Consider the following 230,686-nt stretch of genomic DNA (forward strand, 5'->3'; position numbering starts at 1 on the left):
GAGCTAACTTGTACTAATGACCCGTGAGGCTTAACCATACAACCCAGATGGGTTTTACTGATACGACTTAGTATTAGGATGGGACGCTTAAATAGTGTAACGAGATTCAAACTCAGATAAAGCAATCAGCTTTCCGAATTATTATTTAATGCATCAAGAATAGTGCGTTAGATAAACAAAATTTGTCTGGAAACCATAGAGCTGTGGCACCACCTGATCCCATTCCGAACTCAGAAGTGAAACACAGTATCGCCGATGGTAGTTTGGGGTCTCCCCATGCGAGAGTAGGTCATTTCCAGGCGCCTAATTGACTCGAAAGAGTAGCTTCATTATGAAGCGAGTCTCCTAACCATGACACGTTAGCGACTTAAAAAGCATTTAGCATCGTGCGTAAGCAATTTGCTAAAGGAGCGGTAGTTCAGTTGGTTAGAATACCGGCCTGTCACGCCGGGGGTCGCGGGTTCGAGTCCCGTCCGCTCCGCCAATTACATAGAAGCCTCGTCTATTGACGAGGCTTTTTTGTATCTGAAGCTTACCCATTTTCCCCGAACAGATATCAACAGCCACAAGCGCTGCATTAATTTAGTTGGTCCAACAACGTTCCCGGTATTGCTTTGCATTCATCCAATCTATTTGGACGGTTGACTCTCAATCAATAGAAAGTGACCAGTCACGCCAGATGACTAGTTCATTCTTTATTATAAGCAGCGTCCGCACTGCCACCTTAAGATGAAGGCCTTTGCTGCAATGCAAAGGCCTTTTTCGTATGTGAAAATCAACCGCGACATTTCTGTTTCATTAAGCGGCAATAGGCCTTGTAATTTGTCCGACATTATTTTGTATTGTCTTTCATTTTTGATAATACTTTAATACATTGAATCAATATCAAAATAATCAATGTAGCTATTTTTGAGATATTACTGTTGTGTTGTTGTAATTCATTAAGTCTTTTATTGGCTAATTTTGGATAAATGCGATCTATTGTCTTGCCATTCACATATTGCTCCCCTAACTTAAGTGCCAATAGCATGGGATTAGGAATAATGATGAAGTTAGAAATGATTTGTACTGGCGAAGAGGTACTCTCTGGCCAAATAGTCGATACCAATGCTGCTTGGGTTGCGAATACTTTGATGGAGTTAGGTATCGAGATGCAACATCGAGTGACGGTTGGCGATCGGATGGATGACCTTGTTGCTGCATTCCAAGAACGCAGTAAGCATGCAGATATCATTATTGTTAATGGTGGATTGGGGCCTACCAGTGATGATATGTCTGCGTTAGCCATGGCGAAAGCTAAAGGTGAAGACCTTGTCGAAAATGTGCAATGGCGTGAACATTTGGAAGATTGGTTTACGCGTAATAATCGTGTAATGGCCAAGAGTAATTTAAAGCAGGCTTGGTTACCAGCTTCTGCTGTGATGGTAGATAATCCTGTTGGGACAGCATGTGGCTTTAGAGTGAAGCTGAATAACGCATGGTTATTCTTTACTCCAGGCGTGCCGTTTGAATTAAAGCACATGATCACTGAACAGTTTATTCCGTTTATTACTCAAGAGTTCGGTGTACAACAAAAATCGGCTTTAGAAAAATTACTTACAATTGGTCACGGTGAGTCATCATTAGCAGATACATTGTCAGACATCACTTTGCCACAAGGCATTGAGCTAGGTTATCGCTCATCTATGCCACACATTGAAATTAAGATTTTTGCTCGTGGTGAAAAAGCTATCCGTCAGCTACCTGATGTAACAAAGCAGGTTAAAGCTTTATTAGGTTGTGCGGTTGTTGCTGAAAATCGGCCAACATTAGCAGCAGAGATCCATCATCGATTATACCAATCTGGTTTTAGTCTTAGTGTGGCAGAGTCTTGCACAGGTGGCATGATCACCAGTCAATTGATCGACTTTGCAGGGAGTTCATCGTACTTGCATCATGGTTTAGTGACCTACAGTAATGAATCTAAAGTGAAAGTGCTGGGCGTTAATCCACAGATCTTAGATGATCATGGTGCAGTGTCTATTGCTACTGTTGAGGCGATGGCGCAAGGCGTACGAGGTATTCTTGATAGTGATTATGCTTTAGCTACTAGTGGTATTGCTGGCCCTGACGGAGGCTCAGATGATAAGCCCGTTGGAACAGTCGCTATAGCATTAGCAACTAAACATGGCGTATACAGTCAAATGGTCAAGTTACCAAAGCGCTCACGTCAGCTTGTGAGAAGTATGAGTACGGCAATTGCTTACGATATGCTTCGTCGTGCACTACTTGAAGAAGCCGTTATTGTTGATTACCCGTCCATACCTAGATTCGCCAAGTAAGTGTATTTCTCGCTTGCTTACCATTGGTGTAAGCAAGCTAGATTTAATGACTAGGCTGTAATGTCATCAGCCAATTGACTGTTTTTCGCTTTTTGATAAAAGTAAGCAACCGTTAATAAAATAACGCCAATCAAAATAAAGGCGACGATTTTTTGAATTAATTCAAATGACGCCATATCAACAACAATCACTTTGATACATGCCAAAGCAAATAGTAATGCTGCTAGCCTGACTAGGCTTGCTTGTTGAGGCCGTAAGCTTATAAACATCACCACACTAGCATGCACAACTAACAGCACTGCACTCATTGGTGCAGCAATAATTAGGTCGAATTGATAGCTCCACAGTAAATAACTTATCACCAATAAAGCATGCCAAGCCCACTTAAGCGTGACATAAGAGATAATTTTTCTGTGTGCTCTAATACCTAATCTTGCTGTTAACAAATAACGACCTAATAAAATCAGCACTCCAAGCTCTGCTAAATTGGTCAGAACATTATCAATATTAAGGGTGAGTTGTGTTTCGCTGTGAAATAGGATGGGTAAAATGGCACAAGCAAAAATAGCAAAATACGCCAAGCTATAACTTGGTGCTAAGGCCTGCTTAAAATGTTGACCTATGCGTGTGTTTCTTTCGGTAATAACACTAAAATATCCACAGATGATTAACGCTGTTATTGCCCATGATGGATGGATTAGGTTAGTGAGAGTTTGACTTATTACGGCTATGACTAAGGCAATATAATATGGAGCAATGTGCCATTGTAGCGTAGTAATTTGCTGCCACTTTTTTGGTAATTGTACATAGCGTACACTAATTAATCCGAGTAATAGCAATCCTATTGTCAATGCAGCAAGTCCTTGCCACAATTCTGCTAGGCACATTGCTGCTGTAACCATGGTTGCTAATACCGTGAGTATTTGCGACTCATAGCGAAGACTCTTGTGATTAATAAAGTAAGCTAAACCTAGACTCATCATACTGCTTAACCATAATGAGATAGCAATGTAGTCAGGATAGCTGCGTATGACTTTGGGCAATAATAGTAATGGTAGCGCGAGATAACATGCTAACTGAACATAGTAAGCAACGTGGATTAACTTGGCATTGGCATAATATTTTTTGTACCAATAATACGCCAATAGTAATCCGATAAAGAGTTCAAAACGGGCTAATTTAGCGTTCATTGCTTGGTCGGCAAAGCTAAGACTATCAGCGTCTATCATGCCAAAAATAACTAACCCTAATAACGGTAGTTGCAATAACCAGGCTAATACTTCGCTAAAACGTAGGGTGTGTTTAGCACTCATGTACAGTAGTAAAAAGCTGATTAATGGTAATGTATTAAGCCAATATTGCTCGGTGATAAAGAAGCTAATGAGTAACAAGGTTACTGTATAGAGCACTCCAAGTAACTCGCGGATAAACCGTACTACTAGGTGTTCAAATTGCATTAAATCAGCTTGATGGCGGCTCAGAAGCTTTTGCGCTACAAAAGTCATCGCACAGGTTAGTGCCATCGATATAATCAATAATGCTTGATATCCTAATAGGCCATCATTGTCATAGCGTGACAGGGCTAGCACATCAAAGACGTAAGCAAAGCTGCTTATTATGCCTAGTACGAGTAAGACATAGGCTTCTGCTCTAATAGGGCTAAACAACTGTTTACAGCCAATCCACAGTAACAATAATCCCTCTAATAACAGCACTAAACCCATCAGTTCGACGCTGAGTAAAAACAGTGCGGCAAAACCAGCAAAGCTTCCGGCAAAAGCCAAGGCTAGGGCACTAATATCTTTATCGCGTTTAATTACCCAATATAGCAACCCACACAGCAATGCATTAAGTGCAAATAGCTCACCAGCAAAAATGCTCCACTCCGTTAGGGTGTAGAGAGTAAAAACCATAAGTGCGATTGGAACCGCTAGCAGCCTTGGTGTTAATGCAGACTTGATGACAAATAATAAGCTGGCAATACTGTAGAGGTAGAACAGCCCATTGATCATTAATACTGCTAGGCCGGTTTGCCAATCAATGACAGACAGCGGCAATTGAATAAATAAGCTGAGTATTTGTATGCAAGCTATATGGAGTAAGGCGGTAATTTCGATGAGTATTGGCCAAGCTAATTTGTGGCTTTGTACCATCGAGCAAATACCGATAAGCATTAAATAAGGCAGGTACAATAGCGGCGTTTGTCCACCATCAAGTAGCATCAATGGCGCGAGTGATCCGCCAAGTAAAGCGACAATCGCGACAACTTTGGTGTCGAGTTTAAACGATAAGCTATAACCCAATATCGTATTAAGCAATAACAAGCCAAAGCAGGCAATATCAGGAATAAGATTAAAGTACGGTCCAAGGAAATATAGGCACAAATAATTAAGAATAAGCCCAAGGCCAACTAGGCCTGAGCCGAAGTCTTGCATTCCTGGGCGTTTTTGCCGAATAAATACTCCACCAACAATAATACTATTTGCTACGCCTAAACCTAATAACGCTTTACCCAGTTCTGAAAACCAGTTGTTAATTGAAAACTGCAGTAAATAACCAAAACCTAATGTCAGGGTAATAATGCCTGCAACCGTCATCAAAAATACAGGCCCTAACCCTTTACTTTGATAATGCTGATAGAATTCTTTTGCTTGTGCGGTTAACCCAGAAATGGGAGCAAATGCTGACGCACTGAACTCACCGATAGCGTCAGCTAATTGAGTAACCATCGCACTTAGGGCACTTTGTCTAGCGGGTGACTTTGTGACTACCGAAGTTTGTTGTTCTGATAGAGATGATGTTAACGCTGAATGACTTATATCTAATGGTTGGCGCTCCCAAGCAGAAGACGAGTATTGAGGTTTATCGGCTACGATACTGCCGCTCGAATCGTTTTCTCGACTCTCATGCACTGGGGCATGTAAGTTTTCAGCAGGCAAGGCTATCGGTTGTTCATTATTATTTTGCGCTTGTACCTGTTGGGCCAAAGCATCAAGTTGTTGACTGAACTGAGCCAATTGTCTATTTACATCGGCCTGTTGAGCGCCTTGCTGTGAAGTAAACTCCGCCAGTTGTGCTTTTAGTTTTGCTACGTCATCCATTAACGGCATCATTTATCCCATGATTATTATGCACTCCAATATTGCCAAGTTATTGTACGTGGTTCTGATTGATTAGGAAATGCTCAGTTTTCTGATACTTGAGATACTCAAGTGTTGATAGCGATATAGATTACGATACGTTTAAAGCAACAAAAAAGCACCTCGGAAGGTGCTTTTTATTACAACTATTATAGCCTTAAAACTTAACCACCAGTTTGCCCTGTTGTACGGCAATTTCTTTGGTCATTTTAGCCATTAACGCTTGATTACTGTCGCGAGTATCTAAGGTATACACTGGCTGGTTTTCAAGGTAATTACGTAAAAATCCCATCAATTGTGGTGTTGCCTGGCTGATGTAACGCTCAATATCGGCGGGTTCGGACTCAACCTTGACTAAGTTTAACTGTTGAAGATAGACACTCTTGGTATTACTGTCATACCAAGGCACTGCTTCGAACGTAGTTTTAAGCTTAGCGTGAATAGGTAGTAACGGGTTATTCACGGTAATCACAGTCGCTGCTGTGACAGCCATGGTATTTGGCTTAGCGCCTAACACGACCTGCATATCATTTAGCTTAAGTGATACACCAATTAACTTGTTGCCCTGTTTTACTTCAAAATGCATGTCTTTATTAAGGTACTGCTCTATTTCAGACTCGGTGATGCTGTACTGACTGGCACAGCCAGTCAGTAACAATAACAATCCAAGTCCAAGGGTTTTAACCAAGGTTATCATCCAGTGTTTCTCATTCCTGCTGCAACGCCGGCAATGGTCAGCATAAGTGCTAGCTGAACATCTGCAGACGGTTCAACTTCTCTACGTGTACGGGCTAATAGCTCGGTTTGTAAGAAGTTAAGTGGATCTATGTAAGGGTTGCGCAGTTTAACAGACTCACGGCTCCAAGGCGTATGTGACATTAACTCTGTCGCTTGGGTTAATGATAATACAGCTTCAATACCCAATTGCAGACGTTGTCGTAACTTCTCGCCTAAATGATGTAACTCTGGCTTCACTAAACATAGCTCGTAGTACTTGGCTAAGTTAGGTTCTGCTTTGGTGTAGACCATTTCGAGCATTGAAATACGGGTTTCAAAGAAAGGCCATTGCTCTTCCATTTCTCGTAATAATTCTAACTCGCCGCGATCTGCCGCATCTTGTAGTGCTTCACCCGCACCAAGCCAAGCTGGTAGCATTAAGCGGTTTTGTGACCAAGCAAAAATCCACGGAATAGCACGTAAGCTTTCAATACCACCATCAACTTTACGTTTAGCTGGGCGACTACCAAGTGGTAATTTACCGAGCTCAACTTCAGGTGTAGCGGATCTAAAATACTCAACAAAGTCAGGTTCTTCACGTACGATGCCGCGATAATGCAGTACTGATTCTTCTGCAATACGTTGCATGCAATCACGCCACGATTTTTTAGGCTCTGGTGGCGGTAATAGTGTTGCCTCTAATACCGCTGAGGTATATAGCGCTAAACTCTGTACCGCTAATTTTGGTAAGCCAAACTTAAAGCGGATCATTTCACCTTGTTCTGTAACACGGATACGACCATCTACCGAACCTGGTGGTTGCGATAAAATAGCTTTATGAGCAGGTCCGCCCCCACGACCGATAGAACCGCCACGACCATGGAACAACATTAATTTAACGTCAGCTTTTTTACACACAGCAACTAACTGTTCTTGTGCGCGATACTGCGCCCAGGCAGCTGCCATTACGCCGGCATCTTTGGCTGAGTCAGAATAACCAATCATCACTTCTTGCATGCCTTTAGTGTAACCACGATACCAATCAATATTCAGTAGCGAAGTCATACAGTCAGCGGCACCCTCTAAGTCAGCGAGGGTTTCGAATAATGGCACTACGCGCATTGGATTAGTGCAACCGGCTTCTTTTAGCAGTAATAATACGGTTAATACGTCAGATGGCTTGCTGGCCATTGATATCACATAAGAGCCCAGTGCATTAACAGGCTGCTGGGCGACTAAGTTGCAGGTTCTGACAACTTCAGCGACATCATCCGTCGGTTTCCAATTTGTTGGGATCAGTGGACGTTTGCTGGTTAACTCGTGCAGTAAAAACGCTTGTTTTTCATTTTCGTCCCAATGGTTGTAATCACCCATGCCCAAATAACGAGTCAGTTCAGCAATCACGTCACTATGGCGGGTAGCATCTTGACGAATATCTAGGCGTAACATGTGAATACCAAAACACGCTAAACGACGTAATATGTCGAGTAACAAGCCATTAGCAATCAGCTTCATACCGCAATCGGTCAAACTCTTATAAAGCAGTTCAAGCGGTTCAAGCAAATCTGATTTATGCCAAATTAGCTCGCTGGTATCAACGTCAGGTTTTTTACCTTCAAGACGTGCATTAAGGTAATCGATGGTGTCACGTAATTGGCAGCGTAATTTGCGTAACACATCGCGGTACGGTTCTTTACTGTTATCTGTTAACGCTGACAATTCAGCATTCGCTTGTTCCATCGACAATTCGCCAAGCAAGCTCACAATATCTTTTAAGTACAATCTTGCTGCGGCATGACGATTGCGATCGAGTACTTCTTGGGTGACGAGAGACGTTACAAACGGATTTCCGTCGCGGTCTCCGCCCATCCAGCTTGAAAATCTCACCGGAGAGACATCAATAGGTAATTGCTGGCCGGTCTTTTGCTCAACTTGATCATTGAGTTGACGCAGAAAGTCAGGAATAGCTTGCCACAAAGACGTTTCGATAGTGCTTAACCCCCAACGTGCTTCATCTACAGGAGTTGGGCGTTCGTTACGAATTTCGTTGGTGTGCCAAATTTGGGCAATAAGCTGACGCAGACGCAGAGTGCTTTGTTGGCGTTCGCGATCAGTCAGTTGGCTGTTTTCTTGTTCCGTTAAGCAATCAACTACAGCCGCATATTTTTGAATTAGCGTGCGGCGTGAAATCTCGGTTGGATGCGCTGTTAATACTAAATCGATGTCTAAGTTTTTTAAGCTCTTAATTACATCTTTTTTATCTAAATCAGTATCAAGCATGCGTCCAAGTAGTTGCTCTACTGGATCGGGCACACACACGAGTTCGTCGCAATTACGGCTAATGGTGTGAAATTGTTCTGCGATATTGGCTAAGTTTAAAAATTGGTTGAAGGCTTTGGCGAAAGGGACCAGTTCTTCGTCTGGTAAAGCGGTTAATAATGCCAACATTTGCTCACGAGAGGCTTCGTCACCCTGGCGAGATTTTTTTGCTAAAATTCGAATTTGTTCTACTTTTTCTAAAAATGCATCGCCTAAATGGTTTTGCATTGTTTCGCCTAATATCTGGCCTAAATGCCCCACATTTGATCGAAGTGACGCATACATATCTGCCGTTTGCTCTGTCATACTTACTCCCGAAAAAAAGAACGATTTTGCCAATAACTCTTACATCACAATACCCAGCGTATCAAAATCGGTCAATACGCAGGCACTGTATTTTGTAATTTTATTTCGTAAAAAAGTTACATTTTGATTTAACTTTCACCGATTATTGATGTTTACTTAATGCAGGCATGAAAAATCATTTTTTTGATCAATTCTACCGTTGGCGTTAAGTATTCTAAGCCAATAAATTCATCTGGTTGGTGGGCCTGGTTAATACTGCCCGGCCCAAGTACTAAAGTTTGGCAACCTAGTTTGTTGATATAAGGTGCTTCAGTCGAATAGTTGACAACTTCTGCTTCGTTGCCAGACAATTCTGCAACGAGTTTGGTCCATGGATTATCTGCTTTTCCTGCAAACGATTCTGCGCCTGGGTACAAAGTACTGACACTTATGCTGCCAGGATACTCTTTACTGATGTCAGATAAGTAGTTCAATACCATTAATTCCAGATCCGCTAACTCCATTCCCGGTAAAGGGCGAATATCTAAGTGTAAATCACAACAACCACAAATACGGTTAGCGGCATCACCGCCATGAATATGGCCAAAGTTCATGGTTGGGTAGGGTACAGTAAACGCATCTTCGCGATAGTTCTCGCTTAAGTGCTGCTTTAGCTTCATTAGCTGGCTAATGACTTTATGCATAACTTCAATAGCATTAAGGCCGCGAGCAGGATCAGATGAATGACCACTTCGACCAATTACGCGGATCCCTTGGGCTAAATGCCCCTTATGCATATAGACAGGTTTTAAGCTGGTGGGTTCACCAATAACCGCATAATCAGGTGCGATAACTTTTGAGTCGGCAAATGCTTTAGCGCCGCTCATGGTGGTTTCTTCATCTGCACTAGCAAAAATAGTCAGCGGACGTTTGAATTGATCAAGTGGCATGTCTTTTAATGCTTCGAGTACCAACGCAAAAAAGCCTTTCATGTCGCAAGTGCCTAAGCCGTACCAACGATTGTCTTTTTCAACCATCTCAAATGGACTTTGGCTCCAACGGCCTTCGTCAAAGGGCACAGTATCTGTATGGCCCGCAAGTAAAAGCCCACCACTGCCGCTGCCGATTCTGGCAATCAAGTTCTGTTTATTACGCGAGTCTTCTACCGTGGGGGTTTCGCATTCAAAACCCAGCTCACTGAACCAATTTTGCAACAAGTTGATAACTGCATGATTACTCATATCGTGTTCTGCTTCGAGTGCACTGACTGATGGCGCTGCAATCAGCTGTGTAAAACAACTTTTTAGATCTGGTAGTGTGCTCATGGGTTATCCTAAAAAATAATATGTAAAATACTTATTCACATATATTGCATAATTAATATTGTGTGATAGTCTAGCAAACAGCATTAACCGACACCATAAATAGAACGATAGAAATGAAAATAAACATGTGCTTTCTTACTGCTAAAACCACTATATCAATAATCAACGCGAACTTCCTGCGACGATAGTTCAAAATTAGGCGGCCCCCGTCTAAATAGGCTATGCTGACACTTTCTCTCATTATTTAACAAGAAAACAAACTTATGAAAAGCATCGCAATTATTGGCGCCAGTGGTTATACCGGTGCACAAATTACTTCGTTAATTAACGCAGACAGCAACTTCAGCGTTCAAGGGTTGTATGTGTCGGAAAACAGTTTAGATAAAGGCCGTAAATTAGCCGACCTTTACCCTACATATAGTCACATGGCTTATACGCTTTCGCCGTTATCAGATGACGCTAAAAAGAAAATTGTTGCCGAAGCCGATGCCGTGGTTTTAGCGACTGAGCATTCAGTTAGCCTAGAGCTTGCCGCATGGTTTTACCAGCAAGGTTTAGCGGTATTTGACTTAAGCGGTGCATATCGTTTTGCCGATGTGGCGCAATATCCAAAATGGTACGGTTTTGAACATACTCACCCTGATGTATTAGCTCAGGCGGTGTATGGCTTAGCAGAGTGGAACAGCGAACAAATTAAACAAACAAGAATGATTGCTGTACCAGGTTGTTATCCTACGGCATCACTTACTGCACTAAAACCGCTTAAACCATTCTTAACTGAAATGTATCCAGTCATTAATGCCGTGAGTGGTGTAACAGGTGCAGGTCGTAAAGCACAGTTACATACCAGTTTCTGCGAAGTTAGCCTTACGCCATACGGTGTATTGGGTCACAGACATCAGCCTGAGATTGCGACACATTTAGGTCAGGAAGTTATTTTTACGCCGCATTTAGGCAACTTTAAGCGTGGTATTTTGGCAACCATTACCGTGCAACTAAAACCAGGCACTACAGAAGCCGATGTCGCTAAAGCGTATAGCGTGTACGACAACGCGCCAATAGTGACAGTAAAGCACAATCAATTCCCTAAAGTTGATGATGTGGTTAACACCCCCAATTGTCATTTAGGTTGGAAGTATGATGCCAACAGCGGTTATTTAGTGGTCGCCAGTGCGATAGACAATTTAATGAAAGGTGCTGCTAGCCAAGGTCTACAGTGCATTAAAATCCATTTCGGTGTGTAATTAACTCGCATTAGTGAAGGAATAAAAATAATGGCTACAAAATCAGTATTAGTCTTAAAAGTCGGTGGTGCGTTGCTTCAATGCGAAATGGGCATGGCGCGTTTAATGGCGGCAGCGGCCGAAATGCTTGCTGCGGGTCAACAAGTCATATTAGTCCATGGCGGTGGTTGTTTGGTTGATGAGCAATTAACCGCTAATGGTAAAGAAACGGTTAAATTAGACGGTTTACGTGTTACGCCAGAAGATCAAATTCCTATTATTGTTGGCGCGCTAGCAGGTACCTCAAACAAAATTTTACAAGCAGCTGCAGCGAAAGCTGGCATTGTTAGCGTAGGCATGAGCTTAGGCGACGGCAATGTTGTTACTGCAAAAATCAAAGATGAGCGTTTAGGACTTGTGGGCGAAGTTGAGCCAAAAGACGCGACCTACTTAAACTTTATTTTAAGCCAAGGTTGGATGCCAATTTGTAGCTCGATTGCCATTTCTAGCCAAGGCGACATGTTAAACGTCAACGCAGATCAAGCCGCAACAGCCTTAGCAAAATTAGTTAACGGTACGTTGGTGTTATTGTCAGACGTATCGGGTGTGTTAGATGGTAAAGGTCAGTTAATACAGAGTTTAAACAAAAGTGAAATTGAACATCTTGTTGCCCAAGGGGTGATTGAGAAAGGCATGAAAGTCAAAGTAGAAGCCGCATTGGAAGTTGCTCAATGGATGGGTAAACCCGTGCAAGTTGCTTCATGGCGCGATGCCGAACAGTTAAAAACCTTAGTCAAAGGTGGGTCCGTCGGGACTCAAATACAACCTTAATGGAGTAGTAGTATATGCAGCACCTATTGTCGATAAAAGAGTTAACTCAATCTCAGCTTTTAGCCATCATTGATCTGGCTAAAAAAATTAAGAATAATCCCGCTGAGTACCGTCGCGCCTTAGATGGTAAAAGCGTTGTGATGCTGTTTGAAAAGCCATCACTGCGCACCCGAGTCAGCTTTGACATTGGCATTAATAAATTAGGTGGTCACTGCTTATACTTAGATCAACAAAATGGTGCGTTGGGACAACGCGAAACGGTAGCTGATTTTGCGACAAACATTTCATGCTGGGCCGATGCTATTGTGGCAAGAACATACTCGCACACCACCATAGAACAATTAGCTCAACATGGCAGCGTGCCGGTGATTAATGCTTTGTCTGACTTGTACCATCCATGCCAAGCGCTAGCGGACTTTTTAACACTATCAGAGCAATTTGATGACGTCAGCCAAGCAAAACTGGCTTATGTTGGCGATGGTAATAACGTCACCCACTCACTGATTTATGGTGCAGCGATTTTAGGCATGACCATGACAGTGATTTGCCCTGAAGGGGCATTCCCTGATGCACTCATCGTGACAGAAGCTCAGGCGTTAGCAAAGCAAAATGGTGGCAAGTTAACTCTAAGTGCAGACATTAATGCCATTGAAGGCCATGATGCTATTTACACCGACACTTGGATTTCTATGGGTGATGAAACACCGCTTGCTGACATTAAAGCCCGTTTTGCACCATATCAAGTTAATAGTGAGCTAATGGCTCAAGCTGGTGCTAAATTCTTTATGCATTGCTTGCCAGCACATCGTGGTGTGGAAGTGACAGATGAAGTGATGGATGGCGAAGGTTCATTGATTTTACATCAAGCAGAAAACCGCATGCATGCGCAAAATGCAGTATTAGTGACCTTATTAAGTTAGTCACCTTATTTAAGTTATTCAAAAGATTAAGTCAATAGTGCCTCTGGCGTTATTTAAATTGAAAATATACGTAATCGATTTTAGGAAATAAACATGTCTAATGCAGTGAAAAAAAACGGTGTTAAAAAAGTGGTATTGGCATATTCAGGTGGTTTAGACACCTCGGCTATTATCCCGTGGTTAAAAGAAACTTATGACGACTGTGAAATCATCGCATTTTGTGCCGACGTCGGCCAAGGTGAAGAAGAGCTCGTTGGCTTAACAGAAAAAGCCTTAGCGTCAGGTGCTTCTGAGTGCCATATCGTCGATCTAAAAGAAGAGTTTGTTGCTGATTATATTTACCCAACTATTGCAACGGGTGCTATTTACGAAGGTACATACTTGTTAGGTACGTCAATGGCGCGTCCTATTATTGCTAAAGCGCAAGTAGAAGTCGCCCGTAAAGTCGGCGCTGATGCGGTATGTCATGGTTGTACCGGTAAAGGTAACGACCAAGTTCGTTTTGAAGGTTGTTTTGCTGCATTAGCACCAGACTTAAAAGTGATTGCGCCTTGGCGTGAGTGGGAAATGCGTAGCCGTGAAGACTTATTGGCTTACCTTGCAGAGCGTGATATCAAAACCAGTGCTTCAGCGACCAAAATTTATAGCCGTGATGCCAACGCATGGCACATTTCGCACGAAGGTGGTGAGTTAGAAGATCCATGGAACGAGCCATCAAAAGGCGTGTGGACATTAACAGTAGCACCAGAAGATGCACCAAATGAGCCTGAATATGTCTCGTTAGCGGTTAAGCATGGTCGTGTGACTCATGTAAATGACGAAGCATTATCGCCATATGCTGCACTCATGAAGCTAAACGACATTGCTGGCAAGCACGGTGTAGGTCGTATCGATATTACCGAAAACCGTTTAGTGGGCATGAAGTCTCGTGGTTGTTATGAAACACCAGGCGGCACCGTAATGTTTGCTGGTCTGCGTGCCATTGAAGAATTAGTTTTAGACAAAACTAGCCGTACGTGGCGCGAGCAAATTGCTGGGCAAATGTCGCACCTAGTGTACGACGGTCGTTGGTTTACCCCTTTATGTAAATCACTTATCGCAGCGTCAGAATCATTAGCAGAATCGGTTAATGGTGATGTAGTGATTAAGCTGTATAAAGGCCAAGCGACAGCCGTTAAAAAACGTTCGCCAAACAGCTTGTATTCAGAAGCTTTCGCAACGTTTGGCGAAGATGACGTATACGATCAAAAACACGCTGAAGGCTTTATCCGTTTATATTCTTTAGCGAGCCGTATTCGCGCGCTAAACACTAAATAGATTTTACGCCAACGATATAAAGGCGCTGCAAAGCGCCTTTCTTGTAATGACTTTTGGCAAACAGAGAGTCATTACAAGAAACAGAATATGACTTACAGCTATATTATTAAACACCCAGTTCTTAAAACAGTTTTCAAAACAGAGGATACCGACATGGCGTTATGGGGCGGAAGATTTCAGGGCGAAACCAGTGCACTTTTCAAGTTATTTAATGACTCACTGCCAGTGGATTACCGCTTATTTGAACAAGACGTTGTCGGCTCTATTGCATGGGCAGATGCCATTGCTAGCGTCGGTATTATTACTGCAAAAGAATGTATCGATTTAAAAGCAGCGTTAAATGAGCTGCTGGTGGAAGTGGGTAATGATCCACAAGCGATTATCAGCAACGGCGCCGAAGATATACACAGCTTTGTTGAACAAAAGCTGATTGCCAAAGTGGGCGATTTAGGCAAAAAACTCCACACGGGCCGTTCGCGTAACGACCAAGTCGCCACAGATTTAAAGCTGTGGTGCAAAAAAGAAGGTGCAGCATTACTCGCACGTTTAGGTACATTGCATGCAGAGTTAATTGCATTAGCCGAGCGTGAAGTCGATGCGGTTATGCCGGGTTACACCCATTTACAACGTGCACAGCCGGTTACTTTTGGTCACTGGGCGCTGGCTTATGTTGAAATGTATGAGCGTGATATTAGCCGCCTACAAGATGCATTAAGCCGTGCCGATTCATGTCCATTAGGTTCTGGCGCACTAGCCGGTACCGCTTATCCGATTGATCGCCACGCGTTAGCGTCAGCGTTAAACTTTGCTCGCCCAACCTTAAACAGCTTAGACAGTGTGTCTGATCGCGATCACGTGGTTGAATTATGCAGCGCTGCGTCAATCAGCATGATGCATTTAAGCCGTATGGCCGAAGATTTAATCTTCTTCAACTCTGGTGAAGCTAATTTTATCTCATTAGCCGATGAAGTCACTTCTGGCTCATCACTGATGCCACAAAAGAAAAACCCCGATGCGTTAGAGCTTATTCGTGGTAAAACCGGCCGTGTTTATGGCAGCTTAATGGGTATTTTAACGACCATGAAAGCCTTGCCATTGGCGTACAACAAAGACATGCAGGAAGACAAAGAAGGCTTATTCGACGTAGTCGACAGTTGGGCTATTTGCCTAGACATGGCAGCATTAGTATTGTCGGGCTTAAAAGTGAATCGTCCACAAGCTTTGGTCGCGGCGCAACAAGGTTATGCTAACGCAACCGAACTTGCTGATTATCTTGTGGCTAAAGGCATGCCGTTCCGTGAAGCTCATCATGTAGTGGGCGAGGTGGTGGTATTTGCCATTGGTGAGCAAAAGCCGATTGAAGACTTAAGCGTGGCTGAGCTACAGAAATTTGCCAACGTGATTAGCGATGATGTGTATCCAAACCTTACGATTGAAGCGTGTTTAGAAAAACGTGATGTATTAGGTGGCACCGCTATCAATCAAGTGCAAGCAGCCATAGCAGCTAAAAAAGCATAGCTATAAAAGTATAACGATAAGTACTTATTTCGATAGCATCGAGGTAGATATTAGTAACCAAGCCCTGTTGATATTCATCGGCGGGGCTTGTTTGTTTTCGCCACCATAAACCATAAACCATAAACCATAGCTAGAACACACTATAGAGCAGTCATTTATTTAACCATGCTGCGTATGCAGAGGTTGTGGTCGTTTGTATCGCTCTTATGTATTCAATTTAGGATCAATGCACATCAGTCTGTCACCACTCTAGTTATCGATTTTACTCATCGATTTTACTCATCGATATCACTCATCGATATTACTCATAAGATAGCCATGCCAATACACGATTAATTTTTTTTACAAGTTTGAGTAATTACTTAAAACATCTGTGTCAAATACCATAACGTCCCATTTGAGTTGTTATTGCCTACCGTTAAATACCGGAATACTAGTCGGTTTAAATTGTTATCTGTTAATTCAAACACTCGGTCTATTTTGACAATAAATAGGCCGAATTTTTGTGGTTGCATTGTTTTGATTCTGCTCTATGTTGATGTTGGAGTTGTAATAAAAAATCCAATATGAGTAACAAAATGATAAAATTCTGTTAACAGTGCTGTTGGCGCTGCAGCAGATAAAATAAGAGGACAACCCAATGACAAAATCGATACTTTTACTGTTGGCAGGCTTATTAACTGGCGCAGCTCAAGCAGCCGTTGGTAGCTACCCAGTAGTGTTAGTGCATGGCTTTCAACCGGATAATTTACAAAGTAAGCCGACAGGTACACAGGTAACTGACAATGGTTCAGAGTACTGGGCGCAATATTGGCGTGATCGCGCTGATGTACGCATTGATTGGCCATCGCAAGAGCGTATTGCCAATAAAATAACCAGTCAATATGTGTGGCCTAAATTGCAACAGTTGTCGCGTGAGGGGACATGTGCCAGCGGTTGTGTATTTGTGACCCATTCTACTGGCGATTTAGTGATGCGCTATATTATTGATAACCAAGCGCTATGGTTGCAAAACGCAGGTTTAAAGCCGCTTAATATTGTCGCCACATTTGACTTTTCTGGCGCGGGTGGTGGGGTTGAATTGGCTGATTTGGCGGTTAATGTCGCCAGTGGTTCAGGTTTGATAGATGCAACATTAAAACTAGCTGTCTCGTTATGGTTAGGAGAACTGCCATCGTCATCCAATATTGGGGTATTGAATGATTTACGCGTAAATACTGCACGCCAATTGGCAGCGTTTCCCGAAAGCCGAGTGCCACGTTTACGTTTTGCTGGGGCAGGCTCTGACTTTCTCGGTGTGACAGGGGCATTTTTACCCGGCGAAGATGATGGCGTTGTTGCCAGCCATTCTAGTTGTGGTGCCGCGGCCGTTGGCAGTTACAACAGTTGTTCGCGCAGTGTAGCATTTGATGGCAAGCTCACCTCGACTAATGGCCCGAGCGGATTTATGCCTTATCACTATCCAATGTTGATGAGTGAAGGTTATAGCCATGGTGACACTATTTTAAATAGCGCTAAAGATGAAGTAACTTCTGCTAATAGTCGTACCAATTATCTCAATGGCGATAACTTACAATTCAGCACCTATGATGAAAAACGTGGCTGGTGGATATTTAGTTCACGTTATAGAGTGGTTAATCATTCGAATAAAACCAGCATGTCAGCACTTGTGTATCAGGCTGCTAACTAAGCGTATATGAAATATAAAAAAATCATTATAACAATATCCCTACTCGCTACGGCAGTAGGGTTTTGGGTTTACACTTCTGAGTCGGCACTTGAGCCACCTCAGAGTGCGGCCGTTATCGAGCAAGATGATACAGCGCCAACCAAACCGAAAGTAGTAAAACACATGCAAACTAAAACGATGACCGTGGTTGAAAAGCTTCCACAGCCGATCAGTGATAGTTTTCAGCTTATGGCAGAGGCTTATGCTAGCGAACTTGAGTTGCCATCTTACTCAATGCCTTTATCGGTTGATGATACGCACTTACTTAACCCCAATGCTTACATTCCTCAGCCGGTGCAGCTCCAAGATGGAGCCAGTGCCAGCATAGTGTTGCCTAAGTATCGTTTTAGTTTTCCTGAACCAGTGGTTATTAATCTCGACGTTAATGGCTTGCTTGTTGCTGGGGCAAGTGCAGCATTACACAGCGAGCTTATAAGTGGATCGGAGCCATTCATTAGCGGAACCATGCTAGGTGCCGATGGAAAATGGGCGATACAACTGAATGCTGAAGAGGATTGGAATGGTCCAATGGAGGTCAGTGTTACCTTTAGCGCTAAGGGCAAAAAACAAACGTTAAAAACAGGCATAGAATATAGTCATCCTACGGCAACCATAACCGGAGTGGAGGATATCCGCGCTGAAGGCAGTGATATGTTGATACCAGTTAAATTGGATGTTGAGCAAGCGGGTTATTATCGTTTACGGGCCAATCTATATACAGCAGATAAGCAGCCGATTGCCTTGCTAACGGGTTCAGACAAGCTGACTGAAGGCTCTGTGGTGCTGGATCTTAAAGCCTATAAAGGGGTGTTAGCGCAATATAAAGGCCCTTATGTTCTGAGTACATTTGTATTGGAGCTCCGTCCAGCAGTACCCGGCGAGTTAACTCAGTATGGCCACAGTGAAGAGCCTGCCTATGAGCTAGGCGACTTTGCTGTTGAGTCGTTATCTGATGAACCATGGCAACCCGATGAACAAGAAATGCAGCGACTTGAGTTTTTGCAAAAAATGGCCGGAGACTAGGCTTTAGTTGTTGTAACTTACATGAGTTAAAAGCCCGCGTTAGTCAATAACGCGAGCTTTTTTTGTGCATAACTAACATCAAAGTTTCCATGCTTATAGCAATAATTAGTGTAAAAAATCAGGTCAGTCTCTTCGTTATTTGAATCGTTTCAATGTGTTTTTGTTAATCAGTTCTATACTAAAAATGGGTTCATTGTTTATTTAAGCAAAGACACTTTGATGATAATAAATTGAAATTGGGAGCAGATATGTTTTTAGATTATTTTGCGTTAGGGATTATATTTTTTGTCGTGATATTTATTTTTTACGGCATTATTGCGATTCATGATATTCCTTACGAGATTGCGAAAAAACGTAATCATCCACAGCAAGATGCATTGCATATTGCGGGTTGGGTAAGCTTATTTACCTTGCATGCTATTTGGCCATTTTTATGGATTTGGGCCACGTTATATCGAGAAGATAGAGGCTGGGGATTTAGTGATTCGAGAAAGCGAGAATTGATACTCGAGGGTGAAGTTAAAGAGCTAATGAATCATGTCACAGCGTTAACGGATCGTTTGTCGCTATTAGAGCAACGTTCTGCTGTCACGACTCCTCCCGTTTCTGATGAACACTCACAAGAGGCCTAAGCATGGACTTACTACTGATACTGACTTATACCGCATTTTGTATCGCAGTTTTTAAAGTATTTAAAATTCCGTTAACTAAATGGACTGTACCGACAGCTATTCTTGGCGGAATTGTATTAATTGGTACTTTATTAATTTTAATGAATTATAACCATCCCTATTCGAGGTTTGCTCGCGAGTATTTTGTCACTATTCCGATTGTGCCCGCAGTTAAAGGATTGGTTATCGAAGTCAATGTTAAGCCAAATACACCAGTAAAAGAAGGTGAGGTGTTATTTAAAATTGACCCTACACCTTACCTTTCAATGGTTAAGCAAAAACAAGCGGCGCTAAAAGAAGCAGAACTGCAAGTACCACAACTTGAAGCTGCTTTTCAAATAGCGGCAGCTAAAGTTGAACAAGCAACAGCAGATAAAGATCGTACAGAATCAGTCTATCGACGCTATGAAGACGGTCGCAAAAAAGCGGGGCGTAATTCACCGTTTACTGAGCTTGAGCTCGACAATCGTCGCCAATTATACATAGCTTCATCAGCGCAACTAGATGCCGCTTTAGCTGAAGGGCTGCGGACTCGTTTGGCATATGAGTCGAATATTGATGGCGTCAATACCAAAGTAGCAGGCCTACAAGCTGAACTCGCTAAGGCTGAATATGACTTACAGCAAACAGTCGTCAGAGCGCCTGCGGATGGTGTAGTGACTCAATTAGCGCTACGAAAAGGCGCTATGGCGGTGCCTTTACCTTTGCGCCCAGCACTGACGTTTATTCCAGATGAGACGAGATATTTTGCTGGCGCTTTTTGGCAAAACTCATTATTACGTCTTAAAGAAGGTGATGAAGCCGAAGTGATAATTGATGCCATGCCTGGACAAGTGTTTAAAGGCAAAGTTGCCAAAATACTCCCAGCTATGGCAGAAGGTGAAATTCAATTTAGCGGAAATTTACAGTCATCGAATAAGTTGTTTCAACGCGGTCGAGTATTGGTGTTGATTGAGCTAGAAGATGACGCAATAAGACAATCATTGCCAGCAGGTGTCGCAGGGCAAGTGGCTATTTATACCGATCATTTTAGCCATGTTGCGGTAATGAGAAAGGTATTATTAAGAATGCAGGGCTGGTTAAATTACTTGTTTACAGAAGGACATTAACCTCGATTTTATGAGCGCCAGGGTTTAAACGTTTTTCTCAATAATGGTGGCAATATGAAACCAAGTTATACAGTCTGTGCTTGCTGTACTTGGTTTCTGCCGCCGCGTTTGGCGCAATACATAGCCATATCTGCTCGGCTAAAAAGGTCTTGTATTACCTTGTCTCCGGCGGTTAATGAACTTACGCCAATAGATACGGTAACCTTAATGTTGCTATTTGCTTGAGTGGTATGAAATGAGTGTTTGGCAATATGTTCTCGAATACGCTCAGCAATGATCATTGCACCTTCACCGTCGGTCATCGGTAAGATGATGGTAAACTCCTCACCACCGATTCTGGACAATGAATCTGATTGGCGCAGTAAATCACTGCATATTTGGGCAAACTGTTGAAGTATGCTATCTCCGCCCTCATGACCAAAATTGTCATTAATCACTTTAAAGTAATCGATATCGATAACCAACAAGGATAACTGTTGGTTAAATCTGATCGCTCTGGCACATTCTTGTTTTGCTAATTGGTTATATGAGCGACGATTATGCACCCCAGTTAGTTGATCTGTATTCACTAAACTTTCGATTTGTTGATGTGCTTGTTCTAGTGATGTTTGTGCCTGTTTTAGGTTGGTGATATCTGCGCCCATAATAATGGTGTAACCACTGTCTAAGTTAATCCTGGTCATTTTAAACCAACGCCCATCAGACAGATCTGTTTCATACTGGTTTAGAGCCTTTTCTGAATGCAGTTTATGCAGATTTTCCAGCCATTGTTCAAAATCATCAGTATTGATAATAACGCCTTGCTTAGTTTCCCAAGCGTGGCGTAATAAATCGCCTGATTTTTTGCCAATAGCATCTTCTGTGGTAGTGCCAAAGATGCTGGCGAAGTGCTGATTACAGTAGATAACTTCTTTATCTTGGTTGAGTACACCGAAACAATTTGGAGTGAGTTTTAATGCATCCAAGAGGATGGGCTCTAAATTGACAGGTGGACTTTGCGGCATAGGATACTCAACAATGTGACGATACTTGGGCATAATTATAAAGGAAAAACGTTACTTTTTGGTAACAAGCTAACCGGTGCTATGACTCTGCTGCTGGATGGACAAAGCTTGTCCACTGTTTTTATTGACATTTTGTAAATCGAGTAGGGGGAAATAAAATTATTTATCCCTCAGCCTAAAGAATGATAACGATGAGGTACAGCAAGCATAAAAAAGCCCAGTCATTATCGCTAAGACTGGGCTGTTAAAGCAGATAAATTACGCGTTAGTTAACGCGTTTTTCACGTCGCTAGGCTTCATCGGAATTTTACGTAAACGTACACCGACTGCATTGTAGATTGCATTGGCAATCGCTGGAGCAACAGGGGTTACTGCCGGTTCACCTAATCCAGATGGTGGCATTTTGCTCGGGATAAACTCGATTTTAACTTCTGGAGTTTGGCCTAAGCGCAGCGGGGTATAGGTATCGAAGTTTGAGTCTTTATACTGACCATTAAGCAGTTCAGTACCTTCATACAAGGCCATCGATAATCCCCACAATGCCGCGCCCTGACACTGAGCTTCAGCACCATTAGGGTCAACAATAATACCGGCATCGATGGCAATATAAAGCTTTTGCACATTGACAATACCGTTGCTTTTGTCGACATGAACTTGTACTGCACACGATACCCATGTTGGCATGTCACGTTCTTGACCAAAGGTTGATGCAATGCCAAGCGCTGTGTCTTTGGCTTGCGGAGTGCCCCAGCCAATCATCTCAGCAGCTTTTTTCAATACTGCGGCTTGGCGAGCCGCGCCACCTTCAGCAACGGGTGTGCTACCAGCATTTCGGCCTTCGGCAATGAGCATGTCTAGGCGGAACTGCAATGGATCTTTACCCGCGTGATGGGCAGCTTCATCCATAAAGCTTTCAACTGCCCAGCTTGTCCAGCCCGGTCCAACAGAACGTAACCAACCTGGTCTGAAGGTCGCAATGGCCAGATCATTCGATACCGCGCGTACTTTTTGAGCACCAACAGTGTACCAATGGTCTGCTCCGGCAATCGAGAACGGATCATACGGTTCGCCATTGGTGCCTTTAGGCATAAAGCCTGGCGCTAATACTTGAGTTGGCCAACCTGCTGTGGCGTGATGTTCCATTGCGGTAACCGCTTTTTTATCATCAAATGCCATTTTGAGTTGTTGAACTGATGCAGAACGCGCGCTATCAAATAACATGTCTTGTGGACGTATCATCACCATTTTAACCGGTTTACCGCCTAATGCTTTAGAGGTCAACGCCGCAGGAATGGTGTAATCGCCGTTAAGTCTGCGGCCAAAGCCACCGCCTAACATGTAGCTACGAATAACAATGTTCGCTTCTTCTTCGCCTAATGCTGTGGCTAATACGGGTAGAGTAAGTGATTGCCACTGACAACCTGAATGCACTTCCCATATACCGTCTTGGTTTTTAAATACCAAGGCATTAAGCGGTTCCATTTGCGCATGGAGTACTGTGCTGGTGATATATTCTTCTGCAATGGTACTTTTCGCGCTCGCAAATACAGGCCCAGTGTCAGAATTGCCTGTGTCTAAAATACTGCCTTTGGTTTGGTCGCCAAGTAATTGCTTACCATGAGCAATAATGTCTGCTTCAGACACGTTGGCCGTTTTACCTGCATCCCATGTCACCTTTACCAGCTTCGAGGCTTTTTGGGCCGCATTAAAGCTGCTGGCGATAACCATTAACCAACCTGGTACACTGCCACTGGCATCTTCTAGTACGATAGTTTGCTGATAACCCTTTACTGCTTTTGCTGCAGAGTCATCAAACTTAACTACTTTAGAGCCATAACGAGTAGGGGGTAAAATAGGGTTGGCGTACACCATGCCATCAACTTTCGCATCGATACCAAATATGGTTTTACCGTTGGTCTTGTTGGCGATATCAAGAGAGGTCACCTGTTGGCCAACCAGTTTAAGATCGGCATTAGGCTTCAGCGGCAAGGTTTTCAGTTCTTCTTCAGTAAACTGACGCGTTAGGCCCATGGTGACTAATTCACCGTAAGACAGCTCGCCTTTACTTGAGATAACTTTACCGTTACTGGCTTTACAGTCTTTAGCTGCAATACCCCATTTTTTAGCTGCAGCTTCAATTAACGCTGTACGACCCGCAGCACCGGCTTGACGGTAAACCGGCCAACTTTGTGATATAGACCAACTGCCGCCGGTAACCATGTAACCCCAGCGTGGATCACTGTCGACATGGATAATTTCAATATCATCCCATGAGGCTTCCAGTTCATCAGCAAGAATACGAGCAATAGCGGTACCGACATGTTGGCCCATTTCTGAGCGCATAATGTTGACTTTAATTTTGCCAGCAGTATCGATTGAGTACCATAAAGACGGTTCGTAGATGTCACCTTCGCTTGGGAGTACTTTACCGTCAGGGCTAGCAGGATCCATTGCCGCCATCAAATGGCGAGGAAAACCAAAGCTGACACCTACCGCTGTCATGGCAATTAAAAAACCGCGGCGGGTTATACCCACCGATCCACGTTTAGGCAGTCTGCTCATCGTTGCTCTCCTTGATTGCGTTTGCTGCTTCATGAATGGCGCTGCGAATACGAACGTAGGTCATACAACGACATAAATTTCCGCCCATCACAGCGTCAATGTCTTTGTCTGAAGGCTCAGGAATGTCTTTTAGTAGTGCTGCAGCTTGCATAATTTGGCCCGACTGGCAGTAACCACACTGTGGTACCTGCAGTTTTTGCCAAGAAATTTGCAATGGATGATCACCCTTTTCAGAAAGCCCCTCAATCGTAGTGATTTCGGCTCCTTCAACTGACGATATAGGGGTTATACATGAACGTGTGGCTCGGCCGCCAACATGGACGGTACAGGCACCGCAGGTACCAATACCACAACCAAATTTGGTGCCTGTCATGTCCAGTTCATCACGAATAACCCACAGTAGAGGAGTATCACTCTCTACATCGGCAGTCATCGGTTTGCCGTTTAAAATAAATTTTGCCATTGTCACTTCTCCAGTGAAGTTAGTGCTCAAATCGGGGTTGATTACGGATCTCGCCCACTTGTTGTTGTAATTTAGGCCAGGTGTTTTCCCCAGCTGTTTGGCGCAAATAAGCTGCAATTGCGCTAATGTCTTCATCGCTAAGTGCATCACGGAAGCCTGGCATTACAACGCCGCTAATCCCTTGATCGCTGCGCACGCCATCCAGTATTACGTTAATCAGGTTAGTTGGATCATTAAGATGTGTTGCCGAGCCGATAGTAATTAATGGGCGGCCTTTAACTAATTGGTCGCTGTTGTAGTGGCATGCTTGGCAAGCTGCCGCATATAAACGTGCACCTTCATCAATCCGCAGATCCGGTTGTTGATGTTGTGCCGTTATTGCTGCTTGTAACGTGCTACTTGAGTCTGGATCGTCGGTGTTATTGGTACGGGCAATTTCAGCAAAGTAGCCACTAATGGCTTCTATGTCGCTGTCTGGAAGAGCTGATAAGCCCTTGTGCATAACCGGCGCCATTGGACCTACCGCGCTACCATGGTAAGGCGAGTTACCCGTAGTTAGGTATTCGTAAAAGTCTTGTGCACGCCATGGGATAGGCGAAGTGCTAGTAGAGGTTAACGATGGTGCTATCCAACCATCAATGGCGGCACCTTGGTACATTTGTGCGTACTTTTCGCCGCCCAATGCATTACGTGGAGTATGACATGCACCACAGTGAGCAATACCTTCCACTAAGTAAGCACCGCGATTCCATTCGGCAGATTGTTGGCTGTTGACCTCAAAAGATTGGGTATCAGCAAACAGCAGTTTCCAACCCGCTTGAAACCAGCGGATGTTGAGCGGGAACGGAATACCGTTGTCTTTTTTTGCTTGGTTAACTGCCGGAACAGACGTCATGATGTAAGCATAAATCGCGTTAATGTCATCGTCGGTCATTTTATTGAAGTGTTCATAAGGGAACGCAGGCAATAAATGATGTCCATCGCGGCTCACACCCGTGCGCATGGCGCGAGCAAAAGCAGCTTGAGACCAGCTACCAATACCGGTTTCGACATCTGGAGTGATGTTGCTTGAATAAATGGTGCCAAAGTCAGTATGCATTTCATAGTTACCAGCATAAGGAGTGCCACCTGGCGGTGTATGACAAGTACTGCAATAGCCTGCAGAAGCAAGCATTTTACCTTGTTCGATAACGTGTGGAGAATAATCTGTTTGAGTTGATTCGACGGGATCAATTGCAGGGTGCCAAGCATATATACTGAATATAGCTAGTCCAACAATAGCTGCGCCACATACGCTGTAAACGATGCGCTTTAGCATATTACATTGCCTTATTTTAAATAAAAAATGAGATAGAGAATGGAATATTTCATCTGACATTCCCTGTTCGACTTTGTATTATTATTGTGATTGGTCAAATATTAATCCTAAGCAAGGGATGGCCCTTTGTCCAGCATTGATATTGACGGATCTTTTACTGTATTAGAATAAAATAATACAGCACTGTGCAGACGAGTAACATGAGGATTGTTAAATAAATAGCTTTAGTTAATCCACTGTTAATCCAGAGTTTTCAAGGTTGCTACTATGTTGCGTTAATCTTAGTGATCTATGATTAAAATGAGCGCCAATGCCAGATTCATAAAGTGTTGGATACATTAATGAAAAAGTGGTTATTAGCCATTAAGGCTTATGTCGATGTTTATCGACTATTTGCTCATCGGTGATCAGCTTATTTCATCGCCAAACAGCTATTTAATATTGTGGTTGTTTGCCTCGACGATTGTTTTCCCTCGATATGATTGTTGACCATGATAATTTCCATAACCATGATTAAGCCACCATATATCGTTACAGCGCTGTTAGAGCACATTCAAACTGCTATTTCTAAAGGCTTGAGCACAATCAACTTGTATTTGGCAAAGATATTCTGGATAATTAATGCAAATCATTATCATTTGCGTTAAATGGCCGGAGATCGAAATAGATGGAACTTGTCAGTGTAGCTTCTTTATGGCTTGGTTGCTTGTTTGCCTATTTGGCATCTGACAAACAGCAGCTTGTTAGTTTACCTTTCCCTAAATTACTGGCTTGGTGCTTATGCGGTTTAGCGGTGTTATTTGCAGTGTGGGGGTTTAGCCATACTTACAGTGTATTCGTCGCCAGTTTAGTGGTGCTGATTTGCATGATGACCATGTGGATACTACTGGTGCTGGTGGCCTCGCACTATAAAGGTCGTAGCATCTGGGTCAGTTCGCTAGGCTTTGCGTTGTTTGTCAGTATCCTCCTTGTTGGGGTTCAATAACCATGTGGCCTAAATCTATTGCTGCATTTTTATGGGGGTTATTACTGGCAATCAGTTTAATGCTCATTGTTTTTCGAATATTACCGGCTGCTGTAGATGTAAAACTATTCGTTGGGCTAATGCTGGGTTTTTGTGTGTGGGTTGGGGTGATGACATTTTGTTATAGCCGCAATAGCGCAAAAGCGGCGAGTGTCGTGTGCGCCAAATGGCTTGTGGCCAGTAGTCTTATCAATACGTTGTTATTTTATTCGCAAAACTAACTATTTTTTTCCAAACCTAAGTCATGAATAACTCAATGAAATCTGATTCTCCGGTACAGCACAAAGTCATTAAAAATCTCATCGAAGCCCACAGTTGGCTTGGGTTAATTATTTCACCTTTACTGTTTTTGGTATTTTGGGCTGGCGCGGTGACCTTGTTTCACGATGAAATCGCCCAGTGGGCCATTACGCCTCATCATCCAGTCGATAATACCCAAGCAGATATTCCTTTAGCGAAACTGGTACAGCAAAAGTTTGCTGAATACCCAGTAGATCAAGCTGGCCGTTTTCGAATAAATATGCCGACTGAGCTAGTACCTTATTATATTTTTTACTTCGATGTGTTTGGAGATGCTCCGCAATCGGACCGCCAGTCGATGGCGATATTGGTCGATCCTAAAAGCGGCGAAACCGTTGCGGGCAAAGATGACTTTTACTTATCGCAATTTATGTACCGTCTGCATTACAACCTCGATCTACCCGGTGGCAGTTATCTTATTGGTGTCGTGACGCTGATTTTTCTATTTGCACTCGTGTCTGGCATTTTTATCCATGCGCGTAAATTACTGAAACATTTCTTTTTGTACCGCGTCGATAAACAACGCCGGGATAAATTACTCGATCTCCATACCGTAGTAGGGGTGATGACACTGCCTTTTACCTTGATGTATGCCCTAAGCGGCTTGATCCTTAACTTGGCCATAGTGTTTCAGCTGGCTTTTGTGGTGTTTATTTATCAGGGCGATCGACAAGCATTGTTTAACGATGCCGGTTTTAACCGTAGCAGCGAACCGCGAAGTGAAACGTCACTGGATATGAGCAATGCGTTTACTTTAATTGAACACACTACACAGCAATCGAATTTTGAGTTACGTAATATTATTTTCCACCATTACGGTGCTGAAAATGCCTTAGTACAAGTGCGTGGTACCGATACGGTTAATTTTGCTCAACGAGATGAAGTGACCTATCGGGTGCAGGATGGCACTGTGATGGATAAGGTTAATGCCGATAACTACAATGTGTTCCGCCAAGGTAGAGATGTACTAGTGACATTGCATTTTAGTAACTTTGCCGGCTTAGACATCCGTATTTTGTACTTTATTTTGGCGATGGCTATTAGTGCGATGATTGTTACCGGCAATATGTTATGGATAAATAAGCGCAGTGCTCAGCGCCAGTCTTCACCGCGCAGTATTGCTATCGTAACCGCGATGACGATTGGTGGCTGTGGTGGCATTATTGTGGCGACAGCAGTTGGATTTTTGTGTGAACGACTATTACCTGCAACCTTATCTGGACGAGGTGAATGGTTAGTGGGGTGTTTTGTAACGTCACTATTGCTCGTTATGTTGTGCAGTATAAAAGTGACCGATATTAAGCGTCATCTCAGCCAGCTACTTTTGCTCACCAGTAGTATATTAGCCATTACAATTTTGGCAGATTGGTTGTTGTTTTCTGAGCAAATAATAGCGTTATGGCAAAGCGGTTATCATGGTGTCATCGGGATCCAAGTTGGCATGATGCTGGTAACGGCAGTGTGTTTATGGACTGTCAGTAAGTTAGGCGTATTACCTCGGTCGCAACCAGCCATGGCAAAAAACGTGACTCCTGCTAATGGATAATGGAATGGGTATAAAGTTGAAGCTATTAAGCCTGTGAAGGAACACTATCACAGGCTTAATTATCAACTAACCTCATCTAGGGTAAATCAAAAATCAGTGCAGTTGCTTGAGTGTCCGATGGATTAACCAAGGTCACCGTGGTCATGTCGGTGAGTTTAGCGCCATCACCTATTTTTAGCTGTTGATCTTCAATATTGAGCTCGCCAGCGACTTGATGAACATACACTTTACGGTCAGTCGCAATCTGATAGGTTATTTCAGATTTAGGCGCCAAAATCAGTTGTGACAATGTTGCATTTTGCTTGATTTGCAAGGTTCCGTTTTCACCCGTTGGCGTAGCAATCGTGGTTAGTCCTACTGCTTGACCAAAGTTTTTTTGTTGATATCCAGGTGTATTACCTAAAGCATTTGGCTGGATCCAAATTTGTAAAAACTTCAGTGGCTCTGTGGCGGATGCGTTGTACTCACTGTGAGTAATACCACTGCCAGCAGACATTAATTGGAACTCACCTGCAGGCAATACTTCAACATTGCCTTCACTGTCTTTATGGGCGATAGAGCCTTCAAGTACGTAGCTGATAATTTCCATGTCACGGTGGCCGTGAGTGGCAAATCCGGCACCAGGAGTGACACTGTCGTCATTGATCACTCGCAGTGCTGAAAAGCCCATGTGTTGTGGATCATAGTAGCTGCCAAATGAAAAACTGTGTTTGCTGTCTAACCAACCAAAGTTGGCTATTCCGCGCTCGCTTGCATGACGTAAGGTAATCATAATGTTACTCCTATCGTTTAAATGAATAAGTGATCAGTACGGAAAATTAAGACAGTTTGCTTACAATGGCTTTATCTAGCGCGACTTTGCCTGAACCTGATAGTGCAAGTGACACACTGGCAGCCAATAGTGCTAACGCAAATTCATAACCGTTGTTTGCCATAAATAAACCGTTGCTAATATGCACGCTAGCAATGGCGATAATCATGGTGAATGCTAATACAACCGCTGCTGGACGAGTCAATAAACCCAATAAGATGAACAGTCCGCCAACCAATTCAGCGCTACCGGCTAAGAAAGCCATTAACACGCCGGGCTCAATCCCAATCGATGCCATCCACTGTCCTGTACCTTCAAGGCCATAACCGCCAAACCAACCAAACAGTTTTTGGCCGCCGTGAGCCATAAAAATAATCCCAACAGGTAAGCGTAATGCCAAAGTGCTAAAACCTGCAGTAGAGTTTGTGATGCGTTTAACGAGTGCTTTCATGGTCTATATCCTCAATAAATTTAAACATTAATTGTTTCTAGTGAGCCTCTCTCACTGGTTGATAAGAAGTATATTGAGACTTGATTGAATAAAAAATCGGAATAAACTGACGTAAAGGTTCAAATTATTTGAATATGGAGAGTTGATGCAAAATCCGATTACTATTGACGCATTACGTGCCCTAGATGCGATTGAACGTAAGGGCAGCTTTGCTGCTGCAGCGGCATCGTTATATCGAGTACCGTCAGCGCTGACTTACACCATCAAAAAACTTGAAGATGATATGGGCACGGCGTTATTTGACCGCACAAAGCAAAAAGCACAACTGACGCCAGCAGGTAAAATTGTGTTAGAGCAAGGGCGGCAGATTTTGTTAGCAACCAATCGGTTGGTTGATTCTGTGCAGCAATTAGAGTCTGGTTGGGAAACTGAAATTCGGCTATCACGCGACACGGTCATCCCCCAGGGGACGTTGTTTCAATTAATTGAACAATTTAATCAGCTAGAACACTCGGTCGACATTAGTGTCGATGTTGAAGCCGTAGGTGGTGGTTGGGATGCATTGCACAGCCGACGCGCCGATATTGTGATTGGTGCGTCTGGTGAGTTACCAAGAGGTGTATTTCAAACCCATAAAATAGGCGAAATTGAATTTGTATTTGCGGTTGCGCCATATCATCCATTGGCGTTTGTTGATGGCGTATTAGAAGCCGACAAACTAACTGACTATGCTTCGGTGGTGGTCGCCGATACATCACAACTTTTACCTACTCGCAGTAGTGGCCTTTTTAAAAGCAAACAAGTGATTAAAGTTAACACCATGGAAACCAAGATAGCAGCACAGTTACAAGGACTAGGTATTGGTTTTGTACCCAGACACATGGTGCAATGCTACTTTGATAGTGGTGAGTTGATTGAAAAAATGTGTTCAATTCCAAGACCGAATCAAAGTTTGTACATTGCTTGGCATAAAGACCATCAAGGCCGTGCATTTGACTGGTTTGTGGAGCATTTACCTAAAGCCGACTGGAGTTTGTAACATCTGGCTGTGAGCATAATGTTAACGACTAATTTCAAGTCGCAGGTACGACCTCAAATTAGCGTTAATCTATTGAATCGACATAAGCGTGATATTGAGTATCGATGTTTATGTCGTTGCTTAACTATCCCCTTAACTACTCGCTTGAATACTCATTTGAGCATTCTTGCTAGCGTTAGTTTTCTTGTCTAATAATGATCTAGCGGCGGGTCGATTAGTACCCATACTGCAGTCGGATAAATTTACTCACATAGAGCGTGAACAAGTGAATGCGGTGTTTTACACATTGTCTATCGTTGCGCGACGTATTTCTGCATTTATTGAGTTTATTCAACCGAGATTAACCTTGTAACTAAGGGCGCGATTTGATCTTTTGACCGACATTTGCAATTTGAACAAAACAGATTTGTCTCGTTGGCTGTTTATTTCTGTTTCTAGTTGGCGCACAGTGTTAGTTCAGATACCGTTTTTAGGAAGACAATATGACCACTATTCCGTTGTTGGGTACAGGTACCTTCAGACTGAAAGATCAACAGGCATTTGATTCAGTGTTAATGGCGTTACAGCAAGGCTCTCGTCACATCGATACCGCTCAGATTTACGCCAATGAAAAACAAGTTGGCGATGCAATTAAGGCATCGGGTATCGCAAGAGCAGATATTTTTCTCACCACTAAGGTGTGGACGGATCGTTTTGCCCACGACAAACTTATTCAAAGCGTGCATGACAGCTTGGCTTTATTGCAAACCGATTATGTGGATTTGTTACTGATACATTGGCCGTTACGCGATGATTCAGTACCTATGCGAGAGTATTTACTGGCATTAAAAGAGGTGCAAGATGCTGGTTTAGCGAAACACATTGGCGTGTCTAATTTCACTATGGCCCAGGTTACACAAGCGATTGAGATTTTAGGTACCGACGCAATATTCACTAATCAGGTTGAAGTACATCCATATTTGCAAAATAACCGACTGGTCGAATTTTGTCAGCAGCACAATATTATGGTGACTGGTTATATGCCATTTGCCTATGGTGCGGTATTAACCGACGACACTATTGTCGCGATTGCGAAGAAACACCAAATGACACCCGCCCAAGCGGTATTAGTGTGGATGCGCCAAAAAGGTTATGTCACTATTCCATCGTCAACTAAGCTGGTAAATGTTCAAGCTAATATTGCCTCATTAGCGTTATCGCTCCCGTCTGTAGACATGGCCGCAATTGATAAGTTAGACCGAAATCATCGTGTGGCGGCGCCTGACTTTAGCCCCGATTGGGATCAATAATTTATCAGCGAATGTGCCAATAGCTTAAGTGCCCACGCAGTTTGCACTCACCATTAGATTATTTATATATCAAGTATCCACGCCGACATGAGTGTTCATATTGGCGTTTTTTATTTTCAGGGTTATTGGCCACTTGACATAGGTGTAAGACATAGGTTTACAGTCGTTGCATATACTCAATAGATTTATTTATGTAGATCTTATTATTTAATACAGTCGTTACCCCAAGGAGTGATTATGCAAGTAAGTGAACTCGCAACGTTATTGGGTGTTACCACAGACACAATTCGTTTTTACACCCGAATCGGCCTGCTCGCACCAACAAAATCGCCTAGCAATGGTTATAAATACTATCGTGACAAAGAAGTGTCGCGGATGCGATTTATTATGAGTGCCAGAAACTTAGGTTTTTCGGTAGATGAAATTAAAGTGATTTTTTCCAAAACCGATCACGGTGAAAGTGCTTGTACCATGGTGAAGCAGCTTATTAGCCAAAAATTGGCCGAAACGGAATTACTGTTCAATGAAACGTTAAAGTTGCGTAATAAGCTGACACAAGCAGTCAACGAGTGGGAAAATCTGCCAGCGTTGGCGCCCACAGGTAACATGGTTTGCCACCTGATTGAGGGGTTTGGTCCAAATCATGAAACCTCTTGCCAGGCTAGCGATAAGGAGTCTTTGTAATGAATACCCAAACAACAACACAATTATTGATAGAGGGTGCAGGTTGTGCCAGCTGTGTTGGCAAAATTGAGAAAGCACTTAAAACAGTCGCGCAAGTAGAGCAGGCTGAAATGAACTTTGCCGATCGCAGTGTGATGGTCACCGGAGAGGTTGAAGTCGCTAGTTTGCTTGAGGCCGTTGAAAAAGCCGGTTATCACGCTATTTTGATTAACGATCAAGGTGGTGCAGATGCTATTGATGAGAAAGAACAGGCAGATGCAATATATTATAAAAGCCTAATAAAACACACTATTGTCGCATTGGCAGTGGGTATCCCACTGATGATTTATGGTTTGTTTATTGGTGACATGACCGTTACTAACCCAATACAACAGCTGGTTTGGGGAGCAATTGGTGTACTGACCTTAGGGATAATGTTCTTCTCCGGCAAGCATTTTTATACTGGCGCATGGAAATCATTTACTCATCATAGTGCCAATATGGACACCTTAATTGCGCTCGGAACAGGCACTGCGTGGGTTTACTCTATGGTGGTGGTATTTGCACCAGATTTATTGCCAGAAATGGCGCGCCATGTCTATTTTGAAGCAACCGCGATGATCATTGGTTTAATCAATCTTGGACTCGCGTTAGAGGTCAAGGCGCGCGGTAAAACCTCGGCAGCGATTAAGCGCTTAATTGGTTTACAAGCTAAAACGGCTAGAGTGATCCGCAATGGTAAAGCGGTCGATATCGATATTGCCTTGGTGCAATTAAACGATAAAGTCAGTGTTCGACCAGGTGAAAAAATTCCCGTAGATGGTGTGGTCGTTGAGGGGAGTAGTTTTATTGATGAATCGATGTTGACGGGTGAACCTATTCCGGTTGAAAAAAGCGTTAATGATGATGTGGTCGCAGGTACATTAAACAAACTGGGATCACTTACTTTTACCGCCACACGTGTCGGTAAAGATACCGCTTTGGCGCACATTATTACTATGGTTAAGCGGGCGCAGAACTCCAAACCGCCAATTGGTCGAATGGCAGATGTTATTTCGAGCTATTTTGTTCCTGCAATGATGATTATTGCCATTATCAGCGCCATGGTATGGCTTAATTTTGGGCCTGAACCCTCAGTGGGATACGCCATAGTGTCGGCGATGACAATTTTAATCATCGCTTGTCCGTGTGCGTTAGGGTTAGCAACACCCATGTCGGTGATGGTAGGTGTAGGTAAAGCCGCTGAATCTGGCGTGCTTATTCGTAATGGTGAAGCTCTGCAAACGGCATCGACTATTACCACCATGATTTTAGATAAAACCGGCACGATTACCGAAGGCGCACCAAAAATCACCGATATCATCGTGGTCAATGGTCGCGAACAAGAACAAGTATTGCAACTGGCGGCAAGTATTGAGCAACATTCCGAGCATCCACTTGCGCAAGCTGTTGTTCAAGCCGCAGCGGATAAGGGATTAGCGTTATTTAATGTTGAACAGTTCACAGCAATAGCGGGCTTTGGCGTTCAAGCCCAATATCAATCGACTCAGTTATTATTTGGTAATGAAAAATTAATGCGCGAAAAAGGCATAGTCTTAAGCGATTATCAACAGCAAGCACAAGCGTTGGCAGCAGACGCCAAAACGCCAATGTATTTTGCTATCGACGGTGAACTCGCAGCAGTGATTGCCGTGGCTGACCCGATTAAAGCAGACTCTGTTGCCGCCATAGCAAGGCTTAAAAGCAGTGGCATTAAGGTCATTATGCTTACCGGAGATAACCACGCGACAGCCGCAGCTGTGGCTGCCAAAGTGGGTGTCGATGACTTTTTTGCCGACGTATTACCGCAAGATAAAGCCAATAAAGTGGCCGAATTACAAGCATTAGGTGAGGTGGTTGGCATGACTGGTGATGGCATTAATGATGCACCTGCGTTGGCGCTAGCCAATGTTGGCTTTGCTATTGGCACCGGAACCGACGTCGCGATTGAAAGTGCCGACATAACGCTAATGCGAGGATCTCTACACGGTTTGGCAGATGCCATCGCGGTGAGTAAGGCGACTTTAGGCAATATTAGACAAAACCTAGTCGGCGCGTTTATTTACAATATGGCGGGTATACCGCTTGCTGCTGGGGTGTTATTTCCGGTGTTTGGCGTATTACTTAACCCTGTGGTTGCTGGTGCTGCGATGGCATTTTCATCATTAACTGTGGTGAGCAACGCCAATCGTTTGCGCTTTTTTAGCCCTCAACAACACTAGGAGTGAATGATGCTATTAATTAATTTATTTTGTGTGGCATTAATTGCCATTATCGTTTGGTGGTTTTGGTTGTATAAACCCAAAGCGACCACTCATCAAGCAAGTAACGCTATTGTGGTTAAAGACGGGGTTTACTCCCCAGCAAGGATAACTGTGCCGGCCAATACCGCGACGCAATTAACCTTTTTACGCCAAGACAAAGCAGGGTGTTCGGCCAGTTTGTTATTTCCAGACTTAGACATTAGCGAAGAGCTACCACTGGATAAATCTGTGGTAATTTCGCTGCCAGCATTAGCCAAAGGTGAGTATCCGTTTCATTGCCAAATGCAGATGTATAAAGGGGTATTACTGGTTGAGTAAACCTAGATAGTAGCCATGCTAAGCAGGTATCACTCTCACCTTGATGCTTGTCGCTAGGCACATAAACTTTCAAAAAAGCCACACAATTACGTAAGTTAACATCTGTTTATTCAAGATGCTTACTTGCGTAATTGGTGATATTCTGAGGATTCATTTACAACTGATTTTTCGATGACATCATGATACGACGTTTAATGGATTACTTTCGCTTAGTGTTGTTTATTTGTGGTGTCTTGATTGGTATTCAAGTCCCTGCTTTTGTCGAACAATACGGCCAACGACTCGAAGCTCATCAGCTTGAAGCTAAACTCAGTTTGGCAGAATTTCAACGTGATGCAGACCGTTTTTTTGCTGGAGACATCAGTAAACTTATCCTTCACTATCAACAAAATAACGATCCGGTGTTTAGTGCCGGTGGTGAAAGTATTGAGTCAATATACCAACGTTATACATCACTCACCGAAGCGTTGAGTCGTTTTCATCAACACAGTTATAGTCCTTATCAGCAAATAGCATTAGCCCCACAAAAAGACATTCAAGCTGAGGTCTGGCAGGCTTATAGCCATGTGATTTTATTGAAACCAGAGGCGATTGCCATTGGGTTGCTGCTAGGGTTATTGATCTCGATATTGTGTGAATCAGTATTATTTATTTTGTATTTGGGTTGTCGCAGGGTATTTTCCCCAAGGTAACCTTTCTGTTTAACAAGGGTTAATAGCCTCTAATAATCAAGGAAATATTATGATCGCTACAGGACAATCTTTACCAAAAGCTACCTTAAGCCAACTGACAAAAGACGGCATGGTTAATCACGATGTTACTGAGCTTTTCGCCGGTAAAAAAGTGGTATTGTTTGCTGTACCAGGTGCATTTACACCAACCTGTTCAGAAGCTCATTTGCCAGGTTTTGTTGTACTTGCAGACGAGTTTAAAGCTAAAGGTGTTGACCTTATTGCTTGTGTTGCAGTTAATGATGCATTCGTAATGAAAGCATGGGGCGAAGCCCAAAATGCTTCTGAATTAATGATGCTAGCCGACGGTGATGCAAGCTTCGCAAAAGCGTTAGGCTTAGAAATGGATACCGCCGGTTTTGGTGGCGTTCGTTCACAGCGTTATGCGATGGTGATCGACAATGGCGTGGTGACTTTACTGAATGTTGAGGAAGGTAAGTCATTTGAAGTCAGCACTGCTGAAGCGGTAATGGCTGCACTGTAATCTATAATATGTCTCAGTAGTAGAGACTTAACAGTACAGTAAAATGGGCGCCAATATGGCGCCCATTTTTATGATTAAAACAGCGATACCGCAAATTTGTCAGTATTGATTATCCGCGGATGCCTAAGTGTTGTTCAATATTATCGACACTGTTACTGACCTCAAGCGCAATCGTTTCACTTTGTTCAAACGCATCTTTAGCATGCAGCATTAGGCTATCCATCGCGATGACAAATTCATCAAGATGCCCCACCTGTTGCTTAGCATGTTCACTCCCTTGGCTCGCACTGCTCGCCATCTCTTGAGCTTGCTGTTGTACTTGCAACGCAACATCTAACAAACTCTGGGCTCGACCTTTCTGCTGTGCAGATGCTTCGCTGATGTCGTTTACGCTGTGGCTAAGTGCTGTGTTAGAGCGGGTTAGTTGCTCGAAAATAGCCATTATGTCTTTTAATGATTGTTGAGTCCGTTGCGATAAACTGCGCACTTCATCGGCCACCACCGCAAAACCACGACCTTGCTCACCTGCACGAGCGGCTTCAATGGCGGCATTTAAGGCCAATAAGTTAGTTTGGTCGGCGATATTACTAATAACATCCACAATTTTAGCCGCGTCGTTAACTGATGTACTGAGTTGGGTTAGTGAGTGGTTACATTGATTGACCTTGGTTAACGTATGATCGGTCGCATCTAACACCGCTTGGGCTTCTTTTTGGCTTGCTTGCATATCATGCATGGTTTGTTCTGCACTGGCAGTTACTAAACTAGACGACCGGTTTACTTCATTTGCAAGAGTAATTAAATCAGCGGTTTGTGATTGCGTTTGTTGTACCACATGTTGCGTTTGTTGCGTGCTAGTTGATAAGAAACCAATTTTGGCGACTAGCTCACTCAATGAGTTAGACACCTGTGCCATATTACTTTTTTGTTGTTCGTCATCTTGTTCAAATCGCTGTAAAAGGCGATTAAAGTGTGCCGCAATTTGGCCTGTTTCGCATTGGCTGGTCACGGGTAATGGTTCACGTTGATTCGATTCGCTTAACATTGAAAAAGCATGATTTAAACGTTTAAGTGGGCTAACGACTCGACGTTGTTGTAATACTAAATAACCAATAGAAAACAATGCTATCAATGTCACCATGGTGTATAGCAGCCACTGTAAACGGATTTTAAGTTGTTCATCGGTTACGGCTTGCGTGTCGGCTAGTGTCACCAGTTGTTGTTCCACTAGACTGGTGGCGTTTATTAGCGCTGCTTGTACCTGTTGATTATCGCTGAGCATTTGCTTGGTATTACTCACTTCTTTGCTATAGCGTTGGGTCAAACTGAGTAATTCTGCCCGTGGGGTTTCACCGGTTTCAATACGTTCCGGTTCGTCATCACCTAAGGCGAATTCATCCACTTCTTCGGTGCGATAAATACCCAGCAAAGATAGCTTCTCCAAATCGTCATGCCATGTATTGAGGGCCTTTATTGAAAAATTAAGACTATTACTGACTCCGGTATCTTGATCAATCAATAAGGCCTGAGTCTGCTGTGATAATTGATAAACTAAGCTGGGTAACTTAAGGCTAAGCGTAAGATATTGCTGCGCGGTATTTGAGTCATTTGGAGCTGATTTGGCATAGCGATGTAAACTACCGCTGTAATCGAGCATTTCTGATTCAGCAAAAGCCAGTAGTTGGCGTGGGTTACCGGCCAGTTTTCCTGCTGCACGGTATTTAGTGTCTAAGTCGCCAATTAATTGAGTCATTAAGGTGGTCAGTGAAGCACTATCAAGCTGTGGGTGAGCAGAATGTAACTGGGTAATATTGACGGTTATGCGGGTTATATCACTACGGGCTTGTTCGAGATAATTGCTTTGCCCTGTTTGTAAGTAGCTATCAATATTCCGGCGAACATCATATTGAAAGGTATGTTGAATATGTTGTAAATCGAGGTTTAATTTTTCACTCGTTTGTCGTTGTTGGTTACTCCATAACACAGTGGCAGCGAGTAATGCCGCAAGCACTAATAATAAGGCGGATGCACTAAGGGATAGGGTTGATATCTTCATAGGTAAATGAGTTCACATAAATGCCAATATGTGTATTTTATGGCACTAATGTTACAGTCTTTCGTGACTTCACTTTATCTATGAGTTGAGTCATGTGGGTGGTGAAATATGGCCGTTGTTAGTTGTAGAGGTTTTTGTCGATTAACGGCAGCCACACTTGCGCTTTTAAGCCACCTTGAGGGCGATTAGACAGTTTAACTTTGCCGTGATGACGGTCGATAATGCGTTTAATAATCGCCAGTCCTAGGCCTGAACCAACACTGCCACGTGCGGTATCGCCTTGAGTAAAGGGTTGAAAGAGCTGTTCAACTTGGTCTTCATTAATACCAGGGCCATTGTCTTCTACACTAAAGCACAAGTATTGACCTTGATTATATGAGCTGATTTTTATCCACCCGTTACCATAGCGGAATGCGTTTTCGACTAAGTTACTTAATACGCGTTTTATCGCCACACTATTGATGGCTATTTCGGGACAGTCAGCCAGAGATAACTCAATGGTGCCTTCGCGGTGTGACTCTTGTTGGCTGATTTCTTGGATCAAACGATTAATTTGGTCGGGTTCACGTATGCCTTCTTGGTCGTTACGAATATAAGCAATAAATTGATTAATAATCGCATCCATGTCTTCAATATCAGTGACAATGCCTTCTTTCAAATATTGGTCGTCTTCTACCATCATTTCTGACGCTAAGCGTATGCGAGTCAATGGCGTGCGTAGATCATGTGAAATCCCTGCCATTAGCAAGGCGCGGTCTTGCTCAAGCTGCTTCATGCTATTGGCCATTTGGTTAAAGGCATGAGTAACTTCAACAATTTCGGTTGAACCAATCAATGGTAACGTCGGAGGGAAATCGCCTTTAGACACGGTTACTGCCGCTTTTTGTAAGCGTTTAAGCGGACGATTTTGTCTGCGGGCAAACAGCCAGCCACCGGCGACACTGAGCCCGCCAATCACCAGTAAATATAATGTTAGTGGAGACAGGTCTGATTCATTAATACCTGTGAGCGGCACTTTAATCCATAAAGAAGGGGCTTGTGGCGGTTTAATCCACACATCGAGCTTTTCACCTTGCGAAAAACGCACTTCAGCTTCGCCGCCAAGATAAACCGACATTTGTTCTGACAAGAAACTGTAATAAGTGGCTTGGCCGAGTCCGGCTTCTTGCGCTTGTTTTTGGTTATAAACGGTCATGCCATCGTCACGCACTTTGGCGTTTAAGGCATCCACCATGGTGAGATGTTCACGACCAACATCAACCCCATCAACAAATAGTATATTGATTTGGCGGGCAATCAGTTGGTTAATTTGCTCATAACTGGGCTTGATAAAGTAAACGGCGACAGACCAATATGACACTAATTGATTGATCAACAGTAAGCTGCCAATCAACAATACGGTTTGACTAAAAGCGCTTCTGGGCAAGAAGCGTTGCCACCATTTTAACTTGAGTTTCATGGATTACTTACGCGTGGTGCCGTCGGGTACAAATACATAACCTAAACCCCAAACCGTTTGAATATAACGTGGGTTAGCGGCATCTTTTTCAATTAAACGGCGTAGACGTGACACCTGAACATCGATTGAACGCTCAAGGGCAGAGTAGTCACGGCCACGGGCCAGGTTCATTAATTTGTCACGTGATAGTGGCTCTCGAGGATGGTTTACCAGCACTTTAAGTACGGCAAATTCACCACTGGTCAGGGCAATACTTTCATCGCCATGAAACATTTCACGAGTGGCTAAATTTAGCGAAAACTCGCCAAACTCAATCATTTCTTCTTGCTGAGCTGGTGCGCCTGGTACTTCAACAATTTGACGACGCATAACCGCTTTAATACGTGCTAATAATTCACGTGGATTAAACGGTTTAGGTAAATAGTCATCAGCGCCTAGCTCTAGGCCAATAATACGATCAACTTCATCGCCTTTAGCGGTTAGCATCACAATCGGGATAGGGTTCTCTTGCTGACGTAAACGGCGACAAATCGACAAACCATCTTCACCGGGTAGCATGAGGTCGAGCACCAGTAGATGAAAGTTTTCGCGCTCTAGTAATCTATCCATTTGTTCAGCATTGGCAGCGCTGCGAACTTGGAAGCCTTGCTCAATTAAGTAACGTTCTAATAACGAACGTAATCTCATGTCGTCATCGACAACGAGAATCTTAGAGGTTTCTTGGCCCATGACATATCCTTTTAACGCTAAATTGATACCAGCAATGACTCAGTATGAAGTGTAATCGCTTGAATTTGAATAGCTGATTGTGGCAGAAATTGTAACTAAATAGCTGTAAATGTTTGTTTATCGCTTAAATAGCAACAAATGGTCAGTTAAATTACCAGTATCTACGCTAAACGATAATGCCAATTGCTGTTTGCTAGGCTGATAAACCATGCTGGGACTAGTACTGGGTAAGTTAGATGTGTGTTGGAGATGGCTATTAAAAACGGGCTCAAAGGTTAGCTGATTTTGGTGTAATTCAAACCGTCCCCATTGTAAGTGAGTGACGTGCTCATTGGCTTGTGGGTCTTGGTGTAGGTTAATGTTCACCATGGCGTAATAGCCATTGTCGAGCAGTACCAAGCTACTCAGCGCTGGGGTAGACAATTGATGCCATACACCATAGACCGATTGGTTTGGGGTGAAGCCATACTGATGTTGCTCATCCGCAATGCTATCGGCATTGGTATCTATGGTTAAGGCGAGTTGTAACGACTGTGATGTCAGCGTCATGTTTAATTGCGGATACTCGAATTGATATGCGGCTAATCCTTGTTGGGCATTATTGCTGTAGCTAGGGATAAAGTTAGCAGTTGTTGATTGCAGATCCAAGCGTCCCCATTCTGCAACGCTATTTTGTGGCGCGCTTAAGTTAAGTTCTAGGTGTAAGTAGCTGCGATTATGATTTAACTGCAACAAGGTAATACGTTCAGGTGTGTTGATTACCCAATCACCAAATACGTTGTTTTTTGCTTCTTGGATCGTCGGTTTCTCGCTAGCTTGCAGTGGGTTTGCCAACAGTAAACAGCCGGTCAGCAGGAAGGGAATGAGGCTTATTGAGCTAAGCGACGGGATGTCGGGTTTGTTGCCTGTTAACACGGTAAACATAAGATCCCTTTATGTTTGATGATGCGGTTAAAAACGAAAAATAGAATTGCATGCGGTAATTTTAATCAGTCTTAAACCTTAGTCTTTAATGCGGATTTATCAAATAAAAAAGCCCGCAGCATAATGCCACGGGCTTGAAGCCTTGATTGAGTTTAGCCTTTTATTGAACTTAGCCTTTTACTGAGCTTAGTCACTTATGGCACCAATGTAAGTAAAGGCGCTTAGGTTACTACTTGAAAGTCCAATGCCATGGTCACGCTTAATGCGGTAATGGTAATAATGGAAAATCCAAATACTTGTCTAGCCCAAGACTGCAAATTGATGCCGCGACGATAACCTTTTAACGCCATCGCTAGCCACCATAAACTGGTGGCAAAGGTCACGGCCATAAAGGCAATACCTGTGTAACCCGCCAGCGGTAATAGTGCGCTAACCAATGCAAAAACAGCAATGTACAACACGATATGCAACTTAGCTTTAGCCATGCCTTGGGCAACCGGTAATACCGGAATATTAGCAGCGGCGTAGTCGTCAAAGCGAAAAATCGCAATCGCATAAGAGTGGGGCATTTGCCATAGGCTAAACATCAGCAGCAAAATAATTGCGCCCATGTCCATTTGCCCGGTGACCGCACAATAGCCAACGACCGGTGGCACGGCACCCGAAAAACTGCCTACTAGGGTGCCGTAAACCGAGTTGCGTTTCATGTACAGGCTGTACACCCCGACATAAACCACATAGCCAATGGCGGCAAATAACACCGCTAAGCTATTAGTGAATATCGCCAGCATGGTAAAGCCTACAACACCCAAACCAATACCAAAGCTCAATACCGCTTGTACTGATATTTCACCGGTAACGGTAACTCGGTTTCGAGTACGCTTCATCTTGGCGTCGATGTCGCGATCAATGCAGTTATTGATTGCGCAACCCGACGCTACCACCAAAGATAAACCTATCATGGTGGCAAACATCAAGGTCATATCAACATTGCCTTGAGCCGCGAGTAAAAAGCCGCCTGCGACAGAAATTAAATTGCCCATGATGATGCCTGGTTTGGTTACCTGAACATATCCTCGTAAGCGTGAGGTTAATTGTGCTGACATAGATTGACCTTGATTATTCATGCTAGCTGTCGGTTACATCATCAATTCATTGGCTGCGTAGATAATCCACACAGACAAACCCACAACCATGACAATAATCAAGGCCGTGAATAAGAACGAGAATGTATTGATTCTGCCTTCTTTAGAAAAATCTAAATGGAGGAAGTATTTCAAGTGCACCACGATTTGCACGATAGCCGCAGCGACGACAATCCATAAGGTGGTGTCATGATCAAAGCTGTGAGTCATTACCGACCAAAATGGAATACCGGTTAAGATCACTGATAATACAAAGCCGACTAAATATGACTTAACGCTAGCGCCAAAGTCGCCCTCGGCATGACTTGAATGTGCATTGCTCATCACAAGACTCCTAACAAATAAACAACGGTAAACACACACACCCACACGATGTCTAAGAAATGCCAAAACAAACTTAAGCAACTCAAGCGGGTGATGCTGCGATTATTTAAACCGCACTTGACGACTTCGACCATCATGATCAGCATCCAAATTAAGCCCGCGGTAACATGCAAGCCATGCATGCCAACTAAGGCAAAAAATGCTGATAAAAAGGCGCTGCGATCTGGGCCATTGCCATGTTCAATTAAGTGATGAAATTCGTACACTTCCATCGCGATAAACACACAACCCAACGCAAAGGTGATTAATAACCAGCCTAAAGTTGCAGCTTTCTTTTGGTGTCTTGCGCAAATCATGGCAAAGCCATAAGTAATACTACTGACCAACAAGGCGGCGGTTTCGATAAGCACGAAATCTAATTCGAAAATATCTTTACCCGACACACCACCGTCGGTGTTCATAAACAACACCGCATAAGTCGCAAACACAGAGGCGAACAAAATACAGTCGGTCATTAGATAAATCCAAAAACCGAACAAGGTGTTACCGCTAGTGTCATGATGATCATCATGGTGATCTGCAGCGTGAGCCACGTGTAAATCTGCTTGAATAGCAATACTCATTATCGGCCCCTTGCTACGTTATCTAAGTGTGCATTTTCAATACGTGCGACTTCATCTGGCTGCACGTAATAGTCAACGTCATTGTCGTAAGCGCGCAGTAAAAACAACACAAACGTACCGGCAAAACCGACAATGGCTAACCACCAAATATGCCAAATAGCAGCAAAGCCCATGGCCGTAATACACGCGGCCATAGCAATACCGCTGGCAGTATTTTTAGGCATGTGGATCGGCTGGTATGTTTCACGACGTTGATAGGCAGTGCCTTTTTCTTTCATGTCGGTGAACGCATCAATGTCAGTTACAGGATCTAACTGAGCAAAGTTATAAAACTGTGGGGGTGAAGATGTTGACCATTCAAGCGTGTGGCCATTCCATGGATCGCCTGTGGTATCCAGGTTTTGCTCACGGTCACGGAAGCTCACATACAATTGGACAAACTGTAAAATAATACCCACAAGAATGATAAATGCGCCGACTACGGCAAAGTAAAGCCAGAAGTTCCACGCTGGGTTGTCGGTGTGGTTAATACGACGTGTCATGCCCATAAAACCAAGCACGTACAACGGCATAAAGGCCACATAGAAGCCAATTTGCCAGCACCAAAATGATGCCTTACCTAAGCGTTCATTGAGTGTGAAACCCATCGCTTTAGGGAACCAGTAAGCAAAACCAGCCATGTAACCAAATACCGCACCACCAATAATGGTGTTATGGAAATGGGCGATTAAAAACAAGCTGTTATGCAGTACGTAATCGGCACCAGGTAATGCTAACAATACCCCGGTCATGCCGCCGATGGTGAAGGTCACCATAAAGCCTAAAGACCACAATACTGGCACGGTAAAACGTAAACGGCCGCGATAAATGGTAAATAGCCAGTTAAACAGTTTTACCCCGGTCGGCACCGCAATCACCATGGTCATTACGCCGAAGAAGGCGTTAACGTTAGCGCTTGAACCCATGGTAAAGAAATGGTGTAACCACACAATAAAACCAAGCACCGAAATCGCACCGGTTGCCCACACCATTGAGGTGTAACCAAATAAACGCTTTGAGGTAAAGGTTGAAAACACTTCAGAGAAAATACCGAAAGCCGGTAATACCAAAATGTATACTTCAGGATGACCCCAAGCCCAAAACAGGTTGATGTACATCATGGCGTTACCGCCACCATCATTGGTAAAGAAGTGGAAATCTAAATAACGGTCTAAGGTCAACATGCCTAAAACAGCGGTTAAAATTGGGAATGATGCAACGATTAACACGTTAGCCCAAGTACAGGCCCAAGTGAAAATAGGCATTTGCATTAGCTTCATGCCAGGTGCACGCATTTTTAACACGGTGGCGATAAAGTTCACCCCAGTTAAGGTTGTCCCGATACCGGATATCTGCAAGGCCCAGATATAATAATCAACCCCCACCCCCGGACTGTATGCCAGCTCAGACAATGGCGGATAAGCTACCCAACCGGTTTTAGCAAACTCACCGAGTCCTAGCGATATGTTAATTAACACCGCGCCAGAGGTGGTTAGCCAAAAACTTAAGTTGTTTAAGAATGGGAATGCGACATCGCGAGCACCAATCTGTAATGGCACGACCAAGTTCATCAGACCAATCATAAATGGCATTGCCATAAAGATAATCATGATCACGCCGTGGGCTGTGAAGATTTGGTCGTAATGTTCTGGTGGTAAATAGCCCGCAGCGCCGTTAGTGGCAAGTGCTTGCTGAGTTCGCATCATAATCGCGTCAGAAAAACCACGGACCAGCATTACCATCGCTAATACGATATACATAATACCGAGTTTTTTGTGGTCAACCGAGGTTAACCAGTCGTGCCAAAGCACGCCCCATTTTTGATGTTTAGTAATTAAGGCCGCAATGATGACACCAATAATGGCGACAGCCGCTAGGGTCACCATAATAATGGGTTCATGATACGGAATAGACTCGAGTGTTAATTTTCCAAGAAATGACATGATTACTCCGCCTCCCCAGAAGCAGTCGAAGAGTGCTCTGTGGTTGAGTGTGTAGGGGATGAAAGTCCAGAATGTTGTTCAGCGTCCATGTCTTTCATATGCTGCATATCTTTCATATGTTCGGTATGTTCCATACCAGACATTGATTTCATGTTGCCCATGTCATGCATACCTTCCATGCCTTCCATACTGTCCATTGGTTTCATATTCGAGTCAGGGTGCATGTATTGCATAACAATGTGGTTAAACATGCCTTTTTGCACTGACCCATAATATTGAACAGGATTATTTTCGCTCTTTTGAGCTAGTTGCTCATATTGCTCAACATCCAAGGTATTCCCTTGTTGTTTTATTTTGGCAACCCACGCATCAAAATCGCCGGCTGTTGCAGTCGCAATGGCATTAAACTTCATGCCCGCAAAACCAGCGCCACTGTAGTTAGCTGAAATACCTTTAAAAGTACCAGGCTCGTTTGCGATAAGGTGTAACTTGGTCGCCATGCCAGCCATTGAGTAGATTTGACTGCCTAACTGCGGAATGAAAAATGAATTCATTGCCGTGTCTGAAGTGATTTTGAAGTTAACCGGCACGTTCGCAGGGAAGGCCAATTCGTTAACCGAAGCAATACCATATTCTGGATAAATAAATAACCATTTCCAATCCAGTGACACCACTTCAACTTTTACCGGTTTAGCATCATGAACAAGCGGTTTATAGGGGTCTAAGTCATGGGTCGAATTCCAAGTGATAACACCAAGAATGATCACGATAACAATTGGTACAACCCACACCACAATTTCAATAGCGGTTGAGTGCGCCCATTTAGGTGCATAAATTTCTTCATCGCGGCCATCACGGTATTTCCAGGCAAAATACAAGGTCATGAAAATCACCGGAATAACCACAATCAGCATCAGTAATGTCGCCACAATAATGAGATGCTTCTCATCTATACCGATTTGACCCTTGGGATCCAGCACGCCGCCTTCACAGCCTGCGAGCATAAATGCTAATGCAGCTAGCGCTGGTTTACTTAAATTTCGAATTAACAAAGGAAGATTCCTCTCACCTTAAAAGCTTACTACGCTACCAATTGGGGGATCGGCAGTTGCAGAATAATCATCGAATGCAAATAACTGCACCAAAGGACTCGCTCAAATCAATTAACAGTGATTTTGGCGTACGTCTTAAGGCAATATAGATTTTGCGAATGATGTATTTAAATTAAAATATTTAAGCTTGTAGAGGAGGGGCGCGGCAACCATGTGCCGTGTATTCAAGGGATTTAGGGGCAACAACAGATAAGGCACTTAGCGCGTAGCTAAGAGCAAGAAGATTACAAAATGTAGAATTGAGATTGAATAAACGCCAAAATTGCTCGATCACCAATGGGTTTAATATTAGTAGGCCCAGAAAGCTAGCGCCCATAACTTCAGCTAGTAAAGTGTCAACAACGGCAATAAATTCACTGATATCGACGACATGCCCCATCGACATAGATAATGAATCAGCTAAGGGTTGCAGCAACAGTAACCCGAAACACAACGTTAAATGTGCTTTACTCAATTTAGACAGCCTTGCGATGCGATTAAGCGGCTTAGCTAGGTATCGGCAAAGAGTTAGATTCAAGAAACGATTCCAAACGAGCTCAAAGGAGTGGGTAGTTGAATCAATAGATCCAGCTGACGATTTTCATTGGCAGGAGAATAACAAGAAGGCGCTATTGATTGAAAGTAAATCAGAGTAGTAAAACAGCGGAATTATTAAATAAACTTGAATTCGAACAATATCTATACTGTTTATTTACATGTTTAACTGTTTTGTTACTTGTCGATAGCTCAAAAATCACAAATCTGTGATCCATACACCTAATATAGATGGGTGGATGTCATCAGATACAAGCGCCTTAATTCAACAATCCTAACATCTATAGATACGCCCTTGAGGGGTTGTGAGGATCATATTTTTTTCGATCTAAAATATTTTCTGGCTTCTGTATTGTTACCAATCGATATCGCAATAAATGCTTGGGGGACAGCAGATTATCTATTAAGGTTATTAGCGGCTGTCACCGCCAGTTCAGCAACGTCAAATAGACAAGCAATAATCGTCTTATGACTCGAGTATAAAGATCTTCTATCCATTGATGTTCCGTTGCGGATAATGCTGCTAAGTGACTAATGATGCAGCTTTAGTACAACAAGTCTTCATCAATAAATAACTCTATAATCCATTTAAAAATCTGTATTCCATTCACTATAAAGGCGGTTTTTTAAATCATTTAAACAATGAAATATCTAGATCTTTCTCAATAACTGACTGAACTGCTACACTCATTTTGATTATGTTAAGGTAAGATTAATTTTTATGCAGCGTCCACCACTACGTCAAGCCAAAACCATCGATAACGTTTTTAATAGTGCTTATTGGCATCTTGGCCAGCAAGACTTTACCATTAACGAAATTCGCACCAAGCTTGAGCGTAAAACCGACAATCAACAATGGATTGATACCGTACTCGCCAGACTCATCGAGGGCGGTTATTTAAAAAGTGATTTTGACTTTGCGGTACGTTACTGCGAGTTAGCTTTTAGTAACGAAATCGGTATTGGTGCCATAAGACGTAAGTTACAGCTGCGCGGCGTAAGTGCTACAGAGATTGATACCGCGATTGAGCAAGTGATGCACGAGCAAACAGTGGACCTTTTTGAGTTAGCCACATCGCGATTGCTGAGTCGGTTTGAAAATTTCTATGGTACCAACATAGAAAAAGTCTATTCCCAGATGACCACAAAAGGTTTCTCTCGGGCTGAAATTGATCACGCATTAGCACAACATCCACAACGTGAAACCCTGCGCAGTAAATTAGCCCTCAAAGCCGACAAAGCCGATTTAACCACTGAAATAATCAAACTGTTTAATAAAGGCAAAGGTAAAACCCTTATCTTGCAGGAATTAAAGCAGCGACTGATTGATGTAAGCGACTTTGAAGAAACCTTGTACCAACTAACGCTAACAGAAGACGTCGATTTTTATCAAAGCTGCAAAAATGAACTGGCTAAGAAACGCTATAACTTAGCGGACTATAAAGAAAAGTCGAAAGCGTATGCCTATTTATCCCGTAAAGGATTTGGCAGTGATGAAATAAAAGAGGCAATGACGCTAGATGACGAGTCATAACGTTTACCGCCGATATCACTGAGACAACGGATATCGGCAGACTTCTTACGACTCACTACTCACGATTTTTCATTCACCATTGCACTTTTACCGACTTGAGTGATGGCTAACATCTAACATCTAACAGCTAACATCTTCAATCTCAAATTTATGTTATTCACCCAACTATTGTCAGTTTGGTGGCTGTTATTCATTAGGTTTTGCCAGATGCAACGGGTCGAGTATCGCTTGGAGTTTATCTTCGTCTAAATCGGTTTCTTCAAGCGCAATGGCTAATACTGATTTATGTTCTTTATCTGCTCGTTTAGCAATTTTTGCGGCCATATCGTACCCCACTACTGAATTAAGTGCGGTAGCTAGAATGGGGTTTTTCTCTAATGCCTGGGTCAAATGTTCTGCATTGGGCTTAAATTCGGCAAACACTTTATCGGTCATGGCTTGGCAGGCATGGGTTAATAAATCAATACTGGACAGTAGTTTGTCGGCAATCAGTGGCAGCATCACATTCAACTGAAAATTACCCGATTGTGCCGCGATGGTGATGGTTGCTTCATTGCCGATGACTTCAGCGGCAATCATGGCTACGGCTTCTGGGATAACGGGGTTAACCTTACCGGGCATTATCGATGAGCCCGGTTGCAGCGCCGTTAAGCTAATTTCTTGTAGTCCTGCAACAGGGCCAGAGTTCATCCAGCGTAAATCATTGGCGATTTTCAATAACGTAACCGCTAACCCTTTGAGCGCCGAAGCCATGGCTAAGGTGTGATCTTGGCTACTCATATACAACGCAGGGATTGGCGCCGCCTGCCAAGGGATCTGATCTTGCTGTTGTAAATCATCACATGCAAGTTTGGCAAAATTGGGGTCACAATTAACGCCAGTGCCCACCGCAGTGCCGCCCAATGGCAAATGATGCAGGCTCAGCGCTACTTGCTGTACCCTAGCTTGAGCACCGTTTAGCTGTTGTTGCCAGCATTGCAGTTCTTGGCCAAGTGTAATCGGCATGGCGTCCATTAAATGGGTGCGACCAGTTTTGACTGTATTTGAATACTCATCGGCCAAAAACGTTAATCTGTCACTTAAGCCCTGAATGGCCGGATATAATAAGCCCTTTAATTGCCTAACCGTACTAATATGAATACAGGCGGGCACCACATCGTTACTGCTTTGACCCATATTAATATGATCATTAGGATGAACTTTTGCCTGTAAAATGTCGCTAGCGAGGCTGGCAATCACCTCATTAACATTCATATTAGAACTGGTGCCAGAGCCTGTTTGGAACAAATCAATTGGAAAGTGCTGCGAAAAATCAAGCTTCTTACTGGCGATAATCGCTTGTTGAATTGCTTTGGCCATAGCGTTATCTAACAAGCCGAGTTGGCTATTAGCCTGTGCTGCAGCTGATTTTATGTCGAGTAGGGCGAGTATTGCTAGCGACGGAAAGCGTCGCTCAGAAAACTGAAAGTTATCTCGTGCACGTTGAGTTTGCGCCTGGTAATAAACATCATCTGGCACCTGAACTTTCCCCATGCTGTCATATTCTATACGTATCTTACTCATAAGGTTTTCGACTCGATTTTTGATTGGGATATGTTAGTGTGTTCACTAAGCTTAGCAGGAAGTGCCAGTAAACGTTTATAGGGAGATCAGTAATGAACGATTCTATGCAATTATTGAAACAGATTGAAAGTAATGACAAAACTTTCCGGTATTACAGCTTTGATCGACTAGCAGAACACTACGATTTATCCCGCTTACCCTTTGCGGCAAAAATATTATTAGAAAATCTACTGCGTTATGAAAATTCGGAATTTGTCCAGCCGAAGGATATTGAAATTTTGGCCCGCTGGGATCTGGATAACTGGTCTGAAACCGAAATTGCCTTTGTCCCTTCTCGAGTCATTCTACAAGATTTTACCGGTGTACCTTCAGTCGTCGATTTAGCCGCTATGCGTGATGCAATCGTGACATTGGGCGGCAATGCCGACGCTATTAATCCACTGAACCCGGTGGAGCTGGTTATTGACCACTCAGTGATGGTCGATGTATTTGCCGAAACAGGGGCGTTGCAAAAAAATACTGCCATTGAAATTCAACGAAACCGCGAACGATATCAGTTTTTGCGTTGGGGTCAGCAAGCCTTCGACAACTTTAAAGTGGTACCGCCCGGGCGCGGTATCGTGCACCAAATCAATCTGGAATATCTGGCGAGAGTGGTCTTTGTCAAAGAAGATGAAGATAACCTATTGTATCCAGACACCTTAGTCGGAACCGATTCTCATACCACCATGATCAACGGTTTGGGGGTATTAGGTTGGGGCGTCGGCGGCATTGAGGCTGAGGCCGCGATGTTAGGCCAACCCGTGACGATGTTGTTACCCGAAATTGTCGGATTTGAATTTATCGGTAAATTGCCTCCAGGGGTTACCGCTACCGATCTGGTGTTAACCGTGACCGAACAACTGCGCTCATTTGGCGTGGTAGGTAAGTTTGTTGAATTTTTTGGTGCCGGTGTCGATCAATTAACCTTGGCCGATAGGGCGACCATTGCCAATATGGCGCCAGAATACGGTGCTACTTGTGGCATTTTCCCGATTGACCAACAAACACTAGATTACCTAAAGCTTACTGGTCGTGATCCAGAGCATATCGCGCTGATCAAGGCATATCTTAAACAGATGGGTATGTGGGCCAGTGCATCCGACAACAAAGCCTGTTATCACGCCAGCTTACAACTGGATTTAGGCAGTATTGTGCCTTCTATCGCTGGCCCCAAAAGGCCACAGGACAGAATTGCACTTGAGCAAGCTGGAGTCAGTTTCCGTCAGTGGTTGGATAGTCAGATCCCTGTTAGCCACATCGACGCCGAAGGTAAAGACGAGCTGGCAAGCGAGGGTGGCCCATCAGTGCAAGTTTCCGTCGTTGATGGTAGTACCGGTGTTGCTTGCCGTTATCGAGATAAAGACTTTGTGCTGGAAGCTGGCGCGGTAGTGATAGCGGCGATAACCAGCTGTACTAATACCTCTAATCCATCGGTGTTAATCGCCGCCGGACTATTGGCCAGAAACGCTCGTGAAAAAGGCTTACAGGTTAAACCGTGGGTGAAAACCAGCTTTGCACCTGGCTCACAGGTAGTGACGGATTATTTAATAAAATCAGGTCTTAATGTCGATTTAGATGCACTAGGCTTTCAGTTGGTTGGCTACGGCTGTACCACTTGTATTGGTAATTCCGGCCCATTGCCTCAACCCGTCAGCGAAGCGATACAACAGGGCAGGTTAAAGGTGTGTTCGGTGTTGTCGGGCAACCGTAACTTTGATGGACGTATCCATCCAGAAGTGCAAGCCAATTACTTAGCATCGCCGCCATTAGTGGTGGCATATGCATTGGCCGGTAATATGAAAGCCGATATGGTCACTGAGCCATTGGGTGAAGATGCTGATGGTAATGCGGTGTATTTAAAAGATATCTGGCCAGACAATCAGGAAATCCAGCAGGTCATGGCCAGCGCGGTGCAAAGTGAGATGTTTGTTTCCCGTTATGCCGATGTATACAGCGGCGACGCAGACTGGCAAGGGCTTGAGGTGGTACAGAGCCAAAAATATAACTGGCCCGATTCCACCTATGTTAAACAGCCGCCATTTTTTGATGGGATCAGTGCCGAAATACCGAAAATTATGGCTATCGACAATGCCCGTTGTTTACTTAAGTTAGGTGATTCGGTCACTACCGACCATATTTCACCTGCGGGATCTATTGCCCCAGACAGCCCTGCCGGAGACTATTTACAGCAAGCTGGAGTCGCCATTAAGGACTTTAACTCTTACGGTTCACGCCGTGGCAACCATGAAGTAATGATGCGCGGCACCTTTGCCAATGTAAGGCTAAGAAACCTGCTGGCACCGGGAACCGAAGGCTGTTGGACACGTTCAATGCCTAACGGTGAGTCGATGACAGTATTTGATGCCGCTATGCAGTATCAGCAACAAGGTACGCCTTGTATTGTGCTGGCAGGTAAAGAATATGGCACCGGTAGCTCACGAGACTGGGCGGCCAAAGGGCCTGCATTGTTGGGGGTAAAAGCGGTTATCGCGCAAAGTTATGAGCGTATTCACCGTTCTAATTTGGTTGGAATGGGTATCTTGCCACTGCAGTTTATGCCTGATGACAGTGCAGAATCGCTAAACCTCACAGGTGAAGAGCAATTTAGTATTCCTGCGGTAAGCGCCGAGCAGAAAACCGTGAATGTATCAGTGACCGACAAAGCGGGTAAGCAACATTCGTTTGAAGCTAAAATCCGCATTGATACCCCTAATGAGTTTAGTTATTACCGACATGGCGGCATCTTGCATTATGTATTACGTAATTTAGCGAGGTAATTTAGTTAAGTCTTCTCGCTCAGTCGCTTGGTTTTAACCTAAGGTTATGACCTGCTTTAAATAACCCGTAAATAGGTTCAAGTTTAACGACTTGAGCCTATTTTTTTGAGTGAAAAAATGAGCTGCTACGACGGGAAGATAAGTTGTTTGCTTATGTTGATTTAGGGATTATGTTGATTTAGGGATTATGTGGCGCAAGCTTTGTAAACTCATTTATGCCCACTACGAACAAAAGAGGTTACTACTTCCCATTTTTTTAGATTAATTTTCAATACATTAATCTGTGAGGGTAAAGCCTTTCGTGCCTATGTATTAGTCACTGAAGACGACATCATCACGACCTCTGTTTTTTGCGAGATAAAGTGCTTCATCTGCGCGTTGTAGCCATGTGTCTGCCGTTGTACCTGGAACCCAGAGTGCGACACCAAATGACACGGTTATTTCTTCGCCATCTGGATTTTTCAATTCTTTTTTAATCGCCGTTCTCAGGCTGTCAAAATACGCTGGTTGTTGATTACTGCTCTCGGGAATTAATAGCACAAACTCCTCCCCGCCAAAGCGATAAAGCCGATCATATTTACCAATGTGCGAAGTGGTAATCGTCACAAAATTTTTAAGGATTTGGTCGCCCACAGCATGACCGAATTTATCATTAACCCTCTTAAAGTAATCTAAATCTAGGATGGCTAGCCACTGCCTAATACTGTGGCTATCGGCGTTGGATAACACCTCATTCATATCTGAACTCATGGCGCGGCGATTAAATGCACCTGTGAGTGGGTCTATCGTATTGAGATCTTCCAGCAAGCGAAATTGCTTGGCACTGTGGCTGGCATAAACGAAAACACACAATGACAACATCAAGTTTGTCACAATGAAGGAGTCCTCTGATATGGTGGCAAAAATGTTAGATAGTTTTACTACAGCAACGCCGGCGACAGCATTAATACCAAGGGCTTCAATTGGCTTTACCAGAACAAAAGTGCTGGCGAAAACAGGGTAAATCCACAAAAAACTATCTATTCCGTTAGCAATAACAATAACGACAACACCGACATTAATAAATATTGCTATCACCGCGCTTACGATGCGGATTTTTTTTACATAATGTGCATAAGTAACTAGCGCTATGATGCCTAATATCAGCGTAATATCAATAATTGCAGCCGTAAAGTTACCAGCAAGATAACGTATCACCACAAAAGGAGAAATCCCCAATACAGCCACGGCGCTGAGTAGCAACAATAGTGACAGTTGATATTTTTCCTGCAGCTGATTGATCATAATGCACTCGCAATAAGTTTAATTATTATGTTGTTCAAACTGAGACATTAACAAGTTGAAACCCCTGTTTTGCTTGTTAAAAATCACCAGTATCTTTGGCTTAGAATACTACACCTTTCACGATTTAGTTTTGGTTATATTTCGTGCAAATATTGTCTAGTCATCATTTCGTTTAAAATCATTATCGTCATCTCTATTAAGGGTTATCTTTATCCTTACGCTTCGATTATGCTCGCTTGTTAACATCAGTTTTCGTGCTGAAGCTCAGTGAATTTGTCCTGTTGACTCACTGGCAATAACGCTAACGTTGACTTATTTTAGATTTTAAACGCTAAGGTATTGTAGTCCATCTTTAAGTTAACATAACGTACTGACTTGGAAGTCAATTTACAAAGGGAATTTACACAAGGAAGTTACAAAAGGAATTTACATAAGGAATTTGGTTGTGTTTGACATTATTGCCGTTTATTCAGGATTAATCGCGACAATTTGAATCGTTATTGGCGTAACTTCAATTGGCAATAAACTCAGCAAAGACACAAAACAGTTGGCTACGCTGTAAATTGGTATAGCTTACTGTCAATGGTCTATTAGTAAAGCGTTTTACCAACAGCTACGAGGAAGTAACATGGAAGTAAATGTATTTAAAAGAAGCAGTACTACTGACCCCATCATTAGTGCGACAGCCTATAATTTTGCTATCGGTTTAACCCTTTGTTGGGGTTTTGCTATGAACTGGTTGATGGTCACAAATATCGATCCTCAATCGATAGCGGATGTTAATCCTTGGATTTTCTTTATTGGGTACTTTGCTTCATGCTTTTTTGGTCTGTATCTGTTTAATAAGTCTAGTAATCCACTGGTGAGTTTTATTGGTTACAATTTTGTCGTTATTCCCTTTGGTTTAATTATTAACTTGGTGGTGAGTGGCTACGATGCCTCCATTGTATCTGAAGCGATTCGGATTACTGGCTTAGTGACCATTGGCATGATGTGCTTAGGGTCTATGTTTCCTGCTTTTTTTAAAAAAATATCTGGTGCACTCAGTATCGCCCTGCTGCTTGTTATTGTTGTGGAGTTGATTGAGATATTTGTTTTTGGGATCCACCATGGGATTCTTGATTGGATAGTGGTGCTGATTTTCTGTGGCTATATTGGGTATGACTGGGGGCGGGCTAATCAGATACCCAAAACACTCGATAATGCGATTGATAGCGCAGCTGCGTTGTACATGGACATCATCAACTTGTTCCTTCGTATCTTAAGAATACTTGGGCGTAAATAAGTTCAGTGCGTGATTGTGAAGTAAATAGGGAGAATGTTGTGTATAGGGTTATTGTAGAAAAATAAAGCGTATTATCTTCATTATTAATCTATAAATGCATGATGTCGGACTAAAATAATCAATTTGTAAGTCGCAGTAGGCGTCTGTTGTCCTCCCTTTTGTGGTGTGATTAGACGTGATTGAGCTCTACATGCTATGGATGAGAAGACATCTACAGCAGACTTTTGGACTCCTGTAAGATTACCGTTAATTCACAATGGCTAAAAATATTATGGAACATAAACGATACTTTCTCATTCTGTCAGTCATCTTTGGTATTGAATTCCTAGTCATTTCTATATCGCCTTATGATCGAGCCGATTGGGCGCTTGAAAATGTACTCGTTGTCTTATCTGCCATGTTCATTTTTTTTACGTATAAGAAATGCCCATTATCGCGACTCTCTTATAGTTTGATATTTGCCTTTATGAGCTTGCATGAAATAGGTTCATATTATACTTATTCCAATGTTCCCTATGATGCATTTTTAACGTCGTATTTTAACTTTAGCCTTAATGAATATATGGGCTGGACCAGGAACAATTTTGATAGATTGATTCATTTGGCATACGGTCTTTTATTGGCATATCCAGTTAGAGATTTGTATTGTCGGATTGCTGGTTTGAAAGGCTTTTGGAGTTATTTAACGCCTTTAAATCTTATTATGGCAACATCGATGCTATATGAATTGATTGAGTGGGGCGCCGCTGAAGCATTTGGTGGCGAGCTAGGAATGGCATATTTAGGCACACAGGGAGATGTTTGGGATGCACATAAAGATATGGCCCTGGCAAGTCTTGGCGGTTTTATAGCGATGGCGATAACTCTTTTTATCCATTCACGTATTCAGAAAGACTTTCGAGAACAATGGATATTAAGTTTAACAGTAAAAAATAAAGAATATTAAGCAGGAAATTAAAGCCCTAGTGTGCAACTTTACTAGCAATAGACATGCTCACCTAAGATGGGTACTGATTAGAGTCCAGCCTATGTTCACATGGTTGTTAATCACAGAGCTAAAAACTGCAGGCTATGTTGTTACTCTCAATATGAGCCCACAATTTTTAAACCATATACCCAAGACAGATCAAAATATACAATCCTGCATTTTGGGACCATTTGGTTATTATTAACGGTAAACCATACCGCCATCGATCAGTGGCGCCTGACCTGTCATGTAATCAGAGTCTGGACCCGCTAAATATGAAACAAAGTTGGCGACATCTACAGGTGTTTGCGCACGACCAAGGGCAATGCCTTTCACGTATTTATTATAGGTTTCACCTATTGGGGCCCCAGTAATTTCAGAAAAACGTTTATCAATCTCGACCCACATATCGGTTCCGACCACACCAGGGCAATAAGCATTGACTGTAATACCTGCGCTAGCATATTCCTGTGCTGCAGCCTGAGTTAACGCACGCACTGCAAATTTAGTCGCCGAATATGCGCCCAGTAAAGCAAACCCGTTATGGCCCGCAATGGAAGAGGCACTGATAATTTTGCCTTTTTGCTTGCGTTCGATGAATTTCTTTGCCGCGGCTTGAATACCCCAAAGGGTTCCGTCTACGTTGATCTTTTGGATTTTATCCATTTCTTCTTGAGTAATATCTGCTATGGCTTGAACTTGCGCAATACCTGCGTTATTCACCATAATATCGAATCCACCTAAGGCTTTTTCTACATGGTCTATAGCGGCATAAACTTGTTTTCGGTCGCTAATGTCAGCTTTAAAAGTAGTTGATTTTCGACCTAGGGCTTCGACCTCAAGAGATACTGCGAGCATTTTTTCTTCGTTTAGATCAACGATGGCAACATCTGCTCCATCTTTTGCTAAACGAAGTGCAATGGCACGTCCTATGCCCTGAGCTGCGCCAGTGACTAGCGCTACTTTTCCTTGTAATGACATATCTGACTCCTTTTTGATAATAGATAAGGAAGACCTTTTTATAGCCTTCCAGATAACGATTGAATGATCAGTTTACAAGGACGTAGAGCAATAAAATTAGATGTAGATCAATTCGAGTCAGCATAATGGTTGAAAATTAAACATGTTTAATCTCTAAGAATGACCTTTCAATATTAGTGAGGAGCATTTAGATATCATGCTTTTAGTTTAAAAATACTACACTAATCAATGGTCAACATCATCAGGATGTGTAACCGCCTCCTTCGGTCAATACCTTTAATATCTAATTAGCATGTTAGATAAAAATTGAATCACCCTTCGAACATCAATGCTGTTTATCTACTCCGCTCTCATTAGGTTGTTGAAATTTTATCCTGTATGGCCAGTCTTAATCTGTTAAATGACAATGTTGTCATATAGGTTGCGAGTGCGATGCGTCAGGTGAGATACTTTTAAGTGTTTCCCAAGGATAAAACTCAATGAACGTATTGCTTGTCGAAGATGAACAAAAAATTGCAGATTTTATCTGTGAAGGTTTGCGCGCCAAAAATTTCGATGTCACTCATTGTGCCGATGGTAATCAAGGTTATCAGGCGGCAAGCAACAATACTTATGATGTGATTATTCTCGACATTATGCTTCCGGGCAGAGATGGCTTGGATATTCTTCGTTCGCTGCGTCAACAAGGTGTCGATACGCCCATTATTTTGCTTACAGCACGTAATGAATTGGGTGACCGCGTTCAAGGGTTAGACATGGGCGCAGATGATTACTTAGCTAAACCATTTTATGTTGAAGAGTTGCATGCTCGCATTCAAGCCTTATTACGTCGGCATGGCGGCACACAACAGCATGTTGTCGAAGTAGGTGCATTGCAACTTGATTGTATTAATCGCAGCCTTAATTGTCAGGGACAATCGGTCGAACTTACTAGTCGAGAATTTAGCCTGCTTGAACATTTAATGCGTTCACCCAACCAAGTGTTAACCCGGGGGCAGTTGTTGGAGCATGTTTGGGGATACGACTTTGATCCTTGTACCAATGTTGTCGATGTGTGCATTAAACGTATCCGCAGTAAGATGGCTTCTTTAGAGAAGGCCGGAAAAATGGTCGGCGCCATTGAGTCTGTCCGCGGCACAGGCTATCGCCTGAGCATTCGATAAGGTGTTAATATGCATTTTCGTACTCGTATTTTTGCCATATCAATTTTAACGGTAACCGCTGTGCTTACGTTGGTTATCAGCCTAAGTTGGTCGCGTATTATGACTGTAGAATTGACTCACCTCGATTCTCGCCTTTGTATGGAAGCAAAACGTTTAATACGCAAACGTACTTTGCATGATGTCAATAATTCTGCAATGAATATAAGAGATTCAAACGATACACCCATTTCGGGTGATCGGTTAATGACTGATTTAACAGACAAGTTACGAATCAATTCACCTAGTCAATTAATGCTGTCTGTCGGTTCTGCTGAGCAAGGCTTTTTAACCGCGCCAGACGGTGTAGACGTACAAGGCGTGATAAGTCGCTTAAATTGGCTACGCGCTGAGTCACTCATATTACCCCACAACAATAAAGCCGACGCGGTTTGTCAGCTGGCCTTTTTTGAACATCAGCAAAACCGATGGCGAGCGAGCTTATTTCAAACCTCAAACCAACAAAGTTTTATCGCTGTGGATATTGCAGCCACCACAAATCAGTTAACGAATACCTTGCTGACCGCGTTGGGTGTGGTTATTCCTTTTTCATTACTGCTCAGTATTCTAGGCGCATGGATTATCTCGACCAATACCATTAAACCAATAAACAGATTACATAAAGCCATGGATAAGGTGACCCAAAAAGATCTTAGCCATCGCTTGCCTGAGCATAAAGAAGACAAAGAATTCAAAATGTTGATTGATGCATACAATATGATGCTCGATCGCCTAGAGGACAGTTTTCAACAAGTTTCTCGTTTTACGGCTGATGCCGCTCATGAGCTAAAAACACCACTTACAGTGCTAAGAGGTAAGCTTGAACAAGCTGTGTTGTCTGAAAACCCATCGCTATTGGATCTCAATGCCATTCTTGATGAAGTAGGGCATTTGTCGGCTATTACCCGTAAATTGTTGCTGCTATCACAGGCGGATTCTGGCTCTATGGCGTTGCATTTTGAACCGATAAATATCACTGAATTGGTCGATGAGTTGATTGCCGATATGACCTTGCTGTCAGATGAACTGGAGCTTGATTGTGTTATTGAAAAAGGTTTAATCACACAAGGCGATATTGTGTTGCTGAAGCAGCTGTTAAATAATCTGCTCGTAAACGTAATGCGTTATAGCCTTCATCACAAAGGTGTCACTATCCACGCTCGCCAAAACGAGTCTGCTATAGAAGTGGTTATTAGCAATTTTTGTCTGCCGATATCTCACGAGGTCAGGGCCAAACTGTTTGATCGTTTTTACCGCGGAGAGCCTGCTCATACCCAAGGCATATCCGGCAGTGGTTTAGGGTTAAGTTTAGCCAGAGAAATCGCTCGCGCGCATGGTGGCGATCTTACGCTTGAACCCAGTGATATTGAGGTTGTGACGATGCGGCTGTTGTTACCCATCGTTAAATGACAACATTGTCATCCATCAGCGAAGCCTAATCGATACACTTAAGTTAACTCATTAATCGTTAACTTAAGTGTATTGGAGATTAGGCCATGAATACCCACATTATTGGCGCCATTTTATCTTTAACGTTGCTCAGTGCAACCGCCGTTAATGCCAAGCCGTCAATTGAACTCACCAGTCCTGCATTTTCCGATAAGGGGACATTGCCAGTTGAATTTACCTGTGAGGGAGAAGGCATTTCACCACCATTAAGTTGGCGCGGAGTACCAGACGGAACCCAATCATTGGTGATGATAATGGACCACATGCCTAATCCTCATTTCACAAACAATGTCACAGGCAACGAAAAGAACGCATCAAAGGCTGACTCGACTGACAATAACAAAGGCACTCCACCTCAAGGTGACACTAAGGCACCTAAACTAAACCAGCCTGAAGAACTCAAGTGGTATTGGACTGTGTACAATATTCCGGCGCAAGCTTCTGGTATTGGTTCTGGCAGTAAAGAAAATCAATCTGTTGGTTCATTTGGCGGTAATACTGTGAATGATCGTAACGAGTATGCACCGCCATGCTCTAAAGGACCTGGCCAAAAAATGTATACTTTTCATTTGTATGCGCTATCCAAATTTTTAGATATCGATTCGTCTGCCACTGTATCTGCCCCAGTATCTGCCCCAGTGTCAGCCCCTGTGTCTGCAATATCGCTTCGACAAAGCATGCAAGGCTTCGTACTGGACTCAGACTCTTTGACTGTGAGTTTTGAGCGACACTGTCAAACGCCGCAACGGGCTCATTCACCACAAGCTCATCCGCAAGAAGCTCATCCGGAACAAGCACAGCCACATAATGACAGCATGGATCCGCTGTCAACATTGCCATTGTGTAAACCCACTTTGAATACGACTTCTGCTGTTATTGATAGTAAGTAAACGCAAATCCGTTATTACAAGATTGTTAGCGCAGATCAGTCACTAAAAAGACATTAAGAGATCCACATGAAAAAGAACATTAAAAACACCTTGCTGCTTCTTACTCTTGGCGCAATCGTTGCCGTTGTAGGATACAAGTACACTCAAGCACAACAAGATCAACCTATCTTTACCTCCGATGTGGTTAAACGCGGCAACATCGAAAAAGTAGTACTGACCAATGGCGTGCTTTATCCGTCTAAATTAGTCAGTGTCGGTGCTCAAGTATCGGGGTTAATCGAAACAATGGACGTGAACGTTGGCCAAAATATAAAACAGGGCGACTTGATTGCTCAAATCGATAACTTAACTCAACAAAATGCTCTTAAAGAAGCCCAAGCATCACTGCAAAGTATTGATGCGCAATATCGGGCAAAGCAGGCTCAAATAAAAGTCGCACAGTCTGAATATGCTCGTAATAAAAAGATGCTGGTTAATGGCGCTGCCTCGGTATCAGATTTTGACTCGGCAGAATCGATATTGGCGGTTTATCTGGCTGAGCTTGATGAACTCAGTGCTGAAAAAGACAAAGCAATCATCAGTGTCGATAACGCTAAGCTCAATTTAGGTTACACAACTATTCGTTCACCTATTGATGGCACCGTGATTTACGTGTCGGTCGAAGAGGGGCAAACCGTTAATAACAATCAAGGCACCCCCAGTATTATTGAGCTAGCGCAATTAGACGTAATGACGATTAAAGCGCAAGTATCTGAAGCTGACATTATCAATGTGAGTGCTGGGCAAGACGTGTATTTCAGTATTTTGGGCGCGACAGCGAAAAAGTACCGTGGTGTATTACGCACCATTGAACCAGGGCCAACTTTGCTTAGCGGCGACGACAGCTCATTGATGATTGGCGATGATGAAGCGATTTACTACAACGCTCTGTTTGATGTTGAAAACCCTGACAACCTATTGCGCTTTGGCATGACAGCGCAGGTATCGATTATTTTAGCCAATGCGCAAGATACCTTGCTGGTCCCATCACAGGTATTGGTCACCAAATTAGGTTCGAGTACTTCGTATCAAGTGCCAGTGATCATAAACAACCACATTGAATACCGCGATGTTGAAGTGGGCATTAACAATAAAATCTACGCTCAAATCCTCTCTGGGCTTAACGAAGGTGATCAAATCATGCTTAGTCAATCTTCAGCTAAAGACAGCGCAGTTTCGATGACCGGTTTAGCTACAGGCAATAAGCTTGGACAACGTACACCAGGTCTTGGCAAAGAGATGAGGTTATAACCCATGGCTGACGTTCTGTTAAATATTAAAGGTGTTAGTCGTTCTTTTACCGCCGGAGAGCAGGAGCTGACGGTACTTAACAACATTAACCTGCAAATCTGTCGTGGTGAATTGATTGCCATTATCGGCGCGTCTGGTTCCGGTAAATCTACATTAATGAACATCCTTGGCTGTCTGGATAAACCCAATACAGGCAGTTATTTCATTAATGGTCAGGACACATCCAGTATGGATGACAATGAATTGGCCGCCCTGCGACGTGAATATTTTGGGTTTATCTTTCAGCGCTATCATCTTTTGGGAGATTTAACTGCGCTTGGTAATGTGGAAGTACCGGCATTGTATGCCAATGAGGGGCCGCAAACCCGACACGAAAAAGCTAAAAAATTACTGACTCGTCTGGGGTTGAGCGATCGTTTAGATCATAAACCAAGTCAGCTAAGTGGCGGCCAACAACAACGTGTCAGTGTGGCCAGAGCTTTAATCAATGGTGGCGATATTATTCTGGCCGATGAACCCACCGGTGCTTTAGATAGCAGTAGCGGCGAAGAAATGATGAAACTCATTCAAGAACTGCATCGCGACGGCCACACGATTATTTTGGTGACACACGACCCACATATTGCCGAATTTGCCGATCGCGTCATCGAGCTAAAAGACGGCGAAATCATTGCCGATACCCAAAAACGTATCCCAGCAGAAACGAGCTCGTTAATCGCAGACAGACAATCTTCCCAAGCAAGTATGAAGATAAATTGGTCGCGATACCTTGAAGCGTTAAAAATGGCGTTAATTGCCATGTCCAATCATCGTTTGCGTACGTTTCTGACGATGCTCGGCATTATTATTGGCATTGCTTCAGTGGTGTCCGTGGTTGCGTTAGGTGCCGGTTCGCAGCAATCTATTTTGGATAATATTGCCTCAATGGGCACCAATACCATTGAAATAAAACCAGGCACAGGGCGAGGAGATCGCCGCTCTGAACGGGTTAAGTCGCTCACGGCAGACGATGCCAATGCGCTTAAAATATTGCCCTATGTGGACAGCGTTACCCCAACCGTTAGGACCAATGTTGCCATACGTTATGCAAGTGAAACCGTCACAGGCTCAGTTCAAGGCGTGGGTACTGAGTATTTTCGGGTGCGCGGTTATGCGTTGGCCAAAGGACAATATTTTGCCGATGACAGTATCGACGCGTTAGAACAGGTTGCCGTCATTGATGCCAATACTGAGCAAACGCTTTTTTCTGATGGCAGTGCATTAGGTAGCGTCATTTTTCTCGGCCGCCTTCCTGTTCGTGTTATTGGCGTAACAAAGCCAATTGAAAGTGTGTCCGACAACAGTGATGAACTGAATGTTTGGTTGCCGTATACCACGGTGTCAGGACGTATTCTTAGACAAAATTATGTTAATGATATTACCGTAAGGATAGATGCCAATGTATCAAGCGATGTGGCAGAGCAAGGCATTATTAGCTTATTGACTATGCGCCACGGCAAAGTTGATTTTTTCACTATTAATACAGATACGATACGCAAAAGTATTGAAAAAACATCTGAAACCATGACGTTACTGATATCAGCTATCGCGTTTATCTCTTTGTTAGTTGGCGGGATTGGGGTAATGAATATCATGCTGGTATCGGTAACAGAGCGAACGCGCGAAATAGGCATTCGTATGGCCGTTGGTGCCAGGCAAACCGATATTATGCGTCAGTTTTTGATTGAAGCTGTATTGGTATGTTTTTGTGGTGGCGCATTGGGGATTGGACTTGCTTATCTTATCGGTATGATATTTACCTACACAGGCAGCAGTTTTCAGATGATCTATTCGAGTACGTCAATAGTGGCAGCTTTTGCCTGCTCGACCTTAATCGGTATTGTGTTTGGTTATCTGCCAGCCCGGAATGCGGCTAAATTGAATCCGGTTGATGCACTTGCTAGAGATTAACACCTGCCAAGTAAATATGGCCCCCTAAATTATCGGCTTTGATGAACAAGCGAAGTAATTGTACCGCGCACAGTTTGAAGCAGTATGGCAAATGTTAAGTTAATTTTGGATCACCCGAAAACACTTACAAAGTCAGCTTGGGTGCACGGCGGTTCTGCATACTTGGGGGCAAATTTTAACCTCGCTATTCACTTACACTGCTTAATCCCAGAATGTAGTGAATGAGTGAAACTGGCCATCAGTTTGTAGGTGATTCAAATAAATTTGATGTAGCGATTGGGAGTTTCAAGAAGGAATAGCCGTTGATTTCCTCTTGGTCTGGTGTGGGCGAAGCGCCACGACATTAGTGGCCGAAGGCCATATCTTAAATACACTTTCGCCCATAAACGGGTGAGCAAACCTTCAAGAATTGATAATGTTTTATTGGGGGAAACTACAATATGATTATGCCGGTTTAAACTGGTTAGATGGAATGTCATCTGTGGTGATCAACCGTTATAGGATGTGACGTTCCACTTTGTATCGAGAACAACCACCTTACCTAATAGTTGTTCGATGTACTCCGAAGTGTGGGCTATCTTCCGTAATTTTGGCAATACATTGTTTGCGTATATTTCATGAGCTGCTGGTGATTCCCAATGCGTTACCACCAAGTAACAGTCATGGTGTTCAACATGGCGCCAAACGTGACCGCCTAGCAATCCAGGTTGCGTTGACAGTTGAGGGTTCCAGAGCAGCTGTTGATCTCGATTAAACCTATCAATGTCCAGTACTCTTGAGCAGTAAGCGATTCTTAATACTCCAGCACCTGAAAAATCAATCTCTGAGCCAGGTATAGTTGAAATCAGTTCGAAGTAATTAACTGAACAATGACGGTAAGTGGATTGTTGTTTATTATTTAAATAAATCTCATCGTGGGTTGTTCTCATGAATTCACTCACGTGAAACTGTGATTCCCAAAAACCTAAAATAATGGCTGTGCTTGACGATGCTTCCCATCCACCTGCTTGCCCTACAAAACCGTTACACGTCGACAGCTGACTCCAAGCACTCTGACTTTGTGAAAAAGCCTCCTGTTTACCGTCATCAACCTCGCACATAATCAATTTTGCTATCGTCAAAATGGTTCCTAATATTGATGGTTCATGGGTCAACATGGTCTTTCAAAGCTGAATCTATCAGGGAGCAATATCTTTGTGGTGTTGGAGTCACCATGCCCAGTGCTAGCAGCAAAGCTTAACTGTTCAATACTTCTTTTTAACGGAACAAAACCATAGCAATTAACGCCTTTGATTCCGTTTTCCTTGGATAAGTTATTTCTGCTCTAGTTTGTAACTAATCTTATTGATGTACCAGGTTTTATCGCCTTGAGGTGTGCTCACTACCGCTTCATCGTCGACTTGTTTTTTGAGTAACGCGCGGGCCATGGGCGAGTCGATGGAGATGTAGTCTTTACGTTCGTCGTAAATTTCTTCTGGGCCGACAATTTTAAAGGTTTTAATGTCACCAGCGTCGTTTTCAATTTCAACCGTGGCACCAAAAAACACTTTGCCTTCTTGCTCTGGTGCGTAATAGACAATTTTGAGTTCGGGCAGCAGCTTGCGTAAATAACGTACTCGGCGGTCAATTTGCCTTAATAAACGTTTATTAAAAGTATAATCAGCATTCTCGGAGCGATCACCCAAACCTGCCGCCCAAGTGACAATCTTAGTGACTTCAGGACGTTGTTCTTTCCACAAGTAGTCGTGCTCAATTCTGAGCTTATTGTAGCCTTCTAAAGTGATTAACTTAGTTTTCACGCGGTTTACTCTTAATGTGGTCGAAGAACGGTGAGGTTTTATATAAGCCGTAATATTATCATCTGTGTTTTAGCACTTCATGCCCGATGATGCATTCTTTTTATCGATTATCTATAAAGACATCATAAAGCCTTTCGTACTAGCAGCGAACTGGTGGTCTTTATGGTATCTTTGGCATAATTTTATTTTAAACCATGTCGAATTCGATTGATTATGCATAATATTGCCCAGATTATCGCTCAAGAACTTAATGTCCGTGAACAACAGGTCACAGCGACCATTGCGCTATTAGATGATGGCGCCACCGTGCCGTTTATTGCGCGCTATCGTAAAGAAGCTACCGGTGGTTTAGATGACACTCAGTTGCGTAACTTGTTTTCTCGTTTAGGTTATTTACGTGAGTTACACGACCGCCGCCAAGTGGTGTTGTCGAGCATTGATGCGCAAGGCAAGTTAACCCCAGCGTTAACTCAAGCGATTAATGACGCCGACAGTAAAACCCGTCTTGAAGATTTATATCTGCCATTCAAACCAAAGCGTCGTACCAAGGGCCAAATAGCCATCGAAGCGGGTATTGAGCCGCTTGTAGATGCAGTATTAGCCAATCGTCAATTAGATATAGAAAGCAAAGCAACAGAGTTTATTAATCCTGATGCAGGTTTTACCGACACTAAAGCAGTGCTTGATGGTGCGCGTTACATTTTAATGGAGCGCTTTGCTGAAGATGCAGAGTTACTGCGTAAAGTGCGCCAGCATTTATTACAGCAAGCTGTGCTTGAAAGCCGCATGGTAAAAGGCAAAGAGAAAGAAGGCGCTAAATTCCGCGACTATTTCGAGCATAATGAGCTGATGAGTAAAATCCCATCTCACCGTGCTTTAGCCATGTTGCGCGGCCGTAACGAAGGCATGTTAAGCCTGTCGATGAACGCCGATCCCGATACTCAAGCGACAGAAGGCAGTTATTGTGAAGTGATTATTAGCGATCACTTTAAGTTAGAACTGACTAACTCTAGCGTTGATGAATGGTTGAAAACGGTAGTGACCTCGACTTGGCGCATTAAAGTTGCTTTGCAAATGGAAACCGAGTTTATCGCTAAGATGCGTGAAAGCGCGGAAGAAGAAGCCATTAGAGTGTTTGCCCGTAACTTGGGCGATTTATTAATGGCGGCTCCTGCTGGTGCTAAAGCGACAATGGGACTCGATCCTGGTATCCGTACTGGCGTGAAAGTCGCGATTGTTGATAACACCGGTAAGCTGGTGGCCCACACCACTATTTTCCCGCATGCGCCACAAAACTTATGGGACAAATCGATTCGTACCCTAAGTAATTTAGTGACCATGCATAAAGTTGAAATTATTGCGATTGGTAACGGTACTGGCTCGCGTGAGACAGACAAGCTAACTGGCGAGTTAATCGCTGCCGTAAAAGAAACGCATCCGACGCTGACCAAAGTGATTGTGAGTGAAGCGGGCGCATCGGTATATTCGGCCTCTGAGTTTGCCGCTAATGAGTTTCCTAATCTTGATGTGTCAATTCGTGGCGCGGTATCAATTGCGCGTCGTTTACAAGATCCGCTAGCAGAGCTAGTAAAAATTGAACCCAAAGCGATTGGCGTAGGACAGTATCAGCATGATGTAAGCCAGAGCCAGTTATCGCAGTCGCTCGATGCCGTCGTCGAAGACTGTGTTAATGCCGTAGGTGTTGACTTAAATATGGCATCGGCGCCGTTATTAGCTCAAGTTGCTGGTTTAACCAAAACCTTAGCTAAAAACGTGGTTGATTTTCGTGACGCGAATGGTCAATTTACCAATCGTAAGCAGCTATTGAGTGTGGCTCGTTTAGGGCCTAAAGCTTATGAGCAAGCTGCGGGGTTTTTACGCATCCGTAATGGTGATAATCCATTGGATTCGTCATCTGTTCACCCAGAAGCGTACAGCCTAGTTGAGTCGATTGCTGGTGCTAAGCAATTGCCATTAACTGAACTGATTGGTAATAGCGATTTGTTAAAACAGATTAATGCTGCCGATTTTGTTACCGACGCATTTGGCGTACCGACCATTAATGATATTTTAGCCGAACTAGACAAGCCCGGACGCGACCCTCGTGGTGAGTTTAAAACGGCTACTTTTAAAGACGGTATAGAAGAATTGAAGCACCTTAAAGTCGAGATGATTTTAGAAGGTGTAGTCACCAACGTGACCAACTTTGGTGCCTTTGTTGATGTGGGTGTGCATCAAGATGGTTTAGTGCATATTTCATCGTTAACCGACAAGTTTGTTAGTGACCCTCATACAGTGGTTAAAGCCGGTGATGTGGTTAAAGTGAAAGTGATGGAAGTGGATATTGAGCGTCGTCGTATTGCGTTAAGCATGCGTCTTGATGAAAAAATTGATACCGAAAAAGCAACCAGACAGTCGCAAGGTAAGCCACAAAATAGTTACCAGAAAAAGCCTGCTGCGGGTAAATCGTCAACCAATACCAAGAGTTCTGGTCATAATAAACCAGCCAGTAAACCGGTTAAAGCACCACAAAATGCGGCTATGGGTAATGCGTTTGCTGATGCCTTTGCCAAGATAAAGAAATAACCCATTATACCGCGTGGTAAAACGCACTTAGCTAATATATTGATTCTAAAGCCTTTGCACTGATGTGTGAGGGCTTTTTTTTAGCTAATTTTTATATTTTGAAACTGAATAAAGCCCCGCAGCAATAATTCAGTTTTTATTCAGTAGATCTTAAGTGTTTTGGTTGAATATCAGCGCCAGTCGAGTTTATTGCGAGTGGCAAAATTGAAATTACTAACGAAAACATTATCCAGTATCACCCCAAAGAGCATAAGTTACGAGGCGATGACCTGCATTATCGCTGTCTATTTTGGCTTGGTATTAAATTTTCCGATAATCCGTAAAATCTATCAATTATCAGCAGACGGTCATGTGCTGTTTTCTTTGTCACCTGCGTTGTTATTAAGCAGTTTCTTTATGCTTATTTTTAGCTTATTTGCTTTTAAATTTGTTTTTAAACCCGTGATGATTGTGTTGTTACTGACATCATCTGCGGCCATGTATGCCATGTTGCAGTACAACGTGATGTTTGATTACGGCATGATTGAAAATATTTTTGAAACCAATTCTGGCGAAGCGTTTTCTTACATCAATTCACATTCAATTGGTTATGTGTTGGTGCTCGGGGTATTGCCTTCTATTTTGTTATACCGCACCAAATTATCGAGTGGTCCGTCACTGGCCAAAATAGTGCTTCGTCGCGCTGGCTTTACAATAATCAGTATGGCGTTAGTCGGGTTGATGGTGCTGTTTTTTTACAAAGACTATGCGTCAGTGGGGCGCAATAATAATTATCTGAATAAGATGATTATTCCTGCACATATTTATAATACGGTTAAATACCTAAACAACCGTTACTTTACTGAAAAATTAACCTTTGACCCTATTGGTCAAGATGCACAGTTAATCCCTAGCACGAATGGCAAACCGACCCTTATGGTGCTTGTTGTCGGTGAAACTGCCCGTGCAGAAAATATGGCGTATAACGGTTATCAACGTCATACCAACCCGTACACAGAAAACCTAGGCATGATTGCCTTACAAAATGTGTCGTCGTGTGGCACGGCTACAGCGCATTCATTACCGTGTATGTTCTCAAACCTCACTCATGATAATTACAATCGTGAAGTTGCCGATGCTCGAAATGACGTACTTGATGTGATTAACGCCGCTGGTGTTAACGTGACATGGTTTGAAAACGATGGCGGTGATAAAGACGTTGGGGCCCGCGTTAATAAGATTGATATTTCGCCGAGCGAGCCAAATCCATTATGTGATGGCTTAAGTTGTTATGACGAGATTTTAGTTGAAAAACTCAGCCAAAAATTACAACAAGACAGTGAAGCCAGTGCACTGTCGGGTAAAGGCTTAGATAATCAATTTATCGCTTTGCATACTATTGGCAGTCACGGACCAACATATTGGCAGCGTTACCCAGCCGATAAAGCGTTATTTACGCCAGCTTGTAGCCGCAGCGATATTGAAAACTGTAGCGACCAAGAGATTGTTAATGTTTACGACAATACTATTGCCTATACCGATTTTGTGTTGGCAGAAACGATTAATGTACTTAAGCAGTATCAAGACAAATATAACGTCGCGCTGGTGTATTTATCTGACCATGGTGAGTCGTTGGGTGAAAGTGGTATGTATTTACACGGTACGCCTTACAGCATTGCGCCGAGCCAACAAACTCATGTGCCTTGGTTTATGTGGTTACCACAAGACTACACACAAGCTAAAGAAATTGATCGTGAATGTGTTGCCGAGCATGCATTAAGTGGCTCGTACTCACATGACAACTTGTTCCATACATTGTTAGGGCTATACGGTGTTAGCAGTTCGGTACGTGATCCTAAGCTAGATATCACCACCGATTGTAAAATGAACTAGGGATATATCGATGACAATTTCAGTTTCATCATCTACGTCTGATGATAATGTTACAAAGAGTGCGACAAAGAACGCGACAGTAAAGCAACCCAAAATTGTGGTGAAACGCCATGGCATTATGCGCTTGCTGTATACCTGTAAACATACCTTTAATGGTTTAAAGTGGATGTGCCGTAATGAAGCGGCATTTCAGCAAGAGTTAATGCTGTTTATTCCATTAACTGTATTTGCTTGTATGGCAAATATTAGTGCGCCGCAATCTGCCATGTTAGTGCTGGCGTTACTATTTGTATTGTTTGCTGAACTGGTTAACACTGCTGTAGAAGTGGTGGTTGACCGTATTGGCCTGGAGTTTAATGAGTTATCTGGGCTCGCCAAAGATATTGCTTCTGCATTTGTGTTTCTCAGCATGCTGATGGCAGCGATTGTTTGGTGGGTTGTTTTATGGGCATAATTGACTCGTAAACGGTTAATCTGCCCGCAACGTGTCGGCTGTTAACTTATCGCTATGGATAGCATAGAAATAAGTTTGCTAATGGTAGTTTGTTATCCCGAGTTTAGGTTACTTTTTCCGTTTGGACTGCATCACTCGTAATATGGATATAGGCGCAATTATGATAAAGGACACTCAATGAAAGTGTTGTTAATTGAAGACTCTGAAGCGCTGCGTCGCGGCATTAGAGTTGGTTTGGATCATTTAGGTTATACCGTTGATGAAACCGGTGATGGTTCTGAGGGCTTAAGTATGGCGCTCACTAATTCTTATGATTTCATTATTTTGGATCTCATGCTGCCTAATGTAGATGGTCTGAGTTTACTTAAGAGTATTCGTAAATTAGGTAATCAATCTAAGGTCATTATTTTATCGGCTAAATCACAAGCTGAAGATCGTGTTACTGGCTTATTGGCGGGTGCCGATGATTATCTGTGTAAACCATTTTCGTTTGACGAATTACAAGCCCGACTCGTGACTCTTGGTCGCCGTGGTGAACTCAATCAACAAGTTAAAACTATTTGTATTGCTAATTTTGTTTTAGACACAAGTAATAAATCACTTCATGCAGATGGCCATTATATCGATCTGACTAAAAACGAATTTAAAATTGTTGAATATTTATTTAGTAACCCTAAGCAAGTACTTAATCCTGAACAAATCAGTGAAGCAGTCGTGGGTTCATTTAATCATTTATCAAAAAACACCATCGAGGCTCATTTATCGTCCGTGCGTAAAAAAGCTAAAGCCGTAGGGGTGACGCTACCGATAAAAAACAAACGTGGTTTTGGCTATTTTGTGGGTGAAAATTAATGAGATCGTTAACCACCAATTTAGTCAATACCATGACCTATGTGGTATCAACCATGTTGATTTTGGTGTTTTTGGCGATTGATATCAGTATCGATAATTGGGTCGATGTTGAGTTTGATAGCGCGTTAACAGACAAGTCTAACTACCTAAAGACCTTAGTTAAAGTGACTCCAGAAGGCACCGAATTTGATTTTGCTGGCGAGTTTATGCCTGAATTTGGCATCTCGACTAAAGCAAGCTTTTTTCAATTGTGGCAAGGCTCAAGCGTGTTTGAACGTTCTGAGTCGTTGCGTAATTTCGAGGGTGTAGATTTACTTAAAAAAGACATTCCACTCAACAGTGCTTTTTTTGCAGATGTAGTGTTACCAGATGGTCGAAACGGCAGGGCGATGGTGTCGTATTTTGAGCCGCAAGTGCCTAAAACTAATCGGTCAATGATGGATACAGTCGAACCCATGTGGTTAACCATAGCCATTACCACTGAAGATTTGTCGCAAATTTTGGTGATCATCGACTCTAGTTTAGCCATTGGCTTACTACTGGTGATTGTGTTAATCCGTTGGGCCGTAGTGAAGGTTATTCATCGTGGTTTGACCCCGTTGAACGAATTAAACGTGTCGCTAAAAAGCGTCGATGTCACTAAAAAATACATCCCACTGTCTAATGAGTCTGAACGTTATCTCGAAATTGAACCAATTCGTAATGAACTGAATAAATTTGTCAAAATTAGCCAACAATACTTACAAACAGAAAAGCGCATTACTGCCGATATCGCTCATGAACTGAAAACACCCATCAGTGAGTTGATTAGTTTGAGTGAAATTTATATTCGTTATCCGGATGATCAGCGTATTGGCGTGAGCTATAAACAAGATGTACTCAGCATTAGTTTACGGATGAAAACCATAGTCAATAATTTACTACTATTGCAACAAGCCACATCTGAAAATATTAATCTACATCGCCAGCATATCAATATCAAAACCTTGATGGGCCAGGTTATTGATGAGTTGGCATTTAAGTACTCGACTATTCATTCTCGTTTGAATATTGAAAATAGTGTTTTGGATCAAAGCTGCCTTGTCGATGAGTTTTCTTTGCACCTTATCTTGACCAATTTATTTGATAATGCACTGTACTACAGTCCGCCAAAGTCATCGATTAAAATAAGGTTAGTTTCTGATAATAAAGGATTAAGTTTTAGTGTTGAAAATCAATTAGTGACCAGTATTAATGCGAATGATTTAGAGCGACTTACGCTACCGTTATTCCAGGCTGAACAATCGCGATCAAATAGCGAAAGGCATGGATTAGGATTGGCCATCGTTGAAAATATTGCCAAAGTGAATGGATTTAAGTTTAGTTTTGAATTGGTTTCGGAAGACAAAATTATGTTTACTGTGTTGATTCCGAGTGACCATGCGGCGATGGTGTAAGTCGATGCAAAAAACCTTTTTAAAAAACAGAATTTAACCGACTGTAAATAAGATGTTAATATATGTTATTACGCCCTGAACTTAATATCTTCGCTAAGGTCTTAGGCTCAGATGGTTTTTGTTACTGTGTCTTCTCGTAGCCCGTTTACGATGATGATATTGAAAATATAACAAAAAATCTTGTTTAAAATCGTTGAGTAAACAAGGTTTTCAGTAACACGATAAGCTTAAGTTGCCCTTAAGATACACATACTAGTCTATTACCCAGTAATTATGTTATTACATTTGGGCTAGCTTGTTGCGGACTTAATTGCATATGAAGCCTAAAAATAATAATAATTTTGGAGCAATAAATGGCTGTCAATTTCTTTGGTCTTGGTAGTAGTTCAAGTGAACTCAGTACACAAAAGACCTCGCATAATTTATTTCAAGCAATTGTTATATTTAGTGTTATCTCTCTGCTTATTATGAGTTTGAGCCGTATTGGCATGTCTTTATGGCAAGCTGAGCGGGTATCCGATGCCCAAGGTTGGGGCTACATTTTATTGCAAGGTTTACGGGTAGATTTTGCCTCTTTATGTTGGTTGTGGGGTATTGCAGCGCTCGGAACCGTAGTGTTTGCCGGTGAGCATTTAGTCGGCCGTGTTTGGCTGACGATATTACGCGTATGGCTCACACTAGGTTTATGGGTGGTGGTTTTTCTTGAGGCGTCATCGCCGTCATTTATTGCTGAATATGGTTTTAGACCTAACCGTTTATATGTTGAATATCTGGTTTATCCAAAAGAAGTGTTATCGATGTTATGGGCAGGGCGTAAAGGCGAGCTTATTTTATCGGCGCTAATCACCGTGGGTACCTTATGGGGTGGCTGGTGGTTAAGTGGCAAATTAACGCAATATATTCGTTTTCCTAAATGGTATTGGCGTCCAGTGCTTGCGGTTATCGTCATTGCTATTTCGGTGCTTGGTGCGCGTTCATCGTTGGGGCATCGACCTCTTAATCCTTCATTGGTGGCATTTTCTGACGATCCTTTAGTTAATTCTTTGGTGTTAAATTCCTCTTTCTCACTCCTTTTTGCTATTTCGCAAATGAATAACGAAGAAGATGCATCGAAAGTGTATGGCAAGTTAGCGGACGCAAAAGTGATCGATATTGTGCGTCGTGAAAGCGGTCGGCCACTGAGTGCATTTACCTCATCAACCATACCGACGTTGTCATTTAATCAAGCCAGCTATACCGGTAAACCAAAGAACCTTGTGATCATTTTACAAGAAAGCTTAGGTGCGCGTTTTGTGGGAAGTTTAGGTGGTTTACCGTTAACGCCTAATATTGACGAACTCTCTAAACAAGGGTGGTTTTTTGAAAATTTATACGCAACTGGTACGCGTTCGGTAAGAGGTATTGAAGCGGTAACAACCGGTTTTACGCCAACGCCAGCACGCGCCGTGGTGAAACTAGGGAAGAGTCAAACAGGCTTTTTTACCATTGCTGATTTATTGAAGCAACATGGCTATACCACGCAGTTTATTTATGGTGGTGAAAGCCATTTTGATAATATGCGCAGCTTCTTTTTAGGCAATGGTTTTACCGATATAGTTGATCAAGGTGACTATAAAGACCCCGCGTTTGTGGCGTCTTGGGGGGTGTCTGATGAGGATTTATTGTTTAGAGCGGATGAAGAGTTTTCGCGGATGCACAAAGAGGGTAAGCCGTTCTTTAGTCTAGTGTTTAGTTCAAGTAATCATGATCCGTATGAGTTCCCAGATGACCGTATTGAGTTGTACGAACAGCCGCAATATACCATGCATAACGCGGTGAAATATGCCGATTATGCCGTGGGTGAGTTTTTCAAAAAAGCTAAAAAATCAGATTACTGGAAAGATACCTTATTCCTCGTTGTGGCCGATCATGACAGTCGAGTGGGTGGCGCAGCACTAATACCTGTGTCACGTTTTCGTATTCCTGGGCTTATATTAGGTGATGGGATTGATGCGAAGCGCGATCCACGTGTTGTTAGCCAAATTGATATGTCGCCGACGTTAATTTCGTTGCTGGGTATTTCGGATAGCTATCCAATGCTAGGCCGTGATTTAACCACAATGCCAGACTCTTGGCCGGGTCGAGCAATGATGCAATATGATAAAAACTTTGGTTTATTGGAGGGGAATAAAATGACTATTTTACAACCTGAATTACCACCGGAAAGTGTTACCTATAATTTTGTGACTGAAAAATTGACTCCGACCACATTGAATGAATCGCAAGCAGAAGCCGCGTTAGGTTGGGCATTGTGGGGGAGTTTAGCGTACAACAAAATGTTGTATCGTTCGGCTAATTCAGAGGCAAAACCGACACTGTCTGATATGGCTACCAAAGAAGTATCACGCTAATATTTGTAGTTGAGACTCATTATTTGGGGCGGATTGCTGTTGATAAAATTGACCAATCCGTTGACCGAATTGTTGGTAGGTCGCTTTGGATATGCCAGTGTCTAGCGCTTGGCGTTGACGGGGCTCTGGTGTTGTTTTAGCATTTGTCGATTGTGTTTTTAGTTGAATATCTTTACGTTGCAGCGCTGGGGTTTGGCTAGCCATGATTCTAATGACTTGAGGCCGAATGACTGGCGAGGCAATTGCTTTAGACTCTACCGCTTGTTGTGTGACACTTTGCTGTTGTCGTTTAGCTTGCTCTTGCTGCTGTTTTTTCTCCGCGACAATGTAAGGCGTAGCGCGTTCATTTTGTTGGTTTAATGACCGTTCAGCATGCTCTTTTGTCGGTTCTTGTGGCGGGATAATCGGCGGTTTTTGTTGATTGTCCACTCGTGCAAGATCCGTCGCAACATTCGAAGTTGCTAACGGTACTTGTGGATAATGAGTGGTAATTATCATGTTGACCTTGTCAATACGATGCCTTGACTAAATTATAGACAATATTTGGCCAAGGCTAAAGTGCTATTAAGGTATTTTTAGCGGTATTTTGTGAGCCAGAGTAATAAATGGTTTAAAAATGCATCGGGATGCGAAATAAACGGTGCATGGGATGCTTTGTGGACCAGCACATCTTCAATGTTGTCACTGCTTGGTAATGACGAGATAATCTTTCTCGGCACCAAACTATCTAACTTTCCCCAAATTCGTAACCATGGCTGCTGTATTTGAGTGATCGTGGCACGTAAATCTACTTGCGCTAACATATCCAATCCTTGTGATAAGCCTTGTTGTGTCGGCAATGGTTTGCTTAACACTAAGCTTTTTATTTGTTGGATATCAGATTTTGGATTATCACTTCCCATGGCTTGAATTGCCAGGAACCGTTCAACAGTGCGAGACAAATCGCGACTTAATTGACTTGAAAATTGTGCCAATACATCAGGTTGAATACCTGCCCAAGATAGGGTTGAGTCGTCTTTTTCGTGAGCCATAACACTTTCGCGGGCCATAAAGCATGGTGATGAGGCAATAGTGACTAATGCAGCCACTGACTCTGGGTAATCGATGGCAATTTGGCTAGCGATTAACCCTCCCAACGACCAACCAATCCAAATTGCCTGTTGTGGAAGTTGCTCTGCAAGTGCTTGTGACCATTGCGTTATGTCTCCGTCGATATTGGGACTTAACCCAAAACCCGGCAAATCAACATAATGCACTCTATACTGGTGCAATGCGTTTTTTAATGGACTAAAGACTTGGTTATTCACACCCCAACCGTGTAATAGCACGATGTCTTGGCCTTGTGAGCCTACGGTATCAATATGCAATGCAGGAAAACTCACGGTTAACACCTCTTTTGAGTCTATTTAATGGAATGAATAGCCAATGCCGCCAATCAATAATTCAATCGATATCAGCCATATCTTACGTTTATGCGTCAAGCGCCTTCAGCGTGCCAGGGTCATTTTACTAGGCAGTTTACCCAACCGTTGCTTGCTGTGCCAGCAAAGGATAGATCAAACGGGTTATCAGCAATTGTTCCCTAATCAAGTGCTCACAGGTGTTTGCCAAGTGTGTCTAGCGGCAAGTTTGTATCAGCACGAAGTGTGCTTAGGTTGTGGGCGCGAAATAGCGTTGCTGCAGGCTTATTGTGGTAAATGCCTTAAACACACCCCTAATTGGGTGGTAGCCCCTTGTAGTTATCATCAAGGGCTGGGACCTGTTATTGCTGCTATTAAATATCAACAGCAATGTGCACCGCTTAACGCGATAACTCAGCAACTAGCCTGTCGAATCGCATTGTTAATTAAGCATGGCATTATTAGGCGACCACAAGTGTTAATCCCCGTTCCGTTACATCCCAATCGTTTACGTCAGCGAGGTTTTAATCAAGCTTGGCTCATTGCTAAAGAGTTAAGCCTATTAACGAATATTCCTCTAGATGACCGTTGTTTAATTCGGATTGTTGATACGTTGCCACAAACGGGACTTGCGGGTAAGCAGAGGCGTAAAAACTGCCATGGTGCATTTGCACTACAACCAAGTATGACGTATCAGCGTGTTGCGTTGATTGATGATGTTGTTACTACTGGAACAACCGTAGATGAAATTGCAGGTTTATTTAGTCTACAGTTTGTCCATGTGCAAACCTGGTGCCTTGCGCGTGCTGAAGCGCCGGGATTGTTAGATTAAATCTTTTTAAGCGTAGATTAATCTAGGTTGAGGTTAGATTAATTCGATTTGAGTAATAACAAGATTTTTTGTAAATAAAAACAATTAATTAATATGTCTTGTAACGCTTGGTATATGGGGCATTGCAGTTTTTTTAGGGTAAAAAAAAGTTGAACTGGATCATTTTTTCGAGATCAAATCCCACTGACACTACAAAGCCAATGCAACACAGAGTATCATAGGTCTAATTCTTACTAATTTACTCAGGTATTCCCTGACGGAGCAGGTTTTTATGATCACCATTACCGATACAGCTCAGGCCCATTTCGTCAAACTATTGGCCGACCAGCCGGAAGGTACGCACATTCGTGTGTTTGTTATCAGCCCAGGTACTGCACAAGCAGAGTGTGGTGTGTCTTATTGTCCACCTGATGCCGCTGAAGCTGATGATGTAGAACTTCCATTTAATGGCTTTAGTGCTATGGTCGATGAAAAGAGTGCACCATTTTTAGATGATGCCAGCATTGACTTTGTAACCGACCAGCTTGGTTCGCAACTAACATTAAAAGCACCTAACGCAAAAATGCGCAAAGTGTCTGGAGATGCGCCATTAGTTGAACGTATTGAATATATTATTCAGTCAGAGATTAATCCACAACTTGCTAGCCACGGCGGTAACATCATGCTGGTAGAAATTACCGAAGCTGGTGTTGCAGTATTGCAGTTTGGCGGTGGGTGTAACGGTTGCTCGCAAGTTGATATCACCTTAAAAGATGGTATTGAGAAGCAATTGTTAGATATGTTCCCAACGGAATTGACTGGTGTTCGTGACGTGACAGAGCATGAGCATGGCGAGCATTCTTACGCCTAATCGCGTGATGAATTACTGCTACTAACAAAGCTAATAAACAAAAACGCGACCTCATTATGAGGTCGCGTTTTTTGTTGGTATCGATTAGGTTTTCGCCATCTAGTGGCTTTAGTCGTCTCGAGTGAGTACTTCAAGTAATTCAATATCAAAAAATAAATCTGAGTGTGCTGGAATACGCTCACCAATCTGGCGTTCTCCATAAGCTAAATGAGCCGGAACTGATAGTTGTCGCTTGCCGCCGACATTCATACCAATAATACCCTGATCCCAGCCTTTAATGACTCTGCCGGTGCCAATGACACACTGAAACGCATCTGAAGCGTCAAACTGACTTCCGTCGGCTAATCGACCGCTATAACGAGTGGTAATTAGCGCGCCTTTAACTGCGGTTTTACCGTTGCCAACTTCAATGTCGGTAATAATCAATTCTTGAGTCATAGTATTCTCGTATGTGACGACTTGGGCTATTTGAGGTTATTTTACCCCAAGATTGGTCGCTAAGAAGTGTTCTATTGCAATGAATGTTGTAAGACGATGTTCATTATTACTTAAGTAATGATCGCCATTTTCCAGTTCGATATACTTTACGGGTTTATGTAAATCCTTAAGCGCATCATACATTTCTTCACTGTGTTGCACTCGCACCACGCGATCTTTAGTGCCGTGGATTAATAATACCGGCACGTTAATATTGGCTACTTTGCTAATAGGTGAGCGCTGATACAAATCGTCGTAATCATCACCAATTTGTTTTTTAACAATTTTGCTATTGTCGTACCGACGCGATGATTTAACTAAATATTCAAGGTCAGTTACGCCCGCGACACTAATGGCACATTGATACAGATAGGGGGTGATAGCTACGCCCATTAATGCGGCATAACCACCGTAACTGGCACCGACAATACACACGCGTTTAGGATCGCTAATACCTTGTTCGATAAGCCAGTGAGTACCATCCTCAATGTCGGTTTGCATTTCTAGGCCCCAGTTTTTAAGACCCGAACTCATGAAATTGAAGCCATAGCCTGACGATCCTCGAAAATTCATTTGTAGCACAGCATAGCCACGATTAGCTAAAAACTGCGCCCAATAATCAAACGTGGTTGAGTCGTAGCTAATAGGTCCACCATGGGGGAAAATTATGGTCGGTAAGTTTTTGGCGTCAGTGTCTTTTGGAGTAGTGAGAAAGGCTTCAATGGCTAAACCATCACGAGCATTATAATGGACTGTTTGTGGCTGAGATAACACTTCTGGTGGTAATTGGCTGTAACGGTAAGCGATAGGGTAAAGTGCTTTTTGATCTCTATTTCCAAAGTAATACGCACCAGATTCAATAGGGCCAGTAGCATAAACGATGTAACGACGTTCATCATCACTGAACTGAGTGATCACATTATGTGACTCTGGTAATGCAGTTGTAAGACCATTGTTCAACTTGATATAATCTTGGTCCCAGAACAGATATTCACCTTCAATGTCGGTGCTTAAACCAATGACCTTTTGTTTTAGCGCGGAATACACTAGCCAGCCTTCAACATCGTAATTTTCATTGTGAGAAACGAGTTCTTTAGTCAATGTCGGGTCAGTTAAATTGACTTTAAAGATGGCTTTAAAACCTTGATGATAGGCGCTGATATATAAGATATTAGGGTCATGGTCAAAACCGATAGGCCAAATTACGTCTTCTGCTAAAGCCTCGAACTCCCATAACTTACGGAGATCTTCACCCGCTCCTTTTTGCTCGTAAATACGGTAGGTAGTGTCATCGCGATAAATGCCAATACGCACTTTGTGCTGCCTATCGGTTAACCAGTTTCCAATGTGCATACGTGCTGGTTGTAAAGTCTTGATACCGCCTGTTTTTAAACTGACTTTAACGACGCTTTCATATTGTGGTTTAGAACCTAAACCTTGAATTTGCATGAGGATATGATCTGGATCGTTGTCAAGATAATCAATAACCGATGCTTGTAATTGCGGTAAATCGACAAAACGCGATAGAGAACGATTAGAAAACACACTTGAGGTTTTATTGTCGCTCAGTGAGTATTTTATTAACCGTGTTTCGGTTGTGGGAACACCTCGACGGATGGCGGGATATTTAGACTCGATTAAGATGACATCATTATTTGCCCACGTTAACGATAAAATGACAAATTTATGATTGTCAGTTTGTAATGGATAAATATCTTTATTGGTTTGAATATCGCGAATAGTGAGTACTTGGCCTTCAAGCTCATTAGTACTGACTCGTACGAGCGACGCAATTTTTTACCGTCTGGAGATAAGCTAACAAAGCGGACATCTGGGATGCTGGCAAAGGCTTCTATAGGCAGAGGTTTGGCAAATGAGCTAAGCGAAAATAGACATAAACTAATAACAACAAGCCATAAAATCCGTTTCATTAAAGGTCCATGTAATGCGATATAAAAATGTTATTTGGATGTTACATTTTTATATCAAGGTCTTCAATATATTATACGGCCGCCAGTTGATATCTGAGTTTGTAGTAATAGTGCCAGCCAAGAGTCACGCTTCGGCATAGCATGAATATTGACATCGCAGCCCAAAGGCTGTGGTTGCCCCAATCTTGCAATAGGTACCAACTCGGAAAGTAAACGCCAAAGGTCGCAATTATCATGCTGTTTCGCATAATATTCCCGTGCGCTGCACCAATATACACACCATCAAACAGGTAACAGCCAAATGCCAAGATAGGCATAAAAATGAGCCAGATTAAGTAGTTGTTTGCAGCGTTTTGTACCGCTTCAATATTGGTTAATAGCTGAATTATCCATGGTCCTGCCGACCAAAAAAGCAGGCTAAATAACACCGCAACCATTGCCGACCAGCTAAATGCCAATACGACACTGTCATGCAGTAATGTTGGATTTTTTTGACCAAATGCGCGGCCCACTTCGGCTTCAGCATAATAAGCTATACCATCCAACGCATAAGATATCAGCATGAGTAAATTAAGCAGCACTGCGTTAGCGGCAATCGTATTGTCGCCCAAACCGGCACCATAAAAGGTCATAAAACTAAAGGCGGCTTGCAAGCACAAACTGCGGATAAAAATATCACGGTTTAAGGTGAGTAAACGAGCATATCCGCGCCATGATAAATGGGCGATAACTTGGCTTAAATTAAGCCCTCCAGTATGTACTAGCTGGCGTTTGACCATAATCAATGCCACTGAAAAAGCACTGATATCAGCTATAACCGATGCCAATGCAGCGCCTTGGACATTCCATTTAAAGATGATGACAAATACAATATCGAGAATAATATTAGCGCTGTTAGCGATAATTAATTGCCACATGGCTGCTTTCGGCGCTTGGCGTCCGAGTAACCAGCCTAATAACACTAAGTTGACGAGAGCAAAAGGCAGTGACCAGATTCGAATTTCGACGTATTGGCGGCAGTAGAACATCACTTGTTCGCTGGCATCGCTGAGGCTTAATGCTAAATCAAGTATGGGAGAGTGTAATATTACACAAGCTACTCCCAAGGTTAATGCTAGGCTGCAACCTTGTATCAGTAATTGTTGTTGAGTTGAGGTATCATTAGCACCGTAGGCTTGTGCGACTAACCCGGTGGTGGACATGCGTAAAAAGCCGAGTAACCAAATCATTAAGGTGATAATGGTACTGCCTAGTGCTACGCCACCAAGATAGTAAGCTTGTCCAAGATGACCAATCACCGCAGTATCAACTAATCCTAATAGCGGAATGGTGATATTCGACAGTATCATTGGTGTCGCTAAAGCCAATAATTGACGATTTTTTTGGCGGTTTAATAGTAATGCGCTAACTGACATAGGTATGGATAATCATGGTTAAAAAAATAGCTTTATTGTTGGTGTTGTTCAGCTTGAGTGTATTGAATTTTGATGCCAATGCGGTGGTCATTTTACAATATCACCACGTGTCGGAAAATACCCCCAAAAGCACGAGTGTCACGCCAAGTCAGTTTGCTGAACAGATGCAGTACTTGGCTGATAATGATTTTACCGTGATTTCATTAGCTGAAGCTGTTGATTCAATAAAGCATAACACGCCAATAGCCGATAGACGTATTGTGATTACTTTCGATGACGGTTATGACAGCATTATCAACAATGCTGCGCCCATTCTAGCCTCACATCAATTTCCGTACACTGTGTTTATTTCTGTTGCCCCCATCGATGCCGGTTTCAAGGGCATGATGAGTTGGAAAGACATTACTGCCTTATCCGAGCAAGGCGTGACGATTGCCAACCACAGCTGGGGACACGAACATTTAATTCGTCGTCAAGGCAAAGAAACCCAAGCCCAATGGCAAGCCCGTGTCGAAGATAATATCTTATCGACAGAAGCTGAAATATTAAAACGTACTGGCCAAAGTGTAAAAATGTTTGCCTACCCGTATGGTGAATACACTAACAAATTAGAAGCAATTTTGGCGAAACAGGGCTTTGTTGGCTTTGGTCAGCAATCTGGTGCCGCAGGGGAATATGCTTCACTAACGGCATTACCGCGCTTTCCGGTTGCCAATGCTTATGCTGATTTAGCGAGTTTAACGGTTAAGTTTTCCAGTTTACCAATGCCGGTGATTAAGCAGAACATCAGCGATCCATTATTGGTATCAGGTAAGTGGCGACCTAAATTGGAGTTAACTCTTGATACGCAGGATATTTACCCACATCAAGTGATGTGTTTTATTCAAGGCCAAGGACCGAAGAAACCTATTTGGTTAAGTGAAAATCGCTTATCGATTCAAGCATCATCAGATTTAGCTCCAGGGCGTTCACGTTATAACTGTACAGCACCCAGCAAAACTAAAACGGGCTATTATTGGTTCTCACAAGCGTGGATCCGCCCGCAAGATAATGGTCAGTGGCTCGAAGAATAACGACAGTACCGTGAATCACTAACGCCAAGATTGAACGATTTGGCTAAAGTCAGCAATGAGCTCAGCATTAAGAATTTGTGCGAGCTGCCCAGGTTGTGGTTTGGGTTTAAATACTGCTATTTTTTCCCCTCTTGGCGAAACCAACACATACGATGCGCTATGGTCTACTTGGTAATCACTGTCCTCTCCCACCATGGCATACACAAAGCCTAAGTCACGACTAAACGGAAATAAGTCGGTGTGTTCTGCGCTGACCGCTTTAAAGTCTTTATTGAAAAAATTTATGTAATCTAATCGTTTAGCTTGAGTGTCACGTTTAGGGTCTGCTGACACAAACACCACTTGTACATTGCTGGCTATTTTTTGCAGTTGTGGATATGCCGCTGCGAGTTTATTCAGAGTGGTAGGGCATACATCCGGGCAAGCTGTGTAACCAAGAAAGAACAAACTCCATTTACCTTGTAACGTTTGGTTAGTAAACGCATTGCCGTATTGGTCTGCTAATGTAAATGGTGCTAATGGGCGCTGCTGCTCAAATACATAACTGGTCGCCAATGGCATAGGCTCTGTTTGCGTCTGTTGATAAACGACACCACCCACTAGGGCTAATAACATTAGCCCTACCGCGATCATTATTTTCAATATATTTTCCTTTCTAATTTAAGCGTTTACCCAAAAGTAATGGTCAACTAATAATACTATAAACAACACCATTAAATGATAAATTGAGAATTTAAAGACTTGCATAGACAGCTCTGGATAGTCATGAAACTTTAACTGCCACGCTTTATAGATAAAACCACAACTCAATAACGTTGAACCCACCAAATATATTGGACCACACATGCCGACTAAAACGGGTAGCAGGCAGGCAATGGCTAATAAAATGGTGTAAAGCAAAATACAGGTTTTGGTAAATTCTACCCCATGTGTCACCGGTAACATTGGAATATCGACCTTGGCATATTCTTTACGGCGATGAATGGCTAATGCCCAAAAATGCGGTGGAGTCCAAGTGAAGATAATAATAACCAGTAACAAGGCGTAGCCATGCAGTTCATTGGTTATTGCGGTCCAGCCTAATAATGGAGGCATAGCGCCGGCTAATCCACCAATGACAATATTTTGTGAGGTCGCCCGTTTAAGATAGGCGGTATACACCAAGGCATAACCAATTAAACTGGCAAAGGTTAACCAAGCTGTGAGGGGATTAACTAAGGTATATAACACCACAAAGCCGAGTGATCCGAGCGACACCGCAAAGGTTGCCGCTTTAATGCTGGAGATTTTTCCTTTAGGCAGCGGACGATTATAAGTTCGAGCCATCAAACCATCGATTTTACGATCAATTAAGTGATTAAACGCCGCCGCAGAGCCTGCCATCATCGCAATGCCTGCCATTCCCGCAACCAAAGGTTGTAACGGTACAATGCCAGGCACAGATAAACACATGCCGACCAACACTGTAAGCAGCATAAGTGCTACGACTTTGGGTTTGGTCATTTCAAAATAGGCGCGCCATTGTAGAGTTATCTTAGGTTGAACCTGACTAATAGTAAGAGGTTTTGTCATGGTTGATCCTCACTTATGCTTTACGCAACAGGGCGTAATTAATAAAGACTAAGGTAAGCAGCAATAAGGCTGCGCCTCCATTGTGTGATACTGCGATGCCTAAAGGTAAATTCATCACCACATTACTAATACCCAGTCCGACTTGAGCGATGACCAGTAACACTAATAAGTAACCACTGTTACGCATTATATGTGATTGTGCATAGCGTAATTTGAGTGCAAGTACGATTAGCGTTATGGCGGTTACCACTGCCCAAATTCGATGGCTGACATGAATGGTCATGCGGGTGGAATAGTCTAAAACGCCAAATTCAAAACTGGGATGATCGCCTTGGAATGGTGAAAAAGCATCGGCTAAACGTAAATTATCGACCCAATTACCTTCACATATGGGCAGGGTGGTACAGGCAAGCGCGGCGTAATTTGATGAGGTCCAGCCACCGAGTATAATTTGAATGACTAATACACCAAAACTGACTAGTGCTAACGGAATGAGCTTACGCGCATAGGTATCACCTCCGGGGATCCTTAATGGTTTAAGCCGCAGATATAACAGCAGTAACAAGGCGAATAAACTAAAACCGCCTATAAGGTGCGCCATTACTACAACAGGCATTAATTTCATGGTGACAGTCCACATTCCCAATGCGGCTTGAAACACAATGAGTACCGCAATAAAAACGGGCAGTTTTTTGGGTGCTTGCGGCTGTTTAAGGCACATAATTAGAATGGCTAAAACCATTAACCCTAAAGTACCTGCGATATAGCGATGGATCATTTCAAGCCAGGCTTTTTCTGGCTCAATTTGAGCATCAGGAAATCGACTTTCAATATTGGCTAAATCATGGCTTGCACTCGGCACCGCTAAATGGCCGTAACAGCCTGGCCAGTCAGGACAACCTAATCCAGCATCAGACAGACGTGTATAGGCGCCCATTAAAATAACGGCCAAGGTAAACACTAAAGTGAATTTGATTAATCGCTGTATTGCCATTAGCCAACCCTCGACAACTTAAGCATTTTGCGTAAATCAGCAATCATGGCTTTGCCCTGAGCAATATTGGCGTCGTGACCTATTACGTTGTCATATTGCATGACTAAGCTACCGAGAGGGTCGACAATAATAAGCTGTTGATTGGTCAGTAGTGCAGCAAGTGCGTCATTGGCGTTTGCTTGGTCAAATGAGATATTTAATTGCTTGAGAATTTTGGTGTCACTGTGGCTGTTTACTACAATGATTGGGGTCACACGATCCCTATCTTTGCCCAGGGCAATATAGCTTTGGTGTAAAATGTACAGCCGTTCTTGGCATTGCTCATTGCAGGTTTCGGGTAGAAAAAACAGTACTTGCCATGCATGAGGTTTAGGGTTTTCCATGGCTAAGTTGGTGTAGTTTATGTCGGGAGCGATCAGCGCCCCTTTGTTGGTTGCTGCTCCGTTATACAGCTCTAGGCTTAACACTAATTTGGCTAAGGCAACCGGTAAAATAAATACCAGCAGTAAGACCAGTAGTGCTTTATTGCTTTTTTTCGGTAGGGAGTTCATTCCATCTCCTCTTTATCATTTGATATTATTGTTAAGTTAATTATGAACGACGGTGCTTAGCGTCGAAATTGTCGAAATGCTATCCAACTCATTAGTCCTAAAAATACTGCTGCCATGGTGAACCATTGCAAGGCATACCCTTGATGTTTTTGTGCCGACAATGGAATGGGTATCCAAGGTTGAGGCAGGTGATAATTTGGAACATTGTCGGGTTGCAGCACCACAGGCGTCAGCGTATGGCCAAGCATGTCAGTGAGTGCGGGTATATTGATATTTTGAAAACGTACTGGAGCATGAGTATCGGTTAATTGCTCTGCATCGAGTCGGTCACTTAATGGGTTGGGTTGTTTTTGATAAACTCGGCCAACCAGCGTGTAGTAATTTGTTTTTAACGGGGTTAGTTCAGGTAAAATTCGGCGGTCCTTGTTTGCAGGTACAAAGCCTAACTCGACCAATATCCAAGGTTGTTCAGGGGTTATTTCAAAAATTTGATACGCTAAATATCCCACCTGGCCTTGATACACTTGATTGTCTAATAACAGCATCATGTTGTTAATTGGTTTAGCTGATATCGATAGACGGTAACCCGTGAGTAATTTCGTCTCCGGCTGAGAGCTTGTTGATGCTGCTGACAATTCAACTATTGCCAACATTTCCTCATAAGTGACAGCTTGTTGCTGTTGACGCTGAAGTAGTGTGCTTTGCCACTCTTGTTTAAAGGTTGCTCGTGATAACTGCCATAATCCTAACTTGACCAACAAGCTAAACACGACCAAAGTAATGATTACGAATAATACGCGAGACACCCCCACGCTTTTAAAAGGATTGCCTGTGACAACACCTTTCATCGTTAAGTTAGTTTTAGTCTCGTTGCTTGTATTCATATTATTTAACTTAGGTAGGGCCTTATTTATTATGGTTAAGGGCGAGCATCAACAATCAATGAGTCGTTTTCTCGGCCGGCGCGTATTGTTTTCTGTTGTCGTTATAATGGTATTGCTGGTGGCTTTGGGGCTTGGTTACATTCAACCTAACCCCAGACCTTATTAGTCGTTAATACGTGGTTTTATAGTACGTATACGAAAATGAATAAACATAACCACACCACATCAACGAAGTGCCAATACCAACTCCCAGCTTGAAAAGCGAAATGCTTGTCGGGGCTAAAGTGGCCCTTTACAATTCTGAGTAATAAAATAATCAAGAACAGGGTGCCAATCGTTACGTGCATGCCGTGAAAACCGGTTAACAAAAAGAAGGTGTTGCCGTAGACACCAGAAGAGAGCGTAAGTCCCATCTCTTGGTAGGCATGGCTATATTCTTCAACCTGTAAACTGAGAAACGCAATACCCAGAATTACCGTCAACGCTAACCAGATTATCAAAGGTTTACGATTGGCTTTTTCGAGATTGGTATGAGCAAAGTGCAAGGTAACCGACGAGGTTAGCAGTATAATAGTGTTAATTAACGGCAAACCCGTCCATGGCATGGCTTCTGTTGCAGTGCCATCAGGTGTTTTAACCAATGGCCACATAGCTTCAAATGCAGGCCACAACACTTCATGGGTCATGGCATTGTTAGATGCGCCACCAAGCCAAGGTACTGAAATCATTCGGGCATAAAATAGCGCGCCGAAAAATGCCCCAAAAAACATAATCTCTGAAAAAATAAACCAACTCATTCCCTGCCTAAATGAACGATCCATTTGCGGTGAATACAGTCCAGCCATGGATTCATCAATAACGGTCTTAAACCAGCCAAAAATCATAAAGATAATCACGGCCAAGCCGGTTATTAAAATATAACCGCCAGAGGTTTTTTCAGTGGTTAATTGTTGTACATAATTACCTGCGCCAAACGCAATTAAAAATAAACCGATAGCACCGATTATTGGCCAAGCACTTTGGGTTGGCACATAATAAGTTTGATACTTTGTTGTCATTTTGCTGCTCCTTGCTCTATGACGATCGCCTGTCTATCGGTGATGTCATAAAGGGTATAAGAGAGAGTCAATGTGTTAATGGACGCTGGTAAATCAGGGTCCACGTAAAAAATCAGTGGTAGTTCTGCTGTTGCTGCTGCAGCCAAAGGTTGTTGATTAAAGCAAAAACATTCCGTTTTATTGAAGTATGCCGCCCCTTGCCCTGGCGACACCGAAGGTATTGCTTGGCCTACCGTGTCACGTGTCGATAGGTTTTTAACCAAAAATTGTGCGTGAGTGAGCTCCCCAGGATGTACGCTTATTTGGTTAACTTTAGGGCTAAATTCCCATGGCATACCTGATTGAACTTGAGTCACAAATTCAATGGTTACGGTCCGGTTTTTATCAACCACCACCGCTTCATAACTACTGGCGCTATTTTGGGGTTTGCCATTAATCCCCAATGTATCGCAGAGCACGTCATAAAGCGGTACCAGCGCAAAACCAAACCCAAACATACCAATTGACCCGGCAATCAGGATGATTAATAGCTTACGATTTGATTTTGTTGGCTGTGTCATCTCATTTAATCTCCGGTGGAGTGGTAAACGAGTGATATGGCGCAGGGCTGGCAATCGACCATTCCAAGCCTTCGGCTGCTTCCCAAGGATTATCTCCAGCGGGTTTGCCACCCTTGATACATTTGAGAACTACAACAAGGAAAATTAGCTGAGATAAACCAAATGCAAAGCCACCAATCGACACAATTTGATTCACATCGGCAAACTGTACCGCGTAGTCGGGGACCCGGCGCGGCATACCCGCTAAGCCTAGAAAGTGCATTGGGAAAAACAACACGTTGACGGATATTACCGAACACCAAAAGTGCCACTTACCTAAAGTTTCGTTATACATATGGCCGGTCCATTTAGGCAGCCAATAGTAAGCCGCCGCCATAATGGAGAATATCGCCCCAGTCACCAGTACATAATGGAAGTGAGCCACGACAAAGTAAGTGTCGTGGTATTGGAAATCAGCAGGGGTAATTGCCAACATCAAGCCCGAAAAGCCACCAATGGTAAACAGGATGATAAATGCCACTGCAAACAGCATTGGAGTTTCAAATGTCATTGAACCGCGCCACATAGTGGCGACCCAATTAAACACTTTCACCCCGGTTGGAATGGCAATCAACATGGTGCAATACATGAAAAATAATTCGGCAAAAACGGGCATACCCGTGGTAAACATGTGATGTGCCCATACCAAAAATGACAGAATGGCAATACTGGCAGTGGCGTAAACCATCGAGGAGTAACCAAACAGCTTTTTACGGCTAAAGGTTGGTACTATCGCGGAGATAATACCGAAGGACGGTAAAATCATGATGTAAACTTCAGGATGACCAAAGAACCAGAAAATATGCTGGAACATCACCGGATCGCCACCACCTGCAGCATCAAAAAAGCTAGTACCAAAAAACTTATCGGTTAATACCATGGTGACCGCACCTGCGAGCACCGGCATTACCGCAATCAGTAAAAATGCGGTAATGAGCCAAGTCCACACAAACAAAGGTAACTTCATCCAGGTCATGCCAGGAGCTCGCAAGTTTACAATGGTTACAATGACGTTAATTGCGCCCATTATCGAACTTATTCCCATTATGTGAATGGAGAAAACAAATAGGGCGGTACTGTCAGGACTATAGGTGGTTGAGAGCGGAGCATAGAATGTCCAGCCAAAGTTAGGGCCGCCGCCTTCCATAAAGAGTGAACCTAATAAAATGGTAAAGGCGAAGGGTAAAATCCAAAAACTCCAGTTGTTCATTCGCGGTAGTGCCATATCTGGGGCACCAATCATCATTGGAATTAACCAGTTTGCTAACCCGGTAAAAGCGGGCATCACCGCCCCAAACACCATGATGAGGCCATGAACTGTGGTCATCTGATTAAAAAAGTTAGGTTCTACTAGCTGTAATCCAGGCTGAAATAATTCAGCTCGAATCACCATTGCCATCGCACCGCCAGTAAGAAACATAATGAAACTAAACCATAAATACAGCGAGCCGATATCTTTATGGTTAGTGGTGAGTAGCCAGCGCATTAGCCCCTTCGGAGCGCCGTGATGATGATCATCATGAGCGGTAGCCAGTGTATCGTGCGTTGTTGTGCTCATTGTTTTCCCCTACTGTCCATGGCTAGCGACATCGGCAGGTTGCACCGCTTCGCCAGAATTATTGCCCCACGCATTGCGCTCATAAGTAATCACAGCCGCCATCTTTTGCGGGCTAAGTTGACTACTAAATGCCTGCATTGCGGTACCTGGTTTTCCGTGCATAACGATATCGATATGTCCGCTAACCGGTCCAGTAACAACAGGGCTGCCAATAAGTGAAGGGAAAGCGCCTGGTAAACCAGCGCCAGTGGCTTGGTGACATGCAGCACATGTCGTAGCATAAACCTGCTCACCTTCAGCAATTAATTGCTCCAAGGTTAACGTGGGCAGATCCTCTGGTACAACAGCTTCTGCTACGGCTTCGACAGCTTGATTGGCTTTGTCGGTAACCGCATCGGTAATGTCAGTTGTCTTGGCTGCAATAGTACTTGCTGCATCGGTTACTGCTTTACTTGGTTCGGTGCTTGCCTCGTTACTGCCTAAAAAGTTGCCTATATCAGCAGCTTGAACTACATCACCGCTATTATTGCCCCACGCATTACGCTCAAAGGTAATTACTGCGGCAATTTCTAGGGCGCTAAGTTGCTTTGCAAAGGCTTGCATTGCAGTACCTGGTTTACCGTTTAAGACGATATTCAGATGATCGTTAACAGGGCCTTTTATGATAGGGCTGCCAATTAATGATGGGAATACACCAGGAAGACCCGCACCATTGGGTTGATGACAAGCAGCGCACCTAGCAATATAGATTTGCTCACCTTGTGAGGTTAGCTCCTCAATAGACAAGGTTTGAGACATTGACGCCTCAGCAGCTGCGGCCGCATTGCTTGCTAGTTGTTTTTGTTCCACTAACCAATTATCAAAATCTGCTTCCGATAATGCTTGCACCACAATCGGCATGAAACCATGGTCTTTACCGCATAGCTCGGCACATTGGCCGCGATAAATACCGGGTTTATCTATGCGGGTCCAGGCTTCGTTGATAAAGCCTGGATTGGCATCTTTTTTAACGGCAAACGCGGGCACCCACCATGAATGGATAACATCATCTGATGTCATCAAGAAGCGCACTTTTTGGTTAATAGGCAGTACTAATGGCTTATCGACTTCAAGGAGGTAATGCTCGCCTTTGGCCTCACTGCCATCAATTTGTGCTCTGGGAGTGGATAATGTGCTGTAAAATTCGATGTCTTTATCAAAATAGCTGTAATGCCACTTCCACTGCGACCCGGTAATTTTTATGGTGAGATCAGCATCACTGGGATCTTCCATAGCAATCAAGGTTTTGGTGGCTGGAATAGCCATGCCGATTAAGATGATGAAAGGGATGACGGTCCAAGCAATTTCCACTTTGGTACTTTCGTGAAAATTGGCCGCGACAGCGCCTTTTGATTTGCGGTGATAAATCATTGAGTAAATCATGATCCCAAACACCACTAACCCAATTGCACAACAGATGTAAAGAATCGTCATGTGGAGGTCATAAACCTTGCCACTGATATCTGTCACGCCTTGAGTCATGTTGAGGGGCATTTCTGATGCCCCAAGCGGAAGTGCTACAAACACCACCAGTAAACAATACAACCATTGCTTCACAAGACTACTCCTCTGCTAATTGCAAATAGCAACTACAAAGAAGAGTCACACAGTAATTCTCTGCTCTATGCAAACTCTTCGGTTCCCGAAAAAAGTTTGATGACCTCAAAGTACTTTGGTGGCTGTAAACATACGGTCTACGGTTTTATTGTTAGCTGTGCACCACGCTTGTACCTACTACTGAACTTATCAATTTTGATTTGGCTCATTTGTCTGAAAGTAATCTTGATTACTGCCATTCACGTCCAATTAAAGATAAAAAATGTTTCATCCTTGTTAACCACATTACTTGTAGATTAAACATTGATCAAGATCACTTTGTTGGCTAATAGGCTGAAAAAAGATGAAAAAAAACCCTGAATTCAATACAGGGCTTGGTAATGAAGGGTTCGTGCTTAGTGAAATGAGCAAAAATTACTTGTTCCATTTGTTAAAGTAGGGCTAACAAGTTGATGTTTGTGAGGTAAGTGAGCATTCACATCTTCAATTACCACCCCTAATGCACGTGCACTTTTGGCGACAATTTCTAAACGGCGACTATCGCGAGCATCAAGTGAGCTTGTCCAAGTTACTACTGCGCTCGATGTACCGCTAGTGAGCGCTTTCTCCATGGCCCATAATGTTTCGACTTCATCTTTGGTGTGCACCAGTAAAATGCGATCCATTCTTACACCAGCACTTGCCAGCATATGTTTATAGCCAATATGGGGCGGGCTAATTAATACAATCCATCTGCCTTGCTGGCTCAATATTGCCAACTGGCTGCACAATTGGCTCAGTTCAGCTTCACCTTGGGTGACAGTTTGTAATGTTTGAATGGTTTGGGTGCCATGCAGTTCTGTTTCAGTTAAATCTACCCATAAGCCCGGGTGGCGTGGCGCGATGCCCATTAGTTTGTTCATAACCAATCTCCATTACGGATAACGCCAACGGCAAGCCCTTCGATGGTTAGGCTTTGGCAACTTAAATCTACTTTTATCGGATTGTAATCTTCATTTTCGGCATGCAGATAAATCACATTACCTTTTTGTTCAAATCGTTTTACGGTGACGTCATCATCAACACGTGCCACAACAACCTGGCCATTACGTGCTTGCTGCATTTTATGTACAGCGAGTAAGTCACCTTCTAAAATGCCAATGTTTTTCATGCTGTCACCACGCACTCGCAATAAAAAATCTGCGGCGGGCTTAAACATGTTTGGATCGACTTGATAGTATTGTTCTACATGCTCTTGGGCCAAAATAGGTTCACCAGCAGCAACCTGTCCAATGAGTGGCAGACCGGTTTCAACCTGTTCTTCATGAGGTAAACGAATGCCTCTTGAGGTACCAGGCATGATCTCGATAAAGCCTTTTTTGGCTAATGCTTTTAAATGCTCTTCGGCGGCATTAGCACTTTTAAAGCCAAGACGATTCGCAATTTCAGCACGAGTGGGTGGCATACCTGTTTCGGCGATATTGTTTTTAATTAAGTCTAAAATTTCTGCTTGGCGCGGCGTTAACGGTCTCATGATGATTCCTGTCTTTTTATACAGTGACTGTCATTATATACAGTGTTTGTGTTCGCGCAAGTATTAACCAACTATTTTTTGTATTTTGTTGATTAAGTATCACTCAACAATATGTTTTAATTAACTATTACTAATGTTCTGTCTTATGTTATTTCTGATAGTGAGAGCTTAAACGTAAAGATAGATCGGTCTGATAGTGTAAGCAGGGTGGTTTCTGGTATCCTATACGACAATATTACAGTGGCTTATGTTGCGAAAATAACCATGTCAAAACCAGATTCAATATTTTTACGAGCATTAAGGTGGATTCAAAAGTGGATGGTACAGACCATTGTGGTCCCTCACGATCCTTTTGATGACCTCAATATAGATCCAACTAAACCTTTGGTTTATTTAATGAAAACGGAATCTATTAGCGATATTGCCGCGTTGAGCGAAATCACCGAGGGCTTTGGTCTGCCCAGTCCTTATGAGCCATTACAGCTTGATGGCTTAACCGTGCCTCGTGTGGTCTGTTTAGAGGGCCGCAAACCACTATTTGGTAAACGTGAAAGTGGTGACAAATTCCTTAATTATTTTACCAGTTTATTGTCACTTCATAGCGAGAGCCCTGAATTAGATATACAGTTGGTTCCTGTTTGCCTTTATTGGGGACGTACCCCAGGTAAAGAAGAAGACAGCATGAAAGCTGCTGTATTTGAACGTGAAAACCCTACGTGGTTACGTAAATGGTTAATGATTTTATTTTTAGGACGCCATAATTTCGTCCAGTTTTCTAATGCATTATCGCTTCGTCATATGGCCGATGAACATGGTACTGATAAAAGAATTGCTCACAAATTAACCCGAGTCGCCCGTGTGCATTTCCGCCGTCAACGCAAAGTGATGACGGGGCCACAATTACCGAATCGACAAGCGTTGTTTGCCTCTTTATTAAAATCAGAATCTATCAAAAAAGCCATTGAAGAAGAGTCTGCAAATAAGAAAGTAACAGTCGAGAAAGCGCGTGAAACCGCCATTGAATACCTTGATGAAATTGCCGCCGACTATTCTGATAGTTTGGTGCGTATTGCCGAACGTTTCCTGACTTGGTTATGGAACAAATTATACAGTGGCATCAATATCAAAGGTGCCGAGCAAGTAAGACAGTTACATCATGATGGTCATGAAATTGTTTACGTTCCTTGCCATCGTAGCCATATGGATTACTTGCTACTGTCGTATATTTTGTATTATCAGGGCATGGTTCCGCCGCACATTGCTGCCGGTATTAACCTTAATTTTTGGCCAGCAGGGCCGATGTTCCGCCGTGGTGGGGCATTCTTTATCCGTCGTAGTTTTAATGGTAATAAACTTTATACCGCAGTATTTCGTGAATATTTAGATCAGTTATTTGCTAAGGGTTATGCGGTCGAGTATTTCACTGAAGGAGGTCGTTCGCGTACAGGACGTTTGCTAGCGCCTAAAACCGGTATGTTGGCTATGACAATTAACAGTGTGCTACGTGGGATAGAGCGCCCAGTAACCTTAGTACCCGTGTATTTAGGTTATGACCATGTGATGGAAGTGGCGACGTACCACAAAGAATTAAGCGGTAAGAAAAAGAAAAAAGAATCTGTATGGCAGGTATTTGGTGCTATTCGTAAGTTAGGCAATTTTGGCCAAGGTTATGTGAATTTTGGTGAGCCGATTAATTTACAACAGTTCTTAAATCAGCAGGCGCCAGAGTGGCGTGATGAGCTAGCTAAAGATCCTGACCAGAAACCATCTTGGTTTACGCCCTCAGTTAATTTGTTAGCTAACCGCGTAATGACTAATATCAATGGAGCGGCCGCAGCCAGTTCAGTAACATTGACTAGTTTAGTGTTATTAGCGTCAGAGCAAAATGCGTTAGAAAGAAGCCAGTTAGAACGTCAGCTTGATTTGTATTTAGCCTTACTTAAAACAGTGCCTTATACCGATTACACCTCTGTGGCCGAAGGTAATGGCAAGTCAATTATTGATCACTGTCTGTCGTTAAATAAGTTTGTTAGTACCAAAGACCTTATTGGTGAAATTATTTCAGTTGATGAAAAAATTGCCATCACCATGAGTTATTACCGTAATAATATTATTCATTTGATGGCGTTGCCGTCATTAATTGCCAGTTGTTTAGTGCATTATGACGTGTGCGATCGCCAGCGAATTCATGGCATTGTAATGGACTTTTATCCATTACTTAAAGCTGAGCTATTTATGAGCATTGATGATGTGCCTCAACATGTGGATAGCATTTTAGATTTCATGGTTGAACAAGGTTTACTGACCGGTAGCGATCAGTTTGAGATAACGCCTCGTCATATTACCCAAGTGTTACTGCTTGCTGAAACTATCAGTGAAACGTTGCAACGTTATGCGATTATCTTCAATTTACTCGCAATAAAACCTGATCTTGAGCGCTCAGAACTGGAACGCGATAGCCATTTGTTAGCCCAACGATTAGGCGCGCTGCATGGCATTACCGCACCAGAATTTTATGACAAAAAATTATATAATACCCTGAGTGTGAAACTGAAAGAATTGGGTTATTTATGCAGCGACGAACATCGTGCTGAAGTGATCAGAATTCGTGATAACGCTAATAAATTACTCAGCTCTTTAGTAAGACAAACCATTGTTGATAGTGTGGAAGCGGAGCACGGACAATAATGGCTAATCATATGAATGCTGCCAAGCATCGTACCAGCGGTAAATCTGTATTGGGTGGGGCGATGATTATTGCCGGAACCACTGTGGGTGCGGGCATGTTTTCGTTACCCGTTGTTGGTGCTGGAATGTGGTTTGGCTATTCTATCGCGATGTTGCTCGGCGTTTGGTTTTGCATGCTAATGTCGGGTTTATTGTTATTAGAAGCCAATTTGCATTTTGAACCAGGCGACAGTTTTGACACCTTAACTCGGGTGACTCTTGGGCAGTTCTGGCGGGTGATTAACGGCGTTTCGATTGCGTTTGTGTTATATATTTTAACCTATGCTTATATCAGTGGTGGTGGTTCGATTGTGAATCACAGTCTGTCTGCATTGGGCGTGAGCCTACCCCAGAGTGTGGCCGGATTGGTGTTTGCGGTAGTCTTGGCTTTGGTGGTATTTATTAGTACTAAAGCGGTCGACCGTATCACCACAATCATGCTTGGTGGCATGGTGATTACTTTCTTTTTGGCTATCGGTAACTTACTAATCGACATTGATACCATAAAGCTAGTATCGCCTGATGGTGAATCGCGTTACCTGCCTTATTTACTTGCCGCTATCCCTTTTGGATTGGCCAGTTTTGGTTATCACGGTAATGTGCCAAGTTTAGTCAAATATTATGGTAAAGATGCCAAAACCATCGTTAAGGCGATTATTACCGGAACCACTATCGCATTGGTGATTTATATATGTTGGTTAGTGGCAACGATGGGTAATATTCAACGAAGCCAGTTTGCCGATATTATTGCTCAAGGTGGCAATATAGGTGTGTTAGTGGGTGCGTTGTCTGGGGTTATTGCCAGCCAATGGCTGGATAACATGTTAACCCTATTTGCTAATCTTGCCGTCGCCTCATCATTTTTAGGTGTGACACTAGGCTTGTTCGATTACCTTGCTGATTTATTTGGGTTTGACGACTCGCGATCAGGACGAATTAAAACGGCAACGGTCACGTTTGTGCCACCAACAATCCTTGGTTTGTTATTTCCGAATGGATTTATTTTAGCGATTGGTTTTGCTGCGCTAGCTGCCACTATTTGGGCTGTTATTGTACCAGCGTTATTAGCCTATAAAGTAAGACAACAATATCCTGACTCAAAGGGATTTAAAGTCCCTGGTGGAACCCCGTTAATTGCTATTGTGGTGTTGTTTGGAGTTATCACTGCCACATGTCATTTGCTGGCCATGGCCGATATATTGCCGGTGTTTAAATAGACGCACAAATTCCGGTGAAACAACTTTTAGCCAAAAAGCCTTCGTTTGAAGGCTTTTTGCTTTTCTGCTGATATCGACTTAACTTATGAGACAAGTTTCATGTTGGCTATATCAAGGCAACTATTTTATAAAGGATTAGGATAATGAAGGTACAACAGTATCAACAAGGACAGCCTTGCTGGATTGAATTAGCAACTCATGATTGGGCGGCAGGTAAAGCATTTTATCAGGCGCTATTTGGCTGGGGAGCAGATGATATGCCTATGCCAGAAGGGCATTATACTATGCTGCAAATCGATGGTGATGACATTGCGGCAATGTACCCAATGCCAGCAGAAATGGAAGCCTTACCGACTCATTGGACAATTTATTTTGCGGTCGATGATGTTGATGCTACCTCTAAGGCTGTGACTCAAGCTGGAGGTGAGATTATTGCAGGGCCTCATTCTGTCGGAGATGCTGGCCGAATGGCGCTATGCACAGATCCAGAAGGCTGTCGTTTTGCATTGTGGCAAGGTCAAGACCATATTGGCATTAAGCGATCACAAGAATCAAATACCCTGTGTTGGGTTGAGCTTGCTTGTCGTGATACCGCTGCGGCGAAACAGTTTTATAGCCGAGTATTAGGTTATCAAACTCAGCTTAATGATGTAGCTGATTTTGAATACACCGAATGGTATGTGGGGGAACAAGCCATTGGTGGATTGATGGCAATGACTGCAGAATGGGGCGATACTCCTGCTCATTGGATGAGCTATTTTGCCGTTGATGACTGTGATTTATCAGTGACTAAAGCACAAACCTTGGGGGCTTCAGTTTGTGTGCCTGCAACTGATATTCCTAACGTAGGTCGTTTTTCTGTACTCAATGATCCACAAGGTGGGGTTTTTTCCATTATTGCGTTATTTACTGCAGAATAAATAGATTTGAAAATTATGTTTTTACATAATGAATGTTGATTATTTCTATTCGCAGTGTTGCTGATTGAAGCTAGAGTATCGTTTAATGTAGAGTGCCGATTTAACATAGAGTGGCGATTGAACCTTGATTATTAAGTAATGTCATAGTGAGTTGTTAGTAAAATGTTATTATCAGTTGTTGGTAAGAGTTATTGTAAGAGTTATTGGTAAGAGTTAGTGTATTTAACCAAGGATGAGTGAATGACACCGGAAAACACCCAAATCACATTAGCCAGTATTCATCGCAGTATGTTGTTAGTGGCACTGATCGATTTTCCTGGCACGATATTATTTGGTCTTGGGCTCTACGGTATCCTTGTAGGGTTTGACCAAGATTTCTTGCCTATGTTAGCCAACCCTTTGATCATTATTATTATGTTGATTATCGGTGCGATTATTATGCTATGGGGGATTATCCGCATGATGCTGCTTGCGCGTCAAAAACAAGGAATATTACAACAATGAAAAAACGGATAATCCAATTAAGCTTGTTATCTAGCTTAGTGATACTCACGGGATGCCGTGGTACCGATATCATCAATATTGGTAATAGTGGCAATGCAGATGACAATAAAAATGACACAGATTACATGATACTGAATGTCCCTAGGGCTATTTTAGCCAGCGATCCATGCAAATATGGGCATCCTGACGATATTGCGGCTTGCCGTAAAAAGAAACAAGATGAAGCCGACCAACTTAATGAGTCACTTAAGCGTAAATAACGCTGTGATTAGCACATAAAAAATCCCAAACGATTAATCGTTTGGGATTTTTTATTTATAGAGATAAAAAGTAAATAAATTTAAGTGAATTATTGCTTGGGCAACTTGCGGCCGTATATGAGTAAGTAAATTGCTGGGATAACAAATAGCGACAGTAGCGGCGCCGTGACCATACCGCCGACCATAGGTGCAGCAATTTTTTGCATCACTTCATTACCCGTACCGCTGCCCCACATGATCGGCAGTAAACCAAAAAAGATGGTTGCGACGGTCATGGCTTTAGGGCGAATTCGCATCACTGCACCTTCCACTAATGCAGCCGTTAAATCCGCTTTACTGTGGTAGTTGTCGGCTTCTTTATAGGCCTTAATACTATTATTAAGGTACACCTGCATCACCACGCCAAACTCTGCGGCAACCCCAGCTAAGGCAATCATGCCGACAGATACGGCAACTGAAAAATTAAAGTCCAGCCCATAAAGTAGCCATGCACTACCCACCAATGAGAAAGGTAAACTTAACATGATCACCGATGCTTGTATTACTGAATTGAAAGTCATCATCAGCAACATAAAAATCACCGCGATCATTAATGGGATCACCATTTTCATTTTGGCGTCTACGCGTTGCATATACTCGTATTGTCCAGCAAAACTATAGTTGTAGCGTGGAGGAAGGGTAATTTGTTGCTTAAGCGCCTTTTCTGCTGCAACGATATATTCACCGATAGAAATGTCTTTCAGATCGACAAACACCCACGAGATAAGGCGACCATTTTCACTGGCTAGCATGGGGGCACCATCGGTGATTTTCAGTTCGGCTAAATAACTTAACGGTAAGTACTTACCCGTTTTAGTCAGTACCGGTAAATTTCTGAGCTTCTCGATGTTGTCACGTAACTCTCGCGGGTAACGGATATTGATTGGATAGCGTTCTTGACCTTGTATTGATTCACCAACGGTCATGCCGCCAATGGCAATTTTTACCACATCTTGGATATCTTTTAAGGTCATGCCATAACGTGCAGCATTTTTAAGGTCTGGTGTGATATCAATATAGCGGCCGCCGCTACTGCGCTGTGAAAATGCCGACTCAGTTCCCGGTAATTGGTTTACTACCGCTTCTATTTCTGCACCAATACGTTGTAGTTCTTCAACATTTGCGCCCGATATTTTTATGCCGACAGGGGTTCTCACGCCGGTAGATAGCATATCGATACGGGTTTTAATCGGTTGCACCCAAGCATTGGTCATCCCTGGTATACGCACGGTTTTTTGCAGTTCAGCAATAATGCTCTCTAAGGTTACGCCTTCACGCCATTCGCCAGGCGGTTTGAGCATTATGGTGGTTTCTAGCATTGTTAGCGGCGCAGGGTCTGTTGCTGTCATGGCCCGGCCCACTTTGCCAAATACTCGTTTCACTTCGGGTACTGTTTTTATCAGTCGGTCAGTTTGTTGCAATATTTCTGCTGCTTTGCCTGCACTTACACTGGGTAGCGTGGTGGGCATATAAAGTAGGTCACCTTCTTCTAAGGTGGGCATAAACTCTGAGCCCATTTGGCTTAATGGGTAGTAAGCACTGAATAGCACAATGATGGCTAATCCGATGGTGATTTTAGGAAAATGCAGTACCCATTTTAACAATGGTTGGTATATGGCAATTAATACTCGGCTAATGGGGTTCTTACGCTCATCAGGGATTTTTCCGCGGACAAAATAACCCATTAACACCGGAATTAAGGTGATTGCTAAAATGGCAGATGCCGCCATAGCAAAGGTTTTGGTAAAGGCTAGCGGGTGGAATAAACGCCCTTCTTGCGCTTCAAGGGCAAATACCGGCGTAAAGCTTAAAGTGATAATCAACAAGCTGAAAAATAATGCAGGGCCGACCTCGATAGAGGCTTCTCTGACGAGTTGCCAATGGTCTTCTCCCTCAGGAGCTTTACCGTGTTTTTGGCGATAATGTTCCAAATGTTTATGGGTATTTTCGACCATCACAATTGACGCATCAACCACCGCTCCTATGGCAATGGCAATGCCGCCTAAGCTCATAATATTGGCATTGACACCAATGATATTCATGGCGATAAAGCTGACTAAAATCGAAATAGGTAAGGTAATTATCGCGACTAACGTTGAGCGGGCATGCAGTAAAAATAGTAGGCAAATAAGTCCGACAACCAGCATTTCTTCTAGCACTTTATGCTTAAGGTTATCGACTGAGCGTAAGATTAAATCAGAGCGATCATAAGTGGTGACTAATTCGACCCCATCAGGTAATCCATTACTGATCTCTTTGAGTTTTTGCTTAACATTATTAATGGTTTCAAGAGCATTTTCACCATAGCGCATCACCACAATACCGCCGACAACTTCGCCTTTACCATCGAGTTCGGCAATACCACGACGCGCCGCTGGGCCGGTTCGTAGTTGGGCAACGTCTTTCATTAATACCGGCGTACCAGTTTCCGATAAAATGCCCAGTGGGATTTCAGCAAAGTCGGCAATGGTTTGGCGATAACCACTTGAAGTGATCATGTATTCTGCTTCGGCCATTTCAATCACCGAGCCGCCTGTCGAGCTATTGGAATTATCTAAGGCGTTTTTAATGGTCATTAAGTCGATTTTATACAGTGCTAGCTTATGTGGGTCGACGACCACTTGATATGTTTGTTCCATACCGCCAACGGTGGCAACTTCTGATACTCCGGCAACACTTTGTAATTCTAGTTTTAAAAACCAATCTTGTAATGAACGCAGTTGGGCTAAATCATACTGTCCATTGCGATCGACTAAGGCATATTGGAAAATCCAACCCACTCCCGATGCATCTGGGCCAATACTGGGTGTGACACCCGCTGGCAGTTGGTCTTGTGTTTGCGATAAATATTCAAGCACCCGTGAACGCGCCCAATAGATATCGGTGCCATCTTCAAAAATGACATACACAAACGAGTCACCAAACATTGAAAAGCCACGTACTGTTTTGGCTCCTGGCACGGCCAGCATGGCCGATGACAATGGATAGGTAATTTGGTCTTCAACTAATTGCGGTGCCTGGCCTGGGTAAGAGGTTTTTACAATAACTTGTACGTCTGATAAATCAGGTAGCGCGTCCAGTGGGGTCATGCGCATGGCTTGATAACCCACTAACGCGATAACGGCCGTGAGTATCAACACCATAACGCGTTGCTTTATTGAAGCACTGATAATTTTTGCTAACATTGTCGTGCTCCTTAGTGCTGGTGAGCATTGGTAGTGGTTGATTCTTTGGTCGTTGGAGCATTACTTAAACGCTGTAAACTGCCTTGAATACTGGCTTCTGAATCTAATAAGAACTGACCTGAAATAACCACTTTTTCATGTTCATTCAAGCCCTCTAAAATTTCGGCTCTGCCGTCTGCCATCATACCAATTTTGACTGGCACGGAAGCAAAGCTGGTATCACTGCGTTGCACCACCACGCGGTTTTCACGTCCGGTAAGGATCAGTGCTTCAGTTGGTACCGTGAGCACATTATTCTTAGGCAGGCCAAATAAGGTCACATCCACTAAACTGCCAGGCCTGAGTTTGTCGTTATGATTGTTAAGCTTGATCCGCACCCGCATCGCTCGGGTGACAGGGTCTAATTCTGGGTAGATATAGTCAATTGTCGAGTCAATATCAAACAGCCCTTGTGCTGCCGCGCTAACACTGACTTTACGGCCTTGTTGTAGCCAGCTTTGTTCATTTTCAAATACATCAGCAATGACCCATACACTGTCTAAATTAACGATTTCAAACAAGGTATCTCCAGGCTGAATATACATGCCATCACGCACGGTTAGCTTACTGATAAAGCCATCTTGTGGGGCATAAAAAGGCACTTTAAAAATGGTTTCACCGGTTTTTTCTAAACGATCAATTATCGAGGTATCGACGCCAAGCAACTCTAAGCGTTTACGTGCTTTAAGTAATAAACTGCTACCTCGTTTTTTATCTTGCAAAAGGTAGTCTTGAGCTTGGGAATAGTCGTCTTGGGCATTGACGAGTTCGGGCGAGTAAAGCTCATATAAAAGTTGGCCCTTTTTTATCTGTTGTCCCACGTTATGTACCGTGAGCGTTTCGATCCATCCGGTTGCGCGTGTATGCACATGGCCAATCGCATTTTCATTATATTGCACTGTGCCTATGGTATTCACTTGGCGCGACAAACTGGTTTTTTCAACTACATGGCTTCGCATACCCAAAGCTTGTTGCATCCCGCCAGAAACACCGACAACAATTTCTTGGCTTGCATCGGTAACGGTGACTTTCTCTAGGTTCATCCCGCAAATAGGGCAGGTACCAGGAGCATCGGACACTACATGTGGATGCATTGGACAGACATATTTTACATTGGTGCTATCGCTCTGATTTGCTGTCGGCACTAATGTAGGTTTAGGTTGGCTAAACACCTTATCTGCTTGGCTTTGTTTTACAGGAGTCGCACTTTGCATGTTTGCCATTGGATCTTGAGTGCCGTCAACGGTGGACTCTTCTTCCTCCTCTTTGACGACAAGAAACATATTACAGATGGGACAGGTTCCCTCTTTATCACTGATCACTTCAGGGTGCATCGGGCAAGTATAGGTTTTACTGGCTTGTGACTGATGCTGGGCATGATCGTGCTCTGCGCCATAAGCGACAGGTGATGTGAAAGCCGCGGGGATCATTACCCCAACAAACGCGCCTAATAGCACACTAGAAAGTGGGAATTTTTTCATAACAACCTCGATATTCATCATGACAATACTGACGATTGCCATGATGATAAACGCTAAAAACAATAATGTTGAATGTGCTCAACACACAAGAATGATCAATTAAACTTGTCTGCTAGGCTTGGTTCTTTTTGAATAGCGCCATGCATGTTAGCCATTGGATGTTGAGTGTCGCCAGCACTGGACTCTTGTTGCTCATCTTTGACGACGAGAAACATATTACAGACGGGACAGGTTCCCTCTTTATCGCTGATCACTTCAGGGTGCATCGGGCAGGTATAGGTTTTACTGGCTTGCGACTGATGCTGGGCATGATCGTGCTCTGCGCCATAAGCAACCGTTGATGTCAGAGCTGCGGGGATGATGACCCCAACGAATGCACTTAATAGCACATTAAAAAATGGCAATTTTTTCATAATAACCTCGATATTCATCATGACAATACTGATAACCGGCATGATGATAAACGCTAAAAAACAATAATATTGAATGTGCTCAACGCACAAGAATGATCAATTGAATTAAGCGATAGGAGGGCGGAACGCGGGAGGGAAAGCGATTGACACATGGTTAACAACCATCGCAAGCGGTGCAGAGTAAACGGGAATATTGGTCGTTGCCAATGGAATATCAATTAGGTTGGCGGTAAACGAAATAGTTAAACAGTGGTTACAATCCAAGCTGCAAAATCCGGAACCATTACAACAGCTGTTTTGCGGTAACTTTGTGGCAATAGGTTCACCCACATCATTGACGGCATTTTGCATATCATCGTGGCAGTTCTTCATTGCCTTGTGTGACATGGCTGATGTGGTGTTGGTTGTTTTATCGGTTTGAGCGGACATTGTTTGAGCCATTTCTGCATGGGCCATCGGCACCATCAAACTGTCATTAGTCAGCAACCCCTGTCCGACAAGTGCGAACAAAGTGATTACGATGATCCAATAGTTTGACTGCTTTGCTCTCATTTAGCCTTAACCAAGTCGTTTATTAGGGGTTAGCTTAACAGACCTTTACTTAAGTAAAAATCTTTCAAGTAATAACAGATTAAATTTATTAATCTGAAAATGATGATAACGCTTTTATGATCAGTATCGTGTGATACACATTCCATTTCATTAATTTAGGGTCAACTTACGTTTAAATCGCCATTATTTGCGCTTTAGTTTGGGCCGATACCTGTTGCGCTTAAGCATATCAATCACCCAAATCAATCCACTAAAGGTTAACCATAACGTTATAAACGCAAAAATCTTGATAGGGATGTTATTAAAGCTGCCTTCACTGGTGTAATCCATAAAGTGCAGCATAAAAAATATATCGGCTAAACGTGTATGTTCATCACTGTGGCCGACGAGTCGACCCGACTGTGCTTCAATATAAACACTGGTGCCAATGTTATCAGCAAAGTTTATCTGCCAAGTGTCATTGCGCTGTTTTGGAAAGTCGTCCAATGGCGGAGTGAGTAAGAGAGTTGAACTTATTACAGCCTCTCCAGAGTAAGATGCTTTGGCCAACCGTTGCGCCATTGTGGTACTAATTATTACTTGGTTACCGTCATAAGCATCAACCAAGGTGTAGTCATTGTTAAGATGATTGTATAAGCCTTTTTCATGGGTTAATAGGTAGTAAGGTTTATCTAATAAAGTAATGATGTTAAGCGATACGCTAGGTTTAAAGGCGGCCAGAATAGTACTAGGTTCACGCAAACGATGAGTCTCTATTACCACTTCAGTGTGAGTGTCGTTAAGGTGGGTAAGTCCTTGGGCTTTATTGTGATCCATAAGATTAAAATACAGCCCGCTGATTAACCAAAGGAGTAACTGAACCCCTACAATGACTGATGCCCATTTATGCAGTTTTCTGACCCAAAACATTAAGCAACCCCACTGTGTTTACGCTTGCTGAACATAGGTTTGCGTTTGTTTTTAGTACGACGTAATACCCTGAAATACATTAATATTAACCCGCTAACGGTAGCTAAAGTTGAGAACAACGCGATCCAGAATAATAATTGGTTATCGATTTCTTCAGCATCGCCATAATCCATCACATGAAAGCGAAACACCCAGTCGAATAAACGCCAAAATGCATGGCGCTTGCCTACTAATAATCCACTGTCAGCTGAGATATAAAGTGATGGTGCGGAAAAGTGGTCGAAATTAATTCGCCACGCCGGTAAGTGACGAGCACTGAGTTCAAAAGGTGGGTTATCGGTCAGTAAACTTACCTTGGTAATGGGCTCATTACCAAGGTAATAATATTGCGCTAATGCTATGGCTGCCGTTTGATTAAGTGGCGATAAACGTTCACCTGTTTGAGCATTTAGCAGTACTTGCTGAGTCGATTTTATGGTCGTATTTATGGTCGGGATAGAGAAGCGGTATACGTCTTGTTGCATCAGTTTACCGACACTTATTTGCTCTGCTTCAGGATAAGTTTGTAACAGTTTTGCCAATGAATACTGCATTTTATCGGGATTGATTTTTGTTTGGGGGTTACTGATGAGCGAATCCCCATGAATATAGTCAATATGCATAAACACCATATATGTTCCAGTTACTGACCAAATCACAAACTGTAGCCCGAGAAACAGCATCAACCATTTATGGAGTGTTCTTGCGGTTTTATGCATTCAAATTAACCTTATTATTTTTATTATTGGTTTAGTTAGAAAGTGTTTTAGGCTAGTAAATCAAGCTATAAATGACCATCGAGATACCATTATCTGTTAAGTGACTCATAGTTTGCAGCAATTTATGTTAATCGTGAAGTTAAAGAAGATCTGTCAACGGACGCCAATAGCATTACTAGCACTAATAGCATCACTAGCATGCAATTAGTGGCTAACAATGCGATGCCTGCAATGGAGTCGCATCACACTCAACATTAGTCGTCAGCGCTAACGCCGAATCAATTAGCGGGCAGTGAGTAATTGTTTCACTAATATCTGGCAGGAGATAAATGTTATCTCCTGCATTTATCTACCACCGCTGTTGTTAATTTTTGCTCTTCAGTGTTGTTAGCCACTAGTGAAGGGTGAAGGCAAATACTTAAATTCAAAATCAAATTTAAAATCAAATTTAAAATCAAATTTAAAATCAAAAACAAATTTGGACACTGACAAGTTCACTCTTTTACTCAACGTTATCTTTATTGGCCACTTCGTTGACCTGATCCAGTAATTGATCATTATTTCGGTACGGCATGTGCAAAAGTCGAGATCTAGCTCGCATTTTAGACATATTTTAGATAAACAATTCTCAAAATGGCGACTAAAATCAATTTTATAATTTCGAATAATCCTAAACTAGACTTATAAATATTAGAAATTCCTTTTTTGCTATTACGGAGATTGAACAATGAACTGGCGTGCACTATTTAAACCAAGCGCGAAGTACTCGATTATTGCCCTTATTGTGGTTGGTGTAATTGTGGGTGTCGTAGGTTATTTCGCAACACAACAAACTTTACATGCAACAAGTAGCGATGCTTTTTGTATGACATGTCACCGCGACCACTCGTTAAGAGAAGAGGTTATGGCGTCAGCCCATGGTGGTGGTAGAGCAGGTGTCACAGTACAATGTCAAGATTGTCACTTACCACATGGCCCATTTGATTATTTAGTTAAAAAAATCATTGTTTCTAAAGACATTATTGGCTTGATGACCATTGATGGCTTTATGACGCAAGAATGGTTAGATGAAAACCGTAAAGAACAAGCTGATTTAGCATTAGAATACTTCCGCGGTAATGATTCGGCTAACTGTCGGCATTGCCACACTCGTATTTATGAAGATCAGCCAGATACGATGAAGAAAATGGCCGTAAGAATGCACAGTATGAACTTTAAAAAAGCACCAGAAGACAGAAAGACCTGTGTCGATTGTCATAAAGGTGTCGCGCATCCTTACCCTAAAAAGTAATGTGCCGATGTTATTAACTAAAAAACCTCGTTAGATAACGAGGTTTTTTTATGTCAATGTCTCAGATAATCGTCATTTTTATTATTTGTTGCTGCGGTTAACAAGCGGGCTAGCGTACTGTGAATGATGTTGCTCAAATAGTGCAAATACTCCCCACAGCAAAATCGCCCGATAATGTGCCGCAGGTATACAGTTTCGGAAATTTTTTAAGCGTGTGAGTAGCACAAATAGCATGTGCATTGCCGCGGTGATAAAGGCAAACGTATTAATAAACAGCGATACATCAGGGCTGAAAATAAACAAGCCGTAAGCCACCAAACACCACATCGACAAAGTGGCCGTTTTACCAATTAGTATAATATCGTGTATTGATATAGGCATTAACTTAATCGGCCGATAATTCGGTATTGTTCGGCTGATATTGGTACAGTCGATAACATACTTGACCTGCCTTTTTTTCTTTTAAGGCAACCCAGGTTGCTGGCACATTGACTGAGGTTAATTCTGATTCGGTTTCGAGATAAATTTGTGCATTGGGGTTTAACCATTGATGTTGCATCAATAACTCAATGGTTTTGTTTACTAAATCTTTACGAAACGGTGGATCGATAAACACAATATCAAAACCACTGGGTGTGCCTTTAGCAAGCACTTGTAAACTGTCGGCATTAATAACCTGTGCATTTTGACATTGCAGGGTGGCAAGGTTTTGTTTCAGCTGATGAGCAGCATTTTTTTGCAGTTCAATTATGGTCGCAAAACTGGCATAACGGGATAAAGCTTCAAGGCATAAAGCACCGCTGCCGGCAAAGCAATCGAGTACTCTGGCACCACGGATATCGTTGGCAAGCCAATTAAATAAGGTCTCGCGGACGCGATCAGTTGTTGGGCGTAAACCTTCAAGATCATGGATCGGTAGCTTACGAGATCGCCATTGACCTGAAATAATCCGCACCTGACCGCTGCTGGTATTTTTTTTAGCCATCTCACCCTCGTGATTTTGCCTGAACAAAGAAAATAGAAAGTGGTAGACTATGCCACAATCTGAACCGCCGTTATTTTATATCAAACTTGTGATTAAATGTGAGTATTCATCATTTTACTGGTTAGAGATGCAACAAACGGCTTCAACTGAATTTTTAAGCATATAAATACTGGTAGCAAACATGGCAAAGAAAGGTTTTTTTTCCTGGTTTCGTAAAGATAAGCCCGTCCCTGAAGTTGAAGAACAGCAACAACTCGATATTGATGCGGAAAATGAAGTTGCAACAGAGTCTGCTGACCAAACCCAACAAGCTGAGCTGCAAAAGCAAACTGAAGCAACAGCGCGTCTAGACGTTGAGCGTTTTGAGCAAGAACGTCTCGAAAGCGAACGCGCAGAACAAGCGCATATCGACACTGGGCGTATTGCCGCGGATAAGTTAGCTGCTGATGTTTTAACTTCAGAAAAGCTAGCCGTTGAGCAGGCAGAGCAACAAAAGCAAGCACAAGAGACTCAGCGTTTAGAAACTGAACGCTTAGAAGCCGAACGTATTGAACAACTTCGTCTTGAACAGCTTGATCTAGAAAATAAGCGTCTTGAGCAAGAGCGTGTCGACAGTGAACGAGTAGAACAAGCCCGTATCGATGCTGAGCTTATTGCTGCAGAAAAGCTAGCTGCTGAGCAGGCTGAGCAACAAAAGCAAGCACAAGAGACTCAGCGTTTAGAAACTGAACGCTTAGAAGCCGAACGTGTTGAACAACTGCGTCTGGAACAGCTTCATCTAGAAAATAAGCGTCTTGAGCAAGAGCGTGTCGACAATGAACGAGCAGAACAAGCCCGTGTCGATGCTGAGCGTACTGCAGCAGAAACGTTAGCAACTGAAGCCTTAGCTGCAGAACTAGTCGAACAGCAATTAGCAGAACAACAATTAGCAGAACAACAATTAGCAGAACAACAATTAGCAGAACAACAGGCTGCCGAGCAACAAGCACCAATAGAGTCTATTGAGTTAGCACAACAAGATGAACCGCAAGCTAAACCACAAAAAGAGGGTATGTTTGCCCGCTTAAAACGTGGCTTAATGCGCACCAGTGAGAATATTGGTTCTGGCTTCATTGGCTTATTCCGCGGTAAAAAAATTAATGAAGAGTTATTTGAAGAACTCGAAGAGCAATTGTTAATCGCTGATGTGGGTGTTGAAACCACCAATAAATTAATTAAAAGCCTGACCGAGCATGCATCTCGTAAGCAGCTTAAAGATGCTGAAGCGCTTTATGATTTAATGCGTGAAGAAATGCAAAAAATGCTCGATCCGGTAGCTATTCCTTTAGTTCCCGATAACGCCAATGGCCCATTTGTCATTCTTATGATTGGCGTCAATGGTGTGGGTAAAACCACCACGATTGGTAAACTGGCTAAACAGTACCAAAGCCAAGGTAAATCTGTCATGTTAGCTGCCGGCGATACCTTCCGCGCAGCAGCCGTTGAGCAGTTACAAGTGTGGGGACAACGCAATAATATTCCGGTCGTGGCCCAACATACTGGCGCAGACAGTGCTTCAGTCATATTTGATGCCTTGCAAGCCGCTAAAGCACGTAAAGTAGACGTATTAATTGCTGATACAGCAGGACGTTTGCAAAACAAAAGTCACTTAATGGAAGAGTTGAAGAAGGTCGTGCGAGTGATGAAAAAACTCGACCCAGATTCGCCCCATGAAGTCATGCTAACGTTAGATGCCAGCACTGGCCAGAATGCTATTAGCCAAGCACAGTTGTTTAAAGAGGCGGTTGGCGTGACGGGGATTACCATCAGTAAATTAGATGGTACCGCCAAAGGTGGGGTGATTTTTGCGATTGCCGATAAGTTTTCTATTCCTATTCGTCATATTGGTGTCGGTGAGCAAATTGATGATTTGCGTACTTTTAACTCCAATGACTTTATTGAAGCATTATTTAGCCAGGATAAAACGGACCAATAATTTATGATCCAATTTGAGCAGGTCAGTAAAATCTATGCTGGAGGCCAAAAGGCCCTTATGGATGTCAACTTTCACCTTCGACAAGGTGAAATGGCTTTTTTAACCGGCCATTCTGGTGCGGGTAAAAGTACCTTGCTCAAACTTATTACGGTTATTGAACGTGCTACGGCAGGTAAGGTGTCTATTAATGGGCATAACATTGCCAATGTAGGGCCAAAACATGTGCCCTATTTACGTCGCAATATTGGGGTGATCTTCCAAAATCATCACTTGTTGATGGATAAAACCGTATTTGACAATATTGCCTTGCCGTTAGTGATCGAAGGTTTCACCCATGGCGAAATTCGTAAGCGTGTTGCTGGCGCACTCGACATGGTGGGTTTATATGGCAAAGAACGGCATTTGCCGATAATGCTGTCGGGTGGTGAACAACAACGAGTCGGCATTGCCCGCGCTATTGTTAACAAGCCACCACTGTTGTTGGCCGATGAACCTACGGGTAACTTAGACCCTAAATTATCGATGGATATTTTACGCTTATTCGAAGCCTTTAATGACTCGGGTACTAGCGTGCTAATTGCCACCCATGATTTAGGCCTTATTGCGCGCATGAAATATCGCACTTTTACTCTGCGTGAAGGACGTATGCTCGGTGGAGAACGTTCTACTGCTGGTGGGGAGACAATACGATGAGTAAAAAAGTGAATATTACTCAGAGTAAATTACCTTTAAGCGGTCGTATTGTGATGTTTTTTATTCGCCATGTGCAACAAGGCATGTCGAGTATGGGAGAACTTTGGCGCAGCCCTGTTTCATCCATTATGACCATGGCAGTATTGGGCGTGAGTTTAAGTTTACCGGCGGCATTGCAGGTACTGGTAAAAAATGCTGAAAACATCACTCAATCTTGGAACAGTGCCGCTGAAATTTCGTTATTTATTAATAAAGGCCGCAGTGAGCAATCCATTCAAAGTTTGTTGTCGCGTATCAAAGCATTCCGCGAGGTTGAATCGGTCACTTATATTAGTCGCGATCAAGCATTAGAAGAGTTTCAACGCTTATCTGGTTTTGGTGAGGCGTTGTCATATTTAGATGAAAACCCACTACCTGCAGTCGTTACGGTAACGCCTTCGCTTAAGTATTCTAGTCCCACAGGGGCGCGTGAGTTACTGGTAAAATTAGAACGTGAATCCGAAGTTAACTTTGGTCGTTTAGATATTGAATGGTTAGAGCGTCTGCAGGCATTACTTAAATTACTTGAAAAAACAGTGTTGGCCATTGCTGCCTTGCTGGTTCTTGCGGTGGTGTTAGTTATTGGCAATACCATTCGGCTTGCGATTATGAACCGTCGAACCGAAATTGAAGTAATGAAGCTAGTGGGTGCAACCGAAGCCTTTATTCAACGTCCGTTTTTATATACTGGAATTTGGTATGGGGTCATCGGTGGCATTTTGGCTTGGCTCATTATTAATGTGTTAGTGTGGTATCTCGATGGTGCCTTAGCAGAGTTACTGGGATTATATGGCAGTGAATTAACCATCCAGTCATTAACATTTTCAGAGTTGATTAAACTGGTGTTATTGGCATCATTCTTAGGCTGGTTTGGCTCATATTTATCTGTACGACAACACTTACGTAGCATTGAACCGTCATAATTGCAGGCGTATAATGAAGCTTAAGCCTTAATAATGAACGTTTGTTCACTTGCATTGCGATAGCCTTGCGGTAAAAATGTTCATCTAGTAGAACCTTATTTGACATATGATGTCATATAGTTGATAGTTTATCGGCTAAATCGAGTTAGCTCTCTTGTGTTGTGAACCAAGAGACCTTATTCATCGTACAGAATCATCGTACCGAGTTAGCTGAAATATATTTTTGAATGTAGTAGGAGAGCGAATGACTTATCAAACGCAATCAATGGCGCTGGCGGTTCCGCATAATGCTAGTAGCCTAGAAGCGTACATCCAGTCTGTGACCAGCATCAATATGCTGGACGCCGATACAGAGTACGACATCGCCAAGCGTTTACAAGAAAATGGCGACCTACAAGCGGCAAAGCAATTAATTATGTCGCATCTTCGTTTTGTTGTGCATGTTGCGAAAGGTTATTCAGGATACGGTTTACCACAGGCAGATCTTATTCAAGAAGGTAACATTGGCTTGATGAAAGCGGTTAAACGCTTCGATCCCGATGTTGGTGTTCGCCTTGTGTCTTTTGCGGTGCATTGGATTAAAGCTGAAATTCATGAATACGTGTTGAAAAACTGGCGTATCGTGAAAGTAGCGACCACGAAAGCACAGCGTAAATTATTCTTTAATATTCGTAAGTCTAAAAAGCGTTTAGGTTGGTTTAGTGACGCTGAAGTGACCATGGTTGCAGAGAATTTAGGCGTATCGAAAGCTGATGTGACCGAAATGGAATCACGGATGGCAGCCCAAGATCCGGCCTTCGACTTAACCAATGACAGCGATGACGATCATCATGATTTTGCCCCAGCATTATATTTAGAAGATCATTCTTCAGATGTGGCGGATCAGGTTGAGCACGCCAATTGGGAAGCAGACTCTCAAACACGTTTATTATCGGCCATTAAAACCTTAGACGAACGTAGTCAGCATATATTACGTGCGCGTTGGTTAGATGATACTAAAGTGACTTTGCAGGAACTTGCATCGACTTATGAAGTCTCTGCTGAGCGAATCAGACAGTTAGAAAAGAATGCCATGAACAAGCTTAAATCTTGTATGGAGTAACACTCCAGCGTATTCGATTTTGATAGATTAAAACCTGCTACGGCAGGTTTTTTTATGGCTGGAATTTGATAATTTGATAATTTGGCTGCGAAGCTTTATCAGCACTCATTGATGTTGAACTTAGAGCAATCCAATGCAGACCCATTCACTCTAGAGCCAGTCAATGTCGTATATAGGCAAATTTCGAATAAGCGAATTTAGTGCCATAAAATAAGCCCGAAGCCACCGATGGTTAAGCGTTGTTGAGCAATCAATATTATTATGGTGCTATTTTTGCTGCGTCTATCTGGGTTTGAATGGCGTTGATGATGCTTTTTCTTGGCACTTTTAAACCACTGGTGACGACGTCTTTTGGCCAACCAAAAAATTGTCTAGGCCGCTTGAAACGCGCCAGTGTTGATTCAACTAACTGACTCAGCTGCAGGTTAATGTTGTCGACATCAATGGCTCTTAAATCAACAGTCTTTAAGTCAACAGCCTCCATGTTAACGGTCTCGAGTTCAATTGCATTAGTACTATTGTCTGCGACACAATAATCAATAATGGCAGCAGGTAAGTGGCCAAAAATTGTATCGTCTAGGGCAAATACAATCGCTTGCGCGACATTGGGATGAGTTAATAATACTGCTTCAAGTTGTTCTGGATGAATGTTCTCACCGCCACAAATAAACATGTTATCCATGCGGCCTAAAATACTCAGTTGTCCCTCTGGATCTAATAGTCCTTTGTCGTGGGTACAAAACCAACCTTGATCATCTAATGGCAAGCTTAACCCCTGGTCGGTTAAATAGCCTAAAAATAAACACTCACCTTTTACCCAAATCACCCCGTCTTTTAACCTCAGTTGTCTTGAAGGCAAAGGACAACCATGATGGCCTAATAAATTGGCTTTAGCGGTGGTAATTTGTGAGCTCATCTCTGTCATACCATAGCTGGTGTAAGCGTTAATGTGCAGGTGTTGTAGTGCATCAATAAGAGCCGGTTCTATGGCTCCGCCGCCCAACAGTAATGCGCTTACATTGGTAAACGCCGCGGGATGTTGCTGGAGTATCTGTATCGCTTGGGTTGGCACTAATGACACATGGGTGATATGGCTACTTGTTAGCTGTTCGGCCAGTGTCAATGCGGGATCTCGCAATACAATGCAGGCTCCAGCCAAAGTGCAACGATGAATAATGGCCAACCCACCAATATGAAACAGTGGTAACGATAATAGCCAAGCGTCAGACGGCGCTAAAGCAATAAACGTTGCAGCCCCTTTGGCGCTGCTCAAATGGTTAGTTAAGCAATGTACCGCAGCTTTGGGTGTTCCACTTGAACCAGATGTGAGAATAATATTGGAAGCTTGATGTGGTGATACCTCAACAGCTTGGTTGCTTAGTTGATCTACTTTTTGAGGCAGTTCAATATCGAGCCAGTGGGCAATCTCAATCGCGGTTTTTCTGCTGACGTTATCGGTCCATAACCATTGGAGATCAAAGCGTTTGATAAGCTGATTAATCTGCACATCAGCCAATCGAGGTGACAAAGGTAAAAATATCCATCCCGCATCAATGCATGCCCAATATAGGCAAATCATGTCAATATTATTGTGTGATACACAAGCCACAATATCGCCATGCTTAACACCTTGTGATTGCAATTGTTGCGCTACACAGTGAACTAAACCACTTAACTGAGCATAACTGACGCAAGTCGTGGGGCAAGTATTGTTGCAAGTCTTATTACCAGTAGTGATGCTCGGATTGACGGCTTTATGGCTACTTTCAATAGCAATAGCATCTGGATGATTTAATGCTGCTTGATGCAAAGGTGACATCATTATATATCAGCCTCGCCTGAGTCTTGTGGCTGGCCGATGTGAGTCAGTAATTGCAACACTTGATGATTTAGCCGCGGAGAAAACTCAGAGGTTACTAACAACACGGGTTTGCTAAAGGCGCTTAAGGTATCAAGGCCTGGTGGTTCATCTGGTGTTAGTGCCTGGCTCACTATGCGTAAGTCGCTGATACCGAGGTCAGCTTCTAAGCTTGAACTTACTATACCGCGCACACCAGCAAGATGAGCTTGGCTAATCATGTTTTGCAATTTTTCCAGCGAACCCAATAACATGGGTTTGATAATTAATGCGCCTAAACCGGGTTGTTGTAATGCTAAATCGAGATCAAATTGAGATGAATTCAATGACTCATCTAAGGCATATTTTATTCCCAATTGCCGGTGTATTTGGGCATTGTCACTGGGGTTAATACATGGCTCTTCAATGTATTCAATTTTGTGTTTTGGTAAACACGCTAAAAAGTCGATAGCCTGTTCAAGACTAAAACCACGATTAGCATCTAAGCGTAATGTTACGTGAGGTGCGATTGCCAGCACTTGATAAATAAATTGGATTTCGCTTTCCATACTGGTTTGAGCGACTTTAATTTTTACGCTGTTGATGCTGGTCAGTGTCTGTAACTTTTGAGTAATAACGTGTGCTGACATTCCATCGTAAAGTAATGGCACCACAGCTAACTGAGTCTGTGGATATTCGATGCGAACAGGCAATCGATGGGTTAGTTTTGCATCCAATAAGCTCAATGAGAATGCCAATGATGGCAGCGACATCTGCTCTGCAATATTGGCTAAAATCGCTAAGGGTTGATCGATCAAACTCGGTAATATTGACAACAGTTGTGATGTCACCTCATCAAGCGACTCTTGGCTAAACCCTGTTATTGGTTGGCTATCAATATCGATGCCTGATAATGGGGCAATTTCAACCCAAGCCACTTGTTGATTATTGAGCTGGATAGCAAGCACTAACCCTTTACGAAAATCAATTCGTTGTATGCCTACAGGTAAACTAGGGTTGAGCTCAATTTGATATTGATACAGAGTACAGCTGGTTATCGTTGAGTTATCTGATGACATTGTTACTCCTTTGGATCCGTTAACGGATCTAAGCACAATAACCCCAGTAAGGTGTCGGTAAACAATTGAGGATGCAGGCTGTGAATATTATGTCCTGCGGCGTGCAAAGGATGTAACTGCAAAGTGCCTAAACCAGACTCTGCCAGTGTCGCCTGCCAATCTATAGCCACCTGAGCAAATTTTTTGTCATCAACCCCATACATAAAATGACATGGACACGTTAGCGACTCAAGTACAGTGCGGCAGTCTTGCTGCAAACTAAGAGACGTTGTCATGTAACAATTGGTTAAGCGTTGTGGATCATTGCTGCGGCGTATTGCAATAAGTTGCTGCTTTTGAGATTGACTCAAGTCATTAAAAACCGCTTGTTGATACCAAAGACTGAGAAAGTCCGCTATGGGCATATGCTGGAGTTTTTTCGCCCAGATACTATCGCTTTTAGCTCGCGCGGCTTGTTGCTGAGCATCTTGCAAGCCAGGATGAGCGGATTCGAGCGTTAAGCTCAAGAGCGAATCAGCATAATCATCTGCAATATGCAGCGCTATTCGTCCGCCGAGTGAGTAACCCAATACATGAAACTGCATATAACCCATGCTATGCATTTTACTCACAATAAGCTCTGCCGTTTGGTGTAATCCCGGTGAGTTTAAAGTGTCTACGTTAGCGCCATGGCCTGGTAAATCAATGCAAATACAATGAAAATATTGGCTTAAACGTGGCATTAAAATAGACCAGTCGTCTTTACTACCCAAAAAACCATGCAGCATCAATAATGCTGGTAATTGTGGTTGGCCAAAGCGACTGATCATTACCATTAGTGTTGTTTCACCCATTGACTGATTTGTGCTATTTGGTCGCTGGCTTGAGTTGGGCTGACATTGACTTCAATCACTGAGGCACAATTAAACTCAAAGGCTTCTTGATACGCTTGATTAAACGACTCAATATCATCTGCTTGTCGATAGGCTAAACCAAACATAGCAGCGCCATAACCAAACTCTAAACCGTGGCTTAATCGATAAAAATCATTGCGCAGGCTTTCATTGGGTACAGGTAATAGATTAAAAATATTACCGCCATCATTATTAATAATAACCAGCACAAATGGTTGAGTCATTTGTTTTAACAGTGCCAGAGAATTGAAATCATGCAAACAGGATAGGTCGCCCATCACTAGGGTTGTAGATGCATTTTTGTCTGCGGCTACGCCACAAGCGGTTGCAATTAATCCATCAATGCCCGATGCCCCTCGGTTGGTATAAATTGCCGGTGTATTGGTGGCAATTGGTGCGTACATATCGTAGAGCCTGATAGGTAAACTATTACCGATAAACAGTATATGTTGATCTGTTTGAGCCAATGCTATGGCACGCACAACCTGGGCTTCACCAAAGGTTGTATTGTCGATTTGTTGTTTAAACAGGGACTCCAATGACTCATTTAGCGGTAATAATTGTAATGCCCAGTTGGCTTGTGATGAGCGTGGCCAAGGTAATTGGCATACCGCTTGAACACTTGCCTGATAAAATTCTTTAGATTGATGGCTCGGGTCTAAACGATCGCCGTATTTACTTACATGCCAGTAGCTATGCCAAGATTGTTGGGCAATATATTGAAGTAAACGTTTAGAAATAAAACGCCCACCAAAGACTAATATCCGCTCAGCTTGCTCGAGTTGTTTGTTGGCTTTCGGGTTTAATAATAACTGGTCAACGTGGCCTATTACGCCTGGATGCTGACGCAACTGTGATTGTGCATCAACTAATACTGGCCAGCCAAGCTTTTGTGCTAACGCGACGATTTGCTGTGGATTATCTTCAGGAGCTAAGGTACCAACCACTATCACGCCTTTACCGTGAACAAAGCGCATTAAGGTGTCTGTAGTGGGTAACTCTGCAGTCGTTAGGCTAGCATAGCGCGTCAGTGGTTTAGTGTTTTCAAACCACTGGTTTAATGGTGCAAGATAGGTTGCAGTTGTAAAGCTCGCGGTTTTTTTTACGTGAGCCAATGTCACCAATTCTGTTGGGTATAGCGGCTCACGGTACATACAGTTTATGTGAACCGGCTGGTGTTGGTTAGCTACAGCATGATCGATAGTACTCAATAATGCATTAGCCGGATAACCAAGATCAGGCGTTGGTAAGTTAACTTGTTTAGCATATTGAGCAAAAATAGCGGGCTGAATAATCGCTTGATTCGCACCACAATCAATCAGCTCTGGTGGTCTGTCACCAGATAAAATAATCAGCGGCACATGGGTTAACCACGCCTCAACAATGGCTGGATAAAGATTGGCCACGGCGGTGCCTGAGGTGGTAATGATGGCGACTGGCGCATTGCTGGCTTTTGCCAATCCAAGGGCCATAAACCCTAAACCACGCTCGTCAAAATGAATATGACGAGTGAGCTGGGTTTGACTAGCAGCGGCCAATGTTAGCGGAGTTGAGCGAGAACCTGGTGCCATACACACATGCTTAACCCCTAAGCGTGCAAGCTCTTCCAAGATCAATTGACCCCATAACAAATTCATATCGGCGCTGGTCTGTTGTTGCATATTGGCTCATATTACAAATAAATAAACGAATATTAGTGTAACGCCAAGTTAGCGTTATATCTAAGATTTAGCGCAGATTTTTATCCAAAATCTGCGAAATAAGTTGTTAAGGCTACAATCAAATATCAGCCTCATCCTCTCTTGCTTTATTTATGTTGTGCTAATGTTATTAATATGATTTATTTATTGTATTAAAAATAATAACAAGGACTCTCGGAATATGGAATCTGCTGCATTATTAAAAAGAGTTGATGAGTTACCTCGCTTACCCAAAGCGGTTAGTGAATTGTTAGATGCGGTTAATAATGAAAATACCACCGTAAAGAGTATTGCAGCCAAAGTGGCTCAAGATCCTCTTATTAGCGCTAGAGTATTGAGGTTAGCTAATTCAGCTCATTTTGGTCGCAGTCGTGAAGTGGGTTCTATTGACGAAGCTGTGATTCGATTAGGCATGCAAACGTTGCGGACGTTAGTGATTGCTTCTGCGGTTATTGGTGCAATTCCTAATGCAGAAGGGATTGATCTCGCCCAATTCTGGGGTGAGACTTTTGAGGTCGCCCTGTATTCACAAGAAGTAGCCAAACGATGTGGCGTTGCACCAGATGAAGCTTTTACGTGCGCAATTTTACACAATATTGGTGATTTACTGATTGCCGTTGTTGAGCCTTCGGTCGCAGCACAAATCAGAGCCGCTGTCGCTGAAGGGGCTGATAAGCAACAGCTTGAAACGAGCTTATTAGGTTTCGACTCACCCTCTGTTGGTGCTCTATTAGCTAAAGCATGGAAATTTACTCCTTCATTAGTGCAAGGGATCGAGCATCAACGCGCACCGCTTAATGCTAAGCCTGCATCTAAGCTGGCTGCCGTTATCTATTTGTCGCACGAGGTGTTTGCACATTGGGATGATCAACGAGATGACGAATCTTTTACCGCTTGGTTGGCAGATATAACGAATCACAAAGCGGGCATTATTAAAATGGATATGGCTGGGCTAGCCGAGAAGCTCATCGAGTTAAGAGGTAAAGGGTTAGAAATAGGTAAGCAATTAGCTTAGTTACAGTTAACATACTTAACCATTAAGCTCTGTCTATACAGAGCTTTTTTAGGCTTGATTGTTAATCCATTCGCTCATAACCACATGGGTTTTAATTTTGACGATGTCAGCTTGAGCATCAATAAATTCGCGGATTTCATGTAATCGTTGCATAGAATTGGCATGCACATAAACCAATAAATCCATGTCGCCGGTAATGCCTTGGCAAGTTATCACTTCCGGTATGGTGGTGAAAATATGGATGACTTCGGCGCAACGGGCGCAACGATGCTGAATTTCAAAGTATGCCGACACGCCTTGTTTTTGCGACTCACTCAGTAAAACCTGATAGCCACGGATAACCCCCGTTTGTTCTAATTTCTTAATTCGCTCGGTGACAGCACTGCGCGATAAATTCACTTGCTCAGCAATAAACGAAATACTCTGTCGAGCATTGTGGCGTAATTCGTTTATAATCGCTTTATCAAATTTATCCAATGATTTATATCCCGATAATTGTGTGTCACACCTACATGCTGTCATTATGACGGAAAGTTGCCTTTTATCCGTCATATTGTCGGTTTAGCAAAGCAACTTGAGCTCATTAACCCGCAGAATGTTTTACTGTTTGGCCTTATAATATCGCAATATATCACAGTAAGAATAAGATAATGAATCAAATGACCGCAACAATAGGACGCTGGCAAGGCGCTGGCTTAATGGCCACCACATTGCTAGGCACTGGGGTATTTATTTTACCGCAAATGACCATAGAGGTAGCGGGCTCAGGTTCGCTATTAGCATGGTTGTTATTAACGGTAGCCATTATCCCAGTCGCATTAGTATTTGGTTTGTTAGCGAGTCGATTCCCACATGCTGCGGGTCCAGCTTACTTTATTGAAAAAGCATTTGGTGCTACAGCAGGCCGAACAATTGGGCTGATTTTTTTATTAGTGATCCCCATTGGTGCACCTGCTGCAATTTTAATGACCTTTCAATTTTTAGAAGCATTAATATCGATTTCTGGGCTAGGTCAATTAGTCGCAGAGTTATTGATTGTGGCTGTGTTATTGCTGCTGAATATTAAAGGTATTCAGGTGTCGGCAAAATTACAGTTTGCGTTAACCTTGTTGATTGTATCGGTAGTCGCAATATTATTTGGTGCCAGCGGGTTAAATGTCGATCAGCTACAAACCTTTGCGCATGGCAGTCATCCGCAGTTTAGTGGGGTGATGCTAGCAATGGGTATTGGTTTTTGGAGTTTTCTAGGCATTGAGGCCATGACACATCTTGCCAGCGACTTTCGCCAACCCGAAAAAGATTTGCTGCCTGCAATGATGATGGGCACCGTATTAGTGGGCGTTATTTATTTAGCCTGTACTTTTTTATTGCTAATGGTACCAACCGAGGGTGACGGCTTAGCGATGATATCGGCATTTGATTATTTGTTATCAAACACCTTTTTGGGTGGATATGGCGCGTATATCATCGGAGTATTAGGTATCGCCAGCGGGTTAGCAACCGTGAATGTGTATGCTGCTAGTGCCGCGCGTTTATTGTGGAGCTTCAGTAAAGAAGGCATTTTACCGCGCTATTTTGATAAATTAAACCCACACGGTGTGCCCTTTAGAGCCTTGTTTGCCATTTTGGGGGCTATGGCGGTGGTGATCATCGTGACCTTTTATAGCACTCAAGAATTAGAAGACTTAATCGCTTGGAGTAATGGCGTGTTTGTGATTATTTACTTATTGGCGATGTTGTCTGCAGCTAAGTTACTCAGCAAGCGGTATCTACCATTAGTGATTGCAGGTTGTTTGTTTTGTGTTGGTTTGGGCGTCGCGCTTGGCAGTAATATGATTTACGCCATTGTATTGGTGTTGGTTATCGCCCCTTTTATGTGGTGGCAAAAAGCTCATCTTACGCGTAAGTATTTACTCAATAATAGCCAAGGCTAATTGGCTATTATTTAGCGAGTTTCCATGGCTATATTGCGCATTTGAATCAGTTCACTGTGCTTTAAATGCAGTAAATCAGCTGTGCGGCGAATAATTTGGTCTTCATATTGCGACAATTCACCATCGGCATAAGCTAATTGCCACATTGACAGCAGTAATTTTTGTTTGTCATCAATACTAAATTGAGCATTGATTTCGGCGGTAAACTCAAATAGAGACGTGGCATTTTTACGGCTTTGATTTGCTTCTTCTATAAGGGTTATCGCTTCTTCTGGGTTAATGCCTAAAGTGCTGATGAGCACTTCGGGCAGTAAAGCAGCTTCAGCAGCAGCCAAATTTTCGTCGGCGTACACAACCTCTTGCAATAGGGTTGCCGCGGCCAGGTTGAGGTTTTTCTGTTTCTCTTCTGGGCTACTTTCTTGAGTATGCGATTGGAGAAATTGCTTTAGTTTGGCGATCATAATTATTCTGTCCAATGTTACTATTCATTTTTATGCTAGCAAAAATGCTAATCCCAAGCGAATGGCTTGGGATTAAATAATGTTAACGCGGGTGTTAGGGTAGCTTTAAGCCGTCTTAATAATGATTATAAGACTGAACCTAAGCCTTTCATTAATAAATCAACCGTACCGTCACCACCACTCTGTTGGAGATAGTTTTTAGCGATATCAACCATAGGGGTAATATATTCTTTTGAGATACCAAGCTTTTCAAAAGCATCATATACCATTGCGCTACCTTGTAACGCAGAGCCTAAATCACCTGCTTGTGACAATAATCCTGACATGCCATTGCCTGATGATAAAGCAGGAACTGCAGCCAGTAGACCGTCCGCATTTGGGATGCTGTCGCTTAATTGGCTAAAATCATTTTCACCTAAATTGGTTTGAGCCAAGCTAAGTAGTGAGCCTAACCCGCCTTCAGCTTGGGTTTGAGATAAGCCAAGTTGAGACATAACGTTACCCACTAAAGCACTTGATTGCTCAGTTGTTTCAGATTGTTCTATTGTTTCAGACAGTGCAATGGTTTTGGCTTGTTCAGTTGCTGGTTTTTTAGTTATTTCAGCAACGTTGTCTAACCAGCCCGCAGATGCTGGCGCTGAGAATACGAAGACGGTAAACAGTACCGGTAATGCAGAAGCTAATTTCATAATGAGTGTCCTTTGATGTGGCTCAATGTCTAAACTTATGCATCATTTTACCCTGATTTACATAAATGCGACAGATGATCGCGATTTTTACACATTAGACTTGTGCAAAATGCATTTTTTTTGGGTATCCTAAGCGCAATATTCGTTGTTAATAGATTACTGGAACCCACATGTCATTGTTTGCAATTTTGACTGAAGCATTTAACTTTTTTCGAAACCACATCCGTCAGCTTGCCGTACTGACGCTGCCATTACTGTTAATCCAAGTCGCTATTCAACTTTGGCTAGGTAATGAAATGCTACAGGCTGATGCTGAAAACCCTCAATTCGGTGCAGTACACGCTGCAGCAATGATGGTGTTATTGTTGGTGTTTTCGTTTTTAATTGCCGCATTAACTTTGTATTTAGAGCTACGCTCTCAAGGCCATGATCTTGCCCCGGCACAAATATTAAAGGCTAGTTTGCCTTTTGTACCGCCATTATTACTGGCTGGAGTATTTTCTGGTTTAGCCATTTTAGCGCCGGTGATGATCTTTGCTGCGTTTGGCCCACTATGGTTGATTGGCTTAATCGTGAGCTTGTACTTGTTTTCTCGCCTCGCCTATGTGAACTTTATGGTGGTGGTTGAACGTTTAACACCTTTAGAAGCGATTAAGAGTAGCTTTAAATTTAGCGGCCCTATAACGATTAAAACCATTGCGGTATTAATGCTGTACGTGCCATTGTCTCTATTAGCTGGCATGTTTTCACAAGTCGCGATGCAAGTTGGTTTTCCATTGCAACTGGTGGTTGAAGCAACGTTTTCGTTCTTAGGTTTGTTTGTTAATATTGCGTTATTTAGATTGTATATGGTTAATCGTAAAACACCGGATGCCGATAAAGCAGAGGGATAAATATTCAATCAACATGCTAAAAGGAGAAACCATTGTTAAATGATATTGAGTTTATTAATGGTTTCTCTGTTGAGTTGAGCGATGATTACCGTTTAGCTAAAAGCTATGTACGCGATATTCCTACCCAAGCGTTAGTTTACATTCGCAGCTTTACCCATAAACTCGCCGCTCAATTAGCGGTGCAGCATGATGTAACGTTTACCTCGGCAAACTTGTATGATCGTATCGAGCAGCTAAACCTTCGACGCGTTATTGATGTTGCTGCAGTGCGGGCGTTACACCGATTGCGCAGTGATGGTAATCGTGGTGCGCATCCTGAAAAATATCATTTAACCCAAACTCAGCTTGTTAGCATCGCAGAAAAGTCGATCCATCAAATTCTGCAAATAATTGCAAAGCTATATCCTTCACTGCATCAAGGTGCTGCTCCGCGCTATCAATTTGAAGCATTTGATTCATATGCTGGCCGCGACTTATGTTATCGCGCAGTGATGAAGAATGACCCCGAAGCACAGTATTTAGTGGGGATGTCACTTAAAGCCAAAGGATTAATGCTACAAGAGCAAGAGCGTGCGTTGGCACAAACCACAGACGGTTCACTCTTAGCAAATTCAAGTTCACATTCAAGTTCAAATTCAGCATCATCACGCTCAACATCGTCAAGTTCAAATTCAGCAGAATCAAACACTCCAAGCCTTATATCAACCACGGTTGAGCAAACGTCAGCGGATGTATTTGCCCAAGCAGCACATTGGTTTCATATTGCATCAGTTCATCATCAAGCGGCATTGTTTGAGCATGGCGTGAGCTTACTGCATGGCTATAGTGGTGCGGCAAATCCTGCGACGGGCGAGGCGTTTATTGCGCAAGCTGCAGCACAAGGTATTGTTAATGCGCAGGCCTTATTAGGTTTCTTTTATCTGGTGGGCAGTGATCAATTTGAAGTGGATATTAATCAAGCCGAAACATTGCTGACATTAGCCGCTAATGCAGAAGATGCTGAAGCAATGTCAAACCTTGGGGTGCTGTTTTATCAAAACCAACAATTTGAACAAGCTTACTTATGGGTAAATAAAGCCGCGCAAACCGGTTACCCGCATGCACAATATCATTTGGCGCTGATGCTTGAACAAGGTGAGGGCTGCCAGGTTGATATCGCTACGAGCCAGCAATGGATGCAAGAAGCCGCCGAGCAAGGTCAATTAGATGCGATGTTACGTTGTGGCAGTGATATTTTGCACGACGATGGTGCTAGCCAACAGCAACTTAATATTGCTGAACACTATTTACATGAAGTGATTAAATACGGCCGTAATGTCACCGCGATGATTGAACTGAGTGTCGCCTTAGCCGACGGCATTTTAGGCCGTATCGATGTGGTACAAGCAGCGTATTTATTACAACAAGCTAATTTGCACGCCAACGAGATTCAGCGCCAAGTTATCGAACCGCTTTGGCAGTCGTTACTGATGCAAATTGACAGTGTTATCGCGCTTAATCCAACGGAAGATGAGTTAGCGACCTTGCAACAGGCAAAGTGCTTACTCGCGTAAATTACGTTTGCTTTATTATGGTTTTTTTACTTTGGGGTTGTTTTTACGTTGGGGGGTTATTAGCCAGTAAGGACTTACCGCAGATAAGTTTGTCGCGCGTACCTTCAATTCGCTTTAGTTAGAAACAATGCCTAATATTTAACTGATCTATATTCAACATATCTCAACCTGCTTTGAAGCGCTTAGTGGAAAAACTTCACAGCAAGCCTAGCCTTACCATGCTCATACCAATAGAAAAGGTTAACGACAGGTGCCAGCAATGAATATAACGACTTTGCCACCGCTTCCTGATGCGCATGCACTGGCTGTGTTATTGCTTGTGTTGCTTGCCCTGTTTCTATTTACCAGAGAATCTATTGCCATTGAGACGTCGAGTCTGTTTATTCTGGCAATGCTGAGCATCGGTTTTACTGTTTTTCCTTACGTCAATTCGCAGGGGCAACATCTTGAGGCGTTGCAGTTTTTCAATGGTTTTGGCCATGAAGCGCTGGTGGCTGTGTGTGCCTTAATGATTGCCGGAAATGGTTTAGTGCGCACCGGAGCGCTAGTACCTCTTGGCCGAATTCTGGCGCGCTTATGGCTTGTGAGCCCCGCATTGAGTATGTTGTTGACCTTGCTGGTTGGCGCTTTTCTGAGTGCATTTGTCAATAATGTACCGATAGTCGTATTGCTGCTGCCTATTCTAATCAGTGTATCGCTGCGAACCGGAGAGCCAGCTTCGGGGATGTTAATGCCAATGGGATTTGCCACTCTGGTGGGCGGTATGAGCACCAGTATTGGCACCTCGACGAATTTGTTAGTTGTTTCAGTTGCTGCAGATATGGGCTTAAGAAGACTGCAGATGTTTGATTTTTTTGTACCGGCAGCAATCGTTGCCGCTATTGCTATTGTTTATTTATGGTTGATTGCGCCACGCTTACTGCCTGCTCGTAAGGCCATACTCAGCGATACCTCCCCAAGAATATTTACTGCCCAACTGGTTATATTGGAAGACGGTTTTGCAGTCGGTAAGACATTGACCGAACTGATTGAAAAGAGCTCAGGTTTGCTGGAAGTATCACGCATTATGCGGGGTACTGGAACCTATGTTGTACCGTTGCCCGATGCGCAAATTCAGGCTGGAGATAGGTTAATGGTGAATGACACTCCGGAAAATTTGAAGGAACTGGAAAGTGCTCTGGATGCCATGCTCTATGTTGGAGATACGCCTGTTGATGAAGAGCATCCATTATCCGGTGAGGGACAGCAGATTGCCGAAATAGTTGTCATGCAAGGTTCACCTTTGCTTGGTATGACCTTGAGGCAGCTTAACTTTTATGATCGTTATCAATTAATGGTGCTGGCAATACATCGAGAGGGAAACTCAGTAGAGACGCTGCGTGAAAAAATAGCACAGGCCCGTTTGCGCATTGGTGATGTTCTTTTAGTGCAGGGAGATCAAGATACCATAGGCGAAATCAAACGTGCTGGTGAGCTATTAGTGCTCGATGCCACCGCAGATCTTCCGTACACGGATAAAGCGGTAACGGCTTTACTGATTATGGCGGCAATTATTCTTGTGTCTGCATTTGGGGATGTTCCCATTGCGATAAGTGCTGTAGGGGGTGTGCTGCTTATGCTGGTCACACGCTGCCTAACCTGGCGTCATGCTTCTATGGCGCTAAGCACTCAGGTCATTTTGATTGTGGCGGCGAGTTTGGCGATGGGGGCGGCATTATTAAAAACCGGTGGTGCAGAGTATTTAGCACAAGTATTTGTCGCGTTAACCGCAGGGGCTTCTCCGGCGGTTATTGTATCTGGATTGATGTTGTTAATGGCCATTATGACCAATATTGTGTCTAATAATGCTGCTGCAGTCATAGGCACTCCTATTGCTATCAGCATTGCGCAGCAACTGCAGGTTGATCCCGAACCCTTTGTTATTGCGGTGCTGTTTGGTGCCAATATGAGTTATGCCACCCCTATGGCTTATAAGACTAACCTACTGGTAATGCATGCTGGCGGCTATAAATTTACCGATTTTGTCCGAGTGGGCGTCCCACTAACGATTATCGTTTGGGTGAGTTTATCGCTATTACTGCCAGTCATGTATTCGCTTAGCTGGTAATCTTTGAAGTGGCGTAATGAATGATCAACATCATTTGCCTGTTTATTCTTTAATGCCTACGGCCACTAACGTAGTTGGTTCTGACCACTTCAAAGCTAGTTATGTAAATCATTTATGCAGTAAAGTGAGTTAGCAAGGTACATCAGGGAAAGGCAATAATCGAAAAAGATGAAAGCTAACAAAACCCACCTTAAAAGGTGTAATCAGAACGGGAAATTAGCCAAAAGATTGTACAAAATACCACTACCGTTAAAAAGCGAATTCCTATAGCATCTTACGTTAAGAAAAAAGTTACCCGTTAACTTGGATGTGGCTTCGACCAAGTCCAACAAGCGATTTATGCGTCGCAAACAGCGCAACTCATAAATACTAAAACGTTAACTCTTAATCATGAAAAGGACATCATCATGTTTCCAATGGAATTTTACATCCTCCCTGAAGAGCTCTTCCGACTAGGTAATTCCACAAGTCCAAAGCTTGCCAATGTACGCGCTAGAGACGTAGATATAATCGAAATTAACGGTATTAAGGTTATTATCGCAAACGGTAAAGGCATTAGCGTCTTTGATAAGGTTGGGATCAACGAATCGCCAATGACAGGTTGGGCGTGGCGATTCGCTCCTAACACTAGGCCTCCGGTTGGTTTAAAGATGGTTCAGGATAAACCCCATCACTATTGTATTTCACCGGCGTGTAATATGCCTGTTGATAAATACAAAGGATTACTTGAAGAAATGGCATTGATTGCCACTCGGGTGTTCAAAAAAGAAGGCAAATTTGCATGAGTAGTATTCAACTCGATTTAACCGCTTCTGAAGCCAAAATTATTCTTGAGGCTCTGACAGAAATGGAAGCCAAGATGACTGCCATCTGCGAAACCTCTGCAGATGAAGATGAGGTTGCTGATGTTGGAAATGACCTCATTGAGGTTCGGCTGCTGCTAAACCCTCTCAAGAAGCAAGCAATTACTCAGTTTGGTGAAAATGTAATAAATTTTTCTCGAGAGCTACTATAAAGTTAACAAACAAAGTCACTGCGACCAAATACTCTTCACTTCGTTTTCGTGCCGAAAAATGCTCTCACAAAAACAAAGCTCCGGTATTTGGCGCGTGCTTTGGACGTTACCCATAGAAATTTTAATCCGAAACTCACGAACTAGAGTTAGGAATCTAACGCACTTTTGTCCATAAATGCGTTAAATACCTTGCTTGAAAATGGATAAATTCAACTCTGAACTTGTGGCCGTTGAAGACTCTTTATAAAAGAATGCGTGAGCCTGACAGGACGTCAGGCTAGCTTTCGCGGTACAGGATGTACCATCGGAAGCGTTAGCATTTTCATTCTTTATTACAAGATGGGCCGAAGACGGTTACAGACGAAGTCAAAAGCTGGATCAATCCCCATGGCAATTTTTTCGCTGTTCAGAAAATGTTGCGGGGCGGCTGGGAGTTCCAAGAGGGAACTGCCGTTGGTTTCCTCTTGGTCTGGTGTGGGTGAAGCGCCACGACGTTAGTGGCCGCAGGCCATATCTTAAATACACTTTTGTCCAAAAATCAGCAAGCGTATTAGCTTTTATCATTTGCACAATGGTCACTCTTCCACACCTAGATAATCGCCAGCCAGTTCGGTAATCTAGCAGTGTGCGATGGATGAAATGTCATTTCAGGCTTAAAGTTCAGGCTTAAAGTTCAGGGCTAAATAGTGGTGCACCTAACCACGGAATATAGCTGATTTGTTTTATCTAAGGCTATGAAAAAAATACTAAAAAACGGCCAGCGTTGTACTGGCCTTAATGTTGTTTAAGTGTTTATGGCGTTGTTAGGCGAATGCCTACTGAATGGATTAATTTAGGACATCAGTGAGGGATTTACTGCCATTAAATAATTCAAAGACTTTGCCGCCTAGCTGTGGCTTTCCTACAGCGTAAGTCAGTGCGCGAGCAACATCTTCTCTGTGAATGGTCATTTTTTCTTTGCTGCTCGGCCGTTGGATTTGGACTTTACCTGTGGCACGATCATCGGTTAATGAACCCGGTCTAAATATAGTGTAGTTAAGCCCACTGCTGATCAAGTCTTCGTCGGCCATGTGTTTGGCAACTAAGTAAGGCTTCATTTGTTCTGAGCCTTGGTCGGGATCGTCAGCGCCGATAGAGCTGACCATAATGAAATGTGACACATTAGCCGCTTTTGCGTAATCAATGGCTTTACAGGCCGCCCATAAATCAATGAGCATAGTTTTGTCTGCACCTGTTTTACCACCTGAGCCAGCGCTGAAAATGACCTGATCGCAATCGTTAAATGCTTGGCTAAAGTCCTGTTCTAAATCCGCTTCAACGATGTCTAGCTTCTTATCGCTGGCGATATCAGCCAATTTATTTTTATCTCGCACTAATGCTATGACTGATTGGCCATCTGCTAATAGCTGCTTTGTCGCCATGTTACCGATCTGTCCGCTTGCGCCTAAAATGAGTATCTTGTTCATTTTATCTTCTCCTCAGTATCGAATTTTTGGCTTATATTACTGGCAAATGTGGCAGCATCGTTTGCTACTCTATTTGCCCGCCTTCTAATGACATTGGGGTTTGATCTGCGCGATTCAATGCCTAAGAGGTGACTAGTGTTTAGCCGCTATTTATGTTTTACATAAATAATAAACATAGCAAGCCGATATTTTTGGCGAATATTTAAGGTTTTACCGCCTTAGATATCGTTAATAGCTTGCAGGAATGACTACTAATGACGGTAATCCTAAGATAAACAAAGCCAATACCAATTTGGAGCAATGGTTAGAAGCGGTAAGGTTGTCACTAAATGCATCTAACGGTTAGTTAATCTGCCTGATGCTCAAATGTGCGACCAGTGTGTTCAGTTTGATTCGATTTAGGTCGGCTAAACATATCTGCGTAAGGCGCTGCTTGTTCGCGCTGAACATCAGCGCGGTCTTGGTAGATATCACCTTGTTGGGCTTGTGACTGGTTTCTCTGCAATATTTTTTTACCTAATAGCTGTAAAGTAATAAAGCTTAATAAACCTAGTAACAATAAAAAGGGTAATAGCACAATTGTGGTTAATGCGATGCTAAAAAACATCAGTAATGCCAAGATGGGGTTCATAGCAGAGAATCGACTTTTCAAATTGGCAGTGTGGAATGATTGATTAAATTTCATGGTAGCTCCTGAATGCGCTTGGTCTGAATATGGGTGTCTAAAGACGTTACCTATAAATTAGTAACGATGACTTAATATACAGCTTGCAACGTTTTGACATAATATGTCACGTTAAACCTAGTTAATGTTTTAAGTTTGAGAGCGAAAGTTATTGCCCACACAGACAATGCCAAAGGGTTAATCGAGACTAGATTTAGGCATACTGTTTATAAAATGCTTTTAGTGATGGTTACTTTCGCTGTCATGTTATAACGGCTGCATGATGGTCAATAGGTGAGTCAATACTAACCTGTTATTTTTTAACTTTAGTTACGATAGTCCTGCAGATTTGGCATGACTCAAACGAGATTTCTGATTCGAGTTTTCTCGTTCAATATTTGGATGATCATGATAAATATCATCTTTGGGATTAGCTGTTGAAAGGGGGGATGATGCAGTACGATGCTGGCGCATGTATTGGCGGCTTAACAGTGTCATACCGATAAAACCTACAAACACAAACAGTAATATTAACGGTACTATTAACAGTAATATTAACGGTAATATTAACGGTAATATTAACGGTAATATTAACGGTAATATTAACGGTAATATTAACGGTAATAATAGCAAGCCGCCGATCAAGACTGTGGCAACCGTTGTTAATGTTGCCAATGGTCGCATTTTTTGCAGGCGTTGCATTATTTTGTGAGTGTAAATTGAACTGAACATCCTCTGATCTCCGAGGGTTTACCCTATTACATAATCCATCAGGTTGGCTTGATGGATTATTTGTCATCTAGTCGTTTTATTTGAGTGTTGCGCGAGCTAAAAGTTCAATTTAGGCTCAATGTCAGCCGTTGTGTTTACTAATATGTTGGTTCGCGATGGCTTTATCGACGCTGCTGAAAATAATATTGCGAAACCATTGATGTCCCGGCTCCTGATTATTTCGTTCATGCCATAAAAACACATAAGCCATAGGCATAAACTCAAAGGGTAAGGGGATGGGCACCAGCGAATATAGTTTTTGTGCATGGTTAGCAAAGCTAGAGGGCAAGGTAAAAATTAAATCGGTATTGGCACAAACGCTGGCAGCACCATAAAAATCTGGCACTGTGGTCGATAGGTTACGATGTAAGCCCAAGTTGGCTAAGTGGTAATCTAGTGCCCACCAATCGTTACCTTCACATCTTACCTGTACATGAGACATGTTAAGGTAGTGAGCTTGATCCCAGCGACCATCTTTTACAGCCTGTAAAATAGGATGATTTTTACGCACTAAGCAAACTTGATGATCGTTAAATAAGACTTGTGATTCAATGCCTTCAGGTACGTTGTCAATATTGACGTCGGTTTGAGGCAGAATATCTCGACCTGCAATGCCAAAATCTATTTGTCCTTGCTGTAGGTCTTGCATGGATTTTTCGGTCCAAACATAGGAATCTAATTTTATTAACGGTGCCTGTTGTAATAATGGTCCGATAAAATAGGGAATTAAGGTTTCATAAGCACTTTCGACCATCGAGAATGAAAATTGGCGGTTACTGGTCGCCGGATGAAAGGTTGGCGGTTGCGTAAGTTGATACAAGTTTTGTAATACCAACGGCAGTTGTTGTCTTAATGCATCAGCATGTGCGGTTGGCTTTAAGCCGTGTGCTGTGCGTTGAAACAGTGGATCGTCTAATGTTTCTCGCAACCGATTTAAGCTTTTACTGACAGCAGATTGACTCACATGCAAGCGATGGGCAGCCCGAGTGACGCTTTGCTCCTCAAGTAATACTTGTAGAATGACTAATAGATTAAGATCGATTCGAGCAAGGTTGTCTAAATTCATGTGATATTCTCAAATGGAAATTCACTTCGGATTTTATATCATTTTCATTCATACCTCCATTTGACTTATTATAGCGCCCTATTAAGGGTGACCTTTGTGCATTAAAAATTTGAGAGAAAGAAGTTTATGCGTCGTAACTTATTGCCACTGTTAATGTTTATGGTGCTTTTGAGCCCGTTGGCTATTGATATTTATCTACCGTCTATGCCTGCAATGGCATTGGAGTACGGTGTATCAAACAGTGAAGTACAGTCCACCTTAGTGTTATTTTTATTTGCGATGGGCGTAGGGCAAATTTTAATTGGTCCACTCGCGGACCGTTTTGGCCGTAAACCTGTCGCATTATTTGGGATTGTACTTTATGGCATTAGCAGTTTATTAGGGGCTTATGCGGTTGAGTTTGAATGGTTGCAGGTTGCCCGTGTGTTTCAAGGCTTAGCGGCTTGTTCCACCTCTATTGTGGTATTTAGTGCGGTACGTGACTGCTATTCGCGCAAAGAAAGTGTGTCGATGTACAGTTATCTAAATGGTGCCATTTGTGTGGTCCCGGCACTGGCACCTACATTTGGTGGCTTATTAGCATTACAGTTTGGCTGGCGTTCTACCTTCATTTTTATGGCTTTGTATGCCATTTTTGTGTTGTTTTTGGTGGGGTTCCGTTTTCCGGAAACACGTCCGTTAAATACCGACAGTACAGGGCCTTTATACCGTTGGAGCCGCTATAAGCCGGTTATTGGCGACCCTCATTTTATGTTTTATGCCAGTTGTTGCATGATCGCGATGGCATCAATTTTATGTTACGTGTCTTATTCACCAGTATGGTTAATTGGTCATTTAGGCATTTCAGAATTAACTTTCAGCGGTTTATTTGGCCTTAATGCTGCGGTCAATATTGCCGCATGTTTTGCTGCCCCAGTGTTGGTTAAGCGTATTGGTAACCGTCCGGGAGTAGTAGTGGCATTATCGTTGATGTTGATTGCTGCTGTTATCGAAGCCGCGATGTACTTTGCTGGCCCTCAAGAAGGATTAGCCGCCGCAATTGCCTTTATGGCTCCGATGATGATTTTATGTATTGGCTTTGCTATTTTGCTTGGCCCAGCAACCAGTATGGCGTTGTCGGCTTTCGGTGAGCGCGCAGGTACCGCGACGGCGATGTTAGGTTGCATTCAAATGAGTGGGGCATCAATACTGACGGCGTTGATCCAGCTAACTGATATACCAGCACCTTATGCGATAGCGGTTGTGATGGGGGGCTTTAGTGCAGTATTGCTGATCATTATGGCAATGAACCGTTTAAGCCATCTGCATCAAGAACAGTTACAACATGACTAATTAGCTTTAGTAATATCACCTTTAACCCGCAGAATGCTAACCACATTCCGCGGGTATTTTTTTGCCTCAATATGATGAAACTTAGAAACGGGCGTTAATTGCTATGCCAACATTAGTTTCTGAATCACTATTATACTCACCATTATCGAAATAATGTTCTAGTGAAAACTTAGCCGAGAATACATCTGAAAAATGCCAGAAGTAACGTGTATTTAAACCCGTTTCAGTGATGTTGTTGCTGTGGCTACTTTTATTTGAGTCATCAATATTACTGCTGCTGAAATCAGTATTTACATCTGTCCGGTAGTAAGTCGCACCCACTGACCATGCGTTATTGATATACCAATCTGCAAACACTGCAACAGTATAAATGTCATTTTCAAAGTTTATTTTAGAATCTTGCACTATAGTCGGAGTTGAGCCATCAACTTGAGTGAGCATTTCGTTGTTGATATATTGTGGGTTTTGATAACCTACAGCCCCAGTTATAAACACTCCAGCGGTTGATTGTAATGGAATAAAATGTTCGTAAGTTAACGTGATAGCATCAATGTTTTGGCTAAAATATGATTCAAATTCATATTCTAGATATGCGCCATTGTTAGATTCTGATTCTGAGTTGGTCGTGTAGTTCAAAGATAACTTTGAGTGTTTGCTAAAAAAATATCCAGCACTAATCTCGTATGTTGTGATGTCAAATACAGCATCATCTGCATTTAACTGGTTGACTCCAGCCCCCAAAAACCATTTTGAGTCAAAAACGTATTCTCCAGAGATGTGATATAAATCTTGGAAGTCAGTGGTGGCATAACGCGCAGAAACAGTTGAGCCTTGATTAAAGAATCCCGCCAATGCGTATGGCTTATCTGCTTGTTCAACCGCTTTAAAGTAATAGCGATAATTGGCGTTAACTAGGCCATCCGCTTCACCTGATGAGTCTAAAAAACCGATTTCTGCTTCGTGGTGATAGGTATTATCTTGTGCTGCATATGCAGGGATTGTGGCCAATGCGAGCATTAATGCCACAGACATCTTTGTTCTAGTCATAGTAATGGTTCTTCCTTGAGGTATTATGGTGTAGAGCGAAGTATATTGAACTCAACTTTACATATTTGCAACAACAGATTTGCAACAAAATAAGACAAAAAATGAGCAGAAGTTATTGTATCCATTGCCAATACCCACAGTCGGCTTGCGTGTGTCATGCGCTCAAACCGGTGACGTCAAATACCGAGGTAGTGGTGATGCAGCATCCATCTGAAGTGGATCATGCTAAGAACACTGTGAGGTTATTGAAACTGGTGATGCCGCAGATGAAAATTTACGTGGGTGAATCTGCCGCGGACTTTATTGAGCTGCAACATTATTTAGCTGCGCAAACGAAGCCGATTTATGTGGTTTATCCAAATGAGCACAGCCAAACTGTAGCCGAGGCTGGAGCAAGTGAGGCTGCGATAATTATTTTAGTCGACGGTACTTGGCGTAAAGCATACCGAATGTTGCAGCTCAATCCGTGGTTACTTAATTACCCGTCATTGCATCTAGAATGTGAAGATGAGTCGCAATATATCATTCGTAAAGCGAAACGTAGCGACAGCTTGTCAACTCTGGAAGCGGTTGCCCACACGTTGATTGCGTTAAATCCAGCGGCAGATATTGTGCCAATATTTGCAGTGTTTAACGCAATGGTGCAACATAAGTTAACGGCTATGCCTGCTGTGGTTCGTGAGCGTTATAACGGCGATAAAATCAAAGGATAGACAAGATGAAACATCGGCTAATAGGCTCATTTATTTTGCTCGTTACTGCCAGTTCATTGGCGTTTTTTACAGTAGCTGCTGATAAGCCACATAAAACAATGACCTTAGCTGAAAAAGGCGAGCAAGCGCGCCAAGAGTCGGCTGAACTTGAGCAAACGCAATTGCAAAAAGCGCGTGAGGCAGCCAAGGCTACCTCGGAACGTGAGCAAGAAGTATTAGCTAAGTCGCAGCCAAACGATTGGGAAGCGCAGCAGCTCGAAAAAGCCCGTGTTCAATCGGATGAGCGTTTAACCCGTCAGCAAAAGTATTTACAACAGGCGCAAGAGGCCGCTACTCAAACCCGCAAAATCCCTAAAGACACCAGTATAGAGCCAGTTCAATCTGATTAGTCTTGCTGTTGATTGACCCATTCGGTTTATTTTGGAGTTCGCTTTGTCGTCTTGTCCTTTGTGTCACCATGAAACAGTTGCTTTTTCTCAAGATAAAAGTCGTCCCTATGTCCGTTGTCCGCAATGTTTTTTGGTATCGGTTCCTGCAGCATTTCATTTGGATCAAATAGCTGAAAAAGCCCATTATGATTGCCACAATAATGACGTTGCCGATGTGGGTTATCAACAATTTTTATCTCGTACTTTAACGCCATTAATCGCCCGTATTAAACCCGACGCAACAGGGTTAGATTTTGGCTGCGGTGAAGGCGCAGTGTTAAGTAAAATGGCTGCAGCGCAAGGTATTAAGGTGGTTAATTATGATTTATTTTACCACCCAGATACTCAAGTACTCTCTCAGCAATATGATTTTGTTTGCTTAACTGAAGTGATAGAGCACATTGCCAATGCGCAGGCGTTAATGACGCAGTTAAGTACATTATTGTTGCCTGGCGGCATATTGGCAGTAATGACCAAACAAGTACCCAGCTTAGATAAGTTTAACAATTGGTACTATAAAATTGACCCAACTCATATCAATTTCTACTCTATAGAAACCTTTCAATGGTTAGCATTACAGCAAGGTTGGCAGCTTGAAATTATCGACAGCGATGTGGTGTTTTTTCACCTTCCAAAGTCGCCAGTTTAGTCGTGAGTGTTGGGTATTAATAAATAGATACAATTGACTTGTTAGCAAAGCGGTAAAAGATTTAACAAAAGCGTCATTTCAAGGTAGTTTTGTTGCACTAATTACTATAATAAATGGAATAAACATGCGCCTGACGTCTGTTGCTTTACTGCTTTCAAGTGTATTTGCCACCAGTGTTTACAGCACGACTACCTTGGCTAGCGTGCCCAATGCTGCAGAACTAACCGCTCAAGTTGAAAGCAAAGTCATTGCATGGCGCCGCGATTTACATCAACACCCTGAATTATCTAATCGCGAATTTCGCACCAGTAAAGTGATTGAGAAACATCTTAAATCTCTCGGACTTGAAGTGCAGACGGGTATTGCTCATACCGGTGTGGTCGCCATACTAAAAGGCGGCAAGCCTGGGCCATTAATTGGTTTACGCGCTGATATGGATGCGCTGCCCGTTACCGAAGTGGTTGATTTACCTTTTACCTCTAAAGTAACTGACACTTATCGAAATCAAACAGTAGGTGTGATGCACGCCTGCGGTCATGATACCCATGTGGCTATGCTGATGGGTGTGGCTGAAAACCTCGTAAAAGTAAAAGACAGCCTAGCCGGTGACGTAATGTTTATCTTTCAGCCAGCCGAAGAAGGCGCGCCAGAAGGTGAGCAAGGCGGTGCGGAGTTAATGCTCAAACAAGGCTTATTTGCTAAGCGCAAGCCTGAGCAAGTGTTTGGTATGCATGTTACTTCAAGCATGCCTACAGGTATGATTGGTCTACGTTCCGGCCCTGCAATGGCGAGTGAAGACTCATTTACGATTAAAGTGATGGGTAAGCAAACCCATGGCTCACGTCCTTGGAGTGGTGTTGATCCTATCGTGGCCTCGGCACAAATTATTAATAGTGTACAAACCATTATTAGTCGTCAGGTGGATATTACCAAAGCACCCGCCGTAGTGAGTTTTGGGGCCATTAATGGTGGTATTCGATCGAATATTATTCCTGATGAAGTAGAGCTTATCGGTACTATTCGTACTTTCGATCAAGATATGCGCGCCGACATTAAAGTTAAATTGGCCGAAGTGGCAGCTAATGCCGCTAAAACAGTTGGCGCCACTGCAGTAACCGTGATCCAACCTGGTTATCCGGTTACGGTTAACAACCCAGAATTAGTCAGCAAAATGCGCCCGGTTATCGCCTCTGTAGTGGGTGACAATATGTTGATTGAGCCAGGACTGATTACCGGTGCGGAAGACTTTTCTTATTACGCATTAGAAACACCTGGGATGTTCTTTTTCTTAGGAGTGACTCCTGCTGACCAAGATATCAATAACGTCGCCAGTAATCACTCTCCAGTATTTTATGTTGATGAAAGTGCCCTTAAGGTTGGCGTACAAACCATGACCCAAATTGCTTTAACCGCATTAAGCGCGGCACAATAGCCCTATTTAAAAACCAATTTTAATAATCCATTTTTAAAAAACCAATTTTAATAAACCATTGGACGATAGCTCAAAAGGAGCGAGATATGACCCGCAAGATAATGGCGTTGCTGATGACGTTAGGTGTACTGAGTGCACCTAATGTGTCAGCGACACAAGCTGAAGATATTAATAGTTTTACCTTAGATAATGGCATGAAGATTATGGTGTTGGAGGATAGTTCTATCCCTAATGCCAATATGTACATTTTTTGGAAAGTGGGTTCGCGCAATGAAGTACCAGGCATTACCGGTATTTCGCACTTTTTTGAACACATGATGTTTAACGGTTCTAAAAAGTTTGGCCCTAAAATGTTTGACCGCACGATGGAAGCGGCTGGTGGCGCCAACAACGCTTATACCAGTGAAGATTTAACGGTATATACCGACTGGTTTCCAGCCAATGGTCTAGAAACTATTTTTGATTTAGAAGCAGACCGCATCGCCAATTTAGACATCAATCCTGAAATGGTTGAAAGTGAGCGCGGTGTGGTGCAGTCAGAGCGTACCACAGGGCTTGAAAACTCTAACTGGCGTACGATTCAAGAAGCGCTTAAAAGTGTCGCCTTTGCGGCGCATCCTTATAGCTGGTCGGTTATTGGTTATGAGTCAGACATTGCAGCTTGGACATTAGCAGATTTACAGCAATACCATAAAACCTACTATGCCCCTAACAATGCGCTAGTGGTGATTACCGGTGATGTGAAGCTAGCCGAAGTGAAAGTCCTGGCTAATCAGTATTTTGCGCCAATTCCGGCCCAAGCCCCACCGAAAGCCGTACGCACGGTTGAACCGCAACAAAATGGCGAACGTCGGGTATTTGTTAAAAAAGAATCGGTAAGCACGCCAAACATTATGTTGGCTTATCATGTACCTGCAACTAGCCATGCAGACTACTATGCATTGGATTTATTAACGTCGATGTTAAGCGAAGGTAATAGCTCACGCTTTTATAAAGCGCTAGTCGACAAGCAATTAGCTGTCGCTGCCGACACTTACATGCCGATGTCGTTTGACCCTAACTTGTTTTATATCTTGGGTGTAGCGAATGCGGGAGTCAGTGCCGAGACTTTAGAAAAAGCCCTCATCGAGCAGATTGATCTAATTTCCGAGCAAGGTGTGACTCAGCAAGAACTTGAAAAAGTTAAAAATATTAAGTTAATGGACTTTTACCGCACGATGGAAACCATTAATGGTAAAGCCAATACTTTAGGCACATACGAGCTGTATTTTGGCGACTATGCAAAACTGTTTAACGCCCCAGAAGCCTATAACAAGGTCACTCCAGCTGATATTCAACGTGTGGCGCAAACCTATTTAATCAAAGCGAATCGAACTGTCGGTGTGCTCGCTGCTACTGAGGAGTCAGACAAATGAAAACCGTAACTCACACACGTATTAAGATATCGTTATCAGCAATTGCATTAGCGTGTAGCTTAGGAATAAGTGGTTGTGCGACCACTCAGAAAACCACTGCCGACACGGCCAATCCTGCAGTCGCTAGTTTTGTTATGCCAAGCTACCAATCGGTTACCTTAGACAATGGCTTAAAGGTTAAGCTGATGGTGCAAAAAGAAGTGCCATTAGTGACCATTGATGCCGTAGTAAGAGCGGGAGCCGTCAATGATATTACCTCTGGTATGGCTTACATCACCTCACAAAGTTTACTGTTGGGTGCCGCGGGTCAATCAAAGGCCGACATCGAGCAGCAGTTAGATTTTATGGGTGCCAGCATAGACACCAACGCTGATTTAGAAGGCAGTTATATTCGTGCCAATATGATGAGCAAAGATGTTGATACCGTGCTCGATATTTTTAGCCACGTATTGCGCCAACCAGACTTTGATAGCGCTGAATTTGATAAACTAAAACAGCGCGAAATTGTGGGTTTATCACAGCAAAAAGAAAGTCCTCGAGCAGTGATTGGTCGCTACTTCAATAAGTTAGTCTTTGGTGATCATCCTTATGCCAATCCGGTATCAGGCAATAGTGACACCATAGCTAAACTTTCTGTTGAGGAGTTACGTGCTTTTCATAAAGGCTATTATCAACCAAACAACATGACCATTAACGTGGTGGGCGATTTTGATGTTGCCGACATGACCGCTAAACTGAATAAAGCCTTTGGCGATTGGCAGACCACTGAAACCGTGGTTCAGCCAGATTTAAGCCAACATTTACCAACATTAACCCAACCTCATGTACTGTTGGTCGACAAGCCTGACGCAATTGAAACCACCTTTTTAATTGGTGGCGTGGGGATCCGTTATGACAATCCAGACTATGTTGGATTAACCGTAGTGAACACCATTTTAGGCGGTCGTTTTACTTCATGGTTAAATGATGAATTACGCGTCAATGCCGGATTAACTTACGGTGCCCGTTCTGGTTTTAGCCCTTATGCTCAATCTGGGGTATTCCAAATCAGTACTTTTACTAAGTCATCGACCACTAAAGAAGCCATTGATTTAGCCTTAAAAACCTATGCTCGTTTATGGGAAAAGGGCATTGATCAAACCACTTTAGATTCTGCTAAAGCCTATGTTAAAGGCCAGTTCCCACCTAAATATGAGACGAGTGGACAGTTAGCCGGTTTATTGTCTGACATGTATCTGTATGGCTTTAATGATGATTTTATTAATCAATTTCAAGCTAAAGTAGATGGACTTACTCTCGCAGAAACTCAACGTTTGATTAAGCAATATTTCCCACAACAAAACTTACAGTTTGTGTTGATTGGCAACGCTGAAAACATTGCTGATATTGCGGCGCAATACGGTGAAGTGACTAAAGTTGATATCACTGCGACGGGTTTTGGTCAGTAGTTATTAGTGGGTTAATTGCTTAATTAGTTGAATGGTTAGTCAGTTAATGACTTATTCAATTAATGACTTAGTCAGCTAATTGCACTGTAGTATCGTATGATGGCTCACATAAGTGGGCCATTTTTTATGGCTAGATATCATGGTGTCACTGAGTGATTCAATGAGCTCGCTAAGCCAAGATAGGTGCAGGCAACATTGCCTATGTTGAGCTTGGGATCCGTTAAGTGTTAAACGCGATTGCGATAAGAGGATGGTTAATGATACATAAATGCCGATCAATATTACTGCTAACGGCGATGTTGTTACTGACACATTCAACGTCATCTTATGCTGCGAAAGTAACCTTAGATACGTTTTGTAGCCAACTAGTGGGTGAGTGGCAGGGCAGTGCAGCCAATCCGAATGTTGCGCCGAAGCAGGTAAGCACTTCGGTGATGTGCTCGGCAGATAAACGTAATTTATACATTAGTGTTAGCCGTGGTAGTCGCTTTTCGAACAGTGAAACTTGGTGGTTTAGGCAACAACAAGATCATATTTTATTGGTGTATGCCAATGGGATTACCGATGATATTTCGCAACAGTTAACGCTTTATGAGCAAGCGGGCAGTTACTCATTTTTAGGCAAGGGGGAAATTAATCAACGTCCGGCCTTAGTACAATTGCAGTTCGATCCCATGATGAGTGATACCAAACCGTCAACAGCAGGATGGCAATGGCAGCAAAGCGCGCACTATTTGGATGACGACAGTGAGCAGTATCAAGTCATTAGAGCTATTAGTCTGCTTAAACCATCGGCAAAGAATACTCTGCCGACAGAATAAAATGAGTGCTTCTTAACACCCACAGTGACTTAGCGATAAAACAAATAAGCGGCAAACAATGCCCAACTCAATAGCAGTAACCCCAGCAACGACCATGTTAAAGGGTTGAATCGACTCTCCGGTTCAATGTAAGACATATCGGAATCGTCATCACTTGAGCTTGTCGCGTTTTTAGATTTTTGCTGCTGTTTACGGGCTTTATCTCGTTCGCGAGCCTTAGCCTTCTCACGTTTTTTGTATTCAGCAATCCCCTTTTCAACGCCCGCAGCAATCAGCTTGGTTTGTTCTTTAACTTGCCCAGGTTTTTGGGTTGCTTTAGCAATGGCTAAAGCATCTTGTTGGGTTTCAGGTGATAGCGTCTTTTTCATTACTCAGCGCCTGCAAAACCCAGCTGACGCCATGCTTCATAACTAATAATGGCAACTGAATTGGATAAGTTTAAGCTACGGCTATTGGCGGTCATTGGGATACGTAAGCGCTGCGCAAGTGGCGTCGCATCAATAATATCCATTGGTAACCCACGGGTTTCGGGGCCAAATAATAATACATCATTTTCTTGGAAAGCAATTTGCGTATGAGGACGGCTACCTTTAGTGGTGCAAGCAATAATACGCTTTCCTGCCATGGCCTCTAAAAAAGCGGCATAGTTTTTATGGCGAGTCACACTGGTTAGATCCGAATAATCGAGTCCCGCGCGACGTAATTTCTTTTCTTCGAGATCAAAACCTAACGGCTCAATCAAATGTAACTGCGAGCCATTGTTGGCGCATAGACGAATGATGTTTCCGGTATTTGGAGCGATTTCGGGTTCATAAAGGGCAATATGAAACATAGCAACCTTAGGTACGAAGCATAAAAAGAGTGGCAAATTATACCCTAACCAAGGTTTGACTGCGAGGCGTTATAAACGCTGACGTTATCAAAATGGGCGATACAGCCCTGATGATAATTGCTGGTTGGGCGCTGACACATAGGCAATAACAACCTGATAAAATACTGGCTATTTTATTGATGCCTTCGCGCTATAGTTCGCATATCGAGAAATAAAAATTCCATGCTTATTCCTCAACCAACATAAGAGCTTAGATAATATTGGCGCCACTTTCAGGATCTCGTGATTGTGCCGCTTGTTGACGTATATCATCGGTATCGCTGCTGATGTCATCGCTAGTTTCATTATGGGCATCTTCTAAGGGCTCTTGGGCTTTGTTGCTGTTGTGCTCAGTGCTCTGTATCGTATTCAGAGGTGTTTCACCTTGCTGATGTCCATTGGTGACTAATTGTATCCCTTGAGGGAAAATACGTTCGCGGGCGTCGTCAGGCAAGCTGATCTGATTCGCTTCATAAGCGCGCACCAGCAAGCGCATTAAAATTGAAGCCACTTTGGGAACACTGTGAGTTTCAGCATTGACCCAAAAATACACTTGTAGATTAATCGTCGATGAACCAAGGTTTTTTATCAGCACCTGCGGCTCGGGATCTGCGAGTACGCCGTGATGATCGGCCATGATCTCCATAGCGATGTCCTGAGCCTTACGGATACTTGCATCATAGCCAATGCCAATGACAAAATTGCCACGCATTCTCGGGTTGGCGGTAAGATTTTTAATCACGTTTTTATAGATAGTGGCATTCGGTATTTGGATATGATTTCCGTCGTAATCGACTAACGTGGTGGCTCTTGCTGTGACTTGCTTTACCACTCCCAAATTCCCTTCGACGGAGATTACATCACCTAATTTGAACGGACGCTGCACACTGAGTAATAAGCTGGAAATAAAGTTTTCGGCGATGTCTTTAAAGGCAAAACCTAAAATCAGCCCAATGACACCAGTGCTGCTAATAATCGCGACCGCAAACTGCGTTAAGCCCGCGAGACGCAAGAATATATACAGCCCTAACAATATGATTAATACACTGATGCTGCGCTGCATCACTAAACGGATCAACTCACTTTTTGTCACCCAAGCTAAGGGACTAATCAATAAGCGAGCTAAAGGATGTGAAAGCCAAAATAGGAGTAAGAAAATCGATAACCCTAAAGCCAAACGCGGTAAATAGAGTAAGGCTTTGGCCCAAAATTGCTCAGCATCTTGCTTCAGGGGAGCTAAAGATAAGGGCGCAATAGGTTGCAAGTGAATATTATCCACCACCTGAGTTACACCAGGTAAAGCGGCTATGGTTTGCAGTATGCGCTCTTTACTCGCTTGCTCCGTGGCAGAGCCGTTTAGATTGACGACAGAGCCTTGTATTTCAATGTCTATTGCGCTGCTTGGGTCGTTAATCTGTATCAGTTGCTTCACAGTGTTGGGCGAAGGCGCAGCCTGGACATCAGTAGATACAAAGTTGGTAAGGCAACCAACAGTGACTAAACTCCATAGTAGAATCCATCGACTTAATCTTGGGGATGATCGCTGATTGCAGCGAGGGAAACTGTTTAAAAAAAATCGACAAATCATAAGATTATCCGCAAGGTATTAGCCTGTCATTATTCAATATTAGCAAATAAACTTCAAAGGCACCAAAGGTTGTGAGCGTTATCTGCTAATGTTTTTAGACTATGCAAAAAGGGCTTTTTTCACTTCTAAAGGCATACTAATAGGTCAATATATGGGGTCGTGTAGTTGCTTAAAAACCGATGCTGATTAAGATCTAGAACAGCAACATTAGAAATAGTGGTCTGGTAATTGCTTTGTATATTATGAAAGTGAATACAAATCAGTTCATACACGCTGGGGTAATTGCTAACCTCGGCTCATTCAAAATGGAGAATATCATGGATTTATTACGTATTTTAATCGCAATCTTACTGCCACCTCTTGGGGTTTTCCTGCAAGTGGGGCTAAGTAAGACCTTATTATTAAATATAATTTTAACCTTGCTAGGCTACATTCCTGGGATAGTGCACGCGGTATGGGTGATTGCTAAGCGCTAGTGGCTGCCAAGATGATTATCCCTAATGGTGAAGCGGCTCAGGCTGCTCACATTTATCGGAAAATGTTGCCAGTTAGGGGTAATTTTTACCTAGTCATGACATGTTTATCAATAATGTGCTTTACGCTGTGTCGTCTATTCAGCTGAGCTAGCTGTTTATTGATACTCGTTTATTCCCTGCGTATGCAGGGGTTATGGACAATGCCATTACTCAGTCCGATTAGAATATAAGTGGTTGAAGTTTATGTTTTTTATATCGACTAGTTAACCGGTAAACTGATACTGAGCTTAAGGCCTTCGCGCTTTCCTGTTGGGCCGATAAGGTTTTCTGCCACTATACTGCCTTGGTGTAACGTAATGGCGGCTTGAGTGATTGCCAAGCCCAAACCCCAACCGCCGCTTTGCCTGTCTCTGGCAGTGTCGGGGCGATAGAAAGGTTTAAATATAGCTTCGAGTTCTTGTGGCTCTATACCTGGACCGTCGTCTTCCACCGTTATCAATATGTGCTTGCCAACTTGGGCTGCACTAATGGTTATCTGACTATTGGCATAGTAAATAGCATTACGCAGCAGATTTTCTATGGCGCGCGAGAGTGTCTTTGGGTGAAAAGGTAATAGCAGCGCCTCTGGTATATCAATTTGTAATAGTTTGCCTTGCTGCTCGGCTTCAAATTCGGCGTCATCTAACACTTGGCTTAAAGATTCTGCTAATTCGAGTACGACTTTATTTTCATGGCTGGCCAAGCTTACCCGAGATAGAGTGAGCAACTCGCTTATTAGCGCTTCAAGTTGTAAGGCTTCATAGCCGATACGTTCTAGCTCTTCACTTTGCTGCCCTTTTTTACGGCCTAACGCTAAGGCTAATTGCAGCCTAGTGAGTGGTGTGCGCAGTTCATGAGATATGTCGCCCATTAATCTTTGCTGATTGTTAATCATGGTTTGTACGGCATCGGCCATGCCGTTGAAAGCTTGTGCCAATTGGCCCATTTCATCGCGACGATTTGCGGTAGCGGCATCAACTCTGCTAGATAAATCACCTCTAGCGAGGGCATTGGCACTGTGCTTTAGCGAACGTAATGGCTTACCCAAATACCATGCGAGTAAACCGCATAATAAGCCTGACAATAATATGGCTAAGCCTGCGGTCAGTAATTTATTGTCGGCAAAGAAGAAGAACCACGGCCGTGGATGATTATCGGGGAAACGACCAAATAATTGATACGGTTTGCTGTTGACCTCAAAAGAATACGGGCCAAAAATAAGCTCATCTCTAAATTGATGGCTGATCGGTTGGTCTGCTTCTTCTGCCATGAGTTGAAAACGTCTAAATCCACGCGATACTCGTTTGGTATTTAATACTTGGCCTTCGCCGTCGGTTAAATATAAACGCAATGGGCCGCCATTATGGTTTCTATCACCTTCTTTATTGCGGCTACGGTGCAGACGTTGAAGGTTTTTACCTTCGAGCAATTGAGGTTGCTCTTGTATCCGTTCTGCAACGTTTTTAAGCACTCGCTCAAGGCTGGCAGGTAATGGCGAACGATCATGATTTTGTTGCAGTAATGGCAATAAAGACACCAGTGCAATAATCAATGAACTGCATAGCCAAAAGCCTAACAATAATTTAAAAAATAGCCCGTTAAATGGATTGTTCTTTAGCATTACGGTATCCAAATATAACCTTTACCGCGCAGGGTTTTGACGCGTGGACGGCCATCTTGGCGCTCTGGTAGTTTCTTGCGTAAGTTAGACAAATGCATATCTAAGCTACGATCAAATGGCATTAACTTTTTGCCTAATACGTTTTCGCTTAATGATTCTTTGGTGACCAGTTCGCCTGACTTTTCGATTAAATGAAACAGCAGTGAAAATTCGGTGCCAGTGAGAATGATTAGTTGCTCATTGCAATAGGTTTCTTGGCGGGTAGGGTCGAGGCGTAAATCACCAAACTGCATCATCTCATTGGCTTGGCTATCTTGCTGAGTGGTTTGTGCTCGACGTAATATGGCTCTAATTCGAGCCACTAACTCGCGGTCATTAAAGGGTTTTGGCAAATAGTCATCGGCACCAATTTCAAGGCCGACAACTCGGTCAATTTCATCACCGCGAGCGGTTAGCATTAATACCGGTGTTTGCTTGCGTTGGCGTAAAGCACGCAAGACTTCAAAACCATTCAGTTTAGGCAGCATCACGTCAAGAAGGATTAAATCGAAGTCTTGCTGTTGCGCCATCATCAGCCCTTGCTCACCATCATAAGCTTGGGTTAGTACAAAGCCTTCCAACTCAAGTAATTGGCTGAGTAGATCGGATAAACCAATATCATCGTCGATCAGTAAAATGCGATTCATAACTTTCCTCTGGCACAAAGAAAATCTGTATGTTGAAGCTAACATACAGATTTTTCGATCAATTAAGCTTATCTTATGCCAAGATTAAATCATATCAACATTGCACAGTTTTACATTTATCCTGCTTTATTTTGCACTATGTAGCGTTTAATTCTGGCAATAATAAAGGTCAGTACAATAGACCCCAAAATCAGACCTACAGAAAAGACTGCATTTTGCAGTGAGTTAGGGTTAAACACTAACATGCTGCCTAAACCTAACATCATAATACCTGACATCAGTTTAAGTACTTCGCCTTCTTTTTCGGTCAGTTTGCGTTTACCTAAGGTCATTGAGAATACAATCACAATAGCGGCAAGTGGAATAACGTAAACCACATTGTAAGCGATGAGGTATAAGTAACGTTGCATGGTATCGAGATCTGATAACGACAACACTGAGGTGTAAATCATTGGAAAACCAGCGGTGCAAAGCAGTTCATAAGTGTTAGCTAAAATAGCCAGAATCGTTGAGCCTAAAATCATTGTCGGTAACGAGCTGGCTTTAGATAATTTACCCATACGCTTAATAAGCGAGCCACGATTTTCAACTGACATTGAAAGGCTGACGTCGCCGCGGCCGTAAAAGTAATCTTTTATATTCACTATGGCTGCAATCAATGCCAATACTCCCGCACAAGTGATAATGATACCGCCATCACCGCCGCCAAGTAGTTGGAATAAGTTAAGCCAGGCGCTCATAAATATAAAGTAGATAAAGCCTGAGAAGAATACAAAAATACCGCCTACCAATAACATACGTTTGCGGCTGCCTGCATTAACCATGATGCTCAGTAAAAACAGCAACACGAAGAATGCGCAAGGATTAAAAGCATCGACACCAGCGAGTACTAAGGTGAGCACTGGCAATGACATTTCTTCAGGGTGCACTGCACCAATGAGTGGAATGTCGACAGGCTGAACAGTTGGTATAGGGGTAATGTCACTGGCTTGGTCAAACGACATACCACACGAACCTTCGGCTTCTGGGTCGTCACTCGTGTCACTACAGGTTTCAAATAGTGGTGCGCTTACCACTGGCGTAGCGCCTAAGAAATCATCGAGCTTATTACTAATGTCAGCTTTACCACCTTGGCGTTGATAGCAGTTAACTAAGCGCTCTAGGATGTAACGCCCTGTGACATCATGACTGTTATAGCCAACAACGGCCTCGCCACAAATGGCAAAGTAGGGCACCGATTTAGGTTCAACACCAGTGTGTTGGCCCATTTCCATGAGTTTATCGACATTGCCGGGTTCGCTAATGGCGTAGTCGTGTAATTCTATCCAGTCAAAACGTTCGCCTAAAGCATCAATAAAAGGATGAGCTTCACGACAATGAGGACAGGTTTTAGACCAAAAGAAATGCAGTTTAACCACAGGCTGCTGGTTTTGCTGAGTATACCAAAGTGAGTCGTCTGTTGAGGCCGCGGTACTGGCTATTGAGCTGGGTGCCAATATCAGTACACAAAGAAGTAACAGTAATTGGCCAATCAATCGGTTCATAATGTATTCCATTAAAGCGCTAATAGTTAGATTTTATGCCCTAATATGAATACTGTAAGGATCAAGTCTGAATTACGTTAACTGGCTCGCATTACTGCGATTTTTATCATTCAATATGCCAACTTGATCATGAATTACTGGCGCTAAAGTGCTATGAAAACGTTCTTTACATAGGTTTACTCAGTCTTAACCCTCATTGACATTGCATTCGGTAAACTGAGTATCAAATCTGCTAAGGCAGAAAATAAATCCCATTCATACCGAGGTACTTAACAATGAAAACATCATCAATCATCAAAACGAGTTTAGTTGCCTTAGTGGCAAGTTCGGCTTTATTAGCTGGCCAGTTATATGCAGTTGATGCAGCTGATAACACTGTAAAAACTGAAAATGTTGCCGCTAAAGGTGACCGACATCATGGTCACAAAGGTGGCATGCATAAAATGCTTCGTAAACTGGACTTAACTGATGCCCAAAAAGTTCAAGTAAAAGCCATCTTCGATAAGTACAAAGCTAACCGTCCTGAGCGCCCAACTAAAGAGCAGCGCGCTGAGCACCGTACAGAAATGTTAGCGTTAATCACTACCGCTGGTTTTGACGAAGCAAAAGCAACTGAAATGGCTGAAGCACAGCAACAAAAGCATTTACAAAAGATGCTGACGCATTTGAAAATGCAAAACGAAATTTATCAATTATTAACGCCTGAACAGCAACAAACGTTTCAAGATAAATTTAAGCTAGGTAAAGGCCACAAACCGCGCCGTTAATGATTAACTGATACAACATCAGGTTAAATAGATAAAAGCCATTACCTTGGGGTAATGGCTTTTTTATTCATGCAAGTTTGCTAATGGTCACACTTTGCATAAGACCAGCAACGACTTTAGTAAACTTTATCCTAATCGAGCAATGAACTTGCTATAGTAATAGCAGATAAATCATCAGTTAAATGAGCCGACAATTCTTATATGAGTACCTCTTCTGAATATGACTTTTGGGTCAAATTAGCTAGCCGCGCGTCGGTAGCTACTGCGCTGTGTCTTATTGTGATTAAGTTAATCGCTTGGTTGTACTCTGGCTCGGCCAGTATGTTGGGCTCATTAACGGATTCATTTGCAGATGCACTTGCTTCGATTGTTAACTTTATTGCTATTCGGTATGCCATTGTTCCCGCGGATAAAGATCATCGTTATGGCCATGGCAAAGCTGAACCATTAGCAACGTTAGCCCAAGCGGCCTTTATTTTAGGTTCGGCGTCGTTATTATTATTGTATGGCGGCGAAAAGCTTATTCATCCAGTGGCAGTCACCAATGCGATGAGCGGCATCGTGGTGTCGATTATTGCCATTGTGCTGACATTTGCACTCGTTTTACTGCAACGACATGCGTTGAAAAAAACCAATAGCTCTTTGGTTGAAGCCGATTCATTGCATTATAAGTCTGACTTGTTATTGAATGCAGCGGTGTTGTTTGCGCTAATATTAGCGCAATATGGCTGGTGGTGGGCCGATGGTTTGTTTGCGGTGTTTATTGCATTGTTTATTGGTAATCAAGCACTCGGTTTAGGTTATCGTTCAATTCAGAGCTTACTTGACCGTGAGTTAGACAACGAGACTCGTGACAAGATTAAAGCCTTGGCCAAACAAGACCCTCGGGTTCAAGGTATTCACGATTTACGTACTCGCCAAGCAGGTAAAACCACATTTATTCAATTGCACATGGAATTAGCCGGTAACTTGTCTTTGCATGATGCTCATGAAATAGCAGATAAAGCGGGTATGACGATTAAAGCGGCGTTTGATGATGCTGAAGTGATTATTCACCAAGACCCGGTGTGATAGAGATGAATGGGGATGACAAATGCCAGCTCAGCAATACGTGCGATTAAGCTGACACAGGTTAGATATAGAGATTAAAATCCCAGAGCGTTAAATTGCGCCAAAGCCTGCTTTACTATGTCTGTAATACTGGCGTTAATATCGACAGTCACCACTAATGGCTCATTAGTGGGTTCTTCTAATGTGGCAAACTGGCTGTCGACCATGTTTTGTTTCATAAAGTGACCTTTTCTGGCCATTATGCGTGCCAAAATCAATTCATAGCTACCCTGCAAATATAAAAAACCGACCTGTTGATTACCTTGCCGAATTAGATCCCGATAGGATTTTTTTAGTGCAGAACAACCAATAATCACGGTTTTATTTTGGTTGTTAAATTCTAAAGCTAGATCACCAATACGCGATAACCAAGGTGCTCTATCAGCATCATTTAGAGGTTCTCCTCGGGCCATTTTATCTATGTTGGCCTGGGGGTGAAGATCGTCACCGTCTACAAAAGTGGCATTCATAATTTTTGCTAACAGTTCACCTACGCTGCTTTTACCACATGCGCACACACCCATTACAATAATGCATTTTCCTGTCATTCTCTTACCATTCCTTAATATAAGCTTATATAATTAAAGGCTTATTTTTTCGTAACTCAGTTTATAACTTGAGTTTACTGATCTCATTAAGGTTTGTGAATTCGAATGAGCACTCTCATTAATCACTTTGGAATATAGTATGGACACAATGGTACAAATCGCAGACCCGACCTACTTGTTGATGATAGCTGCACTCGCCATTATCGCGTGATTGATCTTGATTATTAAAATGAAATTGCATGCTTTTGTATCGTTAACATTAGTCTGCGTGGCCACTGCACTGGCAAGTGGCATTAGCAGTGATCAAGTAGTGCCGACTATGATGGCGGGTTTTGGTGGCACCTTGGCTTCAGTTGCCTTATTAGTCGGCCTTGGCGCTATGATAGGTAAGATTTTAGAGGTCACTGGCGGTGCTAAAGTGCTTGCCGATACCTTGATTAGCCGCTTTAGTGAAGATAAAGCGCCGCTAGCGTTAGGTATCGCTTCGCTGTTGTTTGGTTTTCCAATATTTTTTGATGCTGGCTTAATGGTAATGATGCCTATTATTTTTAGCGTGGCTAAACGCTTTGGCGACTCACCACTTAAGTATGCTTTACCGTCTGCGGGTGCATTTGCGGTGATGCATGCTTTTGTACCGCCACACCCTGGACCGGTAGCGGCTGCAGACTTACTTGGCGCCAACATTGGTTTATTGCTATTTGTTGGCATGATGGTGGCAATCCCTACATGGTATATCGGCGCTTACTTATTTGGTTTATATGCAGGCAAAAAATTTGATATTCCCGTATCGAAAGTTTTCTTCAGCACCGCACCTATTATCGATGTCGACAAGATCCCCAAGTTTGCTACAGTGATGTCGATTCTGGTGTTACCTGTGATACTCATTTTTATGGATACGGGGTTAAATACCTTAGCGGTAGCAGGAGTTATTGATGGTAAGTTGCCATTAGTTCAATTACTGCGAATGCTGGGTAAGACGCCCATCGCATTGCTGATTACCTTATTAGTGTGTTTGGTGGTCTTTGCTAAAGACTACGGCATGCAACCGCTTGAAAAACTGTGTGGCGATTCATTAGGGCCAATTTGTGCGGTGATATTAGTCACGGGTGCTGGTGGCATGTTTGGTGGTGTGTTACGTGCCAGTGGTATAGGACAAGCGTTAGCGGATGCATTATCCGATACCGGTATGCCGTTAATTGTGGCCGCATTTGTTATTGCCACCTGTTTGCGGGTGGCGCAAGGTTCTGCAACTGTGGCATTAACCACTACAGCTGCATTAATTGCGCCCATGGTTGCGGCAACGGCTGGATTAAGCGCTGCTGATTTATGTTTTATTGTGATTGCCATTGCTGGTGGTTCAACGGTGTTATCGCACTTTAATGATTCCGGTTTTTGGCTGGTAGGGCGTTTGATGGAAATGGACGAGAAAACCACGTTAAAAACATGGACAGTGATGGAAACTTTACTCGGCACCATAGCTTTTATCATTGTTGGTATCTTGAGCATACTGTTCTAAATATCAATCGGTTATCATTAACAGTGACGAATTGACGTTTTAATACTAACAAAGCCGCAATAGCGGCTTTTGTTAGCCAGAATATTGGCTTAATTTAGTGTATTTATGATTCTAGGTTATGCAAACACTAGCTGGCTAGTGATTTGTGATCGGGCTTGTTCTAACGCTGAATCTGCACGCAAAATAAGGCGGTCGATAGTGTCGTCAGCTTGCCAGTTAGATAACCCGACACAGGCACTAAAGCGAATGTGCTTACCGCTTTCTGGTTCGATTAGCTCCGTATGTTCGATACTATGACGAATACTCTCGGCTATTTTTAGTGCCATATTTTTGCTGCTAGCTTGAATGATGGCAATAAATTCATCACCGCTCCAACGGGCGATTAAGTCAGTTTCAGCAAGCTTACTTTGGCAATGCTGAGCAAAGTGAATTAACGCTTTATCACCCATATCATGGCCAAACAAATGGTTAATTTGCTTTAAGTCATCTATACCCATTAAGACACAATAAAGGTGTTCATGCACAAGGGTGCTATGGGTCATTAATTGCTGACTAAAATGGATTAACCCTCGTCGATTAAGGGCTTTTGTGAGGTAATCAACATAGATTTGTTTATCGAGTTTGTCTTTTAATAAATAAGATTCGGTGACATCGATCATGGTAACTTGAATAGCGGGTTGCTGCTCCCAACTGATTACCGTCTCAATTAATTTCACCCATATGATACGACCGCTAAGGTGTAGGCATTTGATTTCAACAGGATGAGGTTTAACTTTATTCGCGAGTAACGCAGCGTTAGCGTCTAGGCGCTGTTCTTGATAGCTTGGTTCAATCACATCCAAAATTGAGGCGAGTGACATAATACTTTGGGTATTAGGGTAACCGAATAGTTGTGCTAATGTCTGATTGCAATACAGCGGGCTAAAGTTGCGATGTACTAATACGCCTTGTACAGATCCATTGACTAATTGCTGATAGCGACTTTCACTTTGTACTAAAGCTTGTTTAAGTGTTGTAGATTCAGTTAAATCCACAATCGTGATTTGTAGGGCTGATCGTCCTTGCCATTCAACTATGTGTTCAATAGCTAATATATTGAGTTTCAAACCTAAACGGTTACGGTTAATGTAGCTGCGTACCTGAGGTTTTTCTATACCACTCATTAATGCGTAGTAAGTGTGTGTGGCTACATCCTGTAGTTCGGGATCGATTAACTCTAGAACACTCTTTAGCGCTAAAATATCTTGAGCTGTATTATAACCGAAGATTTTTGCATAATTATCATCGGCATAAAGTGGTATAAAATCTTGATGAATAACTACACCATAATGAGCATCAAAATCCAAAATCGTTCCTTGTTTGAATGTTATATTTTAATGTAGCATTTTTACTCGATAAATATTCTAGCGCTTTTGGTTATTTGTACCCTGATGTGATGTGTAAACTGGGCAATATGAGATCATCTTCGCACTTACCGTTGTTAAGATCATAGCATTTTCATAAAAGTGTCATTGCCATAATGTTATTACATCATTATGGCTCCCCTGCGTCGTTTCGTTTTTAGTCCATGGACAGTTCTTTTAATTTACGCGTTAGGGTATTACGACCCCAACCTAGACGTTTAGCGGCTTCTTGTTTATGGCCTTGAGTATGTCTTAGTGCTGTTTCAAGTAAAATACGTTCAAATTCAGGTTGCACTTCAGTGAGTAAATCACTTTCACCGGCAGCCAGCTTTTCATCAATCCAATCAGTTAATGCGGTTTGCCAGTCACTTGCTCCAGCTTGTTTCTGCTGGATTGCTACTGGGTCTTTAAGCAATTCTGGTGGTAAATCTTGCGGTAAAATTTCTTGTCCGGACGCCATTACGGTTAACCAACGACAAGTATTCTCAAGTTGACGAACATTACCCGGCCAAGGAAGGTTAGCCAATTTTACCGCGGTTTCTTTAGTGAGTATTTTGGGTTCAACGCCAATCTCTTTCGCTGCGGTGCTTAAAAAGTGATTGGCGAGTTGGGCAATGTCTTCACGGCGCTGCGATAACGGCGGTAAGTGTACTCTGATCACATTGAGGCGATGAAATAAATCTTCGCGGAAGGTGCCTTTTTGCACCTGCACCTCAAGATTTTGATGCGTCGCAGCAATAATACGTACATCAACTTGCACTGCTTGATGACCGCCGACACGATAGAACTGGCCGTCGGCAAGGACTCGTAATAATCGCGTTTGCACATCGATTGGCATGTCACCGATTTCATCTAAAAATAGCGTGCCACCATTGGCTTGTTCAAAACGACCTTGGCGCACGTTGGCGGCACCAGTAAAGGCGCCTTTTTCATGGCCAAAGAGTTCAGATTCAATCAAATCTTTTGGGATGGCAGCCATATTTAATGCAATAAAGGGTTTGTCCTTACGCGGGCTGTGTTTGTGCAATGCACCAGCGACTAATTCTTTACCAGTACCAGATTGGCCATTGATGAGCACACTGATAGATGAGCGAGATAATCGGCCTATGGCACGAAACACTTCTTGCATTGCCGGGGCTTCACCAATAATTTCAGGGGTTTTTATGGTGGTATCAATAACGGGTTGTGGTGCTTGCTCTGTTGCATGTGTGAGTGCGCGTTCAACTAAATTAATGGCTTCATCAATATCAAATGGTTTTGGTAGGTATTCAAATGCACCTGCTTGATATGCGCTCACGGCACTGTCTAAGTCTGAGTGGGCGGTCATGATGATCACTGGAATATGTGGATAATGCAGTTGTAAGCGATCAAGCAAGGTTAAGCCATCAGTACCTGGCATGCGGATGTCAGACACGATGACTTGAGGTTGTGATGCTTCTAAAGCTTGCCACAAGGATTCTGCAGCAGCAAAGCTAGCCGTTGACAGTGATGCGCCTTTAAGGGCTTTTTCGAGTACCCAACGGATCGAACTATCATCATCGAGGATCCAAACTTGTTCACTAATGTTCATGTTACTACCTCATTCTGCCTACAAAGGGCATGCTAGTTATTGTAATGGCAGGTTAATAATAAATTCGGTATGCCCTGGTGCCGAAACACAATCAATGCGACCGCCGTGTAATCGGGCAATGTTATGCGCAATGGATAATCCTAACCCTGAACCTTCGTCACGTCCGGTGACCATAGGGTAGAAAAGGGTATCCATTAACTCAGCAGGAATACCGGGGCCGTTATCAATAATGGATAAGGCGAGTACCACTTTATAGCGCTGTGTTCCAATGGTGACTTGATGTTGAGTGCGAGTGCGAATGACAATATCGCCACCACAATGTTCTAACGCTTGTATCGCATTTTGGACAATATTCAATACGGCTTGCTGCATTTGATCTGGATCCATCTGAATATCTGGAATCGATGGATCATAATCTCGTTTTAAGCAGATATTGTCTGGCAGTGCCATTTCGACTAACTTAAGCACTTTTTGAATCACTTGATGGATATTGTGTTCAGCATGCTGCGTTGGTCGTTGCGGGCCAAGTAAACGGTCGACTAAATTACGTAATCTATCTGCTTGTTCGATAATCAGACTGGTAAATTCTTTTAATTCGGGCGAGTCGAGCTCTCGCGATAACAACTGCGCAGCGCCTCTAAGGCCGCCCAGCGGGTTTTTAATTTCATGGGCTAAGTTACGTACCAAAAACTGTGCAGCTTGCTGTTGGGCGTCCATATTAAGCTGCTGATGAATGCGACGTTGTTGGTCTACTTGACGTAACTCTAAAATGCTGAGGTTATTGTCATTTTCAATTGGCATCAAGGTGATATCAATGGTGTGATGTTGGCCGTCTAGGGTGATTAATGCGGCGGTATTGACCGTGAGTCCCTGGCCGGCATTAATGGCATCGCGTAGTAATTGTGGCTCAACCCCCATCAGTTGATAAAGCTCAGGAAGCGTTTGCTCGAGTAGCTTATGGTTACCTACTCCCAATAATTGTGCGGCCGCGGCATTAGCATAGCTCGGCTTGAGCTCGTTATTAATAACAAGCACTGCGGTGACTAAGTGATTGAGAAGGTTATTTGTGTCCATTAGCCGTCCTAGTATAGGGTTGCACCATTATAATGCACCACTTTGGTGCATATCACAACCCGGAACACACAAGCATTTTGTAAGATAAATAGTCACGCAAAATTTCATAAGCTAATGAATAAAATGATTTTTATCTTAATCATTTAGACTTTTTTGCAGGTCCAAATACAGATGCTTGGTGAAGGAATATCTTTCTAGGAGAGCTTGATGCAAGGACTTTGCCGCTTTGTGTTACAGCGTTAACAACCAACGAGTGTTCACCTCTATTAATGCCCGTCAATTGGAATATATTCGATGCTTGAGCTGGGGCAGTGATAATACCATCGACTAATAATGTCATTAGCACGCCACGAGGTAATTGAGGGGTGACGCTCACTGACACGGTAAATGCGCCATTATTGTCACGCACAGTAGCTTCTTCTTGGGGAGAGGTAATCGAAATCGTGTAGTTAATTGATGCTTCTGTTGTTGGGATGACATTGATTTTTGTTGGGGTGTCAATCGTCATGTTGTTTTGGGTGTTTTCATTTAATTCAACAGCTTCGGCATTATTTTTTTGTTCATCTGAGTAATGAACTTTGCCATTTTCATCTACCCAACGGTATACGGTAGCAACACTTTGGGCGCTCAATAATAGCAAACTAATAAGTATGATAAGGCGCATGATGTACTCCATAAAACGACAGTTTCAATAGAGTAGACGTTTTTATAAAAAAAATCAGCTTAAACTGTTTAGTTAAGCTGAATCGAAGCGGCGATATTAAACCGCTATTGTTTATTTAGGTGCAACAACACTAGATGTATTGGCAGCAGTATTCTGAAATTTGATCTGTTCGGATACTGAAGCTCACATTTGGTGCAAGCTCAAACTGGCTTGCTTCAGCATATGCAACCCACTCAGTTTTACCCGGTAATAACACGTCAAATTTGCCAGAAATAACCTGCATTATTTCACCTTGAGCCGTTGAAAACTCATATTCACCAGGCAATACCACACCAAAAGTTTGTTTACTACCATCAGCTAATACTACGCTTCTGCTTATCACTTTACCGTTAAAATACACATTGGCTTTTTTAGCGACGCTTACCTGTTGCAACATACTCATATATTTTCCCTAAAAATGATCTTGGTTTGAATCTATCTGCGTTTACGTAAAATATCTAGTTAAATGTTTTCATGTTGTATCACGAGAGTCGCTTCGCTGCTAGAGACAGCTTCAGAAACGATAACAAGCGATAACAAGCGAACGCTGCGTGCAGTCTAGCACCTAGGCTCTTGGCTCGTCATCGCTTGTCATCTCAGGGATAGAGAAAGCTTCGCTGCTAAGCTGTTGACTTTATAGCCTCTAGCCGCGGAGCGTACTAGCAGCGCAGCGTCCTATGCCTTTCGCTTTTAGCCTGTATAGACTAGACAACAAAAAGCCCAGATGCATGCATCTGGGCTTTTTAGGTCTCAATGAGTGGCAGACGTTGCCACTCATTGATGGTAATTAACTGCGGTTATTACGCTTACGCTCATTCTCAGTTAAGAATCTCTTACGAACACGGATGTTCTTAGGAGTTACTTCAACTAATTCATCATCATCGATGAATTCAAGAGCTTGCTCAAGAGTCAATGTGATAGGCGTAGTCAATACTTGTGCTTCATCAGTACCTGATGCGCGCATGTTAGTTAGCTGCTTACCTTTCAAACAGTTTACTGTCAAATCGTTAGAGCGAGCATGAATACCCACTACTTGACCTTCATACACTTCAGCCGCGTGACCAATAAACATACGACCACGGTCTTGCAAAGCAAATAGAGCGAATGTTAGTGCTTTACCTGTTGCGTTTGAAATCAATACGCCGTTAGCGCGTTGACCAATATCGCCACCTTTGTGTGGACCGTAGTGATCAAATGAATGATAAATTAGACCAGTACCAGATGTTGCTGTTAAGAATTCGGTTTGGAAACCAATTAAGCCACGGCTTGGGATAACGAAGTCGATACGTACACGACCTTTACCATCAAGCTGCATGTCTTTCATTTCGCCTTTACGAACACCTAATTTTTCAATTACGGTACCTTGATGATCTTCTTCAACGTCAACTGTTACAGTTTCGTATGGTTCATGTAGCTCACCATCGATTGTTTTTAGAATAACTTCTGGACGAGATACGGCTAATTCATAACCTTCACGACGCATGTTTTCAATTAAAATCGATAAGTGTAATTCACCACGACCTGAAACGCGGAAACGGTCTGGACTTTCTGTTTCTTCAACGCGAAGTGCTACGTTGTGAACTAATTCAGTCTGTAAACGTTCAAGAATGTTACGTGAAGTAACATACTTACCTTCTTTACCCGCGAACGGAGAAGTGTTTACTTGGAATGTCATCGTTAGTGTTGGTTCATCAACAGTTAACGGTGGCATTGCTTCTACTGCATTCACTGCACAGATAGTATCAGAGATTTTAAGCTCGCCTAAACCTGTAATAGCAACGATGTCACCAGCATTTGCAATTGGCACTTCAGTACGGTCAAGACCCATGTAACCTAATACTTGGCCCATTTTACCGTTACGTGTCTTACCGTCAGCGCCAATAATGGTCACTTGTTGGTTAGTCTTAACGCTACCACGAGTAATACGGCCAATACCGATAACACCCACGTATGAGTTATAATCGATTTGAGAAATTTGCATTTGGAATGGAGCTTCTGCATCAGCATCTGGGAAAGCTACTTTCTCAACGATAGTTTGGAATAGCGGCGTCATATCATCGCTTGCTACATCTGGATCTAACGTTGCAAAACCATTTAATGCCGAAGCATAAACGATTGGGAAATCTAGTTGTTCGTCAGTGGCACCTAAGTTAACGAATAAATCGAATACTTGGTCAATAACCCAATCTGGACGAGCACTTGGACGGTCAATTTTGTTGATAACAACAATTGGCTTAAGGCCTTGAGCGAATGCTTTCTTGGTTACAAAGCGAGTTTGTGGCATTGGGCCATCAACTGCATCAACCAACAATAATACTGAGTCAACCATAGATAGAACGCGTTCAACTTCACCACCGAAATCGGCGTGGCCAGGAGTATCTACGATATTAATACGGTAGTCGTTCCACTGGATGGCAGTGTTCTTTGCCAGAATGGTGATCCCACGTTCTTTTTCAAGATCGTTAGAATCCATAACCCGCTCAGTAGCTTCTCCACGAGATGCAAGGGTTCCTGACTGCGCCAACATTTTGTCAACCAAGGTTGTTTTGCCATGGTCAACGTGGGCAATAATGGCGATGTTACGTAAATTCTCTAGCACGGATAAACCTCTAAACCAGCAAATAAAAAAAAAGGATCTAACAGTAGTTATAGATTATAGCTACTGTAAAAAAGCGTGCCATTCTACTTCACAGCAGCTTTTGTAGATAGGATTATTTTTGAACACTTGTAAATCTATCGCTTGCTATGGATTAATAAACAGCATAAAACGTATATATATGAAGCATAACCATGGTGTAAGACAAAACTGTGACATTGGCTAAAACAGCAACATTAACATGACGCACCATTATGGACTTTTGCACCATGATGAAACATAGTGATGCACGAGGTTGGTGCAAGGTTATGATTTAGAAGATTTGGAAACTTTCTCATCTTCATAAAATCAATTAGTTAGCGATCTGGCATGAATATCGCTTTATTGCTGATAATTATGAAAAGATTCGTTTTCCAGGTGCATCATCTGGCGAATAGCAAAATTATTTAAGGGACAACCCTTTACCCTACCGGAGGCTTGAGAATGTCAGTTGAATCAGTTTTAAAACAACTTGTAGAGTTAGAAGTTAAGTTTGTAGACTTACGCTTTACCGACACTAAAGGTAAAGAGCAGCACGTTTCTATTCCTTCTCATCAAGTAAATGAAGATTTCTTTGAAGACGGTAAAATGTTTGATGGCTCTTCAATTACAGGTTGGAAAGGCATTAATGAATCTGACATGGTGCTAATGCCAGATCCAACCACTTTCGTATTAGACCCTTTCACAGAAGAAACAACAGCGCTTATTCGTTGTGATATTTTAGAACCTGGTACTATGACAGGTTATGATCGTGACCCACGTTCAATTGCTAAAAAAGCTGAAGCTTACCTAATTTCTACTGGTATTGCTGACACAGTATTGATTGGTCCAGAGCCAGAGTTCTTCTTATTTGACGATGTCCGTTTTGGTACCGACATGTCAGGTTGTTTTGTTAAGATTGACGCAAAAGAAGCATCATGGAACTCAGCTAAGAGCTATGAAGAAGGTAACACGGGTCACCGTCCAATGGTGAAAGGTGGTTATTTCCCAGTTGCACCAGTTGATTCTTCACAAGATTTACGTTCGGCAATGTGTTTAGTACTTGAAGAAATGGGTCAAGTAGTTGAAGCGCATCACCACGAAGTAGCAACAGCGGGTCAAAACGAAATCGCAACACGTTTCAACACGTTGACTAAGAAAGCTGATGAAATTCAAATTCTAAAATACGTTGTTCATAACATGGCGCATGCTTATGGTAAGACAGCGACATTTATGCCAAAACCAATCGTTGGTGACAACGGTAGCGGTATGCACGTGCATCAGTCTTTAGCTAAAGACGGCGTAAACTTATTCGCAGGTGATAAGTATGCTGGTTTGAGTGATTTAGCGCTTTACTACATTGGCGGCATTATTAAGCATGCTCGTGCATTGAATGCGTTCACTAACCCAAGCACTAACTCTTACAAGCGTTTAGTGCCACATTTTGAAGCGCCTGTAATGCTTGCATATTCTGCACGTAACCGCAGTGCTTCAATTCGTATTCCAGTGGTACCAAGCCCTAAAGGCCGTCGTATCGAAGCGCGTTTCCCTGATCCACATGCAAACCCATACTTAGGTTTCTCAGCATTACTTATGGCTGGTCTTGATGGTATTCAAAACAAGATCCACCCAGGTGAAGCAATGGATAAAGATTTATATGACTTACCTCCTGAAGAAGCTGCTGAAATTCCACAGGTTGCAACGTCATTAGAAAACGCACTTGAACATTTACAAGCTGACCATGAGTTCTTGACTAAAGGCGGCGTATTCAGCGAAGACTTTATCCAGTCTTATATCCAACTTAAAACGGCTGAAGCAGAACGTGTTGCACGTACTACTCACCCACTTGAGTTTGAGATGTACTACAGCTTGTAATTCTTGAATACAATTGCTTAAACAAGCAAACCAATAAAAAACCCGATAATTGATTATCGGGTTTTTTTTTGCTCAAAAGAGGTGAGAATGATAGTTTTCAGCAAATGTCAGAAGAGGTGATAAACAGCCGTGAAGAGTTATCTCAACGAGTCAGAGATCGCACTGCAGATTTAGTTATTGCCAAAACTAAAGCGTTACATTTAGCCAATCATGATGTGGTGACTGGACTCGCTAATCGGTTGTCGAACAGGCAGGCAACTGAGCGTTTACGGGATAAAAAACAGCCGTTCTCAATCCTTTTTATCGATCTCGATGGATTCAAAGTCATTAATGATACTTACGGGCACGGCATTGGCGATGCTTTGCTAGTCAAAATTGGTTAACAGGTAAGTAAGCATTTGTTTCCGAGTGAAATTCTTGCGCGTTATGGTGGTGACGAGTTTGTATTACTTTTACCGAATGATATCGACAGTGACGCTGTTATGGCCACTGCCAACAGTGTTCTTAAACTGATCAAACAACCTTTTCAAATAGGCTCACATTCTTTAATCATTAGTGCATGTATTGGCGCTGCCATTTATAATGGTGTTGATAGCGATACAGATAGCTTAATCCATCGTGCTGATGTTGCGATGTATCAGGCTAAACATGCCGGCAAAAGTCAGGTGATACTGGCTGATTAATATTTTAGAATAGAGATTAATGTTATTTTTTATTTGGCTGCAGGATGTCTAAATTGATACATACATGCTCATTTAATCATGGTTGTTTTTCGTGGCGTAAGCCGCAAGGGTTTAGCTTAATAGAACTTGTGGTAGTGATTATTATTTTAGGCATTCTTGCTGTCGTGGTTGCTCCGAAATTTATCGATTTAAAAAGTAATGCTTACGCGAGCAGTATGCAGGGTGTTGCAGCAGCAATTAACAGCGGTAAAACTTTGGTCTATTCAGCTTGCGTGATAAGCGCCAGTTGCGATGAAACGGCCCCTGGAGCCAGTAATGGTTTGGGCAATAGTATTACAGTACAAGGCCAATCAGTGACTCTAGCTTACGGATATCCGCGTCATACCTCAGCAGGTATCATCAGGATGATTAACATTGCCGACAACGGTAGCGGTGGTGAATTTAACATCACAACATACGATGTTAATAATCGAAGCGGGTTACGTATTCGTCCTAATGCGGATTATGCTGCGAATAAATGTGAAATTAGATACTCTCAGCCACAAGTTGCAGGAGAGTCACCTTTAGTTGTCGTCGATATTGACGAGTGTTAAGTGCTCTTGTTATTCGCGAGTATCACCTCAAATTACCCTCTTTAGACAAATGCCATGTTAACTTTATGGCATTTATTGTTTTGTGGCTCCCATTTGCTTGAAATATTTGTGATTAACGTAAATTTGTAGAGGATTTCACTCAGGAATATGATATTTATACCGTTAATCACTCACTAAAAAGCGATTTGTTCAATGGATAAGAAAGACCTCAAGCTATTAGAAATTTTACAACGTCAGGGCCGGATGGCTGTTTCTGAATTAGCCGATAAGGTTAATATGTCGGATACTCCTTGTTTACGACGAGTCAAAAAGCTTGAACAAGATAAAGTGATTTTAGGCTATGGTGCCCAAGTTGACCCTTTTAAAGTGGGTCTTAATGTTGTGGTTTATACATCGATACGCTTAACGGAACATACTGATCAATCGACAGCGTTATTTGAGTCAACCATGGCACAATTACCTCAAGTGATGGAATGCGCCGTGGTAACTGGATCTTATGATTATATGCTCAAAATAGTCGCCAAAGATTTGGTTTCTTATGAGCAATTTATCAAAAAATCGCTCGGCAACCTCAAGTTTGTCGCCAGCATTGAAACTACAGTAGTTTTGAAGCAAATATTTAGCCGTACGGCATTGCCAGTGGACCAGTCACCGATCGAATAAGCACAAATACGCATAGGCACATATAAATACCCAAAAGCAGCACCTAGGCCGTCATAGACTATGACAGCATAGGTTACCGCTAAGGGCGTTAAGTTGATAGGTTAGGTAAGGTTTAACCTTGTTCCATTGAGGCAATAAACTTGTTCGATTCGGCAATCGATTTGTTCATTTCTTTAATCAGGCTAGAGATATCAGTCTGTAAATTGGCAAACTCACCTTTAATTGCACCAATAGCCTGCGCATTTAGGTTATGTTTTAAATACAGCATATTATCTTTCATCGCAGTTAGAATGGGTGGCATTTTTGCTTCTGCACGACGCATGCTTCTCACTAGCGTTTTATATGAACGCTTGGTTTCATTGAGCTTGCTGGTGCTGTTACGACGTAAACTGGCTTTACTGATTTCTTCGATTTCAGTTTGCCATTCGTCAAATAATGCATCCGCGACATCTTCGACTTTCTCGATGCGATGACTCACTTCATCTGCTGCAGATTGAGCTGACTCATATTCATCTTTCGCTTTATTATAAGCATCTTCTAAATCGCCACCATCAAATGCCAAAAGCGCCTGCATTTCTTCCAATGCAGAGCTAAATTGCTCTTGTGCTTCTTCCTGCGACTCTTTAGCCTCTTGAACTCTATCGACCATAATGTCGCGTTTGTGGTAGCCGACTTTTTCCATTGCACCGTAATAGGCGCTTTGACAACCGCTCAACAGTAAACTGCTACTTAATAGTGCCAGTGATATCCATTTTTTCATCAATGTGTCTCTTTTATTGTGTGAGGCGAAAAGTGTCCTCGTTGAGGTTAACTACCTTATGAGTTAACTGCCTGATTTAAACTTTGCTGCGTCGATGATGCTCCATAAATGGAATAAACCACCGATAATGGCTGGGATGACCAACACAAAAAAGAAATAGCAAACAGCAGTAATGCAGAAGAATAACAAAGCCGCTAATATACGCCCTTGTAAAAGCTGACCTAGGCCTGGGAAAAATAAGCTCGCGACAGCTGCGAGTATATTACCCGCCGAACCTTGTTGTGACATCAATTTGCTCCATTATTCGATGACTAATATGTTATAACATTGTACGAAGTTAGTGACTTAATACAAATGTTATCTCCACTAACGTGGTATGAAATAAGGATTATTATGCCCAAAAAGTTTGATTACAGCCCTATTGCGGCTTTTTTTAGTGGGATTTGGCAGTTTCTACTCCATCTCAAACAACGGCTTGCTGAAGACCAAATTAATATACGAGCAGGTCATTTGGCCTATGTGACCTTGTTGTCATTGGTGCCTATGTTGGCTGTCACCATGTCGATGTTATCGGCCTTTCCGGTGTTTAAAGGTATTCGCGGCAATATTGAAGGCTTTATATATAATAATTTTATACCTGCAGCGGGTGATACGGTGCAAGTGCATATCAACGAGTTTGTCGCTAATGCATCTAAAGGCACCTTTGTCGGTATTGTTGCGTTAGTGTTTGTTGCCATTATGCTGATTTCAGCTATCGATAAAGCATTGAATAACATTTGGCGAATTACCGAAAAGCGCTCTTACGTGGTGTCATTTTCGATGTACTGGATGGTGTTAACTCTAGGTCCTGTACTCATTGGTGCAAGTCTAGTGGCCACCTCTTATGTTGTTTCATTAGAGGTGGTAACTGGCAGTGAGTTGTCTGGATTAGTCCCGTGGATTGTTGAGCGTCTACCATTGCTGTTTTCTGTGGCATCTATATTACTGTTGTATATGGTCGTGCCTAACAAGAAAATCCATTTTTTACATGCTCTATTGGGAGCTATTGTAGCAGCGGTATTATTTGAAGCAGGCAAAAAGGGTTTTGCGTTTTATGTGACCCAATTTCCGAGTTATGAAGCCATTTATGGTGCACTGGCAGTAGTGCCGATTTTATTTGTATGGGTATATTTATCGTGGATGATTGTATTACTCGGTGCAGAAATTACTGCCGCACTGCCAGAGTATCTGGAAAGTTTAGCGGTTATCGCGGATGATCTTAAAGCTGAAATTTTTACAGAGACTGAGACTAAAAGCCAGAATCTCAATAATGTGCACGATCCTCTAGTGGTCGATAAATCCATTTCGTCGTCTGATAAATCTTAAGTGGCATTGGTGTTCTACGCCAATGTATTCAGTAACAACTAGTCTGTATGGGCCACAAGTAGCAAGTTATGTTGCTACCTGTGGTCTCTCAGTTGGCCTTGTTTTATTTTCTTCAATAAGCATCATCAAATAGCATAGTTTAAGGCAGTTATGATTGCATTAATTCAACGAGTTAAACGCGCGTCAGTGGCGGTCGACAATACAATAGTCGGCAAAATTGACCAAGGCTTGTTAGTATTACTAGGCATAGAGCGCGAAGATAATATTGATAAAATGGTTAAGTTAGCTACAAAAGTCATTAATTATCGGGTGTTTAGTGATGAAAACGGAAAAATGAATCTTAATCTGGCTCAAGTCGGTGGACAATTATTGGTGGTGTCGCAATTTACCTTAGCAGCAGATACCGGCAAAGGCTTAAGACCCAGTTTTTCGAGCGCTGCAACTCCTGAACAAGCCGATCGCCTTTATTTGGCTTTTGTCGAATATTGTCGCCAACAAGGGGTTATGACACAGACAGGACAATTTGGTGCAGATATGCAGGTCGAGTTGGTCAATGATGGCCCAGTGACCTTTAATCTGCAGGTATAAGGCCTTAATTTATTACCATTCTATTATTGTCAGTAGAGGTTAACCAGTCATCATCGGAGAGATGCCGTTATGTTTGATATTTCATTCACAGAAGCGCAATCAGATGCCAAGGTCAATGCTTTACTGCAGACCTTGTGTGAAACTTGGCATAGTACGATTCCTGTTAGTCAATTTATGGGCATTAAACCAGTGTTGTTTAATGGAGATAGCCTACAAGTCACTGCACCTTTAGAGCCCAACGTTAACTTACATCACACCATGTTTGCTGGCAGTATTTATACCTTAATGACATTAACAGGCTGGGGAATGGTGTGGTTACAGCAGCAATTGTCACAAGCCCATGGTGATATTGTATTAGCTGATGCAAAAGTCAGGTATTTAAAACCGGTGACTAAACAGCCCTATGCCAAAGTTATTTGGCCCTATACTGATTTGAACCCATTAAACCGAGGCCGGCGAGTCAAAATCACCTTAGAAGTGGCGTTATATTGTGATGACATTATGTGTGCTACGTTTACCGGCCAATTTGTATCTTTACCGCCAAAAAATGGTCGCGTTGATTAACATATTCGCGTTGAACAAGTAAATATGTTTCGATTTTATCGAATATAATTGCATAATTATTGCGCTATTATTCTTTTTTATAGGTCAATATACTAGCTACATTGGTCAGGCACATAGCATATGACCCAACAAACATATGGGTGAGACTTAACAATGGCAAAAGTATTAATTTTAAAATCAAGCATTCTAGGCAGTTATTCACAGTCTTCAGCATTAGTTGATTATTTAAATCAGCAATGGAGCAGTAAAGGTGCACAAATTACAGTGCGTGATTTAGGTAAAAATACCTTGCCAATGTTAGATGGTGAGCTAGCTTCTGGTTTACGTGGCGGCGATAACCTTTCCGAACGTCAATTATCTGCAGTGGCACTATCGAATGAATTAGTCGCTGAAATTAACGATCATGACACCATTGTTATCGCAGCGCCGATGTACAACTTTGGCATACCGACAACGTTAAAAAATTGGATCGATTTTATTGCTCGTGCCGGTGTAACGTTTACTTACACCGATACAGGACCCGTTGGATTAATCAAAGGTAAGCGTGCCATTATTGTGACGACTCGTGGTGGAGCGCATAAAGGCGGGTCTACAGATCATGTTGTACCTTACTTAACAACTGTGTTGGGCTTCATTGGAATTAACAACGTCGAAACCATTTATGCTGAATCATTAAATATGGGCCCAGATGCAGCCGAAGCAGGTATTAGCCAAGCTAAGCTTGATATTGATGCAATAGCACTCTAATCATTTTATAGATGTTTAGATAACGCCACGAATTCGCATACTTAACGCTTAATGAGCCTTTGACATTTAAAGGTTCATTAAGCGTTTTTTTATTTTGTGTTTTGTTGTTATTTTATTAATCCAAAAAAGTATTTACTGCGTATAATTAGTACAACCAGTATCTAGATTGATGCCAATTTTACTTTTCAAAAATGTAGTTTCATTAACAAAAGCCTACGGGTTTATCGTTGAAAAGCCATCATACTGTCATTTATTTTTTATGAAACTCAGAAAAATTGTCATCGCGTCAGTATTAATCTTGCTCGCTTTGAGTCTTATGCCTATATTGATGCTGATCAATCAGTGGGCTTCAGAGACAGAGGCTTATGGCATTACCGGAAATGACGGCCAACAGATTCATTTTCGGTGGCAAGACGTTAATCAACAAGTTCACCAGTACCCTGCGTCCGCGGGAACATATACCTACTTATTTTTAGGCTTTTTGTCGTGCTCAGAAATTTGTCCAATACGCATTGAGCAATTAGATCAACTTGAGCAACGAATAGAGCAGGATGCTTCGATAAATAAAGCTGAGGTTCAATTTATGTTTGTGACTATCGATCCTGATAACGACACATTAGCCGTGCGCCAAGCGGTGATCGATGCACGCTCTAAACGTTTTGTCAGTGCGTCATTGTCCGAGTCAGATTTACATCAACTTGAGTTACGCTTATCTGACAATATCAATCGACAACTCGCAACGATAAATCATGTAGGCAATCTATTTTTGTTGGATCCTTACGGAAAAATTGCGCGTATTTACACTGCTAAGCAGCTTTCAACATCCAAAATGCTCATCGACCTAAACCATATTATTTCAACTCAACACTAGGGATATGTATGAATGATAATCAAACAGTAACACTGCTTAAAAAAAATGATTCATATATATATCGATTATTGTTGCTGCAGGCTCCACTGCTAGCAGCGAGTGGTTTTATCGGCGCTAAAATGCTGACATTTAGTATCACCGCCGCGATAGCAGTATTGGTAATATCACAGCTCAGTTATGTTTTGCTAAAAGGTACTGAGTTGTTTGGCATTGTGGCTGCTGTGATTATGATGACAGTATCGGGACTATTAGTTCAAAGCCAAATGGGCATGATTGAAATGCACTTTCATATCTTTGCTACCATGGGGATATTTCTTATTTACCTGCGTTGGCAGCCGTTAGTGGCCGCTTTGTTGACCGTGGCGATACATCACGTCTTAATGACTTATATCCAATTACAAGGTGTTGAACTATTTGATACGCCAGTGATGATTTTTGCTGGCGAGTGTAGCTGGAGTATCATGCTCGTTCATGCGCTGTTTGCCGTAACTGAAACCGGTATTTTAATTCGTATTGCCTTATTTATGCGTGCAGACTCAGTTGCCAATCAACGTATTGCTGGTGCAATTCAACATATTTCACAGCATAAAGATTTATCGATTCGGTTACCTTCAGCCGATACTCAGGCAGAAATGTCCTTTAATTTGATGCTGGAAGAGTTGTCGCAATTGTTTAACGACTATCGCGATATTGCTGTGAAAATGGCAAGTACTTCCGACAACTTAATGAGCCTGAGCGATCAAGCTCAACATGCGGTACAACAGCAAAATAACCAAGCGCGATTGATTGCCGAATCGACTCAACATGTTATTGACAGTTTTCAGCAAATGGCTCATGACAGCCAAATTTCAGCGGATCAAGCAAGAGAGGGGGCAACCTCAAGTCTTGGTGATCGCCAGAACGCATTAAGCATTATGAAAGACATGCAGGCGCTAGAAACTAATATGACTGAAGTAACTGAATCAATGACTGATTTAACCACTGATGTTAGTGCTATTACCACACAGTTGCAGGCCATTCGCAGTATTTCAGATCAAACTAACTTACTTGCGTTGAATGCGGCGATTGAAGCGGCTAGAGCGGGTGAGAGTGGCCGTGGTTTTGCCGTTGTGGCAGATGAAGTTCGCACTTTAGCAAAGCGTACCAGTCAGTCTACCGATGGTATTGAAAAAGTACTGAGTCGTTTAAATGTCAGCATGCTAAAAACCGTTGAGTCGATGGATCAAGGCAAGCAACGTACGACGCAAAATGTAGTCCACACCAGTAGCATTGCTCAAGGGCTTGAGCAACGTTCTGCTCAAATAGGTCAAGTGGCTACCTTGAGCCACAATGTGGCAAATGGTACACAACAACAAGCAGATAGATTGACTCAAATAGGTGCGGAGATTTTGGATAACGCCCAAGCCGTTGTACTTTTATCGGCGCAAGTTCAAAAGCTGGCTGGTGGCGCGGTAGAAATGAAACGGATTACTCAAGACTATCAAGCCAAAGCTGCGGCTTACAAGGTGTAAAAACACAGGCGAAAGCATCGCTTTCGCCTGCATTATATGGCTGCAAAGGAGCTATACCCTTATATGATTAACGCCAACGTTTAAAAATCAATGAAGTATTAATGCCACCAAAAGCAAAGTTATTACTCATAATATAGTCGGTGTCGATATGACGAATATCGTTTTTAATGTAATCGAGCGGGGCGCATTCTGGGTCGACATGATTAAGATTGAGTGTTGGTGCAAACCAGCCTTCATTCATCATGTTAATACTAGTCCATGCTTCCAATGAACCACAGGCTCCTAGGGTATGACCGGTATAACTCTTTAATGACGATATTGGCGTTTCTGTGCCAAATACTGCATGAGTCGCGGCAGTTTCAGCTATATCACCGCGATCAGTAGCGGTGCCATGAGCACTGATATAACCGATGTCTTGTGCCGATAGTTGGGCATCTTTTAAGGCTAAACGAATCGCTACTTCCATGGTATTAGCATTGGGTTGAGTGACGTGTTGGCCATCTGAGTTGGTGCCAAAACCAACCAACTCAGCATAAATATTTGCACCACGGGCTTGAGCATGTTCAAGCTCTTCTAATATCAAAGTACAAGCACCTTCACCGATAACCAAACCATCGCGGCTCTGGTCAAATGGGCGTGGCGTTAGCTCTGGAGTTTCATTTTGGGTGCTGGTGGCATACAAAGTATCAAATACCACCGCCTCAGTAGGACAAAGCTCTTCACCGCCGCCCGCGAGCATAATGGTTTGCATGCCATATTTAATCGCTTCATAAGCATAGCCAATGCCTTGACTGGCAGAGGTACAGGCACTGCTGGTGGTGTGAATACGGCCTTGCAGGCCAAAGAACACCCCAATATTAACCGCGGTAGTGTGGGCCATCATGCGGATATAACTGGTGGCGGTTAACCCCGACATTTCGCCCGTTTTTAACATGTCACCAAAGCCCATAATTGGATCTGTACTGCCTGTAGATGAACCGTAAGCAACGCCAACTTGACCGGAATTAAGGATGGGGTCGTTCAACAAACCTGCATCTTCAAGCGCTAATTCACTGGCTCGTGTCGCCATCATGGATACTCGCCCCATAGAGCGGATCTTTTTACGTGAATAATGGGCAGGTAAAGAAAAATCAGTCACTGGCGCTGCCAGTCGAGTATTTAGACCTGGGTAACGATCCCATTCATCCATACGAATAACGCAGTTGTGTTTGGCTAATAGGCTGGCTTTAATTTGTTGCCAGTCTTGGCCTAATGCGGAAATCCCGCCCATACCGGTAACGACTACACGCTTCATATCATGCCTCCGTTAACGGAGATCACTTGACGAGTTATGTAGGCGGCATCGTCTGATAATAAAAAGTTAGCTAGCCCGGCTATTTCACTGGGTTTGCCCATGCGTTTCATCGGCACTATTTGGTTGACAATATCAGTTGAAATATCGGTGACCATGTCGGTTTCAATCAACCCTGGTGCGATACAATTGACGGTAATTTTTCGTTTAGCTAACTCAAGCGACAAGGCTTTAGTTGCGCCAATAATTCCCGCTTTTGATGCGCTGTAGTTCACTTGGCCACGATTACCTGCAATGCCTGACACTGAGGCTAGGGTGATAATACGTCCGCCTTTACGTGCTTGCACCATTGGCATCACTGTAGGATGGATAACATTATAAAAACCATCAAGGTTAGTGTGGATCACACTGTCCCATTCATCTTCGGTCATCGCAGGGAAGGCGGTGTCGCGATTAATACCCGCATTAAGAATAACGCCATAATAGGCACCATTTTCGGCAATGTCCGTTTCGATAGCAAGCTTGACCGCTTGGCGGTCGGCAATATCAAATTGCAGTAAACTAACCTGCACACCAAGATCTAATAAGGTTTTTTGTACTTGCGCTGCGGCAGCATGATTGCTGTGAAAGTGCAGCGCAATATCGAAACCATTCTCGGCTAATTTAATTGCGATGGCTTTGCCTATTCCTCGGCTTGAACCGGTAACTAATACTCTATTATTCAAAATGTCTCTCCGTGATTGATTCGAGGAACTCCAATGGGGTGTCAAAAGGTTTGTTGATCATGCTTAGCCGTCAGCTTGGCTTTCATCAATATAGGCTTGGGTGTCTTGTGGTTGGAATACATTGACATTAGCTGCCGCCACTAACGTTTGGTGATGATAAATTTGGCAGTCAAATACCGCTAATCCAGACTCTTCCTGGTACAGCCGAGTCACCTGGGTGCGATAAGACTCACCTAAGGTAAAGGTGTCGATATGCATTTGCAGTTTGCGGGTGCCGAGTAAAAAACCGACTCGGATAGTATCGTCGCACAGTAAGGCTTCAACACCCGCTAATGCAGCAATACTTTGGGCCATATACTCGATGCCAACGTAATTAGGCACGCCATTGAGTTGAGCGTCGAAATAGGCACTATTAGGGCTAATATGGGTTGCGGTGATTAAGCAGTCTGGGCGATGTTCTAAGACATTATCAATCAAGATCATCGGTGCTCGATGCGGAATAAAAGTACTTATATCTTGCGCTAACATCGCCGGCGTTGCAGTGACTATTGACATGGAACTAGGCATCCTTTCGACAAAAAATCAGGCTGGCATTACTGCCGCCAAAGGCAAATGAATTGCTCATAATAAAGTTGAGTTGGCTAAGGCCAGTATTGTTGTTGGCACTAACGAGAGCGATATTCGGGTCATTAGTATCTTGCTGCCCATCCCAGATGTGCGGCGGCAAACGCTTTTCATGGTTAAGTGGGCTTAATAACAAATAACAAAAGGCAGCTTCAATCGCGCCAGCTGCGCCTAAAGTATGGCCCGTGAGCGGCTTGGTTGAGCTGCAGGCTGGTGATGAATGACTGAATACTGCAGTGACCGCACGCGATTCCATGGCATCATTTTTGGGAGTAGCGGTACCGTGGAGGTTGAGATAATCGATTTTTTCCGCAGCAATGTTGGCTTCTGCCAGGGCTTGTTGCATAGCGGCAATAGCACCTAATCCTTGCGGGTGTGGCGCTGAAATATGATGAGCATCGGCAGACTCGCCGATCCCCGCCAACATGACGTCACTTTGGCCACGCTCTAAAGTAAATAAAGCAGCCCCTTCACCAATATTAATTCCATCACGATGGCGACTAAACGGATTGCAATGGCCTTTGGATACCGATTCTAATGCGGCAAAGCCATTAACGGTTAACTGACACAAGCTGTCTACACCCCCCACAATTACCATATCGCACATATTCGCATTGAGTAACCGCTGAGCACTGGCAAACACTTTGGCACTCGATGAACACGCTGTAGATACGGTATAACAAGGGCCTGACAGTTCAAACAACTGTTTTAAATAATCACTGGGGCTACCCAGTTCCTGCTGCGAGTAATGGTAACTCGGGGGGAAATGGCCATGTTCAAGCTGATATTTTAATGCCGCTTCGCCTTTGGAAATGCCAGAGGTGCTGGTGCCTAATACCACCCCTATCCTCTCCGATCCAAAACGCTGCTTAGCTTGCTCTATTGCGGGCACAAGTTGCTGGGCGGCAGTGTTTAATAAACGATTATTACGGCAAGCAAATAAACTGAGATGATCGGCAATTTCTATTAACCGTTTGTCATCGACGCAACCGACTAATGTAGGCGCATCGAACAATAAATTATCGCGCCATTGCATAGCACTGATATCACCGCTAATGAGACGCGGCAGCACCTCTTCTGGCGAGTTGCCAAGAGGTGTACACAATCCGATGTGAGTTATTGCTATGCGACTGTTCATGTTTAGTTAGATGGCCTATTTATCTCGGTTTATTGGATTATGCTGGAGCACTTGTTTATCAATCTGTTATTCAATCAGTTAGTTAATTAGTTAGTCAATTAGTTAGTCAATTGGGTTTATTTGCATATGAATATCGGCGGCATCGATGTCTACATTCACTTGCGCTAACCACGGGTCGATATCGCTATACGTTATCGTGATTAAGGCTCCACTGGCATCAATAAGTTGCTTACATAACGGCATATCACATGCCATAGTGACTAATTCACCGCCGGTTAAATGTTGATTAACTTGCTCCGTTGGCCAGTAAATCAACTGCATTATTGCCATTAAATACTCTGCTTTAAATTGCTCACCTAATAACAGGCTTTGCTGACTTTGCAGGGTTTGGCCATCGTACACCAACGTGAATAATGCTTGCCCAAGTGGCGCTAATCCCACTAACGTCATCTGTAGTGAATTAAGCTCCAGCTGGGTTAATAACTCATGATTTTCTTGCCCATGGGTAAAGCTGACCATTTGGCTTAAGCTGATGTCTTGCTGCGATGACGTTGTTAACAGCGCAGAGGCTGAGCTTAGGCAATATTGTGCTTCACTGGCGAGTGGGACACAAGTTTGCCGCTCGATTTGTTGGCTACAAGCACTTAATAGGCTTAGCAGTAATAGCGCCACCACGCGAAGCAATATTATCCCCGCAGAACGCCCCAGCAGATTAAGCAACATTGGGCTTTGGCTCCTGACATAATTCAACAATGGTATTGAGGCGTCGTTCGGACTCTTTTACAAACGGGTTGCTCATGTCCCAAGCGTAACCTGCTAAAATTGAGCAGATCATTTGTTTAATCTTGTTGTCAGCTTGTTGATAGAAAATGACATCTTGAAAGCGTCCGTCATACCAAGCTTGGACATAGGTTCTAAAGGTGTTAACTCCTTGCATTAATGGCGCAGAGTATTCGCTATCCCAATCAACTGTTTGGCCATTAAGTTGTTTATTCAAACTGGCAACCGCCATTGATGCTGACTGCATGGCAATTGTCACCCCTGATGAAAATACTGGGTCAAGGAACTCGCCAGCATTACCCAGTAAAGCAAACTGATTGGTTGCTAAGGTGGTGACATTAGCCGAATAACCTTTGAGCGTGGCACAAGGCTGAACAATATTGGCATTACTCAGCAACTGCTGTAGCTCAGGCTCTTCATTAATCACCGCTAACAATTGTTGTTCAAGGCTACCGGATAAATGCTCGAGTAAATGTGGCTCAGCCACCACGCCAATTGAGCAACGGTTATTGCTAAAAGGGATTAACCAGTACCAGATATCCTTATGTTGAGGATGAACACTGATTAAGATCTTATTACGATCAAAATGGGGATCGCTAATGTTGTCTTCAATATGGGTGAAAATGGCGCTGCGTGGCGGTAAATTTGATGGTTGTTCTAAATTCAGTAATCGCGGTAATACTCGGCCAAAACCACTAGCATCGAGCACAAATTTAGCATTCACTTGATATTGTGCACCTCGGTCATTCGTTACCGTTAAGCGAGGATTATGAGTCAAATCAATCGCATCAACTTGATGACCAAAACGGATCTCAACCCCTTGGCTGATAGCTGTGTCGGCTAGAAGTTTATCAAAATCCGCCCGTTGAACTTGAAACGTAGTCCCAGGGCCTGGTGTAAATTTATCGGTAAAGTCGAAGGTGGTGTATCGCCCTAGGTGTTGAAATGCTGCGCCATTTTTAAATTGAAATCCAGCCTGATTAACGGCGTCCAGCATGCCTGCTTGTTCGAGAAATTGCATACAACAAGGCAGTAAACTTTCGCCAATCGAAAAACGTGGAAAATGCTGTTTTTCAATAACAACAACCTGATGACCTTGTTGGCGTAAAAGGCTTGCGGCAATGGCGCCAGAAGGGCCTGCACCAATGATGGCAACGTCAACGTCCATGTTGCTGACTGTATGTGAATGACTAGATGGCATTTACAGTTTTCCTAGTAATAAATGAAATAAACGGTGCCAGTAAAAATGAAAAACTGATCCCAAAAAGAAGCGTTAAACCGAAAAAGTGAATAGCATGGGTTTGACTCAGCGCCAGTAAACCAAAAGCTAATAGTGTTGAACAGGCTGACATAAAGATTGCCATCATCACTCCGCGACTGGTGTGCTTGGCCTCGGCAAAAAATAGGCTGTAATCGATACCAATGCCTAACACCAAAATAAGCGCTAAGGCGTGAAACAAGCTAATGCTCGAGCCGACAAGCCCTAAACAAGCTAGCGTGAGCAGTACTGATAAAGCGGGGACAGCGACGATAGCGAATGCCAACTTAATACCGTATTTAATGCTAAACAGTAGGCTGGCTAAAGCAAATACCCACATCAATAGCTGTAATGTTAGTTGGCGATACTTGCCCATTAAATGGGATATATCACCGACCTTATCGATTAACCGAACTTGCCCTAAAGGCCATTCATGCTCAGTCAATCGTTGTTCAAGAGAGGCTAATGAGTGGATGCCACCGAGTAATACTATGGCGCCAAATTGCTGGGTTTGATCGGTTGTTGTGATCGCGCCAAGCCATAACGTCTGTAAATCATCATTGGCTTGGGCTAGTACCATGGTTGGGGTTAACCATTGTGATTCGGCTTGATTCAGTTGTGCCATTAGACTGGTGCTTATATTGTCATCGAGACCCATTTCACTGATTATCTCGTCTAAATGTTGCCCATAAAGCTGTTGCTGTAACTGATAGTTTTGTTGTTGTTTGGCAATGCTGGGCATAAAGCGGCTGAGACTGATAGCTTGGTCTAACTCAGCATCAGTTATGGCTTTATCCAGTACTGGTGTCAGTTGCTCTAACGTTTGTAATAAAGCTTGTTCATTGGGACCACTGACTAAAATAAATTGGTTATCGGTGCCGCCGCTGAGCAGTTGCCGTAGTTGGTTCTCTTCGGTGGTGATGGCTTCAGGGCTTTGCTGTAGCTGACGAATATCATCGTTAGAATCCGTTTGTGACAAACCGAAAAACAATATTGTTGCCAAACCAATGAGCAAAGCCGCTATAGCTATTTTTTGCCACAATTTATTCGGGGTGAAAATACGTTGTAATAGCGCCAAATAACCTTGGGCGAGGGTTAATCCTGGCGTTGGTTTAAGCGCATGGTTACCCAGTAATGGAAACACCAATAACAACGTTAGGTATGCACCAATTAACCCAGCAGCACAAAATACGGCCACTTGTTGCATTCCCGGGAATGGCGTAAAGCCAATGGCGATAAAGGCACTGGCACTGGTAGCAAGTGCGAGAGTGAGCGCCGGAAAAATCTGCTTTAAAGTGTCACTGGCGTTGTTATTAGGGTGAGCTTGTTTTTCACAATAAAAGTGAAAGCTGTAATCAATGGCGACACCAATTAAGCTGGTGCCAAACACTAATGTGAGTAAGTGCAACTCACCGAAAATACTTAAGGTGGCGACAAACGCAAACACCACCCCAGTGGTTAACGTCAGTAGTGCGGCAAATAACGGCATAATCGACCGAAAGGCCAACCAGACTAATAAGATGATCCCTAACATGGAAATTAAGCCAATTCGGCTGATTTCTTGTTTGGCTGATTCGGTGGCGGCAATCGCATGAAAAAGCGCACCAGCTTTAAGGAAACTGACATCGGGGACATGCAGAGTCACTTGGCTAAATGCAGCATCTAATGCTTGAATTTGCTGTTGCTGAGCGGTCGGGCTAAAAGCACTGTCGCGCCCTTTGGCCATGATAATCGCAGCCACACCATCGGTAGTATCGGTGAGTAAAATGCCTTGTTGGCTACGCAGCGCACTATTAGGTGATAACGCCAGTAAGTTGGCTGGAAACATCAGTAACGGATCATTGCTGAGCAGCTGGCTGTTGGCAAAACCAAATGCGCTATAAAGTTGATTTTGGGCCGCGTTAAGCAGTTGGCGCCAATTATCTGTTTCAATCGCTTTAGCTTGCTCGGTAGTGAGTAGGGTAAAGCGATGTTCGAAATACACTTTAGCCAAGTCTTGCAGATGATCATCCGCGCCGCTACGAATGTGAATAAAGGGCTGTTGTGGCTGTTTATCTAGTGCATCCATCAGTTGCTGTGCGGCACTGATAGCTTGGTTGTCGTCATCGGCTTTTATTGCAATATACACTTGGTTAGCGAGTTGCTGTTCAACTCTGTTTAATGCTGTTTCAGTGAGTTTGTCTTGTTGTAAATGCGGCAACATCGCCAAAATATCAGTTTGAATATGCGCGCCCTGTTGCCATTGTATTAAGCCAGTGACTAACATTGTCAGTAGCAATAATACCCATAAGACAAAACGCCCAATAGGAGATAACAACGCGGTTAGCGATATGGGCTGCATTATTTAGCGGACTCATTTCCAAGACTAAAAAGCGCCAGTTCAGCTTCACTCAGTTGCCCTTGTTGGGTCTGGGTAAATTGAATTTGGGTATAGTCGCGAACATCCGCTTGGTTACTGATCATGATTAATGAACGTATAAGCGTATCGCCGCTGAGGGTAATGTTACCCATAGACGATTGCACTTGTGGGTCTTTAGCTTGCAGGCCCAGTTGCCATGACCTATTTTCGGGCTGAGTTTCGGGCTGAGTTGCTAACTGAGTTGCAGGCATAAATAAGTTGAAATCGGCACTTAAAGCAGCAATATCGCCCGCCATAATGGCTTGTAATAAACGCGGTAATTGCTGTGCAATCGGGTTGCCATTAGCCCTAGAACTAAAGTGTTGAATTTTGCCTTGGCTGTTTTGTTGGATCAACTGCTGATCTTTAAGCACCATCAAGGTGTTGAACGGACGTTGCTGCTGCCATACCAATCCTTGCGTTGGACTAAATATAAACTGTCCTTGGCTGAGTAAGGGCTTTTTAAGCACCTGTAAATGGCGTAATTGAACAAACTGCCCACGAGTATCAAGTTGTAGATTCAGTCGTTGCGCTAGCGCGCTGAGGGCCTCAGAGCTGGCTGGTTGAGTATACAGAGTCTGAATATCTGCTAATTGATCTTTGGTCAGAGCTTGAGGCTTTGGCTGTGTCAGCTCTGGAGTAAGTGTTTGATTATTTCTTGCTGGTGGACGTTCGTTAGCTGAGGTGGCCGCAATACACAGGCAACACAACATAATGATGCTGCTTACTCGCGCCAATACACTAATAAATATGCCAGTAAATAGGCTCAAAAATACTCTGCTGCGGGCACTCATTACACTTGGCTCGCATCGAGTAATGGGCGAATTTTTTGCTGAAACACTTCTGGAGTAACAAAGCATAATTCTTGGGTAGCAATCTCAACTGCAGCTTGAATGGTATAGCCCTTGGTGATGCGTGCGTTGGTGTCGGCATCAACAATTTGATAGTTAATGCGTAAGCGGTTTTCCCATTCAACAATGGCGGCAATAACCTTGATTTTTTGGTCAAAGGTGCTGCTTTTAACATACTTTACTTGCACATCGACAATGGGCCATGCATAACCGGACTCTTGCATAGTGCGATAGTTATAACCGAGTTTATCCAGTAATTGACAACGCACAACCTCAAAATAGCGTAAGTAATTACCGTGCCAAGTAATGCCCATCGAGTCGACATCGTGAAACGGGATCACCATTTCCATTTCTGTGAGTAATAAACCTTTCATTTAACACACCTCCCACAGACCCAGTTGAATTTTGTCTACTGTTTGGCGTAGTACTGCTTCTAATGGACGGTCTTCGGTTAGCAGTTCAAAATCTTCACTGACTTGAGCCAGTGTGGTGGCAAGTGAAGGTGTTAGCGAATTAGGGTCCAATTCTTTCTGTATCACCCGCAGCTGAATACCTTGGCTCATGGCCAGTAATGCGGCGGCAGCGACTTGTTCAGTCAGTTGTAATATCCGCATGCAGTCGCGAGCGGCAATGGTGCCCATGCTCACTTTGTCTTGATTGTGGCATTCAGTTGAGCGTGAAAACACACTGGCAGGCATGGTATTTTTTAATGCTTCAGCAGTCCAAGCTGAAACACCGATTTGTACCGCTTTAAAGCCATGGTTAATGGCGCGACGTTGGCCTTCTGCGGCAGATAAATTAGCCGGTAAACCATTGTTAAATTTAGGGTCCATGACTAAGGCCATTTGACGATCAATTAAGTCGGCGATATTGGCCACCGCATTTTTCATCGCATCCATGGCAAAGGCAATGTGGCCGCCATAAAAGTGACCGCCATGGAGGATATGTTCACCCTCGGCATCGACAATCGGATTGTCGTTAGCGCTATTGAGTTCGGTTTCAATAAACTGACGCATAAAGGGTAAAGCATCTTGCAGTACGCCAATGATGTGCGGTGCACAGCGTATAGAATAGCGGTCTTGTAAGCGGTCAGAATTACGTGGATGCGCATGATGGTTTAGATCTTCGCGGATCCAACTGGCAATCTGGTTTTGTCCTGGGTGGGGTTTGGCGGCAAACAAAATTTCATCAAAATGATTTGCGTTGCCTTTAAGTGTTAACGATGCCATGGCAGTAATACGGCTTGATAAGCGAGTTAAGTACTGCGATCTGTCATAGGCTAAACAGGCGAGTGCTGTCATCACCGCGGTGCCATTCATTAACGCGAGGCCTTCTTTAGGGCGCAGGGTTAATGGCATCATGCCGAATTTCAGATAAACATCTTTGGTCGCTTGGCGTTTACCTTGGTATATCACCTCACGTTCGCCAACAAGTACTGCGGCAAGATAAGATAGCGGGGTTAAATCGCCGCTGGCACCAACCGAACCTTCTTGAGGAATTACCGGGGTAATATCATTATTGAGTAGCCATTCAATGCGCTGCAGCAGCAGATAACTGACACCAGACTTACCCACAGCCAATGAGTTTAAGCGGCAAGCCATAATCGCGCGGGCTTGCATTGGGCTGAATACATCACCTAAACCACAACCATGAAAACGGGTTAAATGTAGCGGTAGTTCATGGACTAAGTCTAAGCTGACATTGACTGTGCAGGAGTCGCCGTAACCTGTGGTGACGCCATATACCACGCCTTCTTCATGCAGCAAACTGTCGATGAAACGGGCGCCTTTTTGAATATATTCAACATAGTCTGCAGCATCCGCCAGTTTGACCGTTGCGCCCTTGGCGACTGCGACCACTTGTTCAAGGCTCAGGTAGCTTTGGCCTAAATGCACCGTTTTTTCGGCGGCTGATGACTGTGAAGAAGTGTTGCTCATTGAATTAGTTATCCTGACTAGGTGAAGTGGTGCTGTTAGCGGGTGCAGTATTTGTATTTGACGCAGCACTTGTATTAAGTGCACTACCAGTATTAGGTGCACTACTAGTATTAGGTGCTGTACCCGTATTGACAGCACTAGCGGGGCGCGACAGCGGACGATCAATCAATTCGTCTTTATGCCAAAAATCGTAAAAATTAAACCACTGCAATGGTGCCTGTTTGGCAAAGTACTCTAAGCGTTGGCTGTACAATTTCATTGCATCAGTTAAGCGTGCAATGCGCCCTGCTCGCGGGCCTTTTAAACTATCACTTAAGTGTTCGACATGTACTTTATAACGGCCTTGTTGGCGAATGCAAAACATGGTGTAAACCGGACAATTTAACAAGCTAGCAAGAATAAATGGTCCTTGCGGAAACGGCGCTTCATGACCGAGAAAGGGCAGGTAAACCACCCTGCCTTGGCTGTTTGATGAGGTGCGGTCGGCTGCAATAACCACTATTTCGCCCATATCAATTTTTTGCTGTAACAGCATAGAAGTACTGGGATCAAGTTCATTAACATGAATAAGATTAAGGCTACTTTGTGGGTTTAGCTGTTGTAATACTTTGTTAAAGTTTTCGGCGTGTTGAGTCAACACCATAACGTTGACTTTCACTTTCTGCTGGTGGATTGAAATCGCACGGCATAACTCTAAATTACCTAAATGCGACACAATCAGCACGGCTCCTCGACCAGAAGCCACTTGGTTTGCCAGAATATGACGATCGTTAAAATCGACTTGATTGAGTTTGATGCGGTCGCACCAAGCATCAATCCTATCTAGAGCAGCATTACCAAAAGCAATAAAGTGATTTAAGCTGTCGCGCCAAAGGGTGGGTTGATGTAAATCTGGATGATCTGGAACTTGTTGCTGCACTCGGGTAAGAAAATTCATCGACGCGTGACGAGCAGAAGCACCGGTTAGAAAAAAATAACCAATAACCGGATACATAATGGCTCGGCACAACCAGTGGCCGCCTAATCTATAGCATTCTGCCAGTAATTTTATGCCCCAATAACTGCCACGTTCTCCCATTGATGACCAATGTTGATGGGGAGTGTTTTTATTCAGAATTTGTGGCAAGCGAGTCAACATAGCAAAAAATAACTTAGTGTGCATCCAGCTAATGCGTACATTGTCTTGCAAGCCTTGAAAGTGGCTAATACCGTCTTCTGGGTAGATGACTTTGGTCGGCACATGAACCACTGGAGTGCCTTGCCAGTGCAGTTTGACCATGATTTCAATATCAAAGTCCATCCGTTCGCCCAGAGCTTGTTGGCTTAATAACTGCTCGGTTGCCTCTAATGGATAAACCCGAAAACCACACATAGAATCTTGAATGTCGAAACTTAAGGTTTCAACCCATACCCAAAAATGGGTGATGTAACGCCCGTATAAACGCCCTTTAGGCACCGAGTCATCATAAATCGGTTGGCCAGATATTAATGCCTGTGGCTGTTGTTCTGCAGTCGATATCATTAACGGGATATCGTCTAAATTATGTTGTCCATCAGCATCAACCTGTAATACATGGCTAAAACCATCGCGGTAAGCTTGGCGTAGGCCGCTGGTTACTGCCGCACCTTTACCACGATTAAAAGGATGGTTAATGAGCGTTACCCAGCTAAATTTTTCTGCCATGGCTTGTAAAATATAACGGGTTTCATCTTGACTACCATCATCAACCAAATAACAAGGCAGATTGAATTTTGCCAAGTCAGTTAAGGTTTGTTCAATGGCAATATGATGATTGTAATTGGGAATAACCAAGGCTAGTTTCATGAGGCGATCTCATTGACTGTCGGCGCAGTAGTCACTACTGCTGGCTTAAGCACAATACGGCCAGAGGCAAACCGTTTATCTTGATCCCGATAGCTAAAGATCAGTTTTGCTTTTTGAGGCTGATGTTCAATGACCAAATCAACATAGGTGTCGGGCAAAATGAGCTGCTGGAATTTAAGCACTTCTAATGTGGCCACTTGGGCTGAATAACCAAACGCCTCACAGCCAAGTTTGACCGCCCAATCTAATTGGGTGACACCTGGTAATACGGCTTGCTGAGGAAAATGGCCATCGAAAAAGGCTAAATCTGCACTGACAAATAAACGCCATTGATAGAGATTGTTACCGCCTTCATGGCTAACAATATGCGGTAATTCTGACTTAATCATGACTAAATAAAGCGACAATTTCTGCTTGGGTACGCTTGCCTTGGCTGTTGAGTGGCAAGTGTGCCGGGTAACGCCAGCGTCTTGGTAGGGTGATGCGCTCAAACTGGCTCAATAAATGGTTTTTTAAGGCATTATTAACCGCTAATTTCCCTTCCGCTTTGAGTGTTTGCTGGCCTAATTCACTTAAACAGACTGCAGCACCTAACATGGTACGCGGTTGTTCTAAAACCGTGACGGCCGCTTCGCTGACAAAAGGATGAGTTTGCAGTAAATGCTCCACTTGCGCTAACGATAAGCGTTTTTCTTCAATTTTTACAATGCGGTCAAGGCGATGCAATAAACGGAACTGGCCATCATCTAACAGTTCAATTTTGTCATCACATTTTAACCATTGAGTTGGATTGTCTAAATAAACAGACTGCAGCATCAGCGCGCCATCTTGCGGGTCCATATCGACATTCACTTGGGTAAATGCTTGCCATGGTTGCATGGGTTGCTGTTGGCGTCGATATCCAATACCGCCCGTTTCAGTGCTGCCAAATATTTCAATAGGTAATTGATTAAAGCATTGTTTAACTGCCTGGGCTGCATCAAAGTTTAACGGACCACCAGAGCTGAAAATTAAGCTTGGGATACGTTGTTGTTTTTGATTTTCGAGTGCATCAGGCAAGCGGGTCAATTGAGCTGGACTACTGATTAAACACAAATTTGGCATGATGGCCAAGTAATAGCTTAAGGTTTCTGGAAAGTCGATTTGTTCACTTAAGAATGCTCGGCTCGCGGCCAAAGGCCACAAAATTTTAAACAATAAACCATAGATATGCTGATGTGAAACCGTCGATACCACTGAACAATGAGGCAAATGTTCGGCAAATGTTTGCTCAAGAATACTGACTTCTGCATCCAGTTGTTGCAGTGTTTTTTTGATCGCTTTAGGCAGGCCGCTACTGCCCGAGGTGAATAACACTAATTCACCTAATGACTTGGTTTTAGGCCAAGTTGCTGCGGGTAAACTGAGTTCTTTTTTGAGCGCGATATACTCACGCACCTCACATAACGGCGTGTCGGCAATAATGGCATCAAACTCATGGTTGAGCTCACTCAAGGTGCCGCTTTGGGTGTTGGCAGGCAATATCACTTGTTTACCGGCTAACAAGGCTGCGCATAAACCAGCGGCAAATAAGTCACTGTGCTTTGCAGCAAGCAGCCAGCGCTGAGCATCACTTTGAATCAGCTGAGCATGTAAGTGGGCCACTTGCGCGCAAAACAACGATCCCGTCATGATGTCATGATGGTCAAAGCTGATTAACTGCTGCGTGGCAGGTCCTGTTGATAACCAATTGAGTAAAAGCTTATTCATGTTTTTTCAACCAAAAGCGACGATAAATCCATTCACCACTGAGCAGCAACCCCATAAGCAGGTATGCGATCAGTCCGTTGTAAAGCGTCCATATTTCAATGCTTGTTGCTATGGCGGTATAGGCAGCCACAGCACCATTAACAACAAATAACCCACACCAAAGTTTAGTGATGGTTTGTAAGTAAGATATAGCTGAGTCTGGTAAATCCGGCTCTTTTAAACGTGCCAAGCGCTCAATCATGCTTGGACCATTAATCAGTGAATAACTGAATAATCCCAACATGCTCAGATTTATCACCACCGGATAAAACAGTAACCAGTCGTTACGTTGAGTAATGAAACTGGCCGCGGTTAATCCTATGCCCACCAGTATTGGCAATGTCATGGATTTTACTTGCTGCTTAGTGACCATAAACCGTAGCAATAATAACAAACACAGCAGCAAAGCGATGGTGCCTGGTGGTAAATACTGCAAACCAAAGTACACCGCAATAGGGTAAGCAATAATCACCAAGGTCGTAATAATCTGCAGGATTAACCGCATTAGCTTTTTATTAAGCCTTCTATGGCATCAACGACATCATTGACTGTGCGCACGGTTTTAAATGCTTCTGGCTGAATTTTTTTACCGGTCAGCTGTTGCAATTTAATCACCAAATCTACCGCATCAATGCTGTCTAAATCTAGATCTTCATACAAAGAAGCTTCAAGCGTGATATCTGCTGCCTCTATTTCAAATTCATCAATTAAAATGCCACTTAGCATCTCAAGGATTTGTTCACGATTTTGCATGCTGACTCCTAAACACGTTGAGATTCAATAAAGCTAGCTAAGCTAGCAACACTGAAAAAGTGTGCTTTAGTCGCATCAGAGTTGGCTTCAATTTTGACATCAAACTCTTTCTTAATTGCTAAGCCTAATTCAAGTGCGTCGATCGAGTCTAAGCCCAGACCTTCGCCAAATAAGGCCGCATCGGTTTCTATATCATCGACAGTGACATCTTCTAGATCTAAGCAATCAATGATCAGTTGTTTTATTTGATTGTGTAAGTTCATTTTTTGTCTTTCTTATAAGTATGGCTATCAATGTGACTTGATAGGCTGTTTAAGTGTATCAAGGTAAAATTGCTGTAAGTCGCGCGTCAGCTGTCGAGCCATTTTGGCTTCATTACCTTGTTTAGCATCATACAGCAGGTATGACATGCTTGTGCCAATTTCTACTGACATATTGATGGTTTGCCGTGGAATTTGGTACCAAGATTGTTGCTTGGTTAAGCCTGCAACATCAGTACGTAACACCACAGGTAAAATATCGGTTTTAGTGCGCAAGGCAATATTGGCGGCGCCACGCGCAAAGGAGTTAACAATATTACCGGTTAATGTTCGGGTACCCTCGGGGAAAATAATCAGATTAGTATCGGTGCGCAGCACTTGCTGGCAGTCATGTAATAGCCAATCGGCGCCACGATTAGGGATGTAACCAGCGCTGGCAAGCACGCCGCGAATAAACGGATTACGCCATAAGCTTTGTTTTACAATACAGCCCGCATTCGGCATAAGACTAATCAATACCACCACGTCCACTAATGTCGGATGATTAGCGATGACCACTTTCCCTTTTGTTTGCTGTAGTGCCTCAATATTTTTGGTGCTCACAGCTATCACTCCAGCAAAACTGAGCATGGCAACAAATGCTTTAAACATCCAGCTGACGGCTTTTTGGGCCCGAGCTACGCGCACTGTTTTCTCGCCCGGCCAAAATCGTAATAGCGGTAAAATAGTGAATGAACTCAACAAGCCGCCTAAACCAAAAGCAATATAACAACACACACCACCAACCCAGCGAGGTATATAACGTAAACCGCTGAGTTTTGGGGCTGAGGCTTTTTTTTGCTCAATAGTGTCAGCAGCTTGTGCTGTATGTTGTTGATTAGGCATGATGTTCAAGCGACCAATACCAATGGCATAATTTACCTTGGATATGCTTTTTACTAGCAATATGGTGAATTAATTCGCTCAAGCAGATGTTGTTTTGGTTGTGATTGTCGAGCGGATGATCAGATACGCTAAGGGTTATTCGCTGAGCTGATGCAGGTTGTAAAACGATGTCTGCAAGCTGTTTTTTAGCTTGTTGGGCACGGCTATTGAATGGCGCGAGGTACAAACCTAAGGCCAGGGGCAGCTCGACTTCGTGAGTAAACTCACTGTATACCGGTGGAACCGGATCATCACCAAAAACAACTAATACTGGTTGTGGCGATTGCGCTAATTGCGCGTAGGCTTCAATGAGTGCTTGAGTGAGAGTTTGTTCTCCAGCGGCAATCGATGTAGACGAAGCGGTATTGTTATTAACAATACCAAAAATTCCACTGGCAGTATTGTGCACGGATTGGCTAAAAGCCATTGGCGATAACGCCTGTTTTTGAGTGATATCTTTGAGCAAGCCCAAGGTGCGCGTGAGCTCTCCATGGCGAGATGAAAAAATACTGCGGCAATTATTCTGTGGTTGGCATTGATATGCCGCCGTAAGCATCATTTTGGTTAAGCGACTAAAGCGACGACGTTGCATAGCAGGAATATGCTTCAATGCTGGCGAGTCAGACTTAGGTGACGGGTTGCTGTTAGGCTGCTGCCATTGTAGCCAACTCTCAGGTGTCTGAAAGTCCGGCGACCATGCGCCCCATGATAGAAGCTCAAATTCTAAATGCACTACATTCCCTCTATAACGGCTTGGCTATCCTTTTCTAAGTGTTAACAATAATTATGTAATAATGAATATTCGTTAACCTTGCTAATTGTACACCTAAGTTAATGTAGATAAGAAGCAGTGTGGACGAAAAAGCCTAATAGCTGATTGTTAATTCAACAAAGTGACCCTTAAATAAAAAAGCGCGACGGTAACCGTCGCGCTGATAACAGATAGCTTACTAAAATAGCTTTACCGCTTGATGTAAAAGCTTATTTGTTCGCAAAGCTTTGTTGCAATTTTTTGACAGCTTCTTTAATTTTTCGCGTGTTGTCTGGCCCCATACGGATCAACAATTTTTGAGCATTAGGTAATGCTTCAAGGTTTGGATCGACATATTTATAGTTAACACTGATTGACGATAACTCAATAGGGTCTTCAATAATGGGCGCGCTAGCAATCATGCTAAAAGCCTGTTGCATACGCTTATCAAAATCAATATCACTGTAACCGAGTTCAGTAAAGGCTTCGGCAAATAGTGGTTTTAACTCAGTGTAAGTAGTCACTAAGTCTTTTTCACTCAAGCCTGCTATAAAATTAGCATACAAATCATAGCGATGATAACCGTCTGGATTAAGATATGTTTTGTTGGTTATTTCACTCACGGTAAATTGCGTGTCAGGGCCTTTTAACGGGCTAGCTTTACGCACAATATCGCCTTGGGCTAGGTTATCAACAAACACCACAAATTGACGGGCAATATCTTTTTTCAAGATCATCGGCGCTATTTTCATACCGTTGGCTATAGCTAATGTTTTTGCTTCAACAAAATCATCAGACTCAGCTAATGCAGGAAGTGGTTCTGCAACTACAGCTTCCGTAGATGTTTCAGAGTCTCCTGTGGGTACTACATCATCTGTGGTGGTAATGTTTTGCGGTTCTTCAATAGGCGTTTGTTCTATTGGTGTCTCTGGAACTGACTCTGGCAGCTCAACTGGAGTGATAACAACCGGTTCAAATTCTTCAGTGTCATCACTGGTAAAATAGAAATAACTGCTCGCGCCTAACAGGGCGATTACCGCGATAGCGATTAATAGCATGTTAGACCCTGGTTTCTCAGCGGCTTGTGGGGTAATTCGGTCTTCTTCATTAACTTGCATTTCAATTCCTTGGGGTTATTGCTAATCGATATAAATATCTTGGTGGAGTCGAAAAATACTGCATAATATCAATCACATCAGTTATCTTAACCGTTCAGATCGTCTCAAGATTTTCAATTCAAGGCGTATTAATATAGGAATGGTTGTTCCCTTTTAAGTTAATGCAACGCAGTACTTGAATGCTTGAAACGCTTCCGAAGGACGGGTTTCTAATTACTTAACTCTGCGTTGCAGCCTTTCAACGTAAAATGGCTATGCTTTCAAACCTTCGCCTGATTACAGCCATTTGAATTCCCGCTGCACGACCAGATAACGAATACGATTAGTATACCATTCTGCAATATTCAGCAGACTTGTCTAGTGATAACTGATGATAATGAACAATATATTAAGATCTATTTAAGCTTGGACATATTGCTGTCTATCACCTATCCAGCGTTGAATGATAGCATCTACGTTTTGAGGCACTTGCTGGTAAACGTGTGATGCCAATTTTTGGGTTGGGGCAATTAAATGTTGATCACGTATTAGATCAGCTATTTTAAGATCTGCCAAACCGGTTTGTTTGGTGCCAAGCACTTCACCTGGCCCTCGAATTTCTAAGTCTTTTTGAGCAATTACAAAGCCATCATTACTGCTGCGCAGCACACCTAAACGTTTAGTGGCGGTTTGTGACAGTGGCGCTTTATAAAGTAATACACAATGGCTAGCAATAGCACCTCGGCCTACTCGGCCTCTTAACTGGTGCAACTGTGCTAGGCCTAATCGTTCAGGGTTTTCGATAATCATTAAACTGGCATTGGGTACGTCTACACCGACTTCTATGACGGTAGTCGCGACTAATAAGTTCAACTCTCCCGCTTTAAATTGCGCCATAATCGTCTGTTTTTCAGCACTTTTCATTCGGCCATGGATTAAGCCAATTTTGAGCTCGGGTAGTGCTATGGTGAGTTCTGCTGCTGTGTCTTCAGCGGCTTGGCATTCAAGCACCTCAGACTCTTCAATTAACGTACACACCCAATAAGCTTGACGATTATCATGTAAAGCTGCTTGTTTAACTCGCTCAATAACTTGCTCACGACGGGTATCGGCAATCGCAACCGTTGTGACCGGTGTACGTCCTGGAGGAAGCTCGTCAATGACAGAGGTGTCTAAATCGGCATAAGCTGTCATGGCTAAAGTTCGTGGGATCGGAGTGGCCGTCATGATTAGCTGGTGTGGATGAAAACCTTGGCTGACGCCTTTTTCACGTAACCCTAAGCGTTGATGAACGCCAAAACGATGTTGTTCGTCAATAATGATTAATGCCAGCTTGTTAAACACTACCGCCTGTTGAAATATCGCATGAGTACCAATGACCATTTGTGCTGCGCCAGAAGCGATATCTTCGAGTGATTGAACTCGCGCTTTGCCTTTTAGTTTACCCGCCAGCCAGCCGATTTTTAGCCCAAGTGGTTCAAACCAAGTAGCAAAATTAGCTGCGTGCTGTTCAGCCAATAATTCAGTAGGGGCCATCATGGCTACTTGGTAACCGTTTTCAATTGCTTGTAATGCCGCCAGTGCCGCCACCAAGGTTTTACCTGAACCTACGTCGCCTTGAACTAAACGCATCATGGGGGTTGGATGCTGAAGATCTTGGTTGATTTCGGCGACAACTCTTTGTTGTGCTCCCGTTGGCTTAAAGGGCAGTTGCGCTAAAAAAGGGCTTAACAATTGTCCTGTAGCAGGCATTGGCACTGCAGCATCTTGATTACTGCGCTGGCGCAGTTGCAACATGCTCAAATTATGAGCCAGCAGTTCTTCTTGGATTAATCTTTGCTGTGCAGGATGTTGACCTTGCTCTAATTCAAAAGGAGACACCGAGCTATGGGGACGGTGCAAAATATGCAGCGCATCACGCAGGCTAATATTGTTTGGTTGTAATGCACTGGGAAGTAACTCGGGTAATCCACCTTGGTCTAACATTGCCAAGGCTTGCTCGGTCAATTTTATCCAACTGGCTTGTTTTACCCCTTCAGTTGTCGGGTAAATAGGCGTCAGCGTGTCGCTTAATGTGACCGATTCACCAGGATGAATAATTTGATATTCTGGGTGAACAATCTCTTTATGATGATTGCCGCGGCGTATTTCACCGTAAGCCCGAATGCTGGCACCATTTTCCATGGCGTTACGTTGCGCCATCGAGAAATTAAAAAACCGCAGGCTCATCATTCCGCTGTGATCACGGACATTACACACTAACATGCGCCGCCGACCTTGCATGATTTGAGTCGACTGAATTTCTGCTTCGATGGTGCCATAACTGCCAGGAGGTAATGCGGCAATAGGATGGATTTGCGTACGGTCTTCATAACGCAGCGGTAAATGAAACAGTACATCTTGTACTGTTTTAATACCTAACTTAGCCAGTTTTTCCGCAACCTTTTTAGCAACGCCTTTAAGGTCGGTGATCGGAACAAGATCCAGTCGTAGCAAATTGTGCTTACCTAAATTGATTATCAAAGATGTAAAAACCATAGCGATTTCAAGCTATCAATCTCGAATCACTGTAATTATATACAGATGTTTAAGGTATCTTAGCAGACTTTGAATACAAGGCAATATTAAGCCGTTAATTACAACCAACCCTTTTGCTTAGCGATTCTGGCAGCATCAATTCGGTTACTGGCATTGAGTTTGCTGATGGCTTCCGATAAATAGTTTCGTACTGTGCCTTCTGCAATAAACAACTGACTGGCAATATCGCTGGTTGATAAGCCTTCGCTTGCCAGGCGCAATGCACGTCTTTCTTTGTCGTTGAGAGGGTCTATTTCACCAATAGCGGTAAAAGCTAATTCTGGATCGATAACCCGTTTACCCGCCATCACTTGTTTAATCGCATTAATTAAGTCATCAGACGGAGCGTCTTTTAATAAAAAACCACCGACACCGTATTCTAATGCGCGTTTGATATAACCTGCTCGGCCAAAGGTGGTCAAAATAATCACTTTGGTCTGGCTGCGCTGTTGTTGTAACCATTGGCTCAGCTCTAAACCTGATTTTCCAGGCATTTCAATGTCGGTGAGTAACAGGTCAAATGAATCTGTTTTAAGTTGTTGCATCGCTTTATCGCCGTCTTCGACTTCGACAATCTCTATTTCATTTAAGCTATCACACGCTAATGTGAGCAACGCGGCGAGGGCACCTCTTACCATCGCTTGATCTTCGGCTAATAGAATTTTCATCTAATGGGCTCACTTAGTGGCAATTGGATACTCACTTTATAATGGGGAATTAATTGATAGTCGATTGTGCCATGTAGCAAGCTTACTCGCTCTTGAATGCCTGTTAATCCGTTGCCTTTGGTGATGATTTTAACCGGCACATTCTCGATAAAGTTGAGTTTGAGCCAGTCTTGGCTTGTTTCAATACACAAGGTGCAATGTGTCGCTTGGCTGTGTTTTATGGTGTTATTAATCAACTCAGTTAGTAGCAAGCTGATTTGCGATTCCATGAGTTCACTGAGTTTAGGGAATGTGCCTTCTATGCTGACAGCAATAGCGTTATCTCTTAACGTGTTGGCTAAGGTGTTTAACGTTTGGGTTAACCCTTGATGTTTATAACCCGATACCGTGTGGCGAATTTGGCTTAAACAGTCTCGAGTTATCACGCTCACTTGATGAATTTGCAGCTGCGCTTGGTCGATTTTACCTGAGGTAATGAGCTTGTCTGCCAGTTCTGCTTTTAAGGCGATGGCGGCTAAGTGATGTCCCATAACATCATGTAAATCGCGGCCAATACGTTCGCGCTCTAATGCGGTGGCTAAATTGGCGACTTCATCTTTTGATTGTTGTTGCTGGCGTTTTATTCGTTGGCGATTTTGTTCAATCACACCAAACACTCCGACACCTAAGCAAATTCCCATACCATAAAAAGTAAAAAAATAGCCTGAGTAACCCACACTGATATCGATGACTAAAAGCAAAATACTCAGTCCGATAAAACTCAATATAGCAGTGCGAAGTGAGTAGAAAAAACCAACAAAGAAGCAGCAAAAACTGAATAGTGATATGGCGCCACTACTAACAAATGACGACGCTATTGCTGTGAAAAACATTAACCCAATGGGTTTGAGGGCTTGCTCTTTGCGACTGTTATAAGCCCAGAAATAACCAATAATAAAGGGCACTAATAATCCGATCGCAATCGTAATCTTTAACCATTGACCGTCCATGAAATACAAGGGAATAAAGTAAAAACCTAAGTTTATGAGGTAAACCCAAGCGGTTCTTTGCTCGTAACTTTTTTCATTATTAGATGATAAATATGATGTCATTGTGCCTCCTAGCGCAGTTAATCATAGAGTAACTGCGCGCTAACTAAAACCTATGCGAGTAATAATTAACTGGTCGATTACTGCTTTACTGTTTGTTGGTTTAACAGATATGTTGCCCATCCATACTGAGGGTCAACCTCAGTGGCGGTTTGCCAATCTTGTAAAGCACCTTTTAAGTCGCCTTGTTCCTGTTTCGCTAGTCCGCGCCAAGTATAGGCTTCTGCATGTCCCCAACAGATTTCGTTACAAGGCTGCTCAAATTGACTAATTGCTTGGGTTGCTAATGTTTGTGACTTATCGAGGCCGCCACCAAATACGCTTGGGGTATAAAATGCATTAATTGCTCGCACTAGGCTGACTCGCGGATTGTTAGGTTCGAGATCGTTTGCTTGTTGCAGTAATTGCGCTGTTTTCATTCCTAATACAGCACCTTTGCTATTATCAAACGAGATTTGCATTCCGTATACCGCAGCAAGTAGAGCTTGTTGGTCTGCAGATGGATCTTGGACTAAAAGGGTTTCTAATGTGTGCTGGGCATTGTTTAATGAATCTGTAGCGAGTTGACGTTGGCCGATGATGTTGGCTGTAATGGCTAGGCGATAATCAGCATAGGCTTTTTCATAATCAATAGCTTGTTCACTGTATTGACTCAGTTCAGTGATATTCATGGTGTTAGCTGCAGCATCAATATCGCTAATATTAGCAAAGCTAGTGTGGCTGACTAAGGTTAAGCTGATGATCAGTAATAAGGTTTTCATGGCTATCTCCATTTACGTTTCCCCAATCAAGATGTTGTTGGGATAGGTGTAGTATGGCGATAGACGAAGGATATTCTTAGACACAAAGGTCATCAATTGAAGATGACAAATGTCATTTATTTTCAGTAGAGCTTGTTAAATATGAGTGAATATTTAGCATTTTTTATGAAAAGACCGAATCAATATTCGGTCTTTATTGTGAGTAATATTTCCGCTAACTTAAACCACTTGCATCACTAAATAACTGGTGTAGCCAAGGTAACCTGCTAACAGAACACTACCTTCACGACGACCAATACTTAAGCCACTCCAAGCAAACGGTAATACCATGAACGCGAAGATCAACATGGCGATAAAATCGATTTCGTTAAATCCGGCCGCGGAAACTGGGTGGATTAATGCTGTTGCGCCTAAAATACCGAGTACGTTGAAAATATTTGATCCAACAACATTACCGATGGCAATGTCACTTTGACCTTTAAGAGCTGCCATCACCGAGGTGACAAGCTCTGGCATACTGGTACCAATAGCCACAATGGTTAAGCCAATGATGACTTCGCTAATGCCAAACTGTTTGGCTAAATCGACGGCACCATCAACAAATAATATGCCACCACCAACTAACATCGCGATACCAACAATGATTAATGCGATAGATAAGCCAGGGTGTTGCGGGCTGGCATCAACATCCAGATCTTCTGGGTTATTTTTTGCACTAACATAACTAAAAACTAAATAGCCAACAAGCGCGCTGAATAAAATGGCACCGTCGATAAAGCTCACTTCACCATCAAGCAGCAAAAACCACATTAATACTGAAGCGGCAATCATGATAGGGATGTCGCGCTTCACCATTTGAGATTGCACTGTAATAGGGCGAATAAGAGCGGTGATAGCTAGAATTAAACCAATGTTGACAATGTTGGAGCCGACGACATTACCTAAGGCTATACCTGGATTACCTGCTAATGCTGATTTAACACTAACGGCTAATTCAGGGGCGCTGGTACCAAATGCCACAATGGTTAAGCCAATAATAAGTGGGGCAATGCCCAAACGCAGCGCTACGGCACTGGCTCCGCGCACAAGTGCTTCAGCGCCAATGGTTAAAATAATAAAACCGCCGATAATGGATAACGCAATGAACATTCGAGTTTCTGCCTAATAAATGGTGTACAACGATATTGTTAACGCTGCATAGTTAATGGCGGGTATATTGACAGAATATGTCAAAAAAATACACGCATATTGCGTGTATTTTTTGAAGATAGATAATCGTTAGCTGATTATTACAACTCGTCTTCCCAACGTACTTTGGCGCCGCGAACACCGTCTACTTTGGCGGTAAACGCTTTTTCAAGTACGTGACGTTTAATTTTTAACGTCGGGGTTAACACGTCATTCTCAATGGTCCACTCATCATTAACAACGATAATGGCATCAACATGTTCGTGTGACTCTAAATGTGGATTAACACCATCGAGAGTCTCTTTTAACGATGTTCTTACTTCTTCGCGAGGCTGAAGTTTTGAACCTTCTGAAAGCTGCACTAACGCGACCGGATGTGGTAAGCCTGAACCGATAACACAAATTAAATCTACATGAGTGTCCTGAGCTAATTTACGTTCAATCGGCACTGGAGCAACATACTTACCTTTTGAGGTTTTGAAATTGTCTTTAACGCGGCCGGTAATGTCGATGTAACCGTCTGCGTCAATTTCGCACAAATCGCCAGTGTGGAAAAAGCCATCTTCAGTAAATGCTGCGGCGGTGGCTTCTTCTTGTAAGTAATAGCCGTTCATCAAGCCTGGGCTTTTAACTAATAACTCACCTTCTTCAGTTTGACGTACTAAGCAGCCTTCAACTGGCCGGCCAACCGTGCCGATCTTCTTGGCGTTGAATGGGAAGTTAATTATCGAGTAAGCACAGTTTTCGGTCATTCCCCACGCTTCACAAATATCGATGCCAATGCTGTAATACCATTGAATCAATGATGGTGGGATGGGTGCTGAGCCTGAGCCGTTCAAGCGAGATTGGTCGAGTCCCAAACCTTTCTTAATTTTACGCTTAACAATACTGCTAATGATGGGCAGTTTGAGTAAGGTTTTGAGTTTTTTCTCACCAATCTTGTTGATGATATTTAATTGGAATACTGTCCATAAACGCGGTACCGAGAAAAACACCGTTGGGCGACAGCGTTGAATGTCATCAACAAATGAGTCGAGGCTTTCTACAAAAGAAACCGTTGCCCCTGAATAAAATGACGAGCCTTCAATAGCCACACGTTCGGTAATGTGTGCTAGCGGTAAGTACGATAATAGTCGGTCAGTAGTATTGGTTTGTAAATCACGAATCACCGCTTCGCACGCCCAGCCATAACTGGTAAAGCTTTGAATCGCGCCTTTGGGTTTGCCGGTTGAACCAGAGGTGTAAATCAGGGTCATGACTTGATCTGCAGTTGGGAACGGCTCGTCAACGAGCGGCTGACCCAGCTTTAACAAGTGATCCCAATGATATTGTGCTGGCATGGTGTCATATGGCATGGCTAAACGGAGAATTTCACCGCCAACAGCGGCTTCTTGTTCAGCCCAATGATCGAGCTTACCGGTAAAGATAGCTTTAGCACCACTATGTTCGAGCACATAACGAATGGTTTCGGCATTAGCGGTTGGATAAACAGGCACACTAATGTAACCACCGTACATTAATGCTAAATCGACAATAAACCACTCGGCACAGTTTTTCGACAATACAGCAATTTTATCGCCACGTTCTAAACCTAAATGACGCAGTGAGCCTGCAATTTGTTGCATCTTTTGCTGAACTTCACGCCATGTGAAATCAACATATTTACCGTCAATCGGCTGGCGAAGGTAAACTTTGTCACCTTGCGTATCTACCCAATGAGACAACATCTCAACAGGAGTTTTAATTAAATTTTCCATCGACGCTTCCATGTTCTTTATTGTTATTGTGGGTCTCTATAAATTTAGTATGGCCATTTTTGTGCGCTGGCGCAAACAATTGCACAGTATGTGTGCAAGATAACACTATAAACACGTTAGCAGAATCTACTGAATAAACAATAGATATTGAGCAAATACTCTACTTTGAAAAAGTCATAGGTAATAAAAAAGGCGCCCTAGGCGCCTTAAGAAAATATCATACAGTTGTACTTATATTTCCATTATTCCATCCATTTCTACCAATGATCCCTTTGGTAACTCTTTGACGCCAATAGCGGCACGAGCTGGATAAGGTTGTTGGAAGTAACGACTCATAATTTCGTTTACAGTGGAAAAATGAGATAAATCGGTTAAGAAGATATTGAGCTTAACGATGTCACTCATTCTTCCACCTGCTGCTTCACATACAGCGGTCAAATTTTCGAACACTTGTACGACTTGTTCTGCAAAATCATCGCTTACCATGGTCATGGTTTTTGGATCTAACGGAATTTGACCTGAAAGATAAACGGTACTGCCGACTTTAACTGCTTGTGAGTAAGTGCCAATAGCTTGTGGAGCTTTGTCGGTTGCGATGATAATTTTTTCGGCCATGTTGTGCGTGCTCTCTTTAATGGTTATCAGTGACTAGCGGTTACGCGAGGTGCGTAATACTTCAGGTAAAACACGTATTCTGCGCATAACGTTTGCAAGGTGAACACGATCTTTAACTGAAATACGTAAATTAATCAAATACACTCGGCCATCACGTTCTTCGGTACTGAGATTATGAATATTAGATCCAGCAGATGCGATGATAGAAGTAATTTTTGCTAATGCACCTTGATGGTTAACAATTTCAACGCGTAGATTTGCTTGGTATTCTGCGCCTTCTACGTTATCCCAATGCACTGAAATATACTTATCAGGTTCGCCTTGATAGCCGCGAATATTGGCACAACTTTCCATGTGCACTACCAGACCTTTGCCTGGGCTTACATGGGCGATGACGGCATCACCAGGGATTGGGCGACAACAATTGGCGTAAGTGACCAACATACCTTCAGCACCGCGAATTGGCATTTGTGGTTTTTCTTTATTGCTATCTTGCGAATCAAACTGCTCACCAACCAAGCGCTGGGCAATCACAATGCTCATGGCATTGCCTAAGCCAATATCTGCTAGCAGCGAGTCTAAAGATGTGTGTTTGGTTTCTTTGATCACTTTCTCAAGTAATTCAGCCGGAATGGTCTCAAGCTTAGTATCACCTAAGGCATGGTTTAGTAAACGCTTACCTAATGCGATAGCGTTATCGCCTTTAAGACTCTTTAATACTTGACGAATTTTACCACGAGCTTTACCCGTTACGACAAAGTTTAACCATGCAGCATTAGGGCGAGCACCTTTTGCGGTAATAATTTCGACTGTTTGCCCTGAAATTAATGGTTGGCTCAACGGATATGCTTGACGATTAACGCGTGCGCCAACACAGGTATTGCCCACATCAGTATGCACTTCGTAGGCAAAATCGACGGCAGTGGCATTGACCGGCAATTCTAAGATACGACCTTCAGGGGTAAAAACGTAGATTTCTTCAGGGAATAATTCAGTTTTAACGTTTTCAACAAATTCAAATGAGCTGCTTGCACTTTGCTGTAACTCAAGCAAACTTTGCATCCATTTATGAGCACGAACTTGAGAAGTGCTTTGTTGAGTCGTATCGGTATTGTTTTTATACATCCAATGCGCAGCAACACCTTTGTCGGCCATTTGATCCATTTCTTCAGTGCGAATTTGCACTTCAACAGGAACCGCATGAGGGCCAAATAATGATGTGTGTAATGATTGATAACCGTTGGCTTTGGGAATAGCGATATAATCTTTAAAACGTCCTGGTCGCGGCTTGTATAATCCGTGCATAGCGCCGAGCACGCGATAACAGGTATCAATAGAGTCAACGATAACTCGGAACGCATAGATATCCATGACCTCTTGAAATTGCAGTTCTTTACTGCGCATTTTTCGATAAATCGAATAGAGGTTTTTTTCACGACCTTTGACTTTAGTGGGGATCCCAGCTTCTTCAAGGCGTGTTTCAATGGCCACTTCAATACTGTTAATTAATTCTTTACGATTCCCACGAGCTGCTTTGACAACATCACGTATCACTCTATGTCGCATAGGGTAATAGGCTTGAAAACCTAAGTCTTCAAGTTCGATTTTGATATTGTGAATACCTAATCGGTTAGCAATTGGGGCGTAGATTTCTAAGGTTTCGCGAGCAATACGACGACGTTTATCAGGGCGAAGTGAGCCCAGTGTGCGCATGTTGTGAGTTCGGTCAGCCAACTTAATGAGGATAACTCGAATATCTTGAGTCATTGCCATCATCATTTTACGGAAATTTTCCGCTTGGGCTTCTTTTCTATCACGAAACTTGATTTTATCAAGTTTTGAAACACCTTCCACCAGTTCTGCAACCGCCACACCAAATAACTCTGTGAGTTCTTCTTTGGTGACAGGAGTATCTTCGATGGTGTCATGAAGCAAGGCAGCCATAAGCGACTCGTGATCGAGACGCATGTCTGCCAAGATGCGGCTAACCGCAACCGGATGGGTAATATAAGGCTCGCCACTTGTGCGCATTTGCCCTTCGTGGGCATCACGCGCAACCAAATAGGCCTGCTTGAGTAATTCTACTTGATCCGGCTCTAAATAGCTGGATGCTGACTCTTTTAGACCTTCAAACAGATACAAGTGGCGCTACTCCTTATAAAACGCGGCCTTCTGCAATGGCTGCGACAGCGGCAATTTCAGCTGCTTCACGTTCACGAACAGTTTGGCGCTCATCAGCATCTAAAGTGTTTGAGGTGACTAAACCTAATTCGATTTCACGTAAAGCGACAACCGTTGGTTTATCATTCATCTCATCAACCATAGGTTCTTTACCTTGGACGGCGATTTGGCGTGCACGACGCGCTGCAACCAGGATCATATCAAAACGGTTGCCGATTTTATTTACGGCGTCTTCTACAGTTACGCGAGCCATGTGTTGAAACTCCAGTGTTATCTATGGGAAAAAATGACGCAAAATTATACACTATGACAATTAATCTGCCAAGAGATCAACAATCATATCATTTTGCGCATGCTGCTGACTAGCACAGGTTAGCCTTTGACTGCGAATAATGGCGCTTAAATCGGCTAGCGCGTTATCGAAATCGTCATTTACAATTATAAATTCGTATTGCGCATAATGTGACATTTCCGAAACGGCTTGTGCCATGCGCGAATCAATCACTTGCTGACTATCCTGACCTCGGCCAGTTAAACGACGTTCAAGCTCAGCTTTAGACGGCGGTAAAATAAACACTCCAATCGCCGTTGTCATTAATTTTTTTACTTGTTCTGCGCCCTGCCAATCAATATCAAGAAATACATCGATGCCTTTATCTAATGTTTGTTCGATGACGAGCTTGGAAGTGCCATAAAAATTGCCAAAAACTTCGGCCCATTCAATAAAGGCATTTTGGGTAATTAGTGCTTTAAATTGTTCCACAGTAATAAAATGATAATGTTGGCCATCGACTTCGCCTGGACGAGGTTTGCGGGTCGTATGTGACACTGAAACCTGTTTATCGCTGGGTTTATCTTTTAATAGTGCTGATATAAGTGATGATTTACCTGCGCCACTAGGGGCTGACACAATAAAAAGATTTCCACGAGTGCTCATAAAAAGGGTTTCTCATCCGATTATTCATTAAGAAAGCTTAATATTATACTCGTTAACTGTAGGGTTATGCTAGCGCAATGATAGATATTGGTATTGTGTCTAAAATGCTCAAATAGCTATTAGATTAATGAAATCAACTCTTGGATTGCTTAAAAGTGACTTACGCGATAGTGAATAAAAAAGTAACGCAAAATCTAGGTTGGGTATGGCTTTATAAGATAAATTCTGTAGGCTTTGCGCTATTAATAGCGGGTGTCGATTTTGATGATGAGAACAATCCATTTGTGTTGTAATAACGCACGATAATCACCGACTCATTCTGTTATGTAGCCAGCTGTTTTTTGATTTTTTTGTAAATGAATAGGAATGATTGATGTCTGTAAAAACCCTACTGTGCCGAGATGGTCGTGACACAGGCTTAAGGTTAATGGGAGTTATTTTAGCTGCATTTTTGTTGCTAATAATCTCTGCTGTTGTATTTCCGGCAAGTGTAATTAATTGGATTGTGACGCTAGCAGTAATGCCTATTGTTGGTTTATCGGCTGTTCGTCGCTTAAATGATGCCAATAAGTCGATTAAATTGGCAATGGTCTGTGTTGTTCCGGTATTGGTTTTTGGCATATTAACCTACTTAATGGCGCCTTTAGGCGCACTAGCAGGAGTGTTTTTGTTTGGCCTGGCTTGTGGTGGCTACCTAGCATTCTTACCGGCTAAAAATTCAATTAACTATGTGCAAGGATATTATGGACCAAGCATGGTATCAGTATCCATTTCGGGCTCGGTTTTTCATCGACAAGAACCGGTAATGAAAGGGCAGGTTATGCCTGTTCATGAGCAGCCTGATAACACTTTTTCATCAAGAGAGCCAGCTGATGAAGTAGCGTTTACGGGTGTAACTCATCCAGATTCTGCCGATAGAGACAAACATCCATTTAATGATGATGCTGTGCCGCAAACAAGTTTCGAGCAAGCTGGCACACACATGGATCAACATTTCGATACAGCAACAGAAGATGATCCGGTCAATTCGTTTTCGACGTCGCAAGAACGTAGTCATCAGCCGCTTTATGTTGATCAAGATGCGTTGCAGTCAGGGTCGATTACTGAACTTGCAAAATCTTGGTTGAATGTGGCTAAGTTACACCAGACAAAGTTGATTTTAATCGGTAAAATTGCTGTGGCTATTATTGCTGTTAGTGTGGTTGTGTATTTGGTTTTCACTTTAATCAGTGTATTTTCTGGCGACGGCACAGAGCAAACTGAGCATGTTGATGATATGAGTAATCAACAACAAGCCAGCATTCGACAAATGATCAAACTGCCTGATGGGTTTTGGCTCGCTTTAGAGGGCGAAATCCTTATCGTACGTTGGTTAGGTGAAAGTGGTGATAAACAAAATTTATGGCGTTTAGCGACTGCAATAGGTGATAAAACCTGTACCAACCTTGAATTTAATGACGGTAGCCGTTACCGACCAATAACGGTTGATCTACTAGATGATGGTGCCAGTGAAGCTCGATTTACGCCACTGGATAAAGATGCCATTGTTAATCATGTTGCGCTTAGAGGTAGCTTTAAGTTGTGTGGTTATGAATTTAGTTTAAAGGGCAGCCAAGCAACATTAATGCAAAACCCTCAATTTGAAATGATACTAAGCCAGTAACCATTATTAAGGTAACCAAACAGAAGAAATGTGTTGGTTATCTTTGCTTTGATGAACATGATTTGGAGTTTTTGATTGGTCAATTTTATCCGTAAAAATGTATTGCCTCAGTTTGGTTTTAGTAGTGAGCATAGTACGCTTTATCCATTGGGTAATGGCCATATTAATCAAACCTTCTTGGTGAGTGATAAATCAAAATCGTTGGTGTTGCAGCGCATTAATACCCAAGTATTTATTGAACCTAAGGTGGTCATTCAAAATGCTGCCAATATTAGCCAGCATTTATTGATTAAGCACCAACAGCACCATTATCCATTACAAGTGGTTAGTCCAATAGCCACTATAGCAGGTGCACTATATTTGGATTTAGGCGAACAAGGTTTTTGGCGAGCAATAGATTACTTACCTCATAGCAACACGATTGAAGTGGTTGATACACCAGCTCAAGCTAAGTTGGCAGCTGAGGCTTTTGGGCATTTTGCCGCAGCATTAAGTGATTTGAACCCTAGTTACATTGTCGATGTTATCCCTGATTTTTTGAATTTACCTCAACGTATCGCTCAATTGCGTGATGCAAAGGCAGCTGACACTCATAATCGATTAAGTCATTGTAAAGATTGGGTCGATTTGTGTTTGTCACAGACAGATTTACTGGCAACATTGGTACAATACGAAGCCGAATTACCGGTTCGAATATGTCATAATGATACTAAAATCAATAATATGCTGTTTGATGGGCGAGATATGTCCAGCATGGCCATTATTGATTTAGATACCTGCATGAAAGGATATTTGATGTATGACTTTGGTGATATGGTGCGCGCTTTTTGCTCTCCAGAGCCAGAGGACTCAACTAATTTAACCAATGTATATGCCCGACCTGAGATTATTATTGCAGCTACAACATCGTACATGGAATCTCTAGCTGACATTATTACTCCGCTCGAAAAACGTAGTTTATGGCTCGGCACTAAAGTTATGCCATTAATGCTTGGGGTACGGTTTTTAACGGATTATTTAAATGGCGATACATATTTTGGGATCAAGTATCAAACTCACAATCTTGATCGCGCTATAAATCAGTTAACTATTTATCAAAGTCTACTGCAGCAAGAAGCGCAGTTAATGTCATTCTTTAACTCGTAGTCACCATCGTTAACTCACTTCAGCTTGAGATCATACCTATTACCATAAGTAGCAGCACAAAAAGTTTTATAATAATGGGCATTATTTTGATCTGAGGTTAGTTATTCATTTAAACAAAAGAAGGACTTCGTAGATGTCGAATTTGCTCAATAAATATAAATGGATTTTATTTGATGCCGATGAAACGCTATTTCATTTCGATGCTTTTGCTGGATTGAAATTAATGTTTTCGCGCTTTGAAGTTGATTTTAATATTGATGACTTTGCTGTTTATCAGCAAGTAAATAAACCATTGTGGGTCGAGTATCAAAACGGTTTAATTAGTGCTACGCATTTACAACATACCCGATTCCATCACTGGGCGAACAAACTATCTGTTACTCCACAGCATCTAAACAGTCAGTTTCTTGCGGCTATGGCCGATATTTGTCAGCCATTGCCTGGTGCCCGGGAACTGATTGATTCTCTAAGCGGTAAAGTTAACCTTGGTATAATTACTAATGGTTTTACCGAGCTACAAAATATCCGCTTGAGCCGTACTGGCTTTGAAGATGCTTTTAATCCGGTGGTTATTTCTGAACAACTAGGTATAGCAAAGCCAGATGTTGCTATTTTTCATCATGCTTTTAGCTTAATGGGAAAGCCGGAGAAGCATCAAGTACTTATGGTTGGCGATAACTTACATTCTGACATCTTAGGCGGTATCAATGCAGGTATCGACACTTGTTGGTTAAATCATCATGACGAACCTATAAGTGATGATATCTCTCCAAGTTATCAGGTTCGTAATTTAACTGAACTGCATCAATTACTGATACCCAACACCATTGTCTAAGATTAAATACGCTATAAAATCAGTAATAAAAAAGCCATTCGACTGAATGGCTTTTTTAATCAATTTATTTTAAACCCTATTATTGAAATAAATCTTCAGCAACATTGTCGATAAAAATATCGCCACTTTGCTGTGTTTCAGTAACATATTCTTTGGGTTCTGTACCTTCAACAAAATACTCAAACTCGGTAGTGTGGTCTGTCTTGCGAGTCAATTTGCCAGTCGCTAAATCAATACGTGCAGATACAATTCCTTTTGGCGGGATAACAGAAGGTTCAGGCGTACCAGACAGGGCCTTATTCATATAGTCATTCCAACCAGGACCAGCGGTTTTAGCACCCGCTTCCGCACCTGATATCTGATCTGGTTCGCCGGTAGCCATCCAGCTTGAGCGTCCTAGCTGACGTCCATGGTCATCAAAGCCAACCCAGAAAGTTGCTGTAAGTGTAGGGTTAAAACCACTGAACCAAGTGTCTCGAGATTCGTTAGTTGTACCTGTTTTACCCGCAATGTCATGACGCTTAATTAATTTAGATGCACGCCAAGCTGTACCATTCCAACCAGTACCTTTGCTCCAGTCGCCGCCGCCCCAAATTACGCTCTTTAGCGCTTCAGTGATCAAAAATGCAGTTTGTTCTGAAACGACTCGCTTAGCAAAGCGAGCTTGTGGATTAGTGCAAATGTTTTGTTCAGCGGTAATGGACGTTGCTTCAACTTCTCCATCTAATGTATCTACTGATGCTTCTGGAGTTTGCTGAGAGAATTCTTCAGCCATCGCAGCAAATGGATCTTCAATAACCACATCATCTTCAACAGAGGGGACTGGTTTGCTGCATGCAATAGCGGGAATGGTTTGTTCAATCGTGTTGTCGTATGAGTCGGTCACGCGATCGATAAAGTAAGGTTCAACTAAATAACCACCATTTGCAAAGCTATTAAATGCAGTGGCGACCTGTAACGGTGTCACTGAAGGTGAACCCAATGCTAACGATTCATTTCGGGGTAAATCACTCGGATCAAAACCAAACTGTACTAGTTTTTTGATAGTGTCATCTAAGCCTGTGTGGCGCATTGCTCTGACTGACATAACATTAATAGACTGAGCTAAACCGACACGTAAACGTGTTGGACCACCGTAAATGTCTGGTGAGTTTTTAGGACGCCACGCAGTGCCCTGACGGGTATCTGGTTTGTTAATCGGAGCGTTATTGATGAGCGTAGCCAGTGTGTAACCTTTTTCTAACGCAGCAGCATAAATAAAAGGTTTAATATTGGAACCTAATTGGCGTTTAGCTTGAGTCACTCGGTTGAATTGACTTTGACTAAAGCTAAATCCACCGACGAGGGTTTTAATCGCACCGTCATGAGGTTCAAGTGACACTGTCGCACTAGATACTTGTGGTATTTGAGATAATTGCCAATACTTACCATTATGACGGATCCACACTTGTTGACCAGCGGTCAAAATATCACTGGCTTGTTTTGGTGGTAAGCTTTGGCGTTTATCGCTTATAAACTTACGCGCCCATTTTAGGCCTTTCCATTCAAGTGTAATCAGTTCGCCCTTGTCATCCATTACCTGTGCTTGTTGATCTTGAACGCTTATAACTGCAGCGGGCATAATGCCCTGCATTGAGTCGGTGCGTTTTAACGTAGCGACAATCTCATCATGGTCGAGCGGAGTATCAGTCCATAATTCAGTCACAGGACCACGGAATCCATGGCGTTGATCATAAGCAAAAACGTTGTCTCTTAGTGATTCCTGCGCCATCAATTGGAGTTCGGATGATATCGTGGTGTAGACATTGTAGCCGTTAGTATAGGCTGCTTCTTCACCGTATTTCTGGATCATGTAATCACGCGCCATTTCTGAAACATACGGAGCGTATAAATCAATTTCAGCACCATGGTATTTCGCGGTCGACGGGCTACTGATAGCCTCTTGATATTCTGCTTGAGTAATATTGCGTTTCTCTAGCATACGACTCAATACCCAATTACGACGAGATATCGCACGTGATTGGTTTCTAATTGGATTAGCTGCAGATGGAGCTTGTGGTAGGCCTGCTATCATTGCCATTTCTGGTAGTGTCAATTGGCTCAGTTCTTTACCATAATAGACTTGAGCAGCAGCACCAACACCATAAGCGCGGTTACCTAGGAATGAACGATTTAAATAAAGAGCTAAAATTTCTTTTTTCGATAACGCCTTTTCAATTTTCAATGCAAGGAAGATTTCTTTTACTTTACGAATGTATGTTTTTTCGTTAGATAAGAAAAATCCTCGGGCAACCTGTTGTGTAATCGTACTTGCACCTTGGCTTTTCTTACCTGTTGTTATTAATATGATTGCCGCGCGGATAATACCAATCGGATCAATACCATTATGTTCAAAAAAGCGCGCATCTTCAGTGTCGAGTACGGCATTAATTAACTGAAAGGGCACTTCTTCATACTCGACAGGTATGCGACGTTTCTCACCAAATTGAGAAATCAGTTTGCCATCGCGGCTGTAAATACGCAGCGGAGTTTGTAATTGGACCGTCTTTAGCGAATTAACATCGGGTAAGTCAGGTAGCACATAAAAGTAAGCGGCAGCTATAGCAGCAATGCCAAGTAGTGATAGGCTAAAAAATGCAATTAATAAACGTTTAAACCACTTCACTCAATAATTCCAGATAAATCAAAAATAGTAGCGGTAGTATATAAGCGGGAGAGTTTTTGGTGAAGTAAAACATGAAATAACTAAATATAATTTGTAAAATGCTGAAACATTTTATACAAATACTTATAACGAGTTGATTATGTGCTAATCTCTTAGAAAATAATAATAGAATTGTGATGACGGACTATGCTTTCTAAATTGTGGAAGCGTCAAGCACCTCAGATGGTTGGGATTGATATTGGGTCCCATGAAATAAAAGCCATTTTGTTGAGCAAGACTGCGGATGGATATAAAATTCAAAATCATGCGTCAGTTCCTGTTAGAAAGGGAGCTGTGGTCGATCATGATATTCGTGATACTGAAGCGGTAATTGAGTCGCTAAGACAGATTCGACGGGGTTTACCTAAATCCCTAAAGTTTGCAGCTGTCGCGGTTTCTGGCTCTGCCGTTATGACTAAAGTCATTTATATGGATGCAGCGTTAAATGAAGAGGAGATGGAAGCTCAAATTGAAATTGAAGCTGACAATCTTATTCCTTATTCACTTGATGAAGTCAGCATCGATTTTGAAAGGCTTAACCCGAATATTACCGACCCAACCAAAGTTAACGTATTACTGAGCGCATGCCGCACAGAAAATATTGATTCACGTGTAGACTCTTTGGATGCCATTGAACTAGACGTTAAAGTTGTTGATGTGGAAGCTTATGCACTTGGACGCTCTGCAGAATTAATTTATGGTCAGTTACCTGATGGCGCTAAAGATAAATCAATCGCCATGGTTGATATCGGCGCCAATATGACCACATTCTCTGTGGTTGAAAATGGTGACACGACGTTTATTCGTGAGCAAGCTTTTGGCGGTGAGTTATTCACTCAGTCAATTGTGTCATTTTATGGGATGCCCCATGATGAGGCTGAACGCGCTAAGATTACTGGACAATTACCGCGTAATTATATGTTCGAAGTTTTATCTCCGTTTCAAATGCAATTGTTACAACAAATTAAACGAACTTTACAAATATATTGTACTGCCAGTGGACGTGAAAAAGTTGACTATATCGTTTTGTGTGGTGGTACCGCTAAGCTAGAAGGAATGGTTGAATTACTAACTAACGAGTTAGGCACTCATACTATAGTTGCAGATCCTTTTCAGGGGTGTTTGCATGCAGATGATGTTATGAAAAGTCAACTTCAACCTAATATGAGTAAATATATGGTGGCATGTGGTCTTGCGCTAAGGAGTTATGCTCAATGGCGAACATAAACTTATTACCTTGGCGTGAAGAAGCTAGAGAGAAGCAAAAACGCGATTTTATCGGTATTTTAGCGTTAGTTTTTTTAGTGACATCACTTGTAGTATATTTATTTTTGGGTTTTCTAGAGGTTGTCACTGAAGATCAGCGTCAGCGTAATGCATATTTAGTATCAGAAATTACCTTACTTGATACCCAAATAGCAGAAATTAGAAAAATTACCGAACGTAAAAAAGATATTGAACGTCGAACTGAAATTATTCTCAACTTACAGCAGTCGCGTAATTTACCTACTCATGTTTTAGATGAATTAGTCCGAATAGTGCCACCGGGTATTTATCTTTCAAGTATAGAGAAAAAAGGTAGCGTGTTATTAATCGAAGGACGAAGCGAATCAAATAATAACGTCGCGAATATGATGAGAAAAGTTAAAACATCTTCTTATCTTAACGATCCGAGTATGCAATCGATTGTGACGCAAAATGAAGAATTAAGACAGTTACAGCGGTTTAAATTACGTGTCACTATCCGTGATGATTCACAAGTCACTAATGTTGATCCGAACCAAGGAGCGAGAAAATGAATCTCGACCTAGATCAATTTAACGATATCGATTTTGAAAATATTGGTGGTTGGCCCAAGCTGGTAAAAATTGTCTTTGCTGCATTTTTATCTGTGTGTGTTATCGGTGCTAGTTATTATTTGTTTATTTCAGATTCGATCGATCAAATGGAAGCTGAACAGCAAAAAGAAATTCAACTTCGTGAAGATTTTGAAACTAAATATCGTTTAGCAGCTAATCTTAAGCTATACCGTGAACAATTAGACGTGATGGAGGTGCAGTTTGCCGAATTGCTTAAAATGCTACCATCCGAAAATGAAATGCCAGGTTTATTAGATGATTTAACATTTGTTGCAACTGATGCTGGCCTCAGAATTAATAGCCTAGATTGGGATGATGAAATTGAACGTGATTTCTATATTGAATTTCCGATAAAGATGTCAGTAGTAGGTGATTATCATCAAATGGGTAATATGGTCAGTGGTGTTGCCAAATTACCTCGAATTGTCAGTTTGCATGATTTTACTATCAAGCAGAACGATGCCGGTGGATTATCAATGGATATTCTCGCCAAAACGTATCGTTTTAAAGAAGGGGCTGAATTAACGAAACAGGCCGATAAGGGGCAGAAATAATGAAATTTTTGCCTTTATTGTTATCAATGGTGTTTTTATTGAGTGGTTGTATTGGCGAACGCAGCGATTTAGAGCTATTTGTTACTACTACAAAGGCGCAACACGTTGCCCGTATACCACCATTAAAGCAAACACCGAAGTTTGAACATTTTGCTTATCAAGCTGAATTAATGCGCAGTCCTTTTGTTCCACCATCAAGGGAATTGACAGAAGAGGTGATTGATACATCTAGAGATTGTTTACAACCAGACTTGAAACGTCGCAAAGGTCGCTTAGAAACTTATGCATTAGACAATTTAAGAATGCGCGGAACATTGAGTGAAGAGAGTACTATTTGGGCTTTAGTCGAATCTAGTGATGCCAATGTTTATCGCATGGGTGTAGGTGAGTATTTAGGGCTTTATCATGGCCGAATTGCTAAAGTTACGCCGCAATTTATCGAAATTATAGAATTAATCCCTGATGGTTCAGGTTGTTGGGCAGAAAGATCCAGCAATTTAGAATTATCAGGAAAATAACGTGCGAAGGATGAGAGAATAATGGAATCTTCTGCCGCGATAAAAAAAGCAATAACAAAGTTATTATTTTTTAGAGCGTTTTTAGGCGCAGTATTATTAATGGGTTTAATACCTAGTGCGATAGCTGCTAATCGTCTTATGGACGTCAAATATCATTCAATGGTTGATCACCAATTAGAATTAGAGTTAATTTTTGAATCATCAATAGTGTCACCGTCTGTGGATTTATCGGCAGACCCGGCAGAAATTATGTTGAATTTCTCAGACACTATTTCTAATTTAAATAAAAGCAAAATTCCGATAAACGCTGTTGGTGTAATAGAGTTAACTACACAACAACAAGGTGGCGATTTACAAATCATTGTTGCAATGTCTAACGTAAAACCATATCAAGGTAAAATTGTTGGTAATAGTTATAGATTAACTATTAATGATGATGTGTCTGGTCCGGTAGAAGCAAACAATCCATTTGTTAATGGTATTAGTAGTATTGATTTTCGCCGCAATAAAACCGGCGGTGGAGAAATATTATTCAATCTTAGCAATCGTTCTGTAGCGGCGAATGTAGAACAAGTTGGTTCAAAGCTTGAAATAAAACTTTATAACACCGATATTGGCAATGACTTACTTTACGTTATGGATGTACAAGACTTTGCTACACCGGTAAATAGTTTTGAAACATTTAAAGATGATTTAACCGCCCGTATTTTGGTGGATGTTGATGGCAACTATGATTATAACTATCGCCAAGATGGCAATGTGTTTAAAGTTAGCGTCGATAAAGTTGAGCGTGTCTCTGTCGCTAAAGAGGCAAAGAAATATAATGGTCGTTCATTATCACTAAACTTCCAAAATATTTCAGTGCGTACTGTGTTGCAAATTATTGCTGATTATAACAACTTTAACCTAGTGACCAGCGATACCGTTGAAGGTGAGATTACCTTACGTTTAGATGATGTGCCTTGGGATCAAGCTTTAGATCTTATATTGCAAACTAAAGGTCTCGACAAGCGTATTGAAGGCAATATTTTAATGGTGGCACCGAGTGAAGAGCTTGCCATTCGCGAAAGTAACGATCTGAAGAATCGCCAAGAAGTAAAAGAGTTAGCACCACTATATTCTGAATACTTACAAATAAACTATGCTAAAGCGATCGATATTGCCGAGTTACTTAAAACTACGGATTCAACGTTATTATCATCTCGTGGTAGTGTTGCTGTTGATGAACGTACAAATACGTTACTGGTAAAAGATACGGCTGAGATTTTAGAAAACGTACACCGCTTAATAGAAGTATTAGACATTCCTATTAAACAAGTGCTAATCGAAGCGCGTATGGTGACAGTGAAAGACGACGTATCTGAAGATCTCGGGATTCGCTGGGGCATAACCGATCAACAAGGTTCTAAGGGCACATCTGGCACCATTGGAGGAGCAACGAGTATTGCTAACGGTACTATTCCAAGCATTGACGATCGCCTCAATGTTAATTTACCGGCAGCAGCAAGCTCGGCGACCAGTATCGCTTTCCATGTGGCTAAATTGGCAGACGGTACAGTACTCGATTTAGAATTAAGTGCATTAGAGCAAGAAAACAAAGGTGAGATCATTGCCAGCCCACGTATTACCACATCTAACCAGAAGTCGGCATACATTGAGCAAGGTGTTGAAATCCCATACGTTGAGTCAGCATCAAGCGGCGCAACAACAGTGACCTTTAAGAAGGCGGTGTTATCGCTACGTGTGACTCCACAAATAACTCCAGATGACCGGGTGATCCTAGATCTTGAAATTACCCAAGATTCTCAAGGAACAACGGTTGCCACAGCAACGGGTGAAGCGGTTGCGATTGATACTCAGCGTATTGGTACTCAGGTACTCGTAGATAATGGCGAAACGATTGTGTTAGGTGGTATTTACCAGCAAAACCTCATTAGCCGAGTAAGCAAAGTTCCGGTTCTGGGTGATATTCCTTTAGTTGGCTTCTTATTTAGAAATTCAACCGACACAAATGAGCGCCAAGAGCTATTAATTTTTGTAACCCCTAAGATTGTTGCTGACAAACGTTAATTTTTTTACACGCTATAGCAATAAAAAAAAGCCAGCTACTTAATTGCTGGCTTTTTTATGACAGTGATTTATGGGGGAGTAATGGCTAAACGCGTTAAATAGCGCATCACTAAACGTTACTCCAATCGAAAAAATTATCGTTTTAGTGGTAATCATGGCAACTTCCTTAAAGTTTTAAGGTATTAACTTTAATTAGATAGTGCAGTGCTAATCGGCCTATAGTCTTTGTATTAACAAAGACTTAATCGAAAACATTACCTTTTATTTGAGGTTTTAAACATCAGTGACATAATAAAATCATGATAAATAGCTGTGATGACTTGCAAGCGGTAGCCCTTAACTGAGATAATCCTCCGTCAAGTCTCATTAGAGCAAGGTTTAATTATAGGTCGGCTTGAGTTTAAGTCGATAAGGCATTCTTTCATATAAGATTCAGACGTATACGAAATGGCTGAAAAACGCAATATTTTTCTGGTAGGCCCTATGGGCGCAGGTAAAAGCACAATTGGTCGCCATCTGGCGCAAATGCTGCATTTAGATTTCCACGATTCAGATCATGAGATTGAACAACGTACCGGTGCAGATATTGCCTGGGTGTTTGACGTCGAAGGTGAGGAAGGCTTCCGTAGACGTGAAGCTCAAGTCATCGGTGATCTTTCAGAAAGGCAAGGTATCGTTCTCGCGACAGGTGGTGGTTCTGTTCAGAGTAAAGATATCCGCAACTATCTTTCTGCTCGAGGTATAGTGGTTTACTTAGAAACAACTATCGACAAACAAGTCGCGCGCACTCAGCGTGATAAGCGTCGCCCGTTGTTACAAGTAGATGATCCACGTGAAGTGCTTGAAAGCTTAGCGGAAATTCGCAACCCTCTATATGAGGAAATTGCGGATGTTATCGTTAAGACTGATGAGCAAAGCGCGAAAATCGTCGCAAACCAAATTATCGAGCAACTTGGCTTTTAGGTAACAACATGCAACAGATTCAGGTTCAATTAGGTGATAGAAGTTACCCCATTTATATTGGCCAGGATTTGATGAATGATAGCGGGCTATTTGCTCGCTACCTAACAAACAAAAAAGCCTTAATTGTTTCAAATGACACCATTGCTCCGTTGTATCTTCAACAGATACAACAAGCGATGAGCGCTTGCGCGCGCATTGAAACGGTTATTTTGCCGGATGGCGAAAAATTTAAAGATTTACAACATCTAGATTTTATTTTTACCGCATTACTTGAGCATAACTTTGCCCGAGACTCGGTATTAGTCGCACTAGGTGGTGGTGTTGTTGGTGATATGACTGGTTTCGCGGCTGCGTGTTATCAGCGTGGAATTGAGTTTATTCAAGTACCAACTACATTACTGTCCCAAGTTGATTCTTCAGTCGGTGGTAAAACGGCTGTTAATCATCCTCTTGGGAAAAATATGATTGGTGCATTTTATCAGCCTAAATCAGTGATTATCGATACGCTTTGCTTACAGACATTACCCGCAAATGAGTTTGCTGCAGGTATGGCTGAAGTGATTAAGTACGGTATTATTTGGGATGCTGACTTTTTCCAGTGGCTTGAAGCAAATGTAGATGCGTTAAAATCGCTTCAAACTGACGCGTTAAATTATGCCATTGCTAAATGTTGTCAGATTAAAGCAGATGTTGTCGCACAAGATGAAACTGAACAAGGTGTAAGAGCGTTATTAAACCTTGGGCATACCTTCGGGCACGCTATCGAAGCTGAAATGGGCTACGGTGTTTGGTTACATGGCGAAGCTGTCTCTGCTGGTACCGTTTTAGCGGCTCAAACAGCATGTAAGCTCAATCTATTAGATGAGCAAAGTGTCGAGCGTATTTGCCGATTGATGCAAGCGTTTGATTTACCTATAACGGCTCCAGAGTCGATGGGTTTTGAACAGTTTATCAAGCATATGCGTCGAGATAAAAAAGTGTTAGGTGGTAAAATCCGCTTAGTATTACCTACAGAAATAGGCAAAGCTGATGTCTTTAGTGATGTGAGTGAAGACTTATTGAAACAGGTTATTAGCTGCGTATAAATTATTCCGCATATAACTATGCTAGCTATAAATTATAGTGTGGTGAATCATTGACGACTCCAGGACTATTGCTACTCCCTACCCAAGAAGCGCTCATTCAGCGTTTACAGCATATTGCTAGTTATAGCGAACAGTTGTTGGTTATTTGTGGTGATAACGGTTCAGGTAAGTCGACACTGACGGCTGCATTAGCCAGTGAGCTAGATGACTACAATTCAGCATTGATCATTTGTCCTCAACACGCTGATAGCGCTGAAATTCGTCGAAAAATTCTGGTTCAATTAATCTCCGCGCCAATTTTTGATGATGAACGTCCTTTGATGGACACCGTACTGAGAATCCAATCTAGTTTAAAAAAACCATTACATATCATCATCGATGATGCCGATTTATTGCCTAAAGATATTTGGGCTGAGTGTATTCTGCTGAGCCAAATTCATTGTGCAGGTAAACCTGTTGCAGTTACAGTGACCGTTACCCCCAGTTTTTGGCATACCTTAGTAGCTGAATTAACTGATGATATTCGTGCTAGATTACTGCCTGTGACTATTGAACCTTTATCGGTACCCGAGCGCGATGGCCTCTATCAAAGTTTATTATTGCGGAGTCGGCAAACACCGTTTATTCCACGTGAAATTATCCATAAGCAATTAGAGAAGCAGCAGGGGACGCCAGCTGAAGTGGTTCAATTATTAGCGTTAGCATTAGAAGAGCCACAAACAGAGCAATCATCTTGGTCTCTGTCAGTTAAAATGATGATAGCTTTTATCACAATATTGGCTGGTGTGTCGCTTTGGTGGGGCATAAGTACACAATTACCTCCTCCTATTTCGGCATCATTGTCGCCAGTATTAACAGCAGAACAATCCGCTGTGCGTGTTAAAGCAGCTCAATATGTCATTGGTTATGCCGACAGTTCATTAAGCGCTTATTTTGCCCATAGGCAATTGGCCTTAACTAAGTCGAGAGCCAATGAACAAGCGCACTTAATCATAGAGCAGCAAATCATTGCTGACAGTTCGCTAGTAGAGGAAGGTGATACTAACCTCATAGAAAATATTCCTGCAGATAATCATACTGACATAGTGGTTAATTCATCATTAAAAGGCTTATCTTTCCAAGGTAAGTTACCCAAAGCGCAAGTTAATACGGTAAGTAAGCCGAATGATATTGTTGAGCGAGATAATACCCCGAATTTAAAAGTGAAAGGTTTTACGCTGCAACTTGCCAGTGTGAATGACAAAGATTCACTTACACCGATTTTAGTTAAACTGGCAAAAGAGCCGCAAGTTTACATAATGAGTTACAAACAACGCCACGTTATATTGCTGGGTGATTTTGAAACCGCATCGGCAGCCTCCGCAAAAGCTAAAAGCCTTCAGAAACAATATGGATTAGCGGCTCCCTGGGTAAGAAAGTGGGCTGACTTAAGTGATTATAAGCGACAAGATTAACAATCTTCATATTCTGCAGCATCCAAGTCAATAGGATGAAAAATCAACGAATAAATCTGCTTTATCCGATGATAATTGTCGTTAAACAGAGTACAATCATCAGCTTTAATTTTGCTGGCATAATTCCTATTCATGATAAAAAAGCATAGAGCCTTTCTAAAGTGGGCAGGCGGTAAATATAAGCTCGTTGATGAGCTAGCAAAACACCTTCCAGCTGGAAATAGACTGATTGAGCCTTTCGTTGGGGCAGGTTCGGTATTCCTCAATACACAGTTTGATGACTATTTATTGTGTGACATCAACCAAGACCTAATCAATTTATATCAAATTGTTCAGCAACAGCCAGATAAATATATTCAAGCGGCAAAGGCCATGTTTGTCGATCATATGAATGACAAAGATGCTTATTACCGTATTCGTGCTGAATTTAATCTCTGTAGCGATCCTTTCATTCGTTCGGTATATTTTCTGTACATGAATCGCCATGGTTTTAATGGCTTATGTCGATATAATCGCAAAGGTGGTTTTAACGTGCCGTTTGGTTCGTACAAAAAGCCTTATTTTCCAGAAACTGAAATTCGTTATTTTTCATTAAAAGCGCAAAAAGCGACCTTTAAATGTATCAGTTACGAACAAGCCTTTGATATGGCGAACAGCGGTGACGTTATTTATTGTGATCCGCCTTATGCGCCGTTATCAACTACAGCCAGTTTCACCACTTATGCAGGTCCGGGTTTTAGCTTAGATGATCAAGCATTACTTGCTCGTCATTCACGGCTTATTGCCCATGAGAGAAATATTCCGGTATTGATCAGTAATCATGATATTCCGTTAACGCGAGAATTATATCGTGGTGCATCTTGTTCAACGATTTCGGTACAGCGTAATATTAGCCCTAAAGGCGGTTCACGCAATAAAGTGGATGAAATTATGGCGCTATATGATCATCATTATCGTGAAGAAGAGTAATGCTGCAAAGAGCGGATAACGAAAGCTATCCGTTAACTTAATACTTGGTTTACGATGAGTATTAGGGAAATGACTAAGGCAATGGCTAAGATAATGCCCATAATGATAAACGGTAATGGGGATTGATTTTGAAAATCTTTTTGGCGATTTTTTTCTGTCTGCACGCCAAAAAAGGCCGCTACAGTGCTGCTAAATACCCGCCAAAGTGACATTAACGCGATATCTGAGTTGGGTTGCCTGAGGTTGGCATGTCATTCAAAGGTTTGTCTTTGTGACCGTGGATTAACTCAAGTAAATCAATAAAGTGAAACTGGCTTGAACGGCTATTACCCGTAATCCAATTACCCCAACTGACATCATTCGACTGCTCTGCACAACGATTTGTAGGGTGACTACTGGGTAAACTTGCATTGTAGTTGGTGGTGCTGTTGCAGACGCAGGCCTTACTATTGGCCGAATTACTTTCGTTGGCCATCAATACTTGGCTTAACAATAACGCCAATGCAGACGTAGCAAATACAGCAAAAACCGGTGCTGACAATAATTTGCCATCACGACCAGAAAACTTGCGTAATAATTGCTTTACCATAAAGGGTGCCCTATCCATGGTGTAAACTCGATTGATGCTACAACAGGTATTAAATATTCAGTTGGACCACTAAGATAACAACTTTTTACATTATAGCAAAATAGCTTAGTTATTGAACACTGGTTTCTGTATAAAAAATAGTAAATCCGACTTATGGTCTAGTTTTTAACTAAATTCTATTGAGGATAGTGGTTATTTCCCTTGTTAGACTAGAGGCTTGCGGCTGCAAAGGGTAAAATGTCGTCACTTTGATCTGCCAATAGAGAAGATTATGCGCCCATTTTTAATTGCACCATCGATTTTGTCTGCTGATTTCGCCCGTTTAGGTGACGATGTTAAAGCCGTATTAGATGCGGGGTCAGATGTTGTTCATTTCGACGTTATGGACAATCACTATGTACCAAATTTAACAATAGGCCCAATGGTATGCACTGCGTTGCGTAATTACGGGATCACCGCTGATATTGATGTACATTTAATGGTTAAACCCGTTGATCGCATTATTCCTGATTTTGCCAAAGCCGGTGCTTCAATTATCACTTTTCATCCAGAAGCGTCAGAACATGTTGATCGCACACTGCAGTTGATTAAAGAATCTGGCTGTAAGGCTGGATTAGTCTTTAATCCTGGCACTCCACTGCATTATTTAGATCATGTAATGGACAAGCTCGATGTTATTTTATTGATGTCAGTTAATCCTGGTTTTGGTGGTCAGTCATTTATTCCACATACGCTAGAAAAACTTCGCCAAGTTCGTGCGCTTATTGATGCCAGTGGTTTTGATATTCGCTTGCAAGTGGATGGTGGCGTTAAGGTCGATAATATTGCTGAAATAGCGGCCGCGGGTGCAGATATGTTTGTAGCTGGTTCGGCAATTTTCAATCAACCCGATTATAAAGTTGTTATTGATCAAATGCGTGCCGAACTCGCTTCGATATCATAATTTCTTTATCCATATCCAGTGGGACTTTACATGATGCAATGGTCAAATATTCGCGCAATCGCTTTTGATTTAGATGGTACGTTAATCGACAGTGTGCCTGATTTGGCAGCGGCCACAAACGCCACATTAGCACAGAACCAATACCAACCAGTGACTGAAGCATTGGTTCGTAGCTGGGTAGGTAATGGCGCTCAAGTATTAATGCAACGTGCGTTAAGTTATGTGTCTGCTATGCCAGAAGATGCTCCTGATCTGCAGGTAATACTTGAGCAAATTATGCCGCAATTTATGCATCATTATGGTGAGCACTTACAAAAACATAGTCGTTTATATCCGGGAGTTATCGACACGTTACAGCAGTTAAAACAAGCAGGTTTTAAACTGGCTATCGTTACCAATAAACCATATCGTTTTACCGTGCCGTTACTAACAGCTTTTGGTCTTGATGAGCTATTTTCTGAAGTTCTCGGTGGTGATTCATTGGCCAAAATGAAGCCAGACCCAATGCCATTACAACATTTGCTTAAACAATGGCAGTTGGATGAATCTCAATTACTGATGATAGGTGATTCAAAGAATGATATTTTAGCGGCTAAAGCTGCGAATGTTATGTCTATTGGCTTGACCTACGGATACAACTACGGCGAAGATATCGGTCTTAGCAGCCCGCATGCGATATGCGAAAACTTTGCTGATATAGAGCAATACTTACTTTCATAATAATTTGAATTTTAAAAAGATAATCTGGAGCAATAAACACATGACCAAACCCATAGTTCTTAGCGGTGCGCAGCCATCAGGCGAATTAACCATAGGTAATTATATGGGCGCACTTCGTCAATGGGTTGCCATGCAAGATAGCCATGATTGCCTATATTGTGTTGTTGATTTACATGCGATTACGGTGCGCCAAGATCCTAAAGCGCTGCGTGAAGCGTGTTTAGATACGCTAGCGTTATACCTTGCTTGCGGTGTTGATCCTAAAAAAAGCACCGTGTTTATTCAATCGCAAGTACCGCAGCACACCCAACTTGGATGGGTATTAAACTGTTACACCCAAATGGGTGAGTTAAATCGCATGACCCAGTTTAAAGATAAATCGTTAAAGCATGCCAATAACATTAACGTTGGCTTATATGGTTATCCTGTTCTAATGGCTGCAGATATTTTGCTTTATCAAGCCAATGAGATCCCTGTTGGGCAAGACCAAAAGCAACATTTAGAACTCACCCGCGATATCGCAACCCGTTTTAACAATGCTTACGGCGACACGTTTACTATCCCAGAACCGTTTATTCCTGAACACGGCGCTAAGGTCATGTCATTGCAGGACCCGCTTAAGAAAATGTCTAAGTCTGACGATAATCGTAATAACGTCATTGGTTTACTTGAAGATCCTAAAGCGATTTTAAAGAAAGTGAAAAAAGCCATGACCGACAGCGAAGAGCCACCAGTAGTGCGTTTTGATATGGAACAAAAGCCAGGTGTGTCGAATCTACTCAGCTTAATGTCAGGTTGTACTGGTCAGTCGATTGCGTCTTTAGAAGCAGAGTTTGAAGGCAAAATGTACGGTCATTTAAAAGTGGCTACTGGTGAAGCTGTCGTAGGAATGCTTGAGCCATTACAAGCTCGCTTTAAAGAGTACCGCGCCGATAATGCATATCTAAACCAAGTCATGGCGGAAGGTGCTGAAAAAGCTCAAGCTCGTGCAGAAGTCACGATTAAAAAAGTGTACGAAAAAATTGGTCTTATTGTGTAAGTATTATTTCAGCTAATGTTATCTATAAGCCAGCAACGTGCTGGCTTATTTTTTGGTTAACCATTGTACAAATGCAGCGATAGCGGGCTCCTTTAAACGTCGCTGTTTACAACTAAAATTGAATTCAAATCCAGTCAACATAGCGGGTAAGTCAAGTGCGACTAATGCTCCCTTACTAATATCTCGTTCTACCATAAAATCTGATGCCAGCGCGATCCCCTGACCAGCAATTGCCGCTTCAATAGCTAACAACACATGGCTGAATACATGCTGTTGTTGCGTAGCCTCTATGCTGATGCTGTTAACCTTTAACCAGCGCTCCCAATCAAAGCCTATTGGCCCTTCATCTACAGTGAGTAATGCATGTTGCCGTAATACACTCAGCGCCGAGTGGTCGGTATTTAATAGCCCCGGGCAGATCACTGGGATCAGTCTCTCTTGGTGTAACATGCGATGCACATAACCCGGTTGGCCACTTTGACCAGTAATAAACATATCAGCAACACTATCACTCATCAGTGGGTCGTCGGTGATCATATCTAGGCGAATTTTAATCTGTGGATGTAAGCGATGGAAATCGCTTAAGCGAGGAATCAGCCACTTAATGGCAAATGAACTGTATACCGCTAAGCGGAGCTGATCATTACAATCGCCAGTGATTTGCATGCTTAAATCATTCAACTCATTAAATATTCGCTCCAGTTCATGGTAAAGCACATTGCCTTTACTGGTTAAGCAGAGCTGCCTACCTTCGCGGATAAATAATCGTTCGCCAAAATGTGCTTCAAGCAGTCTTACTTGGTGCGATACCGCACTTTGAGTAATGCACATCTCAGTTGCCGCCCGAGAAAAGTGAGCATGCCTTGCGGCCGCTTCAAAAATTTGTAGTGCCCGCAGTGGCGGCAGTTTGCGCATATACACCTCAAATATGAATTTATTTTATTAAAATTTATGAGGTATGAATTTAACTCATGCATAGATTAAAAACATCATTATTCGATATTAATTGATAACTATATGATGCAGCCAATTATTGGTCTAAGGTTCTAAGGTTGTAAGTGTAATGAAATCCACAATAGCGATTGGCATGATGTTATTAGTTGTCGGTAACCTTTTTAGTGCTATGTATGATGTGTCTATAAAATGGCTTCCAGAGGGCAGTAGCGCTGCAACATTTCTGTTAATCAGACAGTTAACATCAGTATTAATGTTACTGCCATTGTGGTTTGTAGCTAAAAAACCAATCAGTCGCCATATAAAGGTGCACTTAGTGCGAGCTAATACTGGCGCTATTGGAGCTGTATGCTTAATTATGGGGTTAATTGCGCTACCTATCGCCACTGTAAGCTCGTTGTTTTATTCGGCGCCATTAATGATTATATTAATGGGATTTCTATTTTTAAAAGAGAGCGTCACTGCTGCACATTGGCTGGCAGCTATTTTGGGATTTCTGGGCATCATTATTTTGCTACGACCAAGTGAAATTAACTGGTTTGGAATTGCAGTACTCATCTCTGCATTTATGTTTGCGATAAACCAGTTGGCATTGCGCAAACTCCCCAGTACCGAAAGCCCTGTTGTAACGTTAATGCTATATAACTTACTCAGTATTCCTTTGGTGTTGGTCATGGCATTGGTGCAAGGCATAGAGGCAATCAGTGGGTCTTTAGTGGCTATTGCGGTGTCGAGTAATGTGTTTTTATTGGCGTATCAGTGGTTTTGCGCGTTGGCTTATCGCCAAGCACAAGCCAGTCAAATTGTGGTGGCTGAATACACAGGACTATTATTTTGTGTCTTTTTTGGTTGGTTGTTTTTTGATGAATGGCTTGATGGTTTAAGTTGGGTTGGGGCTGGGTTTATTGTGTTGCCGTCGCTGATTATCCCGTGGATACAAGCCAAAAGATCCCAAAAAAAATTCATCGAGCAAAATGCAGGATGAATTTCTAAATCGCGATAATAAAAATGTACTGCAGGATTAAGATTCAGTGTATTCAAAAACCTTAATCACTTTGCGAACGCCTGCAGTATTTCGCGCGATATCAACCGCCAAATCAGCTTGCTTGCGGTCAATTAACCCAAGTAAGAAGACTTCGCCGTTTTCGGTAATCACTTTCACTCGAGTAATATCGAGCGATTTTTCATTTAACATGCGGCCTTTGACTTTGGTTGTTACCCAAGTGTCGTTGCTGCGAGTGGTAAATGACGTTGGCGTGCCAATACGAATTTGATTATGTATTTTGCCGCCAATTTGTAAATCTTGCACCACTTTAATCGCTTTATCACGCAGCATTGAGTTAGGTGCTTGACCTATCATCAATACATTATTGTTCATCACAACCGCGGCGATATTGGTTTGATTATTAAGGTCATCATGTTTTGATAGCGCGCTAGCAATGACAAAGTCTGCATTAGTATCGCTGATTTGAGTGCCCATGCTGCGCTCATCATTAACCATCTTGGCACCGCTAACGGCACCAACCATGACTGCACCAGCACACCCCTGCAGCATCGCCAGGACTGAGATGATGAGTAACCTTTTTATCATGCTTGTTCATCCTGTGGGAACAAGGTGCGGTCGATGTTATCGCATAAACAGTGAATAACCAGTAAGTGAACTTCTTGAATACGTGCAGTAACGTTTGACGGTACGCGGATTTCGACATCTCCTGCGCTCATCAAGCCCGCCATTGCGCCGCCATCTTTACCGGTTAGGGCAACAATAGTCATGTCGCGGCTTAACGCTGCTTCCATGGCTTTAATAATGTTGCCAGAGTTACCACTGGTTGAAATAGCCAATAAAATGTCGCCTGGTTGACCCAGTGCAAAAATCTGCTTCGAGAAGATTTCATCGTAGCTATAATCGTTGGCGATAGCAGTAATCGTTGAAGTGTCACAGCTTAATGCAATAGCAGGCAGCGGTGGACGTTCAATTTCATAACGGTTTAATAATTCAGCAGAGAAATGTTGAGCATCGCCAGCACTGCCGCCATTACCACATGACAGAATTTTATTACCGCCAAGTAGACATTGCACCATCATCTCTGCAGCTTTTTCAATAGACTCAGGTAATGCTTCAGCAGCATCAATTTTAGTCTGAATCGATTCGGTGAAACTATCTCTAATACGTTCTAACATGCAACAATCCTTACGCTAAATTATGTCTACGTATGTCTCTGATCAGCTTTTTTATCGTCGCTCATCAGTCAGACTCGGTAATTTGACTATATGATGCCATAAATCAAGGTTATGGTAATCAATTGCCGCTTAAAAACAGCCTTGTAGCCAGTTTATTTCATCAATATTCATCGCAATGACATCAAAGCGACAAGGTGGATTTAATTTTTGTCGTTGTAAATAATGCTCAGCGGCTAATCTTATCCGGGTAATTTGCTTACTTGTTAAGGCATTTAAGGCGCCACCAAACTGATTTGACGACCTAAATTTTACTTCAACAAACACCCAGACATCTTGCTGGCGCATAATTAAATCTATTTCACCAAATGGGTATCGAACATTAGCATCTACAAACGTTAGACCTTGTTGTTCAAGGTAAGTTCGTGCACGTTGCTCAGCTAATTGTCCACTGTTCATAGTGGTGTTAATTGTCCTTGGCTATATTTTCCCCAAGAAAGTTGACGATCTATCACTCCGTTAGGTTTCACTGATAATGCACCACTGCGGCCAATAAATTGGTATCCCGGGAAAGCGCGCATTTGCGCTAAACGATTAACCAATTCAAGGGCATCAAAACCCATTGCATATAGGCGTTTTTGGCTGTTATTCCAACCACTCCAAAGCTCAGAAACCAGCTGTGTTTCGCTGCTAGGTTGCATCAGCCAAGGTACATCGCTAATGATCAAGTTATTTAACTCTTGTGCCGACTGCGCTGACTCGCTTTCAAGACGGCTACGGCTAGTGGTATATAAGGTTACGGGTTCAGAGAACACACTAAAGTTAACGTCTAAAAAGGGTTTTAGCAGGGCTAAATCTTGTGAACCCGAAATCATGTAAATCGCATCAATATCTTGGCGAGAACGAAAATCTGATTCTAAGCGGCTACCCAATAAATCACGCATTCTGCTAATACGCGCTTGGCTATCTTTCACACCTAATGCTTCTTGAACTGTTACCTTCATTTGGTCGCCAGCATCATAAAAATACACTTCGGCATCATTGCTGGTTAAGGTTTGCCAAGTTTGCTTAAAGCTGTCTGCCATACGTTTGCCAATCGGATCGTTACTGGCCAATAATAGTGGCAACTTTACCCCATCGCTATACAGCTTATGTGCAGCGTCACTGGCTTCTTGTGCTGGAGACAATGAAAAGTAAAACAGGTTTGGTTGTGGTGTAAACGTATCTGTTTGGTTCAAATACAGCTGTGGCACTGTGGTCTTTTGTTTATCGTTAATTTTCTGTAGTTCTTCAACTTCATTGGGTAACAATGGCCCAATGACAAATTCTGCGCCTTTGGCTACAGCTTGTTGATAAGCGGCCGCAACCCCTTGCTGAGTATCATAAAAGTTAAGTGAGACATTGCTATCAAAATCAGATAAATAGCTCGATAAAAGACCTTGACGAATAGGTTCAGCAACCACAGCGCGTGGGCCACTTAACGGTAATAATACTGCTATATTTTGCGGTCTAAACGGTTTGGCATTAAGCGCTTTTTCTAAATCAGCAGGTAACTTCACCGCGCCTGGATGATAAGGGTTATTACGCTGCCACTCACCTAAATAACGCACCAATTGCGTCGGCTCAACCGCGTAATGTTTAGCGATAAAGGTTAATTGTAACCAACCAGCAAAAATCGGATTCGATTGATCGCGCATAAACGACTGCACAGTTTCTTCGGATAAAGGTTGTAGTAACTTCCAAATAACATTATTGATCGCTGTGGTTTCAGATTTTGGTAAGTAGTTGCTTAATAGACTTAACTGCTTAACCTGATCAATTGGCTGTTGAGTATTTTTGTACAGCTTGGCTTTAAATTGGTGATAACTTGCCATTTGCCAGCGTGGTAGTTGCCAATGTGGTGGATACTGTAAAATATCTAATGCGGCTTGGCTGCTATTGATTTTTTCGACAATGCGAGCGCGCAAGTAAATATGCTCCGCTTGAAGCGAGGGAACGTTCACCATCGACTTCTGCATTGACGTTAATACATTAGCGGCAGAATTAAAGTTACCATCATTGATATAAGCATGAGCGGCGAGTAATAAATAACGATCACGCTTTTCTGGTAAACTGCTATTCGTTGCCTCAGCCAAATAAATTTTAGCTGGATGTTCAGCGGCAACGAGCGATGCGCTAGCGTCAACATTATCCTGCTGTTTTTTGGTGGCACAACCGACCACCAATACAGAGAAAATCAACGCGCACACGAATTTTGTAGTATTCAGTCTTATTAACACTTGGCTTCACTCTGGTAAGATGCTGTCACTAGTTTAACCTGCTCTTACGCTTGGCGAAAGTATCAGGTAGATTCATTATCGAGGTAATTATGGACCAAATGGTCGCGCTGTATATTGTTCCCACCCCAATTGGTAATTTTGGCGACATCAGCGCTCGGGCAATAGAGGTGCTGCAACAGGTTGATTTAATCGCCTGTGAAGACACTCGCCACAGCGGAAGGCTGCTAAGTCACTTTGGTATTGAAACCCGTAAAACGGCATTACATGATCACAATGAACGTGACCGAGCACAATGGATAGTAGAACAATTAAATGAAGGCAAATCAATCGCGCTCATTTCTGACGCTGGGACGCCGTTAATTTCTGACCCCGGCTACCATTTAGTTAACCATGTTCGTCAAGCTGGCCATCGAGTCGTACCTTTGCCTGGGGCATGTGCAGCGATTACGGCCTTAAGTGCATCAGGCTTACCGTCTGATCGCTTTAGTTTTGAAGGTTTTTTACCGTCAAAAGAAAAAGCCCGTATCGATAAACTTGAATTTCTTAAAGAAGATCCTCGTACTTTGATATTTTACGAATCTCCTCACCGTATTCTTTATAGCCTCGCCGCTATTGTTGACGTTTTAGGCGCCGATAGGCAAGTGGTAATGGCACGTGAAGTCACTAAAACCTTCGAAACCTTCTTATCTGGCACCGCTGCAGAGGTATTAGCGCTGGTTGAAGCTGATGATAATCAGCAAAAAGGCGAAATGGTCATTATGTGCCATGGCTTTACATTATCTGATGAAGAAGGTATTCCAGCGGTTGCCGTTGCTACCCTAAAGTTACTTTGTGAAGAGTTGCCGCTTAAAAAAGCCGCCGCTATAGCAGGGCAAATTCATGGTTTAAAGAAAAATGCCCTATATAAATACGGTTTAGAACTGGATTTATAAAAAGCCGCTCGCTTTGGCATTGGTTTGTTGCGCTGCTTAGGCTATAATCCGCGCCGAGTTGGCCAGACAGTTGCCGCGTACGCAAGTACGGGGAGGAAAGTCCGGGCTTCAAAGAGCGGGGTACCAGGTAACGCCTGGGCGGTGTGAACCGACGACAAGTGCAACAGAGAGGAAACCGCCATTTTGGCTTAGGCTAAGATGGTAAGGGTGAAAGGGTGCGGTAAGAGCGCACCGTGCGGCTAGCAATAGTCCGTAGCAAGGTAAACTCTACCCGAAGCAAGACCAAATAGGGTTCCGCATGGCGCTGCTCGCGTTGGAACCGGGTAGGTTGCTTGAGCCTGTGAGCGATTGCAGGCCTAGATGAATAACTGTCCACGACAGGACCCGGCTTATCGGCCAACTCACCTCTTTATAAAAAAGGCCTCGCAGCAATGCGAGGCCTTTTTTTATCGTTAGTACGAAAATATTGGTGTCGCAACCTTATAATAGTCAACCCGAGTTGATGTTGGTTATTGTTTCTCTATGTTTTAGCTTCATTACTATCCAATACTTGCGGCAGACGATCTCCTGTTGGAGTTGACTACATCCGTTCAGTAAACGTCGTCGGAACGCTAAGTATTTACAAATGGATGATTTATTAACCCGAGTGTTCAACTCTATTGTTAGCTATGCACCTCGCTCTTCCTGATCTAGTCGATAATAAATACTCATTCAACAACAAAACCTTTAAACATAAACTGACTTTATCGTTAACAAACAAGCACAAATGTAAATTATCAGATGAGAATGGTTTTCATTAGTGTTTGGTGCTATATTGCGGCCAAATTTTACTGTTGCCGATGAGTAAGCTGTTATGCATTTGAACGTCATTAATATTGGGATGTTAAGTCTACTGCTACCTGTACTGAGTGTCAGTGCGAACGAGAACACGACCGACCTAGACTCGACAGAGTCGATTGAGAAAATTACCGTAATGGGCCGGGCACAAACCTTTTATCGTGAATCTTCTACGTCTGTGGGTGCCAAAGTTGAAACTGATATTATGGATTTACCGCAATCGGTGCAGGTGTTGAATGAACAGTTGATAGTTGACCAAGCAGCACGCGAAATCACCGATTTATACCGCTCTATTGCGGGTGTGAGCACTTATAGTTATTCAGGGGTGACCTTTCGTGGCTTTCGTGATGACAGCAATGTGTTTTATGACGGTGTAAGAGGCGACCCTTTTTCTGGTTTCGGTGTACCACAGTTATTTAATATTGAACGAGTTGAAGTGTTAAAAGGTCCAGCTGCTGCGTTATACGGTGGTGGTGAGCCTGGCGGCATGATTAATTATGTCAGCAAAAAGCCGAGTTTTGTCCAAGATACTGAAGTGACATTAACCACAGGCGATAACGACCGTATGGGCGGGTCAATTGATTCTAAAGGTGGTTTAACGGATTCAATTGCTTATCGTTTAGGCGGTTTTTATGAGCAAAAAGACAGTTTTCGAAATAATGCCGACTCTGAAAATACCGAGTTAACAGGTGGATTATTATTTCAACTTGACGATGACACTACACTCACAACAACGATTGATTATATCAAACAAGACTTAGGTGGTAATCGTTTGCGTGGCGTTCCCGTTGACGATGATGGTAACTTTTTGGTTGATCCAAGCTATAACGCTAATGAAAAATCCGACTATCAAAACCTTGAAGCAACAATATTACAAGCTGACTTACAGCATCATTTTAGCGATGAGTTAAGTGTTAATACCACAGTGCGTTACCTTGATAACGAGCGTGTTCAGGGATATCACGAATCACAAAGTTGGGTTGACGTTAATGGTGATGGCGAAGCCAATATTGATGATAAAACCATTAAACGTGAATATCGTAAACAGTATCGCGCTAACCAAGAAGTCAGTGTGACTTCAGATTTTGTATATCGATTAGATACTGGTATTGAGCAAACCTTATTATTTGGAGCAGATTACCATCACGTAAACAGCGATTATGATTATTGGCGTGCCCGTTATGAGGCTGATGGTGTCGCTAATCTAAACATTTTTGATCTTAATTACGGTGAAACTGATCCTTCGACTTATAACTTACAAGACCAAGAACGTGATGGCACTAAAACCGAACTCGCGGGTTTATATGTTCAAGATCAAATTAGTTTAAGCGAGAAATGGTTGTTATTGGTGGGGCTACGTTACGATCACTTTAACGATTTTGATAAAGAAACTGGATTTGAGTTTAGTGATAATCATGTATCACCGCGTGGTGGTATTGTTTATAAATACTCCACCGATACATCATTTTATGTTAATTATGCAGAAAGTTTTAATCCGACCTCGCTTGGCGATCAAGAAACGGCGAGTGAAGACAGTAGCTTAGAACCTGAAATGGGTGAACAAGTTGAACTAGGGATAAAAAATCAGTGGTTTAATGGCAGCATGATGACCACGTTAGCTGTGTATCAAATTAATAAAAAAGATGTCGCCATGAATAATCCTGCTGACACGGGCAATGATGACGGAATCCCTGCGTTAGTAAGCTTAGGTGAAGTTGAAAGTAAAGGACTTGAGTTTACGTTGGTGGGAGATATAACACCTAATTGGACAGTCATGGCTAATTATGCCTATAACGATACTCGTGTTACTCAAGGCGATATTGGCGATACCTATGCCGATGGCAGCAAGTTTGTTAATGCGCCGCGTCATCAAGCGGGTTTGTGGACGCGTTATGATATTGACAGTATGAATTCTGCTATTGCACTGGGTGCAGATTATGTCAGTGAGCAAATGAGTGCTGATGCGCAGCGTGTTAAACCCTATACCGTGTTTGATATGAGCTGGACAACTACGTGGCAAGATACCCAGTTTCAGCTAAATGTGAAAAACCTGTTTGATAAAGAATATGCCGTGAGCGGTTTCTCTGAACGTAATGGTCATTTCCCGGGTGCACCACGAGAAGTGGTGTTGCAGGTATCGCATCACTTTTAATGTCGAATTATTAGTGGGGTTGTATTAACGTCTTGCTGAATTAAACAAGGGCGTAAACAATTTATTGTTTACGCCCTTTTTTATAGTGACTTTTCAGCTTTAGAAGCTGGTCTTTACGCCCACATTAATGGTGGTGCCCAGAGATTTAGTATTGTATCCCCCGTAAGTATAAGCTTGTGATCTTGCTGAAAAGTAATCTTCATTGAGTAAGTTTTCTACTCCAAGTGATAATTGCCAGTTATTGATCTGATAGCTACTGGCAAGATTTACAACGTTATAATGTTCTATAGGACCTTGGCTACCAACATATTGGCCATTCACTTGCTCAAAGCGTTTACGGTCACCGACATACATGTAATTAATGCTGACATTCGCATCTTCAACTGGTTGCCAGTTTACATAAGCAGTAAATTTAGGCGCAGATATGGTGCTACCATCAAGATAGGTATCATTTTCAGTGTCTTTACCTTCAATCCAGCTATAGCTTAAACCCGTACTCAGATTATCTTGTACATGGTAGTCTAGCTGTGCTTCGTAGCCCCAAATTTTTTGCGGTGCACGAACCGGTAAATACACGCCTGTAGTTGCATCAAAAGTATTACTGGTGCCGAGTTCTGATTCACTTCGGTACGCGGCAATTTCATAAGTTACATCACCGACCTGACCTGAAAAGCCAACTTCGTAGTTATCGACAATTGATGCTTCGGTGCGGATTAGGGCAATATCATTAACCGTG

General features: G+C 42.7%; 211 protein-coding genes, 1 tRNA gene, 1 rRNA gene, 1 other RNA gene and 2 pseudogenes (1 of these 216 cut by a window edge). 101 read left to right on the plus strand and 115 right to left on the minus strand.

Annotated elements, in window-relative coordinates; translation table 11 throughout:
• Positions 1-185 precede the first annotated feature (185 nt).
• The 3 genes from rrf to AAEY98_RS04065 all read left to right on the plus strand — a co-directional run bounded on the left by rrf (position 186) and on the right by AAEY98_RS04065 (position 2,321).
• Positions 186-301 (plus strand): 5S ribosomal RNA (gene rrf, locus AAEY98_RS04055).
• A gap of 106 nt (positions 302-407) precedes the next feature.
• Positions 408-484: transfer RNA gene (locus AAEY98_RS04060), tRNA-Asp, on the plus strand.
• 562 nt (positions 485-1,046) lie between these two features.
• Positions 1,047-2,321 carry a CinA family nicotinamide mononucleotide deamidase-related protein gene (locus AAEY98_RS04065; RefSeq protein ID WP_101084813.1) on the plus strand — a complete coding sequence of 425 codons (1,275 nt, stop codon included), beginning with the start codon at positions 1,047-1,049 and terminating at the stop codon, positions 2,319-2,321.
• A 50-nt stretch (positions 2,322-2,371) separates the two neighbouring features.
• Here the strand turns inward: AAEY98_RS04065 and AAEY98_RS04070 are convergent, their stop codons facing one another.
• The 4 genes from AAEY98_RS04070 to argE form a co-directional block, all read right to left on the minus strand.
• A complete protein-coding gene (locus tag AAEY98_RS04070) occupies positions 2,372-5,431 on the minus strand; it encodes a DUF2339 domain-containing protein (protein WP_350996807.1) in 3,060 nt (1,019 codons plus the stop codon).
• A gap of 187 nt (positions 5,432-5,618) precedes the next feature.
• Positions 5,619-6,158 carry a YceB family lipoprotein gene (locus AAEY98_RS04075; protein WP_351015138.1) on the minus strand — a complete coding sequence of 180 codons (540 nt, stop codon included), beginning with the start codon at positions 6,156-6,158 and terminating at the stop codon, positions 5,619-5,621.
• Entirely contained in the window at positions 6,155-8,803 is a 2,649-nt protein-coding gene (gene ppc, locus AAEY98_RS04080) for a phosphoenolpyruvate carboxylase (protein ID WP_351015141.1), read from the minus strand. Before ppc ends, AAEY98_RS04075 begins: the two co-directional genes overlap by 4 nt.
• Positions 8,804-8,955: 152 nt before the next feature.
• Positions 8,956-10,107, minus strand: coding sequence for an acetylornithine deacetylase (gene argE, locus AAEY98_RS04085; RefSeq protein WP_011635680.1), 1,152 nt, complete (start codon positions 10,105-10,107; stop codon positions 8,956-8,958).
• Positions 10,108-10,370: 263 nt separating this feature from the next.
• On the opposite strand from argE, the gene argC reads away from it, so the two are divergent.
• The 9 genes from argC to AAEY98_RS04130 all read left to right on the plus strand — a co-directional run bounded on the left by argC (position 10,371) and on the right by AAEY98_RS04130 (position 20,448).
• Positions 10,371-11,351: an N-acetyl-gamma-glutamyl-phosphate reductase gene (argC, locus tag AAEY98_RS04090; protein ID WP_101084817.1), complete on the plus strand. Its 981-nt coding sequence runs from the start codon at positions 10,371-10,373 to the stop codon at positions 11,349-11,351.
• A gap of 30 nt (positions 11,352-11,381) precedes the next feature.
• Entirely contained in the window at positions 11,382-12,161 is a 780-nt protein-coding gene (argB, locus tag AAEY98_RS04095) for an acetylglutamate kinase (protein WP_101084818.1), read from the plus strand.
• Positions 12,162-12,175: 14 nt separating this feature from the next.
• Positions 12,176-13,081: an ornithine carbamoyltransferase gene (locus AAEY98_RS04100; RefSeq protein ID WP_162022034.1), complete on the plus strand. Its 906-nt coding sequence runs from the start codon at positions 12,176-12,178 to the stop codon at positions 13,079-13,081.
• A gap of 93 nt (positions 13,082-13,174) precedes the next feature.
• Positions 13,175-14,398, plus strand: coding sequence for an argininosuccinate synthase (locus AAEY98_RS04105; protein WP_101084820.1), 1,224 nt, complete (start codon positions 13,175-13,177; stop codon positions 14,396-14,398).
• Between the two features lie 153 nt (positions 14,399-14,551).
• A complete protein-coding gene (argH, locus tag AAEY98_RS04110; RefSeq protein WP_182743418.1) occupies positions 14,552-15,916 on the plus strand; it encodes an argininosuccinate lyase in 1,365 nt (454 codons plus the stop codon).
• Positions 15,917-16,556: 640 nt separating this feature from the next.
• The gene (locus AAEY98_RS04115; RefSeq protein ID WP_351015144.1) at positions 16,557-17,606 is read left to right on the plus strand and encodes a hypothetical protein; all 1,050 of its coding nucleotides are present in this window, start codon (positions 16,557-16,559) and stop codon (positions 17,604-17,606) included.
• 6 nt (positions 17,607-17,612) lie between these two features.
• Positions 17,613-18,668, plus strand: coding sequence for a hypothetical protein (locus AAEY98_RS04120; protein ID WP_351015147.1), 1,056 nt, complete (start codon positions 17,613-17,615; stop codon positions 18,666-18,668).
• 248 nt (positions 18,669-18,916) lie between these two features.
• Complete coding sequence (locus tag AAEY98_RS04125) at positions 18,917-19,300, plus strand: DUF3302 domain-containing protein (RefSeq protein ID WP_123778793.1); 384 nt, start codon at positions 18,917-18,919, stop codon at positions 19,298-19,300.
• A 2-nt stretch (positions 19,301-19,302) separates the two neighbouring features.
• Positions 19,303-20,448 (plus strand): HlyD family secretion protein, encoded by a 1,146-nt coding sequence (locus AAEY98_RS04130; protein WP_101084825.1) that lies wholly within the window; start codon positions 19,303-19,305, stop codon positions 20,446-20,448.
• Between the two features lie 65 nt (positions 20,449-20,513).
• On the opposite strand, the gene AAEY98_RS04135 is transcribed toward AAEY98_RS04130, so the two are convergent.
• The 4 genes from AAEY98_RS04135 to AAEY98_RS04150 all read right to left on the minus strand — a co-directional run bounded on the left by AAEY98_RS04135 (position 20,514) and on the right by AAEY98_RS04150 (position 25,795).
• Positions 20,514-21,452: a sensor domain-containing diguanylate cyclase gene (locus AAEY98_RS04135; protein ID WP_351015150.1), complete on the minus strand. Its 939-nt coding sequence runs from the start codon at positions 21,450-21,452 to the stop codon at positions 20,514-20,516.
• Positions 21,453-21,710: 258 nt separating this feature from the next.
• Positions 21,711-24,014 (minus strand): xanthine dehydrogenase family protein molybdopterin-binding subunit, encoded by a 2,304-nt coding sequence (locus tag AAEY98_RS04140; RefSeq protein WP_101084827.1) that lies wholly within the window; start codon positions 24,012-24,014, stop codon positions 21,711-21,713.
• On the minus strand, positions 23,998-24,477 hold the full coding sequence (locus AAEY98_RS04145; protein WP_101084828.1) for a (2Fe-2S)-binding protein: 480 nt from the start codon (positions 24,475-24,477) through the stop codon (positions 23,998-24,000). Before AAEY98_RS04145 ends, AAEY98_RS04140 begins: the two co-directional genes overlap by 17 nt.
• Before the next feature lie 19 nt (positions 24,478-24,496).
• Complete coding sequence (locus AAEY98_RS04150; RefSeq protein WP_351015153.1) at positions 24,497-25,795, minus strand: c-type cytochrome; 1,299 nt, start codon at positions 25,793-25,795, stop codon at positions 24,497-24,499.
• A 667-nt stretch (positions 25,796-26,462) separates the two neighbouring features.
• Between AAEY98_RS04150 and AAEY98_RS04155 the strand changes: the two genes are divergently transcribed.
• Genes AAEY98_RS04155 through AAEY98_RS04165 form a run of 3 tightly spaced genes read left to right on the plus strand, consistent with a single transcriptional unit; the run spans position 26,463 to position 28,665 of the window.
• The gene (locus AAEY98_RS04155) at positions 26,463-26,780 is read left to right on the plus strand and encodes a hypothetical protein (protein ID WP_351015156.1); all 318 of its coding nucleotides are present in this window, start codon (positions 26,463-26,465) and stop codon (positions 26,778-26,780) included.
• Positions 26,781-26,782: 2 nt separating this feature from the next.
• Positions 26,783-27,040: a hypothetical protein gene (locus AAEY98_RS04160; protein ID WP_101084831.1), complete on the plus strand. Its 258-nt coding sequence runs from the start codon at positions 26,783-26,785 to the stop codon at positions 27,038-27,040.
• A gap of 35 nt (positions 27,041-27,075) precedes the next feature.
• Positions 27,076-28,665: a PepSY-associated TM helix domain-containing protein gene (locus tag AAEY98_RS04165; RefSeq protein WP_351015159.1), complete on the plus strand. Its 1,590-nt coding sequence runs from the start codon at positions 27,076-27,078 to the stop codon at positions 28,663-28,665.
• A gap of 76 nt (positions 28,666-28,741) precedes the next feature.
• Here the strand turns inward: AAEY98_RS04165 and AAEY98_RS04170 are convergent, their stop codons facing one another.
• Positions 28,742-29,437 (minus strand): pirin family protein, encoded by a 696-nt coding sequence (locus tag AAEY98_RS04170; protein ID WP_162022041.1) that lies wholly within the window; start codon positions 29,435-29,437, stop codon positions 28,742-28,744.
• A 46-nt stretch (positions 29,438-29,483) separates the two neighbouring features.
• Entirely contained in the window at positions 29,484-29,927 is a 444-nt protein-coding gene (locus AAEY98_RS04175; RefSeq protein WP_101084834.1) for a DoxX family protein, read from the minus strand.
• Between the two features lie 145 nt (positions 29,928-30,072).
• Here AAEY98_RS04175 and AAEY98_RS04180 point away from each other — a divergent pair, with 145 nt between their 5' ends.
• The 8 genes from AAEY98_RS04180 to AAEY98_RS04215 all read left to right on the plus strand — a co-directional run bounded on the left by AAEY98_RS04180 (position 30,073) and on the right by AAEY98_RS04215 (position 36,754).
• A complete protein-coding gene (locus AAEY98_RS04180) occupies positions 30,073-30,966 on the plus strand; it encodes a LysR family transcriptional regulator (protein ID WP_351015162.1) in 894 nt (297 codons plus the stop codon).
• Positions 30,967-31,132: 166 nt separating this feature from the next.
• Complete coding sequence (locus tag AAEY98_RS04185) at positions 31,133-31,318, plus strand: type 2 periplasmic-binding domain-containing protein (RefSeq protein WP_351015165.1); 186 nt, start codon at positions 31,133-31,135, stop codon at positions 31,316-31,318.
• Positions 31,319-31,448: 130 nt separating this feature from the next.
• On the plus strand, positions 31,449-32,255 hold the full coding sequence (gene dkgB / locus AAEY98_RS04190; RefSeq protein WP_351015168.1) for a 2,5-didehydrogluconate reductase DkgB: 807 nt from the start codon (positions 31,449-31,451) through the stop codon (positions 32,253-32,255).
• A 237-nt stretch (positions 32,256-32,492) separates the two neighbouring features.
• Positions 32,493-32,939: a MerR family transcriptional regulator gene (locus AAEY98_RS04195; protein ID WP_350977296.1), complete on the plus strand. Its 447-nt coding sequence runs from the start codon at positions 32,493-32,495 to the stop codon at positions 32,937-32,939.
• Positions 32,939-35,179: a heavy metal translocating P-type ATPase gene (locus AAEY98_RS04200; RefSeq protein WP_351015171.1), complete on the plus strand. Its 2,241-nt coding sequence runs from the start codon at positions 32,939-32,941 to the stop codon at positions 35,177-35,179. The genes AAEY98_RS04195 and AAEY98_RS04200 overlap by 1 nt, the downstream gene beginning before the upstream one ends.
• 9 nt (positions 35,180-35,188) lie before the next feature.
• Entirely contained in the window at positions 35,189-35,539 is a 351-nt protein-coding gene (locus AAEY98_RS04205) for a cupredoxin domain-containing protein (protein ID WP_162024249.1), read from the plus strand.
• A 179-nt stretch (positions 35,540-35,718) separates the two neighbouring features.
• Entirely contained in the window at positions 35,719-36,231 is a 513-nt protein-coding gene (locus AAEY98_RS04210) for a DUF2937 family protein (protein ID WP_351015174.1), read from the plus strand.
• A gap of 49 nt (positions 36,232-36,280) precedes the next feature.
• A complete protein-coding gene (locus AAEY98_RS04215; RefSeq protein WP_101084842.1) occupies positions 36,281-36,754 on the plus strand; it encodes a peroxiredoxin in 474 nt (157 codons plus the stop codon).
• 109 nt (positions 36,755-36,863) lie between these two features.
• Here AAEY98_RS04215 and AAEY98_RS04220 read toward each other — a convergent pair whose 3' ends face one another.
• The 10 genes from AAEY98_RS04220 to AAEY98_RS04265 form a co-directional block, all read right to left on the minus strand.
• Positions 36,864-38,810 carry a methyl-accepting chemotaxis protein gene (locus AAEY98_RS04220; RefSeq protein WP_351015177.1) on the minus strand — a complete coding sequence of 649 codons (1,947 nt, stop codon included), beginning with the start codon at positions 38,808-38,810 and terminating at the stop codon, positions 36,864-36,866.
• A gap of 118 nt (positions 38,811-38,928) precedes the next feature.
• A complete protein-coding gene (gene envZ / locus AAEY98_RS04225; RefSeq protein WP_101084844.1) occupies positions 38,929-40,269 on the minus strand; it encodes a two-component system sensor histidine kinase EnvZ in 1,341 nt (446 codons plus the stop codon).
• A gap of 3 nt (positions 40,270-40,272) precedes the next feature.
• The gene (gene ompR, locus AAEY98_RS04230; protein WP_101084845.1) at positions 40,273-40,998 is read right to left on the minus strand and encodes an osmolarity response regulator transcription factor OmpR; all 726 of its coding nucleotides are present in this window, start codon (positions 40,996-40,998) and stop codon (positions 40,273-40,275) included.
• 117 nt (positions 40,999-41,115) lie between these two features.
• Complete coding sequence (locus AAEY98_RS04235) at positions 41,116-41,922, minus strand: hypothetical protein (RefSeq protein ID WP_182743400.1); 807 nt, start codon at positions 41,920-41,922, stop codon at positions 41,116-41,118.
• Between the two features lie 221 nt (positions 41,923-42,143).
• On the minus strand, positions 42,144-43,049 hold the full coding sequence (gene cyoE, locus AAEY98_RS04240) for a heme o synthase (RefSeq protein WP_101084847.1): 906 nt from the start codon (positions 43,047-43,049) through the stop codon (positions 42,144-42,146).
• Positions 43,050-43,061: 12 nt separating this feature from the next.
• On the minus strand, positions 43,062-43,391 hold the full coding sequence (cyoD, locus tag AAEY98_RS04245; protein WP_101084848.1) for a cytochrome o ubiquinol oxidase subunit IV: 330 nt from the start codon (positions 43,389-43,391) through the stop codon (positions 43,062-43,064).
• Positions 43,391-44,014 (minus strand): cytochrome o ubiquinol oxidase subunit III, encoded by a 624-nt coding sequence (gene cyoC, locus AAEY98_RS04250; protein WP_162022049.1) that lies wholly within the window; start codon positions 44,012-44,014, stop codon positions 43,391-43,393. Before cyoC ends, cyoD begins: the two co-directional genes overlap by 1 nt.
• A complete protein-coding gene (cyoB, locus tag AAEY98_RS04255) occupies positions 44,014-45,996 on the minus strand; it encodes a cytochrome o ubiquinol oxidase subunit I (RefSeq protein ID WP_123778776.1) in 1,983 nt (660 codons plus the stop codon). The genes cyoC and cyoB overlap by 1 nt, the downstream gene beginning before the upstream one ends.
• A gap of 2 nt (positions 45,997-45,998) precedes the next feature.
• On the minus strand, positions 45,999-47,048 hold the full coding sequence (cyoA, locus tag AAEY98_RS04260; protein ID WP_351015182.1) for a ubiquinol oxidase subunit II: 1,050 nt from the start codon (positions 47,046-47,048) through the stop codon (positions 45,999-46,001).
• 181 nt (positions 47,049-47,229) lie between these two features.
• Positions 47,230-47,562 (minus strand): hypothetical protein, encoded by a 333-nt coding sequence (locus AAEY98_RS04265; RefSeq protein WP_351015185.1) that lies wholly within the window; start codon positions 47,560-47,562, stop codon positions 47,230-47,232.
• An 801-nt stretch (positions 47,563-48,363) separates the two neighbouring features.
• Here AAEY98_RS04265 and AAEY98_RS04270 point away from each other — a divergent pair.
• Positions 48,364-49,176: a RecX family transcriptional regulator gene (locus tag AAEY98_RS04270; protein WP_162022052.1), complete on the plus strand. Its 813-nt coding sequence runs from the start codon at positions 48,364-48,366 to the stop codon at positions 49,174-49,176.
• A 186-nt stretch (positions 49,177-49,362) separates the two neighbouring features.
• Here AAEY98_RS04270 and AAEY98_RS04275 read toward each other — a convergent pair whose 3' ends face one another.
• Positions 49,363-50,739 carry a lyase family protein gene (locus tag AAEY98_RS04275; RefSeq protein WP_101084854.1) on the minus strand — a complete coding sequence of 459 codons (1,377 nt, stop codon included), beginning with the start codon at positions 50,737-50,739 and terminating at the stop codon, positions 49,363-49,365.
• Positions 50,740-50,831: 92 nt separating this feature from the next.
• Between AAEY98_RS04275 and acnA the strand changes: the two genes are divergently transcribed.
• Positions 50,832-53,558, plus strand: coding sequence for an aconitate hydratase AcnA (gene acnA, locus AAEY98_RS04280; protein ID WP_162022054.1), 2,727 nt, complete (start codon positions 50,832-50,834; stop codon positions 53,556-53,558).
• A gap of 312 nt (positions 53,559-53,870) precedes the next feature.
• Here acnA and AAEY98_RS04285 read toward each other — a convergent pair whose 3' ends face one another.
• Entirely contained in the window at positions 53,871-54,842 is a 972-nt protein-coding gene (locus AAEY98_RS04285; protein ID WP_351015189.1) for a GGDEF domain-containing protein, read from the minus strand.
• Between the two features lie 628 nt (positions 54,843-55,470).
• Here AAEY98_RS04285 and AAEY98_RS04290 point away from each other — a divergent pair.
• Both AAEY98_RS04290 and AAEY98_RS04295 read left to right on the plus strand, forming a co-directional pair.
• A complete protein-coding gene (locus AAEY98_RS04290) occupies positions 55,471-56,127 on the plus strand; it encodes a Bax inhibitor-1 family protein (protein ID WP_351008652.1) in 657 nt (218 codons plus the stop codon).
• 256 nt (positions 56,128-56,383) lie between these two features.
• On the plus strand, positions 56,384-57,073 hold the full coding sequence (locus tag AAEY98_RS04295) for a DUF2238 domain-containing protein (RefSeq protein ID WP_351008650.1): 690 nt from the start codon (positions 56,384-56,386) through the stop codon (positions 57,071-57,073).
• Positions 57,074-57,295: 222 nt separating this feature from the next.
• On the opposite strand, the gene AAEY98_RS04300 is transcribed toward AAEY98_RS04295, so the two are convergent.
• Positions 57,296-58,075, minus strand: a complete 780-nt coding sequence (locus tag AAEY98_RS04300) for an acetoin reductase (RefSeq protein ID WP_101084858.1) — start codon at positions 58,073-58,075, stop codon at positions 57,296-57,298.
• Between the two features lie 479 nt (positions 58,076-58,554).
• Here AAEY98_RS04300 and AAEY98_RS04305 point away from each other — a divergent pair, with 479 nt between their 5' ends.
• From AAEY98_RS04305 to AAEY98_RS04330, 6 genes and pseudogenes are all read left to right on the plus strand, one after another.
• Positions 58,555-59,238 (plus strand): response regulator transcription factor, encoded by a 684-nt coding sequence (locus tag AAEY98_RS04305; RefSeq protein WP_162022055.1) that lies wholly within the window; start codon positions 58,555-58,557, stop codon positions 59,236-59,238.
• A gap of 9 nt (positions 59,239-59,247) precedes the next feature.
• Positions 59,248-60,684 carry an ATP-binding protein gene (locus AAEY98_RS04310; RefSeq protein ID WP_351015194.1) on the plus strand — a complete coding sequence of 479 codons (1,437 nt, stop codon included), beginning with the start codon at positions 59,248-59,250 and terminating at the stop codon, positions 60,682-60,684.
• Between the two features lie 86 nt (positions 60,685-60,770).
• On the plus strand, positions 60,771-61,613 hold the full coding sequence (locus tag AAEY98_RS04315; RefSeq protein WP_351015197.1) for a YbhB/YbcL family Raf kinase inhibitor-like protein: 843 nt from the start codon (positions 60,771-60,773) through the stop codon (positions 61,611-61,613).
• Positions 61,614-61,679: 66 nt separating this feature from the next.
• A complete protein-coding gene (locus AAEY98_RS04320; RefSeq protein WP_101084862.1) occupies positions 61,680-62,903 on the plus strand; it encodes an efflux RND transporter periplasmic adaptor subunit in 1,224 nt (407 codons plus the stop codon).
• 3 nt (positions 62,904-62,906) lie between these two features.
• Positions 62,907-64,853: a MacB family efflux pump subunit gene (locus AAEY98_RS04325; protein WP_335692063.1), complete on the plus strand. Its 1,947-nt coding sequence runs from the start codon at positions 62,907-62,909 to the stop codon at positions 64,851-64,853.
• A 58-nt stretch (positions 64,854-64,911) separates the two neighbouring features.
• A pseudogene (locus AAEY98_RS04330) lies at positions 64,912-65,063 on the plus strand (transposase); the annotation flags it as partial.
• A 278-nt stretch (positions 65,064-65,341) separates the two neighbouring features.
• On the opposite strand, the gene AAEY98_RS04335 reads toward AAEY98_RS04330, so the two are convergent.
• Entirely contained in the window at positions 65,342-65,974 is a 633-nt protein-coding gene (locus AAEY98_RS04335; protein WP_351015200.1) for a DUF4937 domain-containing protein, read from the minus strand.
• Positions 65,975-66,166: 192 nt separating this feature from the next.
• Positions 66,167-66,652 carry a transcription elongation factor GreB gene (gene greB / locus AAEY98_RS04340; RefSeq protein WP_011635724.1) on the minus strand — a complete coding sequence of 162 codons (486 nt, stop codon included), beginning with the start codon at positions 66,650-66,652 and terminating at the stop codon, positions 66,167-66,169.
• 213 nt (positions 66,653-66,865) lie between these two features.
• On the opposite strand from greB, the gene AAEY98_RS04345 reads away from it, so the two are divergent.
• The 6 genes from AAEY98_RS04345 to AAEY98_RS04370 all read left to right on the plus strand — a co-directional run bounded on the left by AAEY98_RS04345 (position 66,866) and on the right by AAEY98_RS04370 (position 76,242).
• A complete protein-coding gene (locus tag AAEY98_RS04345) occupies positions 66,866-69,238 on the plus strand; it encodes a Tex family protein (RefSeq protein ID WP_101084866.1) in 2,373 nt (790 codons plus the stop codon).
• Between the two features lie 204 nt (positions 69,239-69,442).
• Positions 69,443-71,110, plus strand: a complete 1,668-nt coding sequence (locus AAEY98_RS04350; RefSeq protein WP_351015202.1) for a phosphoethanolamine transferase — start codon at positions 69,443-69,445, stop codon at positions 71,108-71,110.
• A gap of 10 nt (positions 71,111-71,120) precedes the next feature.
• The gene (locus AAEY98_RS04355; protein ID WP_351015205.1) at positions 71,121-71,564 is read left to right on the plus strand and encodes a diacylglycerol kinase; all 444 of its coding nucleotides are present in this window, start codon (positions 71,121-71,123) and stop codon (positions 71,562-71,564) included.
• A gap of 177 nt (positions 71,565-71,741) precedes the next feature.
• Positions 71,742-72,416: a response regulator transcription factor gene (locus AAEY98_RS04360; RefSeq protein ID WP_351015208.1), complete on the plus strand. Its 675-nt coding sequence runs from the start codon at positions 71,742-71,744 to the stop codon at positions 72,414-72,416.
• Positions 72,416-73,852 (plus strand): sensor histidine kinase, encoded by a 1,437-nt coding sequence (locus tag AAEY98_RS04365; RefSeq protein WP_350996566.1) that lies wholly within the window; start codon positions 72,416-72,418, stop codon positions 73,850-73,852. Before AAEY98_RS04360 ends, AAEY98_RS04365 begins: the two co-directional genes overlap by 1 nt.
• 353 nt (positions 73,853-74,205) lie before the next feature.
• Positions 74,206-76,242: an LTA synthase family protein gene (locus AAEY98_RS04370; RefSeq protein ID WP_162022062.1), complete on the plus strand. Its 2,037-nt coding sequence runs from the start codon at positions 74,206-74,208 to the stop codon at positions 76,240-76,242.
• Here the strand turns inward: AAEY98_RS04370 and AAEY98_RS04375 are convergent.
• Positions 76,234-76,740, minus strand: coding sequence for a hypothetical protein (locus tag AAEY98_RS04375; RefSeq protein ID WP_101084871.1), 507 nt, complete (start codon positions 76,738-76,740; stop codon positions 76,234-76,236). The genes AAEY98_RS04370 and AAEY98_RS04375 overlap by 9 nt on opposite strands.
• Positions 76,741-76,817: 77 nt before the next feature.
• A complete protein-coding gene (gene bioH, locus AAEY98_RS04380; RefSeq protein ID WP_162022063.1) occupies positions 76,818-77,624 on the minus strand; it encodes a pimeloyl-ACP methyl ester esterase BioH in 807 nt (268 codons plus the stop codon).
• A gap of 43 nt (positions 77,625-77,667) precedes the next feature.
• Here bioH and AAEY98_RS04385 point away from each other — a divergent pair, with 43 nt between their 5' ends.
• Complete coding sequence (locus AAEY98_RS04385; RefSeq protein ID WP_192114004.1) at positions 77,668-78,474, plus strand: ComF family protein; 807 nt, start codon at positions 77,668-77,670, stop codon at positions 78,472-78,474.
• A 271-nt stretch (positions 78,475-78,745) separates the two neighbouring features.
• A complete protein-coding gene (gene nfuA / locus AAEY98_RS04390; RefSeq protein ID WP_101084874.1) occupies positions 78,746-79,324 on the plus strand; it encodes a Fe-S biogenesis protein NfuA in 579 nt (192 codons plus the stop codon).
• Between the two features lie 108 nt (positions 79,325-79,432).
• Here the strand turns inward: nfuA and AAEY98_RS04395 are convergent, their stop codons facing one another.
• The 4 genes from AAEY98_RS04395 to AAEY98_RS04410 all read right to left on the minus strand — a co-directional run bounded on the left by AAEY98_RS04395 (position 79,433) and on the right by AAEY98_RS04410 (position 83,147).
• A complete protein-coding gene (locus AAEY98_RS04395; protein ID WP_011635735.1) occupies positions 79,433-79,762 on the minus strand; it encodes an FKBP-type peptidyl-prolyl cis-trans isomerase in 330 nt (109 codons plus the stop codon).
• A 36-nt stretch (positions 79,763-79,798) separates the two neighbouring features.
• Positions 79,799-81,346: an alpha/beta hydrolase family protein gene (locus tag AAEY98_RS04400; protein ID WP_351015211.1), complete on the minus strand. Its 1,548-nt coding sequence runs from the start codon at positions 81,344-81,346 to the stop codon at positions 79,799-79,801.
• Between the two features lie 119 nt (positions 81,347-81,465).
• Complete coding sequence (locus AAEY98_RS04405; protein ID WP_351015213.1) at positions 81,466-81,732, minus strand: hypothetical protein; 267 nt, start codon at positions 81,730-81,732, stop codon at positions 81,466-81,468.
• Between the two features lie 71 nt (positions 81,733-81,803).
• Positions 81,804-83,147 (minus strand): MATE family efflux transporter, encoded by a 1,344-nt coding sequence (locus tag AAEY98_RS04410; RefSeq protein WP_351015216.1) that lies wholly within the window; start codon positions 83,145-83,147, stop codon positions 81,804-81,806.
• Positions 83,148-83,161: 14 nt separating this feature from the next.
• Between AAEY98_RS04410 and AAEY98_RS04415 the strand changes: the two genes are divergently transcribed.
• Positions 83,162-84,220, plus strand: coding sequence for a polysaccharide deacetylase family protein (locus AAEY98_RS04415; protein WP_350996581.1), 1,059 nt, complete (start codon positions 83,162-83,164; stop codon positions 84,218-84,220).
• A gap of 18 nt (positions 84,221-84,238) precedes the next feature.
• On the opposite strand, the gene AAEY98_RS04420 is transcribed toward AAEY98_RS04415, so the two are convergent.
• The 5 genes from AAEY98_RS04420 to AAEY98_RS04440 are packed head-to-tail and all read right to left on the minus strand — an operon-like array spanning position 84,239 to position 88,221.
• The gene (locus tag AAEY98_RS04420) at positions 84,239-84,853 is read right to left on the minus strand and encodes an SCO family protein (protein ID WP_502959633.1); all 615 of its coding nucleotides are present in this window, start codon (positions 84,851-84,853) and stop codon (positions 84,239-84,241) included.
• A 27-nt stretch (positions 84,854-84,880) separates the two neighbouring features.
• On the minus strand, positions 84,881-85,792 hold the full coding sequence (cyoE, locus tag AAEY98_RS04425) for a heme o synthase (RefSeq protein WP_101084879.1): 912 nt from the start codon (positions 85,790-85,792) through the stop codon (positions 84,881-84,883).
• A gap of 13 nt (positions 85,793-85,805) precedes the next feature.
• Positions 85,806-86,786 carry a COX15/CtaA family protein gene (locus AAEY98_RS04430; RefSeq protein ID WP_101084880.1) on the minus strand — a complete coding sequence of 327 codons (981 nt, stop codon included), beginning with the start codon at positions 86,784-86,786 and terminating at the stop codon, positions 85,806-85,808.
• Positions 86,786-87,337, minus strand: coding sequence for a redox-active disulfide-containing membrane protein (locus AAEY98_RS04435; RefSeq protein ID WP_162022068.1), 552 nt, complete (start codon positions 87,335-87,337; stop codon positions 86,786-86,788). The genes AAEY98_RS04430 and AAEY98_RS04435 overlap by 1 nt, the downstream gene beginning before the upstream one ends.
• Before the next feature lie 56 nt (positions 87,338-87,393).
• Positions 87,394-88,221, minus strand: coding sequence for an SURF1 family protein (locus AAEY98_RS04440; RefSeq protein WP_350996585.1), 828 nt, complete (start codon positions 88,219-88,221; stop codon positions 87,394-87,396).
• Here AAEY98_RS04440 and AAEY98_RS04445 point away from each other — a divergent pair.
• Positions 88,169-88,387 (plus strand): DUF2909 domain-containing protein, encoded by a 219-nt coding sequence (locus AAEY98_RS04445; RefSeq protein WP_041412724.1) that lies wholly within the window; start codon positions 88,169-88,171, stop codon positions 88,385-88,387. The genes AAEY98_RS04440 and AAEY98_RS04445 overlap by 53 nt on opposite strands.
• A gap of 16 nt (positions 88,388-88,403) precedes the next feature.
• Here AAEY98_RS04445 and AAEY98_RS04450 read toward each other — a convergent pair whose 3' ends face one another.
• The 6 genes from AAEY98_RS04450 to lexA all read right to left on the minus strand — a co-directional run bounded on the left by AAEY98_RS04450 (position 88,404) and on the right by lexA (position 94,545).
• Positions 88,404-89,279: a cytochrome c oxidase subunit 3 gene (locus AAEY98_RS04450; RefSeq protein ID WP_162022070.1), complete on the minus strand. Its 876-nt coding sequence runs from the start codon at positions 89,277-89,279 to the stop codon at positions 88,404-88,406.
• Entirely contained in the window at positions 89,276-89,839 is a 564-nt protein-coding gene (locus AAEY98_RS04455) for a cytochrome c oxidase assembly protein (RefSeq protein WP_162022071.1), read from the minus strand. The genes AAEY98_RS04450 and AAEY98_RS04455 overlap by 4 nt, the downstream gene beginning before the upstream one ends.
• Before the next feature lies 1 nt (position 89,840).
• Complete coding sequence (gene ctaD, locus AAEY98_RS04460) at positions 89,841-91,436, minus strand: cytochrome c oxidase subunit I (RefSeq protein WP_101084886.1); 1,596 nt, start codon at positions 91,434-91,436, stop codon at positions 89,841-89,843.
• A gap of 9 nt (positions 91,437-91,445) precedes the next feature.
• Positions 91,446-93,032 carry a cytochrome c oxidase subunit II gene (gene coxB, locus AAEY98_RS04465; protein WP_351015221.1) on the minus strand — a complete coding sequence of 529 codons (1,587 nt, stop codon included), beginning with the start codon at positions 93,030-93,032 and terminating at the stop codon, positions 91,446-91,448.
• A gap of 395 nt (positions 93,033-93,427) precedes the next feature.
• Positions 93,428-93,934 (minus strand): cell division inhibitor SulA, encoded by a 507-nt coding sequence (locus AAEY98_RS04470; RefSeq protein ID WP_059745868.1) that lies wholly within the window; start codon positions 93,932-93,934, stop codon positions 93,428-93,430.
• Positions 93,931-94,545: a transcriptional repressor LexA gene (gene lexA / locus AAEY98_RS04475; protein ID WP_059745867.1), complete on the minus strand. Its 615-nt coding sequence runs from the start codon at positions 94,543-94,545 to the stop codon at positions 93,931-93,933. The genes AAEY98_RS04470 and lexA overlap by 4 nt, the downstream gene beginning before the upstream one ends.
• Before the next feature lie 264 nt (positions 94,546-94,809).
• On the opposite strand from lexA, the gene plsB reads away from it, so the two are divergent.
• From plsB to AAEY98_RS04500, 5 genes are all read left to right on the plus strand, one after another.
• Complete coding sequence (gene plsB / locus AAEY98_RS04480) at positions 94,810-97,233, plus strand: glycerol-3-phosphate 1-O-acyltransferase PlsB (RefSeq protein ID WP_101085352.1); 2,424 nt, start codon at positions 94,810-94,812, stop codon at positions 97,231-97,233.
• Positions 97,233-98,489, plus strand: coding sequence for a tryptophan permease (mtr, locus tag AAEY98_RS04485; RefSeq protein WP_162022074.1), 1,257 nt, complete (start codon positions 97,233-97,235; stop codon positions 98,487-98,489). Before plsB ends, mtr begins: the two co-directional genes overlap by 1 nt.
• A gap of 143 nt (positions 98,490-98,632) precedes the next feature.
• Entirely contained in the window at positions 98,633-99,409 is a 777-nt protein-coding gene (locus AAEY98_RS04490) for a VOC family protein (protein WP_351015224.1), read from the plus strand.
• A 240-nt stretch (positions 99,410-99,649) separates the two neighbouring features.
• Positions 99,650-99,913 carry a hypothetical protein gene (locus tag AAEY98_RS04495; RefSeq protein WP_101084891.1) on the plus strand — a complete coding sequence of 88 codons (264 nt, stop codon included), beginning with the start codon at positions 99,650-99,652 and terminating at the stop codon, positions 99,911-99,913.
• The gene (locus AAEY98_RS04500; protein ID WP_059745864.1) at positions 99,910-100,173 is read left to right on the plus strand and encodes a hypothetical protein; all 264 of its coding nucleotides are present in this window, start codon (positions 99,910-99,912) and stop codon (positions 100,171-100,173) included. The genes AAEY98_RS04495 and AAEY98_RS04500 overlap by 4 nt, the downstream gene beginning before the upstream one ends.
• A gap of 89 nt (positions 100,174-100,262) precedes the next feature.
• On the opposite strand, the gene AAEY98_RS04505 is transcribed toward AAEY98_RS04500, so the two are convergent.
• The 6 genes from AAEY98_RS04505 to AAEY98_RS04530 form a co-directional block, all read right to left on the minus strand.
• The gene (locus AAEY98_RS04505) at positions 100,263-103,397 is read right to left on the minus strand and encodes an efflux RND transporter permease subunit (RefSeq protein WP_350977361.1); all 3,135 of its coding nucleotides are present in this window, start codon (positions 103,395-103,397) and stop codon (positions 100,263-100,265) included.
• Between the two features lie 11 nt (positions 103,398-103,408).
• Entirely contained in the window at positions 103,409-104,917 is a 1,509-nt protein-coding gene (locus AAEY98_RS04510; RefSeq protein ID WP_351015227.1) for an efflux RND transporter periplasmic adaptor subunit, read from the minus strand.
• 95 nt (positions 104,918-105,012) lie between these two features.
• Positions 105,013-105,330: a heavy metal-binding domain-containing protein gene (locus AAEY98_RS04515; protein ID WP_502959632.1), complete on the minus strand. Its 318-nt coding sequence runs from the start codon at positions 105,328-105,330 to the stop codon at positions 105,013-105,015.
• 105 nt (positions 105,331-105,435) lie between these two features.
• A complete protein-coding gene (locus AAEY98_RS04520) occupies positions 105,436-105,882 on the minus strand; it encodes a CopL family metal-binding regulatory protein (protein ID WP_351015230.1) in 447 nt (148 codons plus the stop codon).
• Between the two features lie 183 nt (positions 105,883-106,065).
• Positions 106,066-106,791 carry a PepSY-associated transmembrane domain-containing protein gene (locus AAEY98_RS04525; protein WP_351015233.1) on the minus strand — a complete coding sequence of 242 codons (726 nt, stop codon included), beginning with the start codon at positions 106,789-106,791 and terminating at the stop codon, positions 106,066-106,068.
• Complete coding sequence (locus AAEY98_RS04530) at positions 106,791-107,549, minus strand: PepSY domain-containing protein (protein WP_351015236.1); 759 nt, start codon at positions 107,547-107,549, stop codon at positions 106,791-106,793. Before AAEY98_RS04530 ends, AAEY98_RS04525 begins: the two co-directional genes overlap by 1 nt.
• Before the next feature lie 727 nt (positions 107,550-108,276).
• On the opposite strand from AAEY98_RS04530, the gene AAEY98_RS04535 reads away from it, so the two are divergent.
• A complete protein-coding gene (locus AAEY98_RS04535; protein ID WP_101084896.1) occupies positions 108,277-108,840 on the plus strand; it encodes a NapC/NirT family cytochrome c in 564 nt (187 codons plus the stop codon).
• Positions 108,841-108,921: 81 nt separating this feature from the next.
• Here AAEY98_RS04535 and AAEY98_RS04540 read toward each other — a convergent pair whose 3' ends face one another.
• Positions 108,922-109,221, minus strand: a complete 300-nt coding sequence (locus tag AAEY98_RS04540) for a DUF1145 domain-containing protein (protein WP_351015239.1) — start codon at positions 109,219-109,221, stop codon at positions 108,922-108,924.
• A gap of 4 nt (positions 109,222-109,225) precedes the next feature.
• A complete protein-coding gene (gene rsmD, locus AAEY98_RS04545) occupies positions 109,226-109,825 on the minus strand; it encodes a 16S rRNA (guanine(966)-N(2))-methyltransferase RsmD (RefSeq protein ID WP_351008612.1) in 600 nt (199 codons plus the stop codon).
• Between the two features lie 181 nt (positions 109,826-110,006).
• On the opposite strand from rsmD, the gene ftsY reads away from it, so the two are divergent.
• The 4 genes from ftsY to rpoH all read left to right on the plus strand — a co-directional run bounded on the left by ftsY (position 110,007) and on the right by rpoH (position 114,557).
• Positions 110,007-111,800, plus strand: coding sequence for a signal recognition particle-docking protein FtsY (gene ftsY, locus AAEY98_RS04550; protein WP_351015242.1), 1,794 nt, complete (start codon positions 110,007-110,009; stop codon positions 111,798-111,800).
• A 3-nt stretch (positions 111,801-111,803) separates the two neighbouring features.
• The gene (gene ftsE / locus AAEY98_RS04555; RefSeq protein ID WP_101084900.1) at positions 111,804-112,493 is read left to right on the plus strand and encodes a cell division ATP-binding protein FtsE; all 690 of its coding nucleotides are present in this window, start codon (positions 111,804-111,806) and stop codon (positions 112,491-112,493) included.
• A complete protein-coding gene (gene ftsX / locus AAEY98_RS04560) occupies positions 112,490-113,455 on the plus strand; it encodes a permease-like cell division protein FtsX (protein ID WP_101084901.1) in 966 nt (321 codons plus the stop codon). The genes ftsE and ftsX overlap by 4 nt, the downstream gene beginning before the upstream one ends.
• A gap of 244 nt (positions 113,456-113,699) precedes the next feature.
• Positions 113,700-114,557: an RNA polymerase sigma factor RpoH gene (rpoH, locus tag AAEY98_RS04565; protein ID WP_011635768.1), complete on the plus strand. Its 858-nt coding sequence runs from the start codon at positions 113,700-113,702 to the stop codon at positions 114,555-114,557.
• A gap of 259 nt (positions 114,558-114,816) precedes the next feature.
• On the opposite strand, the gene menE is transcribed toward rpoH, so the two are convergent.
• Genes menE through menD form a run of 4 tightly spaced genes read right to left on the minus strand, consistent with a single transcriptional unit; the run spans position 114,817 to position 120,027 of the window.
• Complete coding sequence (gene menE / locus AAEY98_RS04570) at positions 114,817-116,379, minus strand: o-succinylbenzoate--CoA ligase (RefSeq protein WP_351015245.1); 1,563 nt, start codon at positions 116,377-116,379, stop codon at positions 114,817-114,819.
• A complete protein-coding gene (gene menC / locus AAEY98_RS04575; protein WP_351015248.1) occupies positions 116,379-117,473 on the minus strand; it encodes an o-succinylbenzoate synthase in 1,095 nt (364 codons plus the stop codon). Before menC ends, menE begins: the two co-directional genes overlap by 1 nt.
• Positions 117,474-117,475: 2 nt before the next feature.
• A complete protein-coding gene (menH, locus tag AAEY98_RS04580) occupies positions 117,476-118,288 on the minus strand; it encodes a 2-succinyl-6-hydroxy-2,4-cyclohexadiene-1-carboxylate synthase (protein WP_351015251.1) in 813 nt (270 codons plus the stop codon).
• A complete protein-coding gene (menD, locus tag AAEY98_RS04585) occupies positions 118,288-120,027 on the minus strand; it encodes a 2-succinyl-5-enolpyruvyl-6-hydroxy-3-cyclohexene-1-carboxylic-acid synthase (RefSeq protein WP_162022086.1) in 1,740 nt (579 codons plus the stop codon). Before menD ends, menH begins: the two co-directional genes overlap by 1 nt.
• Before the next feature lie 220 nt (positions 120,028-120,247).
• Here menD and AAEY98_RS04590 point away from each other — a divergent pair, with 220 nt between their 5' ends.
• On the plus strand, positions 120,248-121,081 hold the full coding sequence (locus AAEY98_RS04590) for an HDOD domain-containing protein (protein ID WP_162022087.1): 834 nt from the start codon (positions 120,248-120,250) through the stop codon (positions 121,079-121,081).
• Between the two features lie 48 nt (positions 121,082-121,129).
• Here the strand turns inward: AAEY98_RS04590 and AAEY98_RS04595 are convergent, their stop codons facing one another.
• Positions 121,130-121,558, minus strand: a complete 429-nt coding sequence (locus AAEY98_RS04595) for an Lrp/AsnC family transcriptional regulator (RefSeq protein WP_101084907.1) — start codon at positions 121,556-121,558, stop codon at positions 121,130-121,132.
• Positions 121,559-121,731: 173 nt separating this feature from the next.
• On the opposite strand from AAEY98_RS04595, the gene yjeH reads away from it, so the two are divergent.
• Positions 121,732-123,015, plus strand: coding sequence for an L-methionine/branched-chain amino acid transporter (gene yjeH, locus AAEY98_RS04600; protein ID WP_351015255.1), 1,284 nt, complete (start codon positions 121,732-121,734; stop codon positions 123,013-123,015).
• 11 nt (positions 123,016-123,026) lie between these two features.
• On the opposite strand, the gene AAEY98_RS04605 is transcribed toward yjeH, so the two are convergent.
• Both AAEY98_RS04605 and AAEY98_RS04610 read right to left on the minus strand, forming a co-directional pair.
• Positions 123,027-123,476, minus strand: a complete 450-nt coding sequence (locus tag AAEY98_RS04605) for a tellurite resistance TerB family protein (protein ID WP_101084909.1) — start codon at positions 123,474-123,476, stop codon at positions 123,027-123,029.
• Between the two features lie 125 nt (positions 123,477-123,601).
• Positions 123,602-124,165: a DUF2780 domain-containing protein gene (locus AAEY98_RS04610; protein ID WP_351015258.1), complete on the minus strand. Its 564-nt coding sequence runs from the start codon at positions 124,163-124,165 to the stop codon at positions 123,602-123,604.
• 170 nt (positions 124,166-124,335) lie between these two features.
• Between AAEY98_RS04610 and AAEY98_RS04615 the strand changes: the two genes are divergently transcribed.
• The 5 genes from AAEY98_RS04615 to AAEY98_RS04635 all read left to right on the plus strand — a co-directional run bounded on the left by AAEY98_RS04615 (position 124,336) and on the right by AAEY98_RS04635 (position 129,733).
• Positions 124,336-125,058, plus strand: coding sequence for a hypothetical protein (locus tag AAEY98_RS04615; RefSeq protein WP_101084911.1), 723 nt, complete (start codon positions 124,336-124,338; stop codon positions 125,056-125,058).
• A gap of 32 nt (positions 125,059-125,090) precedes the next feature.
• The gene (locus tag AAEY98_RS04620) at positions 125,091-126,611 is read left to right on the plus strand and encodes a tetratricopeptide repeat protein (protein WP_351015261.1); all 1,521 of its coding nucleotides are present in this window, start codon (positions 125,091-125,093) and stop codon (positions 126,609-126,611) included.
• Between the two features lie 259 nt (positions 126,612-126,870).
• Positions 126,871-128,718 (plus strand): SLC13 family permease, encoded by a 1,848-nt coding sequence (locus tag AAEY98_RS04625; RefSeq protein WP_351015264.1) that lies wholly within the window; start codon positions 126,871-126,873, stop codon positions 128,716-128,718.
• Positions 128,719-129,125: 407 nt separating this feature from the next.
• Complete coding sequence (locus tag AAEY98_RS04630) at positions 129,126-129,503, plus strand: Tse2 family ADP-ribosyltransferase toxin (protein ID WP_011635781.1); 378 nt, start codon at positions 129,126-129,128, stop codon at positions 129,501-129,503.
• Complete coding sequence (locus tag AAEY98_RS04635) at positions 129,500-129,733, plus strand: hypothetical protein (RefSeq protein WP_123778767.1); 234 nt, start codon at positions 129,500-129,502, stop codon at positions 129,731-129,733. The genes AAEY98_RS04630 and AAEY98_RS04635 overlap by 4 nt, the downstream gene beginning before the upstream one ends.
• Before the next feature lie 827 nt (positions 129,734-130,560).
• Here the strand turns inward: AAEY98_RS04635 and AAEY98_RS04640 are convergent.
• The 4 genes from AAEY98_RS04640 to AAEY98_RS04655 all read right to left on the minus strand — a co-directional run bounded on the left by AAEY98_RS04640 (position 130,561) and on the right by AAEY98_RS04655 (position 133,700).
• A complete protein-coding gene (locus AAEY98_RS04640) occupies positions 130,561-131,199 on the minus strand; it encodes an SDR family oxidoreductase (RefSeq protein WP_351015267.1) in 639 nt (212 codons plus the stop codon).
• Positions 131,200-131,545: 346 nt separating this feature from the next.
• Positions 131,546-131,884, minus strand: a complete 339-nt coding sequence (locus AAEY98_RS04645; RefSeq protein ID WP_192114022.1) for a hypothetical protein — start codon at positions 131,882-131,884, stop codon at positions 131,546-131,548.
• A 309-nt stretch (positions 131,885-132,193) separates the two neighbouring features.
• The gene (locus AAEY98_RS04650; protein WP_351015270.1) at positions 132,194-132,595 is read right to left on the minus strand and encodes a hypothetical protein; all 402 of its coding nucleotides are present in this window, start codon (positions 132,593-132,595) and stop codon (positions 132,194-132,196) included.
• A gap of 121 nt (positions 132,596-132,716) precedes the next feature.
• A complete protein-coding gene (locus tag AAEY98_RS04655) occupies positions 132,717-133,700 on the minus strand; it encodes a LysR family transcriptional regulator (RefSeq protein WP_101084919.1) in 984 nt (327 codons plus the stop codon).
• Positions 133,701-133,826: 126 nt separating this feature from the next.
• Here AAEY98_RS04655 and AAEY98_RS04660 point away from each other — a divergent pair, with 126 nt between their 5' ends.
• Entirely contained in the window at positions 133,827-135,032 is a 1,206-nt protein-coding gene (locus tag AAEY98_RS04660) for a multidrug effflux MFS transporter (RefSeq protein ID WP_101084920.1), read from the plus strand.
• 81 nt (positions 135,033-135,113) lie between these two features.
• Here the strand turns inward: AAEY98_RS04660 and AAEY98_RS04665 are convergent, their stop codons facing one another.
• Positions 135,114-136,079, minus strand: a complete 966-nt coding sequence (locus AAEY98_RS04665) for a hypothetical protein (protein WP_351015273.1) — start codon at positions 136,077-136,079, stop codon at positions 135,114-135,116.
• Between the two features lie 101 nt (positions 136,080-136,180).
• Between AAEY98_RS04665 and AAEY98_RS04670 the strand changes: the two genes are divergently transcribed.
• The 7 genes from AAEY98_RS04670 (at position 136,181) to AAEY98_RS04700 (ending at position 142,985) form a co-directional block, all read left to right on the plus strand.
• On the plus strand, positions 136,181-136,792 hold the full coding sequence (locus tag AAEY98_RS04670) for a tRNA-uridine aminocarboxypropyltransferase (protein WP_351015276.1): 612 nt from the start codon (positions 136,181-136,183) through the stop codon (positions 136,790-136,792).
• 5 nt (positions 136,793-136,797) lie between these two features.
• Entirely contained in the window at positions 136,798-137,181 is a 384-nt protein-coding gene (locus AAEY98_RS04675) for a hypothetical protein (protein WP_351015279.1), read from the plus strand.
• A 43-nt stretch (positions 137,182-137,224) separates the two neighbouring features.
• Positions 137,225-137,869, plus strand: a complete 645-nt coding sequence (locus AAEY98_RS04680) for a class I SAM-dependent methyltransferase (RefSeq protein WP_351015282.1) — start codon at positions 137,225-137,227, stop codon at positions 137,867-137,869.
• Between the two features lie 124 nt (positions 137,870-137,993).
• Positions 137,994-139,301, plus strand: a complete 1,308-nt coding sequence (locus AAEY98_RS04685; protein ID WP_351015285.1) for an amidohydrolase — start codon at positions 137,994-137,996, stop codon at positions 139,299-139,301.
• Between the two features lie 101 nt (positions 139,302-139,402).
• Positions 139,403-140,716 carry a M16 family metallopeptidase gene (locus AAEY98_RS04690; RefSeq protein WP_502959634.1) on the plus strand — a complete coding sequence of 438 codons (1,314 nt, stop codon included), beginning with the start codon at positions 139,403-139,405 and terminating at the stop codon, positions 140,714-140,716.
• On the plus strand, positions 140,713-142,164 hold the full coding sequence (locus AAEY98_RS04695; RefSeq protein ID WP_351015291.1) for a M16 family metallopeptidase: 1,452 nt from the start codon (positions 140,713-140,715) through the stop codon (positions 142,162-142,164). The genes AAEY98_RS04690 and AAEY98_RS04695 overlap by 4 nt, the downstream gene beginning before the upstream one ends.
• A 257-nt stretch (positions 142,165-142,421) precedes the next feature.
• Positions 142,422-142,985 carry a hypothetical protein gene (locus AAEY98_RS04700; RefSeq protein ID WP_351015294.1) on the plus strand — a complete coding sequence of 188 codons (564 nt, stop codon included), beginning with the start codon at positions 142,422-142,424 and terminating at the stop codon, positions 142,983-142,985.
• A gap of 29 nt (positions 142,986-143,014) precedes the next feature.
• On the opposite strand, the gene AAEY98_RS04705 is transcribed toward AAEY98_RS04700, so the two are convergent.
• From AAEY98_RS04705 to AAEY98_RS04715, 3 genes are all read right to left on the minus strand, one after another.
• Entirely contained in the window at positions 143,015-143,353 is a 339-nt protein-coding gene (locus tag AAEY98_RS04705; RefSeq protein WP_351015297.1) for a DUF2956 domain-containing protein, read from the minus strand.
• Complete coding sequence (gene trmL / locus AAEY98_RS04710; protein ID WP_059745837.1) at positions 143,353-143,817, minus strand: tRNA (uridine(34)/cytosine(34)/5-carboxymethylaminomethyluridine(34)-2'-O)-methyltransferase TrmL; 465 nt, start codon at positions 143,815-143,817, stop codon at positions 143,353-143,355. The genes AAEY98_RS04705 and trmL overlap by 1 nt, the downstream gene beginning before the upstream one ends.
• Before the next feature lie 250 nt (positions 143,818-144,067).
• Positions 144,068-145,444, minus strand: a complete 1,377-nt coding sequence (locus tag AAEY98_RS04715; RefSeq protein ID WP_351015300.1) for a mechanosensitive ion channel domain-containing protein — start codon at positions 145,442-145,444, stop codon at positions 144,068-144,070.
• A 317-nt stretch (positions 145,445-145,761) separates the two neighbouring features.
• Between AAEY98_RS04715 and AAEY98_RS04720 the strand changes: the two genes are divergently transcribed.
• A complete protein-coding gene (locus AAEY98_RS04720; RefSeq protein WP_011635799.1) occupies positions 145,762-145,920 on the plus strand; it encodes a YqaE/Pmp3 family membrane protein in 159 nt (52 codons plus the stop codon).
• Positions 145,921-146,179: 259 nt separating this feature from the next.
• Here AAEY98_RS04720 and AAEY98_RS04725 read toward each other — a convergent pair whose 3' ends face one another.
• The 3 genes from AAEY98_RS04725 to AAEY98_RS04735 form a co-directional block, all read right to left on the minus strand.
• The gene (locus AAEY98_RS04725) at positions 146,180-147,580 is read right to left on the minus strand and encodes an ATP-binding protein (protein WP_182743313.1); all 1,401 of its coding nucleotides are present in this window, start codon (positions 147,578-147,580) and stop codon (positions 146,180-146,182) included.
• Complete coding sequence (locus tag AAEY98_RS04730) at positions 147,580-148,266, minus strand: response regulator (RefSeq protein WP_059745835.1); 687 nt, start codon at positions 148,264-148,266, stop codon at positions 147,580-147,582. The genes AAEY98_RS04725 and AAEY98_RS04730 overlap by 1 nt, the downstream gene beginning before the upstream one ends.
• 116 nt (positions 148,267-148,382) lie before the next feature.
• Positions 148,383-149,810: a thioredoxin family protein gene (locus AAEY98_RS04735; protein ID WP_351015303.1), complete on the minus strand. Its 1,428-nt coding sequence runs from the start codon at positions 149,808-149,810 to the stop codon at positions 148,383-148,385.
• 275 nt (positions 149,811-150,085) lie between these two features.
• On the opposite strand from AAEY98_RS04735, the gene AAEY98_RS04740 reads away from it, so the two are divergent.
• Positions 150,086-150,577 (plus strand): Spy/CpxP family protein refolding chaperone, encoded by a 492-nt coding sequence (locus tag AAEY98_RS04740; protein WP_350996663.1) that lies wholly within the window; start codon positions 150,086-150,088, stop codon positions 150,575-150,577.
• Positions 150,578-150,778: 201 nt separating this feature from the next.
• Positions 150,779-151,648 (plus strand): cation efflux pump FieF, encoded by an 870-nt coding sequence (gene fieF / locus AAEY98_RS04745; RefSeq protein WP_101084934.1) that lies wholly within the window; start codon positions 150,779-150,781, stop codon positions 151,646-151,648.
• Positions 151,649-151,722: 74 nt separating this feature from the next.
• Here fieF and AAEY98_RS04750 read toward each other — a convergent pair whose 3' ends face one another.
• Positions 151,723-152,235: a gluconokinase gene (locus tag AAEY98_RS04750; RefSeq protein ID WP_351008575.1), complete on the minus strand. Its 513-nt coding sequence runs from the start codon at positions 152,233-152,235 to the stop codon at positions 151,723-151,725.
• A gap of 217 nt (positions 152,236-152,452) precedes the next feature.
• On the opposite strand from AAEY98_RS04750, the gene AAEY98_RS04755 reads away from it, so the two are divergent.
• Complete coding sequence (locus tag AAEY98_RS04755) at positions 152,453-153,751, plus strand: GntP family permease (RefSeq protein WP_351015306.1); 1,299 nt, start codon at positions 152,453-152,455, stop codon at positions 153,749-153,751.
• A 116-nt stretch (positions 153,752-153,867) separates the two neighbouring features.
• Here AAEY98_RS04755 and AAEY98_RS04760 read toward each other — a convergent pair whose 3' ends face one another.
• From AAEY98_RS04760 to typA, 6 genes are all read right to left on the minus strand, one after another.
• A complete protein-coding gene (locus tag AAEY98_RS04760) occupies positions 153,868-155,097 on the minus strand; it encodes a sensor domain-containing diguanylate cyclase (RefSeq protein ID WP_351008570.1) in 1,230 nt (409 codons plus the stop codon).
• Between the two features lie 214 nt (positions 155,098-155,311).
• Entirely contained in the window at positions 155,312-156,724 is a 1,413-nt protein-coding gene (glnG, locus tag AAEY98_RS04765; protein ID WP_350996672.1) for a nitrogen regulation protein NR(I), read from the minus strand.
• A 36-nt stretch (positions 156,725-156,760) separates the two neighbouring features.
• Entirely contained in the window at positions 156,761-157,798 is a 1,038-nt protein-coding gene (glnL, locus tag AAEY98_RS04770; protein ID WP_101084938.1) for a nitrogen regulation protein NR(II), read from the minus strand.
• A 139-nt stretch (positions 157,799-157,937) separates the two neighbouring features.
• Positions 157,938-158,462 (minus strand): DUF4124 domain-containing protein, encoded by a 525-nt coding sequence (locus tag AAEY98_RS04775; protein ID WP_101084939.1) that lies wholly within the window; start codon positions 158,460-158,462, stop codon positions 157,938-157,940.
• 130 nt (positions 158,463-158,592) lie between these two features.
• Positions 158,593-158,904, minus strand: a complete 312-nt coding sequence (gene ppnP / locus AAEY98_RS04780) for a pyrimidine/purine nucleoside phosphorylase (protein WP_011635813.1) — start codon at positions 158,902-158,904, stop codon at positions 158,593-158,595.
• 384 nt (positions 158,905-159,288) lie between these two features.
• The gene (gene typA, locus AAEY98_RS04785; protein WP_101084940.1) at positions 159,289-161,100 is read right to left on the minus strand and encodes a translational GTPase TypA; all 1,812 of its coding nucleotides are present in this window, start codon (positions 161,098-161,100) and stop codon (positions 159,289-159,291) included.
• A gap of 480 nt (positions 161,101-161,580) precedes the next feature.
• On the opposite strand from typA, the gene glnA reads away from it, so the two are divergent.
• From glnA to AAEY98_RS04805, 4 genes and pseudogenes are all read left to right on the plus strand, one after another.
• Complete coding sequence (glnA, locus tag AAEY98_RS04790) at positions 161,581-162,990, plus strand: glutamate--ammonia ligase (RefSeq protein WP_101084941.1); 1,410 nt, start codon at positions 161,581-161,583, stop codon at positions 162,988-162,990.
• Positions 162,991-163,094: 104 nt separating this feature from the next.
• Positions 163,095-163,673: pseudogene (locus AAEY98_RS04795) on the plus strand (diguanylate cyclase domain-containing protein).
• Positions 163,674-163,717: 44 nt separating this feature from the next.
• A complete protein-coding gene (locus AAEY98_RS04800) occupies positions 163,718-164,266 on the plus strand; it encodes a type II secretion system protein (RefSeq protein ID WP_162022113.1) in 549 nt (182 codons plus the stop codon).
• A 192-nt stretch (positions 164,267-164,458) separates the two neighbouring features.
• Complete coding sequence (locus AAEY98_RS04805) at positions 164,459-164,929, plus strand: Lrp/AsnC family transcriptional regulator (RefSeq protein ID WP_101084943.1); 471 nt, start codon at positions 164,459-164,461, stop codon at positions 164,927-164,929.
• 112 nt (positions 164,930-165,041) lie between these two features.
• Here AAEY98_RS04805 and AAEY98_RS04810 read toward each other — a convergent pair whose 3' ends face one another.
• Positions 165,042-165,689, minus strand: coding sequence for a DUF2959 domain-containing protein (locus AAEY98_RS04810; RefSeq protein ID WP_011635819.1), 648 nt, complete (start codon positions 165,687-165,689; stop codon positions 165,042-165,044).
• 63 nt (positions 165,690-165,752) lie between these two features.
• Complete coding sequence (locus tag AAEY98_RS04815; RefSeq protein ID WP_101084944.1) at positions 165,753-165,977, minus strand: hypothetical protein; 225 nt, start codon at positions 165,975-165,977, stop codon at positions 165,753-165,755.
• A gap of 105 nt (positions 165,978-166,082) precedes the next feature.
• On the opposite strand from AAEY98_RS04815, the gene AAEY98_RS04820 reads away from it, so the two are divergent.
• From AAEY98_RS04820 to AAEY98_RS04845, 6 genes are all read left to right on the plus strand, one after another.
• The gene (locus tag AAEY98_RS04820) at positions 166,083-167,054 is read left to right on the plus strand and encodes a virulence factor BrkB family protein (protein ID WP_101084945.1); all 972 of its coding nucleotides are present in this window, start codon (positions 166,083-166,085) and stop codon (positions 167,052-167,054) included.
• A gap of 150 nt (positions 167,055-167,204) precedes the next feature.
• Positions 167,205-167,642: a D-aminoacyl-tRNA deacylase gene (dtd, locus tag AAEY98_RS04825; RefSeq protein WP_101084946.1), complete on the plus strand. Its 438-nt coding sequence runs from the start codon at positions 167,205-167,207 to the stop codon at positions 167,640-167,642.
• 69 nt (positions 167,643-167,711) lie between these two features.
• Positions 167,712-168,206: a thioesterase domain-containing protein gene (locus AAEY98_RS04830; RefSeq protein WP_101084947.1), complete on the plus strand. Its 495-nt coding sequence runs from the start codon at positions 167,712-167,714 to the stop codon at positions 168,204-168,206.
• Between the two features lie 153 nt (positions 168,207-168,359).
• Positions 168,360-168,953 (plus strand): FMN-dependent NADH-azoreductase, encoded by a 594-nt coding sequence (locus tag AAEY98_RS04835; RefSeq protein WP_101084948.1) that lies wholly within the window; start codon positions 168,360-168,362, stop codon positions 168,951-168,953.
• Between the two features lie 259 nt (positions 168,954-169,212).
• Positions 169,213-169,824, plus strand: a complete 612-nt coding sequence (locus AAEY98_RS04840; protein WP_351015311.1) for an SCO family protein — start codon at positions 169,213-169,215, stop codon at positions 169,822-169,824.
• A gap of 8 nt (positions 169,825-169,832) precedes the next feature.
• A complete protein-coding gene (locus AAEY98_RS04845; protein ID WP_182743299.1) occupies positions 169,833-171,335 on the plus strand; it encodes a methyl-accepting chemotaxis protein in 1,503 nt (500 codons plus the stop codon).
• A gap of 67 nt (positions 171,336-171,402) precedes the next feature.
• On the opposite strand, the gene AAEY98_RS04850 is transcribed toward AAEY98_RS04845, so the two are convergent.
• The 29 genes from AAEY98_RS04850 to gmk all read right to left on the minus strand — a co-directional run bounded on the left by AAEY98_RS04850 (position 171,403) and on the right by gmk (position 201,507).
• Entirely contained in the window at positions 171,403-172,629 is a 1,227-nt protein-coding gene (locus AAEY98_RS04850; protein ID WP_350996687.1) for a beta-ketoacyl-ACP synthase, read from the minus strand.
• On the minus strand, positions 172,626-173,351 hold the full coding sequence (locus AAEY98_RS04855) for a 3-ketoacyl-ACP reductase FabG2 (RefSeq protein ID WP_011635828.1): 726 nt from the start codon (positions 173,349-173,351) through the stop codon (positions 172,626-172,628). The genes AAEY98_RS04850 and AAEY98_RS04855 overlap by 4 nt, the downstream gene beginning before the upstream one ends.
• 63 nt (positions 173,352-173,414) lie before the next feature.
• On the minus strand, positions 173,415-173,906 hold the full coding sequence (locus AAEY98_RS04860) for a hotdog family protein (protein ID WP_350996695.1): 492 nt from the start codon (positions 173,904-173,906) through the stop codon (positions 173,415-173,417).
• A 4-nt stretch (positions 173,907-173,910) separates the two neighbouring features.
• Complete coding sequence (locus AAEY98_RS04865; RefSeq protein ID WP_162022118.1) at positions 173,911-175,113, minus strand: beta-ketoacyl-[acyl-carrier-protein] synthase family protein; 1,203 nt, start codon at positions 175,111-175,113, stop codon at positions 173,911-173,913.
• Between the two features lie 102 nt (positions 175,114-175,215).
• Entirely contained in the window at positions 175,216-175,836 is a 621-nt protein-coding gene (locus AAEY98_RS04870; RefSeq protein ID WP_351015315.1) for a DUF3261 domain-containing protein, read from the minus strand.
• A complete protein-coding gene (locus AAEY98_RS04875; RefSeq protein WP_192114044.1) occupies positions 175,826-177,094 on the minus strand; it encodes an NAD(P)/FAD-dependent oxidoreductase in 1,269 nt (422 codons plus the stop codon). The genes AAEY98_RS04870 and AAEY98_RS04875 overlap by 11 nt, the downstream gene beginning before the upstream one ends.
• Positions 177,084-179,492, minus strand: coding sequence for an MMPL family transporter (locus AAEY98_RS04880; protein WP_351015318.1), 2,409 nt, complete (start codon positions 179,490-179,492; stop codon positions 177,084-177,086). Before AAEY98_RS04880 ends, AAEY98_RS04875 begins: the two co-directional genes overlap by 11 nt.
• Complete coding sequence (locus AAEY98_RS04885) at positions 179,492-180,343, minus strand: outer membrane lipoprotein carrier protein LolA (protein ID WP_351015321.1); 852 nt, start codon at positions 180,341-180,343, stop codon at positions 179,492-179,494. The genes AAEY98_RS04880 and AAEY98_RS04885 overlap by 1 nt, the downstream gene beginning before the upstream one ends.
• Positions 180,343-180,774 carry an acyl-CoA thioesterase gene (locus AAEY98_RS04890; RefSeq protein WP_350996711.1) on the minus strand — a complete coding sequence of 144 codons (432 nt, stop codon included), beginning with the start codon at positions 180,772-180,774 and terminating at the stop codon, positions 180,343-180,345. Before AAEY98_RS04890 ends, AAEY98_RS04885 begins: the two co-directional genes overlap by 1 nt.
• On the minus strand, positions 180,775-182,337 hold the full coding sequence (locus tag AAEY98_RS04895) for an HAL/PAL/TAL family ammonia-lyase (RefSeq protein WP_350977469.1): 1,563 nt from the start codon (positions 182,335-182,337) through the stop codon (positions 180,775-180,777).
• Between the two features lie 4 nt (positions 182,338-182,341).
• A complete protein-coding gene (locus tag AAEY98_RS04900) occupies positions 182,342-184,162 on the minus strand; it encodes a glycosyltransferase family 2 protein (protein ID WP_351015324.1) in 1,821 nt (606 codons plus the stop codon).
• Entirely contained in the window at positions 184,159-184,551 is a 393-nt protein-coding gene (locus AAEY98_RS04905; RefSeq protein ID WP_162022126.1) for an ApeI family dehydratase, read from the minus strand. Before AAEY98_RS04905 ends, AAEY98_RS04900 begins: the two co-directional genes overlap by 4 nt.
• Positions 184,544-185,911, minus strand: coding sequence for an AMP-binding protein (locus AAEY98_RS04910; protein ID WP_335692108.1), 1,368 nt, complete (start codon positions 185,909-185,911; stop codon positions 184,544-184,546). Before AAEY98_RS04910 ends, AAEY98_RS04905 begins: the two co-directional genes overlap by 8 nt.
• On the minus strand, positions 185,904-186,455 hold the full coding sequence (locus AAEY98_RS04915) for a COG4648 family protein (protein ID WP_101084963.1): 552 nt from the start codon (positions 186,453-186,455) through the stop codon (positions 185,904-185,906). The genes AAEY98_RS04910 and AAEY98_RS04915 overlap by 8 nt, the downstream gene beginning before the upstream one ends.
• A complete protein-coding gene (locus AAEY98_RS04920) occupies positions 186,455-186,703 on the minus strand; it encodes an acyl carrier protein (RefSeq protein WP_101084964.1) in 249 nt (82 codons plus the stop codon). The genes AAEY98_RS04915 and AAEY98_RS04920 overlap by 1 nt, the downstream gene beginning before the upstream one ends.
• Positions 186,704-186,711: 8 nt before the next feature.
• Positions 186,712-186,966 (minus strand): phosphopantetheine-binding protein, encoded by a 255-nt coding sequence (locus AAEY98_RS04925; RefSeq protein WP_101084965.1) that lies wholly within the window; start codon positions 186,964-186,966, stop codon positions 186,712-186,714.
• Between the two features lie 27 nt (positions 186,967-186,993).
• The gene (locus AAEY98_RS04930; RefSeq protein ID WP_350977480.1) at positions 186,994-187,848 is read right to left on the minus strand and encodes a lysophospholipid acyltransferase family protein; all 855 of its coding nucleotides are present in this window, start codon (positions 187,846-187,848) and stop codon (positions 186,994-186,996) included.
• Entirely contained in the window at positions 187,841-188,620 is a 780-nt protein-coding gene (locus tag AAEY98_RS04935; protein WP_101084967.1) for a beta-ketoacyl synthase chain length factor, read from the minus strand. The genes AAEY98_RS04930 and AAEY98_RS04935 overlap by 8 nt, the downstream gene beginning before the upstream one ends.
• Before the next feature lie 248 nt (positions 188,621-188,868).
• Positions 188,869-189,756 carry a DUF3014 domain-containing protein gene (locus AAEY98_RS04940; RefSeq protein WP_350977483.1) on the minus strand — a complete coding sequence of 296 codons (888 nt, stop codon included), beginning with the start codon at positions 189,754-189,756 and terminating at the stop codon, positions 188,869-188,871.
• Positions 189,757-190,155: 399 nt separating this feature from the next.
• A complete protein-coding gene (gene recG / locus AAEY98_RS04945) occupies positions 190,156-192,231 on the minus strand; it encodes an ATP-dependent DNA helicase RecG (RefSeq protein WP_350977486.1) in 2,076 nt (691 codons plus the stop codon).
• 140 nt (positions 192,232-192,371) lie between these two features.
• Positions 192,372-192,980, minus strand: coding sequence for a response regulator transcription factor (locus AAEY98_RS04950; protein WP_162022132.1), 609 nt, complete (start codon positions 192,978-192,980; stop codon positions 192,372-192,374).
• Positions 192,977-194,071, minus strand: a complete 1,095-nt coding sequence (locus AAEY98_RS04955) for a sensor histidine kinase (RefSeq protein ID WP_351015329.1) — start codon at positions 194,069-194,071, stop codon at positions 192,977-192,979. The genes AAEY98_RS04950 and AAEY98_RS04955 overlap by 4 nt, the downstream gene beginning before the upstream one ends.
• 77 nt (positions 194,072-194,148) lie before the next feature.
• Positions 194,149-194,829: a tetratricopeptide repeat protein gene (locus tag AAEY98_RS04960; RefSeq protein WP_351015332.1), complete on the minus strand. Its 681-nt coding sequence runs from the start codon at positions 194,827-194,829 to the stop codon at positions 194,149-194,151.
• A 219-nt stretch (positions 194,830-195,048) separates the two neighbouring features.
• Entirely contained in the window at positions 195,049-195,978 is a 930-nt protein-coding gene (locus tag AAEY98_RS04965) for a calcium/sodium antiporter (protein WP_351015335.1), read from the minus strand.
• Positions 195,979-196,118: 140 nt separating this feature from the next.
• On the minus strand, positions 196,119-197,774 hold the full coding sequence (locus tag AAEY98_RS04970) for an AMP-binding protein (protein ID WP_101084973.1): 1,656 nt from the start codon (positions 197,772-197,774) through the stop codon (positions 196,119-196,121).
• Between the two features lie 231 nt (positions 197,775-198,005).
• Entirely contained in the window at positions 198,006-198,389 is a 384-nt protein-coding gene (gene ridA, locus AAEY98_RS04975) for a deaminase RidA (protein ID WP_182743268.1), read from the minus strand.
• 33 nt (positions 198,390-198,422) lie between these two features.
• Entirely contained in the window at positions 198,423-200,531 is a 2,109-nt protein-coding gene (gene spoT, locus AAEY98_RS04980) for a bifunctional GTP diphosphokinase/guanosine-3',5'-bis pyrophosphate 3'-pyrophosphohydrolase (protein WP_192116378.1), read from the minus strand.
• A gap of 13 nt (positions 200,532-200,544) precedes the next feature.
• Complete coding sequence (gene rpoZ, locus AAEY98_RS04985; RefSeq protein WP_011635854.1) at positions 200,545-200,823, minus strand: DNA-directed RNA polymerase subunit omega; 279 nt, start codon at positions 200,821-200,823, stop codon at positions 200,545-200,547.
• 60 nt (positions 200,824-200,883) lie between these two features.
• Entirely contained in the window at positions 200,884-201,507 is a 624-nt protein-coding gene (gene gmk, locus AAEY98_RS04990; protein ID WP_101087663.1) for a guanylate kinase, read from the minus strand.
• A 373-nt stretch (positions 201,508-201,880) separates the two neighbouring features.
• On the opposite strand from gmk, the gene AAEY98_RS04995 reads away from it, so the two are divergent.
• The 3 genes from AAEY98_RS04995 to yjjG all read left to right on the plus strand — a co-directional run bounded on the left by AAEY98_RS04995 (position 201,881) and on the right by yjjG (position 205,151).
• Positions 201,881-203,170 (plus strand): DUF805 domain-containing protein, encoded by a 1,290-nt coding sequence (locus tag AAEY98_RS04995; protein ID WP_101087662.1) that lies wholly within the window; start codon positions 201,881-201,883, stop codon positions 203,168-203,170.
• A gap of 75 nt (positions 203,171-203,245) precedes the next feature.
• Positions 203,246-204,316: a phosphotransferase enzyme family protein gene (locus tag AAEY98_RS05000; RefSeq protein ID WP_351015341.1), complete on the plus strand. Its 1,071-nt coding sequence runs from the start codon at positions 203,246-203,248 to the stop codon at positions 204,314-204,316.
• 133 nt (positions 204,317-204,449) lie between these two features.
• Positions 204,450-205,151, plus strand: a complete 702-nt coding sequence (gene yjjG, locus AAEY98_RS05005) for a pyrimidine 5'-nucleotidase (protein ID WP_162022138.1) — start codon at positions 204,450-204,452, stop codon at positions 205,149-205,151.
• A 79-nt stretch (positions 205,152-205,230) separates the two neighbouring features.
• Here yjjG and AAEY98_RS05010 read toward each other — a convergent pair whose 3' ends face one another.
• Positions 205,231-207,816: a penicillin-binding protein 1A gene (locus AAEY98_RS05010; RefSeq protein ID WP_350978999.1), complete on the minus strand. Its 2,586-nt coding sequence runs from the start codon at positions 207,814-207,816 to the stop codon at positions 205,231-205,233.
• A gap of 186 nt (positions 207,817-208,002) precedes the next feature.
• Here AAEY98_RS05010 and AAEY98_RS05015 point away from each other — a divergent pair, with 186 nt between their 5' ends.
• The 9 genes from AAEY98_RS05015 (at position 208,003) to AAEY98_RS05055 (ending at position 217,327) form a co-directional block, all read left to right on the plus strand.
• Positions 208,003-209,082: a pilus assembly protein PilM gene (locus AAEY98_RS05015; RefSeq protein ID WP_101087312.1), complete on the plus strand. Its 1,080-nt coding sequence runs from the start codon at positions 208,003-208,005 to the stop codon at positions 209,080-209,082.
• Positions 209,070-209,654 carry a PilN domain-containing protein gene (locus tag AAEY98_RS05020; protein ID WP_101087311.1) on the plus strand — a complete coding sequence of 195 codons (585 nt, stop codon included), beginning with the start codon at positions 209,070-209,072 and terminating at the stop codon, positions 209,652-209,654. The genes AAEY98_RS05015 and AAEY98_RS05020 overlap by 13 nt, the downstream gene beginning before the upstream one ends.
• Positions 209,651-210,268: a type IV pilus inner membrane component PilO gene (locus tag AAEY98_RS05025; protein ID WP_101087310.1), complete on the plus strand. Its 618-nt coding sequence runs from the start codon at positions 209,651-209,653 to the stop codon at positions 210,266-210,268. Before AAEY98_RS05020 ends, AAEY98_RS05025 begins: the two co-directional genes overlap by 4 nt.
• A complete protein-coding gene (locus AAEY98_RS05030) occupies positions 210,268-210,786 on the plus strand; it encodes a pilus assembly protein PilP (protein WP_101087309.1) in 519 nt (172 codons plus the stop codon). The genes AAEY98_RS05025 and AAEY98_RS05030 overlap by 1 nt, the downstream gene beginning before the upstream one ends.
• 21 nt (positions 210,787-210,807) lie before the next feature.
• A complete protein-coding gene (locus AAEY98_RS05035; protein WP_162022141.1) occupies positions 210,808-212,856 on the plus strand; it encodes a type IV pilus secretin PilQ in 2,049 nt (682 codons plus the stop codon).
• 447 nt (positions 212,857-213,303) lie between these two features.
• Entirely contained in the window at positions 213,304-213,819 is a 516-nt protein-coding gene (gene aroK, locus AAEY98_RS05040) for a shikimate kinase AroK (protein ID WP_011635865.1), read from the plus strand.
• Between the two features lie 8 nt (positions 213,820-213,827).
• Positions 213,828-214,904 (plus strand): 3-dehydroquinate synthase, encoded by a 1,077-nt coding sequence (aroB, locus tag AAEY98_RS05045; protein WP_351015344.1) that lies wholly within the window; start codon positions 213,828-213,830, stop codon positions 214,902-214,904.
• 50 nt (positions 214,905-214,954) lie between these two features.
• Positions 214,955-216,358 carry an ATP-binding protein gene (locus AAEY98_RS05050; RefSeq protein WP_351015347.1) on the plus strand — a complete coding sequence of 468 codons (1,404 nt, stop codon included), beginning with the start codon at positions 214,955-214,957 and terminating at the stop codon, positions 216,356-216,358.
• A 132-nt stretch (positions 216,359-216,490) separates the two neighbouring features.
• On the plus strand, positions 216,491-217,327 hold the full coding sequence (locus tag AAEY98_RS05055) for a Dam family site-specific DNA-(adenine-N6)-methyltransferase (protein ID WP_101087305.1): 837 nt from the start codon (positions 216,491-216,493) through the stop codon (positions 217,325-217,327).
• Positions 217,328-217,359: 32 nt separating this feature from the next.
• Here AAEY98_RS05055 and AAEY98_RS05060 read toward each other — a convergent pair whose 3' ends face one another.
• Positions 217,360-217,539 carry a DUF2970 domain-containing protein gene (locus tag AAEY98_RS05060; protein WP_162022144.1) on the minus strand — a complete coding sequence of 60 codons (180 nt, stop codon included), beginning with the start codon at positions 217,537-217,539 and terminating at the stop codon, positions 217,360-217,362.
• Positions 217,539-217,916: a hypothetical protein gene (locus AAEY98_RS05065; protein WP_242445156.1), complete on the minus strand. Its 378-nt coding sequence runs from the start codon at positions 217,914-217,916 to the stop codon at positions 217,539-217,541. The genes AAEY98_RS05060 and AAEY98_RS05065 overlap by 1 nt, the downstream gene beginning before the upstream one ends.
• A gap of 271 nt (positions 217,917-218,187) precedes the next feature.
• Between AAEY98_RS05065 and rpe the strand changes: the two genes are divergently transcribed.
• Genes rpe through trpS form a run of 3 tightly spaced genes read left to right on the plus strand, consistent with a single transcriptional unit; the run spans position 218,188 to position 220,618 of the window.
• Entirely contained in the window at positions 218,188-218,859 is a 672-nt protein-coding gene (gene rpe, locus AAEY98_RS05070) for a ribulose-phosphate 3-epimerase (protein WP_101087302.1), read from the plus strand.
• 30 nt (positions 218,860-218,889) lie between these two features.
• A complete protein-coding gene (locus AAEY98_RS05075; protein ID WP_192116369.1) occupies positions 218,890-219,579 on the plus strand; it encodes a phosphoglycolate phosphatase in 690 nt (229 codons plus the stop codon).
• A gap of 40 nt (positions 219,580-219,619) precedes the next feature.
• The gene (trpS, locus tag AAEY98_RS05080) at positions 219,620-220,618 is read left to right on the plus strand and encodes a tryptophan--tRNA ligase (RefSeq protein ID WP_192116368.1); all 999 of its coding nucleotides are present in this window, start codon (positions 219,620-219,622) and stop codon (positions 220,616-220,618) included.
• 45 nt (positions 220,619-220,663) lie between these two features.
• On the opposite strand, the gene AAEY98_RS05085 is transcribed toward trpS, so the two are convergent.
• The gene (locus AAEY98_RS05085; RefSeq protein ID WP_351015352.1) at positions 220,664-221,533 is read right to left on the minus strand and encodes a LysR substrate-binding domain-containing protein; all 870 of its coding nucleotides are present in this window, start codon (positions 221,531-221,533) and stop codon (positions 220,664-220,666) included.
• Positions 221,534-221,681: 148 nt separating this feature from the next.
• On the opposite strand from AAEY98_RS05085, the gene AAEY98_RS05090 reads away from it, so the two are divergent.
• Entirely contained in the window at positions 221,682-222,557 is an 876-nt protein-coding gene (locus AAEY98_RS05090; protein ID WP_351015355.1) for a DMT family transporter, read from the plus strand.
• Between the two features lie 36 nt (positions 222,558-222,593).
• Here the strand turns inward: AAEY98_RS05090 and AAEY98_RS05095 are convergent, their stop codons facing one another.
• The 4 genes from AAEY98_RS05095 to AAEY98_RS05110 form a co-directional block, all read right to left on the minus strand.
• Positions 222,594-223,163 carry a BON domain-containing protein gene (locus AAEY98_RS05095; RefSeq protein WP_101087298.1) on the minus strand — a complete coding sequence of 190 codons (570 nt, stop codon included), beginning with the start codon at positions 223,161-223,163 and terminating at the stop codon, positions 222,594-222,596.
• The gene (locus AAEY98_RS05100) at positions 223,160-223,753 is read right to left on the minus strand and encodes a phosphoheptose isomerase (protein WP_011635877.1); all 594 of its coding nucleotides are present in this window, start codon (positions 223,751-223,753) and stop codon (positions 223,160-223,162) included. Before AAEY98_RS05100 ends, AAEY98_RS05095 begins: the two co-directional genes overlap by 4 nt.
• Positions 223,754-223,882: 129 nt before the next feature.
• Positions 223,883-224,209, minus strand: a complete 327-nt coding sequence (locus AAEY98_RS05105) for a YraN family protein (protein WP_162022148.1) — start codon at positions 224,207-224,209, stop codon at positions 223,883-223,885.
• Positions 224,206-226,029 (minus strand): penicillin-binding protein activator, encoded by a 1,824-nt coding sequence (locus tag AAEY98_RS05110; RefSeq protein ID WP_350996754.1) that lies wholly within the window; start codon positions 226,027-226,029, stop codon positions 224,206-224,208. Before AAEY98_RS05110 ends, AAEY98_RS05105 begins: the two co-directional genes overlap by 4 nt.
• Positions 226,030-226,118: 89 nt before the next feature.
• Here AAEY98_RS05110 and rsmI point away from each other — a divergent pair, with 89 nt between their 5' ends.
• From rsmI to AAEY98_RS05125, 3 genes are all read left to right on the plus strand, one after another.
• Entirely contained in the window at positions 226,119-226,961 is an 843-nt protein-coding gene (rsmI, locus tag AAEY98_RS05115) for a 16S rRNA (cytidine(1402)-2'-O)-methyltransferase (protein ID WP_011635880.1), read from the plus strand.
• Between the two features lie 54 nt (positions 226,962-227,015).
• Positions 227,016-227,369: RNase P RNA component class A (gene rnpB / locus AAEY98_RS05120), an RNA gene on the plus strand.
• A gap of 445 nt (positions 227,370-227,814) precedes the next feature.
• Entirely contained in the window at positions 227,815-229,950 is a 2,136-nt protein-coding gene (locus AAEY98_RS05125) for a TonB-dependent siderophore receptor (RefSeq protein WP_351015358.1), read from the plus strand.
• 99 nt (positions 229,951-230,049) lie between these two features.
• Here the strand turns inward: AAEY98_RS05125 and AAEY98_RS05130 are convergent, their stop codons facing one another.
• On the minus strand, positions 230,050-230,686 hold the final stretch of the coding sequence (locus AAEY98_RS05130; RefSeq protein WP_351015361.1) for a TonB-dependent receptor. The gene runs 1,517 nt beyond the window's last position; 637 of the gene's 2,154 nt are visible here — the last part of the coding sequence; the start codon falls outside the window, past its right edge; it ends in the stop codon at positions 230,050-230,052.

Source organism: Shewanella sp. AC91-MNA-CIBAN-0169, from assembly GCF_040310165.1.
Lineage (GTDB): Bacteria > Pseudomonadota > Gammaproteobacteria > Enterobacterales > Shewanellaceae > Shewanella.

Excerpts from the sequence above, each read along its gene's own strand:
- AAEY98_RS04070 (WP_350996807.1), bottom strand. The coding sequence starts at position 5,431 with ATGCCGTTAATGGATGACGTAGCAAAACTAAAAGCACAACTGGCGGAG.
- AAEY98_RS04205 (WP_162024249.1), top strand. The coding sequence starts at position 35,189 with ATGCTATTAATTAATTTATTTTGTGTGGCATTAATTGCCATTATCGTT.
- AAEY98_RS04835 (WP_101084948.1), top strand. The coding sequence starts at position 168,360 with ATGGCAAAAGTATTAATTTTAAAATCAAGCATTCTAGGCAGTTATTCA.
- AAEY98_RS04520 (WP_351015230.1), bottom strand. The coding sequence starts at position 105,882 with ATGAGAGCAAAGCAGTCAAACTATTGGATCATCGTAATCACTTTGTTC.
- AAEY98_RS04535 (WP_101084896.1), top strand. The coding sequence starts at position 108,277 with ATGAACTGGCGTGCACTATTTAAACCAAGCGCGAAGTACTCGATTATT.
- ftsY (WP_351015242.1), top strand. The coding sequence starts at position 110,007 with ATGGCAAAGAAAGGTTTTTTTTCCTGGTTTCGTAAAGATAAGCCCGTC.
- AAEY98_RS04320 (WP_101084862.1), top strand. The coding sequence starts at position 61,680 with ATGAAAAAGAACATTAAAAACACCTTGCTGCTTCTTACTCTTGGCGCA.
- fieF (WP_101084934.1), top strand. The coding sequence starts at position 150,779 with ATGAGTACCTCTTCTGAATATGACTTTTGGGTCAAATTAGCTAGCCGC.
- AAEY98_RS04165 (WP_351015159.1), top strand. The coding sequence starts at position 27,076 with ATGAAATCTGATTCTCCGGTACAGCACAAAGTCATTAAAAATCTCATC.
- argH (WP_182743418.1), top strand. The coding sequence starts at position 14,552 with ATGGCGTTATGGGGCGGAAGATTTCAGGGCGAAACCAGTGCACTTTTC.
- AAEY98_RS04910 (WP_335692108.1), bottom strand. The coding sequence starts at position 185,911 with ATGAATAAGCTTTTACTCAATTGGTTATCAACAGGACCTGCCACGCAG.
- AAEY98_RS04130 (WP_101084825.1), top strand. The coding sequence starts at position 19,303 with ATGGACTTACTACTGATACTGACTTATACCGCATTTTGTATCGCAGTT.
- AAEY98_RS04355 (WP_351015205.1), top strand. The coding sequence starts at position 71,121 with ATGACAATTTCAGTTTCATCATCTACGTCTGATGATAATGTTACAAAG.
- AAEY98_RS04810 (WP_011635819.1), bottom strand. The coding sequence starts at position 165,689 with ATGAAAAAATGGATATCACTGGCACTATTAAGTAGCAGTTTACTGTTG.
- AAEY98_RS04135 (WP_351015150.1), bottom strand. The coding sequence starts at position 21,452 with ATGCCGCAAAGTCCACCTGTCAATTTAGAGCCCATCCTCTTGGATGCA.
- AAEY98_RS04370 (WP_162022062.1), top strand. The coding sequence starts at position 74,206 with ATGGCTGTCAATTTCTTTGGTCTTGGTAGTAGTTCAAGTGAACTCAGT.
- AAEY98_RS04920 (WP_101084964.1), bottom strand. The coding sequence starts at position 186,703 with ATGCAAAATCGTGAACAAATCCTTGAGATGCTAAGTGGCATTTTAATT.
- AAEY98_RS04495 (WP_101084891.1), top strand. The coding sequence starts at position 99,650 with ATGACACCGGAAAACACCCAAATCACATTAGCCAGTATTCATCGCAGT.
- AAEY98_RS04150 (WP_351015153.1), bottom strand. The coding sequence starts at position 25,795 with ATGCTAAAGCGCATCGTTTACAGCGTATGTGGCGCAGCTATTGTTGGA.
- mtr (WP_162022074.1), top strand. The coding sequence starts at position 97,233 with ATGGCTAATCATATGAATGCTGCCAAGCATCGTACCAGCGGTAAATCT.
- AAEY98_RS04430 (WP_101084880.1), bottom strand. The coding sequence starts at position 86,786 with ATGGCAATACAGCGATTAATCAAATTCACTTTAGTGTTTACCTTGGCC.
- AAEY98_RS04310 (WP_351015194.1), top strand. The coding sequence starts at position 59,248 with ATGCATTTTCGTACTCGTATTTTTGCCATATCAATTTTAACGGTAACC.
- AAEY98_RS05075 (WP_192116369.1), top strand. The coding sequence starts at position 218,890 with ATGATGCAATGGTCAAATATTCGCGCAATCGCTTTTGATTTAGATGGT.
- AAEY98_RS04960 (WP_351015332.1), bottom strand. The coding sequence starts at position 194,829 with ATGAAAACCTTATTACTGATCATCAGCTTAACCTTAGTCAGCCACACT.
- AAEY98_RS04450 (WP_162022070.1), bottom strand. The coding sequence starts at position 89,279 with ATGACAACAAAGTATCAAACTTATTATGTGCCAACCCAAAGTGCTTGG.
- plsB (WP_101085352.1), top strand. The coding sequence starts at position 94,810 with ATGTCAAAACCAGATTCAATATTTTTACGAGCATTAAGGTGGATTCAA.
- AAEY98_RS04145 (WP_101084828.1), bottom strand. The coding sequence starts at position 24,477 with ATGGCAAAATTTATTTTAAACGGCAAACCGATGACTGCCGATGTAGAG.
- AAEY98_RS04610 (WP_351015258.1), bottom strand. The coding sequence starts at position 124,165 with ATGAAATTAGCTTCTGCATTACCGGTACTGTTTACCGTCTTCGTATTC.
- AAEY98_RS05030 (WP_101087309.1), top strand. The coding sequence starts at position 210,268 with ATGAAATTTTTGCCTTTATTGTTATCAATGGTGTTTTTATTGAGTGGT.
- AAEY98_RS04705 (WP_351015297.1), bottom strand. The coding sequence starts at position 143,353 with ATGAAAAAGACGCTATCACCTGAAACCCAACAAGATGCTTTAGCCATT.
- AAEY98_RS04885 (WP_351015321.1), bottom strand. The coding sequence starts at position 180,343 with ATGAGTGCCCGCAGCAGAGTATTTTTGAGCCTATTTACTGGCATATTT.
- AAEY98_RS04720 (WP_011635799.1), top strand. The coding sequence starts at position 145,762 with ATGGATTTATTACGTATTTTAATCGCAATCTTACTGCCACCTCTTGGG.
- aroB (WP_351015344.1), top strand. The coding sequence starts at position 213,828 with ATGCAACAGATTCAGGTTCAATTAGGTGATAGAAGTTACCCCATTTAT.
- lexA (WP_059745867.1), bottom strand. The coding sequence starts at position 94,545 with ATGAGACCGTTAACGCCGCGCCAAGCAGAAATTTTAGACTTAATTAAA.
- AAEY98_RS05055 (WP_101087305.1), top strand. The coding sequence starts at position 216,491 with ATGATAAAAAAGCATAGAGCCTTTCTAAAGTGGGCAGGCGGTAAATAT.
- yjjG (WP_162022138.1), top strand. The coding sequence starts at position 204,450 with ATGTCGAATTTGCTCAATAAATATAAATGGATTTTATTTGATGCCGAT.
- AAEY98_RS04955 (WP_351015329.1), bottom strand. The coding sequence starts at position 194,071 with ATGACATCATATTTATCATCTAATAATGAAAAAAGTTACGAGCAAAGA.
- AAEY98_RS04630 (WP_011635781.1), top strand. The coding sequence starts at position 129,126 with ATGTTTCCAATGGAATTTTACATCCTCCCTGAAGAGCTCTTCCGACTA.
- ppnP (WP_011635813.1), bottom strand. The coding sequence starts at position 158,904 with ATGAGTATGTTGCAACAGGTAAGCGTCGCTAAAAAAGCCAATGTGTAT.
- AAEY98_RS05100 (WP_011635877.1), bottom strand. The coding sequence starts at position 223,753 with ATGTTAGAACGTATTAGAGATAGTTTCACCGAATCGATTCAGACTAAA.
- AAEY98_RS05105 (WP_162022148.1), bottom strand. The coding sequence starts at position 224,209 with ATGAACAGTGGACAATTAGCTGAGCAACGTGCACGAACTTACCTTGAA.
- AAEY98_RS04180 (WP_351015162.1), top strand. The coding sequence starts at position 30,073 with ATGCAAAATCCGATTACTATTGACGCATTACGTGCCCTAGATGCGATT.
- cyoB (WP_123778776.1), bottom strand. The coding sequence starts at position 45,996 with ATGTCATTTCTTGGAAAATTAACACTCGAGTCTATTCCGTATCATGAA.
- AAEY98_RS04470 (WP_059745868.1), bottom strand. The coding sequence starts at position 93,934 with ATGAACAAACTAATGGGCATCGCGCCACGCCACCCGGGCTTATGGGTA.
- AAEY98_RS04665 (WP_351015273.1), bottom strand. The coding sequence starts at position 136,079 with ATGACTAGAACAAAGATGTCTGTGGCATTAATGCTCGCATTGGCCACA.
- rpoH (WP_011635768.1), top strand. The coding sequence starts at position 113,700 with ATGACTTATCAAACGCAATCAATGGCGCTGGCGGTTCCGCATAATGCT.
- AAEY98_RS04725 (WP_182743313.1), bottom strand. The coding sequence starts at position 147,580 with ATGCTAAAGAACAATCCATTTAACGGGCTATTTTTTAAATTATTGTTA.
- argB (WP_101084818.1), top strand. The coding sequence starts at position 11,382 with ATGGCTACAAAATCAGTATTAGTCTTAAAAGTCGGTGGTGCGTTGCTT.
- AAEY98_RS04300 (WP_101084858.1), bottom strand. The coding sequence starts at position 58,075 with ATGTCATTACAAGGAAAAGTAGCGCTAGTCACTGGCGCAGCTCAGGGC.
- glnA (WP_101084941.1), top strand. The coding sequence starts at position 161,581 with ATGTCAGTTGAATCAGTTTTAAAACAACTTGTAGAGTTAGAAGTTAAG.
- dkgB (WP_351015168.1), top strand. The coding sequence starts at position 31,449 with ATGACCACTATTCCGTTGTTGGGTACAGGTACCTTCAGACTGAAAGAT.
- AAEY98_RS04735 (WP_351015303.1), bottom strand. The coding sequence starts at position 149,810 with ATGAACCGATTGATTGGCCAATTACTGTTACTTCTTTGTGTACTGATA.
- AAEY98_RS04870 (WP_351015315.1), bottom strand. The coding sequence starts at position 175,836 with ATGTTGCTTAATCTGCTGGGGCGTTCTGCGGGGATAATATTGCTTCGC.
- AAEY98_RS05095 (WP_101087298.1), bottom strand. The coding sequence starts at position 223,163 with ATGATAAAAAGGTTACTCATCATCTCAGTCCTGGCGATGCTGCAGGGG.
- AAEY98_RS04200 (WP_351015171.1), top strand. The coding sequence starts at position 32,939 with ATGAATACCCAAACAACAACACAATTATTGATAGAGGGTGCAGGTTGT.
- AAEY98_RS04730 (WP_059745835.1), bottom strand. The coding sequence starts at position 148,266 with ATGAATCGCATTTTACTGATCGACGATGATATTGGTTTATCCGATCTA.
- AAEY98_RS04675 (WP_351015279.1), top strand. The coding sequence starts at position 136,798 with ATGAAACATCGGCTAATAGGCTCATTTATTTTGCTCGTTACTGCCAGT.
- AAEY98_RS04295 (WP_351008650.1), top strand. The coding sequence starts at position 56,384 with ATGGCTAAAAATATTATGGAACATAAACGATACTTTCTCATTCTGTCA.
- ftsX (WP_101084901.1), top strand. The coding sequence starts at position 112,490 with ATGAGTAAAAAAGTGAATATTACTCAGAGTAAATTACCTTTAAGCGGT.
- AAEY98_RS04805 (WP_101084943.1), top strand. The coding sequence starts at position 164,459 with ATGGATAAGAAAGACCTCAAGCTATTAGAAATTTTACAACGTCAGGGC.
- AAEY98_RS04860 (WP_350996695.1), bottom strand. The coding sequence starts at position 173,906 with ATGTCAATAGTCACTGCAACGCCGGCGATGTTAGCGCAAGATATAAGT.
- AAEY98_RS04195 (WP_350977296.1), top strand. The coding sequence starts at position 32,493 with ATGCAAGTAAGTGAACTCGCAACGTTATTGGGTGTTACCACAGACACA.
- AAEY98_RS04685 (WP_351015285.1), top strand. The coding sequence starts at position 137,994 with ATGCGCCTGACGTCTGTTGCTTTACTGCTTTCAAGTGTATTTGCCACC.
- AAEY98_RS04530 (WP_351015236.1), bottom strand. The coding sequence starts at position 107,549 with ATGCATAAAACCGCAAGAACACTCCATAAATGGTTGATGCTGTTTCTC.
- AAEY98_RS04490 (WP_351015224.1), top strand. The coding sequence starts at position 98,633 with ATGAAGGTACAACAGTATCAACAAGGACAGCCTTGCTGGATTGAATTA.
- AAEY98_RS04360 (WP_351015208.1), top strand. The coding sequence starts at position 71,742 with ATGAAAGTGTTGTTAATTGAAGACTCTGAAGCGCTGCGTCGCGGCATT.
- cyoE (WP_101084879.1), bottom strand. The coding sequence starts at position 85,792 with ATGACAAAACCTCTTACTATTAGTCAGGTTCAACCTAAGATAACTCTA.
- AAEY98_RS04830 (WP_101084947.1), top strand. The coding sequence starts at position 167,712 with ATGTTTGATATTTCATTCACAGAAGCGCAATCAGATGCCAAGGTCAAT.
- cyoC (WP_162022049.1), bottom strand. The coding sequence starts at position 44,014 with ATGAGTATTGCTATTCAAGCAGATTTACACGTGGCTCACGCTGCAGAT.
- aroK (WP_011635865.1), top strand. The coding sequence starts at position 213,304 with ATGGCTGAAAAACGCAATATTTTTCTGGTAGGCCCTATGGGCGCAGGT.
- AAEY98_RS04235 (WP_182743400.1), bottom strand. The coding sequence starts at position 41,922 with ATGTTTACCGTGTTAACAGGCAACAAACCCGACATCCCGTCGCTTAGC.
- AAEY98_RS04525 (WP_351015233.1), bottom strand. The coding sequence starts at position 106,791 with ATGTTTTGGGTCAGAAAACTGCATAAATGGGCATCAGTCATTGTAGGG.
- AAEY98_RS04540 (WP_351015239.1), bottom strand. The coding sequence starts at position 109,221 with ATGCCTATATCAATACACGATATTATACTAATTGGTAAAACGGCCACT.
- AAEY98_RS04365 (WP_350996566.1), top strand. The coding sequence starts at position 72,416 with ATGAGATCGTTAACCACCAATTTAGTCAATACCATGACCTATGTGGTA.
- AAEY98_RS05020 (WP_101087311.1), top strand. The coding sequence starts at position 209,070 with ATGGCGAACATAAACTTATTACCTTGGCGTGAAGAAGCTAGAGAGAAG.
- AAEY98_RS04650 (WP_351015270.1), bottom strand. The coding sequence starts at position 132,595 with ATGTTCAGTTCAATTTACACTCACAAAATAATGCAACGCCTGCAAAAA.
- menH (WP_351015251.1), bottom strand. The coding sequence starts at position 118,288 with ATGGTAATGATCAGTCGCTTTGGCCAACCACAATTACCAGCATTATTG.
- rsmD (WP_351008612.1), bottom strand. The coding sequence starts at position 109,825 with ATGGCTAAAAAAAATACCAGCAGCGGTCAGGTGCGGATTATTTCAGGT.
- AAEY98_RS04905 (WP_162022126.1), bottom strand. The coding sequence starts at position 184,551 with ATGATTAAGTCAGAATTACCGCATATTGTTAGCCATGAAGGCGGTAAC.
- AAEY98_RS05065 (WP_242445156.1), bottom strand. The coding sequence starts at position 217,916 with ATGGTAAAGCAATTATTACGCAAGTTTTCTGGTCGTGATGGCAAATTA.
- AAEY98_RS04515 (WP_502959632.1), bottom strand. The coding sequence starts at position 105,330 with ATGAAAAAATTGCCATTTTTTAATGTGCTATTAAGTGCATTCGTTGGG.
- AAEY98_RS04895 (WP_350977469.1), bottom strand. The coding sequence starts at position 182,337 with ATGAGCAACACTTCTTCACAGTCATCAGCCGCCGAAAAAACGGTGCAT.
- argC (WP_101084817.1), top strand. The coding sequence starts at position 10,371 with ATGAAAAGCATCGCAATTATTGGCGCCAGTGGTTATACCGGTGCACAA.
- AAEY98_RS04220 (WP_351015177.1), bottom strand. The coding sequence starts at position 38,810 with ATGAAGATATCAACCCTATCCCTTAGTGCATCCGCCTTATTATTAGTG.
- AAEY98_RS04275 (WP_101084854.1), bottom strand. The coding sequence starts at position 50,739 with ATGAGTAAGATACGTATAGAATATGACAGCATGGGGAAAGTTCAGGTG.
- AAEY98_RS04305 (WP_162022055.1), top strand. The coding sequence starts at position 58,555 with ATGAACGTATTGCTTGTCGAAGATGAACAAAAAATTGCAGATTTTATC.
- AAEY98_RS04845 (WP_182743299.1), top strand. The coding sequence starts at position 169,833 with ATGAATGATAATCAAACAGTAACACTGCTTAAAAAAAATGATTCATAT.
- AAEY98_RS04215 (WP_101084842.1), top strand. The coding sequence starts at position 36,281 with ATGATCGCTACAGGACAATCTTTACCAAAAGCTACCTTAAGCCAACTG.
- AAEY98_RS04880 (WP_351015318.1), bottom strand. The coding sequence starts at position 179,492 with ATGCAGCCCATATCGCTAACCGCGTTGTTATCTCCTATTGGGCGTTTT.
- AAEY98_RS04925 (WP_101084965.1), bottom strand. The coding sequence starts at position 186,966 with ATGAACTTACACAATCAAATAAAACAACTGATCATTGATTGCTTAGAT.
- AAEY98_RS04995 (WP_101087662.1), top strand. The coding sequence starts at position 201,881 with ATGTCTGTAAAAACCCTACTGTGCCGAGATGGTCGTGACACAGGCTTA.
- AAEY98_RS04125 (WP_123778793.1), top strand. The coding sequence starts at position 18,917 with ATGTTTTTAGATTATTTTGCGTTAGGGATTATATTTTTTGTCGTGATA.
- cyoE (WP_101084847.1), bottom strand. The coding sequence starts at position 43,049 with ATGAATAATCAAGGTCAATCTATGTCAGCACAATTAACCTCACGCTTA.
- AAEY98_RS04405 (WP_351015213.1), bottom strand. The coding sequence starts at position 81,732 with ATGAAACGGATTTTATGGCTTGTTGTTATTAGTTTATGTCTATTTTCG.
- glnL (WP_101084938.1), bottom strand. The coding sequence starts at position 157,798 with ATGGACACAAATAACCTTCTCAATCACTTAGTCACCGCAGTGCTTGTT.
- AAEY98_RS04625 (WP_351015264.1), top strand. The coding sequence starts at position 126,871 with ATGAATATAACGACTTTGCCACCGCTTCCTGATGCGCATGCACTGGCT.
- ppc (WP_351015141.1), bottom strand. The coding sequence starts at position 8,803 with ATGACAGAGCAAACGGCAGATATGTATGCGTCACTTCGATCAAATGTG.
- AAEY98_RS04890 (WP_350996711.1), bottom strand. The coding sequence starts at position 180,774 with ATGAAAGGTTTATTACTCACAGAAATGGAAATGGTGATCCCGTTTCAC.
- AAEY98_RS05015 (WP_101087312.1), top strand. The coding sequence starts at position 208,003 with ATGCTTTCTAAATTGTGGAAGCGTCAAGCACCTCAGATGGTTGGGATT.
- AAEY98_RS04500 (WP_059745864.1), top strand. The coding sequence starts at position 99,910 with ATGAAAAAACGGATAATCCAATTAAGCTTGTTATCTAGCTTAGTGATA.
- envZ (WP_101084844.1), bottom strand. The coding sequence starts at position 40,269 with ATGAAACTCAAGTTAAAATGGTGGCAACGCTTCTTGCCCAGAAGCGCT.
- AAEY98_RS04160 (WP_101084831.1), top strand. The coding sequence starts at position 26,783 with ATGTGGCCTAAATCTATTGCTGCATTTTTATGGGGGTTATTACTGGCA.
- AAEY98_RS04875 (WP_192114044.1), bottom strand. The coding sequence starts at position 177,094 with ATGCCATCTAGTCATTCACATACAGTCAGCAACATGGACGTTGACGTT.
- rpoZ (WP_011635854.1), bottom strand. The coding sequence starts at position 200,823 with ATGGCTCGCGTAACTGTAGAAGACGCCGTAAATAAAATCGGCAACCGT.
- AAEY98_RS04065 (WP_101084813.1), top strand. The coding sequence starts at position 1,047 with ATGAAGTTAGAAATGATTTGTACTGGCGAAGAGGTACTCTCTGGCCAA.
- AAEY98_RS04655 (WP_101084919.1), bottom strand. The coding sequence starts at position 133,700 with ATGAATTTAGACAACCTTGCTCGAATCGATCTTAATCTATTAGTCATT.
- AAEY98_RS05035 (WP_162022141.1), top strand. The coding sequence starts at position 210,808 with ATGGAATCTTCTGCCGCGATAAAAAAAGCAATAACAAAGTTATTATTT.
- AAEY98_RS04140 (WP_101084827.1), bottom strand. The coding sequence starts at position 24,014 with ATGAGCAGACTGCCTAAACGTGGATCGGTGGGTATAACCCGCCGCGGT.
- AAEY98_RS04415 (WP_350996581.1), top strand. The coding sequence starts at position 83,162 with ATGGTTAAAAAAATAGCTTTATTGTTGGTGTTGTTCAGCTTGAGTGTA.
- AAEY98_RS04510 (WP_351015227.1), bottom strand. The coding sequence starts at position 104,917 with ATGAAAAAATTCCCACTTTCTAGTGTGCTATTAGGCGCGTTTGTTGGG.
- AAEY98_RS04775 (WP_101084939.1), bottom strand. The coding sequence starts at position 158,462 with ATGCGCCTTATCATACTTATTAGTTTGCTATTATTGAGCGCCCAAAGT.
- AAEY98_RS04505 (WP_350977361.1), bottom strand. The coding sequence starts at position 103,397 with ATGTTAGCAAAAATTATCAGTGCTTCAATAAAGCAACGCGTTATGGTG.
- AAEY98_RS04815 (WP_101084944.1), bottom strand. The coding sequence starts at position 165,977 with ATGTCACAACAAGGTTCGGCGGGTAATATACTCGCAGCTGTCGCGAGC.
- AAEY98_RS04170 (WP_162022041.1), bottom strand. The coding sequence starts at position 29,437 with ATGATTACCTTACGTCATGCAAGCGAGCGCGGAATAGCCAACTTTGGT.
- AAEY98_RS04440 (WP_350996585.1), bottom strand. The coding sequence starts at position 88,221 with ATGAATACAAGCAACGAGACTAAAACTAACTTAACGATGAAAGGTGTT.
- AAEY98_RS04800 (WP_162022113.1), top strand. The coding sequence starts at position 163,718 with ATGTCTAAATTGATACATACATGCTCATTTAATCATGGTTGTTTTTCG.
- AAEY98_RS04290 (WP_351008652.1), top strand. The coding sequence starts at position 55,471 with ATGGAAGTAAATGTATTTAAAAGAAGCAGTACTACTGACCCCATCATT.
- AAEY98_RS04210 (WP_351015174.1), top strand. The coding sequence starts at position 35,719 with ATGATACGACGTTTAATGGATTACTTTCGCTTAGTGTTGTTTATTTGT.
- argE (WP_011635680.1), bottom strand. The coding sequence starts at position 10,107 with ATGAGCACACTACCAGATCTAAAAAGTTGTTTTACACAGCTGATTGCA.
- ftsE (WP_101084900.1), top strand. The coding sequence starts at position 111,804 with ATGATCCAATTTGAGCAGGTCAGTAAAATCTATGCTGGAGGCCAAAAG.
- AAEY98_RS04100 (WP_162022034.1), top strand. The coding sequence starts at position 12,176 with ATGCAGCACCTATTGTCGATAAAAGAGTTAACTCAATCTCAGCTTTTA.
- AAEY98_RS04670 (WP_351015276.1), top strand. The coding sequence starts at position 136,181 with ATGAGCAGAAGTTATTGTATCCATTGCCAATACCCACAGTCGGCTTGC.
- AAEY98_RS04270 (WP_162022052.1), top strand. The coding sequence starts at position 48,364 with ATGCAGCGTCCACCACTACGTCAAGCCAAAACCATCGATAACGTTTTT.
- AAEY98_RS05085 (WP_351015352.1), bottom strand. The coding sequence starts at position 221,533 with ATGCGCAAACTGCCGCCACTGCGGGCACTACAAATTTTTGAAGCGGCC.
- acnA (WP_162022054.1), top strand. The coding sequence starts at position 50,832 with ATGAACGATTCTATGCAATTATTGAAACAGATTGAAAGTAATGACAAA.
- AAEY98_RS04175 (WP_101084834.1), bottom strand. The coding sequence starts at position 29,927 with ATGAAAGCACTCGTTAAACGCATCACAAACTCTACTGCAGGTTTTAGC.
- AAEY98_RS04970 (WP_101084973.1), bottom strand. The coding sequence starts at position 197,774 with ATGGAAAATTTAATTAAAACTCCTGTTGAGATGTTGTCTCATTGGGTA.
- AAEY98_RS04740 (WP_350996663.1), top strand. The coding sequence starts at position 150,086 with ATGAAAACATCATCAATCATCAAAACGAGTTTAGTTGCCTTAGTGGCA.
- AAEY98_RS04435 (WP_162022068.1), bottom strand. The coding sequence starts at position 87,337 with ATGAACTCCCTACCGAAAAAAAGCAATAAAGCACTACTGGTCTTACTG.
- AAEY98_RS04315 (WP_351015197.1), top strand. The coding sequence starts at position 60,771 with ATGAATACCCACATTATTGGCGCCATTTTATCTTTAACGTTGCTCAGT.
- AAEY98_RS04285 (WP_351015189.1), bottom strand. The coding sequence starts at position 54,842 with ATGATCAATCAGCTGCAGGAAAAATATCAACTGTCACTATTGTTGCTA.
- dtd (WP_101084946.1), top strand. The coding sequence starts at position 167,205 with ATGATTGCATTAATTCAACGAGTTAAACGCGCGTCAGTGGCGGTCGAC.
- AAEY98_RS04850 (WP_350996687.1), bottom strand. The coding sequence starts at position 172,629 with ATGAAGCGTGTAGTCGTTACCGGTATGGGCGGGATTTCCGCATTAGGC.
- AAEY98_RS04410 (WP_351015216.1), bottom strand. The coding sequence starts at position 83,147 with ATGTCAGTTAGCGCATTACTATTAAACCGCCAAAAAAATCGTCAATTA.
- AAEY98_RS04820 (WP_101084945.1), top strand. The coding sequence starts at position 166,083 with ATGCCCAAAAAGTTTGATTACAGCCCTATTGCGGCTTTTTTTAGTGGG.
- menC (WP_351015248.1), bottom strand. The coding sequence starts at position 117,473 with ATGTCATCAGATAACTCAACGATAACCAGCTGTACTCTGTATCAATAT.
- AAEY98_RS05090 (WP_351015355.1), top strand. The coding sequence starts at position 221,682 with ATGAAATCCACAATAGCGATTGGCATGATGTTATTAGTTGTCGGTAAC.
- rsmI (WP_011635880.1), top strand. The coding sequence starts at position 226,119 with ATGGACCAAATGGTCGCGCTGTATATTGTTCCCACCCCAATTGGTAAT.
- AAEY98_RS04640 (WP_351015267.1), bottom strand. The coding sequence starts at position 131,199 with ATGAACAAGATACTCATTTTAGGCGCAAGCGGACAGATCGGTAACATG.
- yjeH (WP_351015255.1), top strand. The coding sequence starts at position 121,732 with ATGAATCAAATGACCGCAACAATAGGACGCTGGCAAGGCGCTGGCTTA.
- AAEY98_RS05060 (WP_162022144.1), bottom strand. The coding sequence starts at position 217,539 with ATGTCACTTTGGCGGGTATTTAGCAGCACTGTAGCGGCCTTTTTTGGC.
- glnG (WP_350996672.1), bottom strand. The coding sequence starts at position 156,724 with ATGAACATTAGTGAACAAGTTTGGATCCTCGATGATGATAGTTCGATC.
- AAEY98_RS04420 (WP_502959633.1), bottom strand. The coding sequence starts at position 84,853 with ATGATCGCGGTAGGGCTAATGTTATTAGCCCTAGTGGGTGGTGTCGTT.
- AAEY98_RS04900 (WP_351015324.1), bottom strand. The coding sequence starts at position 184,162 with ATGAAACTAGCCTTGGTTATTCCCAATTACAATCATCATATTGCCATT.
- menD (WP_162022086.1), bottom strand. The coding sequence starts at position 120,027 with ATGCAACAACAGACCAGCGCCGATATGAATTTGTTATGGGGTCAATTG.
- rpe (WP_101087302.1), top strand. The coding sequence starts at position 218,188 with ATGCGCCCATTTTTAATTGCACCATCGATTTTGTCTGCTGATTTCGCC.
- AAEY98_RS04615 (WP_101084911.1), top strand. The coding sequence starts at position 124,336 with ATGTCATTGTTTGCAATTTTGACTGAAGCATTTAACTTTTTTCGAAAC.
- ridA (WP_182743268.1), bottom strand. The coding sequence starts at position 198,389 with ATGGCCGAAAAAATTATCATCGCAACCGACAAAGCTCCACAAGCTATT.
- AAEY98_RS04395 (WP_011635735.1), bottom strand. The coding sequence starts at position 79,762 with ATGACTCAAGAATTGATTATTACCGACATTGAAGTTGGCAACGGTAAA.
- gmk (WP_101087663.1), bottom strand. The coding sequence starts at position 201,507 with ATGAGCACTCGTGGAAATCTTTTTATTGTGTCAGCCCCTAGTGGCGCA.
- AAEY98_RS04385 (WP_192114004.1), top strand. The coding sequence starts at position 77,668 with ATGCCGCCAATCAATAATTCAATCGATATCAGCCATATCTTACGTTTA.
- AAEY98_RS04715 (WP_351015300.1), bottom strand. The coding sequence starts at position 145,444 with ATGATTTGTCGATTTTTTTTAAACAGTTTCCCTCGCTGCAATCAGCGA.
- AAEY98_RS04155 (WP_351015156.1), top strand. The coding sequence starts at position 26,463 with ATGGAACTTGTCAGTGTAGCTTCTTTATGGCTTGGTTGCTTGTTTGCC.
- AAEY98_RS04940 (WP_350977483.1), bottom strand. The coding sequence starts at position 189,756 with ATGCAAGTTAATGAAGAAGACCGAATTACCCCACAAGCCGCTGAGAAA.
- AAEY98_RS04455 (WP_162022071.1), bottom strand. The coding sequence starts at position 89,839 with ATGACACAGCCAACAAAATCAAATCGTAAGCTATTAATCATCCTGATT.
- AAEY98_RS04375 (WP_101084871.1), bottom strand. The coding sequence starts at position 76,740 with ATGATAATTACCACTCATTATCCACAAGTACCGTTAGCAACTTCGAAT.
- AAEY98_RS04750 (WP_351008575.1), bottom strand. The coding sequence starts at position 152,235 with ATGACAGGAAAATGCATTATTGTAATGGGTGTGTGCGCATGTGGTAAA.
- AAEY98_RS04345 (WP_101084866.1), top strand. The coding sequence starts at position 66,866 with ATGCATAATATTGCCCAGATTATCGCTCAAGAACTTAATGTCCGTGAA.
- ctaD (WP_101084886.1), bottom strand. The coding sequence starts at position 91,436 with ATGAGCACAACAACGCACGATACACTGGCTACCGCTCATGATGATCAT.
- AAEY98_RS04120 (WP_351015147.1), top strand. The coding sequence starts at position 17,613 with ATGAAATATAAAAAAATCATTATAACAATATCCCTACTCGCTACGGCA.
- AAEY98_RS04950 (WP_162022132.1), bottom strand. The coding sequence starts at position 192,980 with ATGAAAATTCTATTAGCCGAAGATCAAGCGATGGTAAGAGGTGCCCTC.
- AAEY98_RS04915 (WP_101084963.1), bottom strand. The coding sequence starts at position 186,455 with ATGCGGTTAATCCTGCAGATTATTACGACCTTGGTGATTATTGCTTAC.
- AAEY98_RS04690 (WP_502959634.1), top strand. The coding sequence starts at position 139,403 with ATGGCGTTGCTGATGACGTTAGGTGTACTGAGTGCACCTAATGTGTCA.
- AAEY98_RS04645 (WP_192114022.1), bottom strand. The coding sequence starts at position 131,884 with ATGAAATTTAATCAATCATTCCACACTGCCAATTTGAAAAGTCGATTC.
- ompR (WP_101084845.1), bottom strand. The coding sequence starts at position 40,998 with ATGGGCCAAGAAACCTCTAAGATTCTCGTTGTCGATGACGACATGAGA.
- AAEY98_RS04605 (WP_101084909.1), bottom strand. The coding sequence starts at position 123,476 with ATGATCGCCAAACTAAAGCAATTTCTCCAATCGCATACTCAAGAAAGT.
- nfuA (WP_101084874.1), top strand. The coding sequence starts at position 78,746 with ATGATCACCATTACCGATACAGCTCAGGCCCATTTCGTCAAACTATTG.
- AAEY98_RS04700 (WP_351015294.1), top strand. The coding sequence starts at position 142,422 with ATGATACATAAATGCCGATCAATATTACTGCTAACGGCGATGTTGTTA.
- menE (WP_351015245.1), bottom strand. The coding sequence starts at position 116,379 with ATGATGTCACCTTTGCATCAAGCAGCATTAAATCATCCAGATGCTATT.
- trpS (WP_192116368.1), top strand. The coding sequence starts at position 219,620 with ATGACCAAACCCATAGTTCTTAGCGGTGCGCAGCCATCAGGCGAATTA.
- AAEY98_RS04695 (WP_351015291.1), top strand. The coding sequence starts at position 140,713 with ATGAAAACCGTAACTCACACACGTATTAAGATATCGTTATCAGCAATT.
- AAEY98_RS04075 (WP_351015138.1), bottom strand. The coding sequence starts at position 6,158 with ATGATAACCTTGGTTAAAACCCTTGGACTTGGATTGTTATTGTTACTG.
- AAEY98_RS04635 (WP_123778767.1), top strand. The coding sequence starts at position 129,500 with ATGAGTAGTATTCAACTCGATTTAACCGCTTCTGAAGCCAAAATTATT.
- AAEY98_RS04840 (WP_351015311.1), top strand. The coding sequence starts at position 169,213 with ATGAAACTCAGAAAAATTGTCATCGCGTCAGTATTAATCTTGCTCGCT.
- AAEY98_RS04325 (WP_335692063.1), top strand. The coding sequence starts at position 62,907 with ATGGCTGACGTTCTGTTAAATATTAAAGGTGTTAGTCGTTCTTTTACC.
- AAEY98_RS04105 (WP_101084820.1), top strand. The coding sequence starts at position 13,175 with ATGTCTAATGCAGTGAAAAAAAACGGTGTTAAAAAAGTGGTATTGGCA.
- AAEY98_RS04865 (WP_162022118.1), bottom strand. The coding sequence starts at position 175,113 with ATGAACAGTCGCATAGCAATAACTCACATCGGATTGTGTACACCTCTT.
- AAEY98_RS04115 (WP_351015144.1), top strand. The coding sequence starts at position 16,557 with ATGACAAAATCGATACTTTTACTGTTGGCAGGCTTATTAACTGGCGCA.
- trmL (WP_059745837.1), bottom strand. The coding sequence starts at position 143,817 with ATGTTTCATATTGCCCTTTATGAACCCGAAATCGCTCCAAATACCGGA.
- cyoD (WP_101084848.1), bottom strand. The coding sequence starts at position 43,391 with ATGAGCAATGCACATTCAAGTCATGCCGAGGGCGACTTTGGCGCTAGC.
- AAEY98_RS04590 (WP_162022087.1), top strand. The coding sequence starts at position 120,248 with ATGGAATCTGCTGCATTATTAAAAAGAGTTGATGAGTTACCTCGCTTA.
- AAEY98_RS04965 (WP_351015335.1), bottom strand. The coding sequence starts at position 195,978 with ATGTTCATTGCGTTATCCATTATCGGCGGTTTTATTATTTTAACCATT.
- AAEY98_RS04660 (WP_101084920.1), top strand. The coding sequence starts at position 133,827 with ATGCGTCGTAACTTATTGCCACTGTTAATGTTTATGGTGCTTTTGAGC.
- AAEY98_RS05025 (WP_101087310.1), top strand. The coding sequence starts at position 209,651 with ATGAATCTCGACCTAGATCAATTTAACGATATCGATTTTGAAAATATT.
- AAEY98_RS04930 (WP_350977480.1), bottom strand. The coding sequence starts at position 187,848 with ATGCCTAATCAACAACATACAGCACAAGCTGCTGACACTATTGAGCAA.
- AAEY98_RS05125 (WP_351015358.1), top strand. The coding sequence starts at position 227,815 with ATGCATTTGAACGTCATTAATATTGGGATGTTAAGTCTACTGCTACCT.